At 38.3% G+C, this 230,686-nt stretch carries 210 protein-coding genes, 3 tRNA genes, 1 rRNA gene and 1 pseudogene (1 of these 215 cut by a window edge); 129 read left to right on the top strand and 86 right to left on the bottom strand.

Annotated features, from left to right (window positions below):
• The 10 genes from ACEXOE_RS01075 to ACEXOE_RS01030 all read left to right on the top strand — a co-directional run.
• Nucleotides 1-197, top strand: the final stretch of a protein-coding gene (locus ACEXOE_RS01075; RefSeq protein WP_394746870.1) for a Crp/Fnr family transcriptional regulator. Its footprint begins 304 nt before the window's first position; the window shows 197 of its 501 coding nt (coding positions 305-501); its start codon lies beyond the left edge, outside the window; the stop codon is at nucleotides 195-197.
• A 149-nt stretch (nucleotides 198-346) separates the two neighbouring features.
• Entirely contained in the window at nucleotides 347-934 is a 588-nt protein-coding gene (locus tag ACEXOE_RS01070; protein WP_394746869.1) for a hypothetical protein, read from the top strand.
• A gap of 12 nt (nucleotides 935-946) precedes the next feature.
• On the top strand, nucleotides 947-1,399 hold the full coding sequence (locus ACEXOE_RS01065; protein ID WP_394746868.1) for a DoxX family protein: 453 nt from the start codon (nucleotides 947-949) through the stop codon (nucleotides 1,397-1,399).
• 4 nt (nucleotides 1,400-1,403) lie between these two features.
• Complete coding sequence (locus ACEXOE_RS01060; protein WP_394746867.1) at nucleotides 1,404-1,934, top strand: NADPH-dependent FMN reductase; 531 nt, start codon at nucleotides 1,404-1,406, stop codon at nucleotides 1,932-1,934.
• Nucleotides 1,935-2,229: 295 nt separating this feature from the next.
• On the top strand, nucleotides 2,230-2,724 hold the full coding sequence (locus ACEXOE_RS01055) for an anthrone oxygenase family protein (protein WP_394746866.1): 495 nt from the start codon (nucleotides 2,230-2,232) through the stop codon (nucleotides 2,722-2,724).
• A gap of 19 nt (nucleotides 2,725-2,743) precedes the next feature.
• Nucleotides 2,744-3,166, top strand: a complete 423-nt coding sequence (locus ACEXOE_RS01050; RefSeq protein WP_394746865.1) for a DUF5367 family protein — start codon at nucleotides 2,744-2,746, stop codon at nucleotides 3,164-3,166.
• 23 nt (nucleotides 3,167-3,189) lie between these two features.
• On the top strand, nucleotides 3,190-4,029 hold the full coding sequence (locus tag ACEXOE_RS01045; protein WP_394746864.1) for an NmrA family NAD(P)-binding protein: 840 nt from the start codon (nucleotides 3,190-3,192) through the stop codon (nucleotides 4,027-4,029).
• 115 nt (nucleotides 4,030-4,144) lie between these two features.
• Nucleotides 4,145-4,951 carry a CPBP family intramembrane glutamic endopeptidase gene (locus tag ACEXOE_RS01040; RefSeq protein ID WP_394746863.1) on the top strand — a complete coding sequence of 269 codons (807 nt, stop codon included), beginning with the start codon at nucleotides 4,145-4,147 and terminating at the stop codon, nucleotides 4,949-4,951.
• Nucleotides 4,952-4,969: 18 nt separating this feature from the next.
• Complete coding sequence (locus ACEXOE_RS01035) at nucleotides 4,970-6,235, top strand: serine hydrolase domain-containing protein (protein WP_394746862.1); 1,266 nt, start codon at nucleotides 4,970-4,972, stop codon at nucleotides 6,233-6,235.
• A gap of 12 nt (nucleotides 6,236-6,247) precedes the next feature.
• Nucleotides 6,248-7,000 (top strand): hypothetical protein, encoded by a 753-nt coding sequence (locus ACEXOE_RS01030; RefSeq protein WP_394746861.1) that lies wholly within the window; start codon nucleotides 6,248-6,250, stop codon nucleotides 6,998-7,000.
• 27 nt (nucleotides 7,001-7,027) lie between these two features.
• Here ACEXOE_RS01030 and ACEXOE_RS01025 read toward each other — a convergent pair whose 3' ends face one another.
• Nucleotides 7,028-7,882 carry a helix-turn-helix domain-containing protein gene (locus tag ACEXOE_RS01025; protein ID WP_394746860.1) on the bottom strand — a complete coding sequence of 285 codons (855 nt, stop codon included), beginning with the start codon at nucleotides 7,880-7,882 and terminating at the stop codon, nucleotides 7,028-7,030.
• A gap of 111 nt (nucleotides 7,883-7,993) precedes the next feature.
• On the opposite strand from ACEXOE_RS01025, the gene ACEXOE_RS01020 reads away from it, so the two are divergent.
• The 3 genes from ACEXOE_RS01020 to ACEXOE_RS01010 all read left to right on the top strand — a co-directional run bounded on the left by ACEXOE_RS01020 (nucleotide 7,994) and on the right by ACEXOE_RS01010 (nucleotide 11,769).
• Entirely contained in the window at nucleotides 7,994-9,127 is a 1,134-nt protein-coding gene (locus ACEXOE_RS01020) for a helix-turn-helix domain-containing protein (protein ID WP_394746859.1), read from the top strand.
• Nucleotides 9,128-9,209: 82 nt separating this feature from the next.
• The gene (locus tag ACEXOE_RS01015) at nucleotides 9,210-10,406 is read left to right on the top strand and encodes a leucine-rich repeat domain-containing protein (RefSeq protein ID WP_394746858.1); all 1,197 of its coding nucleotides are present in this window, start codon (nucleotides 9,210-9,212) and stop codon (nucleotides 10,404-10,406) included.
• A gap of 37 nt (nucleotides 10,407-10,443) precedes the next feature.
• Complete coding sequence (locus tag ACEXOE_RS01010) at nucleotides 10,444-11,769, top strand: serine hydrolase domain-containing protein (RefSeq protein WP_394746857.1); 1,326 nt, start codon at nucleotides 10,444-10,446, stop codon at nucleotides 11,767-11,769.
• Between the two features lie 114 nt (nucleotides 11,770-11,883).
• On the opposite strand, the gene ACEXOE_RS01005 is transcribed toward ACEXOE_RS01010, so the two are convergent.
• A complete protein-coding gene (locus ACEXOE_RS01005; RefSeq protein WP_394746856.1) occupies nucleotides 11,884-12,750 on the bottom strand; it encodes a hypothetical protein in 867 nt (288 codons plus the stop codon).
• A 534-nt stretch (nucleotides 12,751-13,284) separates the two neighbouring features.
• Between ACEXOE_RS01005 and ACEXOE_RS01000 the strand changes: the two genes are divergently transcribed.
• From ACEXOE_RS01000 to ACEXOE_RS00955, 10 genes are all read left to right on the top strand, one after another.
• Entirely contained in the window at nucleotides 13,285-13,782 is a 498-nt protein-coding gene (locus ACEXOE_RS01000) for an RNA polymerase sigma factor (protein WP_394746855.1), read from the top strand.
• A 1-nt stretch (nucleotide 13,783) separates the two neighbouring features.
• Nucleotides 13,784-14,416, top strand: coding sequence for a hypothetical protein (locus tag ACEXOE_RS00995; RefSeq protein ID WP_394746854.1), 633 nt, complete (start codon nucleotides 13,784-13,786; stop codon nucleotides 14,414-14,416).
• Nucleotides 14,417-14,721: 305 nt separating this feature from the next.
• Complete coding sequence (locus ACEXOE_RS00990) at nucleotides 14,722-15,873, top strand: dienelactone hydrolase family protein (RefSeq protein ID WP_394746853.1); 1,152 nt, start codon at nucleotides 14,722-14,724, stop codon at nucleotides 15,871-15,873.
• A 3-nt stretch (nucleotides 15,874-15,876) separates the two neighbouring features.
• Nucleotides 15,877-16,365 carry a DUF4199 domain-containing protein gene (locus ACEXOE_RS00985; protein ID WP_394746852.1) on the top strand — a complete coding sequence of 163 codons (489 nt, stop codon included), beginning with the start codon at nucleotides 15,877-15,879 and terminating at the stop codon, nucleotides 16,363-16,365.
• Nucleotides 16,366-16,399: 34 nt separating this feature from the next.
• Complete coding sequence (locus tag ACEXOE_RS00980; RefSeq protein ID WP_394746851.1) at nucleotides 16,400-16,801, top strand: ACT domain-containing protein; 402 nt, start codon at nucleotides 16,400-16,402, stop codon at nucleotides 16,799-16,801.
• 41 nt (nucleotides 16,802-16,842) lie between these two features.
• Nucleotides 16,843-17,745, top strand: a complete 903-nt coding sequence (locus tag ACEXOE_RS00975) for a TolB-like translocation protein (RefSeq protein WP_394746850.1) — start codon at nucleotides 16,843-16,845, stop codon at nucleotides 17,743-17,745.
• Between the two features lie 61 nt (nucleotides 17,746-17,806).
• Nucleotides 17,807-18,880: a cupin domain-containing protein gene (locus ACEXOE_RS00970; RefSeq protein ID WP_394746849.1), complete on the top strand. Its 1,074-nt coding sequence runs from the start codon at nucleotides 17,807-17,809 to the stop codon at nucleotides 18,878-18,880.
• A gap of 260 nt (nucleotides 18,881-19,140) precedes the next feature.
• Nucleotides 19,141-20,025: an ABC transporter ATP-binding protein gene (locus ACEXOE_RS00965; protein ID WP_394746848.1), complete on the top strand. Its 885-nt coding sequence runs from the start codon at nucleotides 19,141-19,143 to the stop codon at nucleotides 20,023-20,025.
• 17 nt (nucleotides 20,026-20,042) lie between these two features.
• Complete coding sequence (locus tag ACEXOE_RS00960; protein ID WP_394746847.1) at nucleotides 20,043-20,861, top strand: ABC transporter permease; 819 nt, start codon at nucleotides 20,043-20,045, stop codon at nucleotides 20,859-20,861.
• Between the two features lie 12 nt (nucleotides 20,862-20,873).
• Nucleotides 20,874-23,588, top strand: a complete 2,715-nt coding sequence (locus ACEXOE_RS00955; protein WP_394746846.1) for a M1 family aminopeptidase — start codon at nucleotides 20,874-20,876, stop codon at nucleotides 23,586-23,588.
• Nucleotides 23,589-23,808: 220 nt separating this feature from the next.
• Here the strand turns inward: ACEXOE_RS00955 and ACEXOE_RS00950 are convergent, their stop codons facing one another.
• From ACEXOE_RS00950 to ACEXOE_RS00930, 5 genes are all read right to left on the bottom strand, one after another.
• The gene (locus ACEXOE_RS00950; protein WP_394746845.1) at nucleotides 23,809-24,948 is read right to left on the bottom strand and encodes a S1 family peptidase; all 1,140 of its coding nucleotides are present in this window, start codon (nucleotides 24,946-24,948) and stop codon (nucleotides 23,809-23,811) included.
• Between the two features lie 65 nt (nucleotides 24,949-25,013).
• Nucleotides 25,014-26,093, bottom strand: coding sequence for a serine hydrolase domain-containing protein (locus ACEXOE_RS00945; protein WP_394746844.1), 1,080 nt, complete (start codon nucleotides 26,091-26,093; stop codon nucleotides 25,014-25,016).
• Nucleotides 26,094-26,187: 94 nt separating this feature from the next.
• Entirely contained in the window at nucleotides 26,188-26,751 is a 564-nt protein-coding gene (locus tag ACEXOE_RS00940) for a porin family protein (RefSeq protein WP_394746843.1), read from the bottom strand.
• Between the two features lie 32 nt (nucleotides 26,752-26,783).
• On the bottom strand, nucleotides 26,784-27,260 hold the full coding sequence (locus ACEXOE_RS00935; protein WP_394746842.1) for a hypothetical protein: 477 nt from the start codon (nucleotides 27,258-27,260) through the stop codon (nucleotides 26,784-26,786).
• A gap of 206 nt (nucleotides 27,261-27,466) precedes the next feature.
• Nucleotides 27,467-28,390, bottom strand: a complete 924-nt coding sequence (locus ACEXOE_RS00930; protein ID WP_394746841.1) for a hypothetical protein — start codon at nucleotides 28,388-28,390, stop codon at nucleotides 27,467-27,469.
• Nucleotides 28,391-28,537: 147 nt separating this feature from the next.
• Between ACEXOE_RS00930 and ACEXOE_RS00925 the strand changes: the two genes are divergently transcribed.
• Together ACEXOE_RS00925 and ACEXOE_RS00920 are read left to right on the top strand one after the other, a co-directional pair.
• Nucleotides 28,538-29,575: a sensor histidine kinase gene (locus ACEXOE_RS00925; RefSeq protein WP_394746840.1), complete on the top strand. Its 1,038-nt coding sequence runs from the start codon at nucleotides 28,538-28,540 to the stop codon at nucleotides 29,573-29,575.
• A gap of 11 nt (nucleotides 29,576-29,586) precedes the next feature.
• Nucleotides 29,587-30,267: a LytR/AlgR family response regulator transcription factor gene (locus ACEXOE_RS00920; protein WP_394746839.1), complete on the top strand. Its 681-nt coding sequence runs from the start codon at nucleotides 29,587-29,589 to the stop codon at nucleotides 30,265-30,267.
• A gap of 820 nt (nucleotides 30,268-31,087) precedes the next feature.
• On the opposite strand, the gene ACEXOE_RS00915 is transcribed toward ACEXOE_RS00920, so the two are convergent.
• On the bottom strand, nucleotides 31,088-33,175 hold the full coding sequence (locus ACEXOE_RS00915; protein WP_394746838.1) for a sigma 54-interacting transcriptional regulator: 2,088 nt from the start codon (nucleotides 33,173-33,175) through the stop codon (nucleotides 31,088-31,090).
• 246 nt (nucleotides 33,176-33,421) lie between these two features.
• Between ACEXOE_RS00915 and ACEXOE_RS00910 the strand changes: the two genes are divergently transcribed.
• Nucleotides 33,422-35,788 (top strand): TonB-dependent receptor, encoded by a 2,367-nt coding sequence (locus ACEXOE_RS00910; protein WP_394746837.1) that lies wholly within the window; start codon nucleotides 33,422-33,424, stop codon nucleotides 35,786-35,788.
• Nucleotides 35,789-35,798: 10 nt separating this feature from the next.
• Nucleotides 35,799-36,443 carry an NAD(P)H-binding protein gene (locus ACEXOE_RS00905; RefSeq protein WP_394746836.1) on the top strand — a complete coding sequence of 215 codons (645 nt, stop codon included), beginning with the start codon at nucleotides 35,799-35,801 and terminating at the stop codon, nucleotides 36,441-36,443.
• Nucleotides 36,444-37,155: 712 nt separating this feature from the next.
• On the opposite strand, the gene ACEXOE_RS00900 is transcribed toward ACEXOE_RS00905, so the two are convergent.
• Nucleotides 37,156-37,229: transfer RNA gene (locus ACEXOE_RS00900), tRNA-Arg, on the bottom strand.
• A 73-nt stretch (nucleotides 37,230-37,302) separates the two neighbouring features.
• Between ACEXOE_RS00900 and ACEXOE_RS00895 the strand changes: the two genes are divergently transcribed.
• A complete protein-coding gene (locus tag ACEXOE_RS00895) occupies nucleotides 37,303-37,815 on the top strand; it encodes an adenine phosphoribosyltransferase (protein ID WP_394746835.1) in 513 nt (170 codons plus the stop codon).
• 15 nt (nucleotides 37,816-37,830) lie between these two features.
• Here the strand turns inward: ACEXOE_RS00895 and ACEXOE_RS00890 are convergent, their stop codons facing one another.
• The gene (locus tag ACEXOE_RS00890) at nucleotides 37,831-37,983 is read right to left on the bottom strand and encodes an SsrA-binding protein (protein ID WP_394746834.1); all 153 of its coding nucleotides are present in this window, start codon (nucleotides 37,981-37,983) and stop codon (nucleotides 37,831-37,833) included.
• A gap of 566 nt (nucleotides 37,984-38,549) precedes the next feature.
• Here ACEXOE_RS00890 and ACEXOE_RS00885 point away from each other — a divergent pair.
• The 4 genes from ACEXOE_RS00885 (at nucleotide 38,550) to ACEXOE_RS00870 (ending at nucleotide 42,334) form a co-directional block, all read left to right on the top strand.
• Complete coding sequence (locus ACEXOE_RS00885) at nucleotides 38,550-39,488, top strand: calcium/sodium antiporter (RefSeq protein ID WP_394746833.1); 939 nt, start codon at nucleotides 38,550-38,552, stop codon at nucleotides 39,486-39,488.
• Nucleotides 39,489-39,497: 9 nt separating this feature from the next.
• Nucleotides 39,498-41,051, top strand: a complete 1,554-nt coding sequence (locus tag ACEXOE_RS00880; RefSeq protein WP_394746832.1) for a carboxypeptidase-like regulatory domain-containing protein — start codon at nucleotides 39,498-39,500, stop codon at nucleotides 41,049-41,051.
• A gap of 127 nt (nucleotides 41,052-41,178) precedes the next feature.
• Nucleotides 41,179-41,397 carry a hypothetical protein gene (locus tag ACEXOE_RS00875; protein WP_394746831.1) on the top strand — a complete coding sequence of 73 codons (219 nt, stop codon included), beginning with the start codon at nucleotides 41,179-41,181 and terminating at the stop codon, nucleotides 41,395-41,397.
• Nucleotides 41,351-42,334 (top strand): glycerophosphodiester phosphodiesterase family protein, encoded by a 984-nt coding sequence (locus ACEXOE_RS00870; protein WP_394746830.1) that lies wholly within the window; start codon nucleotides 41,351-41,353, stop codon nucleotides 42,332-42,334. Before ACEXOE_RS00875 ends, ACEXOE_RS00870 begins: the two co-directional genes overlap by 47 nt.
• Before the next feature lie 86 nt (nucleotides 42,335-42,420).
• Here ACEXOE_RS00870 and ACEXOE_RS00865 read toward each other — a convergent pair whose 3' ends face one another.
• Nucleotides 42,421-43,431, bottom strand: coding sequence for a glutamine synthetase beta-grasp domain-containing protein (locus ACEXOE_RS00865; protein WP_394746829.1), 1,011 nt, complete (start codon nucleotides 43,429-43,431; stop codon nucleotides 42,421-42,423).
• Between the two features lie 215 nt (nucleotides 43,432-43,646).
• On the opposite strand from ACEXOE_RS00865, the gene ACEXOE_RS00860 reads away from it, so the two are divergent.
• From ACEXOE_RS00860 to ACEXOE_RS00765, 20 genes are all read left to right on the top strand, one after another.
• Complete coding sequence (locus ACEXOE_RS00860; RefSeq protein ID WP_394746828.1) at nucleotides 43,647-45,833, top strand: glutamine synthetase III family protein; 2,187 nt, start codon at nucleotides 43,647-43,649, stop codon at nucleotides 45,831-45,833.
• Between the two features lie 6 nt (nucleotides 45,834-45,839).
• On the top strand, nucleotides 45,840-46,616 hold the full coding sequence (locus ACEXOE_RS00855; RefSeq protein ID WP_394746827.1) for a carboxylesterase family protein: 777 nt from the start codon (nucleotides 45,840-45,842) through the stop codon (nucleotides 46,614-46,616).
• Nucleotides 46,617-46,719: 103 nt separating this feature from the next.
• A complete protein-coding gene (locus tag ACEXOE_RS00850) occupies nucleotides 46,720-47,496 on the top strand; it encodes an exonuclease domain-containing protein (protein WP_394746826.1) in 777 nt (258 codons plus the stop codon).
• A gap of 141 nt (nucleotides 47,497-47,637) precedes the next feature.
• Nucleotides 47,638-48,249 (top strand): fumarylacetoacetate hydrolase family protein, encoded by a 612-nt coding sequence (locus ACEXOE_RS00845; protein WP_394746825.1) that lies wholly within the window; start codon nucleotides 47,638-47,640, stop codon nucleotides 48,247-48,249.
• Nucleotides 48,249-48,587: an Hpt domain-containing protein gene (locus tag ACEXOE_RS00840; protein WP_394746824.1), complete on the top strand. Its 339-nt coding sequence runs from the start codon at nucleotides 48,249-48,251 to the stop codon at nucleotides 48,585-48,587. Before ACEXOE_RS00845 ends, ACEXOE_RS00840 begins: the two co-directional genes overlap by 1 nt.
• Nucleotides 48,587-49,837 (top strand): competence/damage-inducible protein A, encoded by a 1,251-nt coding sequence (locus ACEXOE_RS00835; protein ID WP_394746823.1) that lies wholly within the window; start codon nucleotides 48,587-48,589, stop codon nucleotides 49,835-49,837. The genes ACEXOE_RS00840 and ACEXOE_RS00835 overlap by 1 nt, the downstream gene beginning before the upstream one ends.
• Nucleotides 49,838-49,912: 75 nt before the next feature.
• Complete coding sequence (gene rpmB, locus ACEXOE_RS00830) at nucleotides 49,913-50,152, top strand: 50S ribosomal protein L28 (protein WP_394746822.1); 240 nt, start codon at nucleotides 49,913-49,915, stop codon at nucleotides 50,150-50,152.
• Nucleotides 50,153-50,172: 20 nt separating this feature from the next.
• Entirely contained in the window at nucleotides 50,173-50,355 is a 183-nt protein-coding gene (gene rpmG / locus ACEXOE_RS00825; protein WP_394746821.1) for a 50S ribosomal protein L33, read from the top strand.
• Nucleotides 50,356-50,361: 6 nt separating this feature from the next.
• Entirely contained in the window at nucleotides 50,362-50,514 is a 153-nt protein-coding gene (locus ACEXOE_RS00820; RefSeq protein ID WP_394746820.1) for a DUF4295 domain-containing protein, read from the top strand.
• Between the two features lie 212 nt (nucleotides 50,515-50,726).
• The gene (locus ACEXOE_RS00815) at nucleotides 50,727-50,891 is read left to right on the top strand and encodes a Lacal_2735 family protein (RefSeq protein WP_394746819.1); all 165 of its coding nucleotides are present in this window, start codon (nucleotides 50,727-50,729) and stop codon (nucleotides 50,889-50,891) included.
• A 45-nt stretch (nucleotides 50,892-50,936) separates the two neighbouring features.
• Nucleotides 50,937-51,158 carry a hypothetical protein gene (locus tag ACEXOE_RS00810; RefSeq protein ID WP_394746818.1) on the top strand — a complete coding sequence of 74 codons (222 nt, stop codon included), beginning with the start codon at nucleotides 50,937-50,939 and terminating at the stop codon, nucleotides 51,156-51,158.
• Nucleotides 51,159-51,245: 87 nt separating this feature from the next.
• A complete protein-coding gene (locus ACEXOE_RS00805; RefSeq protein ID WP_394746817.1) occupies nucleotides 51,246-51,794 on the top strand; it encodes a glutathione peroxidase in 549 nt (182 codons plus the stop codon).
• The gene (locus tag ACEXOE_RS00800) at nucleotides 51,791-52,213 is read left to right on the top strand and encodes a DUF2452 domain-containing protein (protein ID WP_394746816.1); all 423 of its coding nucleotides are present in this window, start codon (nucleotides 51,791-51,793) and stop codon (nucleotides 52,211-52,213) included. The genes ACEXOE_RS00805 and ACEXOE_RS00800 overlap by 4 nt, the downstream gene beginning before the upstream one ends.
• Nucleotides 52,213-52,497, top strand: coding sequence for a TIGR03643 family protein (locus ACEXOE_RS00795; RefSeq protein ID WP_394746815.1), 285 nt, complete (start codon nucleotides 52,213-52,215; stop codon nucleotides 52,495-52,497). The genes ACEXOE_RS00800 and ACEXOE_RS00795 overlap by 1 nt, the downstream gene beginning before the upstream one ends.
• Before the next feature lie 19 nt (nucleotides 52,498-52,516).
• The gene (locus ACEXOE_RS00790) at nucleotides 52,517-53,611 is read left to right on the top strand and encodes an FAD-binding domain-containing protein (protein WP_394746814.1); all 1,095 of its coding nucleotides are present in this window, start codon (nucleotides 52,517-52,519) and stop codon (nucleotides 53,609-53,611) included.
• Nucleotides 53,612-53,615: 4 nt separating this feature from the next.
• The gene (locus ACEXOE_RS00785; protein WP_394746813.1) at nucleotides 53,616-54,251 is read left to right on the top strand and encodes a flavin reductase family protein; all 636 of its coding nucleotides are present in this window, start codon (nucleotides 53,616-53,618) and stop codon (nucleotides 54,249-54,251) included.
• 5 nt (nucleotides 54,252-54,256) lie between these two features.
• The gene (locus ACEXOE_RS00780; RefSeq protein ID WP_394746812.1) at nucleotides 54,257-54,394 is read left to right on the top strand and encodes a DUF2256 domain-containing protein; all 138 of its coding nucleotides are present in this window, start codon (nucleotides 54,257-54,259) and stop codon (nucleotides 54,392-54,394) included.
• Nucleotides 54,395-54,461: 67 nt separating this feature from the next.
• Nucleotides 54,462-55,940: a cryptochrome/photolyase family protein gene (locus ACEXOE_RS00775; RefSeq protein WP_394746811.1), complete on the top strand. Its 1,479-nt coding sequence runs from the start codon at nucleotides 54,462-54,464 to the stop codon at nucleotides 55,938-55,940.
• A 4-nt stretch (nucleotides 55,941-55,944) separates the two neighbouring features.
• Nucleotides 55,945-56,361 (top strand): hypothetical protein, encoded by a 417-nt coding sequence (locus ACEXOE_RS00770; protein ID WP_394746810.1) that lies wholly within the window; start codon nucleotides 55,945-55,947, stop codon nucleotides 56,359-56,361.
• Nucleotides 56,362-56,458: 97 nt separating this feature from the next.
• Nucleotides 56,459-57,040, top strand: coding sequence for a helix-turn-helix domain-containing protein (locus ACEXOE_RS00765; protein WP_394746809.1), 582 nt, complete (start codon nucleotides 56,459-56,461; stop codon nucleotides 57,038-57,040).
• 6 nt (nucleotides 57,041-57,046) lie between these two features.
• On the opposite strand, the gene pdeM is transcribed toward ACEXOE_RS00765, so the two are convergent.
• The 4 genes from pdeM to ACEXOE_RS00745 are packed head-to-tail and all read right to left on the bottom strand — an operon-like array spanning nucleotide 57,047 to nucleotide 62,758.
• The gene (pdeM, locus tag ACEXOE_RS00760; RefSeq protein WP_394746808.1) at nucleotides 57,047-57,679 is read right to left on the bottom strand and encodes a ligase-associated DNA damage response endonuclease PdeM; all 633 of its coding nucleotides are present in this window, start codon (nucleotides 57,677-57,679) and stop codon (nucleotides 57,047-57,049) included.
• Nucleotides 57,676-60,144, bottom strand: a complete 2,469-nt coding sequence (locus ACEXOE_RS00755; RefSeq protein ID WP_394746807.1) for a ligase-associated DNA damage response DEXH box helicase — start codon at nucleotides 60,142-60,144, stop codon at nucleotides 57,676-57,678. Before ACEXOE_RS00755 ends, pdeM begins: the two co-directional genes overlap by 4 nt.
• Nucleotides 60,141-61,736 carry an ATP-dependent DNA ligase gene (locus ACEXOE_RS00750; RefSeq protein WP_394746806.1) on the bottom strand — a complete coding sequence of 532 codons (1,596 nt, stop codon included), beginning with the start codon at nucleotides 61,734-61,736 and terminating at the stop codon, nucleotides 60,141-60,143. The genes ACEXOE_RS00755 and ACEXOE_RS00750 overlap by 4 nt, the downstream gene beginning before the upstream one ends.
• Nucleotides 61,733-62,758, bottom strand: a complete 1,026-nt coding sequence (locus ACEXOE_RS00745; RefSeq protein WP_394746805.1) for a ligase-associated DNA damage response exonuclease — start codon at nucleotides 62,756-62,758, stop codon at nucleotides 61,733-61,735. The genes ACEXOE_RS00750 and ACEXOE_RS00745 overlap by 4 nt, the downstream gene beginning before the upstream one ends.
• Nucleotides 62,759-62,916: 158 nt before the next feature.
• Between ACEXOE_RS00745 and ftsY the strand changes: the two genes are divergently transcribed.
• The 3 genes from ftsY to ACEXOE_RS00730 are packed head-to-tail and all read left to right on the top strand — an operon-like array spanning nucleotide 62,917 to nucleotide 66,412.
• Entirely contained in the window at nucleotides 62,917-63,879 is a 963-nt protein-coding gene (gene ftsY, locus ACEXOE_RS00740) for a signal recognition particle-docking protein FtsY (protein ID WP_394746804.1), read from the top strand.
• Entirely contained in the window at nucleotides 63,876-64,739 is an 864-nt protein-coding gene (locus ACEXOE_RS00735) for a DUF2911 domain-containing protein (protein ID WP_394746803.1), read from the top strand. The genes ftsY and ACEXOE_RS00735 overlap by 4 nt, the downstream gene beginning before the upstream one ends.
• Nucleotides 64,736-66,412 carry an amidase family protein gene (locus ACEXOE_RS00730; protein WP_394746802.1) on the top strand — a complete coding sequence of 559 codons (1,677 nt, stop codon included), beginning with the start codon at nucleotides 64,736-64,738 and terminating at the stop codon, nucleotides 66,410-66,412. Before ACEXOE_RS00735 ends, ACEXOE_RS00730 begins: the two co-directional genes overlap by 4 nt.
• 57 nt (nucleotides 66,413-66,469) lie before the next feature.
• On the opposite strand, the gene ACEXOE_RS00725 is transcribed toward ACEXOE_RS00730, so the two are convergent.
• Nucleotides 66,470-67,573, bottom strand: coding sequence for a serine hydrolase domain-containing protein (locus ACEXOE_RS00725; protein WP_394746801.1), 1,104 nt, complete (start codon nucleotides 67,571-67,573; stop codon nucleotides 66,470-66,472).
• Between the two features lie 123 nt (nucleotides 67,574-67,696).
• Here ACEXOE_RS00725 and rimO point away from each other — a divergent pair, with 123 nt between their 5' ends.
• Together rimO and ACEXOE_RS00715 are read left to right on the top strand one after the other, a co-directional pair.
• Nucleotides 67,697-69,001, top strand: a complete 1,305-nt coding sequence (rimO, locus tag ACEXOE_RS00720) for a 30S ribosomal protein S12 methylthiotransferase RimO (protein ID WP_394746800.1) — start codon at nucleotides 67,697-67,699, stop codon at nucleotides 68,999-69,001.
• A gap of 196 nt (nucleotides 69,002-69,197) precedes the next feature.
• A complete protein-coding gene (locus ACEXOE_RS00715; protein ID WP_394746799.1) occupies nucleotides 69,198-69,812 on the top strand; it encodes a hypothetical protein in 615 nt (204 codons plus the stop codon).
• A 99-nt stretch (nucleotides 69,813-69,911) separates the two neighbouring features.
• On the opposite strand, the gene ACEXOE_RS00710 is transcribed toward ACEXOE_RS00715, so the two are convergent.
• Nucleotides 69,912-70,694: an anti-sigma factor domain-containing protein gene (locus ACEXOE_RS00710; RefSeq protein ID WP_394746798.1), complete on the bottom strand. Its 783-nt coding sequence runs from the start codon at nucleotides 70,692-70,694 to the stop codon at nucleotides 69,912-69,914.
• Nucleotides 70,694-71,248, bottom strand: a complete 555-nt coding sequence (locus ACEXOE_RS00705; RefSeq protein WP_394746797.1) for an RNA polymerase sigma factor — start codon at nucleotides 71,246-71,248, stop codon at nucleotides 70,694-70,696. The genes ACEXOE_RS00710 and ACEXOE_RS00705 overlap by 1 nt, the downstream gene beginning before the upstream one ends.
• Nucleotides 71,249-71,364: 116 nt before the next feature.
• On the opposite strand from ACEXOE_RS00705, the gene ACEXOE_RS00700 reads away from it, so the two are divergent.
• Entirely contained in the window at nucleotides 71,365-71,883 is a 519-nt protein-coding gene (locus ACEXOE_RS00700; RefSeq protein ID WP_394746796.1) for a fasciclin domain-containing protein, read from the top strand.
• Between the two features lie 49 nt (nucleotides 71,884-71,932).
• Here ACEXOE_RS00700 and ACEXOE_RS00695 read toward each other — a convergent pair whose 3' ends face one another.
• A complete protein-coding gene (locus ACEXOE_RS00695) occupies nucleotides 71,933-72,253 on the bottom strand; it encodes a hypothetical protein (protein ID WP_394746795.1) in 321 nt (106 codons plus the stop codon).
• 152 nt (nucleotides 72,254-72,405) lie between these two features.
• On the opposite strand from ACEXOE_RS00695, the gene ACEXOE_RS00690 reads away from it, so the two are divergent.
• From ACEXOE_RS00690 to ACEXOE_RS00680, 3 genes are read left to right on the top strand one after another with little or no spacing between them, the layout of a single operon-like run.
• Nucleotides 72,406-73,185 carry a HipA family kinase gene (locus ACEXOE_RS00690; protein ID WP_394748482.1) on the top strand — a complete coding sequence of 260 codons (780 nt, stop codon included), beginning with the start codon at nucleotides 72,406-72,408 and terminating at the stop codon, nucleotides 73,183-73,185.
• Entirely contained in the window at nucleotides 73,175-73,558 is a 384-nt protein-coding gene (locus ACEXOE_RS00685; RefSeq protein WP_394746794.1) for a DUF3037 domain-containing protein, read from the top strand. The genes ACEXOE_RS00690 and ACEXOE_RS00685 overlap by 11 nt, the downstream gene beginning before the upstream one ends.
• 11 nt (nucleotides 73,559-73,569) lie before the next feature.
• A complete protein-coding gene (locus ACEXOE_RS00680) occupies nucleotides 73,570-74,115 on the top strand; it encodes a hypothetical protein (protein ID WP_394746793.1) in 546 nt (181 codons plus the stop codon).
• A gap of 50 nt (nucleotides 74,116-74,165) precedes the next feature.
• Here ACEXOE_RS00680 and ACEXOE_RS00675 read toward each other — a convergent pair whose 3' ends face one another.
• From ACEXOE_RS00675 to ACEXOE_RS00640, 8 genes are all read right to left on the bottom strand, one after another.
• Complete coding sequence (locus tag ACEXOE_RS00675) at nucleotides 74,166-75,659, bottom strand: serine hydrolase domain-containing protein (protein ID WP_394746792.1); 1,494 nt, start codon at nucleotides 75,657-75,659, stop codon at nucleotides 74,166-74,168.
• 57 nt (nucleotides 75,660-75,716) lie between these two features.
• Nucleotides 75,717-76,466 (bottom strand): helix-turn-helix domain-containing protein, encoded by a 750-nt coding sequence (locus tag ACEXOE_RS00670; RefSeq protein WP_394746791.1) that lies wholly within the window; start codon nucleotides 76,464-76,466, stop codon nucleotides 75,717-75,719.
• A gap of 106 nt (nucleotides 76,467-76,572) precedes the next feature.
• Complete coding sequence (locus ACEXOE_RS00665; RefSeq protein ID WP_394746790.1) at nucleotides 76,573-77,805, bottom strand: DUF3999 family protein; 1,233 nt, start codon at nucleotides 77,803-77,805, stop codon at nucleotides 76,573-76,575.
• A complete protein-coding gene (locus tag ACEXOE_RS00660) occupies nucleotides 77,786-80,149 on the bottom strand; it encodes a DUF2339 domain-containing protein (RefSeq protein ID WP_394746789.1) in 2,364 nt (787 codons plus the stop codon). The genes ACEXOE_RS00665 and ACEXOE_RS00660 overlap by 20 nt, the downstream gene beginning before the upstream one ends.
• Nucleotides 80,150-80,188: 39 nt before the next feature.
• Nucleotides 80,189-83,257 carry a S41 family peptidase gene (locus ACEXOE_RS00655; RefSeq protein ID WP_394746788.1) on the bottom strand — a complete coding sequence of 1,023 codons (3,069 nt, stop codon included), beginning with the start codon at nucleotides 83,255-83,257 and terminating at the stop codon, nucleotides 80,189-80,191.
• A gap of 117 nt (nucleotides 83,258-83,374) precedes the next feature.
• Nucleotides 83,375-83,890 carry an SRPBCC family protein gene (locus tag ACEXOE_RS00650; protein ID WP_394746787.1) on the bottom strand — a complete coding sequence of 172 codons (516 nt, stop codon included), beginning with the start codon at nucleotides 83,888-83,890 and terminating at the stop codon, nucleotides 83,375-83,377.
• Between the two features lie 3 nt (nucleotides 83,891-83,893).
• Nucleotides 83,894-85,036: a serine hydrolase gene (locus tag ACEXOE_RS00645; RefSeq protein WP_394746786.1), complete on the bottom strand. Its 1,143-nt coding sequence runs from the start codon at nucleotides 85,034-85,036 to the stop codon at nucleotides 83,894-83,896.
• Between the two features lie 53 nt (nucleotides 85,037-85,089).
• Nucleotides 85,090-85,329 (bottom strand): hypothetical protein, encoded by a 240-nt coding sequence (locus ACEXOE_RS00640; RefSeq protein ID WP_394746785.1) that lies wholly within the window; start codon nucleotides 85,327-85,329, stop codon nucleotides 85,090-85,092.
• A 252-nt stretch (nucleotides 85,330-85,581) separates the two neighbouring features.
• On the opposite strand from ACEXOE_RS00640, the gene ACEXOE_RS00635 reads away from it, so the two are divergent.
• From ACEXOE_RS00635 to ACEXOE_RS00610, 6 genes are all read left to right on the top strand, one after another.
• Nucleotides 85,582-86,451, top strand: coding sequence for a peptidyl-prolyl cis-trans isomerase (locus ACEXOE_RS00635; RefSeq protein WP_394746784.1), 870 nt, complete (start codon nucleotides 85,582-85,584; stop codon nucleotides 86,449-86,451).
• Nucleotides 86,402-87,856, top strand: coding sequence for a peptidylprolyl isomerase (locus ACEXOE_RS00630; protein WP_394746783.1), 1,455 nt, complete (start codon nucleotides 86,402-86,404; stop codon nucleotides 87,854-87,856). The genes ACEXOE_RS00635 and ACEXOE_RS00630 overlap by 50 nt, the downstream gene beginning before the upstream one ends.
• A gap of 6 nt (nucleotides 87,857-87,862) precedes the next feature.
• Nucleotides 87,863-88,816 (top strand): AAA family ATPase, encoded by a 954-nt coding sequence (locus ACEXOE_RS00625; RefSeq protein ID WP_394746782.1) that lies wholly within the window; start codon nucleotides 87,863-87,865, stop codon nucleotides 88,814-88,816.
• 209 nt (nucleotides 88,817-89,025) lie between these two features.
• A complete protein-coding gene (locus tag ACEXOE_RS00620) occupies nucleotides 89,026-91,299 on the top strand; it encodes an aconitate hydratase (RefSeq protein WP_394746781.1) in 2,274 nt (757 codons plus the stop codon).
• A gap of 72 nt (nucleotides 91,300-91,371) precedes the next feature.
• Complete coding sequence (locus tag ACEXOE_RS00615; protein ID WP_394746780.1) at nucleotides 91,372-91,935, top strand: TlpA family protein disulfide reductase; 564 nt, start codon at nucleotides 91,372-91,374, stop codon at nucleotides 91,933-91,935.
• Nucleotides 91,932-92,507 (top strand): TlpA family protein disulfide reductase, encoded by a 576-nt coding sequence (locus tag ACEXOE_RS00610; protein WP_394746779.1) that lies wholly within the window; start codon nucleotides 91,932-91,934, stop codon nucleotides 92,505-92,507. The genes ACEXOE_RS00615 and ACEXOE_RS00610 overlap by 4 nt, the downstream gene beginning before the upstream one ends.
• A 9-nt stretch (nucleotides 92,508-92,516) precedes the next feature.
• Here the strand turns inward: ACEXOE_RS00610 and ACEXOE_RS00605 are convergent, their stop codons facing one another.
• The 4 genes from ACEXOE_RS00605 to ACEXOE_RS00590 are packed head-to-tail and all read right to left on the bottom strand — an operon-like array spanning nucleotide 92,517 to nucleotide 96,211.
• Nucleotides 92,517-92,966, bottom strand: a complete 450-nt coding sequence (locus ACEXOE_RS00605) for a sterol desaturase family protein (RefSeq protein ID WP_394746778.1) — start codon at nucleotides 92,964-92,966, stop codon at nucleotides 92,517-92,519.
• 5 nt (nucleotides 92,967-92,971) lie between these two features.
• Nucleotides 92,972-93,811 carry a phytoene/squalene synthase family protein gene (locus ACEXOE_RS00600; protein ID WP_394746777.1) on the bottom strand — a complete coding sequence of 280 codons (840 nt, stop codon included), beginning with the start codon at nucleotides 93,809-93,811 and terminating at the stop codon, nucleotides 92,972-92,974.
• A 2-nt stretch (nucleotides 93,812-93,813) separates the two neighbouring features.
• A complete protein-coding gene (locus ACEXOE_RS00595) occupies nucleotides 93,814-95,277 on the bottom strand; it encodes a phytoene desaturase family protein (protein ID WP_394746776.1) in 1,464 nt (487 codons plus the stop codon).
• A gap of 31 nt (nucleotides 95,278-95,308) precedes the next feature.
• Nucleotides 95,309-96,211: a MerR family transcriptional regulator gene (locus tag ACEXOE_RS00590; protein ID WP_394746775.1), complete on the bottom strand. Its 903-nt coding sequence runs from the start codon at nucleotides 96,209-96,211 to the stop codon at nucleotides 95,309-95,311.
• 297 nt (nucleotides 96,212-96,508) lie between these two features.
• Here ACEXOE_RS00590 and ACEXOE_RS00585 point away from each other — a divergent pair, with 297 nt between their 5' ends.
• The 9 genes from ACEXOE_RS00585 to ACEXOE_RS00545 all read left to right on the top strand — a co-directional run bounded on the left by ACEXOE_RS00585 (nucleotide 96,509) and on the right by ACEXOE_RS00545 (nucleotide 104,785).
• Nucleotides 96,509-96,835, top strand: coding sequence for a hypothetical protein (locus tag ACEXOE_RS00585; RefSeq protein WP_394746774.1), 327 nt, complete (start codon nucleotides 96,509-96,511; stop codon nucleotides 96,833-96,835).
• Between the two features lie 17 nt (nucleotides 96,836-96,852).
• Nucleotides 96,853-97,854 carry an NAD(P)H-dependent flavin oxidoreductase gene (locus ACEXOE_RS00580; protein ID WP_394746773.1) on the top strand — a complete coding sequence of 334 codons (1,002 nt, stop codon included), beginning with the start codon at nucleotides 96,853-96,855 and terminating at the stop codon, nucleotides 97,852-97,854.
• Between the two features lie 15 nt (nucleotides 97,855-97,869).
• Complete coding sequence (locus ACEXOE_RS00575; protein WP_394746772.1) at nucleotides 97,870-98,586, top strand: exonuclease/endonuclease/phosphatase family protein; 717 nt, start codon at nucleotides 97,870-97,872, stop codon at nucleotides 98,584-98,586.
• Nucleotides 98,587-98,679: 93 nt separating this feature from the next.
• Nucleotides 98,680-99,363 (top strand): O-methyltransferase, encoded by a 684-nt coding sequence (locus ACEXOE_RS00570; RefSeq protein ID WP_394746771.1) that lies wholly within the window; start codon nucleotides 98,680-98,682, stop codon nucleotides 99,361-99,363.
• Nucleotides 99,364-99,494: 131 nt separating this feature from the next.
• The gene (locus ACEXOE_RS00565) at nucleotides 99,495-100,640 is read left to right on the top strand and encodes a glycerate kinase (protein ID WP_394746770.1); all 1,146 of its coding nucleotides are present in this window, start codon (nucleotides 99,495-99,497) and stop codon (nucleotides 100,638-100,640) included.
• A gap of 124 nt (nucleotides 100,641-100,764) precedes the next feature.
• Nucleotides 100,765-102,198 carry a serine hydrolase gene (locus ACEXOE_RS00560; protein WP_394746769.1) on the top strand — a complete coding sequence of 478 codons (1,434 nt, stop codon included), beginning with the start codon at nucleotides 100,765-100,767 and terminating at the stop codon, nucleotides 102,196-102,198.
• Nucleotides 102,199-102,361: 163 nt separating this feature from the next.
• Nucleotides 102,362-103,126 (top strand): creatininase family protein, encoded by a 765-nt coding sequence (locus ACEXOE_RS00555; RefSeq protein WP_394746768.1) that lies wholly within the window; start codon nucleotides 102,362-102,364, stop codon nucleotides 103,124-103,126.
• A 141-nt stretch (nucleotides 103,127-103,267) separates the two neighbouring features.
• Nucleotides 103,268-104,131, top strand: a complete 864-nt coding sequence (locus tag ACEXOE_RS00550; protein WP_394746767.1) for a TraB/GumN family protein — start codon at nucleotides 103,268-103,270, stop codon at nucleotides 104,129-104,131.
• A gap of 306 nt (nucleotides 104,132-104,437) precedes the next feature.
• On the top strand, nucleotides 104,438-104,785 hold the full coding sequence (locus tag ACEXOE_RS00545; RefSeq protein WP_394746766.1) for a hypothetical protein: 348 nt from the start codon (nucleotides 104,438-104,440) through the stop codon (nucleotides 104,783-104,785).
• Here ACEXOE_RS00545 and ACEXOE_RS00540 read toward each other — a convergent pair whose 3' ends face one another.
• The 5 genes from ACEXOE_RS00540 to ACEXOE_RS00520 form a co-directional block, all read right to left on the bottom strand.
• Nucleotides 104,786-107,500 (bottom strand): carboxypeptidase-like regulatory domain-containing protein, encoded by a 2,715-nt coding sequence (locus tag ACEXOE_RS00540; protein WP_394746765.1) that lies wholly within the window; start codon nucleotides 107,498-107,500, stop codon nucleotides 104,786-104,788. It abuts the gene before it with no gap.
• 50 nt (nucleotides 107,501-107,550) lie between these two features.
• Nucleotides 107,551-108,423 carry a GLPGLI family protein gene (locus tag ACEXOE_RS00535; protein WP_394746764.1) on the bottom strand — a complete coding sequence of 291 codons (873 nt, stop codon included), beginning with the start codon at nucleotides 108,421-108,423 and terminating at the stop codon, nucleotides 107,551-107,553.
• Between the two features lie 238 nt (nucleotides 108,424-108,661).
• Nucleotides 108,662-109,483 carry a GLPGLI family protein gene (locus ACEXOE_RS00530; RefSeq protein ID WP_394746763.1) on the bottom strand — a complete coding sequence of 274 codons (822 nt, stop codon included), beginning with the start codon at nucleotides 109,481-109,483 and terminating at the stop codon, nucleotides 108,662-108,664.
• Nucleotides 109,484-110,055: 572 nt separating this feature from the next.
• On the bottom strand, nucleotides 110,056-111,474 hold the full coding sequence (locus tag ACEXOE_RS00525; protein ID WP_394746762.1) for a hypothetical protein: 1,419 nt from the start codon (nucleotides 111,472-111,474) through the stop codon (nucleotides 110,056-110,058).
• Between the two features lie 558 nt (nucleotides 111,475-112,032).
• Nucleotides 112,033-113,064 carry a thioredoxin-like domain-containing protein gene (locus tag ACEXOE_RS00520; RefSeq protein WP_394746761.1) on the bottom strand — a complete coding sequence of 344 codons (1,032 nt, stop codon included), beginning with the start codon at nucleotides 113,062-113,064 and terminating at the stop codon, nucleotides 112,033-112,035.
• A 266-nt stretch (nucleotides 113,065-113,330) separates the two neighbouring features.
• Between ACEXOE_RS00520 and ACEXOE_RS00515 the strand changes: the two genes are divergently transcribed.
• A complete protein-coding gene (locus ACEXOE_RS00515; protein WP_394746760.1) occupies nucleotides 113,331-113,774 on the top strand; it encodes a DM13 domain-containing protein in 444 nt (147 codons plus the stop codon).
• Between the two features lie 16 nt (nucleotides 113,775-113,790).
• Here ACEXOE_RS00515 and ACEXOE_RS00510 read toward each other — a convergent pair whose 3' ends face one another.
• From ACEXOE_RS00510 to ACEXOE_RS00500, 3 genes are all read right to left on the bottom strand, one after another.
• The gene (locus tag ACEXOE_RS00510) at nucleotides 113,791-114,147 is read right to left on the bottom strand and encodes a hypothetical protein (RefSeq protein ID WP_394746759.1); all 357 of its coding nucleotides are present in this window, start codon (nucleotides 114,145-114,147) and stop codon (nucleotides 113,791-113,793) included.
• 22 nt (nucleotides 114,148-114,169) lie between these two features.
• Entirely contained in the window at nucleotides 114,170-114,706 is a 537-nt protein-coding gene (locus ACEXOE_RS00505) for a GNAT family N-acetyltransferase (RefSeq protein ID WP_394746758.1), read from the bottom strand.
• A 205-nt stretch (nucleotides 114,707-114,911) separates the two neighbouring features.
• On the bottom strand, nucleotides 114,912-115,715 hold the full coding sequence (locus ACEXOE_RS00500; RefSeq protein ID WP_394746757.1) for a helix-turn-helix domain-containing protein: 804 nt from the start codon (nucleotides 115,713-115,715) through the stop codon (nucleotides 114,912-114,914).
• A 67-nt stretch (nucleotides 115,716-115,782) separates the two neighbouring features.
• Here ACEXOE_RS00500 and ACEXOE_RS00495 point away from each other — a divergent pair, with 67 nt between their 5' ends.
• Complete coding sequence (locus ACEXOE_RS00495) at nucleotides 115,783-116,616, top strand: alpha/beta fold hydrolase (RefSeq protein WP_394746756.1); 834 nt, start codon at nucleotides 115,783-115,785, stop codon at nucleotides 116,614-116,616.
• 105 nt (nucleotides 116,617-116,721) lie between these two features.
• Here the strand turns inward: ACEXOE_RS00495 and ACEXOE_RS00490 are convergent, their stop codons facing one another.
• From ACEXOE_RS00490 to ACEXOE_RS00445, 10 genes are all read right to left on the bottom strand, one after another.
• On the bottom strand, nucleotides 116,722-117,099 hold the full coding sequence (locus ACEXOE_RS00490; RefSeq protein WP_394746755.1) for a DUF2200 domain-containing protein: 378 nt from the start codon (nucleotides 117,097-117,099) through the stop codon (nucleotides 116,722-116,724).
• A gap of 171 nt (nucleotides 117,100-117,270) precedes the next feature.
• On the bottom strand, nucleotides 117,271-118,992 hold the full coding sequence (locus ACEXOE_RS00485; RefSeq protein WP_394746754.1) for a serine hydrolase domain-containing protein: 1,722 nt from the start codon (nucleotides 118,990-118,992) through the stop codon (nucleotides 117,271-117,273).
• A gap of 183 nt (nucleotides 118,993-119,175) precedes the next feature.
• Nucleotides 119,176-119,367, bottom strand: coding sequence for a hypothetical protein (locus tag ACEXOE_RS00480; RefSeq protein ID WP_394746753.1), 192 nt, complete (start codon nucleotides 119,365-119,367; stop codon nucleotides 119,176-119,178).
• A gap of 171 nt (nucleotides 119,368-119,538) precedes the next feature.
• On the bottom strand, nucleotides 119,539-121,314 hold the full coding sequence (locus ACEXOE_RS00475) for a serine hydrolase (RefSeq protein WP_394746752.1): 1,776 nt from the start codon (nucleotides 121,312-121,314) through the stop codon (nucleotides 119,539-119,541).
• Nucleotides 121,315-121,415: 101 nt separating this feature from the next.
• Entirely contained in the window at nucleotides 121,416-121,982 is a 567-nt protein-coding gene (locus tag ACEXOE_RS00470; RefSeq protein WP_394746751.1) for a helix-turn-helix domain-containing protein, read from the bottom strand.
• A gap of 451 nt (nucleotides 121,983-122,433) precedes the next feature.
• Nucleotides 122,434-123,441, bottom strand: coding sequence for a cell division protein ZipA C-terminal FtsZ-binding domain-containing protein (locus tag ACEXOE_RS00465; protein WP_394746750.1), 1,008 nt, complete (start codon nucleotides 123,439-123,441; stop codon nucleotides 122,434-122,436).
• Between the two features lie 435 nt (nucleotides 123,442-123,876).
• Nucleotides 123,877-124,272, bottom strand: coding sequence for a VOC family protein (locus tag ACEXOE_RS00460; protein WP_394746749.1), 396 nt, complete (start codon nucleotides 124,270-124,272; stop codon nucleotides 123,877-123,879).
• Between the two features lie 47 nt (nucleotides 124,273-124,319).
• Complete coding sequence (locus ACEXOE_RS00455) at nucleotides 124,320-124,709, bottom strand: helix-turn-helix domain-containing protein (protein WP_394746748.1); 390 nt, start codon at nucleotides 124,707-124,709, stop codon at nucleotides 124,320-124,322.
• A gap of 119 nt (nucleotides 124,710-124,828) precedes the next feature.
• A complete protein-coding gene (locus ACEXOE_RS00450) occupies nucleotides 124,829-125,608 on the bottom strand; it encodes a DUF6090 family protein (RefSeq protein ID WP_394746747.1) in 780 nt (259 codons plus the stop codon).
• A gap of 158 nt (nucleotides 125,609-125,766) precedes the next feature.
• Nucleotides 125,767-126,477 carry a DUF1028 domain-containing protein gene (locus ACEXOE_RS00445; protein WP_394746746.1) on the bottom strand — a complete coding sequence of 237 codons (711 nt, stop codon included), beginning with the start codon at nucleotides 126,475-126,477 and terminating at the stop codon, nucleotides 125,767-125,769.
• A 425-nt stretch (nucleotides 126,478-126,902) separates the two neighbouring features.
• Between ACEXOE_RS00445 and ACEXOE_RS00440 the strand changes: the two genes are divergently transcribed.
• Nucleotides 126,903-130,097: an AsmA-like C-terminal region-containing protein gene (locus ACEXOE_RS00440; protein WP_394746745.1), complete on the top strand. Its 3,195-nt coding sequence runs from the start codon at nucleotides 126,903-126,905 to the stop codon at nucleotides 130,095-130,097.
• A 170-nt stretch (nucleotides 130,098-130,267) separates the two neighbouring features.
• On the opposite strand, the gene ACEXOE_RS00435 is transcribed toward ACEXOE_RS00440, so the two are convergent.
• From ACEXOE_RS00435 to ACEXOE_RS00420, 4 genes are all read right to left on the bottom strand, one after another.
• On the bottom strand, nucleotides 130,268-130,645 hold the full coding sequence (locus ACEXOE_RS00435; protein WP_394746744.1) for a hypothetical protein: 378 nt from the start codon (nucleotides 130,643-130,645) through the stop codon (nucleotides 130,268-130,270).
• The gene (locus tag ACEXOE_RS00430; protein WP_394746743.1) at nucleotides 130,638-130,910 is read right to left on the bottom strand and encodes a CPCC family cysteine-rich protein; all 273 of its coding nucleotides are present in this window, start codon (nucleotides 130,908-130,910) and stop codon (nucleotides 130,638-130,640) included. The genes ACEXOE_RS00435 and ACEXOE_RS00430 overlap by 8 nt, the downstream gene beginning before the upstream one ends.
• A 34-nt stretch (nucleotides 130,911-130,944) precedes the next feature.
• On the bottom strand, nucleotides 130,945-131,574 hold the full coding sequence (locus ACEXOE_RS00425; protein WP_394746742.1) for a DMP19 family protein: 630 nt from the start codon (nucleotides 131,572-131,574) through the stop codon (nucleotides 130,945-130,947).
• A 173-nt stretch (nucleotides 131,575-131,747) separates the two neighbouring features.
• Nucleotides 131,748-132,452 carry a DUF6090 family protein gene (locus tag ACEXOE_RS00420; protein WP_394746741.1) on the bottom strand — a complete coding sequence of 235 codons (705 nt, stop codon included), beginning with the start codon at nucleotides 132,450-132,452 and terminating at the stop codon, nucleotides 131,748-131,750.
• Nucleotides 132,453-132,572: 120 nt separating this feature from the next.
• Here ACEXOE_RS00420 and ACEXOE_RS23735 point away from each other — a divergent pair, with 120 nt between their 5' ends.
• Both ACEXOE_RS23735 and ACEXOE_RS00410 read left to right on the top strand, forming a co-directional pair.
• Nucleotides 132,573-133,448 carry a putative quinol monooxygenase gene (locus ACEXOE_RS23735; RefSeq protein ID WP_449619011.1) on the top strand — a complete coding sequence of 292 codons (876 nt, stop codon included), beginning with the start codon at nucleotides 132,573-132,575 and terminating at the stop codon, nucleotides 133,446-133,448.
• A gap of 76 nt (nucleotides 133,449-133,524) precedes the next feature.
• Nucleotides 133,525-134,388 carry a helix-turn-helix domain-containing protein gene (locus tag ACEXOE_RS00410; protein ID WP_394746740.1) on the top strand — a complete coding sequence of 288 codons (864 nt, stop codon included), beginning with the start codon at nucleotides 133,525-133,527 and terminating at the stop codon, nucleotides 134,386-134,388.
• 97 nt (nucleotides 134,389-134,485) lie between these two features.
• Here ACEXOE_RS00410 and ACEXOE_RS00405 read toward each other — a convergent pair whose 3' ends face one another.
• From ACEXOE_RS00405 to ACEXOE_RS00340, 14 genes are all read right to left on the bottom strand, one after another.
• Complete coding sequence (locus tag ACEXOE_RS00405; RefSeq protein ID WP_394746739.1) at nucleotides 134,486-134,773, bottom strand: type II toxin-antitoxin system RelE/ParE family toxin; 288 nt, start codon at nucleotides 134,771-134,773, stop codon at nucleotides 134,486-134,488.
• A complete protein-coding gene (locus ACEXOE_RS00400; RefSeq protein WP_394746738.1) occupies nucleotides 134,766-135,005 on the bottom strand; it encodes a ribbon-helix-helix domain-containing protein in 240 nt (79 codons plus the stop codon). The genes ACEXOE_RS00405 and ACEXOE_RS00400 overlap by 8 nt, the downstream gene beginning before the upstream one ends.
• 217 nt (nucleotides 135,006-135,222) lie before the next feature.
• Nucleotides 135,223-136,035 carry a hypothetical protein gene (locus tag ACEXOE_RS00395; RefSeq protein ID WP_394746737.1) on the bottom strand — a complete coding sequence of 271 codons (813 nt, stop codon included), beginning with the start codon at nucleotides 136,033-136,035 and terminating at the stop codon, nucleotides 135,223-135,225.
• On the bottom strand, nucleotides 136,032-136,439 hold the full coding sequence (locus tag ACEXOE_RS00390) for a DUF6326 family protein (RefSeq protein ID WP_394746736.1): 408 nt from the start codon (nucleotides 136,437-136,439) through the stop codon (nucleotides 136,032-136,034). The genes ACEXOE_RS00395 and ACEXOE_RS00390 overlap by 4 nt, the downstream gene beginning before the upstream one ends.
• Before the next feature lie 36 nt (nucleotides 136,440-136,475).
• The gene (locus ACEXOE_RS00385; protein ID WP_394746735.1) at nucleotides 136,476-137,117 is read right to left on the bottom strand and encodes a hypothetical protein; all 642 of its coding nucleotides are present in this window, start codon (nucleotides 137,115-137,117) and stop codon (nucleotides 136,476-136,478) included.
• A 298-nt stretch (nucleotides 137,118-137,415) separates the two neighbouring features.
• Complete coding sequence (locus ACEXOE_RS00380) at nucleotides 137,416-138,114, bottom strand: LytR/AlgR family response regulator transcription factor (protein ID WP_394746734.1); 699 nt, start codon at nucleotides 138,112-138,114, stop codon at nucleotides 137,416-137,418.
• A 23-nt stretch (nucleotides 138,115-138,137) separates the two neighbouring features.
• The gene (locus ACEXOE_RS00375; RefSeq protein ID WP_394746733.1) at nucleotides 138,138-139,163 is read right to left on the bottom strand and encodes a sensor histidine kinase; all 1,026 of its coding nucleotides are present in this window, start codon (nucleotides 139,161-139,163) and stop codon (nucleotides 138,138-138,140) included.
• 312 nt (nucleotides 139,164-139,475) lie between these two features.
• Nucleotides 139,476-139,557 (bottom strand) — tRNA-Leu (locus tag ACEXOE_RS00370).
• A gap of 87 nt (nucleotides 139,558-139,644) precedes the next feature.
• Entirely contained in the window at nucleotides 139,645-140,862 is a 1,218-nt protein-coding gene (locus ACEXOE_RS00365; RefSeq protein WP_394746732.1) for a hypothetical protein, read from the bottom strand.
• Nucleotides 140,863-140,888: 26 nt separating this feature from the next.
• A complete protein-coding gene (locus ACEXOE_RS00360) occupies nucleotides 140,889-141,419 on the bottom strand; it encodes a hypothetical protein (RefSeq protein ID WP_394746731.1) in 531 nt (176 codons plus the stop codon).
• Complete coding sequence (locus tag ACEXOE_RS00355) at nucleotides 141,403-146,781, bottom strand: SLC5/6 family protein (protein WP_394746730.1); 5,379 nt, start codon at nucleotides 146,779-146,781, stop codon at nucleotides 141,403-141,405. Before ACEXOE_RS00355 ends, ACEXOE_RS00360 begins: the two co-directional genes overlap by 17 nt.
• A complete protein-coding gene (locus ACEXOE_RS00350) occupies nucleotides 146,768-148,906 on the bottom strand; it encodes a hypothetical protein (RefSeq protein WP_394746729.1) in 2,139 nt (712 codons plus the stop codon). The genes ACEXOE_RS00355 and ACEXOE_RS00350 overlap by 14 nt, the downstream gene beginning before the upstream one ends.
• A gap of 10 nt (nucleotides 148,907-148,916) precedes the next feature.
• Nucleotides 148,917-151,319, bottom strand: coding sequence for a hypothetical protein (locus tag ACEXOE_RS00345; protein WP_394746728.1), 2,403 nt, complete (start codon nucleotides 151,317-151,319; stop codon nucleotides 148,917-148,919).
• 269 nt (nucleotides 151,320-151,588) lie between these two features.
• The gene (locus ACEXOE_RS00340; protein ID WP_394746727.1) at nucleotides 151,589-154,858 is read right to left on the bottom strand and encodes a S41 family peptidase; all 3,270 of its coding nucleotides are present in this window, start codon (nucleotides 154,856-154,858) and stop codon (nucleotides 151,589-151,591) included.
• Between the two features lie 256 nt (nucleotides 154,859-155,114).
• Here ACEXOE_RS00340 and ACEXOE_RS00335 point away from each other — a divergent pair, with 256 nt between their 5' ends.
• The 8 genes from ACEXOE_RS00335 to ACEXOE_RS00300 all read left to right on the top strand — a co-directional run bounded on the left by ACEXOE_RS00335 (nucleotide 155,115) and on the right by ACEXOE_RS00300 (nucleotide 168,240).
• Nucleotides 155,115-156,233, top strand: coding sequence for a helix-turn-helix domain-containing protein (locus ACEXOE_RS00335; RefSeq protein WP_394746726.1), 1,119 nt, complete (start codon nucleotides 155,115-155,117; stop codon nucleotides 156,231-156,233).
• An 85-nt stretch (nucleotides 156,234-156,318) separates the two neighbouring features.
• Nucleotides 156,319-157,638 carry an NHL repeat-containing protein gene (locus ACEXOE_RS00330; protein WP_394746725.1) on the top strand — a complete coding sequence of 440 codons (1,320 nt, stop codon included), beginning with the start codon at nucleotides 156,319-156,321 and terminating at the stop codon, nucleotides 157,636-157,638.
• Between the two features lie 234 nt (nucleotides 157,639-157,872).
• Complete coding sequence (locus tag ACEXOE_RS00325) at nucleotides 157,873-159,978, top strand: serine hydrolase (RefSeq protein WP_394746724.1); 2,106 nt, start codon at nucleotides 157,873-157,875, stop codon at nucleotides 159,976-159,978.
• 72 nt (nucleotides 159,979-160,050) lie between these two features.
• Nucleotides 160,051-160,650: a Crp/Fnr family transcriptional regulator gene (locus ACEXOE_RS00320; protein ID WP_394746723.1), complete on the top strand. Its 600-nt coding sequence runs from the start codon at nucleotides 160,051-160,053 to the stop codon at nucleotides 160,648-160,650.
• A 192-nt stretch (nucleotides 160,651-160,842) separates the two neighbouring features.
• Complete coding sequence (locus ACEXOE_RS00315; protein ID WP_394746722.1) at nucleotides 160,843-163,227, top strand: TolC family protein; 2,385 nt, start codon at nucleotides 160,843-160,845, stop codon at nucleotides 163,225-163,227.
• A 20-nt stretch (nucleotides 163,228-163,247) separates the two neighbouring features.
• Nucleotides 163,248-164,333, top strand: a complete 1,086-nt coding sequence (locus ACEXOE_RS00310) for an efflux RND transporter periplasmic adaptor subunit (RefSeq protein WP_394746721.1) — start codon at nucleotides 163,248-163,250, stop codon at nucleotides 164,331-164,333.
• A gap of 47 nt (nucleotides 164,334-164,380) precedes the next feature.
• Nucleotides 164,381-167,494, top strand: a complete 3,114-nt coding sequence (locus ACEXOE_RS00305; RefSeq protein ID WP_394746720.1) for an efflux RND transporter permease subunit — start codon at nucleotides 164,381-164,383, stop codon at nucleotides 167,492-167,494.
• Between the two features lie 77 nt (nucleotides 167,495-167,571).
• Nucleotides 167,572-168,240: a potassium channel family protein gene (locus tag ACEXOE_RS00300; protein ID WP_394746719.1), complete on the top strand. Its 669-nt coding sequence runs from the start codon at nucleotides 167,572-167,574 to the stop codon at nucleotides 168,238-168,240.
• A 14-nt stretch (nucleotides 168,241-168,254) separates the two neighbouring features.
• On the opposite strand, the gene ACEXOE_RS00295 is transcribed toward ACEXOE_RS00300, so the two are convergent.
• Nucleotides 168,255-169,106 (bottom strand): CPBP family intramembrane glutamic endopeptidase, encoded by an 852-nt coding sequence (locus tag ACEXOE_RS00295; protein WP_394746718.1) that lies wholly within the window; start codon nucleotides 169,104-169,106, stop codon nucleotides 168,255-168,257.
• 493 nt (nucleotides 169,107-169,599) lie between these two features.
• On the opposite strand from ACEXOE_RS00295, the gene ACEXOE_RS00290 reads away from it, so the two are divergent.
• The 15 genes from ACEXOE_RS00290 (at nucleotide 169,600) to ACEXOE_RS00220 (ending at nucleotide 188,171) form a co-directional block, all read left to right on the top strand.
• Nucleotides 169,600-169,977 carry a response regulator transcription factor gene (locus ACEXOE_RS00290; RefSeq protein ID WP_394746717.1) on the top strand — a complete coding sequence of 126 codons (378 nt, stop codon included), beginning with the start codon at nucleotides 169,600-169,602 and terminating at the stop codon, nucleotides 169,975-169,977.
• A gap of 264 nt (nucleotides 169,978-170,241) precedes the next feature.
• The gene (locus ACEXOE_RS00285) at nucleotides 170,242-171,441 is read left to right on the top strand and encodes a sugar transferase (RefSeq protein ID WP_394746716.1); all 1,200 of its coding nucleotides are present in this window, start codon (nucleotides 170,242-170,244) and stop codon (nucleotides 171,439-171,441) included.
• A gap of 2 nt (nucleotides 171,442-171,443) precedes the next feature.
• Nucleotides 171,444-172,184, top strand: a complete 741-nt coding sequence (locus ACEXOE_RS00280; RefSeq protein ID WP_394746715.1) for a TolC family protein — start codon at nucleotides 171,444-171,446, stop codon at nucleotides 172,182-172,184.
• 2 nt (nucleotides 172,185-172,186) lie between these two features.
• Entirely contained in the window at nucleotides 172,187-174,418 is a 2,232-nt protein-coding gene (locus ACEXOE_RS00275; protein WP_394746714.1) for a GumC family protein, read from the top strand.
• Nucleotides 174,418-175,764 carry an oligosaccharide flippase family protein gene (locus ACEXOE_RS00270; protein WP_394746713.1) on the top strand — a complete coding sequence of 449 codons (1,347 nt, stop codon included), beginning with the start codon at nucleotides 174,418-174,420 and terminating at the stop codon, nucleotides 175,762-175,764. The genes ACEXOE_RS00275 and ACEXOE_RS00270 overlap by 1 nt, the downstream gene beginning before the upstream one ends.
• Nucleotides 175,761-177,260, top strand: a complete 1,500-nt coding sequence (locus tag ACEXOE_RS00265) for an O-antigen ligase family protein (protein WP_394746712.1) — start codon at nucleotides 175,761-175,763, stop codon at nucleotides 177,258-177,260. Before ACEXOE_RS00270 ends, ACEXOE_RS00265 begins: the two co-directional genes overlap by 4 nt.
• Nucleotides 177,261-177,270: 10 nt before the next feature.
• The gene (locus ACEXOE_RS00260) at nucleotides 177,271-178,170 is read left to right on the top strand and encodes a glycosyltransferase family 2 protein (RefSeq protein ID WP_394746711.1); all 900 of its coding nucleotides are present in this window, start codon (nucleotides 177,271-177,273) and stop codon (nucleotides 178,168-178,170) included.
• A gap of 27 nt (nucleotides 178,171-178,197) precedes the next feature.
• On the top strand, nucleotides 178,198-180,171 hold the full coding sequence (locus tag ACEXOE_RS00255; protein ID WP_394746710.1) for an LruC domain-containing protein: 1,974 nt from the start codon (nucleotides 178,198-178,200) through the stop codon (nucleotides 180,169-180,171).
• Between the two features lie 190 nt (nucleotides 180,172-180,361).
• Entirely contained in the window at nucleotides 180,362-181,729 is a 1,368-nt protein-coding gene (locus tag ACEXOE_RS00250) for a UDP-glucose dehydrogenase family protein (RefSeq protein ID WP_394746709.1), read from the top strand.
• Nucleotides 181,730-181,744: 15 nt separating this feature from the next.
• Nucleotides 181,745-182,713 (top strand): UDP-glucuronic acid decarboxylase family protein, encoded by a 969-nt coding sequence (locus tag ACEXOE_RS00245; protein ID WP_394746708.1) that lies wholly within the window; start codon nucleotides 181,745-181,747, stop codon nucleotides 182,711-182,713.
• Nucleotides 182,714-182,742: 29 nt separating this feature from the next.
• The gene (locus ACEXOE_RS00240) at nucleotides 182,743-183,951 is read left to right on the top strand and encodes a glycosyltransferase (RefSeq protein WP_394746707.1); all 1,209 of its coding nucleotides are present in this window, start codon (nucleotides 182,743-182,745) and stop codon (nucleotides 183,949-183,951) included.
• A gap of 17 nt (nucleotides 183,952-183,968) precedes the next feature.
• Nucleotides 183,969-185,135 carry a glycosyltransferase family 4 protein gene (locus tag ACEXOE_RS00235; protein WP_394746706.1) on the top strand — a complete coding sequence of 389 codons (1,167 nt, stop codon included), beginning with the start codon at nucleotides 183,969-183,971 and terminating at the stop codon, nucleotides 185,133-185,135.
• Entirely contained in the window at nucleotides 185,128-186,333 is a 1,206-nt protein-coding gene (locus ACEXOE_RS00230; RefSeq protein WP_394746705.1) for a glycosyltransferase, read from the top strand. The genes ACEXOE_RS00235 and ACEXOE_RS00230 overlap by 8 nt, the downstream gene beginning before the upstream one ends.
• A 10-nt stretch (nucleotides 186,334-186,343) precedes the next feature.
• The gene (locus tag ACEXOE_RS00225; protein WP_394746704.1) at nucleotides 186,344-186,958 is read left to right on the top strand and encodes an acyltransferase; all 615 of its coding nucleotides are present in this window, start codon (nucleotides 186,344-186,346) and stop codon (nucleotides 186,956-186,958) included.
• A 4-nt stretch (nucleotides 186,959-186,962) separates the two neighbouring features.
• Nucleotides 186,963-188,171 (top strand): glycosyltransferase family 2 protein, encoded by a 1,209-nt coding sequence (locus ACEXOE_RS00220; RefSeq protein WP_394746703.1) that lies wholly within the window; start codon nucleotides 186,963-186,965, stop codon nucleotides 188,169-188,171.
• Here ACEXOE_RS00220 and ACEXOE_RS00215 read toward each other — a convergent pair.
• Nucleotides 188,168-189,277, bottom strand: a complete 1,110-nt coding sequence (locus ACEXOE_RS00215; protein ID WP_394746702.1) for a hybrid sensor histidine kinase/response regulator — start codon at nucleotides 189,275-189,277, stop codon at nucleotides 188,168-188,170. The genes ACEXOE_RS00220 and ACEXOE_RS00215 overlap by 4 nt on opposite strands.
• Before the next feature lie 247 nt (nucleotides 189,278-189,524).
• On the opposite strand from ACEXOE_RS00215, the gene rfbB reads away from it, so the two are divergent.
• From rfbB to galE, 5 genes are read left to right on the top strand one after another with little or no spacing between them, the layout of a single operon-like run.
• Nucleotides 189,525-190,562 (top strand): dTDP-glucose 4,6-dehydratase, encoded by a 1,038-nt coding sequence (gene rfbB / locus ACEXOE_RS00210; RefSeq protein ID WP_394746701.1) that lies wholly within the window; start codon nucleotides 189,525-189,527, stop codon nucleotides 190,560-190,562.
• Between the two features lie 21 nt (nucleotides 190,563-190,583).
• Nucleotides 190,584-191,444, top strand: coding sequence for a glucose-1-phosphate thymidylyltransferase RfbA (gene rfbA / locus ACEXOE_RS00205; protein ID WP_394746700.1), 861 nt, complete (start codon nucleotides 190,584-190,586; stop codon nucleotides 191,442-191,444).
• Between the two features lie 4 nt (nucleotides 191,445-191,448).
• The gene (rfbC, locus tag ACEXOE_RS00200) at nucleotides 191,449-192,012 is read left to right on the top strand and encodes a dTDP-4-dehydrorhamnose 3,5-epimerase (RefSeq protein ID WP_394746699.1); all 564 of its coding nucleotides are present in this window, start codon (nucleotides 191,449-191,451) and stop codon (nucleotides 192,010-192,012) included.
• Between the two features lie 8 nt (nucleotides 192,013-192,020).
• The gene (gene rfbD / locus ACEXOE_RS00195; RefSeq protein ID WP_394746698.1) at nucleotides 192,021-192,902 is read left to right on the top strand and encodes a dTDP-4-dehydrorhamnose reductase; all 882 of its coding nucleotides are present in this window, start codon (nucleotides 192,021-192,023) and stop codon (nucleotides 192,900-192,902) included.
• Between the two features lie 3 nt (nucleotides 192,903-192,905).
• On the top strand, nucleotides 192,906-193,940 hold the full coding sequence (galE, locus tag ACEXOE_RS00190; protein ID WP_394746697.1) for a UDP-glucose 4-epimerase GalE: 1,035 nt from the start codon (nucleotides 192,906-192,908) through the stop codon (nucleotides 193,938-193,940).
• A gap of 28 nt (nucleotides 193,941-193,968) precedes the next feature.
• Here galE and ACEXOE_RS00185 read toward each other — a convergent pair whose 3' ends face one another.
• The 5 genes from ACEXOE_RS00185 to ACEXOE_RS00165 all read right to left on the bottom strand — a co-directional run bounded on the left by ACEXOE_RS00185 (nucleotide 193,969) and on the right by ACEXOE_RS00165 (nucleotide 199,341).
• Nucleotides 193,969-194,406 (bottom strand): acyl-CoA thioesterase, encoded by a 438-nt coding sequence (locus ACEXOE_RS00185; RefSeq protein WP_394746696.1) that lies wholly within the window; start codon nucleotides 194,404-194,406, stop codon nucleotides 193,969-193,971.
• Between the two features lie 617 nt (nucleotides 194,407-195,023).
• Nucleotides 195,024-197,105: a histidine kinase dimerization/phosphoacceptor domain -containing protein gene (locus tag ACEXOE_RS00180; protein ID WP_394746695.1), complete on the bottom strand. Its 2,082-nt coding sequence runs from the start codon at nucleotides 197,103-197,105 to the stop codon at nucleotides 195,024-195,026.
• Nucleotides 197,106-197,402: 297 nt separating this feature from the next.
• The gene (locus ACEXOE_RS00175; RefSeq protein ID WP_394746694.1) at nucleotides 197,403-198,320 is read right to left on the bottom strand and encodes a pyridoxamine 5'-phosphate oxidase family protein; all 918 of its coding nucleotides are present in this window, start codon (nucleotides 198,318-198,320) and stop codon (nucleotides 197,403-197,405) included.
• 39 nt (nucleotides 198,321-198,359) lie between these two features.
• A complete protein-coding gene (locus tag ACEXOE_RS00170) occupies nucleotides 198,360-198,725 on the bottom strand; it encodes a hypothetical protein (protein ID WP_394746693.1) in 366 nt (121 codons plus the stop codon).
• 55 nt (nucleotides 198,726-198,780) lie between these two features.
• The gene (locus ACEXOE_RS00165) at nucleotides 198,781-199,341 is read right to left on the bottom strand and encodes a TetR/AcrR family transcriptional regulator (RefSeq protein ID WP_394746692.1); all 561 of its coding nucleotides are present in this window, start codon (nucleotides 199,339-199,341) and stop codon (nucleotides 198,781-198,783) included.
• A 272-nt stretch (nucleotides 199,342-199,613) separates the two neighbouring features.
• On the opposite strand from ACEXOE_RS00165, the gene ACEXOE_RS00160 reads away from it, so the two are divergent.
• From ACEXOE_RS00160 to ACEXOE_RS00115, 10 genes and pseudogenes are all read left to right on the top strand, one after another.
• Nucleotides 199,614-200,792: a helix-turn-helix domain-containing protein gene (locus tag ACEXOE_RS00160; RefSeq protein WP_394746691.1), complete on the top strand. Its 1,179-nt coding sequence runs from the start codon at nucleotides 199,614-199,616 to the stop codon at nucleotides 200,790-200,792.
• Nucleotides 200,793-200,871: 79 nt separating this feature from the next.
• Entirely contained in the window at nucleotides 200,872-202,992 is a 2,121-nt protein-coding gene (locus ACEXOE_RS00155) for a serine hydrolase domain-containing protein (RefSeq protein WP_394746690.1), read from the top strand.
• A gap of 588 nt (nucleotides 202,993-203,580) precedes the next feature.
• On the top strand, nucleotides 203,581-205,242 hold the full coding sequence (locus tag ACEXOE_RS00150; RefSeq protein WP_394746689.1) for a tetratricopeptide repeat protein: 1,662 nt from the start codon (nucleotides 203,581-203,583) through the stop codon (nucleotides 205,240-205,242).
• A 295-nt stretch (nucleotides 205,243-205,537) separates the two neighbouring features.
• Entirely contained in the window at nucleotides 205,538-207,196 is a 1,659-nt protein-coding gene (locus ACEXOE_RS00145; RefSeq protein WP_394746688.1) for an alpha/beta fold hydrolase, read from the top strand.
• 384 nt (nucleotides 207,197-207,580) lie between these two features.
• On the top strand, nucleotides 207,581-207,952 hold the full coding sequence (locus tag ACEXOE_RS00140; RefSeq protein WP_394746687.1) for a hypothetical protein: 372 nt from the start codon (nucleotides 207,581-207,583) through the stop codon (nucleotides 207,950-207,952).
• Between the two features lie 19 nt (nucleotides 207,953-207,971).
• Nucleotides 207,972-208,538 (top strand): YceI family protein, encoded by a 567-nt coding sequence (locus ACEXOE_RS00135; protein ID WP_394746686.1) that lies wholly within the window; start codon nucleotides 207,972-207,974, stop codon nucleotides 208,536-208,538.
• Nucleotides 208,535-208,930: an OB-fold protein gene (locus tag ACEXOE_RS00130; RefSeq protein WP_394746685.1), complete on the top strand. Its 396-nt coding sequence runs from the start codon at nucleotides 208,535-208,537 to the stop codon at nucleotides 208,928-208,930. Before ACEXOE_RS00135 ends, ACEXOE_RS00130 begins: the two co-directional genes overlap by 4 nt.
• A 7-nt stretch (nucleotides 208,931-208,937) precedes the next feature.
• Nucleotides 208,938-209,783, top strand: coding sequence for a DUF5777 family beta-barrel protein (locus ACEXOE_RS00125; protein ID WP_394746684.1), 846 nt, complete (start codon nucleotides 208,938-208,940; stop codon nucleotides 209,781-209,783).
• A gap of 893 nt (nucleotides 209,784-210,676) precedes the next feature.
• Nucleotides 210,677-210,896: pseudogene (locus ACEXOE_RS00120) on the top strand (IS3 family transposase); the annotation flags it as partial.
• A 495-nt stretch (nucleotides 210,897-211,391) separates the two neighbouring features.
• Nucleotides 211,392-211,640, top strand: a complete 249-nt coding sequence (locus tag ACEXOE_RS00115; protein ID WP_394746683.1) for a hypothetical protein — start codon at nucleotides 211,392-211,394, stop codon at nucleotides 211,638-211,640.
• Nucleotides 211,641-211,777: 137 nt separating this feature from the next.
• Here the strand turns inward: ACEXOE_RS00115 and ACEXOE_RS00110 are convergent.
• Nucleotides 211,778-211,850, bottom strand: a tRNA-Lys gene (locus tag ACEXOE_RS00110).
• 136 nt (nucleotides 211,851-211,986) lie between these two features.
• Between ACEXOE_RS00110 and ACEXOE_RS00105 the strand changes: the two genes are divergently transcribed.
• Nucleotides 211,987-212,502, top strand: a complete 516-nt coding sequence (locus tag ACEXOE_RS00105; RefSeq protein ID WP_394746682.1) for a shikimate kinase — start codon at nucleotides 211,987-211,989, stop codon at nucleotides 212,500-212,502.
• On the opposite strand, the gene ACEXOE_RS00100 is transcribed toward ACEXOE_RS00105, so the two are convergent.
• On the bottom strand, nucleotides 212,494-212,991 hold the full coding sequence (locus ACEXOE_RS00100) for a phosphoribosyltransferase domain-containing protein (RefSeq protein WP_394746681.1): 498 nt from the start codon (nucleotides 212,989-212,991) through the stop codon (nucleotides 212,494-212,496). The two genes, ACEXOE_RS00105 and ACEXOE_RS00100, sit on opposite strands and share 9 nt — an antisense overlap.
• A gap of 69 nt (nucleotides 212,992-213,060) precedes the next feature.
• A complete protein-coding gene (locus ACEXOE_RS00095; protein WP_394746680.1) occupies nucleotides 213,061-213,450 on the bottom strand; it encodes an RNA-binding S4 domain-containing protein in 390 nt (129 codons plus the stop codon).
• A 78-nt stretch (nucleotides 213,451-213,528) separates the two neighbouring features.
• Between ACEXOE_RS00095 and ACEXOE_RS00090 the strand changes: the two genes are divergently transcribed.
• Entirely contained in the window at nucleotides 213,529-214,641 is a 1,113-nt protein-coding gene (locus ACEXOE_RS00090; RefSeq protein ID WP_394746679.1) for an FKBP-type peptidyl-prolyl cis-trans isomerase, read from the top strand.
• A 66-nt stretch (nucleotides 214,642-214,707) separates the two neighbouring features.
• On the opposite strand, the gene ACEXOE_RS00085 is transcribed toward ACEXOE_RS00090, so the two are convergent.
• The 3 genes from ACEXOE_RS00085 to ACEXOE_RS00075 are packed head-to-tail and all read right to left on the bottom strand — an operon-like array spanning nucleotide 214,708 to nucleotide 217,184.
• Nucleotides 214,708-215,319, bottom strand: coding sequence for a porin family protein (locus ACEXOE_RS00085; protein WP_394746678.1), 612 nt, complete (start codon nucleotides 215,317-215,319; stop codon nucleotides 214,708-214,710).
• 53 nt (nucleotides 215,320-215,372) lie between these two features.
• Complete coding sequence (locus ACEXOE_RS00080) at nucleotides 215,373-216,326, bottom strand: transketolase family protein (RefSeq protein ID WP_394746677.1); 954 nt, start codon at nucleotides 216,324-216,326, stop codon at nucleotides 215,373-215,375.
• A 12-nt stretch (nucleotides 216,327-216,338) separates the two neighbouring features.
• Nucleotides 216,339-217,184, bottom strand: a complete 846-nt coding sequence (locus ACEXOE_RS00075; protein WP_394746676.1) for a transketolase — start codon at nucleotides 217,182-217,184, stop codon at nucleotides 216,339-216,341.
• Nucleotides 217,185-217,543: 359 nt separating this feature from the next.
• Between ACEXOE_RS00075 and tgt the strand changes: the two genes are divergently transcribed.
• The 6 genes from tgt (at nucleotide 217,544) to ACEXOE_RS00045 (ending at nucleotide 224,760) form a co-directional block, all read left to right on the top strand.
• The gene (gene tgt, locus ACEXOE_RS00070) at nucleotides 217,544-218,674 is read left to right on the top strand and encodes a tRNA guanosine(34) transglycosylase Tgt (protein ID WP_394746675.1); all 1,131 of its coding nucleotides are present in this window, start codon (nucleotides 217,544-217,546) and stop codon (nucleotides 218,672-218,674) included.
• On the top strand, nucleotides 218,674-219,756 hold the full coding sequence (locus tag ACEXOE_RS00065; RefSeq protein ID WP_394746674.1) for an LptF/LptG family permease: 1,083 nt from the start codon (nucleotides 218,674-218,676) through the stop codon (nucleotides 219,754-219,756). The genes tgt and ACEXOE_RS00065 overlap by 1 nt, the downstream gene beginning before the upstream one ends.
• Nucleotides 219,743-220,639, top strand: coding sequence for a DMT family transporter (locus ACEXOE_RS00060; protein ID WP_394746673.1), 897 nt, complete (start codon nucleotides 219,743-219,745; stop codon nucleotides 220,637-220,639). The genes ACEXOE_RS00065 and ACEXOE_RS00060 overlap by 14 nt, the downstream gene beginning before the upstream one ends.
• A gap of 60 nt (nucleotides 220,640-220,699) precedes the next feature.
• The gene (locus ACEXOE_RS00055; RefSeq protein WP_394746672.1) at nucleotides 220,700-221,653 is read left to right on the top strand and encodes an acetyl-CoA carboxylase carboxyltransferase subunit alpha; all 954 of its coding nucleotides are present in this window, start codon (nucleotides 220,700-220,702) and stop codon (nucleotides 221,651-221,653) included.
• 168 nt (nucleotides 221,654-221,821) lie between these two features.
• The gene (dnaB, locus tag ACEXOE_RS00050; RefSeq protein WP_394746671.1) at nucleotides 221,822-223,369 is read left to right on the top strand and encodes a replicative DNA helicase; all 1,548 of its coding nucleotides are present in this window, start codon (nucleotides 221,822-221,824) and stop codon (nucleotides 223,367-223,369) included.
• 131 nt (nucleotides 223,370-223,500) lie between these two features.
• Complete coding sequence (locus ACEXOE_RS00045) at nucleotides 223,501-224,760, top strand: asparagine synthetase B (RefSeq protein ID WP_394746670.1); 1,260 nt, start codon at nucleotides 223,501-223,503, stop codon at nucleotides 224,758-224,760.
• 3 nt (nucleotides 224,761-224,763) lie between these two features.
• On the opposite strand, the gene ACEXOE_RS00040 is transcribed toward ACEXOE_RS00045, so the two are convergent.
• On the bottom strand, nucleotides 224,764-225,567 hold the full coding sequence (locus ACEXOE_RS00040; protein WP_394746669.1) for an HAD family hydrolase: 804 nt from the start codon (nucleotides 225,565-225,567) through the stop codon (nucleotides 224,764-224,766).
• Nucleotides 225,568-225,661: 94 nt separating this feature from the next.
• Here ACEXOE_RS00040 and ACEXOE_RS00035 point away from each other — a divergent pair, with 94 nt between their 5' ends.
• The gene (locus ACEXOE_RS00035) at nucleotides 225,662-226,084 is read left to right on the top strand and encodes a secondary thiamine-phosphate synthase enzyme YjbQ (RefSeq protein ID WP_394746668.1); all 423 of its coding nucleotides are present in this window, start codon (nucleotides 225,662-225,664) and stop codon (nucleotides 226,082-226,084) included.
• Between the two features lie 2 nt (nucleotides 226,085-226,086).
• Here ACEXOE_RS00035 and ACEXOE_RS00030 read toward each other — a convergent pair whose 3' ends face one another.
• The 5 genes from ACEXOE_RS00030 to thrS form a co-directional block, all read right to left on the bottom strand.
• Nucleotides 226,087-226,506 (bottom strand): DUF4870 domain-containing protein, encoded by a 420-nt coding sequence (locus ACEXOE_RS00030; RefSeq protein ID WP_394746667.1) that lies wholly within the window; start codon nucleotides 226,504-226,506, stop codon nucleotides 226,087-226,089.
• Nucleotides 226,507-226,588: 82 nt separating this feature from the next.
• Nucleotides 226,589-226,933 (bottom strand): 50S ribosomal protein L20, encoded by a 345-nt coding sequence (gene rplT, locus ACEXOE_RS00025; protein ID WP_394746666.1) that lies wholly within the window; start codon nucleotides 226,931-226,933, stop codon nucleotides 226,589-226,591.
• A 95-nt stretch (nucleotides 226,934-227,028) separates the two neighbouring features.
• Nucleotides 227,029-227,226, bottom strand: coding sequence for a 50S ribosomal protein L35 (gene rpmI / locus ACEXOE_RS00020; RefSeq protein WP_394746665.1), 198 nt, complete (start codon nucleotides 227,224-227,226; stop codon nucleotides 227,029-227,031).
• 113 nt (nucleotides 227,227-227,339) lie between these two features.
• Nucleotides 227,340-227,894 (bottom strand): translation initiation factor IF-3, encoded by a 555-nt coding sequence (gene infC, locus ACEXOE_RS00015; protein ID WP_394748481.1) that lies wholly within the window; start codon nucleotides 227,892-227,894, stop codon nucleotides 227,340-227,342.
• A gap of 34 nt (nucleotides 227,895-227,928) precedes the next feature.
• Nucleotides 227,929-229,869, bottom strand: a complete 1,941-nt coding sequence (thrS, locus tag ACEXOE_RS00010) for a threonine--tRNA ligase (protein WP_394746664.1) — start codon at nucleotides 229,867-229,869, stop codon at nucleotides 227,929-227,931.
• 534 nt (nucleotides 229,870-230,403) lie between these two features.
• Between thrS and ACEXOE_RS00005 the strand changes: the two genes are divergently transcribed.
• Nucleotides 230,404-230,686 (top strand): 16S ribosomal RNA (locus ACEXOE_RS00005); the annotation flags it as partial.

The raw sequence follows: 230,686 nt of genomic DNA, 5'->3' as shown, positions 1-230,686 counted from the left end.
TATATCAAAGGTCTTTAGTGAGTTATATCAGACGTTCAAATCAGGGCATATCCTTAACGGCCGAGGAAAGATACATTGATTTCAAAAAGAAATATCCCCAAATTGTAAACAGGATTACCCAAAAAGATTTGGCAGGATACTTAGGGATTACACCAGAATTTATGAGTAAAACTATCTCAAAAGTTAATCGCAAGTAAATAAACTCAGGATAAGCCCGCGATACACTAAAAGGAAGAAGTTGCATTAATTTTGATGCAATCATTGGAGTATTTCAAATCTCGATTATCGAGTAAAAGTCTTAAACTAGTTCATTTTTTTTCACGCTTCCCCATCGGAATTTTGAAGTGTGAAAAAAGCAGAAGTCATATCAGTAGTCTTTAGAATTGGTTTTGTACGAACTTTACAGGCGCGATTCGATCAACCGGGACTGTTTTCAGGATTCAAGAAAAGAGACTTCGCCTTACTTTCCAGTTTAATACATAATAGTACTGCATTAAGTGTTTCTATTTTAGCTTTCTTCCAAAAATTTAGGAATGAAGAGCGTCAAATTTTTGATGAAGTAGGTGTACATCCTACATTATTCTGGAATAGTAACGAGATGATATCCATAGGACCTTCATGCTATGATAAGAATTTTGGAGGATTTTCAGAAAGGCTATCGGCCAAGTTCACGCCAAAGAATTCCAAAGATGTATTCATTGTCATTCCAACTGTTACATATTCAAAAAAGAAACACGCAAGTAGCGCAGCCCTATTTGCTCAATTTCTAGCGGTTTGGGACAAATTTAAAATCCGCTCCATAAGTTTCCAACAATTACGCTTAGGGCTATACTACAAAAGACATCCATTAGGGCTTGGAGCTGATTTTGAGCAATATGGATCTAAACCTATTCAAAAATCCCCTTTCGGATGCTATTACCGTAAAACATTATAAATCGTAAATATCATGAAGAATCTATTCAAAAAATTAATGACAACACCCCCTGATCCGGGATGTAGTATTGCACGTTTAACCCTTGGTTTGGTCCTATTTCCACACGGTGCACAAAAGTTATTGGGATGCTTTGGTGGATATGGCTTTTCCGCAACAATGGAATCGTTGACTACCCAAATGGGTTTGCCTACTATTGTAGCTTTCTCAGTGATCATGATTGAGTTTTTTGGCTCCATTTCATTGGTCCTTGGACTCTTCTCCAGGTTTTGGGCATTATCTCTTGCAGGGATGTTTACAGGCATCATAATTACTGCACAGTTAGAACACGGCTTTTTTATGAATTGGTATGGTAATCAATCGGGTGAAGGTTACGAATATTCCTTGCTAATAATTGGTTTAGCATTAACAATACTAGTCAATGGAAGTGGAAAATGGTCCATAGATGGTTTAATCTCAAAAAAATAAAAAGATGAAAAAAATAATCACAATTGCTGGAAGCAATAGCCAGAAATCTATCAACAAAAGTTTACTGTTTTACACCTCTGGTTTACTCCAAAATGCAGAGATTGTCTCAATCGACTTAAACGATTATGTGCTGCCCATGTATGGGGTTGATTTTGAAGCTGAAAATGGAATACCAACGGCAGTTAAAAGATTGGATGAACTAATCCAAACAGCAGATGCATTTATAATAGCATTAGCCGAGCATAATGGTTCTTATGCGGCAGTGTTTAAAAACATGTTAGACTGGCTATCTCGTGTGAATATGGAAATATGGAGGAACAAGCCGATGTTATTAATGGCAACTTCCCCTGGTGGAAGAGGTGGAGCAACAGTATTACAAGCAGCAAGTGCTTATTTTCCATTTATGGGGGCAAAAATTATAGAAACCTATTCGCTGCCGTCGTTTTATGACCACTTTAAAGAAGGTGAAGTCGTAGAAGGGAACTTTAAAAATGCATTGGAAGCTAAAGTAGCTACATTTTCTAAGATAATATGATGAAAACTATAGTAGCAAATTCCTTAAAAAGCAAGGGGCTTTCTAGCTTTTCTCAAAGCCTTGCCCATTTTGCTATTGCATAATGCACTTTTCGAACAAATCATACTTCCGCTCGAGTAAATGATTGGTGGTATATCTGCAGAAATTTGTGTCATCATTAAACCATTTGTGTGATGACAATTGTAATAAAACTATTCATAAAAAAACGAATGCCCAAAGGCAAGAAGATAAAACGAACCAGTGACGAATATCAAGATTTACTGAGCTGGGTATCATCCTTAAAAAGCAATTAAAAATGGAAATCAATCTTAAAATTATCGTATTGATGTTGGGCATTTTATGTACAGGACTTACGGCAGGATTGTGTTTTACGTGGTCTAACGCCATAACTCCAGGAATTGGAAGGCTGGACGACTTGGGGTTCCTGCAAGCGTTTCAAGCCATGAATCGCGCTATCATTAACCCTAGTTTTCTCATTACGTTTTTTGGCCCAGGAGTGCTCCTATTTATGAATGCGTATTTGCATCGCAATGCACATCCAACGACCTACTGGTCTTTTCTAATAGCAGCAATATTGTTCTTTGTCGGCATTGGTCTTATCACGGTTTTTAAAAATGTACCACTCAACGAAATACTGGATAAAACCGTATTGGAAAACCTTTCGGCGATAGAGTTAAAAGAGTTACGTGTGAAATTCGAGCGGCCTTGGAACCGCTGGCATATGCAACGTACGGTTGCTTCATTTATGGCCTTTTCGCTATTACTTATAGGCATCATTTATAATAAATAATCAGTAAAAACAAACAGTTATGAAATTAGCAAGAACAATTAGTATCGGAGTACTTATTTGGATAATCGGAGTGAGCTTATATGCCTCATCCTATTACATACAACTTTTAGAAGATGCAGAGCAGCAAGCCAATATATGGTTATCCATAGTTATAATTCCTATAGTTTGGTTTGGAGCAAAATTGTACTATAAAAACCATATTGGGGCTCACGGACTTTGGTTAGGAATACTATTTTTTGCCATATCTGGCGTTTTAGATGCGTTCATTACAGTGCCGTTTACCATACTTCCTTATGGAGGAACATATTACGATTTCTTCGTCGATTTTGGCTTTTGGTTCATTGGATTAGAATTTATCGCAACGGCAACTTTGTACTGGTACATCAAGGTGTATAGCAAAAGAAAAACACAAAATTTCCGTCTTCACGGAAATGAATATTAATGTCAATTTAAAAACAACTAAAAATGAAAACAGAAAACATCGTAGTCATCGGAGGGACCGGAAAAACGGGGAGCCGAGTGGCAAAAAATTTAAAAGAAGAAGGATACAATGTTCGCGTTGTTGGGCAAAAAACGAATCCCGCTCTGGATTGGGAAAATCCAGAAACCTATGAGGCCGTTTTAGAAGGTATGGATAGGGCTTATATCGTGTATTATCCCGATTTGGCAGTACCAGGTTCTAGAGATGCTATCACAGCATTAACGGAAAAAGCCAAAGCAGCTGGTCTCAAAAAAGTGGTTTTACTTTCTGGTAAAGGTGAAACTGAAGCGGAAGCTTGTGAAGAGATTGTGGCTAATTCTGGCTTGGACTACACTTTAGTAAGAGCATCTTGGTTTAACCAAAATTTTAGCGAAGGTGCATTTGTAGATTTTGTGTTGGATGGCGTTGTCGCACTACCTATGCCAGAAGCGAGAATTCCTTTTGTAGATGCCAATGACATTGCAGACGTTGTTTCTAAAGTTTTAGTAGATGATTCGTACAACGGACAAACCATTACCGTAACGGGTCCAGAAATGAGAACTTTTGAAGAAGTTGTAGGCATTATGGCAGAAGCTATAGATCGACCACTACAATTTGTACCTATTTCTATTGAAGAATTTAAAGATGGAATGCGAAAAGCGGGATTGCCTGATTCTTATGTTTGGCTCTTTGGTTACTTGTTTAAGGAGGTGTTGGGAAATCCAGATAACCAAGAGGTGTCACATGATGTGGAGAAGGTTTTAGGTAGAAAACCTATCGATTTTACGGAGTATGCTGCAAAAGTAGCAGCGGCAGGTAACTGGAGTCCTGTCAAAATAGAATAATCATTGGTTCATAGTAAGTATAGCTCGTTGCGAAAAATTACAATCGCTTTTCGCAATGGGCAATACACCACGACAGCATACGAATACTAATCATCATTCCTAATACCTAAACAGTATGAAAAATTCTAAACCAAATACATATCCAAGTATAGCACAGAGCTTTGGGATTACTGGAATCATTATTCTTGTAATGATACTTTTGAGCCTCCTAACTCCCACACTCAAAAAAGGGGTTGGTAGCGAGGGTGCTGCACTTCTTTTCCAAATTTTAGCGATGGGAATTCCATTTTTAATAGTACGTGGCATCCAAAAACGAAAAGTGGGTAAAAAACCATTTAGCCTAACTTTAAAAAATAAAAGAATAATACCTTTTTTAATCCTTGCAGGGGTTACCCTTTTATTAGGTATTGTAGGGCCAATTACCGACTTCATACCAATGCCTGAAAGCATGAAGTTAGCCTATGTTAAGGCTGCAAGTCAAACAGGTGTTTTGACCTTTGTTTTAATGGTAGTTGCTGCACCCATCTTAGAAGAATTCATTTTTAGGGGAATTATCTTAGATGGCCTGCTAAAAAGATATTCTGCAATAACAGCCATACTGCTGTCTAGTGTGCTATTTGCGATCGTTCACTTAAATCCTTGGCAATTTGTTACAGGACTAATTATGGGTGTTTTCATAGGGTGGGTTTATTATAAAAGTAAAAGTGTATTCGCCGCTATAATAGTCCACGCTTCGGCGAATCTTAGCGCATACTTCTTAAGATTTTTTGTTGATTCATCAACGATAGATACGTCTTATGTTGAATCTGTAGGCGGCACAACAAACTTCATTTTAGTAATTGCGAGTGCCATTCTCATGATTTCCATTTGCGTTTATTTCCTGAAAAGAGAATTCCAGAAGGGCCTTTACCACGAGAAATAATCTTCTAAAACCAAACCTATGAAACGATTCTTAAAATATCTAACACTTACCGTCGTACTGATGGGCATTTATGTTATAACGGTATTCTTTGGAACGGATAAAGGCTGGTGGTATACACCATTTACTCAGGAAACAGCAGCCGATACATTTATGGCTTCAGTGCAAGAAGAACTTCAAAAGGAGTTTGTTGGTAATATGGCAATTGCAGTATTTGAGGATGGGAAACTGGCATTGGAATCCTTTTACTCAAAAGGTAAAACGGTGGATAGAAATACGGTCTTTCAGCTTGCATCACTATCAAAGTTTGTTTCGGCTATAGGGGTATTGAAGCTTGTACAAGAGGGGAATTTAGATTTGGACGCACCCGCAAGTCAATATCTAAGCAGATGGCAATTACCTAAAGGCGATTTTGATAGGAATGAAGTAACTATTAGAAGACTATTAAGTCACACAGCGGGTTTAACAGATCAACTAGGTTATGCCGGTTTTGAAAATCCTGATAAGATACAGTCTTTAGAAGCGTCACTAACCAAAGCTATAGATGCAGACCCTGGTAGTAATGGCGTATTAAAAGTAGGGATAGCCCCCGGAAGCGAGTGGCGCTATTCTGGTGGTGGTTTTACTTTACTTCAACTTATTGTTGAAGAGGTAAGCGGTCAAACTTTCGATGCATATATGAAAGCTGAAGTTTTTGGACCCCTACAAATGACATCTTCATTTTATCAATGGGATGAGAGCTTTCGCGAAAGCCTAAGTGGGTTTTATGAAAGTGATGGTTCTAAAGCAATACATCGTTACTACACTGCACAAGCTGCCAGCGCCCTGTATTCTACCTTGGCAGACTTAGAAAAACTCTTTTTTTTCTTGGATGAAGACAATGCTGATCGTGGGCCTTTAAATTCAAAATTTAAGCGAATGATGAGGAAGGCTGAAGCGAAAACCCTTGGCACACCCATTTATGGATTGGGAACTTTTCTATTTACAGAAGTAGAGGAAGGCGAATTTATGATTGGTCACGACGGGAAGAACAATCCACCGATTAACACTGCTTTTCGATATAACCCTGTGGCAAATAGTGGAATTATTATCCTAACAACAGGGAGCACGGATTTTGCTACAAGAATAGCCAGTGACTGGGTATTTCTTCAAACAGGAAAGATAGATGTGCTCTTATTTGTGATGCAACAAGAAAAAATGATTCAAATAATGCTTATGGGTTTAGGTATCATTTTGATTCTCTTAATGGCGATTGGTTTGATGAGAAGTGTGAAAAATAACCGTTAAAGTCTTCAAGTAATGCTACCATCCTATCCGTTGATCAAACCAAAATACTACGCATCTCTTACAAGGGATTTGGTGAATTTCATGAAATCTCCAAGGGGTGGAATCGCTGAAAACAAAAGCCTAAGAGGCAAAATCTATGACACCATAGGTCTGTTTGTGATGAAAGTGGTATTCTCCATAGTAGTGGCGTCGCTATTGCAATTTATTTATGAGCCCGAAAATCTGACTTCGAAAAGTATGGCAGCACGATTTTCTCCGTTGGCCTTACTAATGGTTGGTGGAATCGTATTGCCGCTCTTTGAAGAAATCACCTTTAGAGTATCGTTAAAATTTAAACCCATTTACCTTTCTTTAACCACAGGTGGATTTACCTACTATATACTCACTAAAGCCATTTTTAAAAGCAGATTATCTTTAGTGGATGAAACATTTTGGTACAGAATAATTAGCGCCATCATTATTATTTTGATTACGTATACATTTTACAGCAGAAAAAGGGTCAATGCAAAAGCCCAGCGATTTTACAGGAAGCATTTCAGAATGATATACTACTTGTCTTGTATGAGTTTCGCTTGGCTACACATTTTTAATTTTGAGTTAAGCTTAATTAACCTTCTATGGATGCCCATATTAACCTTACCACAATTGTTTAGTGCAACTATTGCAGGATATACGCGAGTAGCTTTTGGGTTTCCATACCCACTTTTAGTACATATGATTACGAATATGTGCTTTCTTAGTCTGACGTTTTTGCCAATTGATTAAATAAAAGGACAGGGAAATACATTTCGATTATTTTATTTGACTAGGGCGATAACCAAATTTTTTTGCAAAAGCGTTGGAGAAGGAACTTAGGCTGTCGTAACCCACTTGCCATGCTGCTTCTTGCACCGTAGCTTCCTTTTCACTAATGAGTTTGTGGGCCGAAGCAAGCCTTTCGTTTTGAAGGTATTTAAAAACCGGCACCCCAAAAATAGCCTTGAATTCCTTTTTGAGTCGAGTGGTGTTGAATCCGATGGCTCTGGAGAGTTCTAAAAGTGACGGTGGGTCCTCCAAATTTTCCAATAAAATATCTCTTGCTTTGTTCAGTTGCGCGCTGTGATTTGGTTTTGAAGTTGCTTCTTGTTTTAAAGCAAGTTGACCGAAAAAGTGAGACAATAAAGCCGTAATCTGACTTCTGAAAAACATCATTTTTGTCTTCCCGGTATAGCTGTTGGTGAAAAAGGCATCCACAATGTTTTCCATTTCCGGGGTCATGAAAAAGCTAGGGCCTTCCACATAATGATCTTTAGGGTGTACCAATTCCTCCAATAGATCGGAAAACAATTCCCCTTCCTGATTCGGTAGCTGTTCTAGATTACTCAGCTTAGTAGCCACCACAATACACTTTAAGCTCTTGTTTGGGCTTACCCTATGTTCAAATTGTACCTGTTCATCGGCATAAAAGGAGAGGGATAGGCCTTTGGTATATTGAAAATCCTTTTGGTTTTTACCGTATTTTACGGCTAAGTCTACATTGCCAGAGCCATAAAATGCAACTGCTATCAAGGGTTCTTCAAAACAACACGCATCAACTTCTGTTTTAGTGGAATCCGCTTCTTCCACCAAAATGACAAAATCGTTGATATGAATAAAATCCCGGGTCATTTTTCCTCCTTAAAATTAAGAAAAAAGAACAAGGCAATATATAAGGCAATTCAAGAAAAGAAGACACTTCAGTCAGTATTGTTGAAATAATTAAATTTACATGCCGTGAACATGGAAACAATGAACCTAAACTTTAGCGCTACTTTAATCCTATTTGGTCTCCTTCAAAGTGGAATCATGATATTTCTAATCGTTAAGAATAGAAAATGGACCCTTATCCAAAACAAATTACTGCTTGCGCTTCTGCTTGTCATGGGCTCGTCATTAGTGCCTACTTTTTTAGGACATTCAGGCTTTATTGAACGCTATGATTCCCTTAGATTTATTCCACTTCATCTGGTTATTTTTATTTTTCCCATACTGTACCTTTATTTTAAATCATTATTTGACACGACATTTCGGCTCAACCGTCAAAATCGTTTTCATTTGTTAGTGCCGGTACTCTTTTGGGGGTATTCCCTCTTTATTTGGCTGGGGAGTCTATGGGGTGTTCCGGAAAGAAAGGGAGATTGGATTTTAAAAATGGGATATTTTGAAGTGCAGTTGGCGCAGCATATTGCATTATTGCTTTTGGCATGTATTTATTCGCTAATCTCTTTTGTACAATTACGAAAAAAGAAAGTTCTGAATAAGCAACATCAATATGTACAATGGATCACATATTTATTGGTTTTCTTTTTTATGGGGGCGGCCTTTGAGTTGGTCTCGGCACTCTTAGGCAAAATCTATGGATATTGGAAAAGCTCTCCTTTAGATCTATGGCTTGGTTTTTCACTTACCATGATTGTGAAGGTCTATAATGCCGTGATACTTTATATAATATCTTTAATGGGGTATTTAGCATACTCTACTTTTAAAAAAGAGAGCGGAATTGTTGATGAAAATGTGCTACATGAAAAACTGCAAGAGATCTTAGGAAAAATGGAAGCGGAAAAACCTTTTTTGAACTTCGATTTTTCCCTGGCAACTTTTTCAAAGCAATTACAAACTAATCCTAGTGCCTTATCAAATTTACTCAATCATCATCTGAATACATCATTTAACGACTTCGCTAATAAATATAGGGTACAAGAGGTGAAAGATAAACTTAAAGAGGGGGCACACCATACCCTTACCTTGGAATCTATTGCCAGGGAATCCGGGTTTAAATCTAAAACTACTTTTTATAGGGCTTTTCATAAACATACCTCCCAAACCCCCAAAGCGTACCTGGATCAACTTAAGAAGAACAAAAAAGTTTCATAACATAATTTGAACCTTTTTCATCTGGTTTTATTTTTTTCTATTCCATGGAATCATTCAATTTTGAAAGAAATTTATTTTTCCTATGATACATCATTTAAAAAAAATAGTAGTAATTCTTATTCTTGGTCTAGGGATACAAGCCAGTGGTCAGTATAAAGAAGATGCCCTTACCATTGAAGATTTTTACCTGGACCTGGCCATAAGAAAATATATAGACAAGCCTACGGGGGAATTGACCAAAACGGATTTGGAATCTTTGACGCGATTTATCGCTATAGGAAAAGGAATCACTTCCCTAAAAGGATTGGAATATGCCAAAAATTTAACCACCCTACGCTTGGATAATAACCATATAAATGATTTAAGCCCCTTGTCGGGATTAGTATCACTCAAGGTCCTAGGGGTCAATGGTAATGCACTAGAAACTTTACAGCCACTTGAAAATCTCATTAACCTGGAGCACCTTTTTTTTGACAACAACGAGGTCTCAAGTATATGTTCGTTATGGAGGTTACAGAAACTCAGGGGTATCTCAGGAAACTTTAATAAAATTAGAAGTATAGAAGTTGCACAACATTGGAAGCAGTTGACACATTTTAATCTGGCATTTAATCAATTGGACGATATTACAGCTTTAAGAGGTTTAACAACACTCAAGGGAATTTGGATTCCACATAATAGCGTAGCATCGATTGCGGCCGTATCTTCACTCAAAGAACTGGAAATACTAATACTCGAAAAGAACCCTGTTTCAGATATTTCCCCTATGAAAAGCCTCACTAAGTTGGTCCAGGTGAATCTTATGAATACCAAGGTGAAAGATTTTGGGCCCTTATCAAATCTCAAAAATATAGGCGTATTGGTACTGCGGCAAAATCAAATAAAAGAATTGAAATTCCTTGAAGGGCTAACGAATATTGAATGGCTAGACCTAAGGGAAAACCAAATCAGCACTATTGACGCCTTGAAAAACCTGGGCAGGTTAAAGAAATTGTTCTTATCAGGGAATCACATAAAGTCAATTCTTCCCATGGCGTCCTTGAAAAATATGGATTGGGTATTGTTGGATCATAATAAAATAGATAACCTCTGGCCATTATACCATTTGGATGGCCTTACGGATGTTTCCGTTCATGGAAATCCATTGGATACTACTAGGGAATTGACTCATATGAATAAGAAAGTAATCCAAAATATGAAATCAAAACACAAGAATATCCTAAGCAAGGGAATAGAAGTAAATTCCATCTATCAATTGGCACCAAGTAAAAAACTTTGATTCAGAGGTTGGTCAAATCCTAAAATTAACATATTTCATGAAAAATCTGAAGTTCGTCCTATTGTTTCTTACCCTATATGCCCAGGGTCAAAAGAATACCATTTCAAATTTGGAGAAGTCAATCCCTAAATGGCAAGTAGAGCACAACGTACCTGCCGTTGCTGTAGGGATCATTGAAGACGGACAAGTCTCCTATACTAAAGTTTTTGGGGAGCAAAGAAAGGGTAGGGGGGCGAGCGATGCAACCATTTTTACCGTTGCATCCCTGACCAAACCAATCTTTTCGATAGTGGCACTCAACCTCATCGAGAAAGGTAAATTGCAATTGGATGAGCCCCTTTATAAATATCATATTGATCCAGATTTAACCGTAAATGAAAACCTCAAAAAGTTAAATGCCAGGTACGTACTAAGCCACCAATCAGGTTTTGTGAACTGGAGAAATATGAGTCCAACCAAAAAACTTGAATTTAATTTTGAACCCGGGAGTCAGTATCTGTATTCTGGGGAAGGTTTTGAATTTTTACGAAAAGCCCTTACCAATAAAACGGCCAAGACCTTACCAGAATGGGCGGAAGAGGTTCTTTTTAACCCCCTTGGTCTCAAGGATATTGCTTTCACTTGGAACCCCAAATGGGATATAGAAAAAGTAGCCTATCCGTATAACATCAATTTGGAAGAATATGCATATGCACCCAGAACCGAATTAAATGCGGCGGCAGGATTGCAAACAACGATAAAGGATTATACAGAAGTTTGTGCGTATGTATTGAGAGGAGGCGGCCTTTCCAAGTCCTTATTTGATGAAATGACAAGGCCTCAAGTAAGGGTAAAGGAGAATCTCTATTACGGATTAGGCTGGGAAGTTATTCCTTCGCTCACAAATAAGGAGACCGTCCTAATGCATCCGGGAAATGAAAATGGCATCTCAACCATGGTCATTCTCTTACCTGAATCCAAGAGAGGAATAGTGGTCTTTACCAATGGGGATGGCGGATTTGAAATCTATCAAAAGGTGGTGGAATCCTACCTTCCAGAAGGAAAGGAAATTTTTGAAATAAAGAATAAAAAATTGATTCCTACACCAAAATATACCATTTCTCCACAGCAATTAGCAAACTACCTTGGCCGTTTTCAGATAAAGGAAAATGTCAGCTTTGATATTGTGGAAAAAGTGGGTGAATTGTATTTAGCGATTCCGGGACAACCACTTTTTAGGCTAGTGCCACAGTCCAATACGATCTTCCAGATTGATGAAGAGTTAAAGGTTGAATTTTCTTCCTCAGGGAAAGAAAGGTATACTTCCGTTTATATTTACCAATTTGGAGTGAGGATTTATAAAGGGGAAAGAGTTAAAAACTAATTCCTGAATTAGGAACAAAACAAACCATAGAGCGAAGATCCTTTTATTTAAAATACAAAGTCTTCTACAGACAAAACGGTAGTGAATTTAAGGGGGCTTACAAGACGTTCTGCTTTATTTGGGTCTGAGTGCCTCAATAAACCCAGTATCTACCCACATTAGGTTTTTCTCACCGTCGCCAAGAAAGCGGGTAAAGAAAAAGTATTTCCCATCGGATGTTACACTGCCAGAGGCATCTGGAAGTTCTGTATTTATTGGAACTCCCAAATTCATGGCATCGCCCCATGAACCATCTTGCTGACGAAAACTAATATACATATCAAGATTACCGTTTTCTCTTTGACTATCAAAAATAAGGTAGGACTCATCCGGAGCAATGAATGGGTGGAATTTCCTCATTCCCATATCCATGTCCACTGTTCTGGGTTTTTCACGTATGCCGTCTATTAGTCGGGAATAACTAATGGTTCCTACTCTAGATGATTTATCATAAAAGGGAGACGTATCAAAATAGTAAGTTCCATTGGATGAAGCCGTAAGGCGCATAATGGGAATAGAATCAAAGGGTGCTCCCAGGCTTTTCACCTCCGACCAGCCCGAAGGGGTTCGCTCCCTATATTCGTTTCCTATGTGCATAATCTTACCGTCGGGAGAAACCCCTTGGGGTACCATAAAAGATTCCGTCCATACATTATCTTGGTATTGAATGGCAACCAAGGCATGATTTTCCAATTCCTCATCGGTTCTGCGAAAATAAATCTCTTCTATATTGGGTGAAAAAGCAGCTTCCTGTTCACTTTGTGCTGTAGAAACAACATGGGGAGCAAAAATTTCTGGGATGGAACCTGGGGGTTTTTGCGCGAAAAAAGGATCTTCTAAGGGTGGGAAATCAGCATCGGGTACTTTGTTTTTTTTAGAATTACAAGCATTTAAAATCAGTGTCGATATAAGTATTAAACCAAATCTGTTGTAATTTCTCATGGATCGTATTTTTAAGGATTTCTCTAAATAAGCTTGCAAGATTCATGATCGAAGTATTGCAGGCAGAGGACTTATTTTGTTTTTCGTGATTTTTAGTATTGATGCCGCAAACGCCTAACAAATGTATCCTATATTCAGGGTATAGAGCCATGAACAGGATAAACACCTCAATTAAATGATAAAATCATTTTGTCATTGATAAAAGGCTTTTGTACAGAAATTAAGGTATTTATATGTAAAAGGAAGTTTCTAAACATAGAGTAGATATCTTCTTTAGATTAAAGCAAGGAGAATTTATAACATTTGCTGATAGTAAGGACAAAAAAGTGCGATTTAAGCTAGCTAAGATTGAGAAGCGATTACCAAAGCGAAAAAGGAAGTATTTTGATGCAGATTTAAAAGATAACTTTGAAAAGATTTATTACCATGTGAAGTCTATTTTCAAGCATTAATAGGTGCTTTTAAAAAATTAATAATTCTTGTCATATTTCTTCAACTTATGTCACTAAATATAAAAAGAGACTACCAAATTACGTGCAGGATTTAAATTTCGAACAGGTTCTTGAAATCAATAAAGAAAAAATATACAGAATCTGTAGAGTGTACGCCGTATCCCCTATTGAACCTCAAGATTTATTTCAAGAGGTAACTTATCAAATTTGGAAATCGTTACCATCCTTCAAAAGCATGTCCAATATAGATACTTGGGTATACCGTATTGCGTTGAATGTATGCATGCGCTCTAAACTAAAATTAGAAAGGAATAATACTAAAACAGACCGTTTTGACTCCATTGAATTTAGAGTAAGTGAACACCTCTCAAATGATGTGGATGATGAAAAATATCGTTTTCTAAAGGAGTGTATAGCAACCTTAAATGAAAGTGATACATCAATATTAGTATTGTTTCTTGAAGAGTTTTCATATAAACAAATTTCAGAAGTAACAGGTTTAACAGAAAATCATATTGCTGTTAAAATGAAACGCATTCGCAAGAAATTATTTGAATGTATTAAGCCTAAACTAAACTAAAATGGAAGAACAAGAACTTAAAAACATCTGGAAGCATTCTTCTAAAACAGAAGAGATACATATAAACACATCCCAATTACTGAAAGATTTTAAAGTTGGGATGGAAGATAGAGAGCGTATTGTGCTCAAGAGAGACCGAAGAGAAATTATAGGGGCTACAATAGGTTTTATCGGTTTTGGATATTCCTTTTATGCATACCCTTACGTGATTTCTCGTATTGGTGCTATAACTGGACTGGTAGCTTTAGTTTATATCGTTATTAAATTAAGAAACAACCGAAAGAGTAAGTTGGTTCAGAAATTATTTTTATCCATTCAAGAACAATTGAATAGTCAAAAACAATTTATGCTCAGTCAACATAAATTATTAGATACTGTAATATATTGGATTTCAATACCAATTTTTATAGCCAATGCTTTGCTAATTTGGGGTATTTCAAAATCTGAACAACCACTAACTATATTAGAACAACTTACTATCAAATGGGAGTTTAAACTAATTGCAACTCTAATTTTCGCATTGATATTTGGATATGTAGGATTGATAAATAAAAAAGCAGCAAAAGCAAACTGGAAACCACTTATAAACCAGGTAGATAGCATCATCAAAGACTTAAAAGAAAAAGAAAAGTAATTGTTGCTGTCATATTTTTAAAACTCTTGTCACTAAATAATTAGAAACCTAATACAAGAGTTAATATGTCGAAGAAAAATATACACATCATTTTTAAAATAATAGGCATAGTTGTTATGACTATTACATTTTTGGTGGTACCGGATACTAAACCTTGGTACTACAAATTACTATTCTTTGATGTTGGATTAGCAATCTTTATGATTCCGAAATTTTCAAAACTGAAGAGAAAATTTATAAAAATTAAAGAATCCCTGTAGTTCCACATAACACTATTTAAACACACAATATAAAGACAAAACAAAATGAAGAATGCAATTTATCGTAAAAATACCAACATTAACCAGAAAATGGGAATAGTGTTAATCATTTTCTCCCTCTTTTCATCAACAACCATTTTTGCTCAAGATTATTCTAAACCTATCGAAGCTTTTAGTAAAAGCTTTGCAGATAAAAACACCGAAGCCTTATTACCCTACATAAGCATGGATTTACAGTTTGGTGAAATTCCAAAAAAAAATAGCCCTGCTATTATGAAAAATATAGTGACTAATCTTCCAAAACTAAATAGTATGAATATTATTGATAGTGAAGATGGTAAAGCAAAAGTAGTCTATGATTTTGAGGGTTTAGGAAAAAGCGAATCTTACATTTATTTTGATAAAAAAGGTAAAATCACAAAGATTCAATTCGTTGAAGATTTGATCCAACAAGAGGCAGAAGCAAGGCGGCAGCAACAAGGAGTCCAATTGCCAAATCCAGGAGCCTTGGGAGATAAATATATTCCTACGAAAGTTGAGTTTGCCGCGCAGGATGGTTTGTTTATTAATGCAAACCTTTACGAAATAGACAAGAAAAAGCCTATTGTTTTGTTAATGCATCAAGCAAATTCCAACAGAATTGAGTATGCGGATATTGCTCCTAAACTTAATGAAATGGGCTACAATTGTTTGGTTGTAGATTTACGTGCAGGTGGCCCATTAGCAGGTAAACCGAATAAAACAAGAGTGAGAGCCGTTGAAAAAAAATTATCAAATGAAATGATAGATGCACAAAAAGATATAATAGCAGCTATTAATTATCTGAATGAAAAATACAGCAAAAAAGTAATTGTTTGGGGAAGTTCATTTTCATCGAGTTTAGCTCTTTTGGAAGGCTATAATAACGATAAAGTAAAAGCGATTATTGGGTTTAGCCCTGGTGATTATTTTGGTGATGCTGCACCATCACTAAGTAACGTATTTTCAGAAATAGATAAGCCTTACTTCGTAACCTCCTCAAAAGATGAAGCAAAAACTTTGAAGGCACTAATTGGTAATTTAAAATTGAAAAAGAACCAATTTCAATTTATACCAGAATCCAATGGGTTTCACGGTTCACGTGCTCTTTGGGAAGGGCAAGAAGGCAGCGGTGAATATTGGAACGCTGTCAAATCATTTCTAAAACAAGTCAATTAACCAATGAAAAATACAATCTTAAAATTTGGAGTATTACTCACTATAACACTGCTCCTGATATTTGGTATTTGCTATGCCATGAATACGTATGTAGACCCTCCATGGTGGTATAGTCCACTTGGTTTTTTAGCCAATGTTTTAATTTTTGTTTATGCTTTTAAGGCATTTAAAAACTTGAATGATAACCTAATGACTTATGGAGATGCAATAAAAATTGGACTTGGAGTAGCTTTAATTGCAGGTACTCTTATGGGCATATTTCGATACTTATTAATAACGTCTATAGATCCCAATTTTATTAAAGAAAGTGTGCGGTTATTTAAAATACACCATTCAGATGTACCAATAGAAGTTGAGGAAGGAAAGGGCTTTATGCAAGTAAGCATTATGACGGTTATTGAGTTCATAACGACTTTCTTTTCAGGACTGTTCGTTGCCTCAATTATTGGACTTTTCTTGAAGACTAAAAGGCAAGTAACAAGTGATGCTTAGGAAAACAATATATAATCGATTTACTTGAATAGACATGTCTGGAAAAATAAATCTATCTGAATTGGTAAAAGAAATAAACCCAGTACTAAATGAAGGAGAGTATGTGTTTTCAACAGTGAAGAAAATAGATGAAATTCCTAGAAAAGATACGGTTTGTGAATTCAAAGAAAAAGCAGGATTTACTATTATAATTGAGCGTAAAAAAGCAGATAAATTGAATCTAAAGTATAATTATATAGCATCTTGGATAACACTAGAGATTCACTCCTCATTAGAAGCGGTAGGATTCACTGCTTTGTTTTCTGGTGAATTAGCTAAAAATAATATAAGCTGCAATGTTATTGCGGCATATTACCATGACCACATTTTTGTGGATAAAAAAAATGCTAAAAAAGCCATTCTAGTACTGACAGGTTTGTCAAAAAGATATAAATGAATATTTAAAAGAGGGTTAATAATAGCATAAATTATCTCACAGTGAAATCAATTAAAGAACACATGATTAAAATTTCAGTATTAGCATTTATTCTACTTTTAAGCGCTTGTAAAACAGATAAATCAAACAAAAAAGATGATGATTCTTCAGCCAAAGTAAATTTTTACCTCGGTCAAGAACCTCCAGGATTAATTCCTGTAGCCTTCGCTCCCAATATGGTTACAACGGCAGGCTGGGAAAATTGCGGAGCCTTTAGCCCAGATATGAAAGAATTTTATTTTCTTAGACAAGTTGGAGAAACTAATAAGAAGCAGGAATTTGTGGTTTATAAAAATGAGGGGGATTCTTGGACCGAGACCGTGATTTCTCCACGCAAAGGACAGCCTTTTGTATCCCCGGATGGTAAGACATTGCACTTGGGTCGCCGCTATATGGAACGGATGGATAACGGCGAATGGTCTGAAATAAAAAAACTCGAACATCCTTTTGACAGTTTACCCATTATGCGCCTTACTGCTTCTTCTAAAGGCACTTATTTTTTTGATGAGTTCAAACGCGACTTCACAGGAGATATTCGTTATTCACGACTCATAAATGGAAAGTATGAAGAGCCAAAACTACTCAATGAAAAAATCAATACTGGCGGAAGCTTTCACCCTTATATAGCTCCGGATGAATCTTATATACTATTTGATAGTAAAAAAGAAGGTGGATATGGGGATTCTGATATTTATATCAGCTATCGTCAACAAGATGGAGAATGGGGTGACCCCATTAATCTAGGAGCTGATATAAATACAGAGGCGTGGGAAGCTTCCGCTAGTGTAACCCCTGATGGAAAGTATCTTTTCTTCAATAGAAATATGGGGTCAAAAAAATACGAAAATGTAGACATTTTTTGGGTAAGTGCAGAGGTGATAGAAAAACTTAGAACTCAACAATAAATCGTATCTGCCGCCAACACGCTTTTAGATGTAATTAGAGAATTTTTGAATATGGGAAAGTATGAATGATTTCAAACGGAGAGAATTTATAAAACTAAGCGCTTTAGGGTTTGCAAACATTGCTTTACAGCTTAATTCCATTTCCTTATATGCACAATCGGCAAACGCTCATCTAGGAAAATGGAATAAAGATACTCTACTCAATTGGGATGCCTTTTTAGAACGTATTACCCAATTGGCCAAAACACAACATCAATCACATTGGAACCAAAAACTGTATGCTGAACAGGTAAAACAATTACTTCTTCAGTGCAATTTTCCAGAATTTGAAAATGTCAAAAAAGGATTGAACGACTTTACAAATAATACCAAAAACTGGATTGAAGCCTCAGGTTTACATAAGGAAGTAGATTTTCAAGTATCGCTATTTCAATTTGACAAAGGTGAATATATTCCTCACCATGACCATCCAGATATGACTGGAGTAATAAATGTTGTTTCTGGAAGCTTATTGACCAAAAATTATTCAATAGAAGAACAACTCCCAACAACAAGAGAAGTTATAAAAAAGGGTCGAAAAGAAGTATTGCAAAAGTGCGTCATCAGGGAAGTAGAGAATGAAATTATTAAGGGAGGAGATGTTAGCATTCTTACTGCACATGAAGGAAATATCCATTCAATAATGCCAAATGAATTAACTCAATTGGTTGATGTGTTTACACCAGCCTACAGTCCTGATACGAATGCCAATTGGTATGAGGTAAACGAAGATGGGTTTTATAAGGGACGTAAAAATGTATTTGAAGCAGAATATATAACCAAAGGGCTATCAGAAGTACATACGATAAAACTAAGCAGCGAGGTATTAAATCGATATGTTGGTTCATATAGAATTAATGATAAAAACTTTCTTAAGATTTTCAGGAGAGATAAAGAAGTTATTTTGGAGCCAACGCGCAGCTTAGATGCCCCTGGAAGGAAAATGAGGTTATTACCTTATGAACAAAACAAGTTTTGGGTAGAAGGCGAGAATACTCGTTGTGTTTTTAATATAGACAATGAAAAAGCCCCTCAAAACCTTACTTTATATACTATCCCTGGACCAGGAGTTACTGCCAAAAAGATTGAGTACTAAAACAGTAAAAGAAAGTGAAATTATGATAGACTACTATCATTACTTACCATGCAAACAAACCAATACGAAACAGTCCTGAAATTGATATCAACGCTACTTGTCTTCACATTTCAGATTGCTGCCAACAAAAAAGCAAAAGTTATTCTTTATGTATACTAAACAGGATTTCGTCCCATATATATCGCATTTGCTCACTTTCTATGCCAACCGCTGTAACGGGAATGTTTCCTGTTCGTTTTAATCTAAACACACGTAAAATTATGAGCATACTTCGTATCAAAAACCTATCCAAAACCTACAGCAATGGGGTAAAAGCTTTGGCTAACGTCAATCTTGAGTTGCACAATGGTATGTTTGGCCTTTTAGGACCTAATGGTGCTGGTAAATCTTCCCTTATGAGGACGTTAGCTACTTTACAGGAAGCAGACACAGGAAGTATTACACTTGATGATATTAACATCATAGAGCAGCCAGCAAAGCTTAGGGAAGTTCTTGGATATCTACCTCAAGAGTTTGGCGTTTACTCCAGGATAACGGCCCAACAATTACTTCATCATATTGCCACTTTAAAAGGCTTTACCCAAGCTTCGGAACGCAAGGAGATGGTAGCCTATTTGTTAGATAAAGTTAACCTTTATGAAAAGCGCAATAAAAGCGTTAAGAAATTTTCCGGGGGGATGAAACAACGCTTTGGTATTGCTCAAGCACTTATAGGGAATCCTAAGCTTTTAATTGTAGATGAACCTACCGCAGGTTTGGACCCTACAGAACGCAACCGATTCTATAACCTTTTGGCCGATGTGAGCAGTGAGGTCATAGTGATCCTTTCCACCCATATCGTAGAAGATGTAAAAGAACTATGTACTGATATGGCCATTATGAACCTTGGTAAGGTCATCTATCAGGGTACGCCTTCCAAAGCAGTAGAAGAACTTCAGGGAAAAATATACCAAAAGAAGATAGCACGTTCCGAACTTCAAACCTATTCCCAGGACCATAATATCATCGCTACCCGAATGATAGAAGGTCATCTCCATATTTTTACACATAGCGACACTCGTCCTGGGCAAAATTTTGAAGTAGCCTCACCCAATCTGGAAGACGTTTTCTTTCTGAAGATCAATCGTTCCAAATCCACGTCATAATTATTAAATCTACAAGGATGTTTAAAACTTTCTTTAAATCAGAGCTCCAGTATCACTTGCGTAAACCTATTACATATGTTTACCTAGTTATCTTCTTTTTCATAGAGTTTATTGCCATTGTATTGAATCCGGATGCAGGGGGAAGGGTACTGAGAAATGCGCCTTATCAACTACATCATCAAATACTTCAACTGAGTTTTTTTAGTCTATTTATCGTCTTTGCTTTTGTCAATCAAACTGCGCTTAAAGATTATAAAAATAAGTTTGATGAAATTCTATTTACGACCCCGCTTAAGCGATCTGGCTATTTTTTTGGTAGGTTCTTTGCTGTGGTATTCTTAGCCACTTTTCCCGCAGTGGCGGGGTATCTGGGCTTTATAATAGGGAGTTGGCTAGCCCCTATTTTTGGTTGGGCCGGTCCCGAACGGTTTGGTCCTTTTCATATAGAGACCTTCTTGGGCAACTACTTTCTTTTTATTCTTCCTAATGCCTTTATCCTAAGTAGTATGATGTATGCCTTAGCCATGAAATGGAAACATAGTGCTGCGGCACTTTTAATTATTGTATTCTTCATAGGCATGTCTGTTCTTGCCCAAGTACTGGAAGTAGACCCTACCGAAAAAACGGTATCCGGCTTTCTGGATATGACGGGCGTTTCCGCTTTTAGAAATGCTTCAAAATACCTGAACATCACAGAAAAACATACCTCCGTAATGCTCTATTCCAAACAAATTTTTTGGAATAGGTTGATTTGGATATCAACCGCGGCAGGTATGCTATTCATTTCCTACAGCACCTTTACAATGCGTAAAAATAAAAGCAAGAAACATCCATAAATTATAGAACCAATGCGTACTGCTGTTAAAAATAGGAAAACCTCCTGGAGCCAGTTTAAAAGCTTCTTTTTTATTGGTTTTCTCAACATTGTTAAATCACCTGTTTTTAAGATTATTTTGGTTCTTGGCAGCGCTTTTCTTTTGATCAACCTTTTTTCAGGGAATCGCCTATGGGGTCATAGGGCCTATCCCGTAACCTATTTGGTCATCGGTGTTATCAATTACTTTAGTAGCATACTGTTGGTCATACTGCTTGTATTCTATAGCGGAGAGTTGGTGTGGCGGGATAAAGACCAACATTTGGATGAGATTATTGATACCACACCGTACACTGCATTTGTGTCAGTTCTTGCAAAAATGGTATCGCTTGTCAGTATTATTTCCATCCTCCATTTGGTATTTATCTGTATAGGAATTTCGTATCAGCTATGGAATGGGTTCAGCCGTGTGGAAATCGATCAGTATCTAACCAATTTCCTTTTGGAACCCTTTCCCAATTATATCATATATGCTGCTATCGCAATGCTGTGCCAGGTACTTTTGAACCATAAGTATTTGGGATACCTGGTGTCGCTACTCCTATTTTTTGGTTGGGAACGGTTGCTGAGCATTATGGACGTGTCCACCCATTTACTGGCCATAGCTAGAGGGCCTTCCCTACAATACTCAGATCTTAATTCTTTTGGGCCGGGCCTGGAAGGGGCATTATGGTTTAAATGGTATTGGTTGCTATTCGCTTTTATTTGTGTATTGATAACAAGTGCATTATGGAATCGTGGGATTAAAAAATCATTGCTGTTACGCATTAAAATTACACCGAAAGTATTGTCAAAAAATAACTTCATACTATTTCTAGGTAGTACGCTATTATGGGTTTTAGTGGGGGCTTTTATTTTTTACAATACTGAAATAATAAACACCAATCGCAGTAGAAAACAAGAGCAGGAAATTTCTGCATCTTATGAGACGCGCTACAAAAAGTATGCTGAAAAGCCGTTGCCAAAAATCACTAATATTAGCTATGATATTGCTATTTTTCCTAATGAACGCAAGGTTACTGCCAAAACCAAACTCACCCTTACCAATGAGGAGCAAGAATCGATAGACATCCTATATTTTACTATGAATCCGGGATGGGAAAGCGAATTATACATTCCCAACGCCCAATCACTAGTTAAAGACGATACCCATTTCTTTAGGTCGTATCGACTAATGGAACCTTTGCCACCCAATGCTTCCCTAGAAATCACCTTAAAGGCTTCGTATGGAACCCAAGGATTTGAAAATGAACGAGGAAATACCAGGGTGGTAAAAAATGGCACCATGATCCAAAATCGGAATTTTCTTCCCTATTTGGGTTATAACCCAAGATTTGAAATTCAGGATAACGCTGCCCGAAAAGAATATGGCCTTGTTGAAAAAGACGGCTTACCTCCCCTCACTAAAGAGCGGTCCAAATATCATATGGAACATCCGATAGGTAGTGGCACCTCTAATTTTATCCCGGCCAAGACGATCATATCCACTGCTGCGGACCAGGTGGCCATAGCTCCTGGAAGTCTCGTAAAACAATGGCAAGAAAACAATCGGAATTACTATCAGTATGTTTTGGATACCCCTTCAATCAACTATCATACGTTTAATTCGGCACGCTATGAAAAGGCACATCGTAAATGGAATGGCATTGACTTGGAAGTATATTTTGATAAAAAGCATCCCCAAAATATCGCTAAGATCTTGGATGCCATGGAGCGCTCATTAACCTATTACACCAAAAACTTTGGCCCTTATTACCATAAACAATGTAGAATCATAGAAGTACCGCGTTATGTTAGCTTTGGAGGACAGGCATTTCCTGGCACTATGCTGTACAATGAAAGTGCTGGTTTTATCCTGAACATTGAAGAGGATACCAAAGTGAACCCGGTTGACGCCGTTATTGCCCATGAACTGGCACACCAATGGTGGGCGCACCAGCTTATTGGGGCCAATATGCAAGGCCACGCAATGTTGAGTGAAGGGCTGGCAGAATATTCCACCCTAATGGTCCTTAAAAATCAGTTGAGAGATCCAATAGCATTGCGTCGTTTTCTGGATTATGACCATCAACGTTATCTAACAGGGCGAAGTAATAATAACGGTATAGAACCGTCCTTGCACAAAGTGGAAAATCAACGACATATCCAATACGGCAAATCGAGTCTCATTTTTTATGCCTTACAAGAGTATATAGGAGAAGAAAAGATCAATATGGCACTTAGTGATTTTTTGAATCGCTATAAATATAAAGAACCGCCCTATCCCAGCACCTTAGATTTTTTAGATCATTTGAATGCCATGGTACCTGATTCCCTGAGTTCTTTTGTTGAGGAAAGTTTTAAAAAGAATATTATTTATGATATAGGAATAAAACAAGCAGCATATAAAAAGCAGGGGGATACGTACCAAATTGATATAGAAATTGAATCCCATAAAATAGCATCAGATAGTATGGGTAACGAAGTTGAAGCTGGTATGGATGATTGGGTGGAACTTGGCTTTTTTCTGGATGAAGATGAAAGAGAACTGTATTACACTAAAAAAATAAAATTGAACAAGGAGTTTACCAGTTTAAGTATTGCCTTAGATAGCGTTCCGGCTAAAGTGGCTATAGACCCTAGACATTTACTAATAGATCGATATTATGATGATAATATTCTTCCGTTACAAACAAGAGTTTCCCGCTAATAAAGATTCTAAGTTATCAAGACAATATTGATTACAAAAAAGGTAATAACGAAGGCTCAATGGGAAGTAAACCAAAAGAGGACTGCCCGAAAGAAGAACGCAATTTTCCAAATCTGAATGACAATCAAATTTTGAAAAGGGATACCAAGAAGTAATGTTGTTTTTAAAAGAAACAATATCTAATCTAATAGAAACTGTAGTTGTTTTAGTTTCTATGGTTTTATTTACGAGTCGCTGTATAGGTTCCATCAGGTTGTATGGCAACTAATTCATGAAAGACACCATTTTTGGGTTTCTTAAATTCAATTTTAAACGCATTGGATATTCTAAAAGTAAATTGGTGTTCTCCTGTAGGGACTAGTTCGTAAGGAGGTTGGTCTGCTACGAATACATAAAGTTTTGTTCCATTATCTTCTGTGTAAATCTTTATGGTAGTTTCTTTTAATTTATATTCACCAACATATTGCTTGAATATATCCGGATCTATAGGGATGACTTTAGGTCTATCATCTATGGCATCAGCTTTGGGTTCTATTCTAAATTTTGCATTTGAAACTAAACCATTTCCAGTTATTTCTTCATTTATCCATTGTATATACTGTGATACTCTTGTATAAAACTCTTCTACACCATACAGTCCATCGTCACCACCTTTTGGATCTTGCCCTGAGCTAATCCCTGCAAGGTATACCTCGTTGTCCTTTAAAATAAAAGCGGGTCCACCGCTATCACCTGCACCACTAATGCCTTCAAATTCAGTAAGGTACTTTGTTTTGGTGTCGGGATGATCAAATGTCCAATACAGCCATTCTTTATCTACTCTTTCAATCCTATTGGTGGCACCTCTTTGTTTGCCGTCGTTACCATTTTCACCAATGAGTCCATTTCCCTTGTCGCCTCCTCCTACCATATATACTAATTTGTCAAGTTCATCATTGTCGGTGTATAATTTTGCGTTTAATGCACCAAGAGGTTTTTGCTTCAAATGTAATAATGCGATATCAGCATCTTCATCTTGTCTTTCAATCCAGTAAGGATTCATTACTACCTTATCTACTTCAATTTCGATATCATTAATGATTACAAAATGCTTTTTTCCGTCCCTGAATTTATTTACAATTTCTATAGCGCAATGCGCAGCTGTTAAAGCCCATTGATCTGCTATAATTGTACCTTCACAATCAGGTAGGTTTAAATGGCACATATATTTTTCAAATTTCTCGGCAAGTTTGATAAATTCGGAATCTTCTTTATCGTGTCTAGTTACCATTTCACTATTCTTGACACTACTTTTATAGCTAAAGCTTACTAGTATCAAAGACATCGTTAGAAGCAATAGAATTGCGTTTGTTTTTTTCATTTTATTTTAAAATTTTTAGAATTTGATTTTATTACGCTACATGAACACTGTTGTAGATACTACTGTTACTCTGCTAGTAAAAAATTTGATATCCCTCTTGCAATGGTGTATACAGATGCTTTAAATTCATTACTGAGCACGATTATTGTAATTCCCTTGTTTGGGTAGATCCACATATCAGAGGTAAACAAAGTACTCGCACCTCCATGAACCACTAATTTATTCTCCGAATCATTGTTTTCAATTCCCCAGCCATATCCATAGCTATCGTATAGATTTGTGGGTTGGAAATGAGGAAAAAGATATTTCGATGTAGTTGCTTCATCTAGTACCGTATTGTTCATTATTGATTGGCTCCAGAGTAATAAATCATTCGCTCGTGTTAGAAGACCTCCATTTCCTTTAAGATTGAGATACGGACCATTGTCACTCCAATTCTCTTCATTTGGTTTATTATTTTCAACGCCATTCAAATAACCGTTGGCCACTTCATTTTGTTGCCAATCTGGAATGATATAACCAGTATGGTCCATATTTGAAGGTTCAAAAATCTCTACATTTAAAAAGCTCTCATAATCCATTCCACTGGCTTTTTCAATTATTAAACCAAGTAAACTATAGCCTACATTAGAATAATTAAATCGTTCTCCAACGGGGCTAATTAATGCACTATCAAAAACTTGGTCTAAAAACGCTTCTTCGGTTATGGTTTCATAATCTCCACCTATTCCAGCTCTTAAACCAGAAGAATGTGTGAGCAACTGATGAATGGTTATATTTTTTTTGTCGTTAGGAACAGCATTAAAGTATTTTGATAAATTATCATCAACCGAAACCTTATTTTGCATGGACAATTTTAGTATTCCTGCGGCAGTCAATTGTTTTGTGATGGAGCACATATCAAAAACAGTATTGATATCATTCAATCCATTTTCTTGACTACTTTTTCTTCCATATGCTTTATTAAATAAGATATTGTCATTTTGAGCGATTAAAACAACACCTGAAAAGTCTCTTTCCATAAGTTCTTTATCAAGGCTTGATAAATCATCAATCAGTAACTCTTCCTCACTATTAGTACAACTAAAATTCATCAATGAAAATGATAGTATTAGAAGTAAAAAGATGGTATTTGTTTTTTTCATGATTTTATATGGTTTAATTGATTGAAATAAAAGTTGAAATATTTAAAAAATAAAAACCCAAGTGAATTCACTTGGGCGGCTATAAAATCTAATTTTAGAAGAAGAAATAACCAACGGATAGTTGAAATACTCCATTTCTATTTTTATCGGAGACCCCATTAAAGTCAATAATATTAGACAACCCAAGATTATATCTTGCGCTAAAATTGAGTCCGTTATCAAGTTTATAACCAACACCAAAATTCACTCCGAAATCTGTCGATTTTAAAGCATCCTCAAAGTTTATGGAACCTCCTTCAGTAGAAAGTAAAAAACCAATTTGTGGCCCTGCTTCTAAGCTCAATCCCTTGGTAACATAGTATTTTCCCATTATTGGGACATTTAGATAGTTTAATGAAATTACACCCTCAGAATCAATGTTCGTATCTGCCCCTTGTCGGGAATACATAACTTCGGGTTGCAAAGCGAATTTGTCTGAAATTTTCCATTCTGCCATAACGCCAAAATGGAAATCGGTATTGGGAGTAAAATCTTCGGTATCGTCTCCTGTAACAAATGCAAAGTTTAAACCTGCTTTAGCTCCAAATTTTACTTCTTGCGCATTGATAGCAGTTAATCCTAAAACTGTAATAACGGTCATTAATATTATTTTCTTCATGATTGATGTTTTTATTTAATTGTTTGTATTTTTTAATCTAATTTTCTTTTAAAGATGTAGCGTGTAATAAAAATGCCATTTCCGTCGTTCCCGCCGGCATCACTTTCCACAGCACTTGTTACAAATACCAAATCCCAGCCTTCAGAAATCATTGCTGTTAATTTCGAGGAAATTAGGGCGTCATTTGCTGCTATATTTTGAAATCGTATACCCCCTAGATTATAAAAGTTTAATAATTTTGTTTCTTCAAAATCCTTTACCCTAATATCTTTTCTTTTCGACTTATTTCTTGTATTATCATCTTTTGTTTGCGTAGAAGTAAATTCTTTATAGTCCCTTTTCTCGTTTGCCGAAATTAAACGCGACCTACCTAATCCATCTGGTATGATAGACTCTACGCTTGTAATTACCTTTACTTCAAATTTTTGGTTTATTGTTTCTTGTGCAAAAACATTAGTTGTTAGCAATGTTAATACTGTTGTAATTGCAATTAATTTTAATTTTCTCATTGTACTATATTTTATTGTCTATACGTTAAACCATATCTCCATTCACTTGCCATAATATGGTTCCGGAATACCCTATTTTAAATTCTTTTTTATCTAGGAAGGCGCCACTGTCATCTTTTCCTTGTTGAGCTTGAGTATTTAGTGCATAAACACCAAGTAGAAAAAGGATAGTATTTTTTTCATCTTTTTAATTGAGGTGTTACGGTCTATTGTGGGCAAGGCAATACTATTCCAAATGCTTCACTAAACCCCTGTTTAAGAAAACACTCAAAAGGCGAATCATGACCGCCATTTCCGGAAAGTATGTTTGCATTTTTCGATTGTAAAAATGCAACTTCTTCGGCCGTAAGGCTACCAACAGCCATGTCTGTTTCTCCATAAATGTATGTTATGTTAGATAGGCTTTCAATAGTATTAAATTGCTCTGTATATCTATTCATTCCTAATCCAGCAAGTATTCTAGCTTCATTTCTATTAAATACATCTTCAGATGGTTCATCATCTACTATAGGAGTAAGGCCGTTTTCAAAAAACGCTTCCTTTCCTTCGGCCAGACCCTGCCACATCGCATCGTTAATGTCTAGCCTACCTGTTATAATTAAATAATCATCGGCCGCAGCTATTCCTTTTTGCGCAATAAACTCTTGCGTTACAAATGCGCCAAATGATATTCCAGCGACATAAACCGTTCTACCTTGATCTTTAAAATAAGTGATCACTTCAGAAAGCATCTCTACACTTTCGGCATTAACATTAATGGCTTGGTCTAATGTTATATCATTGCCTTCTAATATGTTAGGGTTTAATGTTTGGGCCTGATGTACAGTTACGGTTAAAATATCTTGCGGACGACTAATATCTTGTGCAAGGTCATCTACGATATCTATTGCCAATTCGGTACTTGGACCACCTGGTACAGCTATCAGTACTGTAGGAGCTTTTTCATCTCCTCTGAAATAAATTAAATCTTTAATGTTTTGGGATATCTCGGTAATACCTGCAGGAGATATTCCATTATCATCATCATTAGAACAGGAGAATGTAACTATTGATACTAGTAGAACTAGAAATTTATTGGTAAGCGTAGATAAGCTATTTGAATTTTCTATTTTAAAAAACGTTTTTTGCATGATGAATTTTTTTATGATTTCCTGGCAAAGAAATAGATGAAAACGCTCTGGGATAGAATAATTTGACGACCGTTGCATAGTTCTTGACGAACGTAAGAATTACTTAATTACAAATAAAGAATAGGTTTCTTTGTACAAAACATACCAATGGACAAAATCAAATCAATAAAGAAAATAGTACTGCACCTGCTGTTCTGGGGGTTAAATTATTGGTTGTTTGCTTTTGTTGTCCATTCAGATTGGAACGGGTTTAATAATGTTTATGATCCCAATAGTTTAGCCTATGCCTATACCTATGGGCTTTTTACCAATTTCTTTTTGTTTTATATACAGGTGTTTTGGTTGGTGCCAAAAATTTATATGCAGAAAAAAAAGGCAATATACTATGTGCTTTCTATTTCTATATGCATAGTAGTTTCACTGGTTGAAACCTATTTTGACTATATGCTGTATGATATATTTGAAATATATGATACAGATGAATTTGAGGATAACTTTAGCCTTACTGTTTTTGTTAATATCTTTTATAGCATTGCGGGCTTTTATTATATTTTAAGACACGCCCATAAAAAATCTGAAAAGGAAAAACAACAACTAATACAAGAATCATTTAAGGCTGAATTAAAATATCTAAAGGCCCAGTTAAATCCTCACTTTTTATTTAATGGAATTAATAATGTGTACCACTTAATAGGTAAAAATAATGCCTTGGCTAAAGATACATTGCTTCAGTTTTCGGAGCTACTACGCTATCAATTGTATGAAAGTGGTACTGAAATTATATTAGAAAAAGAATTAGACTTTGTATTACAATATATTAAAATGGAAAAAACCCGAAAGGGTTCAGATATTCAGCTGGCCTACACTATAGAATTTGAGAATGCCGCAAAAAAAATAGTTCCATTATTATTAATTCCTATTATAGAAAACGCATTTAAGCACTGTAGTAATCACACTAATAATAATGACAATAGTATAGAAATAAACATTAAAGAAGTAGGAGGTAAGCTCTCGCTACATTGTGCAAATACTTTTGATAGTGCAACTGCTAAGAATGCTGTTGGCGGAATTGGCTTAACAAATGTAAAAAAACGCCTATCAATAGTATATCCAGAGGATAGGCATGAATTGATTATACATAAGAAAAAATCGAGATTTATAGTAGACTTGACTATAGATTTATAAAAAGTAAAAGAATGAAACGACTAAATTGTTTGATCATAGATGATGAACCTGTCGCTAGAGAAGGCATTAACGATTATTGTAAAGAGATTTCGTTCTTAAATGTAGTTGCGTTATGTAAGAATGTATTGCAAGCAAATCATTATCTAGAAAGCAACGAAATTGATTTAATTTTTTTAGATATCAATATGCCCATACTATCCGGTGTAGATTGGCTAAAAGGCTTAAAAAAATCACCTTCAATTATTATGACAACGGCATATGAGGAATATGCGCTACAAAGCTTTGGGTACAACGTTTTAGATTATTTAGTAAAACCCATTTCTTATAAGCGTTTTTTACAGGCGGTTAATAAGGTTAACAGTTACTATGAATATAGTGATGAAAAAAACATACTTTTTTTAAAAAATGAAAGACAGCTTAAAAAGATACATATAAAGGATATTCTATTTGTAAAAGCAATGCAAAATTATATCAAAATAGTCACATCAAAAGAGACGATAGTTACACAAATAACGTTAAAGGATTTTAAAGATCAATTGCCCGAGAATGATTTTATTCAAACACACAAATCGTATATAGTATCTAAATATAAAGTAGATACCATTGTAGAAAATGAAATAATTATTGGTGATTATGAAATTCCCATAAGTGTACGCTTAAAAAAGGAAGTGCTAGCTAACTTTCGTATATAATTCTGTATAACGACATATAAACCTTCGGGTCAATTTTTTTTGTGTCTTGCCACGAGCTAATTCCGAAAGCCGCATTATTAAAGGTGAAATGGAAGCTCATTATTGACAATAGTACCAACAATAGTCTCAAAATCATCAGGATTTATAGGTTGATTGCGATTAGTGTCTTGTTAAAAATCAAAAACCCTTCAAATGGTGATATTTGAAGGGTTTTTGATTTATTTAGTGTTCTGGACCTAAATCTTGCTGGATTCAAACCTCGAACCTTCAGTGACCTCGACAGGGGGGCGAACGGGAATCAAAGATCTGGTAGATCTTTGATAGTGAGGAGCCAGATGGTGAGCTGGCATCCTGCCATGCAGGATTGTTTGCTTCGCTCCTCAATCTAGCAAAGCTCCGCTTTGAACATAGTCCAAACAAAAAAAACGCTCAAGCGAGCTTGGTGTTTTTTCTTATTGCACTATTTACCCGTGACCTTGAAGGGACAGAGTTCGAACTTTTTGAGAGAAGACATTGAAATTATTATCAATAAATCATTTCATGTTAGAAACGCTTGATTCTAATTAGCAAAAAACTTGAGTTCGATTATTATTTGTAATAGATCTTGGGATTCTGAAATAAGTCAAAATAACGTATATCCGAAAACTAGATATTTATTAATTGAACTCAGGTCAAAAGATTTTATGATTGAAATAAAAAAAGATAAAAATAAATTATTTCTGAGGTGTATTTCTTATTAGAGTTTATATACGACCTTCGGGTTATGAGTGCATATCCCAGTTCATTAGGAATCATCTTAAATTATGTATTTATCCATAACTTATTTCAAAACCATTTGTCTTGTAATCCCAGCTCGCTTCATTCTGTATTCTAAAGTTGAAGGGGGTATGTCCAACTTCTCTGCAGCTCCGTCTTTACCTCTAACTTTACCATTACATTTAGCTAGGGTTTCTAATAGTAGTGCGGTCTCAGCTTCTTGTAGTGTTTTAAACTCAAAAACAGAAGTAGTACTAGTTCTTTTAGTTTTTTGTGACATAGCTAACTTCAAATATTTATTATCTGTAAGAAGAACTGACCGTTCAATCACATTAGACAATTCTCTTACATTACCTGGCCAATCATAGGTGTTTAATAACTGCTGTACAGACTTATTAAGACATATACCCTCTTTCCCAAATTTCTGACTAAATATCTTGACAAAATGGTTTGTTATCAACTCAATATCTTGACCTCGGTCTCTTAATGGCGGGAGAGTTATTGGAAAGACACTCAACCTATAGTATAAATCTGCTCTAAAGCGTCCTTCCTCAACGGCTTCCAGTAAATTTATATTGGTAGCTGCAATTATTCTAGCACTTACTTTTATGGTATTATGTCCCCCAAGTCGTTCAAACTCTCTTTCTTGTATGGCTCTAAGTAATTTAGGCTGAAGTTCTAGTGGTAACTCGCCTATTTCATCTAAAAACAAAGTCCCACCATTAGCTAGTTCGAATTTACCAATGCGTTGTTGCAAGGCACCGGTAAAAGCTCCTTTTTCGTGCCCAAACAATTCTGATTCTATCAATTCTTTTGGTAGCGAGGCACAATTTACTTTAATCAAAGGTTTTTCTTTTCTTAGTGATTGCTCGTGCAGCACTCTTGCGATAACTTCCTTTCCTGTTCCGGTTTCTCCTAAAATAAGAATATTAGTATCTGTGTTTTTAACAAGATTAACTTTCTCAAAAACTTGTTGCATCGGAAGGCTCTCGCCTATTAATTCAGAAATACTATACCTGCTATTAACTTGCTCCTTTAAATATCTTTTTTCTTCAGTTAACAACCTATTTAAACGCAGCACTTCATTAAAAAGTAATGATTTTTCAAGTGATTGAATTAAGATAGATTGTAGGCTTTCAAAAAGAGTAATATGTCTTTTTTGAAAAGGATTTTTATCTTTACTATAAAAAGCAACATAAAACTTTTCCGAGTTAACTTCAAGCATAAAAGTTAGACTACTCTGAATTCGAAATATTTTGTTGATTACTTGCTTCACCTTCTGACTTTCTAACTCTTTTTTATACTTCTTGAAGTTAGATATTCTTGGTGTATTGCTAGTATTAACTAATAAATATTTTTTAAAAACATCTAAATCTAATTGAGTCATATTTAAAAAGGATTCTAAAGATATCGCTCTAAACTCGTAAGAAGCTACGTTTTGAACACCATAATTTACTTCTTTAAATCTATCGCCCATCATACTGAAAGTGACTGTATCAAATGGAATACCACTTCTCAACGTTTTTGAAACCTGTATCAATTTATTTTCCCAAGAACTATTACTATGAAAGGCATCTATAATTTGAAGCTGTGCCTTATGTAACCAATCATTGAGTTGAATTTTATCTTTAGACTGAATATGACTTACTGCTATAGCTAATTGATTACAAATTGCCTGAAATCTAGGGATATCCTTTGTATTATACGCTTTTGGATTTTTACTACTAAGACATAAAGTGCCTACACTTTGCCCCTCATGTACCAATGCACCAGCCATTACAGTCACCAATCCTGCATTAAGCATATGTGGAAAATGTGGATGTGTGGCTATATTTTCGTGTAAATCTCGAAGATTGAAAACTTTAGGTGTTTTTAAACTAGCCCAATGTTCAATAGCGCTGTTTTTGTGCGGATAACTATTACCATCCATATGTTCATATACATATCTATTTACTGGGTCCATCACACTATTTGCGTCAGATAATTCAGTATGATACTCGCCACATGCATCTATTGTAAAAAGCCCTGGGCAATCAAATACAAAAACCTTGCTTACTTCTTCAAAGATTAAACGAATCAACTCTTTTCGAGTTTGAGTTTTCGATAGTGCTATATTAATATCTAGAAGAAGTTCATAGTCCTTTCCATTCATCAAAAAATTCAATTATTGGGTTATTTATTTAGCGTATACACAACTATTCGTTTTTTTTGAAATCACATTAAAATAGTTAATGCAATTCAATTATATGATTATCAGTTATTTAAAAAATAACTTCAAAAAAACATAAAATTGGTATCACTTTAGCAATATAGGATAAAAAAATAAACCAATAATAGTATTTATTAAGCAACCTATTATTTTAAATAAAACACAATAAATAGACAAATAACAAAACGAATGAAAATGAATTTAAAAAGTCAAATGAGCCTAATCCTATTTTGGATTTTAGCTATGCAGTTTATTAATGCACAAACAACAGGCGAAATTTATGGAATAGTTACCGATGAGGTAGGTACTCCAATACCTGGAGCATCTGTATACTTAGAAAAAACTGAAGTAGGAGCAAGTACGGATTTTGACGGGAAATATATTATATCAAATGCTCCTACGGGTTCTTATAATTTAGTTGCTAGTTATTTAGGCTATGAAACTCAAACTAAATTTAATATTATTATTAAATCAAGAGGAAATATTGCCTACAACTTTGTGTTGAAGGAATCTGCAGCGGTATTGGATGAAGTTATACTTTCAAATGCCAGTAAAATAAGTCGCCCTAGAGAAACACCACTTTCAGTACAATCACTAGGCGCGGCTGAAATTGCTAATTATCCTGGAAGTAATAATGATGTTGTTCAAGTCGCTCAGACACTTCCTGGAGTTTCCCCATCCATAGGTGGCTTTAGAAATGATTTAATAATTCGTGGTGGTGCGCCTAATGAAACTGTGTACTACTTGGATGGTATGGAAGTACCTAACATTAATCATTTTTCAACTCAAGGTAGTGCGGGGGGGCCGGTTGGTATGGTCAATGTATCTTTTATAAGTGATGTCACATTATCTAGCTCTGCATTTGGTGCTCAGTACGACAACCCTCTTTCTGGAGTCCTTCAATTTTCTCAACGAAATGGTAATCCTCGTGATTTTTCTGGAAACTTTAGGGTAAGTGCGAGCGAAGCAGCTCTCACATTTGAAGGACCACTATTTAAAGGTAAGAATGATGAATCAAAAACTACTTTTTTAGCATCGGCACGTCGTAGCTATTTACAATTTTTATTTGACGCAATCGGTCTGCCGTTTAGGCCTGATTATTGGGATTATCAGTATAAACTTAATCACAAGATAGATGATTACAACAGTATCACACTTATAGGTTTAGGGTCTATAGATGATTTTTCTGTTGAGGCTCCAGATGATTTTGATGCTGAACAACAAGCACAACTAGAACAAGCCCCATTTATAGACCAGCGTACTAATGCAATAGGTTTAACTTGGAAAAGTAGGTTTAAAGATGGTTCTGGTTTTATGCAAACAACCATTAGCAACAACACCCTTGTAAATGAGTTTACGCGGTTCAGTGACCCGGAGAATGAACAAGGTGTTATATTTAGTAATGATGCTACTGAATCTGAAACTAAATTAAGATACGAACTCACTAAATTTTTCGGAGATTGGAAATTCTTTTCAGGTTTTAATGCACAATACTCAGATTATGAAAATAGTACTACTAATCTAACAGACAATCAGATTTTTAATACAGATATTGATTTTGTCAAATATGGTGTATTTGCTAATATGACCAACTCTTTTCTGGATGATAAATTGGATGTCTCTTTTGGTTTTAGAATTGATGACGATACTTTTTTAGATGATTCCAATTTATTAGATACCTTCTCGCCCAGAGCTGCTATCTCATACAAGCTTACTGATGATTGGAGTATTAACGGAACTATTGGAAGATATTATAAATTACCACCTTACACCATTCTAGGTTTTAGAAACAATCAGAACGAACTTATAAATGATAATGTAAAGTATACCCTGAGCGACCATTATGTTTTAGGAGTGGAATATTTTTTGAATCCTTCTGCTAGCTTTTCTTTAGAAGGTTTTTATAAGAGATATGATGATTATCCTGTGTCCGTATTAGATGAAGTCTCGTTAGCAAATAAAGGTGCTGATTTTGAAGTATTAGGTAGTGAAGAAATTCAAACTGTAGGAAGAGGAAGAAGCTATGGGCTTGAATTTCAATTTCAACAGAAGCTCACAAATAATTTCTTTGGTATATTCTCTTATACTTGGTTTTACAGTGAATTCACTGGATTTGATAGGAACAATTTTGTTCCGTCGGTATGGGATAGTAGACATTTGATTTCTTTTACGGGAGGTTATAAGCTGCCAAAAAACTGGGAAATAAGTACTCGCTATCGTTTTGCGGGAAATACACCATTTGTGCCTACCGACCAAGATGCTACTTTAGCCAACTACCCTGAAGTGATTTTAGACTACAGTCGTCTAGGTGAAGAAGAACTAGACATATTTAGTCAATTAGATATTAGAATAGATAAAAAATGGAATTTTAAAAATTGGTCACTTAACGTTTTCGCAGAAGCGCAAAATATACTCGCACAAGAGTCTCCTCAAACACCTCAATTTGGATTGGCAAGAAATTCTGCTGGTAATATTACTCAACCTCGAAGTCTAGTTGAGATTGATACCGATACAGGACAAATAATACCAAGTTTGGGAATAGTAGTAGACTTTTAAAATCAACACTATGAAAAAAATATGTGTCTTTGGAGCAAATGGACAAACTGAGATTGAATTAGTAAAAAAATCTATAAAGAATAACGCCTCAATCCGTGCAGCCGTCCGTAATGAGGAATCTATGAAAGATTTCAAAAAAGATATTGAAGTAATTCCCTATTCTTTTGAAAATCCTTTCAGTGTTCGAGCAGCAATGAATGGTTGTGACATCATTGTATCAGTTATTGGTTCTGGCAGCGGTAAAGACGCTGCTACACCAACAACTTTATACAGTAACTCTGTGTATACTATTATTCAGGAAATGCTTTTTTTAAACTTAAAAAGGCTTATTGTAATTAGTTCGGCTGGTGTAGAATATGACGAAAAAGCACCTTGGTATTATAGGTATTTGTTTAGGCCAATGCTGATGAACTCTTATATGGATATGATGAAAATGGAAACCATCATAGAACAGTATACACAAAATATAAACTGGACAATCGTTCGCCCTACTTACCTACTCAATGGAAAAAGTAAAGATTACCTTATAAAAAATAGGAAAATTGGGGAGGGTAATTTTAAAATTAATAGAATCGATACTGCTGAATTTATTTTAACCGAGTCTTTACAAAATAAATGGGTACATCAATATCCAGTTTTAGGTTATTCAAAATAGGGTTATAACAAAAGTGGAAACAAGTAAATTCAATATTCATCTAAGAACAATTGGCAAAAGAAAAGAAGGCGTTTAAAAAGATAATATTACACAAAGCGTGTAAAGTTTAAAATATGGGGTACGCTTACCTAGTATTTTATTTTTTAAATTTTATGCACTTATGAAGAAAGAAGGTTTGTGGTGTTGGGCTAAATTACAAAGTCTCAGTATGACCTTTTTATGCCAGAGTTGAAAGCTAAACAAAGGGAATTTTCACTCAATTTGTGAAAAATCCCGTTTAGTGACCTCGACAGATTAATCTTATTCATCCAGACAAAGCTCCGTTTTGAAAATCACAAAAAGAATCACTTCTCAATTTTCAAAAAAAGAAGCGAGCTTCTTTTTTGAAACTCGCTTCGCAATTCACTTTTTTATGATTTATTCGCAACCTCGACAGCATTACCTTCGGTGTTCCTTTGAGGTCCTTCCTGAAAATGCAAACCTGCATTGCTATCGCATTGCAGTTTTGTCATTTTACTTCGTTTACAAAAACTTCTGGTTTTTGACACTCCATAAAACAACAAAACCCTGCATTTTCATACAGGGTTTGCGCTTTAAGTGACCTCGACAGGATTTGCTAACGCACCTCCTGCAAAGCTCCGCTTTGAAAATAGTCCAAACAAAAAAACGCTCAAGCGAGCTTGGCGTTTTTTCTTATTGAACTATTTATTCGTGACCTCGACAGGATTCAAACCTGTAACCTTCTGAGCCGTAATCAGATGCGCTATTCAGTTGCGCCACGAGGCCTTTAATTTCCCTAATAAGGGGCTGCAAATATATTTCTTTTTAACTTTACCACAAAATTACAGCCACGAAAAAAATGGATTTTAAAAACTATATACGCGATATTCATGATTTCCCCAAAGAGGGTATTATTTTTAAAGATATCACCCCCCTATTAAAAGACGCGGAAGCCTTACAGAAAACCACGGAAGCCCTGCTCCAAATGGTTGGAGATATGGCTGTGGATAAAGTTGTGGGTATGGAGAGTAGGGGCTTTTTCTTTGCGCCGCTTTTGGCGTCAAAATTAAACGCAGGTTTTGTTCCTGTACGCAAAGCTGGAAAACTACCTGCAGCGACCATTAAGGAGACCTATTCCCTGGAATACGGGGAAGATATCTTGGAAATACATGCCGATAGTATCGTCAAAGGAGAACGAGTGCTCATACATGACGATGTGTTGGCCACAGGAGGTACGGCCAATGCAGTTTGTAAACTGATCAAGGCCCTAGGGGGAGAAATTGTGCAATGCAACTTTCTGATTACCTTGGATTTTCTTCAAGGTGCGAATCAATTAAAAGATTATAAAGTAAAATCTCTCTTACACTATTAAAAGTTCCTGCTTGGATTAAGAAAGGGCATTGGTGGTTACATAATACCGCCAGGCAATTAAAGCCAATTGCATTTTACTGGCTTTGGATAAGTCCAGACGTCTTTTGGTAAAAGAGGGCAATACCAATTTATTGAGTTTTGCCAGAAATTTAAATAGTGCAGCTTTCATCGGTTGGGTTTTTACAAATATAAAATAACCCTGTAACATACTACAATAGAAATAAAAAGACCGCTCTAAGGCGGTCTTTTTATAATATAGGCCTATATGACTACTTTATGCGATTATCATGATCAGTGATAGCATTAAAAACATTAAAAGTTTTACGAGTGTAATCATAGTTGTTAGGTATTAAAAGGTTGATAGAAAAGCTTTAATTATTTTGATTGTTCACCCAATATATAGTAATGGAAGGCATACTTCCAAGGGATTTTAAGAGAATTAATACAATTGAATACAATATTGTAAGTAAAAAAATAAGTATAATTTTAAAAATAATGTTAACTACTTCAATAAAGTAACATTTTGTAATATAAAACATTTAATATTATTATAATTTATAACATTTGAAGGGGCTTTTTTTGAAGGTTTTTTTCGCCCAAGGGCACTTTGGTTTAAAAAAAGCACCCATAGTGACTTTTTATTATTTTTCAGTGCTTAAGGGGAAGAGGTTTTTCGGCTTTTAAAAGCAATCTTAAAATCAAAATCTTAGGTTATATTTGCCCAAAACTTATTAGATGTTAAACATACTTTTTATAATCCTAGGGTTACTTGTTTTAATTTTGGGAGGTAATTGGCTTTTAAAGGCTGCCGTAGCCCTCTCGTTAAAACTCGATATCCCTAAAATTGTAATTGGTATGACAGTGGTTTCTTTTGCCACTTCCGCACCGGAGCTTATTGTAAGTATCAATGCGGCCTTGGCCGGAAGTCCAGATTTGGCCCTGGGCAATGTGGTAGGATCTAATATTGCCAATCTTGGTTTTGTATTGGGGATTACGGTGCTTCTGGGGAGTATGGATGTCCGTAAGAGTTTTTATACCACCGATTGGCCCGTAATGATGGTGGCTTCGCTTTTATTTTTTGGCTTCATTTTTTTTGATGGAGAATTACAGCAATATGAGGGTATTATTATGGTGGTCGTCCTATTCTTGTTTCTGGTATACCTATTAAAATTTCAAAAGCAAGCGGTAGAGGATGAATTTGAAGAAGATGATACCCCCTTACCTTTATATAAGATCGTATTGTTCCTAGGGTTGGGAGGTACTGCCTTATGGGGAGGGTCGGACCTTTTGATTATGGGGGCCAAAGGTATGGCAGAGTCTTTTGGGGTCAGTGAGCGGATCATTGCGGTAACGGTGGTGTCCGTAGGGACCAGCATACCGGAGTTGGCGGCATCTATTATAGCGGTCATCAAAAAAGAAAAAGCCATATCCCTAGGGAATTTAATTGGCTCCAATATTTTTAATATTCTAGCGGTCTTAGGTATCACTGCCTCCATAACGCCCATTCCTGTAAAAGACGAAGGTTTGGTCACTAATGATATTTTCTGGATGCTGGGCATCTCATTTTTAATCCTTCCCTTGGTCTTTATTCCCAAAGGGAGACGTTTGGGTTGGCGGGATGGTATCGTATTACTTGGGATTTATATTGCTTTTGTTTATCTTACCTTGACTTAAATTAAGGTGATGAAGGCAAGGCGTTTAACTTTGGTAATACTGCTTTTTTGTGTGGGGTTCTCCATGACTTCCCTTAGCGCACAAGAGTATCTCAATGGGAAACTGATCGACGCCAATGTGGGGGATGTCATTCCCTTTGCGACAATCCGAATTAAAAATAAAACCGTCGGTGTAATTTCCAATGATGACGGAAGTTTTAAAATTCCGGTGCAGTTTAAGGAAATAGGGGATACTTTGGAAGTGTCTTCTTTAGGATATCGATCCAAAGAAGTGCTATTGTCGACGCTGAAATTAGATGAAACCAATATTATTTTGTTGGTTCCGGAAATTGAAAAGCTGAATGAAGTGGTGGTTACTTCGGAAAGAAATAGGGCTTCGGAAGGTCTGAGGGCGAATGAAATTGTACGGAAAGCTTTGGAAGGCATCGCTGAGAATTTCCCACATCACCCTTTTTCATATGTAGGGTATTATCGGGATTATCAGGTTTGGGGCGAAGACTATGTAAACTTGAATGAGGGCGTATTGTCGGTTTATGATCAAGGTTTCGGATATAATGACTATAAGAGCACTCAGGGAGAACTCTACGCCTATAAAGAGAACAATGAATTTCCTAGAAATCTAGAGGCGCAACGTCCTTATGATGATAAAAACAAAAGAATTGGGAATGCTTCGCTGAAAGGCTATGGCGGAAATGAATTTAGTATTTTAAGGGCACATGATGCGATACGCAATTACAATGTGAGATCCTACTCCTATGTGCAGAATTTTATGCAGAATTTTGAAAATAACCATCGTTTTATACGGGAGGCAGATGTTTCTTTTGATGGGGAGCCGTTATATGCATTGCGTATTCTGACTTCAAAAAAAGAGTATAAAGCGGAGGGTAAAATATACATATTCAAGAAAAATTTTGCAATACACCGCATGGAGTATGCTCTTTTTAAAGTCCTTCCCAAAAAAGGGTCGAGATTGGAAAGAAAAAAACCCATTTTCGACGTCACTGTGGAGTATCAAGAAGAAAGAGGGCAGATGTATCTCAATTATATTTCCTTTAACAATACCTTCTCTTTTGTCAAGGAATCCCCATTTCAGATTGTACAGTATTTGGTAGACAAGAAAAAAAGATGCCTTATTGTGGAGTTTACGAATGAACCGGCACTGCCTTTGGGCTTGCGCTCAAGCAAATACCAAGTGACCTACCAAGGAAAAAGACTCAACTGGGATCAAATCAAAATTGAAGGAAAACAGGTGTTGCTGTACCCTAAGTTAACAGCTGGCAAGACCTTTGAGGAGACATTTATCTCTGGAAAAGGAGATGAACAAGATTATAAGTTTAAAATAAAAACCATGTACGATATTCATGGGAATAAATTGCACAAAAGAGAGGTCATTACGGCGAACCAGCTACGGGAATTTTTTGTACAAGAGCTTCGTTTTGATCATAAGGTTTCTGAGGGAGCCGCCTTTTTCGATAAAGATCAACCCCTTTCCAAAGCGCCCATTTCTAAGCAAAAGGCAAACTCCTATTGGATGAACACGCCCTTGAAGAAAACCACGAACTAAGCGAGATACATTCACTTTACGATTCCTTAAGCATAATACGATCTAGGAATAGTATTATAATAACCTTCATTTACATTGGGGTCAACTGTGCTTTGTTGTTTTGTAAAATAACCTAAAAAACACAAGCATGAAAAAAACAACATTGGTTTCAGCAGCATTTTTATTGATTATGGTAGGATTCTCATCCTGTGATTTTCTTGACGATTTTGGAGGAGGAGGAAGGCCTCCGGAAGAAAAACCTTCTGATCCTATAGTGATTGCCCATAGAGGAGCCCAATCCATTTATCCAGAACATACTATTGAAGCCTACACCCGCGCCATTGAATTGGGGGGCAGATTTTATTGAACCCGATTTGGTCATGACTAAAGATAGTGTGTTGATTGCCCGTCACGAACCATTTATGTCCGGAACGACCAATGTGGCAGATTTACCAGAATTTGCCCATTTGAGGAGCACGAAAAATTTGGATGGAAAGGAAGTGACGGATTGGTTCGCCTCGGATTTTACCTTGTCGGAAATCAAACAATTAAGGGCAAGACAGGCGAGGTCCGACCGTTCTGATCAATTTGATGACCTGTTCCAAGTGCCTACCTTCGAGGAAATCGTTGCTTTGGCCCAGTCCCGAATGACAACTAAAGGAAAGGAAGTTGGGATATATCCAGAGATGAAACATCCACTTTTTCATAACGATCTGGACTTGCCGATCGAAGATGCCACTCTAGCGGTTTTGGAAGCTGCAGGATGGAATTCGGAAGATGCTCCAGTTTTTGTACAGTGTTTTGAAGTTGCTCCCTTGCAATACATCAATACCTTGTCTACCGTAAAATTGGTGCAATTGATTTCTACCTATAACATCAACCCCGATGGTAGTCTAGATTACAATGTGCCGGCCGGAGACTTTGTTTCCTTTGGTGCTCCCTACGACTTTTTTAGAAATGGGGATAGCAGAACCTATGAATTTTTTACGACAGCGGAAGGAATGCGATTTACAGCTTCTTACGCTGATGGTATCGGCCCATGGAAACCCTTTATCATTTCTTTGTTAACGACAGTTGATGGCGCAAGAGTGCCCTTAGCTGAAACCAATTTTGTGGATTTGGCCCATGAATACAATCTATTGGTGCATCCGTACACCTTCAGAAATGAAGATGAACAATGGAGTGGGGGAAATCCTGAAGTAGAATATCACTTATTCTTTGATGCCGGGGTAGATGGCATATTTTCGGACTATACGGAAGAGGCTGTCAATGCGGTAAGTACTTGGGAAAGGCCAAAGAAATAATAAGGACGGGATTGTTGAAAATTATAAAAAAAGCGCTTTTTGGAATCCCAAAAAGCGCTTTTACTTGTTACAACAATTAATTAAATTTAGATGTCAGCAGACTTTACGGTTTTAATAATTCTACTGGCAATTTTATACGGATCTCCGTTAGATGCTGGTCTACGATCTTCCAACCAACCTTTCCATCCTTTTTCCACGGTCATGATTGGAATACGAATAGAAGCCCCTCTGTCAGAAACTCCATAACTGAAGTCGGTAATAGCAGCAGTTTCATGCAATCCAGTCAAACGTTGATCATTAAATTCCCCATATACCTCAATATGCTCCTTGGTTACGGGCCTGAAAGCCTCACAAATCTTTTCGTATACTTCTTGGGAACCACAGGTTCTCAAGGTAGTGTTGGAGAAATTGGCATGCATTCCCGAACCATTCCAATCCCCTTTGATCGGCTTAGGGTGATACTCTATATAGTAACCATAGCTTTCTGTTAAACGATCCAAGAGATAGCGGGCTACCCAAATTTCGTCTCCTGCTTTTTTCGCACCTTTGGCAAACAATTGAAATTCCCACTGTCCTGCGGCAACTTCTTGATTGATTCCTTCAAAATTCAATCCGGCAGCAATACAAAGATCTGCATGCTCTTCCACCAAATCACGCCCCCAAGTATTTTTACCCCCTACAGAGCAATAGTATAACCCTTGAGGTCCTGGATAACCACCGATTGGGAAGCCCAAAGGCAACTGTGTTTGCGTGTCCATAATGAAATACTCTTGCTCAAAACCAAACCAAAAATCATTATCTCCATCATCAATGGTAGCTCGTGCATTGGATTCATGCGCTGTTCCATCTGCATTCAAAACTTCGGTCATTACTAAGAATCCATTATTTCGCGCAGGATCGGGATAAATAGCGACAGGTTTTAATAGGCAGTCAGAGGACCCTCCTTCAGCCTGTTGGGTAGAACTCCCATCGAAAGACCACATAGGGCAATCTTCCAATTTACCACTAAAATCTTCTTCTACTTTTGTTTTACTTCTGAGGTTGGCTGTTGGTTTGTAACCATCTAACCAGATGTACTCTAATTTAGATTTGCTCATAATTTCGGCAGTTAATTTTAAACTTTTAAAAAAGATGTCCAAAAATAAAATAATTATTGATAAGGGTAAAATATTATAGGTGTAAATGTCCAAAAAAATAGATGAAATTAAATTACCCCTATTTTTTTAGGGGTCAAATCTTATTTTTATTATTTTTTTGAAGCTTACATTATTAAAATGCTAAATTTGTATCTACGAACTTAGATACCTTTATTATGTCTAGAATGAGATTTAATGCAATCGCAGAAAGCCATAACCGTAAACCCATGAATATTGAAGAGAATGGAAGACGTTCCGAGTTATTTGGAACCAATGTATTCAATGAAGAGCGCATGCTTCAGTATCTTACCCAGGACGCATACGACAGTGTAAAAGGGGCTATTTTTTCTGGCTCCAAGATAGATCGAAAAATTGCAAATCAAGTGGCAGAGGCCATGAAAGCCTGGGCCATATCCATGGGGGCAACACATTATACACATTGGTTTCAGCCCCTTACAGGAAACACTGCCGAAAAGCACGATGCTTTTTTTGACTTGCATACAGATGGTAGAGCATTGGAAAAATTCGGGGGAAATCAATTGGTACAGCAAGAACCGGACGCCTCTAGTTTTCCCAGTGGCGGTATTAGAAATACATTTGAAGCAAGAGGGTATACCGCTTGGGATCCCACTTCGCCGGCATTTATTTACGGAACTACCTTGTGTATCCCCACTATTTTTGTCTCCTATACCGGAGAGGCTTTGGATAATAAAGCGCCTTTATTGCGTGCATTGCATGCCGTGGATGAAGCAGCGACCGCAGTGGCAAAATATTTCGATAAAACGGTATCCAAAGTAAATGCCACTTTAGGTTGGGAGCAAGAGTATTTTTTGGTGGATAAAGCATTGGCGAATTCTAGACCGGATATTACCATTACAGGGAGAACGCTCTTGGGGCACTCTGCGGCAAAAGGACAACAATTGGACGATCATTATTTTGGTGTTATTCCTAGTAGGGTATTGGCCTTTATGAGCGATTTGGAAAAGGAATGTACCCGATTGGGAATTCCTGTGAAAACAAGACATAACGAAGTTGCACCCAATCAGTTTGAATTGGCACCGGTATTTGAAGAGGCCAATTTGGCAGTGGATCACAACCTTTTATTAATGGATGTGATGGAAAAGATTGCGGACAAACATAATTTTAAAGTGCTTTTTCACGAAAAACCTTTTGCTGGAATGAACGGCTCCGGAAAACATAACAATTGGTCCTTAGCAACCAATACCGGTGTAAATTTGTTGAGTCCGGGATCCACACCCATGAAAAATCTCCAGTTCCTTACTTTCTTTGTGAATACGATCAAAGCGGTAGACAGCTATGAGGAATTGTTGCGCTCGTCCATTGCTTCGGCAGGCAATGATCATCGTTTGGGGGCCAATGAGGCGCCTCCCGCAATTTTATCGGTTTTTATAGGAACGCAATTGAGTAATGTCCTGGATGAGCTGGAAGGTGTTTCCAAAGGGAAACTTTCCCCAGAAGAGAAAACAGAATTGAAATTGAATGTGGTAGGAAAGATTCCGGAAATCCTAATGGACAATACGGATCGCAACAGGACTTCTCCTTTTGCCTTTACAGGGAATAAATTTGAAATTAGGGGAGTGGGGTCTAAAACCAATTGTTCCAAACCTATGACGGTCCTGAATACGATCGTAGCCAAGCAATTGATCGCTTTTAAAAAGGAAGTGGACACTTTGGTGGATAAAAATAATCTCAAAAAAGATGAGGCGGTTTTTAATGTGTTGCGGGAGTATATAAAAACCTCCAAACGCATTCGTTTTGATGGTGATGGTTATAGTGAAGAATGGGAGAAAGAAGCAAAAAAACGAAAGCTCAGTAATAATAGAAATACCCCCCAAGCGCTTAAAGTACTTACTTCTAAGGAATCCATAGCCTTATTCAATAGTATGAAAGTAATGAGCGAAGTGGAAGTAAAAGCACGACAGGAAGTAGAGTTGGAGGCGTATATCCACCACACACAGATAGAGGGGCGTGTGTTCAATGAGCTAATTTACAATCATATCGTACCGGCAGCCATCGCCTATCAGAATATCTTGATAAAGAATGTGATGGGCTTAAAGGATATTTATGGAGCTGCGCATAAGAAGTTGTCGGAAGGACAGTTGACCATTATTGAACAGATTGCCGAGCATATTGTCACCTTAAAAAAGAAAACGGACGATATGACTGAGGCTAGAAAAAGGGCCAATGCCATTAAAGATATCTTCAAAAAAGCAGTGGCCTATTGCGATAATGTAAAGCCTTATTTTGAAGAAATACGCTATCATAGCGATAAATTGGAACAATTAGTGGATAATGAAACCTGGCCCCTGACCAAATATCGGGAGTTATTGTTTATCAAATAATAGAATATGGGAAAAATAGCAATGGGTATTGTGTTTCTGTTCGGTCTTTTTAATGTAATGGGGCAAGACCTTTCGGCCTATAAAAAAGAGGTGTTTGTCAAAGGAAAAGATCGCATGCCGTATCGGATTTTGCTGCCGGACAACTACAATCCGGAAGAGCGCTATCCGCTATTGTTATTTTTGCACGGTTCTGGGGAAAGGGGTACGGATAATGAATTGCAGTTGGTGCATGGAGCCCGTTTGTTTCTTCAGGAAGATGTTCGAAAAAAATTTCCTGCCATAGTCGTTTTTCCCCAATGCCCAAAGGAAGATCAATGGAGCAATAAGGAAAATACCGCAGATCCCACTCAGGGGAAATTCATTTTTCATAAAAAAGGCAAACCCACTATGGCAATGAAAATGGTGCAGAAATTAATGAAACAACTCTTCAAAAATTATCCTGTTGATCGATCAAAAGTATATGTAGGTGGATTGTCTATGGGAGGTATGGGGACTTTTGAGATCGTACGGCGTAACCCTAAGACCTTTGCAGCAGCGTTCCCTATTTGTGGCGGTGCCCATCCTGATACGGCAGGCAAATTGACCGGGGCAAGTTGGTGGGTATTCCATGGGGATAAGGATCAAGCCGTACCCTATACCTATTCCAGTGCCATGGTAAAGGCAATTGAAGCGGCCAAGGGAAAGGTAAAATATTCCCTATATCCGGATGTAGGCCACAATAGCTGGGATAATGCCTTTGCAGAGCCTCAACTGTTGCCATGGCTGTTTTCTACAAGGCGTTAATCCAGAAGTTTTATCGATTTTGATATCAAAAATAAAGATGGGATAGATTTTTCCTGTCGTACCTATAGGTTATCTTTGTAATGTACCCAATTTAAAGATGACTATGGATTTACAACTTACAAAACCTATTTGCTTTTTTGATTTAGAGACTACCGGAGTTAATGTAGCCAAAGACAGAATAGTGGAAATCGCTATTTTAAAGGTATTCCCCAATGGAAATAAAGAGAGTAAGACCTGGTTGGTAAATCCGGAAATGCCTATCCCGGAAGAGGTTATTGCCGTTCATGGGATTTCCAATGAGAAAGTGGCCAATGAGCCCACCTTCAAGGAACTTTCCAAGGAAATATATGCCATGATCAAAGACAGCGATTTAGGAGGGTTTAACTCCGATCGCTTTGATATTCCCCTTTTGGCGGAAGAAATGCTACGAGCAGGAATCGATTTTGACATGAAAAATACGGTTTCCATAGATGTACAGACCATTTTTCATAAAATGGAAAAGCGGACCCTAGCCGCAGCCTACAAGTTCTATTGTGACAAAGAATTAACAGATGCCCATAGCGCCGCCGCGGATACCCATGCCACCTATGAAGTGTTATTGTCGCAATTGGACCGCTATCCGGATCTGGAGAATAATGTCAAGAAATTATCGGAATTCTCGAGACGGAAACAATCCTTGGATTTTGCTGGATTTATTGTGCTCGATGAAGAAGGAGATCCTATTTTTTCTTTTGGAAAACACAAAGGGAAAAAAGTAGATCAGGTTTTGGAGAAAGAGCCTGGTTATTTCGGCTGGATATTGAATGCTGACTTTCCCCTGTACACCAAGAAAGTACTTACCCAAATTAAATTGAGCAAGCTAAATAATAAATTGACGTAAATACGTTTAATGGTATAGGACCATTCTTTTTTTTGATCAGTAGAAGAAAAGGATACATGTGGGGAAACATATACAAGGGAACAGATTTTAAGCTTTCCCGGGTATATCATAAGAACTATAAACAACACAAACAATCTGTAAATGAAAATTATATGCATAGGCCGTAATTACGCGGCGCATATTGAAGAATTATCCAATGAACGCCCTTTGGATCCGGTAGTCTTTATAAAACCAGATTCCTCCGTACTCCCTAAAGAACAAGATTTTTACATTCCTGAATTTTCCAACGATGTGCATCATGAAGTGGAAGTACTGGTGAAAATTAAAAAAGTAGGAAAACATATCGACCCTAAATTTGCCCCTAGTTACTATGATGAAATAAGTTTGGGAATCGATTTTACCGCTAGGGATGTACAAACACAATTAAAAGAAAAAGGGCTGCCTTGGGAGAAAGCCAAAGGTTTTGATGGAGCAGCGGTGATCGGAAAATGGCTTCCCAAAACAACTTTTAAAGATTTGAACGACTTAAACTTTAAATTGTTGAACAATGGAACCGTGGTACAGGAGGGCAATACGACCTTGATGCTCTGGAAAATAGACGAATTGATCGCTTATGTTTCTACGTTTTTTATGTTGAAAAAAGGAGATGTGATCTTTACCGGTACACCGGCCGGAGTTGCTAAAATAAGTACAAATGATTACCTTTCAGGTGTACTTGAAGGGAAAGAACTATTCACAGTAAAAATTAAATAATGATATATAATCTTGATAAATTAAATGAAATGGCTGATGGGGATAAAGACTTTATCAATTCCGTTATCTCAGTATTTTTAGAAGAAGTGCCCCAAGATCTGGAACAACTGGAAACTGCCTTGTCCCAGCGAAATTATGAAAATGTATATAAGCTGGCCCATAAAATTAAACCCAATGTAGATCTTTTGGGAATGGAACAGACGCGCCAAGCGGCTCTGGATATTGAAACACTTGGAAAAAGCGCTTCCGGAAGTTCTGAAATTGAACGCATTTTTCCTACATTGAAACAGGATATCCATCAGGTAATTTCCGAACTTAAAAAAGATTTTGACCTCTAATGTTTGCCGAAATCATCACCATTGGGGATGAAATCTTAATAGGGCAAATTGTGGATAGCAATTCGGCCTTTATCGCTACAGAATTGAACAAAATAGGGGTTTCCGTTTACCAGATTACCTCTATTCAAGATGATGCATCCCATATTGTACAGGCGCTCCGAGAAGCAGAAACCAGGGCGGATATCATTATTATAACCGGAGGACTGGGGCCTACCAAAGATGATATTACCAAGCATACCCTATGCACTTATTTTGAAGATACACTGGTAGAAAATACAGCAGTGTTGCAGCATGTGGAAGAATTGTTCAAAAAGTATATTCGTTCGGCGAGTATTTCAGCGGTAAACCGGAGGCAGGCTTTAGTACCCTCAAAAGCAATAGCCTTACACAATGCCTATGGTACGGCACCGGGAATCTGGATCCAAAAAAATGAAAAAGTATTTGTGGCAATGCCCGGAGTGCCTTTTGAAATGAAAAATTTAATGACGGAACAAGTCATTCCTAGAATCAATACCGCTTTTAAGAGACCACATATTTTACATCGTACCTTAATGACTTATGGTGTTGGTGAAAGTGCTTTGGCGGAACGTATTGAATCTTGGGAAGATGCACTGCCTTCCTTTATTAAACTGGCTTATTTACCCAATCTTGGCAAGGTTAGATTGCGTTTGAGTGCAAGGGGTGCCGATAAAGCAATGATTACTAATGCTGTAGAAAAGGCAATAACGGAATTGTATGCCCAAATAGGCGATGTCATTTATGGAGAAGAAGATGAAGGAGGTATCGAAGGCGCTGTGGCCAGGATGTTGAGTGAGAGAAATAAAACCTTGGCAACCGCAGAAAGCTTCACAGGAGGAAAAATAGCCGAACAGATAACAGCAATACCCGGAGCTTCCAAATATTTTAAGGGTAGTGTGGTGAGTTATGCCACAGCAACAAAAGTAGAAGTGCTAAAGGTTCCCCAGGCATTGGTGGATCAGTATTCCGTGGTCAGTGCAGAGGTAGCTGAAGCCATGGCGGCGAATGTGCGGGAATTGCTAAAAACGGATTTCGCCATAGCCACTACAGGCAATGCAGGCCCGAGCAAAGGGGATGCGGATACGCCCATAGGGAAAGTTTTTATTGCCATTGCTACTCCCAAAGGGAGTTTTGCTTCAGAATTTATGATGGGAAACCATAGGGAAAGGGTAGTGCAAAAGTCGGTACATAAGGCGTTTGAGTTATTGGAAAAAGAAATTTTAAAATTCTAAAAAAGAATCTTGTACATCACATAAAAATGATATAAATTTGCACCCTGTTTAAAAATAACACAAAAACGCAGCGCAATGTCAAAAGTTTGTGAAATCACCGGAAAGCGAGCGATGTTTGGAAACAATGTTTCCTTCTCTATCAATAAAACCAGAAGAAGATTTAATGTAAATCTTTCCAAGAAACGTTTTTATATTCCTGAAGAAGACCGATGGGTTACCTTAAAGGTATCTGCCAAGGCTTTGAAAAGCATCAATAAAAAAGGGATTTCTGCGGTTTTGAAAGAAGCTAAGAGCAATAACGGAATAATTAAGTAATCCTGAAAAAATAGCGTACAATGGCAAAGAAAGGAAACAGAGTTCAGGTGATATTGGAATGTACCGAACACAAAGCGTCAGGACAACCTGGAACATCAAGGTATATTACTACAAAGAATAAGAAGAACACTCCAGATAGAATGGAGCTTAAAAAGTTCAATCCTATTCTTAAGAAAATGACAATTCATAAAGAAATAAAATAATAAGTCATGGCAAAGAAAACGGTAGCAAGTTTACAGACGAGTTCAAAAAGATTGACCAAAGCCATCAAAATGGTAAAATCACCTAAGACAGGTGCTTATACATTCTCAGAATCCATTATGCCTCCGGAGGCAGTAAATGCTTGGTTGGCAAAGAAATAAAACAATCTTAGTATTGTGTATAAAGCCACTTTCTTTTGAAAGTGGCTTTTTTGTGCTGTAAATCGTAATATATTACATATTTTGCTTGGAGAATGGAAGAACAATCAAAATATAATTTTGTTTAATATTTTTTAAATATTGTTAAACAATTTGTATTTTTACCTTTGAAATGGAGCGCTAATGTTGCGCTGTATCATTGAAAAGAGAAAAGAATGTTTGGACTGTTCAAGAAAAAATCGCAAAAAGAGCTATTAGAAAAGAAATATCGCAAACTCATGGAGGAAGCGCATCGCCTATCAACAACAAATAGAAAACTTAGCGATGAAAAGGTATTCGAAGCGGAGGAAGTTCTGAAACAATTGGATAAACTAATTTAGGCGTTCCGAACCCAGCTTCCTGCCCCAATTACTTAAATAAATTATATGGATTTAATGGAAAGAGTAGCAGAATTTGAGCAACGGAAAATGTCGGGAATGACAACTAGTGATCGCGTATCTGCTTCTAGAGAGGTGAAAGCATTGATTTTAGAATTGAATGAGCTATACAAAAAGGATAAGAACACAGAGGTCATGGATATTATGAAACGCTTGACGGTGAAGAAAAAGAAAATAGAAAAACGATTAAAAGGAAATATTTCTATTTAGTTAACCCAGATACCTTTTCGTAGGAATACAATTTTACAGCGCAGTGCCATCATGAATTCGTATTGAAAATAAAGAACATAGGGCATTATGAGGCTATTAAAGACGATAAAGACATCCAAGAAAATTAAAAATTCGAAACTCTCCAAAGAGTCTCTATATGGAATAACGATTAACGATAGTAATGGAATTCCCTTAAATTTACAGGATTATGCGGGAAAATATATTCTCTTTGTCAATGTAGCTTCCCAATGTGGTTTTACGAAGCAATACAGGGAATTACAAATACTTCATGAAAAATATGCTGATCGCATAACGCTTTTGGGCATCCCCTGTAATCAATTTGGAGGACAGGAACCTGGAGAACCCGAAGAAATCCAGAGTTTTTGTCAACGTAATTTTGGTGTTGGTTTTAGTATAACAGAAAAGATAGCTGTAAAAGGAAAACAGCAGCATCCCTTATATACTTGGTTGACCCAAAAAAAGAAAAATGGAAAATTAAATTCCACAGTGCGTTGGAATTTTCAAAAATACTTAGTAGATCCTGAGGGAGAACTCGTCCATGTTTTTTATTCTATAACAAAGCCTACCAGTACTAAGATTACGCGGTTTTTAAAAGAAAGGGAGAGAAGTACATGAAAGAAAAAAAGAAACCTGACCAGGTAGTCTATGACCAAAAAAGTGAAAAGTACACTGCTTCCCTTAAACCGTATGCGACAGATCTTGGTGCTCCTGTAATTACTACAGGGGATACCATAGCTTGGAAAAATAGAAATATTCACAAAGTAAATCAGCAGATTAACACAAAATATTTGGAACTGAAAGCCGAATACGATGCGATGATGGAGCAGTTTGAATACAATAATTTGGTATACGGCGCCAGGTTTAATTTTGAGCCTTTGGTCGGAGAAACCTATCATTTATATCGGGACAAAAAACAAGAGGCGTTTTTATCGGTAATTGCACCCCATGAATGCAATTTTGATTTTGTAGGCAGTTTTCGTTTGAATGCAGATAAAATGTGGGAAAAAATCCAATCCATAAAAGAGGGTTTATAATGGCAGAGTTTAATTTAAGCGAACGAGATCTGGATAGGGTTATTGAAATGGCTTGGGAAGACCGAACGCCCTTCGAAGCCATTAGGTATCAATTTAAACTACCGGAAAAAGAAGTAATTAAGCTCATGCGCACCTATCTTAAAGAAAATAGCTTTAAGCGATGGAGAAAACGTGTGAATAGCGGGGTTAGCCAAAAGCACTTGAAGAAAAGAAATCCTGAAATCAATCGCTTTAAATGCTCAAGACAACGAGCGATCTCAGGGAACAAAATAAGTAAGAGATAAGGTTTTTGATCCTTTTAGTATGAACGTTTTTCCAACGCAATATCAAGATATTTTAAAGCGAATAGAGGACATTGATCCTCTGCGATACGGCAAAACAAGAAATTACCTTGATGGAGCGGTGACTTATCTCTCTCCTTATATCTCTCGAGGGGTGATTTCTACAAAGACCATTTTTACAGCTGTACAAGAGAAGGGTCTTGCTTTTACAGCAATGGAAAAGTTTATTCAAGAGCTGGCATGGAGAGAGTATTGGCAGCGGGTTTGGCGCGTACATGGTTCAGGGATCAATACCGACCTAAAACGAACCCAACAAGCCGTTGAAAATTATGGGGTTTCGGAAAATCTTGTCTTAGGTAAAACAGAGATTCAAGCAATAGATCAAGGATTACAACAATTGTATGAAACAGGATATGTGCATAATCATCTGCGCATGTATATGGCTTCAATAGCATGTAATATTGGAAAAAGTCATTGGAAACTTCCCGCCCAATGGATGTACTATTATTTATTGGATGCAGATTGGGGAAGCAATGCTTTGAGTTGGCAATGGGTTGCTGGTAGCAATAGCAAAAAAAAATATTATGCAAATCAAGAAAACATCAATCATTTTTGCTTCACCGATCAAAAGGATACCTTTCTAGATGTACCTTATGATCAGTTTCCTCTTCATGATGTCCCTCCAGTGTTGTTCAAAACTACTATACCAACACTGAAAACCCACCTTCCAAAAGTACAACCATTGCATATCGATGCAGGAATCCCGGTATTACTGTACAATTTTTACAATTTGGATCCGCTGTGGAAAAAAGACATAACAGCAAATCGTGTGTTATTGCTGGAACCAAGCCACTTTAAAGAATATCCGATTTCTGAAAGAAGCTTACAGTTTGTACTGCAATTGGCCAAGAATATTAGTGGAATACAGACTTTCGTAGGTGATTTTGAGGAATTCCAGATTGCTTATCCAACCAAAGAACTGTATTATAAAGAGCATCCTTTTAATAGACATTATAAGGGAATTGAGGAAGCTAGGGATTGGATGTTTCCCCTACAAGGGGATTTTCCTTCTTTTTTCAATTTTTGGAAGAAGTGTAAAAAAATAATGATACGTTAAGTTTATGCAATATACGCAAACAGAAATTCAACAAATGGATCGTGTAAAACGATTGAAACTTATAAATTCCCTTTCAGGAGTAAAACCAGGGAACCTTATTGGTAGTATTTCGGATAAGGGAGAGGCCAATGTAGCGGTATTCAGTTCTGTAATACATTTGGGAAGCGACCCGGCGCTTTTAGGTTTTATTTCAAGACCAACGGGCGAAATATCACGTCACACCTATGAAAATATTATGGAAAATGGCAGTTATACCATTAACCATATTCCGAAGTCGCATATTAAAAATGCGCACTATACGTCAGCAAAATTTGATAGGAAGGTTTCTGAGTTTGAGGCTTGTGGCCTTACCGCATCGTATTACGAAGGAATACAAGCTCCTTTTGTTGAAGAGAGCAAGCTAAAAATAGGAATGCAGTTCGTAGAGGCCATACCCATTCCAAGAAATGGTACTGTATTAATGATAGGTGAAGTTGTCTTTCTCGACATTATGAACAAGGCGATGACCAAGGACCATGATGTAGATCTGTCTGCGATACAAGGAGTTGGGATTTCTGGCTTGAATACCTATTACGGACTTGAAAAACTAGAACGGTTTCCTTATGTGCGATTAGATGAGATTCCCGATTTTGAAAAATAGGCAGCATGAAAAAAATCCATTTACCAGAAAAAATTTGCCCTGTATGTCAAAGACCTTTTCAATGGCGAAAAAAATGGGAGCGCAATTGGGAGGAAATTGTGTATTGTGGAGAGCGTTGTAGAAGAAATAAGAAAAGCGTTTAAGGCCATTTAGATTGATCTATAGCATAACGCCCATTTGATGAACAAAAAATAGATTGAAAATATAGGAATGTCAGCTGTAAATATAGTTTTTCCACATCATCTTTTTGAAGAAGGGCCATTGCTACAAAATGGATTGCCTTGCTATGTGATAGAGGAGTTTTTATTTTTTAGGCAATACAAGTTTCATAAACAAAAAATCGCCTATCATCGTGCAAGTATGAAGTATTATGCCGACTTCCTAAAAAAGAAAGAAATCAGCGTTACCTATATTGATGCCCATGAGACACATGCCGATATTCGAAATTTGATTCCTTTTTTGTTCCAAAATGGAATACGGGAAATCCATACGATAGCTACCACTGATGATTGGTTGGAAAGGCGAATAAGCAAGGAGTGTGTTAAGTTGAATATTTTACTTCACACTTATGAATCCCCATTGTTTTTGAATTCAAGGAAAGATTTGCAGCACTTCTTTAAACCGGATAAAAAAAAGTACCATCAAACGACATTTTATACGGACCAGAGAAAGCGACGCAAGATAATGTTGAACCCAGATGGGAGCCCAGAAGGGGGGAAATGGACTTTTGATACAGAGAACAGGAAAAAGTATCCTGTTAAGAAAATACCGCCCCCAATTCAATTTCCGGATACCAATCTTTATTTTGAAGAGGCGAAAACTTATGTTTCTAAGTTTTTTTCAAATCATCTAGGAAAGCTCTCGGAATCTCCCTTGTACCCTTGTGACCATAAAAGTGCAAAAAAATGGTTGGATCAGTTTTTGGAATACCGTTTCATGGAATTTGGAACCTATGAAGATGCTATTGTAGCAGAAGAAGTGATATTACATCACAGCGTACTTACCCCAATGCTCAATGTGGGACTTATTACTCCTGAAGAGGTTTTGGAGAAGGCGTTAAATTTTGCCGAAAAACAAGGTGTGCCCATAAATTCCAAGGAAGGATTTATACGGCAAATTATAGGGTGGAGAGAGTTTGTTCGGGGTATGTATACATGTCAAGGCAGGTTTGCTAGAACTAGAAATTTCTGGTGTTTTGATCGAAAGATACCTGCTTCATTTTACGACGGAACAACAGGAATTGTTCCTGTAGATCAGACCATAAAAAAAATACTAAAAACCGGATATTGCCATCATATTGAGCGTCTCATGGTTTTGGGTAACTTTATGCTGCTATGTGAATTTGATCCCAATGAGGTATACCAATGGTTTATGGAACTTTTTATAGATGCCTATGACTGGGTTATGGTTCCCAATGCATATGGCATGAGTCAGTTTGCTGATGGAGGTTTGTTTGCAACGAAGCCCTACATTGGCGGAAGTAATTATCTCAAAAAAATGGGCAATTATCCAAAAGGCGATTGGCAAGATACCTGGGATGGTCTCTTTTGGCGTTTTATGGATAAGCAACGTGGTTTTTTTCTACAAAACCCCAGACTCGGAATGTTGGTGCGTATGTATGATAAGATGCCTGAGGAAAAACGCCTACAGCATTTGAATAACGCCAATACTTATCTTGAAAATATTTGATGTTATGCCTCTTGATACACTTCGTTTATTGCTCGATTTTGGACTGCTTATCCTAATATGGATGGTTCAATTGATTGCCTATCCCAGTTTTTTATACCTGTCTATGGAAAAACTGAAAATTTGGCATCAAAAATATACCTTGCGCATCTCCCTGATTGTAATACCGCTCATTATGGGGCAATTGGTATTGGCCGGGATTCAACTATGGCACGAAGTATCAATTTACACGGTCATAAGCAGTATCCTTATAATTAGTGTTTGGTTATCTACCTTTATTCAATTTGCGCCATTGCATCAGCACTTGAATAGCGCGGAGTATCCGGAAAAACTATTGGTACAATTGGTAAGACAAAATTGGTTGCGTACCGTATTATGGACCCTTATTTTTATCTGGAGCTGTATCAATATTGGAACGGCATAAATACGGCAAATGCAAATAGTCTGCAAAGTCGTCCAAATGCCCTTATCAATATGGGCTTTCCATACTATCTTTATTCAAGATTTAAAAAATAATACAGATGAATACCATAGGAAGAAGAATAAAAGAATGTAGAAAGGCAAAAGGATGGACACAGGAAGAATTGGCCACGACTGCCGGATTGAATTTGCGTACCATACAACGTATAGAAAATGGAGCTTCCAGGGCCAGGGGAGGTACTCTGGCATTGTTATGTGAAGCTTTGAAGTTAGATTTCGAGGAAGTTTCACTTTTGGAAATGGTTCCCAAGAAACAGAATATAGGGAAACAGCTATTGCATTATTTCTTTATGGGCCTATTAAATTTCGCACTGATGTGCGTTTTTTGGATCACTACAATGCATTGGGCCTCCAATGCAAACAGCCGTGCCGCTGGCGTTCTTTTGGGACTTGTGATTCCAGTGGTTATTATTGGGTGGACCAAAGAGATGAGTGGATTGGAACGCGTACTTAAGTTTGGTAGCGGACTTATCCTTTATCTGGTTTTTCTATTTGTTTTTCAAGGTTTTTTAGATGGTTTTGCCGTGGGAATACGAACGCTATTGATTCCTTGTATTCTTATGGTACTGGGTATCTTATTTTATGGAGATTTGTTTTTGCGGAGACCGAAGACCTCTTCTTAAAGAGAATCAAACTGGAAAAACTTCGTTCTCGGTAATAACATATGCCTTGTTTTTTTTGCCGATCTCCATGAGATGTGTTCCGGTAAACACTCCAAATGCTGGAAAAATCAATTGTCGTTCCCCTTCAAAAAAGCAGGCTAACTTTAAGGATTGTCTTCCTTTTCCTTGTAGTCGAATGGCAGGATGTATATGGCCGCAGAAATTAAAAAGCTTAGGTTTTTCCTCAGGATGGTGTGTTAAGAGGAAATGATCAATTATCCATTCATCATATAATTGAACGTTGATTTTTTGATACCGTAAGGGAGAAATGATATCGTGATTTCCTGTGATTAGAATAATTTTGGAAGAAATCTCTTGTGTCCATCTGGCAAACATATCCCATTCCGAATTGATGTAAGAATGGAACAGGTCTCCCAAGAAACAAATGCGCCCCGGATTGAAATCTGCAATAAGCTTGTTGAGTTTTTCAAAGTTTTTATGGGCAACTTCCAAGGGTACTGCACTCCCATATTTTCTGAAATGCGTGATTTTTCCGAAATGCACATCGGCGACGAGCAACATATGCTGCTCTTCCCAAAAAGCGGCACCACTGGGATGTAAAACAAAATGCTGATTCTTTAACACAAGGGTATGGGTCATTTTCGTTTCATTAAAATAGCAGTCATTTTTTTGATACGATCTGCGAGCTTCTCAGAGGATAGTTTTTCGCGCAGACGATCGGTAATAATGGGAAAACTGAATGGTGTAGGACTCGTACAGGCTTTCCATACAATTTGTTGTTTCTGAATACGTTCCAAAGCTAATAAAAGTCGGCCTTCTTCCAATTGATGTTCAAAAGTTTCCGTGAAGGCCTGTTGATAGAGCAGATTGTCCGCTTCATAATCCCGGAAAACGTCAAAAAACAGCTGGGAGCTAGATTGTAAATGCTTCATTTTTATGCCTTTTTTTGGGTATCCGGTAAAAACCAAGCCAGAAATGACGGCAATATCTCGAAATTTACGACGGGCCAATTCCGTAGAATTCAAACTTTTTTGAAGATCCGATGTGGCATATTCCGACGTAAAAAGATCGTTGTCTAAAATAGCTTCAATATCAACTTCTTGGTCAGATAGGAGTTCAAACCCATAGTCGTTATAGGCTAAGGAAAATGTTATGGGAAGCAAAAGGCTGATACGATAAGCTAATAAACTTGCCATGGCTTCGTGTACAAAACGTCCTTCGAAAGGATAAAAAATACAATGATACCCCTCTCGGGTTTTAAAAGTCTCTATTAAAAATTCGTTCGGTCCGGGAACAATACTTTCTAACTGCTGTCGCGCAAATATTCCTGAAAGTGCTTTTAACTCCCTGCCCAATTTTTTATGTGGAGAAGAAACCAAATGCAATTCAGATCGCAATAATTCCGACATTTGGGCAGAAAAACTCATACGACCACCCATCCAACTGGGTACTTTCTTGGTTTTCTTTGTGGAATTGCGAACATGGGCCTGCATCCCTTTTACCCGTATCAACTCTAAATTACGCCCGGCAAAGGTAAACACATCCCCAGGACTCAATTTGGAGATAAAAAATTCTTCGATTGTGCCAATATAACCTCCTTTTTGATATTTTACGACAATATCGGCGTCCCCGACAATGGTCCCTATTTGCATGCGATGCCGCATAGCAACAGTCCTGTCGGTCACCACAAAGCGACCATCGTCGGCGACAATTACTTTTTTGTATTCATCATAGGTCTGTAAAGATTGACTTCCCAAAGTAATGAAGTTGAGCAACCACTGCCATTGTGCATTGGAAATGGCTTGAAAACAAAAAGTGGTGCGTATTTCCTGAAAAATTTCCGCAGCTTGGAATCCATTCGAAATTGCCAAAGTCACCAAATACTGCGCTAGGACATCATAGCTGTTTAAATAAGGCAAGCGGTCTTCTACCACATGATCCTTAACTGCCTTTTGCAAGGCCGCGGCCTCTATTAACTCAATGGCATGGGTGGGAAGAAAATAGATGGCACTTTCTTTTCCCGGTTGGTGGCCACTTCGGCCGGCGCGTTGTAAAAATCGGGCAACGCCCTTAGGGCCTCCAATCTGAATAATAGTCTCCACTGGGGCAAAATCTACTCCCAGGTCCAAACTGGAAGTACAGACCACTGCTTTTAAAGAAGCATTTCTAATGGCCCCTTCTACCCAAAGACGTGTTTCTTTATTCATACTGCCATGGTGCATGGCAATTTCCCCAGCCAATTGTGGCGCTTTTTCCAACAATTTTTGAAACCAGATCTCACATTGACTTCGAGTATTGGTGAAAAGCAAGGTAGTTTTACTTCCTTCTAAAATGGGCAGGACCTCCTCCAATAAGTGAAGCCCCAAATGGCCGCGCCATGGAAAAGTATCCATGCTTTCGGGCAAGATACTCCGTACGCGAATTTTCTTCCGAATATGGGCTTTGATCAATACAGAATTTTCTAGACCCACCGATTGCGGCCCAAGGAGCACTTCCCGGGCCTGCTGCAAATTGCCTATGGTTGCGGAGATGCCCCATATACGTAGCTCAGGAGCTATCGTCTTTAATCGGGACAAGGCCAATTCTACCTGAACGCCACGCTTGGAACCTAGCAATTCGTGCCATTCATCGATTACAATGGCATAGCAATCCTTAAATACCTGATCATATCCCTTGGAGGCTAACAACAAATGCATGCTTTCCGGGGTTGTGATCAGCAGGTCCGGCATGGACTTTTTTTGCTGTGCACGTTCCGATGGTGAAGTATCTCCGCTGCGAATGCCCACAGTAAGTTGCGTATCAAGATCATGGGCAACCCGCTCGGCAGCTTGCTTAATTTCTTGCGATAGGGCTCGTAAAGGGGTGATCCATATGGCTTTTAAACCTTTTCTGTGTTTATTGCGGTATTCAGGATTCTTCTTTATATAGGTCAGCACTATGGGAATCCACAAAGCATAGGTTTTACCACTGCCCGTTGGTGCATTGAGAAGGCCATTTTTTCCTTGAAGAAAAGCAAGCCAACTTTGTTTCTGAAAAGGGAAAGGCTTCCAGGATTGTTTCAAAAACCAGGCTTCTGCGAGCTGTAGCAATGCTTTTCTGTTCATGGAATCAATTGTTTAAGATCAGTTAAGCTATTGGCTTCTTCTATTTTTTTATCCCGTCGCCAACGTAAGATTCTCGGAAATCTCGTAGCAACACCACTTTTGTGCCGTTTTGAAAGCGCAATGCCCTCAAAAGCAATTTCAAAAACCAAGGCCGGAATAACGCTGCGGACCGGGCCAAAACGTTCCAGAGTATTGTTTTTAATAAATTGATCCACCTCTTTGAATTCTTTATCTGTTAATCCAGAATATGCTTTGGCAAAAGTAACCAGGCTTTGTTCTCCATTCTCGTTGGTACTCCATAATCCAAAGGTATAATCAGTGAATAGATTGCTGCGTCTTCCATGGCCCCGCATCGCATAGGTAAGAACTGCGTCAATAGTGAGCGGATCTACTTTCCACTTCCACCAATCTCCTTTTTTTCTTCCCACGAGATAAGGAGAATCTTTGCGCTTGAGCATTAGCCCTTCACCTTTTACTGCTCTTGCTTCTTTACGTGCCATTGCCACATCGTCCCAAGAATCAAAAGTCATGGTTTGGGAAAGTTGCAATTGCTTTAGATCAGCGTTTTGGACTAAAGTTTCCAGAATCTCCCGACGCTTCCAAAAGGCCATGGAACGAATATCTTTTCCTTGCCATTCCAGGAGATCATAAACTTTTAAGATAACCGGTGTTTTTAGTAATAGTGCCTTACTGATTTTTTTTCTTCCAATACGAGTCTGCAGATCGTTGAAATTTCCTATGGCACCATTGGGATAGGCCAGTAGTTCCCCATCCAAAACGGTACCACTGGGAAGGTGTTGCGTTAAAAGATGTAGTTCTGGATATTTATCGGTTACCAATTCTTCACCACGGCTCCAAATGTAGATTTGTGCCTCCCGAAGAATCACCTGAGCCCGTATGCCATCCCATTTGTGCTCGGCAAACCAAAGACTGCAATCACCCAAATCTTGTGCTGCTCCTTCCAGGGCATACGCTAAATAAAAAGGGTAGGGCTTTGAGAGATAGTCCGAAGGACGTTCCTCCATAATCAATTGTTGGAAAGTGGTCGAGGCCGGTGTCCAATTCCCCATTAATTTATAGGCCAAGATATCTTCATCAATACCCGTAGCTTTAGCGAGGGCTCGTGTCATTAGTTTTTGACTTACCCCTATTCGAAAGCCTCCTGTCATTAATTTATTGAATACAAAACGCTCGTAATAGCCTAATCTTTTCCAATGATGTTGTAGGTAGGCTTTTTTTTCTGAAACTTCTTTTGATTTTAAAGCGATCATTTCTTCTAAAAAAGTGGTCAATGACATCTGGGTTTCTTCATTGGAGTTGGGAAGGATGAGGGCAATGGTTTCTGCCAAATCCCCAACAATATGATAGGATTCTTCAAATAGCCAAGGAGGGATTTCTGCCAATTCTGTGGCCCATTCCCGCAGCAAGGTAGTATTTACAGGTCTTGGGGGTCTACGATGGGATAAGAGGGCAATAGTCCAAAGTTTATCGGTATCCTCGGCATCCTCAAAATATTGGGCAAGTGCATTTACTTTGACCGTGGTCTTGTTGGTACTATCCAAGGCTTTGATGAGCGAAGCAAAACGTTTCATGTCAAAGTCTCCGTTTTTTGATTTCCTTCAATTTCTGCCAATTCTCCCTCGTATTGCGTGTCGGCAGTCCTGGCGTCATAACCTTCTTCCCTTAAAAAGCGCGCAAAAATATCGGTATATCCATGAGTGCAGATGATTTTTTCGGCCCCGGTATCGCGTATGCTACCTAGGAGTCCCGTCCAATCGCAATGATCGGATAAAACAAAGCCTTTGTCTATGGCCCGCCGGCGTCTTGCTCCTCTAAAGGCCATCCACCCGCTGGCCGTGCCGGTAACATAAGGAACCATTTTTTTGATCCAAGAACTCCCGTGGGCCGATGGAGGGGCCAGAACCATGGCGCCTTTCAGTGCATCCTTTGTAGTGTCTTTGGTAATTAAGGTAGTCTTGGGTAAGGAAACCAGCGGGCGTATTACTTCCGTCATCTTTTCAATGGCGCCATGGGTGAAAATAGGGCCATTGTCTATATCGAGATGCTTTAACAGGCGTTGTGCCTTTCCCAAAGAATATCCAAAAAGCACGGAAGTTTGCCCATTGGCCCTATTTTGCGCCCACCAACTATTGATATCGTCCATAATCTGTTCTTGTGGTGTCCATTTAAAGGCAGGAAGTCCAAAGGTGCATTCCGTGATAAAAGTATGGCATGGAATGGGTTCAAAAGGGGTAGATAAACCATCATTTTCCGTTTTATAATCCCCGGTAAACACCCAAACCTCTCCTTTATAGGCTACCCGAACCTGAGAGGATCCCACAATATGTCCGGCCGGATGTAAGGAAAATTGAACCCCATTGATTTCAAAAGTTTCACCCCATGATTTGCCACTGACGGTGATGGCACCAAGGCGATGCTTTATAATGGGAACATTATGGTGATGGGTAATATATTGTTGATGCCCCCAGCGGGAATGATCCGAATGGCCGTGGGTAATAATGGCCTTCTTCACAGGTTTCCAAGGATCTATATATACTTGTGCCTGTGTGCAATAAATGCCTTTGTCATTAAACAAGAGTAACGGTGTCTTCATAGGAAGGGTTCAGCAAAATAATTCATGATTAAAGAGCATGAAGTGCTTTGGGCTTCTAAAAATACTAATAATTCTAATTATTGAGGTTCAGTATTGCCAAATAGTTGATAGATATTAAGGTTGGTTTAGTATCTTTGAAAAAACCATTTTTGTAGGATATGAGCTTATTTAAAAAGATATTTTCTTCCAAGAAAAAAGAGACTTTGGATAAGGGTTTGGAAAAGACCAAAACCAGTTTCTTGTCAAAGCTAGGTAAGGCTGTAGCAGGGAAATCTAAAGTAGATGATGCCGTATTGGATAATCTGGAAGAAGTATTGGTAACTTCGGACGTAGGCGTGAATACGACTTTAAAAATTATTGACCGTATCGAGGAAAGGGTATCGCGTGATAAGTATATCGGTACAGATGAACTCAATGCTATTTTAAGAGAGGAAATAGCGGGCTTACTTGCCGAAACGAATTTAGGGGAAGAGACCGAGTTTAGCATACCCAAGGACAAAAAACCTTATGTGATCATGGTAGTAGGTGTCAATGGGGTTGGAAAGACTACGACCATTGGGAAATTGGCCCATCAATTTAAGAACCAAGGATTAAAAGTGGTCTTAGGTGCGGCGGATACCTTTAGAGCCGCGGCTATAGATCAGTTGCAAGTATGGGCAGATCGTGTAGATGTGCCGATCGTAAAACAAAATATGGGGAGCGATCCGGCTTCTGTTGCCTTTGATACCTTGAGTTCGGCCGTGACCCAAGATGCCGATGTGGTGATCATAGATACGGCTGGAAGATTACACAACAAGGTGAATTTAATGAATGAACTGACGAAAGTGAAACGTGTAATGCAAAAAGTGGTGGAAGATACGCCCCATGATGTTCTATTGGTGTTGGATGGCTCTACAGGGCAGAATGCTTTTGAACAGGCCAAGGAATTTACAAAGGCCACAGAAGTGAGTTGTTTGGCCGTGACAAAATTGGACGGTACCGCTAAAGGAGGCGTGGTCATTGGGATTTCGGATCAATTTCAGATTCCCGTGAAATATATCGGGGTTGGTGAAGGAATCGATGATTTACAGGTTTTTAATAAATATGAATTTGTAGATTCTTTTTTTAGCGGGACAAATTGAGATTAGCCCTCTACATACTACTTTTTTTCATTTTGGGCTCGATCAATGCCCAAATCGATCACCCAAAAGCAAGTCCCTTGGCTACGGTAGAGCAATCTGTGGGATTGTCTACAATAAAAGTCGTCTATTCCAGGCCAGCGGTCAAAGGAAGAACAATATTCGGAGACCTATTGCCCTACGGTCGCATTTGGAGGGTAGGCGCTAATGAATCCACTAAAATCACAACAGACACGGATATGGAGGTTATGGGCAATTATCTGCCCAAGGGAACCTATGCACTTTATGCTTTTCCCCATGAAAAAGAATGGGAAATTGTATTTCATAAAAATACGACACATTGGGGAGATGGTAGAAAAGCCTATAATCCACAAGAAGATGCGTTTAGAATCACAGTGGTGCCGGAAAAAACTGCCGACTTTCAAGAAAATTTTTTGATAAGTTTTGATGCATTGACCCATAATTCTGTACAGATGCAGTGGATTTGGGCACATACGAAAGTAAGTATTTCAATGTGGGTTGATACGAAAGCGCAAATGTTACGACAAATACGGGAGGCCCTACAAAATAAACCTACGGCGCAGACCTATTATGAAGCGGCGAGGTATTTACAGGAAGAAGGGCAATCTTATCAGGAAGCCTTATCGTATTTAGAAAAAGCTATCGCCTTAGCAGGGGACACCTATTACTTTCACCGGGTGAAATCTTTGGTGGAAGCTGCAATGCAACACTACGAAAAGGCGATAAACTCAGCAGAGAAATCTTTGTTGCTGGCACAAAAAGAGGAAAAAGACGAGTTTGTACGCATGAATAAAAAAAATATTGAATACTGGAAAGAATTAATTAAACGTCAAAAAAAATGAAAAGAATAGTATTGGGAATAATGGTCTTACTGGCCTTTGCTTGCAAGGAAGATAGCACTAAAAAAGAAGCGGTTATCCTCTGGGAAGCTTATGATGATACCGCAGAAGTCGCTGCAAATCAAGAGCACGAGAATGGAAGAATGCGTTATAAATTAATTCAATCCAAGGTATTGGATAAGAATGAAGTGTTCCAGCCGCTCTACGATGAGGTTTCCAAAATGAGCGAAGCGGACTATGAAGCCCTAAAACCTTTGATTTTGGATCAAAATATTTTGACGATTCAAACCCATATTCTAAAAAAAGAACTGACCTATGAAAAATTGGTATTGTTCTTTTTGTACCGTATTTATAAATATGAACTGGATAATACTACCACTCTAAATACGGTTATTGCCTTAAACAAGGATGTATTGGAAGACGCTAGAGCCTTAGACCAGAGCATGATCGATGCACCCAAAAAGCAACGTCACCCGATTTCTGGGATGCCTATCTTATTGAAAGATAACATTAATACCAAGGGAATGATTACCACTGCAGGTGCTATTGCTTTGCAAGATAATGAAGTGGAAGATGCTTTTATTGTGAAGCAATTGCGTAAAAGTGGAGCTTTGATTTTGGGGAAAGTAAATTTAAGTGAATGGGCATATTTCCTCTGTTCCGGTTGTCCTGTAGGATATAGTGCCGTTGGCGGACAAACCTTGAATCCTTATGGAAGAAGGGTTTTTGAAAGTGGTGGGTCTAGTTCCGGAAGTGGTACTTCCATGGCGGCCTCTTATGCGGTGGCCGCAGTAGGTACAGAAACATCGGGTTCTATCTTATCTCCATCCAGTCAGAATTCTGTTGTTGGACTAAAACCTACCATTGGGGTAATGAGTAGAACAGGTATTGTACCTATTTCCAGTACGCTGGATACGCCCGGTCCCATGACAAGAAATGTAGTGGACAATGCTATTTTATTTGACGCATTGGCCGTGATCGACCCAAAGGATGAAGCTTCTGTCCATACACGATGGGCCAAACAACCCTACTATGCGGAACTTAAGGGAGAAGAGAGTTTAAAAGGGAAACGCTTAGGTGTGTTTAAGAATCTTTTGGAAAACGATTCTATATATGCGCAAACCATTGAAGAATTGGAGAGTATTGGAGCTGAAATCATTCCCTTTGATGCACCTCAAGTACAAATGAATGGGTTCTTGAGCATCCTGAACATAGATATGAAAAACGATTTGCCAAAATATTTGAAGGAGCACAGTGATCCTACTAAGGTATCTATTACCTCTATTGCAGATGCCATTACGTTCAATGCACAAGATTCTTTGGTGCGAATTCCGTATGGTCAGGCATTGTTTGAAGGTATTATGGCAGACAGTACTACGGCCGAAGGTTTGGCGAACATCAAGGAAACTTTGGAGGCCAATGGTCAAAAGTACTTTAATGAGGCTCTGGATGCCCATAAACTAGATGCCATATTGTCTATCAATAATTATCATGCCGGCTTTGCAGCTGTAGCCAAATATCCTGCACTTACGGTACCTATGGGGTATAAAGCAAATGGAGAACCCATTAGTTTGACTTTCATTGCTAAGAAATTCAAAGAACGGGAACTGTTACAATTGGGACATGCCTATGAACAGGCCACACAGGTGCGTCGAGCTCCGAAGGGATACGAATAGGAGTACTATGGAATAGCTAAAAAAGACCCATTTTGTACATAAATGGGTCTTTATTTATTAAAATAGGGCATTGATGTGGTCCCATAAGGAAATATCAAAGGAAGAGGGACCCAATAGGGATTCTCCTGTAGCATCGCCCATGCGTACGATGACCAAATCTTGACTGGGAACGATATATAGTTTTTGATCATCCTTTCCAAGGCCGGCAATAAGATCCTGTGGGGCATTGGGGATTAAAGCTCCCTGAAATTGCATTTCCGAGCCAGGAACCCGAAAGTTCTCTTTCCCGTTGAGCCACCATAAATACCCATATGCTTTATTCATATCCTGAGAGCTATTGGTCATGGCATTGAAATAGGAATTGTCATTGAGAATCGGACTGCCTTCCCAAAATCCTTTATTCAGATTCAAGAGTCCAAAACGCGCCATACTTCGTGCCGTACTAAAATAGACATTGGCAAAGCCAAGCCGCAACCATTGTCCATCCATACCGATCGGATCTTTAACTTTACGATCAAAATAAGATTCAAAATTAACGCCTGTAGCCCCCGAAATGATATCCTGTGTCAAGGTATAGGGAGCGTTGTGGTAATACCAAAAGCTATCTGGTATATTTAAAAAATGCAAACATTGGGCTTCTGTGCAATTGAGATTGCCTACCGTATAGTCCAGCCCTGTGGTCATGCTTAAATGATGCGAAACCTGAATGGTCATTTCTTCATTTTGGGAGAGATTGCTCCAACCCTCGCCCAAATAGGTGGAGGAAGGGGAATGTAAAGATAGGAGACCCTCGGCTTGCGCTACCCCCGCGGTAAAGGCTGTGGCACTTTTGCCTACCGAATACCAGGGATGAGGTTCATCCCTATTACTTCCATTTAAATAATACTCTAGGACAATACGCCCGTCCTTTACGATAAGAAACGCTTTGGTATCCTTTTCTTCTAAAAAGGCGCTAAGTTCCTGCGCTGCGCTGTTGCTCCAGCCCAAGGTTTCCAACGAGATGGTTTCCCACATGTCGGCACCTACGGGAGGAAAATAGGCGGTGGCAGGGAAGGGGTCCATATCTTCTGTTGCTCCCATGAACTCCTCATTGTCACTATCCGAGCAGCTACAATAAAAAGTAAAAAGGATTGTGCCTAAGATTGCATTTAAGTATTTCATTTTATGGGTTTTACTGTAAGATTCCAGTTGGGTACAAAAGGTTTAACGTAAAAATGTAAGAAATCGTTTAAAAACAACATTCTTCCTCATTCAAATCGTATTTTTGCAGCTTATTTAGGAATCATGCGAACAAAATCACTAAAGAAAAATACAATCAATGTAGTCACCTTGGGCTGTTCTAAGAATGTCTATGACTCAGAAGTATTGATGGGGCAATTGCGGGCCAATGATAAAGCGGTGGTACACGAGGGAGAAGGAAATGTGGTAGTCATCAATACGTGCGGTTTTATTGCCAATGCGAAAGAGGAAAGTGTGAATACGATTTTAGAGTATGTACAGCAGAAAGAAGCGGGAGCCATAGATAAGGTTTTTGTGACAGGCTGTCTCAGTGAACGTTATAAGCCAGATTTGCAGAAAGAGATTCCAAATGTGGATGAGTATTTTGGAACAAGTGAATTGCCGAATTTATTGAAGGCATTGGGAGCAGATTATAAGCATGAACTTATTGGAGAACGCCTTACGACCACGCCAAAGAACTATGCCTATTTGAAAATAGCCGAAGGCTGTGATCGTCCTTGTTCTTTTTGTGCTATTCCCATAATGCGCGGAAAGCATCGTAGCAAGCCTATGGAAGATTTGGTCATTGAAGCGGAGAAATTGGCGGCGAAAGGGGTAAAAGAATTAATTTTGATTGCACAGGACCTTACCTATTATGGATTAGATCTGTATAAAAAGAGAAATCTGGCAGAATTACTTCGGGCTTTGGCCAAAGTGGAAGGGATTTCATGGATTCGCCTGCACTACGCATTTCCAACAGGTTTTCCTATGGATGTCTTGGAAGTGATGCGTGAAGAACCAAAGATTTGCAATTATATCGATATCCCCTTGCAACATATCGCCGATACCATATTAAAAAGTATGCGAAGGGGGACCACCAAGGCCAAGACCACCCAATTATTAAAGGATTTTAGGACTGCCGTTCCAGAGATGACCATCAGAACTACCTTGATCGTGGGTTATCCCGGAGAGACCGAAGAGGATTTTCAAACGCTAAAAGAATGGGTCAAAGAGATGCGCTTTGAACGCTTGGGTTGCTTCACCTATAGTCATGAGGAAAATACACATGCCTATACCTTGGAGGATAATGTGCCCGAGGAAGTGAAAGAGCAACGTGCTGCAGAAATTATGGAAATACAATCCCAGATTTCTTGGGAATTGAACCAAGAAAAAGTGGGAAGTACTTTTCGTTGCTTGATTGACCGCAAGGAAGGAAATCACTTCATTGGGCGTACGGAATTTGATTCTCCGGATGTGGATAATGAAGTATTGATCGATGCTTCTAAGTTTTATTTAAAACAGGGCGATTTTGTGGACCTGAAGATTATTGAGGCCGCAGATTTTGATTTATATGCAGAACCACTATCCTAACTAAAAAAACATAAATACAATTCAGAACTTTTTTCAAAAGGAACGGGGAATTTTGGATGTATTCTAAATATCCCATAGGTTATGTCAGAGGATTGTCATTAGCATTATACTAGGGCATTGAAAGAGACGCTATAAAATTGTATATTTCAAAATAAATTTTAAAATATATACCAGGACTGAACAATACGTAGCGCCTATGAAAAATGTATTATTTAAGCTAGGAGTACCAGTATTACTATTGTATAGTATTTTCATAGTTATTGTTGAGCTGCAATATGGACAGACCGGAGTAAGGGAATATTTAACAGATATCAATGGAAGTGGTCCTTTTTACGGATTGAATACCACATTTACCACCATTTTGTTGACACTTACCTCCTATAATTTTATACTTTGTGCACTGCGATATCACAAAAAAGAAAAAGGCCGTAACCTACAGCTTTTATTTTTCATAATTCAAGCACTAATATTTCTTTACCTTGCTTTAGATGAGCGCTTTAAGGTTCATGAACGCGTAGGGGGAAAATTAGGGATAGATGACGCTTATGTCCTTGGTTTGGTAGGAGTGGGAGAGCTCGTGGTATTGTATTATTTTAAGGAGTTGCTTTGGAACAATACCCTAAAAAGTTACGCTTTATACCTTGGGGGACTGTGCTTTGGAATTATGATTTTAATAGATGCTTTTGGCGCCAAAGAAGGCCTGCTGCGCCTTTCTTTTGAGGACCTGTCCAAAACTTGGGCCATTTTTTTTCTCTTTATTTACTCTTTTGAAACCTTTAGAGTGTGGTCTAAGAAAAGTTCACAATCCTAGTACACCAAGGAAGCGAATTATAGCTGTGGACATTTTGAAAAGCAGTATGCTTTCTATAACAGAATAAGGACAAACAAAATATAGGAAGAATGTCTGTAGTTATAAGGTGACATTGGAAATCAACTGTTCTACAGTGGGGTGATCATTTCCTCCAGCAGGTTCAATGGTAATATTAAGGGACTCGGCATGATCAATGTATTCCATATGGACCATGGTTTCGTTTTTAGGAATGACGCCCATATTGATCATCACTCCTTCCACATCGGCCCAAAGCTGGTAGTCATGATCCGCATCTAGCTGTGGTAGTCCTTCGGCATTTAAAATAACCTGTTTCTCATTATGATTCACATAGGCAACCGCAGTAGCTGCCGGAGCTATGGCATTGCCTTTAAGTACCAATTGGGTAACATTTGGAGTGTTAATGGCGGCATACCATTCTTCAGTATCGTTCAATCGTTTCTCCAGCCCATCTATTTTATTTTTTAAGGTAGACGTTTGGCCCTCTATTATTTGAAGTCGATCCTTTTCACGTTGCCATTGTGTATAGAACCAGAAGGAACTAAGAAATAAAAGTGCGGCAAGGCTCGCGGCCACAAGAAAAGAACGATTAGGGGCTTTTTTAGGTTTCAGGGGAATGGGCTCTTTCTTTTCCGAAGCTTTTGAAGAAATCGCTGTCATGAGCTTTTCCTTCACGCGATGGTGTGGCATCACGGCATTTTCCAGGGCCATTTGTTCAAAATTGTCTTCCAGGTCCCGGTAATGCGCGCGTAATTCGGCATCTTCTTTGAGCAATCGTTCAATTTCAAGAGAATCTGCTTCGGAGAGTTCCCCCAACAAATACTGCTCTAAGATTCCGTCTTTCTTTATGGTGTTTTTATCCATTATCCCACGATTTCAATTAACAGCCAACAGCATAGCATGGCACTTTTATAATTTTTGCGCAACCCTTTTATGGCCTGTTGAATATATGATTTAAACGTGCCCAAGGGTACTCCCATTTCTTCATGAGCTTCCCTATGGGTCAATCCCTTAAAATAAACAAGATCTATGGCCTCTCTGTGATGGGGCTCCAATTTTTGTACGGCCCCTTGTAATTCCGTATGATCTGTTTGGGATTCATCAACACTCTTATCGGTATATACACTCAATTCTTCCGTTTGGATGAGTTTTTTTGGCCGCCTTAAAGCATTTAAGGTGCTATTTTTTGCAATACGGTAGACCCAAGTATAAAATTTCCCCTTTTCAGGATCGTACAAATGTGATTTTTGCCAGACTTTTAAAAAAGTTTCCTGCAAAAGTTCTTCTGCCATTTCTTCTTCATGGCACATACGGAGTATAACACCATAAATAGCGCCTGAATACCTATCATACAGGGCAGAAAGCGCTTGGTCATCTTTCTCCTGTAGTAGTTTAATAAGTTCTAAATCGTCTTGCACGGAATAGGTTTACCATATCAAATTTAAAAAAAAAATAGGGCATCCTCATCCAAGTTTAAAAAAGTGGTGTACATGAGAGTAGAAACAACAAAATATTAAAAGTAAAAACGTAAGTCATGAAAAAAGTAATTTTTATTAGTTCAATGATTGCCTTTTTGGCATTTGCTCAAACAGTAACAGCACAAGGAAAGAAAGATATCGTAGACACTGCGGTTTCTTTAGATGATTTCTCCACTTTGGTTGCCGCAGTAAAGGCAGCGGACCTGGTAGGTGCCTTAAAAGGAGATGGCCCCTTTACCGTATTTGCCCCTACCAACAATGCGTTTGGAAAACTGCCCAAAGGTACTGTAGGAAGCCTGTTGAAACCGGAAAACAAAGGAACGTTGACCGCCGTATTGACCTATCATGTGGTTGCCGGTAAATTTATGGCCAAGGACATTGTGAAAGCAATTAAAGCCAATGGAGGAAGTTTTATGGTAAAAACATTGCAAGGACAGGAGTTGGTTGCCTCTATGAAGAATGGAAAAGTGTATTTGATGGATGCAAAAGGAGGAAAATCACAAGTGGTCATTACTGATGTGGCTGCATCCAATGGCGTTATCCATGCTATTGAATCTGTAGTAATGCCCAAATAGGTTGTATTTCCTGATTCTTGATGAAAAGCACCGCCTTGGCGGTGCTTTTTTATTTTATGGGGTACACCTTTAAATAGCTGTTTTGTAGCGTATCTATGGGGACTACCCTCATTTTAAAATTTCCAGAGGGATAATGTATGGGCATGGAATTGGGGAATGCGGACTTTGTTTTATTAATCCCGGTTGTTGTCCTTCCATGCTGCTTTGGAAAGCGACTAAGGTGCTTATCAAATCTATTCTTTGTTGGTAAGTTGCGTTCTTGCCAGGCGTTGTTAATACCAAGGGAGTCGTTGTTCAACTTTTCATATTGCTGTGCGCTCACCAAAGGAGTTATGAAAAAAACACTTAAAAGAAGTCCATAGGGTTTCATAGTACGATATATTGACAGATATATCATTAAAGATATGGAAAAAGAGAACAATTTCTCTTTTTTTAACAGGAGAAAGTACAGTGGCTGCCCTGCTATTCCTTAAAAAGCACTGCAATTGGAATGGAAGAGAGAAAGGTAGTATCTTAGGCCTCATGGATGAAATAGAAATCAGGACGGTAGATGTCGTGCAATATATAAAACCTTTACGGGAAGGAGGTTCCTTACCGGCTATTGTAAAGGCGGATGATGATTTTTTGTATGTCCTAAAATTTCGAGGGGCGGGGCAGGGCAAAAAAGCCTTGATAGCCGAATTCATAGGAGGGGAACTTGCCCGAGCCATAGGATTAAAAGTACCTGAACTGGTATTTATGAACCTGGACGACTCCTTCAGTAAAACCGAACCCGACGAAGAAATACAGGATTTGCTGAAATTCAGTGTTGGCCTTAATTTGGGACTTCATTTTCTTTCCAGTGCCATTACCTTTGACCCCCTGGTAGCCAAAGTAGATTCTAAAACAGCTTCTAAAGTAGTTTTGTTGGATAGTGTGATCAGTAATATTGATCGGACGGCAAAAAACACCAATTTATTGCATTGGAATAATGAGCTCTGGGTTATTGACAATGGAGCAAGCTTCTATTTTCATCACAATTGGGGAAGTTGGGAACACCATCTTACAAGAACTTTTCCTTTGATCAAAGACCATGTGCTTTTGGAACAGGCACATCATTTGAAGGAAGCTGCTGAAGAGATTGTAAACGCATTGCATCAAAATAAAATAGAAGAAATAATAGCCAAGGTACCTGAAGATTGGTTGATCCACGAAATGGATGTATTGACTCCCAAAGAAATGCGAACAGCATATATGGATTTTCTATTTGCAAAATTAGGAATGATCGATGCCTTGGTAAAAGAAGCAGAAAATGCAAGATAGATGTACTTTTGAATATGCTATTATACGCATCGTGCCTAAAGTGGAGCGCGAAGAATTCTTCAATGTAGGGGTGATTCTTTTTTCAAAACGAAAAAAATTCTTAGGGATGAAGTATCATATTGATTCCAAAAAAATTGCTGCATTTTCAACCGAGATCGATCAGGGTACGTTTGAAGCTTATTTACAGGCTTGGGAACACATTTGTGAAGGAGGGCCTAAAGGAGGCTTTATTGGGCAATTTGAATTGGCCGATCGTTTCCGATGGTTAGTAGCTACACGCAGTACCATCATTCAAAGTTCCAAAACCCATTCCGGTCTATGTCATGATCCCGAGAAGGCATTGGAAGATATTTTTAAACGCTATATTTTATAGAAGCTTCTCCTATGAACCTTGTCCAACATTGTGAATTGTGCAGCCTGCAAGAGATGGACTATATAGAGGGCGCTAGATGCGCTCTTACCCAAACAAAACCAAATTTTAAAAGAACTTGCCCGGATATTCAATTGGAACAAAAGTTAACAGCTAAAATAAAAGCGGTCAACATTGCTTATGAGCGTGTTCGACGTACTAGAACAGTAACCTTTGTGTACAGTACTGTTTTTTCATTGATTGGAATTGCTACAATAATTGGTGCTTACCTCTTAGGTACTTATGTTTTTGATAATGGCGTAATTTCTATTGTGCCTTTGCTTATTATGCTTGTCGGGCTTGTAGTGCTCGCTATGGCTTTTGGGCCCTTGAATACTTATCAAAGGGATATTGCTTTGACCAAACGACAAAAACAAAAACTGGACAAACTCCTAAAGTTGTACCATAGATCATATGTAATTAATGTTAGTTTTGGAAAGGAAATTCATGGCGATGTTGAGGTAGATGTACATTTGGAGATTAAAAAGACCTTTGTGAGTCCCTATGAACAGATACATTAATAAGGGAAAGACGGAGTAGTAGCTTTTTCCTATCCATGGGCACCATGGTTTCAATCATTGGGTGCTATAAGATCTTTAATGTAATTTGAAACTGTCTGGGCGGGCATAGATCCGTAATTGCTCAGTACGATGACATAGTAATCCTGTTCCGGATAATATTCAAAGGCACTACCTACACCGATAAATGAACCACCATGGCCAATAGTAAAGGCCTTTCCCTTTTGTTCTAAGGCAAAACCATAGCTGTATGATCTGGAGTAATCCGAAAAATTGAAAACAGGTTCTTTTTTTTCATATAACCATTGCCTGGTTTCTTTACGTAAAAGGAGATGTCCGTTAATCGCTTTAAAGTAGGTGTAAAGATCTTTTGCACTAGCATAAACACCTCCGGAAGGGAGGGCAAATTGCCATAGGGAATCGGTGTTTTTCAATCTTGTTTTTAAAAGATGACCTTGCTTATCCTTGTTGGTATAGCCTATGGCTTTATTGGAATGGTTTTTCAATTTTTTATAATCACTGAATGTATGTGTCAGGCCAAGAGGTTTAAAAATATATTGTTCTAGATATTGGGAATAGGTGATGCCACTGACCCGTTCTATAATAACTCCCAATAAACTATAATTTTCATTGGAATAGTCATGCTTTCCCAACACTTTGAAATTGTTTCTCCTGCTATTATTCATGGAATCCAGGTATTGTATATGTGCTGCCAATAGGTCATCCAGGTTTTTTGCTTTTTTTTCTGCTTTATTATAAGGTTTGTAATCGTCCAATTCTATCCCGGAGGTATGGTTGAGTAAATGGTGAATGGTCACCTGATCGGCAATATCCTTGGGGTATTCCTGAATATATTTACTTATAGGGTCAGAAGTATGCAATACCCCTTTTTCAACTAGTTGAAGAATGGCCATGGCAGTAAAGGTTTTGGTAGTGGAAGCCACACAAAAAGAGGTCTGTAGATTATTTCTTTTTTGAGTGCTGTAATTCCGCATGCCATAAGCACTTTCAAATACTATATTTTCTCCTTTAGCGATTAATACAGTCCCAGAAAAATAGTCCAACTGACTTAACTTCTCAAGGTAAGCGTCCATTTGTAGTGCTATTTCAGGGGCAGTTAAGGCGCTATATGGAGGTAAGGTGCCCGATGGGCGTAAACCTCGGGCCACAGATTTTCCGATAATCTTGCCTCCTGCATCCATACTTAGGATTATAGCAACCCAACCTTTGGTATCCTTCCCTTGAAACCAAAGGGCCAATCGATGTTCATTGGTCCATTCTTCCACTTTTTTATAGACTTCAACACTTCCAAAATCGGCAAAAACCCCAGGCCAGTAGGAAGCCCATTCCTTAGGATCGATTCCAGAACAATGTTCCTTTGCAAAAGCAGCCAATTCATTTTCATTATTGCTGTTATATGTTTTTATAAACGCTTTAAATAGTCGCGTAGCCTTGTGGTTGGGCCATTGGAAACTGGCTTTTTCCTGAGCCATTAGGCCATTGTTTAGTAGAACGGCTATAATCAATAAATACCATGTTTTCATCATCCTTTATTTTTTTGAAATACAAACTAAACTATTATTCTTGCCAAAAACTTGAACAAATTAAAGGTGGAGTAGGGCAGCAAATTTTTTAGGGGATAGTTGGGTAGATTTTTTGAATTCCCGGGAAAAATGACTTTGGTCTGCATATCCTGTGCTATGGGCAAGTTCTGTGAGATTTCCATTTTGAGCAAACATTCCGGACATGGCAAAATGTAGACGCAGTTGTTGTTGGTACGACTTGATATCAATGCCATGGCAATCCTTAAATGCCTTGCCAAGATATACTGGATTGAGTCCTATTTCTTTGGCCAAATCTGAAATTTTAAAGGATTCCCGAAAATGGATATCAACCAGTTTTCTGGCCTCCTCAATGCGTTTTGGGATGGCAATTGCGGTTTTTTTAGGATATAATAGCGGTGTTATGTTCTTTTTTAAATGCGTTAGGGCCTCCTTTTTATCGGGCTGGTGAACCACCTTCAAAAAATAGGGAAGCAAACCGGAAGGCTGCAGAATATTCCAATTGTCCCAATGGTGATCGTAGTACTCCCAATCGTAAATTTTAAAAGACAAAATAGAGCAATTTTCCGTGAATACATCACTATGCAATAAGCCTGCAGGCTTAATCAAGGCGTTGCCTGGTCGCACTACTCGGGTTCCTGTAGAAGTATGTTCGATCAACGTACCGGTAAGCAATAGGCTCACGGTCAAAAAATCATGATCATGGAGGCGCATGTCACTCTGTTTTTCCATATAGTCTTGCCGACTTATTTTTACCGAACCATCTTTAAAATATGTAATGTCCTTAGTCATTTTTTTACTTAAAGACGAAGGAGTAATGGAAATGTGGCGCGCCGAGCTTGTCTTTGGTCAATTATAGTCTTGTGGGTATTATCGCTCTCTTTATGCTACATAATGTTCAACTTTTACGCAACATTTTTATCGTCAATCCACCCAATAGGAATATAACAATACCCATAATACTCCAAAGCCATATGGGATTGGTAAATAAAGCTTCTTTCCCGTCTTCCTGTTCTTGAGGAATATCTTGTTCTTCATCAACACGCACAGGGGACATATGTTTAGGAACCGCGGAGGCAATGGCATTGAGGTCATACGTGGGCCTTCTCTTTTGGGGATTGCCATAAGCAAGATAATAGGTGGCCGGTGTTGTAAAACGCGCCGATAATGTGTGGGAATAGCCCATTAGTGTTGCACGGTCAATGGTTAAAGGCGCATTGTCATTATTTTCAATAAGAATCCGTAGTTTTTTGGCAATGGTGGTTTTAAAGCGCAAAGGCTCTTTTTGTAAGGAAGATAGAGTGCCATAAAATAAGGATTGGTATATAGGCTTCCATCCTTTATCGGTTTCCACGCTATCCAAGGCATAATTGATCTGTAAAGTACGGTAATAGTCAATATCATCGGAAACATTCAGGTTCAGTTCGCTTAGGGGCACTGCAAAATCCAGGTCAATAGCTATTTGCGTCTGTTTTGTTATTTTATCGTTTGCGAGTTCAAATTTTTTAATGGGATACTCTTTTAAGGGATGTAGGCTGTCTAACATTACTTGCTTTTGAAGATAAGCCCGATTCAGACGTGGTTTTTCATCCGCTTTGACCAGTATTTTGTAATAACGGTATTTGGAATCTGGAAAGCTTAGGGTGGTATAGTTGTAGTTGGTATGGATATTTTTTATGGAAAGAATGCGGTAATCCTCAATAATGGAAAACCATTCCTTTAAATTTTGACTACCCTCAAGCTGTACCTTCCAATCAAAATTTTGTTGATTGAAATTAAGTATGATCTGATTTACCACCTCAAGCGAAGTCAATTCAAAAGTGAAATAATATCCTCTTTTATTCTGAGATTGATTAAGACGCCTAAAATCGACTTTAATTTGCTGTCTTTTAGGTGCGTTTAGTTTTAAGAGATAAGGAGCTTCAAGGGTGTCTTTGGCAGCAGTAATCCCATAAATGCGAATATCTGATAAGTCGGTATTTACTTTTTCATAGAGGGCATCAGGTAAGGTGAGGCTATGCCAAGTATCCGAAATACCTTTGATTTTCCGTTTGTGATTATAGGATGATAATTGCCCGTATAAAAAGGTTCCTCCCCAAAGGATTAAAATACTACTTAATATCGTCTTCATGTTCCTCTGAAATTAGATTTTTGTACTTGTTATATAAAAATGAGATGATCAAAAGCAAAATGCCCAATGCCACAAAAACAATAGTTTTTGATAGCGTACTGGAGGATGCAATATCATAAACGAACAATTTGATCAGGGTAATGGCAAATAGAATCATCGCTGAGATACGCAAGTATTGCTTTTTGTTCCAAATTCCCAAAACAATAAGCATTACGGCATAGAGTCCCCATAAAATACTAAGTCCTAATTTATAGGATTGATCGGAATTGGCCAGATCCATCCAATGCAATAATTCACTGCTTAAGACCCAGAGTATGGTGATGTGCAATACCATCTCAAAGAGAAGACGAAATCGCCTTCGCATAAATTCCTGTTGGGTATACCAATGCGAAACAACGAATAAAGCGCCGAGTGCCAGAAAGGAAATATAACGTATGACAATATTAAATATTCCAATTTCAAAATATTCGTACGAAGCCCGATTGATATAATGTTGACGGAGTTCGCTCAAAGTGTATAATCCGCCTACGAGGAAAATCAGGATGCCGAGGCCATTGAGTAAAAGATTGAACCTGCCGAGACGATCGTTTTTAAACACTTTGATGTTGATGAAAGACAATAAGGCAAAAAAGACGACCGTATAAATGATCAACCACATACTTTTTATATCCAGAAGATTGGTGTTCTGCTGTGAATATATCGTTTCCGAGCTTCCTAGATCCAGTATGGCATTGTCATACTGTTGTATCCAATATCGGTCGATCTCAATAAAAAAAGAGGAGTATAACACAAATAAGAAAATGGCAGGAGTCAACAAGGTAAACCAGTTGTTCCAGGTTTGGGATTTCAGGACAGTTGCCGTGCGTCTCTGTTGCCACAGAATAATACCAAATGCGGCAAGGAATAGGGTTGCAGTCAGAAAACCGCGGTTTAAGATAGGGGTAAAAGTGTAATCTGAATCATTAAAGTAGCCTCCGCCCCAGTCCTGTAAAAGACTTAGAAATGCCAGAACAATCAATGGATATGCCAATTTTTCATAGACAGGGATGCCTTTGTCCCGCCCTATCCAAAATAGTAAGGCGGCTTCCCCAACCCAGAGCATTGTCACCCAATTACCATCCAACTGCACGGGTATGGCAATGGTGATAAAGACCAATACTAGGCCTGATACCATATAAAAAAGGCTTTTATCACCTAGTTTTTGTTTGTAAATGACCGCACTGAATGCAAAATGTATGATGGCATTACCCAAAGTAAATATCCCTAAAAGTTGTTCGCCAGTTTCGTGATCGTTTAAAATACCATACCCAATGCCGTAGAAGATGAAGGCATTGCACAAGAGTAGAACGATATCCGAACTGCCAAACGGTTCTTTTTTCTTTAGCTTATAAGCAATGAAGTTGAGGTAAAACAATATAAAGAATAGGCCTAGGAAAACCAAAGCTATGGAAAAGTGCTCCTCGCGTCGATAAGACAGGGCGTACCAAGAGAAATAAATAAGCCAAGTGAGAGCAAAAGCAACAAAATACAAGGGTTTCCAATATTTCTTGAAGGAAATAATCAGGATTCCAATATTGATAATGGCCATATAGCTAAATAGTACGATTACCTGACCAGAACCATCGCTTAGGAAAAATGGAACAGCATAAGCGCCTACCAATCCAATAATGGCAATTACTTGTTTGTCATAGTGCAAGGCGGCCACCACGGTAAATACCGTAAAAATGACCATCAATGCAAAGGCAATGCTCTGTGGAAATAGAGCATAGAAACTATAGCCCGAAAACGTAATGAAATACATAATGGCCATGGCACCACTGACCAGTACCGCACTATAATTCTTATACTTGGTTTTAAGCTTGATGCCCACACCTAAAAGCACTATTCCAGCGATATAGCCTAGGATAATCCTAGTTAGCGGGCTGATCAGCTCATTTTCGATAGAATACTTTGCTCCAATGGCAACCCCAATGATAGTAATGATAATTCCAATTTTGTTGATGAGGTTTTCACCAATAAACTTTTCCAAACTAGATTTCACCTTGGGTGCCTGGGCCGACGGAGTTTTTTGGGCTACAGCTTCGGGTGTAGCCAAAGGAATCTCTTCTTTCACCACATTTTCTTCTTTGGAAGGCGTGGGAATAGCGCTAGTTTCCTTAGTTGTAATGGCCTCTTCCATTGGTGGAGGAGAAGCCGTTTTTTCCTCTTCAGGAAGTCCAAATTTCTTCAGGTGATCAATTTCCTTATAGAGCTGCATTAATTCCTTGGCAAAGAATTCCTGTTTGGACAGCAATTGTTCGAGTTTTCTACTGAGTTCTTCTATTTTATCTTGGGTATTGCTCATCTAAAGGTGGTTAGGTATTTATGCAAAAAAGGTATGTCTTTATTCTGTGTCAAGCATTTTATAGATCTCACCGATTGCCTTGTCCAATTGGGGTTGGTTTCCTGAAATACGATCTTTAAAGTTTTCTTTGACATACATATCCGGGCTTACACCTGATACCTCCAAATCCCTGCCATCCAAGCTATAGCAGCCCCAAGAGGGAAGGCGATAAAAAGAACCATCGACCAAACCATTGCCCGAAGTGAAAATGATCCACCGGTAGGTTTCAGTTCCTATAACTTTGCCTAAGCCTAAGGCTTTGAAACCTTCAGAAGTCATTTCAGCATCACTTAGGGTTTGTTCATTGATTAAAATGATAATGGGCTTGGCAGCCGGTCCAAAATTGGGCTGTGAAGTGAGCGCGCCATCCCTGTATTTCCATTTCAAATACGGTTTTTGCGAAAGAAATTGCAATACGGCATCATGAACATTTCCTCCAGTATTGTAACGTAGGTCTAAGATCAACCCTTTTTTTGTATAAGCTTCGGAAACCATCTCCCGCTTGAAATTTTCAAGTTCTCCCCCGCCCATGTTTTTCATGTGGATATAAGCAATGTCTTCATTGCTTTTTAGATCCACATAGGCTTGGTTGTCGTCTACCCATTCATCATACAACAAATTGCGCAAATTGCCCGAGCGAATAGGGTGCAGGTCTACGACAATTTTTTCATTGTTTCGAGAAAATTGCAAGCGCATTTCAGCATCCATAGAAGGTTGTACGAAGTACATTTCACGATTCCTTTTAGGATCTATTTTTTGATCATTAACAGCAATCAGGCGATCCCCTGGCCTGATATTCTTCCCACTTACGTCTGCAGGGCCATCGGCTACAATACCTGCTACGACATAAGGGTCAGAGGCCGAAAACACAATGCCGGTAGCCAGCGTACGGGTGCCGTAATATTTATTTTCTTCTTGACCATTGGAGTAGAATCCGAAATGGGAGGTATTTAACTCTCCCAGCATATCATTGAAGAGGGTACGTAGATGCGCACGTTCCCTAATATGTGGCAAGTAAGTGGCGTATTGCTTTCGCAATTGCTGCCAATTCTCTCCATGAAAATCCCCATCGTAATAGTTTTCCTCAAACCCGGCCCAGGCTTCATAAAACATTTGCTGAAACTCATCGGACAAGTTTTTACGGAAGGTATGGGATAGTTCAATTTTCTTTATGGCATTACTCTTAATATCCAAGGAATGAATATCTCCACCTTTTAAAATGTAATAGTGGTCTTTTGCCACGCTTATTTGATAAAAAGGAACATTGTCACTTACTTTTTCGGTTTTATCCTTTTCAAAAGGAGTTAGGGTGGTTTTCCACAAATGGGAATTGCCCTCACTGTGATTGGAGATGTAAAAAATATAGGTAGATTCTCCTTTCTTGGTGGCATAAGCGTTGCGTTGCAGCCCAAAGGAAGGTCCCAAGCGCTCCAGACGATCCATGAGACCCTTTTCTTTGATACGAATGTTAATGGCTGGTTTTTCTTCTTTTTCCTCTTTTTGCCCCTTTTTAACCTCTTTTCCTTCCTTTTTTTCAAAGAGTGCATCAAATTTATCCGCTGAAAATGGGGCTTCGTAATTGTCCAATGCCATCTTATATAAATGGGCTTCATTTAAACCATATGGATAACTGGGTGCAGTGAGATTGGATCCAAAATAAATGTACTTGCCATCGGGAGACCAAATGGGATTTCGTTCTGTTACGCCGGTTTTCGTGAGATTCGTAACTTTTTTGGAAGGAATATGCAGGGTAAAAACATCGGCTTCAAAATTGCGGATGGCGTTGTAGGTAAGGTATTTTCCATCTGGTGAGAATTGTGCTTGTGGTGCATAAAGTGACCAAAATTCATCCTTTACCAGAACGTTACTTTTAAGACTCTTTAGATCAATTAAACGCAATTCGTCCCTTCCACTAATATATGCACCTTGGGTTAAGTTGGGATCAAGGATAATATTTACATTGTTTCTGGCATCTTTGGTCAACTGTTTCTCTTTGCCTTTCCCAGAAGCCGCAATGGTAAACAAATTTGCGTATCCCTTGAAAGTTTGATTGAACAAGAGCGTTTCATTGTCCTTAAGCCACTTTACCTCCAAAACGCGCTCCTCTTTTTGGGTAGCGAGCTGTTTTATGAACTTTCCTTTGATGTCGGAAACAAAGAGTTCGCCACGAGATACGAAAGCTATTTTTTTGTGATCGGGAGAGATATCAAAATTGCTGATATTTCCACTGATCTTAAAATCCTGTGCCTTGTTCAGGGTGTTGTTTGCAGCAATGGAGATTGCAACCTTAGCGGTTTTTTTGGAAGTAACATTGTATAGGAACAATTGATAATCCTTGGTAAAGACCACATTTTTTCCATTTGCACTTACCTGTGGCCTTCCAATGGAAGTTTTAAAACTGGTCAGGCTTTTTTTGGCATCATTTTCAAAAGTGTACAAATTATACTCCCCAAACTGTTCATCGGAAACAAAATAGCGTTTGCCGTTTTTATCAATAGTTACCCAAAAATCTTTACCGTTGTAAGAAGTGTACTCCTTGTATTCCTTGGTTTTGGGGTTATAGGATTTTATATCCGGATTGTAATCACCCTTGTAACGTTTCCGATGGGCAAAGTTTTTACTTTCCCAGCTTTCATTAAAGTAAATGGCCTGACTAATGGGATGAACAACTATATTGTGCGTGTTATCAAAATAATGCTCAAAAAGCCGTTTGGGGGTTTCCCCGGTAATCGCAATGGAATATCCGCTAAAACGATTGGCCCTATTGGATGTGAAATACAGTGTTTTGGAATCCCAGCCCCAACTATCCAAATCATCTGAGGCATCGTTAAAAGTAAGTTGTTGTATTTCACCTCCTTTTAAGGGCATAATGTAAATATCCCTATTGCCGTATTGATCTGCACTGAAGGCAAGCCACTTCCCATTTGGAGAAACACGGGGCAAGCTTTCTTCACCTTGCATTCCGGTGAGCCGTAGGGCCTCTCCTCCCTCTGAGCTTACCTTCCACAGGTCGCCATTATAACTGAATATAACATGGTTTCCATCGGGAGTCAGTGTAGGGTCTTTCATAAAATAAGCTTCTTGAGCCGAAGAAGCGGAAAAACAAAATGTCATTAGGAGACAAAGGCAAGTGAAAATTTTCATGGGATACTTTTATTTAATGTTGTTGGTAAGGGAGTGTTAGGGTTACATATTTACATATTCAAATCCGGCCAAAGGGATTCCTCTAAGGTCCTCTTCGGTTTCATTGAGCAGGATACCATGTTCCAAGAATACTTTTAGATTGGTCAGCCAAAAAGTCCATCCATTGCTGCAACCGTAATGAATGTTCAATTTGTTTTCATCATCTGTGGGAATCTCGTATTGTGTTAAAGAGAGTAATATGCTTTTGCCGGTATCTTTGAGTGTAACGAGGACTTTACATTGGTCGGCAAAAGAAATTTCAATAGTATCTTTTTCATTGGCTTGGAGCACCTTTCCCTCTTCATTGGCGTCCCAATTGTGCCATTCCCAAATGTATTGATCTCCAGCTTGAATGTTTTCTGAGGGAGTACGATAACTGCCGGAAGGAGTACTATAGGTGGCTTTTTTTAAAAACCAACTGCTTATGCCTTCCGCTGTGCCCCAAGCCCAGTACAATTTTTCCATGGACGTTTTAATGTGAATTTTTTTTGTAAATGCGTCAAAACTCAGTTTTTTCATGATTTAAAGTTTAGCGTTCAGTTCATAGGTGTAAATTGTTCTTCCCAGAGCCGCTAGGAATGGAATGCCTATGGTGTCGTACTCATAGGTGTCATCGTTGAATATTCCATTCTTATTGACTAGGATAGTTGCCGTCAGTAAAAATTCAATTTTATTTTTTGTATCCCGTATATACGCACAGTCCGTTAGGGTGCCGTAGGCATAGCCTACTTTATTATAAATTTTAATATGTTCCGGAATAGGATCTTTGGTATCGCCATACATGAAGAACTTTACGTAACTATCGTAGTATTCTTTGGTATCATACCCCAATTCCTTGGGTAAGGTATGCATAGATTTCAACAGAAAGTCGCGCTGCTTGGAACTCAGGTTAAACTGCGCATTTTTGGGGTAGGCTTCTGGAAAAATAACCCGCTTTAAAACCTCATGTTGACTATCTATGGGATAATAGTTTTTTAAGCTGAAGTCAAAAGGCTCTTCCTCGAAAACATGGTCCTTGTAGAATCCTTTTCCTTTCTGAATACCTTCCAAAAGCAATGCTTTGGCGGAAGAGTTGATGGTGGGTTCCAGCATGGTAGTGGTACTATCGTTGAGGTATATGATCAATGGTTTTGTGGTAATTTCATCCGCTTCGGCTACAGATAATCGATGGGAAATTCTGATGGGGGCCACACCTTTTGCCTCAAGCTGTGTGTTGATATGATCTTGACCTAAGAATTCAAATAATCTATTATAGGAGCTGTTGTCGCTTACCGCAAATATGTTGGAAATTGCTTCGGCAAAGGAAGTCTCTACCGTATCTCCTTCTACATAAAATCTGGTATTAAGATGTAAGCGTTCATCCGTATTCAATTGCTCCAGCGTCAAGACGGCAATAGGGAATTTTACGGTACTTGCGGGATAAAAGTATTTTTTGGCCTTTACATTGTAGCAGTGATCAATAAAGGAGAGGGTATCATTTTGACGTTCTACTTGGGTGTACCTAATCTGTACTTCGTATGGAGACACACTGTCCATTACCTGTTTGATTTTAGGATCGTCAGATGCTAATATGAATTCAAGGGGAGCACCAATTTTCTGTTCTTCTGCACAAGAGTTTCCCAGTGTTACTATTAGTGCTAGATAAAGAATTGGTTTTTTTATCATGGGTTTGGTTATCAATTTTAGCTAGGATCACCTAACTTTTACAAGGGGGCAATTCAGGGAGTATATACCTCGCCCCGATGGGGTTTTAATGCATCGCGTACCGATATCATTTCAGATTCCTCTACCACCATATAGGCAATGCTGTACATATCGCTATAGTAGGTATGCCCACTAATATTTAGCGCTAATTTCTCCAAAGCAATATATTCTTTAAGGTGAACCACATGGTGTTCTGCTGTCTTTTGTGCGGCGGGACCCCTAAAATCCCATATTAGTTTTATTTTTCTGCTCACTTTTTCAGTTTAACGGATGTTTTTACAAAACTCAAAAGGCACGTACTACGGTTAAAAGCTTGAAGTGTTTTCTCTAGAATAGCACTCCCACCAAGAATAACAACATATCCTTTATTTGCGTATTTGCCCTACTAAAGTAGTAAATTCTAAGCTTTTGGTATGAATGAGAAATGTTAATCAATACCCCTTGTCATTGTCAAAGAGAATGGTTTTGTTAACTTTGTACCTTACGTTTTTTTAAAAACTGCCCATTTGAAATCGATATATTGTTTTATTGCAATTCCATTGCTAATAGTACTTGGGGGTTGCGATGGTATTTTAAAAAAGAAGGAAGAGAAGGAGCCCATTGCACGAGTTGGCGATGTCTTTCTGTATAAAGAGGATATTGCTCCTTTGTTGGGCAAGCGTATTTCAAAACAGGATAGCATCTCCTTTGTAACCAATTACATTAATATTTGGGCAACGAAGCAGCTCTTGCTTTCCAAATCCAAAATTAATTTACCCGAGGAAAAATTGGCCGAATTTGAACGGTTGGTGTCCAATTATCGTGTTGACTTATATACGAGGGCGTATAAAGAAGCTTTAGTGGAAAAAGGTCAGGATACAGTGGTGAGCGCTTCGCAATTGAATGCGTTCTATGAGCAAGAAAAGGAAAACTTTAAATTGAAGGAAAAATTAGTGAAGTTGCGTTTTATAGCGTTACCAAAACCTTTTTTGAACAAATCCGAGGTCATAGAGAAATTAAAAAGCTTCACTAAAAATGATAGGGTATATCTAGATTCTGTAGGCGTGCAGTTCAAGAAATTGCACTTTAACGACTCTATTTGGGTGCCAATGTCTCGGGTTCTGGAAGAGATTCCGCCCTTAACCTTTGAAAATCAAGACAAGTACTTAAAAAAATCACAATTTTTTGAATTAGAGGATTCAATAGGGGTATATTTGGCTAAAGTATCAGATATTTTAGAAGTAAATGATATTGCGCCCTTACAGTACATTGCTCCCAGTATTGAGCAAGTATTGTTGAATAGAAGAAAGTTGGATTATCTTCGTAGATTGGAAACCGAAATAATAGATGAAGCGATTAAAGAAAATGAATTTGAAGTATATGGACAAGATGAATAAAGGAATCTTTTTTCTTTCTTTTTTGCTCTGTACGGCCTTAGGTACTGCCCAGCAGACCGCTGATGGATCTTCGGATCAGGCCTATGCAACGAAGAATGATTCTTTGAAAAAGACCAGAAGAGTAAAGTTAGATGGTGTAGCAGCAGTAATTGGAGACTATGTGATTTTGGAATCGGATATCACTAAATCCTTGATCGATTTAAAAAATCAAGGTGCTTCCGATGATGAGGTGGATCGCTGTAGCCTTTTGGGGAAATTAATGGAAGACCGTATGTATGCCCACCAGGCCGTTCAGGATAGTATCTTGGTCTCAGATGGTGAAATCAATAGCAATAGTGACCGTCAGATACAAACTTTTGTACAACAATTGGGCTCCATGGAAAAGTTATTGACCTTTTTCAAAAAAGATACCGAAGAGAGCTTGAGGGATGAATTGTATACTATTAATAAATTACGTTTGTTGGCAGAGCGCATGCAGCAAAAAATTGTTGCCGAGATAGAGGTCACTCCAGAAGAGGTACGCCAGTTTTTTAATAATATTCCAGAAAAAGAACGCCCGGTTTTCGGAGCAGAACTTGAAATTGCCCAAATTATAAAAGAACCTAAAGCCTCCGAAGAAGAGAAACAAAAGACTATAGATAAGCTTAATAAGATAAAAGCGGATATTGAAGAGAATGGGGCCAGTTTTAATGTAAAAGCCATTTTGTATTCGGAAGATGATGGTTCTAAGTCCAGGGGAGGCTTTTATCCCGGAATTACAAGAAAGAGTGGTTTTATCAAAGAGTTTAAAGATGTTGCTTTTAGTTTACGCGAAGGCGAGATTTCCGATCCTTTTGAAACGATATATGGATATCATATTATCTATATAGAAAAGATCAGAGGACAAGAACTCGATTTAAGACATATATTGTTGAAACCTGAAATTTCCAAAAAGGCTATGGATGCTGCCAAGAATGAATTGGATAGTATCCGTCAGAAAATCTTGGATGGGCAGTTTACTTTTGGCGAGGCTGCTTTAAATTTTTCCGATGACAAACAAACCAAATTTGACGAAGGGAAATTGAGAAACCCTATTAATTTTGGCCCGCGTTTTGAACTGACACGAATGCAGCCCTCTTTGTATAATCAGGTGAGGACAATCAAAGATGACGAGATTTCAAAACCTATTTTAGAAGAAGATCCAAGAGAAGGAACAAAATATAAGATTCTGAAAATCACCAATAGATATGATGAACATGTGGCGGATTTTTCCAATGACTATCTTAAAATTCAAGAATTGGCACTGAGGGAAAAACAGCTAAAGACAATTCGGAAATGGATGGTCGAGCATATAAAAGACACCTATATCAGTGTAAATGAAGGTAATAGAGGATGCGATTTTCAGAATAACTGGTTAAAAAAATAATACCGCATGTCAGACGTTACTGCGATCAACAATTTAGTTGAGAAGCATCAGGCTTTAAAAAAGGAAATTGCTAAAGTGATCATAGGACAGACCGAGGTCGTCGATCAGATTTTATTATCGATTTATACAGGAGGGCATTCCCTATTGATTGGTGTGCCAGGATTGGCAAAGACCTTAATGGTCAATACCATTGCCAAAACTTTGGGACTTAATTTTAAGCGTATTCAGTTTACCCCGGATTTAATGCCCAGTGATATTTTAGGGAGTGAAATCTTGGATCAAAACCGCAATTTCAAATTCATTAAAGGCCCCGTTTTTTCCAATATCATTCTAGCCGATGAAATTAATAGAACACCCCCGAAAACGCAGGCAGCACTTTTAGAAGCCATGCAGGAACGCTCTGTGACCATTGCAGGAAATCAATATCAACTGGAATTGCCTTATTTTGTGTTGGCAACCCAGAATCCCATTGAACAAGAGGGTACCTATCCCTTGCCGGAAGCCCAGTTGGACCGTTTCATGTTCGCCATTGAATTAAAATACCCATCGGTAGAAGAAGAGATCAAGGTGGTGAAAGAAACTACTTCGGATCTTAAACCAGAAGTGAGTGCCTTATTCAATGCGGTCGAAATTATAGAAGTTCAACAATTGGTCCGCCGTATTCCGGTGCCGGACAATGTAGTTTCCTACGCTGTGAAATTGGTGAACAGTACACGCCCTAATCTAGAAACGGCTTCAGAATATGTGAAGCAATATATTGATTGGGGAGCTGGTCCTAGAGCCTCACAAAATCTAATCTTAGGAGCAAAGGCCCACGCTGCCGTACAGGGTAAGTTTTCACCAGATATTGAAGACGTAAAGGCCGTTGCCATTGGTATTCTTCGACATAGAATCATCAAAAACTACAAAGCCGAAGCCGAAGGGATTTCCGAAGAAGAGATCATCAAGAAGTTATTATAAGGCTACTTTCTTAACTATTGCCAAATTTTTTTAAGGACAGAAGTAAAATTCGAGAGAAAAAAACGACTTCTTAACCGAAGGATATTTTAATTTCTTTTTTCGCAAAAAAAATGCAATCCGTCACCAAAAATTTTATTAGTGTTGGGGATTGTGTTATTTTTGGGAAAATTGGAATTTTGGAACAACATCAACTTTAAAAATTACCATATATGGCATTTGATATAGATATGATTAAAGGGCATTATGCCCGAATGGCGGAGCGAATTGAAAAAGCTCGTGAAATTACAGGAAAGCCCTTAACACTCTCGGAAAAAATATTGTACGCCCACTTATGGGACGGAAAAGCCGATAAGGCCTTTGTGAGAGGAAAGGACTATGTAGATTTTGCGCCAGATCGTATCGCTTGTCAGGATGCCACGGCCCAAATGGCCTTATTGCAATTTATGCAGGCAGGAAAGGCTAAGGTTGCCGTGCCAACTACAGTGCATTGCGATCACTTGATTCAGGCAAAGAGCGGTGCTGCAGAGGATTTAAGAACCGCGAATAGCACTAGTGCAGAAGTATTCAACTTTTTGGAATCAGTATCCAATAAATATGGAATTGGTTTTTGGAAACCAGGTGCCGGAATTATTCACCAGGTGGTTTTGGAAAATTATGCCTTTCCAGGAGGAATGATGATAGGAACGGATTCCCATACGGTAAACGCCGGTGGTCTGGGAATGGTGGCCATAGGAGTTGGTGGAGCCGATGCCGTGGATGTGATGGCAGGAATGCCATGGGAATTAAAATTCCCTAAGCTTATCGGAGTTAAACTTACCGGAAAAGTATCGGGATGGACAGCCCCGAAAGATGTGATTTTAAAGGTAGCTGAAATCTTAACAGCTAAAGGAGGAACAGGAGCTATTGTAGAATACTTTGGCCCTGGTGCCACAGCCTTATCCTGTACAGGAAAAGGAACCATCTGTAATATGGGGGCGGAAATTGGAGCAACTACTTCAACTTTTGGATATGACGATTCCATGGAACGCTATCTGCGAGCCACGGAACGTGCAGATATCGCAGATGCTGCTAATGAGGTAAGAGCGCATTTAACGGCAGATGCCGAAGTGTATGAAAATCCTGAGCAGTATTTTGATCAATTGATAGAGATCGATCTATCCAAGTTAGGGCCCTTGTTAAATGGACCATTTACCCCAGATTTATCGACATCTGTTGGAAGTGATATGACGGAAAAAGCAACTTCCAATGAATGGCCTATTGATGTAGAATGGGGGCTGATCGGATCATGTACGAACTCCTCCTACGAAGATTTATCAAGAGCTTCTTCCATTGCACAACAAGCATTGGATAAAGGAATAAAAATGAAGGCAGAATTAGGAATCAATCCTGGGTCTGAGCAAGTACGCTATACCGCTGAACGCGATGGTATCCTTGAGGTATTTGAAAAGCTGGACGCTAGAATCTTTACAAATGCTTGTGGCCCATGTATTGGGCAATGGGCACGGTATAAAGATCCTAAAAATGCACCTAAAAATAGTATTGTGCATTCTTTTAACCGAAACTTTGCAAAACGAGCAGATGGAAACCCAAATACGCATGCTTTTGTAGCTTCTCCTGAAATTACGGCAGCCATTGCTATTGCCGGTCGATTGGATTTTAATCCTATTACGGATGCCTTGATCAATGAAAACGGGGAAGAAGTTATGTTCGATGAACCAACGGGATGGGAATTGCCTCCAAAAGGTTTTGCTGTGGAAGATGCCGGATATTTAGCGCCAAAAGAAGATGGATCCGATGTTGAAGTAGTAGTATCGCCCACTTCTGAACGCCTACAATTGCTAACGCCATTTGTCCCTATGAAAGCGGCAGATTTACAGGGAGTAAAGTTGCTGATCAAAGCGTTTGGAAAATGTACAACAGATCATATCTCAATGGCGGGACCTTGGTTGCGTTATAGAGGACACTTGGATAATATTGCAAATAATACCTTGATCGGAGCGGTAAATGCGTTTAATAAGAAAACCAATTTTGTAAAAAATCAGTTGACTGGAGAATATGGTGGAGTGCCAGATGTGCAGCGATCCTATAAGGCCAAAGGAATACGATCTATTGTAGTGGGAGATCACAACTATGGAGAAGGTTCTTCCAGGGAACATGCCGCCATGCAACCTCGACATTTGGGAGTAGCTGCAGTTTTGGTGAAATCTTTTGCCCGTATTCACGAAACAAACCTGAAAAAACAGGGGATGTTGGGATTGACCTTTGCCAATGAAGCCGATTATGATCGTATTCAGGAAGACGATACTTTTAATTTTATTGATATCGACGCCTTTGCACCAGGTAAACCTTTGACGATTGAAATCGTACATGCCGACGGAAGTAAAGAAGAAATTAGTGCAAACCACACCTATAATCAATCACAGATTGATTGGTTCAACGAAGGGTCGGCATTAAATGTTATCAAGAAAGAAAACGCCATTTAATCGTAGCGCGTAAACATACTAAGAACTCCTGAATCGCTTTTTTCAGGAGTTTTTAATTGAAGTACCTATCCTATGAAAGTCAAAAAAAAGACGATTCTTAATGTATTGCTCATTGGCTTTGTGTTATCCTTTTTTGTAACGGATATAGGATATTATGGGAAAATTTGGCTAAATAAGATCTTCTCTTTTAGTGCGGATATCACTCCCGTTGCGGAACGTAAATCCATCACGGACTATGATTGGAAATTAAAGGATGCGGAGTGGAATTTTTTCAACTTTGAGAAATCCAAAGGCAATGTGATATTTATTAACCTATGGGCTTCATGGAGACTTCCCAGTGAAGCTGAATTGGGGAGTATTCAAAGTTTATACAATAAATATCAGGGGAAAATGGATTTTTATATCATTACCAATGAAGAACGTCCCCCCGTTGAAGAATTCATGGAAAAACATGAATTTACCTTCCCGGTCACTTACCTGATCATTGGAGAGAAGATGCCTATAGACTCCGATAAAGTACCTTCGTCTTACATTATTGACAAGCAAGGAAACATTGTGGTCCATAAAGAAGAAGGCATAGCAGATTGGGATAACCAAAAAATTGATCAACTTTTGGATTCATTGATTGCAGAATGAAAAAGACGACAAAACAGAAGTTGGGGAATGTGCTGTTCCTTGTAGCAATAGCGCTTATCCTTTTTACTCCGGTTGGATTTCATCTTAGGGTATTTACGAGCAAGTTAATTTCCTATACCCCCTTTGCGACACCTGCCGAACTAGATAGTGAAGAACAGACGCGTTTGGCAAGCTATCAATGGTCCTTGTTGAATACGGATGGACAAGCTTTGAATTTGAGTGCCGAAGAAGGGAAGGTTGTTTTTATAAACTTTTGGGCTACCTGGTGCCCTCCCTGTGTGGCAGAAATGCCAGATTTACAGGAATTGTACAATGCCTATGGGGACAAGGTTTCCTTCCTGTTTGTAGCCAATGATGAAGTAGATCGTGTAAATACCTTTATGAAAAAAAAGGAATATTCTTTTCCCGTATGGTTTTCTAAAAGTAATACGCCCATTGGGCTGGAACACCCTACCATACCTACAACCTACCTTATTGATAAATCTGGAAATATCGTGCTGAAAGAAACCATGGTAGCCGATTGGAATTCTGAGGAGTTCAAAAAAATACTAGATCGTCTGCTTAAGGAATAAGGTTCTTTTCTATTTCTTAAAGTATTTTAAAGGTACAATGAGCATACCAAAGCACTCGCCATCTTCTTTTCCAATATGCTTATGATGCATTTTATGTGCTCTCCGTACAGCTTTTGCATAGCGATTATTGGCATTTCGAAATAGTTTAAAGCGTTGATGGATGAAAATGTCGTGCACTAAAAAATAAGCGGCACCATAGGCCATAATACCAATACCCAAAGGCCACCCATACCAAAACGAAGTATTCACTGCGGTAAAAATCAATGCCATACTTACTACGGCGTAAAAAAGGAAAAAGGCATCATTGCGTTCAAACCATGAGTCGTGATCTTTCCTATGATGGTCTTTGTGTAAACTCCATAAAAAACCATGCATGATATACTTATGACTGAACCAAGCCATAAACTCCATAAAACAGAAGGTTCCCATAAAAATAAGGATCCAAAAAAATATTTTCATAACAACTACAATAACTGGAATTTGTAATTTACATAAGATTTGGCCAATAAACCAAACTTCTGGTAATTCGGTACCCGAATTCTAGCATTCTTAATTTCCAATGGTGGTGTATTTTGGAGTTTTTGTAATAGTTTATAATAATATTTATAGGCAGTATAAACACCAAATTTAGCTTCACTGGGCAAAGCGACAATACCCGAATAGCCTTTTTCGAAATCGGCTTTAATTTCCTCTACAATTCTTTTTTTAGAAGCTTCATCAAGTTGTCTTAAGTCGGTGTTGGGAAAATAAGTACGGTTCAATTCGTCGAAATCCGCTTTTAAATCCCTTAAAAAATTAACCTTTTGAAATGCGGATCCCAAAGCCATAGCACTTTCTTTTAAGCGGTTATAGGTTTCTTCATCCCCCCCTACAAAGACTTTTAAACACATAAGACCTACAACATCTGCAGAACCGTAAATGTATTCTTTGTACTCTTGTTCTGTTTTATATTCACTTTTGGTAAGGTCCATACGCATACTTTTCATAAAGGCGGTGACCAATTCATGGGGAATACCATAAGCATGATAGGTGTGCTGAAAGGAATTGAGAATGGGGTTTAGGCTAATTTTTTGAGTCAAAGCATCTTCCAAATCTGCCTCAAATTTGTCAAACAATTGCGCCTTGTCATAATCATGGAAAGAATCCACAATTTCATCCGCAAAGCGAACAAAGCCATAAATATTGTAGATGTCTGCCCTGATGGAGCTGGACAGCATTTTTGTGGCAAGTGAAAAGGAAGTACTATAGGATTCTGTTACTAACTTGCTACAATCACGAGAAACATGGTCAAAAATACTTTTCATCTTTAATTCTTAATATTGTTATGGATTAAATCAGACACCAATTTTCCAGAAATCAGTGCAGGTGGAACTCCAGGTCCGGGTACGGTGAGCTGGCCTGTAAAAAATAAGTTTTCCACTTTTTTACTCTTTAGTTTAGGGCGTAGGAATGCAGTTTGGGATAGGGTATTGGCCATGCCGTACGCATTTCCTTTGTAGGAGTTGTATTGCTCAATGAAGTCGTTCACACAAAAAGATTCCTTGAACATAATATGATCCTTGATCTGCTGATGCGTTCGTGCTTCAAATCTATTTATGATAAGGTCAAAATAGGTATCACGCATTTCAGGAGTATCTTTGAGTCCTGGGGCTATAGGAATCAAAAAGAAACCTGTTTCACAGCCCTCTGGAGCCATAGAGGCGTCAGTAATCGAGGGGAAATTTACATAGAACAATGGGTTTTCTGGCCATTTGGGATGATCATAAATTTCTTGGGCATGCTGTTCAAAATCCGTATCAAAAAACAGATTGTGGTGTTCAATATGCTTTAGTTTTTTATCAAAGCCTACATAAAACAATAGGGAAGAAGGGGCAAAGGTTTTCTTTTCCCAATATGCTTCCTGGTATTGCCGGTAGGGTTTTTCTAAAAGTGTTTCAGAATGGTGATAATCTGCACCACTGACCACAATGTCGGCCGCAATATTTTTTTCATTGGCAACAATACCAATGGTTTTTCCATTTTCTACTTTAATTTTAGTAACGGCCGAATCCGTATGTATGGCAACACCCAATTCCTCCGCAAGTTGTCGCATACCTTTAATGATATGATACATTCCGCCTTTGGGATGCCAGGTGCCCAAACCAAAATCCGCAAAATTCATAAAACTATAGAAAGATGGGGTTTTACTGGGTTTAGCGCCTAAAAAGAGTACCGGAAACTCCAAAGTGGAGATGAGCTTGGGATTTTTGAATCTTCTTCGCACTTCTTGACTAATGGTTTTAAAAAATTGATCAACGCGTAGCGCGGTTTCCTTGGTGACCAACTCCAAAGGAGAAACACCAGGTCTCAGAACAATTTTATTGATGGCGATGTCATAATTTTTTTGGGCTTTTGCAATGAATTTTCGCAGTTGTTGGGCGCTTCCCTTTTCTATACGCTCAAATTCGACACAAATCTTTTCCATGGAATCCCCAATGGTAATTTCATCATCGGAAAAGAAAATTTTGTAGGCAGGATCTAATTTATCCAGGGTGTAATAATCCGAGGTTTTTTTGCCAAAATCGTTGAAAAACTTATCAAAAATATCCGGCATCCAATACCAACTAGGCCCTATGTCGAACGTAAAACCATCCTTATTTAATTGTCGTGCACGACCCCCAACACTCTCATTTTTTTCATGGATGGATACCTCATGACCCTGCGCTGCCAAATAACATGAAGCAGACAGGGAAGAAAATCCGGAACCGATGACAACAATTTTTTTATTCATTTGTTAATGGGGCAAAAAAGTTACTTTTTGGTTATAGGTCATGTACGACCTGGTCTATAGAATGAAAAACCTTTATGGATGGCGATAAAGCTTCCGTTGAAATATGTTGTACCTGATGGCCTAAAAGCCATAGTTTTGAACTGTTACGATCAATATTGATTTGCGTACTCAAGTCCAATAGGTACTTATGAATCTTATCTTTAGCTGGCTGTACTGTAAAATAAGATAGGAAATGTAAATTGTCATAATACTTAAGAAGATCGTTAAGTCCATTGATTGGTACGGTTTGGCCAAGGTAGATCGATCGATACCCCCTTAAGGTGACTTCGTAATGCAAATACAATAAACCTATTTCATGGATTTCATTATCTGGTAGAAAAAGCACAAAAGTTTTGTCCTTTCTTGAGGGAGCCGTCAATTGTAATTTCTCTGTATTGGTATATATTTTTTGTTTCACCAATCCTGTAATGAAATGCTCATGGGAAGGACTGATGGTATCTGTTTGCCATAATAAGCCTATCTCGTTCAATAGCGGAATGAAAATCTCCTTAAAGATTTGTCGAAAAGATTTTTCATCGGACAACGCATTGTAGGTGGAAAAGAACAAACTTTGATCAAAATTGATCATGGCTAACTTAAAAGCATTGATAGCATGATGCTTATTACTATTTTTGGCCACAATTTCCCGTACTTTTAACGGAATCTCTTCCTCGGGAACTTTAGCTATTTTAGAAATCTTATAGCCATTGTTGTACAATAAGGTGACGTTCAACAACTTTTGCAAACTACTTAAACTGTAGTTTCTAATATTGGTATCCGTCCGCTGTGGTGAAAGTAAGGCATATCTCTTTTCCCATATACGTATGGTATGTGCCTTAATACCCGAAAGGTTTTCGAGATCTTTTATACTAAAAAACTGTTTTACATTGTTCATTGTTTTGTGTAAAAGATTAAACAAATCTACAATTTATACTAAAACAATGGAAATTTTTTTACCTAAAGTTTTGAACACCCTATAGATAATCAAGAAGTTAGGTACCTCTTTTAGGGAACTAAGCCGCCCTTTTTAGGTTCAACGGAAGGACAAATCCTTATGTTTTGTTTGTTTAACCAATTGCTCCATAAGATTTTACCATAAGACCAGGATGTCGCCTCTGAATTTATTACATTAAAGATTCTAAATTCTGTATATTGGAAACTCCTTGTAAATAAAAAAATAAACGAAGCAGCTATGATTTGGAAAGAACGTTTGGCAATTTATGATGCCTTGGTAGCGGAATGTTCAAGGTTTGAACGAAAAGGAAAAACAATGCCCTATACTTCGGCTAACGGATATATGTTTTCATTACTCAACAAAGCTGGGGAGATCGGGATTCGATTTTCAAAAGAGGTTCAGGAAAAATACTTGGAAACATTGCAAACTAGCTTGTACAAATCGTATGGGGCCACCATGAGAGGTTATATTTTAATTCCTGAAGAACTGCTGCAAGACAAGCCTAGGATGATAAAGTTGTTGAATGAGAGTTACGACTACGTCATGGGCCTGGAACCAAAATAAAAGTTAAGCTAAGGTATATGAAAACAGAATTCACCACTCTATTGGGAATAGATTGTCCCATTGTACAAGCGCCCATTGGGAGTGCCACAAATGCCAAGTTGGCCAGTGAAGTATCCAATGCTGGAGGATTGGGAATGTTGGCATTATCTTGGAAATCGCTCAAGGATTGTGAAAATAGTATCCGTGAAACCAAAAGGCTCACCCATCGCCCTTTTGGGGTGAACTTGGTATTGGATCGGGATCAAAAAGAACGTGTGGCCCTATGTATTGCTGAAAAGGTAGCGGTAGTAAGTTTCTTTTGGGGTGATTCCTCGCCATATATCGGAACATTAAAGGCCCATGGAATCAAAGTCTGTCAAACCGTACCCAATGTACAAGAGGCTGTGAAGTATGAGAACGCAGGAGTGGACTTTCTCATCGTTCAGGGTTGGGAGGCCGGAGGACATGTTCAAGGAACCATTGCCAATACTATTTTAATTCCGGCTGTTGCCGATAAAGTGAAATTACCCATAATTGCCGCAGGTGGTTTTGCAGACGGAAGAGGACTGGTAGCCGCACTTGCCTTAGGAGCATCTGGAATTAGTATGGGGACACGTTTTTTAATGAGTAAAGAAGCTCAGATAGAAGAGGAGTATGCCAACTTAATCGCAGCAGCCACGGAAGAGGATACTATTTATGCCAAAGACTTGTTTCATATTGGCTGGGAAAATGCGCCACATAGGGTATTGCGAAATAGCACGGTCAAAGCTTGGGAGCACCAAGGCAGGCCAGTGATTGGGGAACGACCGGGAGAAGGGGAAATTGTAGGGTACACCGCAGATAAAAACCCAATTTATAGGTATTCCGATAATAATCCGATTAAGGGATCCACAGGAAACCTGGAAGCTATGGCCCTATATGCCGGACAGACTGCTGGACTTGTGAATCAAAGATTACCGGCCAAGGAAATTATTAAGGAGACTTTAAGGTTTGCTGCAGACACGCTCAAAGGGTTAAATAATATTGGACCAGAGGTATAGCACAAAAAGCGACATATGAGAATTATTGCGTGGAATTGTAATATGGCGTTTCGCAAAAAAGCAAAATACGTTTTAAAGGAAAAACCTGATATCATTGTCGTATCCGAAAGTGAACATCCGGACAAATTTAATTTTAAAAGTGGGCAACGACTTCCGAATGATGTATTTTGGTATGGCGATAATATTCATAAAGGCCTGGGAGTATATTCTTATGGCAATTTTAAGATCATACCTCTAAAAGAACATCAAACTGAGTTTAAGTATGTGGTTCCGCTATTGTTAAAGGACAATCAAAAGGAGATCGTACTTTTGGCCGTATGGTGTCAAAAACCTAAAAATGGAGCCAATTATGGTGCTCAATTATGGAATGCCATCCAGTATTACTCCAAACTTTTGGAAAATGAAAGACTACTCATTGTCGGGGACTTTAATAGCAATACCATATGGGATCGACCAGGAAGGGAGGCCAATCATAGCAATATCGTTAAAAAATTGAAACAATATGGTATTGAGAGCACCTATCATTATTTACGGAATGAAGCCCAGGGAAAAGAAAGGCAAGCTACCTTTTATTTATATAGAAATAAAAAAAAGCCCTATCATTTGGATTATTGCTTTGCTTCTTCCTTTTTTATGGGGCAATTGAAAAAAGTACAGGTGGGGAGCCATAAAAAATGGGCAGCACAAAGTGATCATTCTCCTTTGATCGTAGATTTTGCGGAAGAACCATAGGGGGAATATGTCTATGAATTTGGAGTTCTGTATCTTTAAGACTAAGAATACATACGCTGATACTACTGTTTTAATCTTAAATAAACCAGAAATATGAAGCATACCCTGTATAAGGTGGTGTCTTTTTTTACGCCAAAAAAGTACAAAAAATCACTTCGAAGAATGAAATTGGGTTATGCATTGGTATCTTCTGAACATTCGTACCTGGTTCAAACAGGCTATGTGGATTCGCGATTGGACTATTCTCTACTGGATAGAAAGCAAGCATGTTTGCCTTGGATGAATTACCCTTTAATTGATTTTTTGGAAGAAAAATTGAATAAGGATATGACGGTCTTCGAATATGGTTCTGGATACTCAACACTCTTCTTTGCTCAGAGAACAAAAAGAGTAGCATCTGTGGAATACAATTCGGAATGGTATCATAAAGTAAAGAAAATGTTGGGAGAAAAGACAAGTAACGCTCAGGTCCATTATCAGGAGTTAAACGCTACTTATCCGTATGCCATTGAAAAACAGTTGAAAGGCGAGAAATGCGATATTCTTGTAATTGACGGAAGAAAAAGGGTGAAATGCGCGAAGATAGGATTCGATCATTTGTCCGATTCAGGAGTACTTATTTTTGATGATACCTATAGGAAGTATTACCAAGAAGGCATTCAGTTTTATCTGGATAAAGGATTCAAAAGCATACGATTCAAAGGACTGAAGCCAACGGGCTTTGGAACAGATGAAACCATAGTATTATATCGTGATAACAATTGCTTGGGGATTTAAGTAGGGTGACCATTTTGGTAGCGTACATAGTGAGTAGTATCTGGAAGAAAGAAACCGACATCCTCCTTGCATTTTTCATGCTGATTGTATTAGTTTCGATAGGAATAAAAGACTTTTTAACCTAAAGCAAAATGCATATTCTCTTAGTACCCGATAAATTTAAAGGCTCCTTGACCGCAAAAGAGGTGATACAAGCCCTGCAAAAGGGGATATCTCATGTTTCTTCTGAATTCAAAACAAGTGAATTTGTACTCTCCGATGGTGGCGATGGCTTTTTGGAAGCAGTGGCCCAATATAGGGACTTGGAAGAAGTTTGGGTAAAAACCGTAGACCCTTTGGGAAGGGAAATGGAAGCCCCATATTTGTTTAATGAAAAAGGGGCCACTGCCTATATTGAATTGTCCAAGGCTTCGGGAATGGAACTTCTGAAAATTACGGAACGGGATGCGTTGCGGACCTCTACTTTGGGAACAGGGATTCAGATCAGAAATGCTATAGATCGAGGGGCAAAACACATTTATATCGGATTGGGAGGAAGTGCTACCAATGATGCGGGACTTGGTATTGCCCAGGCTTTGGGATTTGTTTTTAAAGATGGGACCCAAAAGAAAGTTTCTCCCCAAGGCGGCAATTTAAATAGCATAAAGACAATAGAACGAGGAACTATAGTGACTGAAGTGGAAAAGGTCTCTTTTTATGCGATAAATGATGTCAATAATCCCTTGTATGGACCTTCAGGAGCAGCATATATTTATGCCGCCCAGAAAGGAGCAAGTCCTTCGGAAATTGCACAATTGGATCAGGGTCTTAAGGATATTGCTGCTTTATTTTCAAGAGAAATGAAAACAGATTATGGTCACCTTCCAGGGGCTGGCGCGGCAGGAGGTACGGCCTATGGACTAAAAACTTGTTTTGATGCCCAGTTCATCAGTGGAACCAAATTCCTGATCCACTTAGCAGGAATAGAGGTACTCCTCAAGAAAGAATCCATAGCTATTATTATCACAGGAGAAGGCAAAATTGATGGACAAACAAAAAATGGGAAGTTGGTCAGAGGAATGGTCAATTTGGCAAGAAAACATCACATCCCTATTGCGGCAATTTGCGGGAAACTAGATTTAAATGGGAAAGGAGTAGCAGAATTGGGACTGGATCACGTACTTGCATTACAGGATGGTACTCATAGCGATGCCTATTGTATGACCCATGCCTCGCAGTTAATAGCGGATCGTGTGGCCCACTTTTTAAAAGAAAACTATCCTAATCACAATCAGTAGAAGTATTACCCTGGACAGGCAATTACCGTTTTTTTAATACCGCTATTTAAGAAAAAAAGGTAAAAAGGGTAACATTTTTTGTTTTCCAAGGACTATTGAGTTACAATACCCAACAATAGAAACTATGGATTACCATTGTAAAAACTTCACCTTCATATTTCTTCTCTTTTTCAGCATGGCCCTTTTGGGCCAAGACTTTCCGGGTTCCACATGGGACCATTTTAAGTATCCCACTTTTAAAGGGTGGGATAAAAATGAAATGGAAGACCTGCGCAACTATATTGCAGACAGTACAGCCATTACAGCAGTGATGATTGTTCATCAGGGAAAATCCATTTTTGAATACGGAAACCTAAGTGAGAACAGCTATATCGCTTCTTGCAGAAAAAGTGTAATGGCAATGCTTTACGGCAAATATGTGGCAAATGGCACTATTAAACTCAATAAAACCCTGGAAAGTTTACAGATAGGTCAAGTGGAACCTCTACTTGCTATGGAGAAAAAAGCAACGGTAAAAGATATCCTCTCGTCTCGATCAGGGGTTTTCCTGCCAGCTTCCAATGGGGGAGATATGTTACACTTGGCCCCAGAAAGAGGCAGTGTGGCCCCGGGAAGTTTTTGGTTGTACAGCAATTGGGACTTTAATATGGCCGGATATATTTTTGAGCAGGAAACAGGACAGAACATTTATGATGAAATTGAGCGGCAATTGGCCATTCCCCTTCAAATGCAGGATTGGAACCGAAGTTTACAACAAAAATCTGGCGATAAACTCGCTTCTGATGTTATGGCCTATCATATGTGGTTTTCGGCAAGGGATATGGCCCGAATAGGTCTTTTAATGCTCGAAAACGGAACATGGAATGGAACACAGCTTATTGCTAAAGACTGGGTAAAGGAAATGACAACGCCAAAGTCTACATTTGAAGAATTGGATACGATAGCGCCCTTCCTAAAAGAAACAGGGGCTTGGCATAGCTATGGCTATATGTGGTGGCTTTGGGAGCACCCGGATAACGAGGCCCTGGAAGGAGCCTATACGGCAAATGGTGCCTATGGCCAAACCATAACGGTATTGCCAAAGTCGAATACGGTATTGATCGTAAAAACAAATGACCTCTACGAAAGACAGGGCGTAAACCCTAGCGAAATTATTGATCGGGTATCCAGAATTTATCAAGAAGAGAAAGCCAAGGCCTTTAAACCTATGGCGAAACATCTTGAAACAAATGATGTCCAAGGCTTTATAAAATCATATGCCCAAATGGATAAAACTCCTTTTGATACCGATTTTCAGTATGTCTTAAACAGCATGGGATATTCGTACCTCAATCAAGGCGATTATGAAAACGCCATGGCCATTTTTAAGCTGAACATCAGTCAATATCCCAAGGCCTGGAATGTCTATGACAGTTTGGGAGAAGCCTATTTTTTTCAAGGCAACTACGAAAAAGCAGCGGAGAGTTATCGGAAAGCCAAAGCACTGCTAGATCAAAATGACCAAGGGAATGCCAAACGTATCGCACATATTTTGGATAGGATTGCACGAAAAAACTAATATTTTAAACTGTTATCCCCACCTAATTTAAAAAATTGCCTAGGGAAGAATTAAAGCATTTCTACAGCAGCCATTCTGGAAGATGTCCTTTCTGTAATCCCATGGATATTTTGTACTTTTCCCAAGAGAAAAATAGCATTGCATTCAAAATATTGGAAAACGAATGATACGACCTTATGTTTTAGCAGATACCAATTGGAAACACCTTAAGGATGAAAATTTTGATTTGGCCGTGTTGCCCTGGGGAGCCACCGAAGCCCATAATTTCCACTTGCCCTATGCGACCGATGTAATTGAAGGTACAGCAATCGCGGAAGAATCTGGTCGACAAGCTTGGGAAAAAGGAGCTAAAGTAATTATTCTGCCAACCATCCCTTTTGGGGTGAATACCGGACAATCTGATATTTATTTGGATATGAATTTGAACCCTAGTACACAATTCGCTATCCTTAAGGATATTCTAGCGGTACTAGACCGGCAAGGGATACGGAAATTTATGATTCTAAATAGTCATGGCGGTAACAATTGGAAATCCATAGTTCGGGAATTGGGGTTGCTGTATCCCAAGATGTTTTTATGCGTAGGGGAATGGGTCCATATCGTGAATAGAAAAGACTATTTCGATGATCCGGGCGATCATGCCGATGAAATGGAGACAAGCCTAGTGCTCCATTTAGCACCAGAATTGGTGTTGCCCCAAAAAGATTGGGGCAGTGGGGCAGAAAAAAAGAACAAGATCAAGGCCTTTAATGAAGGATGGGCATGGACAGAAAGACCATGGTCTACCATCAGTGAAGATACTGGGGTGGGTGACCCCAAAGCATCTACAAAAGAAAAAGGTGCACGGTTTTTTAAGGCAATCTGTAAAGAAATGGGGCAATTGTTCTATGAGATTGCCCGGACAGATGTAAAAGATTTGTACGAATAAAGGGAGCTATCATTCCTATTGGATGAAGGATGGATCTTTTCCTGGCTTATAAAGATCGACAATACCCACTTTTTTAAATAAAAAGAGCCTTCCTGTAACATTATCTGCTTTTTATATTCTAATCTTAAAAATACTCTTAGGATGAAGCATATATTTTGCATGATTTTACTGGGCCTTGCAGCCTCCATATCTGGCGTTAAAGCCCAAGAACTCAAAAATTCACTTTTATGGGAGATTTCGGGAAATGGTTTGGAAAAACCTTCTTACCTCTATGGAACCGTACATATTACCTGCGATGCCAGTTTGGATAATGCGACACGAAAAGCGTTGGACAATACCTCGCTTTTGGTTTTGGAACTGGATATGGACGACCCAGAAATGAATAACAAAATGATGCAAGGGCTCCAAATGAAAGAAGGAACCAATATACAGGGCCTAACGACCCGAAAGGAATATGAAATGCTCGATGAATTTATTCAAAAATATACCGGACTCTCCCTGGCCAATTTTGGATCGTTCAAACCCTTTTTTATCAGCTCCATGCTCTATAACCAATTATTGGATTGCCCTTTACAGTCGTACGAACAGGAGTTGATGAAGGTGGCCCATGCCCAAAATGAGGAAGTTTTGGGATTGGAAACCGTAGCCGAGCAATTACAGATATTTGATGATATTCCCTATAGCGATCAAATACAGGATTTGTTGAAATCGGCCAAGACAGATCTGGACTATGATAAAAAATTATTCCAGCGCATGCTTCAAATCTATGAAGAGAAAGACTTGAATAAAATGATGGCCTTAATGGAAGAAGAAAAGGAGGCTAGTACTACAAAGCATCGTCATGTGATATTGGATGACCGCAATAAAAAATGGATTGCAAAAATTGAAGCACATGCCAAAAAACAACCTACTTTCTTTGGGGTTGGAGCCGCACATTTGCCTGGAGATTTCGGTGTAATTCAATTGCTTAGGAAAGAAGGGTATACAGTAAAAGCTGCACAGTAATTGATGTTTAAGACCAGAATGCGTATGGGAACATGCCGGGATGGTTTTATAGGCCATAAAATATATTAGAAAGAAACTCGACAAGAATGGAATGCCCTTTGGAAGGCCTATTGGAGCAAGAAAAAAGCTTAGAGAACGTAAAATTTTAAAAGATGAAATTGAAAATTAGGCCTATGGTAAAAAGGGTAATTTGGCCAAAACTACAGCCCTGCTATTTGATTCCAAACGTACACTTCTTATCTTTCGGAATGCAGAAAAGCTAAAATTTGACCATAAAAAAATATTTTCCAATAGTATCGCTAACCTATGACCCTAATAATCAATAAGGTTCCATTGAACAAAGAAGAAATCCTGTCTTTACTGAACAATAACGGTAAACTTCAGGCTATAAAATATATTAAGGATAACACCAATCTTAGTTTAAGGGAATGTAAAGATATTGCAGACAAGCTAGAGGATGATCCTGATTTTTACGATGGTAGGGGCTATATATCGAAGGTGAAAGAAGCCTCTTTTTCGGACAGATCGGAAATACGAAAACCGTATAAGGGAAGCCATATGCTAACGAATAGTACATCCAATCTGAAAAACTATCTTATTGTCTTGCTGCTTATTTGTATTTGCATTCTCGGGTACTTTCTATGGCAGAAATAACTAGAGGGTATACACAAACCTGAACGTTACAAAACGAGGTTGAATAAAGGTTTCTGAGGTAAATACCGATAAATTATTGGCATTGTTCCGCACTTGGGAGTCAATATTCAATAAGTTCGTGGCTTTTATTTCATATTCCCATTTGGCATCCCTGTTCTTTCTATAGGAAAGTGTAGCATCCCAATTCTGAAACGATTGTGATTCCCCATTTCCCAAATCTTGATTGGTAAAGGTGTAATTGGTGCGAAATGTGACGGACTTCCATATATAAGCATCAAATTCAGCAGAGGGGGCATGGGTTTCAAAGGTGGTATTGTTTCCCCCCTGATTGTTATTGGTTCTGCTATAGCGATACCGAAGGTTAATATTTGGGGCATCCCTGAAATTGGTTCGTATTCCCGGCGTATAGGTTTGGGTATAGCCTTCATTCAATGATTGTTGTCCCTGTATGAATTGATTGATTTTACTATAATTAAAACTGGCGTTCAAGCTCGTTCTTATTTTTCCAAAGGTCTTCTGGATACGCCCATTAACTGTTACATTTTCATCAGCAAAATTAGAATTGAAAAAAGTGCTGGTACGAATGACATTCTCAAAATTGGTCAAACTCCGTATCTGGTCAATATTACTGGAGTACGCAGCTCTTACAAAGACATTGGTATAATTGAAAAGGTTAAAACTGTTATACAATAAACTGAGGTTGTGGGATAAGGCGTTCTGAAGATCTGGCGTTCCAAATTGAAGGCTATTAAAATTGTTCAGGACTAAACCTTGTGCTAATCGTGTGACATCGGTAAACTGATTTCGCATATTGTACCGGAATGTTAAGGATTCACTCTTTTTAAATTGAATCCGCGTTTCAAAATCGGGCAAAAAGCGGAAGAAATTGTCTTCAAAAGTTTCCCCGAATTGCTCATTTTCATTGCCATAGGCATGTAATGAAAAACCGGGCGTAATGGTGAATTTTCCAGTTTTCAACCGGTAATGCGCCCCTAAATAAATATCACTGAAATTGTATTCCGTATCATTGGTAACCCTACCATTATTGAAGGTTGGAATGGGATCAAAGAGGGTCCCATTATCCAGGAATTGAAATATGTTTGAATTAAATTCTTGACGACTGAGAATGGTTCCAAGCGTAAAATTGAGGTTGCTTTTGGCATTCAGGATATGGTAATAATCTAATTTAGCGTCCAATTGATTGGATTTAACACGCCTATTCTGACCTAAATTATAATTCGTCAAAGAAGTATCTAGGCCCAAAGCCTCGGCCGTATTATCAAAAGCATCTGTATCATTGGGATCATTGACCAAGATGGCGTTGTAAAAAGGGTCTTCGTTCTTCAGTAGGTGTTGCGCTTCGAGGGAAAAAATATTGTTTTCGTCCAGCGTATAGTAATAATTGAGATTTTGATTGATGCTATAAGGCGATACTTCGTCCAATTGATCGGTGTTCCCAATGACAGAGGAAAAGGCGTTTTGATCCTGGGTATCTCTCGAGCTTCTTACCAAAACATCATAATCCAATTGATTGTTGAGGTTGGGCTGGTATGAAGCACTGAGTTTTAGTAAGCCTTGATTGGAACGTTCCGTGCTGGATTGCTCCGTTGCCTCATCGGGAATATTTAAATCCGGATTGGTGTATTGTACAAAGCTGGTCTCTCTTGATAAGATACGGCTGTAGTTGTAAATAAGGAAACCACTTAGATCTAATGCTGAATTTGGGGCATAACTAAAATTCCCAGTGGCGAGTTTGTTTTCAATTTCCAAGGCATTTCCCTGATTGGTCAAAAAATTAAGACTGTTGTCCCCTAGGTTCAACGTAGTGCCACTACTTCGACTAGGAGATCTAAATCCACCACTGAACCCACGAATATCGCGTCTTGTCAATGCCACTTCCCCTGTGTTGTTAAGATCTCCAATGAAATTAAGACTGTATTTTGGGCTATAATAAAACAGTTTCGGTTTCACCAAATAAAGCGCATTATCGGGAGAAGCCCCGCTTCCTGCGGTGACTGTTCCAAACCAGAAATTTTCTTTTCCCTCTTTGAGTTTAATGTTCAGCGCTACATTATCTTGGTTATTGGTGACACTTCTCAATTGTCCCACTTCGGAATAGTTCCGTAATACCTGTATTTTATCTACCGCTTTGGACGGAATATTTTTTGTAGCCAATTTGGTATCCCCATCAAAGAAGTCTTTGCCATTGACCATTAACTTATTGACCACTTTGCCTTCTACTTCCACTTGACCGTCTTCATTGATTTCCACACCCGGTAATTTTTCAAGGACATCTTCTAATTTTCGTTCAGTTCCTGTTTTAAATGAATCTGCATCATAGATTAAAGTATCTCCTTTTATGGTCACGGGTATTTTATAGACTACTTCTACTTCGTCAAGGGCATTATCGGGCTGAAGAATATAGTCTTTTGTAATATCATTTTCTTTTGTGATAAGGGAGTCTATATACATTTTCATGCCCACATAGCTGATTTGTATGGTATAGCGGCTATTCTTTTTCAAATCCAGTTTAAATTTGCCCTGAACATTGGTTACACCATAGGATTCCAAAGCACTGGTTCCTTGATTGATCGCAATAACATTTGCCAATTCCAACGGATTGTTCAAACTATCTTTGACCACACCCTCTAGTTTAATTTGAGCATAGGACATGCTGACTACAAGAAGTAGTAGGAAACAACTAATTTTTTTCATGATAATGTATGGGTTGTGGGTTTGATAAACATGTTTACGTTGAGAGATGGTTAACCGCGTCTTCCTCCACCTCGACCTCCTGGTCCTCTTCTTCCACGACTATTTCTCAATTCCTGTATTTTTTCCGAAATCGTGGCTTGATAGGCACTTTTTGTAATCACTTTTCCCTTTGTGGGTGCTTCAATTTTGATTTTCTTTTTTGGATTTAGGATAATTTCAGAGCACAACATTTTAGTATTTCCGGCATCTACTTCCAAAATTAAACCTGGGAGTCCCCAATATTCGCCCGGACCATGCCCAACAGGTATTTGAGGGGTATACCAAGCTTCCACTTCCGTCATTTTTATCGCTGTTTCTTCTGCCGGAGTTGGTGGTTCTTCAGCTTGTCTACGTCTACCGTTTCCACGCCTAAAATTGCCGCGAGATACGGTAAACCAGGTTAATTCAGCCGAAGGAACCGAGGCGGTCGCCTTAAAGCAAGTGTATTGCCCAATTTGCTTGGTTTCGGTTCCCATTTTCCAGTTTATCTTCTGTAATCCATCTTTAATCAGAAATTGTTTCCCGTAGAACTCTTGATGTTGCACCAATACATTTTCTTTGACATTCTTATATTGTTTGCCCCTGGAAAAATTACTCCCAAAGAAATTCCGACCTCCCGAGGAGCTAACCTCTAGTTTTTCTTCTTCAGTGAAAACCGAGGCTTCCTTATTAAAATCCAGTATATACGTTTTTTCCAGTTGGTTCTTTAAGCGTGCCTGTATCTGTTTTTTTTGTGCCTCGCTCAATGTTGCTCCTCTATTACCTAAGTCTAGTGTAGCTTTAGAAAGATAAATGGCCTGTCCCTGAAATTCTTGGGCGCTAGCGGCATAACAACATAACAAAAAGGGGAGGAGTATGCGGAGTTGGAATAAAATTGTTTTCATGCGAATTACTAAAATTACTTTTTGGTTAATAAGCAGGTATAAAAACGAAAAGCTGTACCATACGTTTTTAAGGAATACCCAAGTATACTTGGGTATGACTTTTAAAGTTTCAAAAGGTTTAATGCTTTTGAAAAATTAACAATAGACCATTTCCCAATAGGGCATACGGGTTGGAGTGCACATTTTAAGGATATGATATTGGTTGGGTGCTTCATCCTTATTTTAATAGGAAAGATTCTTAGCCGCGTCTTCTTCCTCTATTGTTTCTCATCTCCTGCATTTTTTCGGAAATGGTAGCTTGGTAAGCATCTTTGGTAATTTCCTTCCCTTTTTTCGGAGCTTCAATTTTAATTTGCTTTTGTGGATTCATAACAATTTCAGAACATAGCATGGTGGTATTCCCTGCGTTTACCTCTAAAATAAGTCCGGGAAGTCCCCAGTATTCTCCCGGTCCATGCCCAACAGGAATCTGAGGGGTGTACCATGCTTCCACTTCGGTCATTCTAATTTCCGGCTCTGCTGCTGCATCCTGTCCTGGAGTATTACGCCTTAAGTCGCTCCATGAAAAACTATACCATGCCAATTCTTTGGAGGGAACGGATGCAGTCGCCTTAAAACAAGTATATTGTCCTATTTGCTTGGATTCGCTACCCATTTTCCAGTTTATCTCCTGTAATTTGTCTTTAACCAGAAATTGTTTGCCATAAAATTCTTGACTTTGGACCAGGGCATTTTCTTTCACATTTTTGTATTGTTTCCCCCTGGAGAAATTGCTTCCCCAAGAATCCGTGGCACCCGATGTGGCATCCAGTCTATCTTCTTCCTTGAAAAGAGAGGCTGCTTTGTTGAAACTCAGCACATATGTTTTTTCCAATCTATTCTTAAGGCGGGCTTGGACCTGTTTCTTTTGGGCTTCGCTCATCCGAGCCCCCCAACGTCCCAAATCCATAGTGGATTTTGAAACATAGGTAGCCTGACCATAAAATTCCTGTACATCAGGGGTATAGGAAAACAGTAAAAAGACTAAGAGAAAACTACATTTAAAGAGAAGTGATTTCATGATGGATTAGCTAAGGTTGAATATTTTGTTTAACAAAAATACATAAAGATTAAACAATTTTATAAGATTTGTGAAAAATTAACATGAAATTCTGAATGGAAATTTCTTATTAGGGCGCTGTATGCCATTGATTTTTAAGTTGATAAAAGGCAACAAAGCCTTATGGTCAGCTCGGTTGAGCACGGCAATCTCATTTTCAGGAAGGCTTTTTACTGCACAAAATGCTGCTCTTTTGAAGACTATGGACTTTAGGAATTCCTGCTAGGAAGCTATTTGAACAGCATTGAAATTCATGGAAGTTCTAGGCGAACATGTAAACAAACGTATAGAGGCGATAAGGAATAGGGGGTGGGTGTCTTTTGGAATGAAATGTAAAGACGTTCAATACCAGGCTACGGTATAAAGTATATACAGAAATCATTTCCAGAGGTTATCGCTATTGGACTCGCGATACTATGGTTCCATTTTTTATAAAGGTTTTCCATAAAAAAAGTGCCAGCCTATTTTATAGACTGGCACCGAAATAACATTATAAGCTATTAAAACCGTTAATAGATTAGTGTTAGTTTTTATTAGTTACGTGGAGAACCAATTTGAGTACCAATAACACTCGCTTCTGGCTGCGTAATTACTGGACAGTTAATGATTGCTCTTGTAGCAGTCAATAAGTTGGACAATGAATTAGCCAATGGACGAGAGTTTCCGTTTCCTCTAAAAGGAATCAAGTCACCGCTTACCAAAAGATCGTTAATTTGATCGAAGCTTCTTAAGATAGGACGATCAGCTTCATTAGCGATAGTAGATTCTGTGATATGGGCATCCCACATTGGAGCATAGTTAGGATCTAATGGATCGATAGGGAAGGTGTTTGTAGGATCTTGTACTTGTCTGTCGCTCAAAGAGGCAGCGTTCAATCCCTGTACACCAAAACCATCACCGTTATCAAAAGTTCTACCGTTTGCTGTTGGGCTAAAAGGTAACATAGAACCGCCTGGGAATAGACCAAATGTTGGCAAGTTGTTCAATCTTGGCGCATATACACCCAACTCGATAGCAGCAGGTCCTGGGTCAGAAGTATCTGTAACAATGTGGAAGTAGTACTGTCTGTTATCATGCCATCCATCTAAAAGCTGCATTACTACAGAAGCTTGACTGGTAGATAGGTTAGGATTGTTTAAATCATCCTCATCTGATTGACTATTTCCATTAGGATTAGGAATTCTATCATGGATACCAGTGCTATTCGCTACCAATTGTGCATTGATCACAACATCAGTTCCAGGTAGTACAACATAAGAAGACCAGTTTTCATCGGCTACCGCACCAGGGCTAACGTTTGCTGGAGGGAATCCAACCAATAGACCGTCAGAAGATGCTCCACTAGCAGTCAATGATCTTGTAGGAGAGAAATCTACAGACCCTTGGAAAATAAGTCTTCCATCATCGGTCCACTCTGAATACTGCTCACCGTTAGAACCTATAGCGTCGGCCATTCTTGGAGAAAAAATAACCCCTAACAATCTTGCCAAACCTCGGTCAGATGCTTCAGTAATTACATAATATCCTTCTCTACGATCTCCGTTTGGCAAAGTTTCCCATCCTTGGAACATTGGGAATCTAGCTGTTGGACCTGCAGGTACTACAGATCGATCTGTACGGAAATCAATACCTAAAATACTAGGTAAAAATACGTTTTGTTCTTCTGTGAACGTCAATGCAGGGTTGCTGGCGTCATAAGGAACACCTCCATCTGCTTCAATACTAGCCAACAATAAACTTGCGGCATCAACCATTTCTGGGGTAACACCATCAACACCGTTTGCTCCATCGGCACCATCAGCACCGTCTGCTCCGTCGGCACCATCAGCACCGTCTACACCATCAACACCATTAATTCCGTCAATACCATCTCTTCCGTCTTCACCATCGCAACTTGTGAATAATACACCTAGCGATAAGACTGCTACAAATAATAAATTTATTCTTCTCATTTCCTTTTTTTTAGGTTTAAATGTTTTCTATTCGTTTTATGTACGAAAATTTCTGCGTTTTTTATTCGCTGGCCAGCAAGAGCAAAAAACTTACATCTATACAGACACGATAATTTCAGAAAACTAACCGCTTAAAATTGTGTTTTCTGATATTTTATTTATAAATAACTGATAATCAGTTATTTAAAATATAATTTTTAAAATGTTAAAAAAAAATTAAATAAATAAGGGGTTATTTTTCGATGATATTTCATTGAAAAAGTGATCAATTTGTTTTTAAATGTGATCTTTTTGTGATAATTAAGGTGTAGTAAATATCCTCTCTGTGTTCAGTGAATTCCTTGAAATGGGGTTGATTGATAAAAAGGGTGTAAATTTATGGAGAATGTGCAGGGCGTTTGGTCATGGAACAGGTGTTCTTCTCCTAAGATTATCGCTTAAAGAAAAATAAGATTTTCTTGAGGGTATTAAAAGGAAGTTCCCCAGCACATAATTTAGCGCTAATGCTTATAGCAAACAGCCGTTATTCGCTCCAAAATAGGAGCTAATCGGTTTATATTATCTTTTTAAGGATTCGGCCAATATTTTTTCCAATTCCAAGGGCTTAATATTTATGGCCACAATCTTACCATCCGCATTCACCAAAAAGTTAGAGGGTAAGTGTTGAATGCCCAAGCGTTGTATTACTTTGTTTTCAAAACCATTTTCGGCAAAGGTATTGGTCCAGTTCAATTGGTCCTTATCCATAGCCTTGATCCAAGCTGTTCTTTTGGTATCCAAAGACACCCCAAAAATTTCAAAGCCACGAGTGGCATACGTATTGTAAATTTTAACTAATTCGGGATTGCTCTTTCTGCAAGGAGCGCACCAAGAAGCCCAAAACTCTATGAGCATAAGTGATTTTTTAAAGGCTTTGGTATTCTTCACTATGCCTTCTTTATTGGGAAGTTCAAAATCTTTAAGGGTGGTTCCTATTTTTAGTTTTTTGAGTTTTGACAAGGAAGTCTTAAGGGATTCTATATATTCCTCCTTCTGTGAAGGAAGATCCAGTTTATTAAATAAGCGCAGTGCCTGTTGATGACTGAATATGGGATCTAGTATGATATCGGACAATACCATTCCACTAAATTGATTTTTGGGATTTTCCGTAATTATGGTATCCAATTTTTTATACAACTTTGCGACAAAATCATCGTCATCTTCAATCTTTTGAAAATAAAGTTGCAGGTCGTTCATTACAAGAGCGGTTTTGTTCCCCTCTATGGCCTGTATTCTTATATATTTATCGGTCGCTGCCACGGTCATGGTCATCTGGCCTTTTTCTATATAAAATGGATTGCTGGCGCTTCCCCTGGTTTTTAAGGAAAGAAAGGATTCCGTAGGATAATTGACCTGACCTTTAAATGAAAAGCTTTTGTTTTTTACTAGAGTACTATCTATGCGATTCCCATAGTGTAAATACACATAACCCGAAAAATCGGTTGTAGATGTCCCAACTAATTGGAAAGTTGATTTAGAGGAGGCTGTATTCTGGGAAAACCCTATAAGGATACCCATAATCAGACTTAAGGTGGTTGGTAAGAATTTCATTTTCATGCTTTGTTCTTGTTTTTGTATTGGGGCACAAATAGTATGCCAACCTCTGGGATTTTGTAAAGGATGCAATTTGGAAAATTGACGTGGAAAATCCGCAAAGATGTCCAGTTATGTATTGGTTTGATATTGAGCATTTTAAAGATTGAGTTTTAAAATTGAAAAATTACCTGCTCCTAGGCTATTCGGACTATATGTGTAAACAAATACAACTATTACGACGAAATATGGGTAATAACACCTATTTAAAACCCTTTGCTTTTATGAAAAACTTTATCCCTTATGTTGTAGTATTGACTTTTCTTTTGATCGGTTGTAGTAGTGATGAAGAATCTGTGGCTTTGCCCAACCCCGTGCCACAAGCCCAGGATTGTCCTTCGACCCATGCTTTGGTGGGAGAATCAAGAGAGCTGCGCAGGAGTGCCCAATACGGGATCAGTGGTACGGTCACTATTATTTCCGATTGTGAAATTGAGATTTCCAATTTCTTTTATAATGGTTTGGGCCCGGCTGTGAGTGTTTATGGTGGGAACAATAGCAACTTTATAGATGGAATTAGTTTGAGTGAACCTATACAGGGAAGAAGGTTTGAAGGAGAGACCTTGACCGTTTTTCTACCGGAAAACACCAGCTTGGATGATATCAATAGCTTTAGTATATGGTGTTTTCAATTTGATATCGACTTCAGCTCTGCAAGTTTTCAATAGTTGTCCTAGTGAGCCCCTACTTTTGATGTTGATAACATTGATACTCTAGAAAAATGATTCCCCCAATAATGGTGAATTCCAGGATGAAATACAGGAACCCTAAGGCCTGTATTTTTTCATGATGGATAGCGATCACTGTTATTGAAATTATGAGGTAGATTAAATTACTACATGCTATCCCTATTAGAAAAGGCCTCCAATTGGATTTTATGAATAGATGACAACCTAAAGAATATAGGAATAGACAACATGCAATGGCGGCCAATAGATATAGGATTTTGCTTGGCATTCCAATATAGGACTCCAATAACGGGAATACTCCAGATAGCATAAGAGTTGTGGCCAATGCACCTAGGGCATCCATAAGGAACATTTGTTTTGGATGTGTTTTAAGTTTATTGAGAAGATTCACTTTTGAAAAGGATTGGATGGTATTCTTTCACAAATAAATCAACATCTTCTGAAGCTATTGGATCCGGGTAAGACATTAATGCTAATGGCATTGGCGATTGGTGCGGTTGCGGAGCAGGGATGTGATACTTGTGCTGATTGTATTGAAAGCCCGTTCTTTCATAAAATTGTATTCTTCGTTGATTTATAGGAGACATAGGCAGTTCCACTTCCAGTAAAATAGGTTTGTTGCTGGCATTCATGAAAGAATTCAAAATCATTTTTCCCAAGCCTTTATTTCGCTGTTGTACGGCGGTGGCAAAATGGTCTATAAATCGAAGCCTTTTAAAATCCCACCACAAGATAAATCCAACGAATTCATTTTTCAGAAGAAGAACATCAAAATGATAACTATCTTCCTTTAAAATAGCGCTTTGATCGTCTAACAATCTTCGTTCTTCCAAGGGAAAAGCTTCCTCATAGAGTTCCCAAGCTTTCTGGAAATGTGTATCTGAAGTTCTTTTTACTCGTATTCGTTTCATGGAGCATTTTACTACTAAGGTTAAATATAGGTATTGGAGCATGATAAGAGGGAAACTCAACTAAAGATTTTTCAAAATTGATAGAAGTAGTTATCTATGGAGGTGCAAGATCTATGGAATATAGGTGTTCGTGTAGGACCTTATTTTTTTAGTGCTTTTAGAGGAAGAAGAAAAGTAAAACTGAACTATAGGTATGATTAGCGAATTATTCAAAAACAATGTCATTGGTAGGAAGTTTCATTCTGGCAAAGAAATCTTTAGGGGCATAGCCGGTAATTCTTCGACATTCTTTTATGAAATGGGATTGGTCATAGTACCCATAGGCTATGGAATCTGTGAGTTTGCTATGGGGTTGGTTTTTTAGGTCGTGTGAAACCTGTTCAAAACGTAAGATCTGCAATAGTTCTTTAGGAGATAAATTGAATTGTTTTTTAACCCAACGTTCCAAGGATTTTTGGGACATATTCATCTTATGGGCAAGGTCTACAACCCTTAAAGGATTTGTTATTTGCCCTTCTATTAGGGTTATAAGAGTATCTATTTTCAAATCAACAGCATATTGTCGGAGCGAATTTTCAATACTGCTATCAAGTTGATCAACAGGTATGATAGGGTTTTCTTCAGTAATATAGGAAAGCATATTCTCTTGGTCGATTTTGGAAATTAGTTGGATAGGGTTAAAGTCTTTCCAATTTGTTAGTAAACCTTTACATAGGGATACACTGAGAATATGGAGTTTGAATTTTATATTTAAGCAGATAATGTTTGCAGGAATATGATAAAACGTGGCCTCATTCGTAGCGGGCAAAATGCCTGATGAATTACTTAAAGTAAACGATTCCGTTTCTGAATCCCACTTACTAAATTGGCCCTGTTTTACAAAGTAACATTCAATTTTACCATTGGGGATAGTTTTGAAAAATAGCGGTTCTTTGGTAATAAATAACTGATACCGATCAACATATTTCGCTACTGTTGGCAAGACAGGATCTTTTTCAATAAGTATCATTTTGTCTAATTTTTACAATTATTTAAATAGAGACCGCATTAGGTTTGTATAAAGTTAAAATTTTAGGATGAAAAAACAGATGCTACTTGTCATTATGGGCTTTGTGCTAATCACAATGGAAGCGCAAACAGAGGTGACATTGCCTAATGGAATAAAAGGGGAACGGACTTTTTTAAAGATGGATTGGGGCAATCTCAATTATGAGGTATTCGGAGAAGGAGAGCCTTTATTAGTGCTTCACGGGAATGGAGGCTCTGCCGTTGGTAGGTATGCTATGATTCCCAAATTGCTGGAAGATCATCAAGTTATTGCAGTGGATAACCGATGTCATGGGCTTAGTAGCTGTCCTGAAGGAGATTTGGATTACTTTGATCTGGCGGATGATGTCATTGCCCTGATGGAACATTTAGGATATAAAAAATACACTATTTGGGGGCATAGTGATGGGGGTATTTTAGGCCTGATTATAGGGTATAAATCCACCAACAAATTAAGTAGGATGATCCTATCAGGGGCCAATACTAGATTTTCCGGATTGGAACCAGAATTACAGACTTTTGTAAAGCAATACCATCAGATACCCGATCCGCAGATGCAAAAACATGTTGCGCTCATGGCCAATCAGAAAGAAATACCCATGGATAGCATTCAAAAAATCAATGTGCCCGTTCTGCTCATGGTAGGCGATAGGGATGCTATTCCCATGAAGCATACGATGGAAATATTTGAAGCATTGCCCATGGCAAATTTATGTGTGCTGCCCGGGTCTTCTCATTTCATTCCGGAAGAAAAACCGAACCACATCATCTATTGGATCAGAGAATTTAAAAAGCCCTTTTCCGCGCCATCAACAGTTGAGATCGCAAAGAAAATGGCAAAATCCATGTTTGAGGATCATTGAGACGGCAGGGCTCGTACTATATTGTAAGAAACCAGAAGCTAATTGTGGCTGCCATTCCGGCTAAATGGTGTCTCGATGGAATTTAGGTTTTGGTAGGACTGGTTTCTACTTTTTTTCTTCACGCAGAATCTTCTCCATCTTACGACCTCTTGCCAATTCATCAATCAGTTTTTCCATACGTCTACATTGCTTGTACACTTCAAATTCATCCTCTATTTCTTCAATTCTATACCCACAAACCACCCCCTTGATCATGTGGGCGTTTGGATGTATTTTGGCTTTTTGAAAAAGTGTTCCAAAGGTTGCTTTTTCATCTATGAGTGCCTGCAAAGCACCTTGGTCTAAACCGGTGAACCATTGAATTACTTGATCGAGCTCTTCCTTTGTTCGGTCATTTTTCTTCAATCTATTCAGGTAAAGTGGGTAAATGGATGCAAAGATCATATTGGCAACCTTTTCATTTTTTTCGGTAGTAACTTTCATAAGGATCAATTTAACAGGTGCTAACGGTTTGAATATGATTCCTCAAGTTGCACTTGAGTTTGTTCCCTAAAGTTAATGTTTTTTCATTTTAGGAGAAAAGTAAAGCGGAATTAGCGCATTGCTCACCAAAGTATTTGGTTTTGCATGCCGTGATCTTTTCTCCAATAGGTTTTATTTTTTTGAAAAAACAATATTTTCTATACCGCCGTTGGATATGGAAAATCCAACTACTTTTTCCATCTTGTTTCGTTTAAACCGAATGTTTGAAAAGTTGCGGTTATTGGAACTAAAATAGGCCTCATTGATCGGTATAATTTTTATATCGTCCAATTCTTGATGCGTTAAGTACAGCGCATTATTCTTTTCTATCAGGTGATATTCTGCATTTAATTCTTCATTGTAATAACTTCCTAAGTAATCTGATGTATTCACCGCTTTCACTTTTGTAAGCCACAGCCACATGATGTCTGGAATTCTAAATTCAAGAATAGGTTCCTTATAATCGTTTTCCTTAAAATTGACCGAAATGTCATAAGGGGTTCCCTTTATTTTAAAATTCTTTTTTCCAACGGCATGTAGTTTAATGTCTTCTGGTAAAATCCCTCCTGTACAATAGAGCGTATCATTTTTGAATTGCACCTTCCAGTAGTTTTTTTCTTCCCGGTCAAAATAAGTGCCTTCAAACTTTTTCATTTCGGCCTGGGAGAGCTTTACAAAGAGGTCATCGTTATACTGAAATGGTTCATTCGCTTGGGCATTGTTCTCATCGGCGGGATAGTAATCTTGCAAATAATGATCAATAAGCTTAAAAATTTCATCATAAGCACTGATATAGGATGCGTTCGCAAAAACACTAAATTCATAGCCAAGCTCTGGAAATCTAGCAAAATAGCAGCGGTATCCGGCATCTGATCCGGAATGATAAATCATTTTAAGGCCCTTGTGATTTTTTACAAATTGACCTTTGGCATAGCTTGAGACGGACCCATCGTTCTTTTGCGCTTTTTGGTTCATCGATTGAAAAATGCGTTCATTGCCAACAATCTTGCTTTTAAAATTATGTGCCCATTTGTTGATGTCTTCAATGGTCGTAAACAGGCTTGTAGGACCCACTGTGGCAAAATTTAAATTACTCTTTTTAAGTTGGTCGTTCACTTTTTTATAGGAATAGGCTCGGTTAGGTACCATGACCTCATGGTCGTCATAAAAAAAGCTATGGTTCATTTGCAAAGGTTCAAATATGATTTGCTTGGCATAGTTGGCAAATGATGTTTTGGTGAGTCGTTCAACAATAATGGCCAATAAGGTGTATCCAGAATTAGAGTACTTAAAATTATCCCCGGGAGAAAAATTGAGTTCTTTTTGATTGGTGATCAATTTAAAAACCTGCTCGGTCTTAATTACATCGTCCAATCGCCAACCGGCCAATTCCAGAAGTCGCCATTGATCTCGTATTCCGCTAGAATGTGTTAATAGATGATGAATAGTGATGGTCTTGCCATAGTCTGGCAACTCGGGAATATAGTTCCGTACGTCATCATTGATCGACAATAGACCTTCATCCTCCAGCTTCAGGATCATAAAGGCCGTAAATTGTTTGGACAATGAGGCTACGTGAAATTTGGTTTTTTCGCTAATCGGAATCCCATATTCCAGATTTGCCATACCAAAGCCTTTTTGATAAAGGGCCTTACCCTCTTTCGTTACCGAAACTGCAATACCGGGCGTAGTCGTACTATTGTATTTTTCAAAGAGCGCATCGACCTCGGCTGTGTTTTGGGCCGAAATACTACAAAAGGATACCATAAAAAGGAATCGTATTATTTTGTGGATCGTATTGTGGTTTATGAAAAAAACACCCTTGTAGGGGCTTCTTGTTGTAATGGTCTTCATGATAAATGGTTTACGTTTTTTAACACCTCTTATATCATGAAGACAAAAAATAATAGGAAAGGTTACATGTGGCCTTTTAATTTGTGTTAAGGAGCTGCTTCAAATGCTTTATAGGTAAGAGGAGCAATCATCCAATGGTCGGCAACTTTAAAGAAAACAAACTCTGTTCCGTTCCGTCCTCATTTATTCGTTTTGATTCTTCCTATAGAGCATTTCAACGACATCCTTGAAGGAAGCATGGGATGGAATATGAACAATGGTATTCTCTAAATCATCAGGAACATTGGGAGACAGTATCACCGTATATTTTTGATATACAAAAACACCTCCTAGTAAACCAATAAAGAGTATTCCCCAAAGGATCTTTTTAAGCATTGCATTTTGTTTGTTGTTCAACTCTATATTGGTGGCTAAGGGTCTGGGCTATGATTTGGCCGTGGAATTATCCATAGGATTGTTCCCTTGTACTAATATAGTGTTTTGTAAGAAATGATTGTCTGTATAACTAACAGTCCGTAATTGATGATACGCCTTGTTGGCATTTCGTTACTGGTTTGTTAGCTTACTTTTAGCATGAAGCTTTAGCTTTGAGACTTCTATAAAATAAAAGCTTAAGAAGACAAGCCATGAGGTCCATCCTAAAAACAATAGTCTTTGAATAATGCCCCAATAGGTATGCACAAGTTCGGGAATAGATGATCTGCTTATAATAAAGCAAATTGAAACTATCATCAAAAACAAACTGATAACAGCGCCTCGTCTAATTTTTAATAAACTTTTATTTCTCCATAAAACAATAGCTAATAGTGGGCTAAGAATACTAAGGATAATACAGTTTGCAAAAAATGAATATAAGACATTGGGAGACGGAAACAAGGAAGATCCTATTAAATAGATCGGAATGAAAATCAAGGGTAATAGAGGAATAAAGTTAATGTTAAGTCGCTTAGAACTTTTATATAGTCTATAGATAAACAAAATGGATAACAAAGCAATTGTAAATTGAATACTTGCATTAAAAGTTCCAGAATTCGAGTAAAAAGTATCTAATACGGGTATGCCGTCCCTTACATGGCTATAGTTATTGCCATATAAAAAACCAGAGATAATGGTTCCTGCCCAATATAATAGGGCAATACTATATCCTAAGTAAAGTGGATATGCCGTGTTTAGAAATTTTTTGAGTTTTAATTTACCCACTATACATAACAATAGTCCAATTCCGAATACTAAAAGTGCTTGTAGATTTCTATTCATGGAAACTGCGAAGGGCTTATTATGAACAATTTTTAATACATTATTTAGGATATCTTCTTTTCTAATAACAATGCCATTGGTGGTATAAGCGATGGCCAATTTGTGTTCAGGGTAATAAAAAAGACTGGATTCAGATATCCATCCCCCTGTATGACCATATCCTTCATAGTTTTCGAATTGGTTTTTCATTACACCCAATCTATACAGTTCCTCACCCTGAAGCATGGTATTAAGGCTTTGCTTAGAAACTAAGCGTTCATTAAATAGTGCATCAATAAAAAGCGTCATATCTTCAGGTGTAGTTACAATACCCCCATCGGCCGTTGCAAGATGATTGTTGTAATTCGCTTCTCCCGTTACTGGTTTCCAGTTCGTATCATAGTGATAGGTTTCAGCAATATTCTCAAGTTTACTTATGGTATTTGTGCCGAAATAGGTGCTATTGAGGTTTAACTTGGAAGATATTCTTTTAAATAAGGAGGTTTCATAGGTAGCTTCATCCAGAATTTCAATAATATATCCTAAAAGCAGATAGTTCGTGTTACTATATCTAAAATCTTCCCCTGGTTCAAAATTGGGTTTAAGTCCAGAGATAATTGCTACAACTGAATCTTTATCTGCAATACCCTGCAGGCTTATGGGGTTATCGGTATCGTTTACATAGTCAAATAGGCCACTTCTATGTTTTAGCATCAACTCCACTGTAATTTTCTCTGCATTTGGTATTTGAGGATAATAGGTATCTAAGGTCGTATGGAGTGATAATTTTCCTTCTTCAATTAATTGCAAAATCATAACTGCGGTGTATGTTTTTGTAATGGACCAAGCTCTAAAATGCGTAGCTGTGTTTGAAGGCGTCGTATTTTTTCCTTTGATAGTCCTATGACCTATGGCTCTGGAATAGATGTGTTTTCCATTTTTGGAAATCGCAATGCTACCCATGGCTTCATTTCGTTTTTCAAGTGCGTTAAAAAATTCGTTAAGTTTTTTTGAATTCAGATCTTGGGAATAGGTATGACCGGAAATTAAAATGAGCAGTGTAAAAAAGAGTGTTCGTAATTTCATGTTCGCTTTATTTTGATTGGACTCAAAACTATTCGAATATGGACTTTATGAATAAAAAAGTCGTCTGCAATTTTTATGACATTTTTATGACAATGACGCGGTCATATCAAGTCTGGAAAGAATTTTAAGATTTGTTTTTTCTTATCTATTGCAATGGAAGTATGAATTACAATGATGATGTTTACCGATGTATATATAAAGTAAATAATTGGGACGGGTTTGGGAATAGCGCCATTTCCTCGGCCAATAATAAAAAAGAGGCTAATAGCGAGACCAGATAAAAGAAAAGTACTTAATATTTGAATGCTAAGTATTCTTCTGCCGATGCTGTTTACATGTTTATTTGATTTGTTGGCGAGAAAAATAAGGGTCGGAAGAATAATATTGCAAAAAGGGATGAGCAATACGGAGAGTATACTAAAATTCATAAGTTTTACTTTATGAAAATCATCATGAACCCTAACGTTCTCTTCATTTGAAATTAAGATATCCGTACTTTCAATATGAAGTGTTTTTGCTAATGCTCGTAGGGTATGGGGACTTCCTTTGGTCAAGCCTTTTTCAATACGTTGAATAGTTCTAATGGATATCCCAGATTGTTTGGCCAATTCTTCTTGGGTATAATTCCTTGCTTTTCTATATTCTTTTAGCGTATTAAGTTCTTTCATTTTTATATGGAAGCTTTGGAAATGGATGCCAACGTTTTGTGTATAGACAGAAGGGCAGGTTTGAAGCACTTCACTTTCGATTTGCCACTACGCCAAAACAAACGTTTTTACTTTTAATTTTTCTTTCTGTTAAACGTCAAAACTCTTTTTACGCGTTGCCTAATCTAGGAATAAAACTTTTGTTTTATCTGTAAATACCCTATTGACCATACATCTTGTCCATAGGTTCATTCATCAATTTGCGATTTTCATCGGAAATATATATTCCAATCTTTTCAAAAAGTGTTACTTTTTCTACTATTGTTGAAATTGGTTTTTCCTTAATGTTGACCCTACGCATTTTCTTCACATCATCATTATGATAAGTAAAAGTTTCTTGTTTTAATGATACGTCGATGTCCTTTAAAATATCACTTAATCAAACAAGACGCATCAGCAATTATATCGTTTTTTATTGGAATAAATATAATGCATCTCCAATTCCACTATTGATTGATTCTTTACCCAAATTTTTAAGAATTAGATCAATTCTATCTAACTCCATTTTTTTGTTAAGTTTATTGCCATTTCCATCTAATATTTGCCCTCCTAATCGTTTTTGAGCATACTCCGTCACTTCGCACATTACTTTAAAGACTTTCTGTGGTGCAATTGAACGTGGTATAGAAAATCCAAAAATTAAATCCTCAGTTTTAACATTGCCAGCTGCAATTTCTTCAGGAAAAAAATACCCTGGTTCTGTACTTGTCCAAACGCTTAAAAATTGGTCGTCTCCAACTTCAAAGTCGGTATTGCTCCAGTGAAATAAATCCATATCACCCCACCTTAAACCAAGAGACATCATTACATCCCAAATTTCTTTACCTTCAAATTTCTTGTCCGCTTTAAGAACTATAATGGCCCATTGGTTATTTTCAGTTACAAAATCAGATAATCCATTTGAAACCGAAGAAGCCTCTTGAATTGAATAGTTGTACTCTATTTTATCTGCTTTTATTTCTTTTATTTTCTTTTTGACGGCCTTGTTAATTTCTGAAAGTGTCTTTTCGTTATATATTGTCGGAGGATCCTCTATAGGGTCATATAGTTTCCAGGTCAAGGCAATCTTCTTAAATGTTTCATCCTCATTGTTTGCAGCGAATAAATAGGTCCAATTGTTGCTTTTTTCGGGAAGACAATAAACGGTAGGATACATTAGCTGTTTCCGCCAGTCCTTGTTTATATATTTTTTAATCGAGTCTTTATGAAACAAGTTGGCGGGGCTTGCTTCAATTGTAATTATCCAATCATATTTCTTATTGGCAAAGTACTTAATCGAGTCAGGCTTTTCAGGTAAATTCGGAAGTCTAATATTAAGTTCTAGAATATCACTTTTGTCCTCCTTACCTTTAAATGACAAAACTTGTTTTGCTCGTTCATCACTCTCACCTGCAGTTGAAATGGTATAATCTGATTCCATTCTTTTCGTTTGTGAATTGCAACTTATTGAAGTCCAAATCATCAATATTGCTACACTTAATTTTCTCATATTATTTTGGTCCTAGAAATGAATGCCAACATGGGAATATAGATTGTATGATCTATATATCTTTTATGTGCAGAACTAAGATAACAAAACCTTTGGTTTGAAAAAAGACCGGACGGGCTCCGGCAAAAAGTTGTTGTAGTAGTGGAATTGAAGGGAAAAAAGGGGAGTGGCCGACACGTCCTTAGGGCTATATCGGTTTGGCCGTTCCCAAGAGTTTATGGGTGGTATGCCTTATAAAGGGGTAGGTTACGGTTTCGTTACAGAACGGTTCGTAAGGACGATTCCCAGATAACAGACCATCATAACATGGTAGGAAGTTAAACAGGGGTAATTCCACTGCTATACCATATAGTCGCTGTTTTTCTTTTACAAGGTCTCTACAATTTGAATGTTATTCCCGCAGGTGTCATTGAAAACAGCAAATTTCACTGTTCCCATTTCCGTTGGTTTTACACTAAAGTCCACCTGAAGTTTGACGAGTCGTTCATATTCCGCATCAACATTGTCAACATCAAATTGCGTATAGGGAATTCCGGCTTCCATCAAAGCGTCTTGGAAAACTTTACAAGGTTCAAAATGGTTTGGCGCAGGTTCCAATAATAGTTCCGGTCCATCTTGCCATTCGGGTGAAACCAGGGTCAGCCATCTATTTCCATCCCCCAATGGAGCGTCTTTTTTTATGATAAAACCTAATTTTTCGGTATAAAATTTTGAAGCTTTTTCTTGATCTCTAACCGGTATGCTAATAAGTGTTACTTTCATTTTTGTTTAATTTTTTATTCATTTTCCAAAGTTTGGAAATCTGAACCTTATTTGCTTCTCGAAACTTGCTCTTTTTGAAATTGGCTTGGAGATTTTCCTGTTCTTGTTTTGAATAATGTGCTGAATGAACCTAGACTTCCAAAACCAACAGCAAAACAAGTTTCTGTAACCGTCATTCCTTTTTTTAAATTCTCTTTCGATTTCTCAATCCGTTTATCGATTAAGTATTGTCGCGGTGTCTGCCCATAATATCTTTTGAACAGGCGTTGTAAATGAAATTTAGAAACAAATCTTGTATGGGATAAAAAATCTAATTTCAGGTTTTTATCAAAATTAGTATCAATGAAATGACGTGTTTCTATAATAACTTCAATCTGTTTATCATTGGAATAACAGCTATTTTTAAGATGTCTTAGTTTTTCTTCGTAGAATGTCATTTATACGTAATTCAGCATCTTGGTTAAAATTGTGGACAATGGTTTTGTATAGGGTTCCTTGTGTAATAGTTCCTTAGCAACATGCCGCAGCAATGAATGATAGCAATTATGTGCTTTCGTTATGTATTTGAAGTACACTTTTTGGCTATAATTTTATATACTTTGTCAATTTCATTTTCTATAAGCTTTAATAATTCAAGGCGTCTTTGATTGTTCAGGCCTACCATTACCACAGTACTATATAGTTCAGGCTTTATATGCTTAGGAATGTATTGCGGAAGGTCTTTTTGGATGTTAGCTCGTATTTCTTTTGTGAATATCGTATTATAAAAATAATCATTGGAGTTAAATAAGCCGATGTCAAATAAACTTTTAAAGCTAGACACTTTTTCAAAGTCAAAATTGGCATTTGTGAGAATTGTTGCGCTATACCCATCAACATTTCTAAAATAGCTGTTTAACCTCTTTAGCAAAATCTTATCACTAATAATTCCAAGGTTTCCACTCGATTTAATATCTTGGAAAGTAGCATCATTAGGCTGAAATGTTCGGCTCCCTAATCGAATAGAAAGTCTATAATTCACTCCGACCTCTGTGGCATCTGAATTTTCTTTCTGAATTTCAGAAATGGCCTTATTTGAATATGTAATTCTTTCAGACACCAATTTTTTTAAGGTATTGACTTGTAGTTTATCTTGTTTAATGTCATCCAGTAGGAGGCAATAATAACTTTGTTCTAAATCTTTTTCTTTGCTGTTTTCTTTCCAGTTATTAATTTGAAGTGCAATTAAAATTCCAATCACGACAAGTACAATCTCTCCAATAGCATATTTAAGATACGTTCCAGTTTTTCCTTCTGAAAGCAGGTTCTGTCTGATTTTTCTAAAGAATTTAATCATTGGTTAATGGTTGGTTATGATGAAGCACAACAGTCTAGTGTTTGAACAATAGCGGAATTAAGAAACTATTTTTCTATTGGTAATATACATAATAAAAAAGAAAAGCGGTCTAAGTGAACACTCAAACCGCTATGACGTATGCACCTTGTTAGTGGTCGTTATTTTTTGTCTTTTTCCTCTTTACGCCAAAATTCAAATTTTTTATGTAGTAAAGTTACCGCAGGTTTTCCACCCTCTTCTATTCCTTGTATCGCTAGTTTTAAAATAGCACCATCTTTGGGTTTGTACACCATGATAAAGGCTGATCTTGCATATTGTGTGCCACATCTTTTATCCCCTCCAGCTTCTTCTCCGGCTTTGAGTGCCAGCATCAACCGCTCGGCCAAAGATTTATCCCTATTTTGATTAAAGGCATCATAGGCTTTTTTAACCACTTGCTCCCCAAAAAGTATATTGCCCATTACTGCAAAATCTTCGTCGATCATTTCGCCGTTCCAATCCGCAATTTCAGTACCAGAATATACCAGCGGCCTTGTCCCTTCTTTCAATAACACTACCCCATATTGCTGTTGTTCTGGTTCAAAACGTTTTGCCTTCATGGCAGCTAAGATTTCTTGGGCAGAAGCATTATTTTCCATAAGCGAAACGCCTCTCATACGGGCAAAATAATTACTTGATGCTTGTACTACAATGGCCCCTTTTCCTGGTTCAATGGACGCAATTCCGGACACATCAAAAGTGCAGGAAGCACCTACAATTCCAATCTCACCGGTTTTACGATCCACAGCAATTATAGACCAAGTAGCATAGGAATGTGTTGAAAAAAGTACAAAGAATAGGATGAATAGTGAGATAGCTTTCTTTTCCATAGGTAGTATAGTTATTTGTTTAAAGACCAAACAAATTTAGTTTTGTTACACTCTGATCATATTTTGAATATGGAATTGCCGTTTATGGCGTATAAATTGAGTTGTTAGAGATGTTCCGTGTGTCGAAATTTTAAGTCTTAGGATCCATTCTTTAATGGGAACCCTTCGGATATTCATAGCATTTCTGAAGAAGCATCAAATACGAATTGGATAGTTAAACTCAACTGAATCTGGAATTGAAGTACAGGAACAAAAAAAGCAGCATAATGATCGATTGCCGAAACTTAGTTTAACGCAAAAACCTTCTTAAGCAACGGGGATGCTCCCTTGGATGAAAACTAAATGGCATGCTAAAATAAGAATTCCTCATACTCCTACGTTACTTTAAAGAGGAAACCCCTTTCTGAACCTTAAAAACAGTTGCCTTGAAGATTAAAAAATTCTGGAAACGAATTTTAGTAGTACTGATCCTAGTGCCAATTTTGCTGGTAGGAGGGGGAATACTATATATTCAGAGCAACCAATCTGAAATTATTAAAGAGGAGATTTCAAAACTAAATAAGGAACATAAGGGCCTTATTAGCATTGGTGAAAGTGAATTGTCCCTTTTTGACAACTTCCCCTATATCTCCATAAAGGTGTATGATGTGCAAATCTTGGAAACAAAAAAGGACAATGCCCCCATCATCATGCAAGTGGAAGATATATACGTAGGTTTTAACCTTTGGGATATGGTAAAAGGAAATTACGATATTCAATCTTTACTTGTGGAGGAGGGCGTTTTCAATCTTGTAATCCATGAAAATAATACCACCAATATTCAAAATTCGCTAGCGAGTACCTCTGAAACAGAAACACCTTCCACCAACATTCATTTAAAAAAGATTCAATTCAAAAATCTAGATGTTCATACTTTGGATGAAGCCACGAATACCGATGTTGAAAAATTCATCTATGAGGGAACAGGGGGTTTTAACCGGAAAGATAGTATCATTGCGGGCCATATAGATACCAATTTTGAGTTGAATGTCATCAAAGATGGCGATACCACCTTTATCCATAAAAAACATTTTGAAGTGCATACGGATATGGTATTTAATGAAGACACGGGCATTCTTGAGATACAACCTTCAGGTATTCAAATGGAAAATGGGGATTTTGAATTGGAAGGGAGTATAGATATAAAAAATGATGTTGATCTAGATCTTTTTATAAAGGGAACAAAGCCCAATTTTGATATGCTCTTTGCTTTTGCTCCAACCGATGTAATACCCGTATTGGAGAAATACAAAAATGCAGGCGAAATTTATTTTAATGCACGTATTCAAGGACCTGCAAACAAAGGAAATAGACCCTTTATCAAGGCTGATTTTGGAGCTGGAAAGGCCTTTTTGGAAAATACAAATAGAGGAAAGAAGATCGATAATATGGGCTTCAACGGTCATTTTACCAATGGAAAAAACAGGAATGCAAGTACCATGGAATTTTCTCTGACCAATATGACGGCCTCTTTGGAAGAAGGAGAATTTAAAGGGGCCCTTTTTGTAAAGAATTTTGAATCCCCAGAAGTGGATATGAGGATAGACTCGAATTTCAATCTGGGTTTTATAGCGGATTTTTGTGAATTGGAGCAGGTACAAGAGGCTTCTGGACAAGTTTCGCTCAAAATGAACTTTCACGATATCATTGATATTGGGAAACCCGAAATGGTATTACAAAAATTCAATCAAGCCTACTTTGCAGAATTGCTCGTAAAAGACCTGAGTTTAGTCGCAAAAGAACTCCCTGCTCCGTTGCATGATCTGAATGCACATTTAGTAATGAATGGCACGGAAGCGACCCTAAACCAATTTGAATTGTTGATGGGAAATTCGGACCTATCCCTTAAAGGATATCTTTCGGACTTACCTGCAATTGTGCATCATACCAATATCCCTGTAGAAGCCCATTTGGATATTGCCTCCAAGAATTTGGATCTGGCGCAATTAACAGGTTTTTCAAAACAGGATACTGTCCAAATCGGAGTCGATGAACAAATAAAAGACCTGAGTTTGGGACTTTCTTTTAAGACTTCTGCGAAAGATTTTACGGCATCTCAATATCTCCCCAAAGGAGAATTCTTTATCGATAGCTTGTATGCAGACTTAAAACATTATCCGCATAAACTACATGATTTTCATGCCGATATATTGATCGATGACAACGATTTGGAAATCGTAGATTTTACAGGTTTTGTGGATGATAGTGATTTTCATTTTGATGGACGGATATATGAGTATGCCTTTTGGATGCAACCCCAGCTTAATGGGGATGTCAATTTAGATATCAATCTTACTTCCAATACCTTGAGACTGGAAGATGTCTTCTCGTACAAGGGGGAAAATTATGTTCCAAAAGAATACCGACATGAAACTTTTGATGATTTGGCACTGCATTTTACGTCCAGTATGCATTATAAAGATTCGGTCTTACATTCCATTGATTTGACGTTGGACAAATTGGATACAAAGATGAAATTGCATCCGCTTCGCTTTGATCACTTTAAAGGAAACATACATTATGAAGAGGAACACTTGGTCATAAATGACTTCCATGGGGAAATTGGGGCCACCAATTTTAATTTCGATTTGAATTACTATTTGGGAGAAGATCCACAAATAAGAAAAAGAGATAATTATTTCCAATTAAAGGCAAATTATATCGACTTTGACGCGCTTTTTAATTTTGATCTAAATGCCCCAAAATCGACAGAAAGTGTAGCTTCAAAAACTGCAGATGTAAAAGCACATGCAGATGCTTTTAATGTATATGAGTTGCCCTTTACGGATATGCAATTCAAGGCAGATATCGCTCATTTTATATACCATAGAATAGATCTTCAAAACATCAAAGCGGATCTAAGAACAACACCCGGTCATTACATTTATGTAGATACATTACAGATGGATGCTGCAGGGGGGAATATTCGATTAAATGGATATTTCAATGGGAGCGATCCAAAACATATCTATATGCAGCCAGATTTGGTCATGACCAATGTTGATTTGGATAAATTACTGTTCAAATTTGAAAATTTTGGGCAAGACCACCTCGTTTCAGAAAATTTGCAAGGGAAAATTACTTCTAGTATTAAAGGGAAAATTAGAGTATACCCAGATTTAGTGCCAGATTTGGACCAGTCTACCCTAGAAATGGATGTAAAAATATTGAATGGAAGACTAAAAAACTACAACCCCATGTTGGCCCTTTCAGATTATATGGGCGATAAAAACCTGAAGAACATTAAGTTTGATACCCTGCAAAATAGCTTGAATATAGAGAAAGGAAAGATTAATATTCCGGCAATGACGATCGAATCCACTTTAGGGCATATGGAATTATCCGGGACGCACGATAAAGATCAAAACATTGATTATTATTTGCGTATTCCCTGGAAAACGGTACGAAAAGCGGCCTGGCATAAATTATTTGGAAAGAAGAAAAATGAGGTCCTTAGTGAGGAGCAAGAGGATGAAATCGTAGAAGTGGATCCCAGCAAAAAAATAAAGTATCTCAATCTAAAGGTTAGGGGAAACATAGATGACTATAAGGTTTCTTTGGGCAAGAAAAAAGGAAGGTAATAGCAGTCCACGATCGAAACACTTGAGTGCTTGTCCAACGGACTATTAATTTCCATTTAATAACCAAATCAGCAATTTGATTACGTTCTTAAATAGTACTGAACCTTCGTATTTCACCGAACGTCCTATTTGTTATGTGCCGTGTTGTAACCCGTTTTATTTTATCTTTATTATTCATCCAAATTCCATTGCTCTACATCATCTAGCGGATTTGGCAATCTTCCTTCTAACCATTTTTTCAATGTCCCCGGTTTGAATTCTTTGTCCTTGGTTTCTATTACCCAAGAAAGAAAATCTCTTGGTCCGCCATTCATGTATGGTGCAGGAGAAACTGGATAAAAAACTGTCGGCAACCTTTCATTTATTGATAAGTAATTCACTACACAACCCAATTCTTGAACTACACTCCAAGCATATTCATTGTGAATATCTATTTGGAATTTAATCCACCAAAGTCCTTCTTCATCACTTCCTGTTGCTATTGGTGAATTTATTGCTGGAACTCTTTCTAAGTATTCAGTCAACGTTTTGAAAGCTCTTTCATCCATTCACTAATGGTTTTTTAATATCTTTTTTATTCGGTTTTCGGCAATTCTTAATCATATCTTTTTCACAAGAACCAAATTCAATAAAGTTCTTTCTTGCTTGAATTAAAGAAACCCTATTTGCTCCACTTTTGCAATCAGGTTCTTCAAATTGAATTGGATCATCTTCCCAAAAACAGATTGGACAAATTGAATATTGCAATCTTTCACTTTTTTTGAAAGTATTGTAATCACAACTCGGGCAATATTCGTCTAGTTCAATTTTCATGTCCGTTTTCTTATACATCGTTAGCCACTTTGCCTTATTTTTTTACGAACTCAGTTAGGTGTTCTCGAATATATTTAATTCGTAATTCACCTATATTTTCCTCATCTCCTAAGTCATAAAATTCATCATCAAGTTTATTTAATGAATTGTCTTTATAGGATTCACTAAAACTATCTAAACTTCCATCATCAAACTCTGCTAATCTCTTTTTATTTTCAGCATAAATTTTATTTGCACGTTGAGTTAACTCAGCATATTTTTCAGCTCCAAATGTTTTAAATCCAGTTTCTGCCATTTTTGCGAATTGACCACTGGAATTAAAGTAAAATTGATTAAATCCGCCATTATTAACTTCCCCTTCTAATACCCAAGTAGACCAAAATGATTGTTGCCTTTTAGATAGTTTTTTTATATTCTGAAATTCACTATCAAAGTCATTTTTTATGTTTTCATAAATATTGTCAAAAATAGCTTGTTCAAGATTCTCATCGGGTATACTATTAATAATCTTAGGTGTCAGGACCTTATAAATTTTTCGATTATTCCAGTCATCTAAAATCGCATCCATTTCTGTTTCTTCTTTAGATTTTTCAGATTGCTTTTTACATCCAAAAAAACCTAATATAGAGGATAAAATCATAATTGTAATTATCTTTTGACTCATTAGTTGGTTTGCATTGTGACTAAGGGTATCGGCTATGATTTCGGTGCATTTTTGGCGGCTTGGTGAGCGAAAGACGAAATCATTCCTTTTGGTGTTGTCTTTTTATTAAAAGTAGTAAATATTCTTTTTGGAAGGGTGTTAGCACGGAATTATAGCCATCCTAAGTTTATTTTCTAGTACACAGTTTCAATTAAAACAATTTCCTCATTCACTTTATCTATTAATTTTTCTACGCGTTTTTTTTGAAAATTATAACTTTTGATTTGTTTTTCAATTAAGTGGATTCTAAAATTGATATAATTCTGAAGCAGCTCTAGATAATCCGTATCCGTTTTATTCTTTGCGCTAAATTTTAATATCAAGTTATTAATGGTTTCCTTGTTTTGAGCTAGTATTGCGGCATCGATTGTTGTTTCAAAAAGTTTTGTTTGTCTGTAGTACACTAAAATGTCTTCTACGAGATAATTGCTTCTCAATAATTCTATTTGCCCTGATGATACAAGATTATCGATCACCGTGGTATTGGAACTAAACTTATATCCTGTAGTTAAAAAGTCGAAATCGCTAACACTGCCAGTCATGGACATAGCATAATTTGATAAGTTCATTTTTACCTCATTTAGGGTAGCTATAAGTAAACTGTCTTTACTCATAATCGACTCATAAAGTCTTTTGTCAGAGCCTAAATTTGTGGTAAGTCTGGTGAGATAGAGTATCTCCTTTTCTTCATTTTGAAAGGCAATATTCCAATTGTTGATCTTAACGGCAATTAGTATCCCTAGTACCACTAATAAAATCTCTCCAACGGCGTACTTAAAATACTTGTTAAGCTTTCCTATGGAAAGCAAATTTTGTCGAGTTTTTCTAAAAATCTTCATCGGTTATAGCATTATTGGTCGTAATGGAGCACAACGGTTTGTATATGAAAAGTGGCAAACTTCATTTGCAACACCCTTCAGTTAGAGGAAAGATAATAAAAAAGCCCAAAACCATAGGGGTTGGGCGAAGCAGCTATTTTTTATATAGGTTGTTCTGTGCATACGGGATTCAATAGTAATACTTTTTTGAAAATTGTCCATGCTATAGTATTAAACGTCCATTCCATGGTCACTTGCTTCGCCTCAAATTTGCAGGGTAACAAAAAACAAGAAGAAATGAAAATTACAGTCCCATTAAAATTAGCACTCCTGGTTTTTTTGCTAGGATTTACAATTCAAACATTTTCAAAATCTAAAAACACGCACATTATGAACAGTACAAAAAATGAAACTATCGGATTATTGGTAATTATGAAAGCAAAACAAGGAAAAGAGCAAGAGGTTAAAAAATTCTTGCTTGGTGGATTGGAATTTGTCAATCAAGAACCTCAAACCGTATCTTGGTTTGCTTTTCAGATAAATGAAAACACCTTTGGTATATACGATACTTTCGAAGTAGAAGAAGGTAGACAAGCGCATTTAAAAGGTAAAGTTGCGAAGGCATTATTAGCTAATGCTGGGGATTTATTAGAGAATTTTAATCCTAGCACAGATATTCAAACAATAGATGTAGTAGCCACTAATCATAAATCTGGGCTGCAAAACAAAGGCTTGTTTGTTACTATGAAATCTAAAGAAACAACGACAACAGATGTTGAGAATTTTCTTAATATAGGGAGACAATTAGTAAGTGAGGAGCCTGAGACCTTATCTTGGTATGCGATAAAAATAGATGCAACTACTTATGCAATCTTTGATACCTTTGTAGATGATTCAGGCAGAGATGCTCATTTAACAGGAAAAGTAGCAGCAGCACTTATGGAAAATGCCCCTGTTTTATTAGACGGTTTTGAAGCATCGGCAATTCAAAAAATAGATATTATAGCTTCGAAGTAATTCATATCTTTAGAAAGGGGTGTTTACTACACTCCTTTCTTTTTAATTGGTAATAGACAAGAAGAAATAAACAGGTATGGCTCAGATTATTGTAGATAAACAAAATGGCGAACTAGCCTTTAGATTGGAAAAGTTTGACCATCTTGATCAATTTGATCATTTGCAGAGAAAAAATTACTATTCCATTATTTTACTTAATGGAAGTAATTATAGGTTAAGTGTAGATCTTTCCAATTATGAATTGCAAGATTACCAAATGGTTTGCTTGTCGCCTTATCAGCCATTTATGATTTCTTCTGAAGCATCTTGTTCAGGCTGGTTATTAAATTTTCACCCTGACTTTTTTTGCACCTATCGTCATCAAAATGAAATTGAAACAGAAGGAATTCTATTTAACAATTTTCAGGGATTGCCACATTTTCAAATTTCTGAAGAAGCTCTGTTTTTTAATCTGATCGATCAAATTTGGAGAGAGATGGATAGAGATTCTATTGCTCAACATGAAGTTCTCGTGGCTTTTTTAAAGATATTTTTAATAGAAGCAGTGCGGCAGAAGAAACAATTTGATAAAGATATAATGCCTAAATTTTCTGATAGTCAATCTGAACTATTACAAAATTTAGTAGACTCCATCGAGAATAATTATTGCGAGTTACATTCTCCAAAAGAATATGCCGATGCTTTGTGTGTTAGCGCAAAAACCTTGGCGGGAATTGTAAAAAAGTATTTACAGCAAACACCTAGTTCTTTAATTTCCAATAGAATAATAATAGAAGCTAAACGCGAACTTTATTTAACCTCAAAACCTTTGAAACAAATTGCAGCAAATCTGGGTTACGATGATGAATTTTATTTTAGTAGGTTTTTCAAAAAGAAAGTAGGCGTGTCTCCAGATAATTATAGAAAGACAGTTGGTTTTGCTAAACTTGAAAAATTTTAATTGTAAGATTTTATTGAATTGCACATAACGTTTAATGTAAAAAGGGTTTTAATGCTGTTTTACATCTTGATGGCAATAGGTTTACCTTTTAAATAAGTCACAAAACCCCATCTAAATCTTGTCTCCCCACAATAGCCATTATTTCCACAGTATTATCGTTTACTTTGAAATAAATACTATCAACTCCACGGACACAACGTCGATACCCCTTTTTTATGTAATCCACAGATTCGAAAGAAAAGGGTCTTTGAGCTATAATATCGAAATATTCAAAAAATGAATGAAAGTAGATATCTGCTTGAGTGATTCCAAATTTTTTAATTCCGTAATGATGAATTCGAATCAAGTCATTTTTAGCCTCATTGCTTAATCGATATTTATTCATTTAACAACGACTTTGAATGCGCTAAAATATCTTCTTTACTGCTATTTGTAAATCCACTATTTTCAGCTTTCTCCAGTTTAGCACGAATCCAGTCAACTTGGACTTGTTGCTTTCGGGCTTGTCTAATCAAGTCATTTATCAATTCACTTTTACTTGAATATTCATTATTTTCTACTTGGGCTTTTAGCCATTCATCATTTGGTTTTGTAAAGGATATGCTTTGTCTAGCCATAATTTCATATTTGGTGTAAAATTACACCAAATATGAATCACCTCCAAATTATTACCAACGTATTTATATATGTTTAGTTGCGATTAGCGACTAAGATAGAAAATGGAAACGAGTCTGAGGGAAATTGGCAGAATTTTCCGATTCGTACATGCATACTCTAGCAATTAACTATACACATTATTGTACGTTCGTTATTTTTTGATTATTAAATCTGTTATTACTGACTTGAATTATTTCCTGATGTATAAATAGCTTGAAAGGGAGTTCCAAAATTTAATTCATTAGTGTTTGAGTACGGTATCGCCGTAATAACGTAGTGCTTACTATCAGTACATTTTTCATCTTCACATACAAATTCATAGTACACGTGATTATCTGAAACCCAAGTAAGTTGGTTTTGGTCATTTAAAAATGCATAATGCGGATTTTCATAATCCAATACTCCTTTTGAATTAAAATGATATACGTGACCCAAGATGATTACCTTTTTCCCTTTCTGAAGTAAATAATTCCAACCAAACCCATCTCCAGTAAAACAAGTTTGAAAACCGATTATCTTAAACGATTTATTAATTTTAAGATTAATTTTTTTGAATGGAAGCCAAAGGTGCCTTACTGGCGTCTCTTTCCATTTTCCACTCCATTCACCAGAGAATGTATTTAAAATACTTTGGACTTTTGAACCTTTGGAGTTGCTCTTGGATGGCTCCTTCAAAGGGTGTTTTAAATCTTGGTAATTAATGAGTTTCTGTTCAATCATTCGATTCAAATCAGATTGTTTCATATAATGGGAGGACTGATGAAAATTGAAGGATTCTATAGCACCTCTCTGGAAAAAGGATTCAAAATTTTCAGGTGTGATTCCATAGCGTTTCATTTGTTTAGAAAAGCCAAAAATTTCTTTGAAGTCCTTTGCTAACTGCTCCCTAAGCCTTTCAGAATCCAATGTGCTATTTAGAGTATCAAATTGATTACTCGAAAAACAGCTCATTAATATGATCAGCCCCTTGACATAGATTTTAGTAATCATAACGGATTTTTAAAGGGAGTGATTTTTTTAGTTTTTGGTAATTTCCACGCTATTCGTAAAATGAAGAGAAGAAGGATATTTTCAATAATGACAAAGAAAATATCATCCATATCAGCTGTTGGTAAGGTGCTTAGAAAACCAAGTGAAACAATTACAGCAGCAATAGTATTATACCATTTATTGGCCTCGTTTTTTAGTGTTCTTGACAAGAGTATCATAAGAATGGGAATCTGGGCTGCAAAACCATAAAGTAGAACGGTTTCTTCTGAAATATTTAAAGATGTCAGTTTATGTAAATACCCTTCACGTAAAAACTCATGCAGGTCTCTTACTATCATGTTGAACAGTATAACAATCCATAAGGTAGATAGTAGAACTCTTGGGTCTGTTTTTTTTGCGTTCATAATGAAATTGTTTTATAAGTTGTTAAGTGAAAACTTCTAATTTACTTGTGCTGATTTTTGAATGGTTGCAAATTTTAAATCATCTAATACGGCATTTGATTGCCCCCAATAATAACTATCATCGCTACCAGATATCAATTGAATAACAATGGTTACATAATTGTTCTTTTGGATTTCGTTTATATCCAAATGAAACCATTCAAATTGTGCTTCAGGCTCAGCTATGTTTAGGACTGTAGCATTTTTAGGAAGTGTATTGGGAATATCATCTATTGACTTTTTAGAAGAAAAAACTGCGATGCGTAGGGTATCCTTGGCAGTATCAATATCTGAGCCTGAAAATTTATAACGCCCAACCAATCGGAGGTTTTCTTTGTTTTCAGGAATTGAAAAACTTGTTATTATTGTATTGGTTTCTGCAGAGTAGGTTCTGTGTAATGCTAGCGCATTTCCGTTGGCATCTGGTAAATCATATTTGTACACAAAACCGCTTCCATCGCCTTGCCTGCTAGCCTCATTTTTTTGATGCTCTTTCCAGCCTACAGGTAAATCGTAATTGTACTTTTCAATTTGAATAGTTTCAAAATGATTAAAATCACCGTTAGGTATTTCCACTTGTGCTTCCAACGTAAAGGATGCTAAAATTGTTAATGTTATTATTTTAATTGAAGTGCCCATTATTTCTTTTTTATTGGATTAAACAATTAATACTTAGGCAAATATCATGGGAAGTGAATAGAGAGAAAATTTTAATATGCAATGCCTATACATATGTCTGCATAATCCTCTGTTCAATCTGCGAAATGATTGGACAGAATCTACGTAAAACACTAATTATCATCTGTTTTAAGTTCTATTGGACTTTGCGTCCAAAACCAGAATAGTGGGAAAATCATATTGAAATATGGGAGGTAATTGAAGTAACCTAAACCTTAAAAAGGCATACAGAAAAGATGGTAATACATACTTAAAAACGCTACCATTTGGTAGCGCTTATCAATTGAAAAAAATTAGCTTTATACGTTTCTGAAATGGGAATCAGTTGGCCCGAAATACGTATTCTATTTCTTTCTATGGAATCGATTTTACTTAAGGAAACCATATAGGATTTATGTACTCTACATACCAAGTTGGGCGGTATAATTTGTTCAAATTCTTTGAAATTTTGTAAAGTCATAATCCTTTTTTCAACAGTATGTATTCTGCGATAATCACGCATACCTTCAATGTACAGAATATCTTGAAGATTAATTTTTTCTAATCGATTCTCTGTCTTAACAAAAAGAAATTCAGGAGTAATGTTTGTCATTACTTTATCGAGATTGTCCAATGCTTTGTTGGCTGCTTGAAGAAATCTATTAAATGTAAACGGTTTTAGTAGATAATCAGTAACGTTGAGTTCATAGCTTTTAAGTGCATATTCTTGATAGGCCGTAGTAATAATTACTTGACTTTCTATTTTTGAGCTTTCCAGTAATTCTACACCAGTTAACTCGTCCATATTAATGTCCAGAAAAAGAACATCCACTTTGTTGGTTTTTAGATAAGCAAGACCATCTAGCGCATTGTCAAAAGTAGCAGATACCTCAAGAAAAGGAACTTTTTGAGTGAACTCTTTAGTTCTTTCGAGCGCCAATGGCTCGTCTTCTATGATGATACAGTTATATTGTTTCATTTGTGATACTGTTCTTTATAAAATTATTGACTGATCGTTAACTTGACAATGTATTGCTCGTTTTCTTTTTTTACTTTTAAATGGTGTTGTTCTGGATATAATAGATCCAGTCTTCTTTCAATAAGCGTATTGCCCAAACCACTATTTTTCTGGCTTAGTTTTCTCTTTGGATTAAATTTGTTTTCACATTCGAATATCACAGTGCTTTCATCTATAGCAATGTGAATAGTAATGGCATTATCTAGTTTTTTATTTGTGGTATGCTTAAAAGCATTTTCAATAAATGGCAAAAAAACCATTGGAGCAATAGTCTTGCCATTTGGTGAACCTTTAATTTTAAAATTGACATAATTAGAATTTACCGTTCTTATCTTCTGTAGCGCTATGTATTTCTCAATATATTCAAGTTCTTTAGACAGCAAAATTTTATCTGTTTTTGTCTCAAATAACATAAAACGCATAATATCAGATAATTTATTTAAGTAAGTAGAGGCCTCCGTTGCGTTTTTAAGAATTAGAATGTCAATATTGTTCAATGTATTGAACAGAAAGTGTGGGTCTAGTTGCGATTTAACCAAAGCCATTTCCATTTCGTGATTTTTTTGTTTTAATTCTTCTTTTAATTTTAATTCTTCATACCAGCTAATAAAGCCTTTGGTTACTAAACTCACAGTTCCAGTTACAAAGCAAACAAAAGAGCTGAAAATGAACCCAATGGTAATAGACTCTTCACGCTCTGTCAAGCTTTCTATTCCTAAGAAAATATAAATTAGAAGATGTCCGAACAACGCTGCTCCAACGGCAAACGAGAGTGAGTAAATAATAGTCGTTATAAACTTCTTTTTGCGAAATTTTGGAAATACAATAAAATAGAATAAATAATAAGAAATAACAGAGGGAATTACAGTAAAGTATAATACTCTTTCTGTTGTTTCATCTACAATAGCATTCTCCTCTCCTTCCAATGAAAGTACAACTAAAACAATTGTTAAGACGAAGTAGCATAACCAAAACCCAATATGTAACCCAACAATGATTGATTTTTTCACAATTTTAAAGTACTAAATAATTTTTAGCGAAAATCAATTTTTTCAGTATCAGCACAAAAAGTATTCTGTAAACAAGGAATATTTGTCTGCAAAATCTCTTGATTAAATCAACAACTAGAATAGGGCCTTGATAATCAAACACATAGGTGATAACAAAACCTTTGTTTTGAAAAAAGTCCGGATGGACCCTGCTAAAACCTGTTCTAGTAGGGGAGTTGAAAGGAAAAAGGGGAGGAGATCATGCGCTTAAGCGCCGTTCGGAAATTAGCCATGCTAAAAAAAAGAGACAGCCTTAACAACTGTCTCTCTTTGTACCTGAGATGGGAGTCGAACCCACACGTCCTAAGACACACGCCCCTCAAGCGTGCGCGTCTACCAATTCCGCCACCCAGGTATGGTCTGCAAATATAGAACCCTCTGGCGGATCAAAAAAATGATTTCTTAGGATATTTAATTTTACGCTATTATTTAAGGCTTGGCGTTAAAAAGGTTTGGCGGGGATGTTCCATGTTTTGGAAAGGAAGCCTCTCCGATCTTCGTCATAATAAAACAGTATGGTTTCCGGAATGTCAGGATTCATCGATCGGCATATAATACCGGGATAGGTTGCGACATAGGGCGTCATCTCCGGGATTTCATTAAAACCCCTGAATATTTCTTTGATCACATACTTGGATTCATCATCCCTCTGGGGAAGATCATAGGCATAGGTCTCCACAACTTCTTGCGCCGCATTGAATTCAAAGACCAAAAAACGCTGATTTCCGCTATTGCTTTGTAATACCATAGCCGTGAAACGGGAAATTTTACGCGATAAATCCGCATTTAAACTACGCTCCTCCCCAAAATTCAGTAAGGCATAGTACCTGCGTGTGACATAGCGCTGTTTGGGATTGAGCTGTTCATCGATCCGAAAAAAGTTATGGACGTTACCTGGAGATTGTAGACCAGCAAACCCCCATTGTTGTGCCTCTTTGTTCTTTTTCAGCACCTTTTTACTGCTTTGATTTCCCAAATAATTCTTGGATTTAAAATAATTGATCAAGGCTTTACGAATCCAAGGGGTCTTTAAGTTTATATTGTCCTGATTGCCATTTCCCAAGATGGCGGTGTACAATTCAAATTGATCTTCAGGAATCACATAGGAAGAATGCACGGCTCCTTCCGTAGCTCCCCAAAACGACTCGCTGTCCTTTTCTACCATGGCCGTGGATTTTTGTGCGTCAATCTCGTTGATCACTACCTGATCTCCGTAATATAGGGTGTCAATAATAGCATTGTTTGCACTATTGTCCCGCATATATAGGGTATCTGCCAAAACATAGTGATAGGTGTATTTTTTAAAAGGAAGTTTTTGATAATGATCCAAGCCCAATCCAATGGCAATGCAGACGGCCAAGATTCCTAAGGCAATACCTACCATTTTTAAAATGGCCTTGTATTTTTGCCAGAGGTATGCCTTTCTATTTTGATGGAAAGATTTATAGCATTTCTGTGCAGAAAACTCTAAGGAGCGTTCCAAGGCCTCCAGTAAAAGAGCTTGTTCGTTTTTGACGATGGCTTCTTCTACGGCCGCTTGTAACGAACTGCTCAAGGGTTTTTTGCTGACGGTCTCTACACAGTAGGATACAAACTTTCTGAATTGGCCGGGATTTCCCAATTTATGAACGATGTTTTCCAATTTTTTTTGATGGGCCATGCTAGTGCTCTAATTATGGTATGTGATTATTTACCCGCGCGTTGTCTTCCTCTTTCATTTACAATTCCCAATAAAAACTCATAGGGAATTTCCACATAGTCCACACCTCCTTTTTCCAAATACCTACAGGAAAAACCATAGCGGTCCTCTGTGGTGTGCAATTCAAAATAGGTAGTGCCAAAATCTTGTAAATAGCGTGAGGTCATATTGTTGTAAAATATGCGATGAAAATTTTTCTTGTCTACTCCCGATTCTATAGAAAAAGTGGCTTTGTCTGTCCAGCTACTGGTATCTATTTTAAGTTTATCGGTCCATCCAATTTCATTGATCAAAAATTTTAAGGTATCTAATTTTACGGTTCCCATATGCCTTGCCTTATCCAAAGTATCTTTTTTTTGTGTCAGGATATCGTCGCCTGAACTTCCATTGGAACGATTTTCAGAGGCGAAAATAAAAGACGCCGTACCGATAAGCACGATTAATACGAGGATTGGAAGTTGTAATTTCTTCCAATACTGCAAGAGTGTGGAGTCTTGTTTTTTAGTTTGTTTCGACATTGAAATATTTTTTAAAACCGCTATTGTTTTCCTCTACTTCGTTAATGATGGATTTTAAGAGTCCGGAGGGCTGATTGCCACATTCATAACAGGTGAAATAGAAAACGTATAATTTGTTATAGGGGAGCTGTTCATAGTTGATTTCTGCCAAATCGTTCTGACTGATCACAAACAACAATAATTTGTTACTGGCCCTGTTGTTTCTTCGGGTCTCAAAATTGATGGTTCCCGTTTTGGCGTAGTAATGATATTTGGTATCCTCCTTGAGCAGTCCGCTAAGACTTTGTAAGGTGCCTTCTTTTATCACATCTTCCAGACTCTGGATCAATTCCGGATAATAAAAATTTTCATAGTAGGTCTTGGCATCGCCCCATGAGGCCTTGTCCACTTCAAAGGGAATAAAATTCAGCGGTTTCCCGCTATCATCCAAGCTTAAGCTAAAGGCTTTGTTCATGCTCAGAAGCCGTCCGCCCATTTCCGCCATTTTAATAGGAGTAACTACAACGGGAAATCCTCCCAAGGTACTTTGCTTTATAGACCGATTAAAACTGGAGCGTTGCTCTCGGTCATCATGGATAAAGGAGGAAACCTCCGGATAGCTAAAGCTCTTGAATTCTGTATAATTATTGTCGTAGATACTGGGGCCGGTTGGCGCATCAATATTCACATGGTTGGCTCTGTTATCTTCCTTGGGCCAGGACACATTGAGGTTAAAATTGGTCCGTAAACCCTCTGCCAATATGGAATTGGTATTCCCAAAATAGTCTTTGTCCCCTTCACTGGACGAAGGCCAATGGGCAGGGTTAAAGGTGAAAGGGCCTTCGCCACGGTAATTAAAACTAGGGAAGTACGGTTCTTTTTTGGATAAAGGGCTTAGGATGTTATCCACTTGTTGTTGCAGGGTACTTTTGGTATAGGAACCTAGAAACATCACCAAAGAATGATACATATTAGAGGAACGAATCATATAGTCTTTATTGTCAAGACCTATTTTATCTAGCTTTTGAAGTTTCCAGGGGGTAATGGACTTTCCTCCAAACTTGGACACTCGTCCTTCTCCATCCAATAGGGAATTTGCCATTTCATCGGTCATGTCATTCAGGGTCAAGGATTCCCAGTTGAAATTGTATTGTGAGGTGGTCGCTGCATACATAATGGGTTTGATGGAAGACCCTGGGCCTATCCGGGTAGAAAACAGGTTAAGGTTGCCTTTTTCATCCCTTCCCGAACTAGGGCGCTGTATGGCATAAGATTCCTTTCTGAACTTCAGTAAACCCTTAAGGTCGTTGGGGTTAAGACGGGATTTTTGAACATGATCTACGATGGCCCGAATACGCCCATTACCGTCTAAGATGGAAACCGAGAATTTCTGATTGCTCCACCTTCTCCTTTTGGCATATTCCTTTACGATTCCCGAAATGTTTTTGGTGAGATCGTAATCGATGCTCACCCGCAGGCTATCTCTTGAAAAGGTTTTGGAAGCATATACCGTTTGGGCGGCATTGGCATAGTTATAGGCCCAAATAAAATCTTCCCCCAAAGGATAAAAGAAACGTTGTTTTCCGTTGAGCCAGAGATTACGCATTAGATAATTATTTTCTTCCCGTACCAGTTTATATTGTTTGGAAGTGTCCTTATAATCATAAACATTTACAAAATCATTGGGAATGATCTTTAAGGCAAAACCTTCTATTTTCTGCTCATAAGATGAATAGTTTGTGGCATTGTTCAAAATTTTAAATTTCCCTTGCTCTTCCTTAGTGGCCGTTCTTTTTCTGCTCAAAAGAAGGGCCATTTCTTTTTCTTCCAACCATCCCCCGGGAATGACGGTCAGTTGATGGTTCTTAATGTTTTGTCGGTCCGTAATGGCATCAAAGTCGGAGATAAAGGCGTCATTGGCAATGGGAATACTTTTGTCATTGGCGGTATTTACCAATTCAAACCGCAGATCTTTTTTTGCAGCGTACAAATGTCCCAACCACCTATTCTGTTGATCTTCGGGAGGCTGTATTAAGTAGTATTGTTCATTGATGGACAATTGCAACACTCCGTTTTTCACAATAAGGTGCAATATTTCACTAGGATTGTTTTTGTCTTTCAGATCTTTGGAAAAATAGTTGTAAATACTGCTCACAAAGGGGCGATCGCTAATGTTTTCTGGGTTGACATTGGTACTCAGTTGCGAATTGCCCAGATACTCGTTAAAGCCACTGATAAAATTATTCAAGGAGTCCGGGACGGCATAAAAAGCACTGATTTTTTCCGGATCAAAATTAGGCCTATAGTATTGGCTTTCCGTATCGACCAGAGAATCTTGGTATACTCCTAAACGTTTGTTCAGAAAATCTACCCGTTCTTTGACCACTTTAATGGTCGGGTCGATATTAAAGAGATTCTCCGCTAAAATATTATTCTGATTCTTCAGGAAATAGCCGGTAAGGACGATGCCCAAAATAGGAATGACCAAAGCGTATTTATGGGTTCTTTTTCTTGGAATAAGTTCCCCCTCCTTTAATCGCTCGTTGGAAATGATCAGAATGAGAAAGAGTAAAAAAGGAAGGAATAAAGTCAGCTTACTGGTGATACTTAAAAAGGGGAAGTCCTGTCCAAAAAAGATAAATCGGTTTGTGGCGGTAAGCCAAACAAAAAAGCCAATGGTGAACAAGAGCACAATAGCATCAAAGCCAAGGCGACTGTAAGAGGATTGGGCGTAAAATTTTTGAAAATAGAGCACGATCAAGAGCATAAAAAGCGCAATGAGCCCCAAAACCATAACTTCGCTATGTTCGGCAATAATATAACGTGTAAGGACAACATCCCTGGTCTGGGTGGTATAGCCCGATCCCTTGTTGAAATGGGGCTTTAAGGAAAAATACCCTCTTTTTTTAGCCTCATCTTCAATGGCCGTATCTTTCTTTAGATAGGCATTGATGAACCATTGGTTTTGCCCCGCCTGAAGAATTTGATTCACTTCCGAAGATTTGAATTTTTCTTGTTGAATGAGACTGTCAATGGGCGTATGATGTATTTTGGCCCGATACTTCACATAGTTAAACCGGGATAGTTTATCGGGAAATCCGTGATGATATCCCAGAATACCCCCAGCGAGAATTCCAATCAGGAACAAGCCCGAAAACAAACGGAAACCTAATTTCTTAGGACGATCAACCCTCCCGATGATTACGAGAAGGCCCGCAAGAATACCTAGGGCAATGATGAGAAGTACTATATAGGTAATTTCTTTGTTATCAATGGCATTACTGATGAGGTTGCTCCCAAAACGGATGACTCCAAAAAAGAGAATTGCCGCTATGACCGCTTTTATCATATGTTTCCTGGAAGGAGATTTGGTCAGGAATACCTTTAAAAACTCTTTTAAGCACACAAAGAGAAAAAAGATGATTCCAAAACCGGAATCTGCTATGGCCAGCCAACCTACGGCAATGAGGGTGTTGAAAATTTGAAAAGGCTCAAAGCCCCAAAGTTTCTCGGTATCCTTTCTATTGTGAAAATTTAAAATACTCACTAAAAAATAGAGGCTAACGGGCAGGAAAATATTGAAGATTCTGGACAAGCTCCCGGAGGTGACAAATTGCGTCAAGGCTAGCGCTACATACACAAGCATGTATTTCCAAAAGGGTACTTTTTTCCAGTAAGCGGTAATGGTTTCCCATTTTTTGGAGAACCAATCGGTAGTCCTAAAAAAGAAAATACCCAAACGGATGACGAAAAAGGCTACGGTCCAGATTACCGTAAAATGAAACCACTTGATACTGCGTAAGGTATCCTCGTATTCGTATTTTCCAATATCTTCTATGGGAACAAAGGTGCTAATGCGCCACTGTAGGATAATACGAACCATAAGAAACACAAAAATGGCAATGTAGGCTGCAATCTCTACCAGACTGATCTTATCGGTCCCCACCACATTGATCACCACCAATACCAAGAAGATATACAGAATAATAAAGCCGTATAATTTTGTCTGGGTCAAGGCATTCGACTCCCGCAAATTGGTTACTTGGAAGATCCACCGCAAATTACTCTCCTTATTTTTAGAGGAGAGAAAGAAGGCTTCGTCCGAAGATGCGGTAATTAGACTTCCATTGGTCTGCGGAAGACTTTCATCATACTGATCATTGATATGAAAACTGATGGACTTTTCAGGGCTTCCCTTGTTATAGCGAATACTGGCCATACAATGGTTTTTATTCAAGCTATTTTCAAATAGGGGAAAGTAATATCCGCCATCCAGAGAGTTTTGAATAACTTCATCTAAAGAGGAAGAAATAAAGAGCAGATTCTTCCTGTCGTTTTTCAATCGAAATTTTTGGGGAAAATCAAAGACAAGTTTGGTGTGCAGGTCATTGATATTCGTATAATCTTCTTCCTGATGAAGATAAAGTTTTTCTGTGGCCGTCTTTCCTAGGCCTACATAGAATCTACGATCATGGGGCAGGTCATGGGTAAAAGCCGTATTAAGATCTGCATTGGCCAATGACTGTTGTCCATTGGATATTTGAATGTTGGGATTGGAGGCAAAATTTCTTCCCGGAAAAAAATAAAGGGCATTGTCCGCTCCCAATCCGGCCGATTTGGGCCTGTGGATGGCTCTAATGAGATAACTGCCCTCAAATAGTTCCAGTAACTGTCCCAAATTATTGAAATTTCCTTGGGCCAAAAGATCGGTAAAAGGATAGCCTTGAAATATTTTTTTATCAAATTCTATTTCCTTCAAATCCGCGGCATTTACCCCAATACGATAACGCGCCTTGGAAATTTCATTGGTCAGGGCATCAGCAATTTCAAAATGGAGGATAGAAGTGCCAGACTCCTTTACTTGGAATCCTGTTGAGATATCTAAATTGTAGCTATTATTGACCAGCTTAAAATGTGTGGGCCGCTCTTGGGATTCCTGCACGTAAAAAGGTTCGTAAAAATCCTGGATATGCAATTGTGCAGTGTCCTTGTTTTTATTTTTCAAGGAAACCACTCCTTTTTTATCGTCCCATAAGGCATAAAGCGAATCTTTGTCATTCACCAGCTTGATGGAATCGCGATAGTCAAAACCCAGATGCTCCAGCACATGGTAATCGCTATTGTCAAAAATACCGTCTTTCTGGTTTGGAAATGTATAATGATTCACCAGAAATAGGCCCATGATGCCCAGCGTTAAAAAAATGGAAGCCGTAAAACTTCGAAGCGAATCGCTCTTTTCCCGAAGTAGGAAAAGGAGAATCCCAATGAGAATGATGGAAAACAAAATCAACCCATTAAAAGTATCCACGAAGACAATGCTTAAAATAAGAAAGATTGCCCAACCCGAATTAATGCCTAATTGGAACGTATCAATTTTTCTCATCGGTAGTGTCATTTAAGCTTTCAGGGTTAATATAAACCCCATTGAACAATAGATCATCTAATTTTTTAATTCCAACCTGTTGTGCCAATTTCAGGATATGTCGCACTTCAATGGGCGTGGTCCTGTAATTTTTGGTGATGACATCATAGGCTTCCGAAGACAGGTCATGAATACTGTTTCCTTCCAAAATCAGGCCAAAGTTGATATCAGCCCCATCGGTCTTGGGCAGGGCCAACTTAATTTTTACATAATCCAGAATGTGAAAAGTAATGCTGAACAGGGTTTCAAAGAACCATATTCGATCCTCTTCTTCCAGGACTTGGGAGGATTCCAACTTGGTCAACAAACCGTGATAGCGCTGATGAAATTGTAACAAATATTGGTTTTCTGTTTCGTAATTCAAGGTCGCTTTGGAAGTGAGGTTCCAATAGGGGCGCAATTCTTTTTCAATGAAATCGTCCAATTGAAAATGAGGCAATGCTATTTCCTTTGGTTTTAATTCATTGTAATTGGACCGTATAGTTTCTATAAGCTCAGCGGTATCCAAGGGCCCCTCTTTTTCTTCGGCCTGCTGCAAGGCTTCAAAAAAGGAATGAAAGAGGCCGGCTTTCAGGATTTCAACAGACAATAAGCATGGATCATGTGCTATTCCGGGAACCAAAGCCTGTAGTTTTTGGAAAAGCAGCTGTAGATGTAGCAATACATCCTTCGTGAAAAAACCAGCTTCCAAGGAATCATTTTTGGTCGAAAGAAATTCCGAAAGATCATTTAGCCCTGGAATCAGATTTGTGGTCTCCTTAAACGTATGCAGTGCTTTTTCCTCTACTTGAAACAGGGATAGCAGTTCCAGTATTTTTGAAGAATGTTCCAAAGTTCTGGACGTTGTAAAAAGAGCCTCTATTTTTTCTGAAAAACCGGAAAAGCTATCGGTCTTTGTATGCGCAATGAATTGTGCAGCCCTTTTTTCCAGCGCACTGAGCGTTTCCAAACGTGCTTTTAATTTCTTTATGGGCGCTTCTCCGTTTCCACCATCGCTATAAAACAATTCCAAACTTCTAAGCATGAGCACATCCAGATCTTTCTCCTTAGCACTGTTGTTTTGGAGCATTTTCTTTTGTTCTATAAAAGTAGCCATGGATCCTATTTTAGAAGCACTGTGGATAAGGCCATTCGTATTCAAATAGTTCTTCAGAACCTGGAGCATCGTCAATTCATCTTCAGAATTTTCAAGTTGATCTACCAGATCCATGTGCTGCAAGACGATTTTTTTGTGTGCCTCATTCTCCGGGCCCCCTTGGGTTGCATAGGCTATTTCGCGTTTTATCTGATCTAACCTTGCCTTGTATTCCTGGGATAATCGGTGTTCTCCCTCAATAGGTTCGCCTTTTTGGAGTTTTGCGATTTCATCTATGCTCAGACGACTTTTTTGCCTTTGAAGAAATCGAAAGGAAAGAAAGCCTAGGGCCAAGATCAGAAGCGCCATGATGGCATAAAGCCATACTTCTCGGGGCGAAGCCGTATTTTCTTGTTCGGGCGGTATAGGTTCTACAATGGGGCTGGCCGTTTTAAGCCTAATGGTTCTAGCAATGGAATCCACGGCAATGACCTTGGAGTCCCTAACATAAATATAATGCAACTGCCCTTGATCAATGTAGAGATGATATTTGGCATCACTTTTTACATAGGCGATGAGGGCAGAGGCAATGGCATCACGGAGGGGAAGGGACCTCCATCTAAGGTTAATATTACTGCCAATTCTGGAAATATTTAATTGGTTCAATACTTCCGTATAACTCCAGCCTTGAATGTCATCTTTTAAATCATCGTATTTTTTCTGATCATTAAAAGTTAATTGGGGAAAAAACATATTGATGGCCCTATCAAAATCATGAACGGAAACAATGGAATCATAGGGAAAGCTTGTAGAACCGTCAATATCACTAGCGGTTCGGGGGCTAAAATCAATACTGTAATTCCCAATATAGAGCTTGGAGGAATCGGCTTTTATAAGGGGATAGGCCGTTTGTTCTTGCCCATATGATTTGGGAAGATACATTAGAAACAGCAACAGTACGGTATGGCGAATAAGCGCTAGCCTAGGATTGGAATTAAAACTCCTTTTCATGCTGGTTTTTTTAGTTTGGTTTTCCGAGTATTCGCATATATTTATTGATGATACGTTCTTTGGAGATGATTTCATAGCCTGCAGCATTGGTGTCCGGGGCAGTAATAGGAACTCCGTTGTGATTGGGTAAATTGGGAAACAAAGATTTGATAACATCCGGATCGTCCGTTTTTGCCATTTTCGGATTCAGTTTTAAGGCTGTGGAGGCCTTGGCGGAGCGTACCAGAAATTTATCCCCCACAAAAATCAGGTTCAATTGATCTTCGAGTTTCATGTCGGCATGCTCCAGTTCGTACTCATACCCTCCAATTTTCAACATTTCCAGATCTTCCCCACTATAATTGATGCCATGGGTAAAGAAATTCCAGGAATTTGTACCCTGCTCTTCCTGTGGGGAAGGATTTTCTTTTTTGGCGTTGATTTCATGGTCCAACCGTTGTATAAACTGACTTAGCTTACCGGAGAAAATGGATCCTTTTTCTGGAATTACCGGGATACCCACCATATTGGAATTCTCATTAATATTTACTTGGGTACGCAAACTGTTTTGCAAACAGGTGCCCTTTGGATTCTCCAATACCGCAATATTGCTTGAGAATTTCCGGAGTTTCTTTCTGAGCAAATCTGTCAACAGCTGGAATCCAAAAGCACGTCCCGCCAGCCGTATCAGGTGGAATTTTTCCAATTGCGAAGTACTGATGTCCGCAATTAGTTTATCGGTATACTTTTCCAGTGTCGTATGAATAATGCCGTAGTAATCTGCAATGCGCAAATTATCGGCCAACATTTTTTCCAAAAAGACATTTAATTGCGCCAGACTGTTTCCGTCTTCATAAAAACTCTCTAACCGGATATTATTGTAGGATAGGGAAAAGATGGCATCGGGAGGGATGGGGCTCAAGTCGCTGTAATTTTTTTTGATCTGCTCTAGAAGTTTGTAAAAGTCCAATTGCCTGGAGAGATCTCCACTTAAAATCTTCTCTTTAATGAACCGTTTGCTTTTGGTAGTATCCCCTCCAGTGATAATAGCCACAATAGCTTCCATAATGGCATAGGTAATTAGATTTCCCGCACCTGCCATGCCCGAGCGATAGATACTTAAAAATGATTTTGTCTTTAGGTTACAGCGGATAATGGAAAAATCGGTAGTACCCTTTCCGGCATCAATAAGGAGACAATGGTCATTCTTGTCCTGTATCGATTTTTTTGAGGCTTTGTATTCCTGAAAATCAAAGGAGGCATCACTTTCGGAATTGGTCAAGAGTTCTATCCCCTGAAATTGTGGATATTCCTGGGCAAAAATTATCTTGATATTTTCCTGAAAGGCACTGAGCAATCGGGAAACCCGTTTTTGGGGATAAATATTGGGAACCAATAGATTCAGCCTTAAATGGATTTTTTGGGTGCGATCCTTTTCGGAGTAATACGCATCTATACGTTTTAAGAGTAGGTGTATAAACTGATTTAAGATTGTTTGGAAAATCAATTCCTTGACTTCATCGTTTTCAAAATTGCCGCGTTTTCCGTTTTTTAATTTATAGTGAATGCCGTTAAAAGACATACTATCTGCCAATTTCAGGTTGGGAATTAAAAAATGCCCTTCACTGTTGGCTTGGTTTAAATTTGTGACAAATTCCTCTTCCGTATCACTGGTCAGTATTTTTAGTAAACTCTGATGCCCATTTTTGAAGGGAATTTCTGTTTTGTGCAGTATTCCTCCTTGCGCTTTAATGAAAAAATAGGAGAGGAGAACGTGTTTGTGATTTTGATCGTCTTCATATTGATAGAAATCCTTGGGCGAAGCATCCTTATCCGGAAAGGCTTCGCTATAAAAATGATCATGGGCATGATGTACCAAACTCATGGGGGCAATGGCGTAGGAGTCATGGAACAAGGAAGCTACCTGGGACGCCTCGGAACCGAAATCAAAAACGGCATTTACAATTTGTGCATTTGGCGCCAGTTGAATAACAAAGGTGTAGGCGTAGTTCTTATAGCGTAGTTCACAGGTGATTTCGCGAGCAGCGTCCGAACTATTCCCTAGAACCAATTCCTTTTCATCTAGGGTATACGTGAGTCCAAAATCCTGCAAGACCTGGGTTTGTTCTGCAGTGTCGATTTCAGTTCCTTCTGCCAAGTGAATTACTTCTGCAACAAGGGTATTAGCTTCCTTTTTAAAAGACAAACCCAAGTTTTGTGTAAGCTCCTCCTCGTTGTGAGTGAAAAAAGGAATGTCAAAACTGGTTCCTTTTTCAGAAAGGAGCGAAGATCCTTTTTTAATAGCAAATAGGACTTGCCCAGATACACTGGGGACAATACATTCAAAATACGATGGGGTCGTTTTGGCGGCATTCTCCTGCAATGGACAAATATGAACCCTTCTACGATCTATATATATAGGTAGATACAACATCCGATTGATGAATAAAAGTTAAAAAATCGATAAGCAATGGTCAGATAGTGGGGCTATCAAATCTGTGTTCTCACTAGATTTCGAGAATTGATACTGTTTTCCACCATAGCGAAAACAATAGCGTCGAAATCAATCAGATGATTGTTATAAAAACGGAAAAAGCTTGCAAAAATTGTATTTGCAAGCTTTTTAGATCATATCCTATAAAATCAGAAAGAAAGTGTTAGATCATGGTATTAAAAACAACACTTTTCCAACTTCCTTTTTATTTAGTTACCTGTAGCCGGGCTCGAATATTTTGGTGTATTGACGTTCTTCTTAGGTCCAAGAGTCTTTAAAAGTTCGTTTACGGCTCGTTCCAGTTGGGGGTCTTTCCCCGTGCTCAAGGCCTTGGCATCCTGTCGCACCTCAATATCCGGAGCAATGCCCTTGTTTTCTCCGATCCACTCGCCTTTTATGGGATCAAAGACGGCATTATCCGGTGCAGTCAATGCTCCTCCATCAATAAGTCCGTAATGCACCGAGGATTTTACCAAACCACCCCAAGTACGCATCCCAATAAGTTTCCCTGCTTTTTGTTGGCGAAATACCCAAGGGAAGAAATCACCCCCGGAACCGGCAAGCTCATTGATCAGCAAAACTTTGGGCCCAAGAATACCGGCGGGAAGTTTCATAGGAGTACCGTTGGGAACTTCATTGGTCAGCCCTGCCCGTAAACTACGGGTCATTAAGTCTACCATATAGTCGTCTAAAAGACCACCTCCGTTAAAGCGCTCATCAATGACCGCGCCTTCTTTGTCCTGCTGCGCAAAGTAATAGCGATTGAAGGATACAAATCCGGGACCTCCGGTATTGGGAACCCATATATAGCCCAAACGTCCATTGGACAATTGATCCACCCTTCTGCGATTGTCCTCTACCCAAGTGCGTTGTCGCAAGGAATTCTCACTGCGTATAGGGGTAACGACTTCTTGCCATGAACCTTTGAAATTTGCAGTTTTGTTGAGGTGAAGTACCGTTTGTTTCCCAGAAGTACCATCCAAATATTCGTAAATATTGGAATTGGAGGCAAATTCTTTTCCGTTGATGCCTACAATAAAATGTCCTTCCTTAATATTTAAACCAGGAGCATCCAAGGGGCCGCTCAAGCCTGGATTCCAGCTTTCTGTGGTGTAGATACGTGCAATTTTCCATGCTTTGCCCTCCGGAATCAGGTCGGCACCAAGCAATCCTACTTGTCCACGTTCCACTTGGGGGAAGTCCCCACCGAAAACAAAACTATGTCCTACCGATAGCTCCCCGTTCATTTGATCTAGGATATAGGTTAAATCACTGCGATGTTTAATGAAAGGAACCAATGGGGCGTAGCGTTTATGTACGGCATTCCAATTTCTGCCGTGAAGGTTGGGATCGTAGAAATAATCTCTTTCGTACCGCCAAGCCTCTTCAAACATCTGCTCCCATTCCGCATTCCGATCCAATTTCATTTGCAGGGAAACCTTGAGGTTTTTCCCGCCTTTGGCATTGGGGCCACCGGTTCCAATAACTTTCCACGCCCTATTGATGTTGGCGAGCATATGCTTGCCATTGGAGGTGATGGAAACCTGATTGGCATTACTGGTAAATTCTTTCGCTTCCCTTTTCTTTAAATCAAATTTATGCAAGGTTAATCCTCTACTATTGGGAATTCTTTCCCCAATAAAGGCGGTGCCTTCGGTTCCGGCAAGTATAAAACGATAATCCCGAACCGGAGTAGGTAAGGGCAATGTGCGTCTATTGAGGCCTTCAAAATCAATAACTACGGTTTTTGGGGCTTTCTTTTTTCCGTTTTTACCAGCTTCTGTCTTCTTTTTGGGATCTTTTGGGTTTTCTGCCTCTTTTTTTATTTCCTCTTCGTCACTTTTGGGTTTAAAAGGGGAATCATCGTCCTTTTTTAGGTTTACCACATAGGCCGCATATTCTGGAGCTGCCGTCATAGAACTCGTATTGGCCCATCCAGAGCGCAAGGCAATATTGGTACTGGCCAGAAAATACAATTGCTTGTGATTTAAATCCCAAGCAGGAGAAAAAGAATCGGCAAAGGCATCCGTAATCGCATTGGCTTTTTTAGTGTTTAGAGACCAAAGGTAGAGCTGTCTGAAATTATTGCTGCCCGCTTTAGAAAAAGCGATCCATTTGGAATCGGGAGACCATTTCATTTCAATGGAACCCCGTTCAAGGTTGGTGCCTCCGACGGCAATGGTTTCAATTTTTTTACTTTTAAGATCAACAACGCGCAAACGTACGTCATCATCTACAAAGGCGATATAATTTCCATCAGGGGACCATGAGGGATCCCATGCCATTTTAGATTCCCCGATTCCAATACGCTCTGGCTTGGAAAGTCCATCCTGGGTGGCCACCAACAAGGCATACCCCTTTCGGTCTTTATCGGAGAACCAAGCAATTTTATCGCCCTTGGGAGACCATATGGGGGCTCTGTCTGCCGTACCCGAACTTTGGGTAATATTTCTAGAATCCCCAAATTCTAAGGGAATGGTGAAAATATCTCCTCTAGATTCCATAATGGCCCTTTTTCCATTGGGGGATAAAGAAGCAGAACGAGCCCTGTTGGTGACATTTTCCCATTTGGTCGCTGCCCAGGAAAAATCACCTATTACATCAATATCCAATTGGGTGGAATTTCCACTACTGATATCCATAAGATGTAAATATCCGTCCCGTTCGTAAGCCAGTGTATTGTTGTGACCGGCTAACCATTTGATATCGGACCCTTTAAATCGAGTGACTTGGGCAATGGCCTTTGTATTGGTATTGTACGACCAAATATTGGAAACCAAATCCCGATCCGAAAGAAAATATACCATCTCGCCCATCCATAAGGGTTGAATATCCGTAGAACTATCGTTGGGCAATAATGTTTCGGACGAAGTAGCCAAGTCTAAAATGATCAAGGGGGTATTTTGCCCTCCACGATAGGCCCTCCACTCACTGTCCCAGCGGCTCATGCGATCTAGGGCAATTTGCTTTCCATTAGGGGATATCGACCCATCAAAACCCCATTGGGCATGAATCAATTCTGGAGCCCCGCCTTTCACGGGAACCTTCCATAGACGATTATAAGGCCGCGGCGCGGTTTCCCGACCACTAGCATAGATAATGTGTTTTCCATCATTGCTCCATCCCCTGACCAGTGCCCCGCTAGGGTGCCAGGTAAGTTGTGTGGTTTCCCCACCATTGGCAGAGACAAGATATACGGCATTACTTCCGGAACGGTTAGACGTAAAAGCAATCCATTTTCCATCTGGTGAAAAATAAGGGTTGGATTCTACAGCCGGAGTACTGCTAATACGTTTGGCGCTACCTCCATTTATTGAGGATACCCAAATGTCGCCGCCGTAGGTAAAAACAATTTGGGAAGCACTGATGTCCGGTTGACGCAAGAGACGTGTTCCTTGGGCATGCAGTATAGGAGCTCCTAAAAATAAGAACGCCAAAAGAAAAACCGAGCGGGTTAAAATTTTTGGTATGGATTTCATACGTGTCGTTTTTTGATTAAGTTGATATGTGTTTGCACAAATTATGTAATTTTTCGCGGTCTTAGGAATCTTTTTTAAATTTTATCACTACTCAGGTTTTTTAATGATGCTTGGCCCTGAGTTAAAAAAGAAAGCTAGGATCGCTTTATTTCCTATGCAAATGTTGTTAAGTTTAGGTCTTTTAACGTCCCTTTGTGACCAACGGGACCTTATGCACTTAGATTCGGACTATTTTAGCATAGATTATTGAACGAATATGGGATCTTTTACTTTTATTGATATCATTTTATTTTTAGGGGTCAGCCAGGGGCTTTTTTTAGCAATGGCCCTTCAACTAATTCATAATAGGAACAAGAGTGCAAATAAAGTTTTGTCCATTATGTTGTTGATTGCCGTTGTCATGTTATTTGGAAGAATCTGCGCTTACCGCATTTCGGCAGATTGGATATGGCGCTTGGGAATTCTTGTAGATACCACGATTTTTCTTTTTGGGCCTTTACTTTATATGTATGTAAGACGATTGCTTTATTTGGAAAAACAACCCTTTTCCTTGAAATGGCCCCATTACATTTTAGCCGCTGGGAGCTTAAGCTATTATATCTGGACCCTTAGTTTTCCGCTCACGACCTTTAATCAGATGTACGCTTCTGGAGAACTCAACCTTATGTTTTTCATCGTGGAAGTGGCCGGCTTACTTTCTTTAGTATGCTATTGGATAAAAACTTTTCTATTGGTAAGAGGGTATCAGAAACAGGAAGCTCTGGAACTATCATACCATCAGAGTATCTATACCTTTCTAAAAGTGTTGTTGGGCACAGTACTCCTATTTTTGGGACTTTGGGGACTTAGTTTCATAAGTGCCTATTTCTTTAGGATTGGGATTCCTTATATCTCGTACGAAACCATGTGGGTTTCCATGCCCGTTTTCATGTATTGCGTTGGGTATTTCAGTTTGCGGCAGCCCGAAATTTTCAGGATACCTATTTTAGCCAAGACCAAGCAGGAAAAGGACCGACTGAAACCAGAAGAAATTCAAAAACTTCAAAAGAGATTGCATTACTTCATTGTTGAAGAACAGGTTTTTCTGCAATCTAACCTTACACTGAAGATGTTGGCCGAAAAATTGAATACCTCTTCCAATAACCTGTCTTGGTTGTTGAATCAGGTATATCAGACTACTTTTTATGATTATATCAACGGTCATAGGATACAGGAGTTTATTCGGAAAATAGAAAATCAAGAACACCAACAACATACCATTTTGGCCATTGCAATAGATGTTGGTTTTAATTCCAAAACTACCTTTAATAAGGTGTTTAAAAATAGTATGGGGGTGACTCCGAGCGACTATATAAAAAAAAGTAAGGTTGCCTAAGGGGACGTGCGTCTGTGCCCATAGAAGCGATAATTGTACGGTTCAGGTCTACTTTCGGGCCATATGAATCCTAAAAACCGTACAAATGAAAGCAATAGCAAAAATTAAATTACGATCCGTGATACTGGCCTGCGGAATAAGTGTTTTTCTCCTTTCGGCCTGTAAGAACGACGATGCTTCCATAGCAGGTCCGGAATTTGATGCTTCTACCTTCCAAGCCCTGATCACCAGAATTTCGGATATTCAAAATAACAGGAATCCAAGTGATTTGGAAGTCCGTTTGAACAAAGCCGAAAACAATGGTTTTATTACCGAATACCGAATTTTCTTTATACCCCAGGGGGCAGAAGGGAATGTTGATGAAGTAGGGGCTCAAGGTCTTTCGGAAGAGCGTTTCTTGTCCCTATCCAATGATTTTATTCCTGCTGGCGTCTCTTTGAACGAAAATCAATTGGATTACAATGGGGAATCTATTATGGAAAATACAATGTATGTGGCTTTTGTGCTTAGTATAGGTACTTTTAATGATGAAGCGGTTTCCGTTTTATCGGCCCCCTCTACACCCTTTTCCATCGTAAACCAATTGGAAGTAGCTACCTTGATCAGCGATTTTCCAGCGAATGATGGCTTATTTGTTTCTGAGGAAGGCATCATTTTTGCCTCCGATTTTGGAACTTTCAATAATGCCACTGGCATGGGAGATGGTACTACCGTGTATGAAGTGACACCTAATGGAGACATTAGTGAAAAAGCTACAGGCTTTAGTGCCCCTATGGGAGGCGTTTTGGATAGTCAGGGAAATTTTTATTTTACCCATGAAAATGAAGGGGTATCAGGAGATTTGATCAAAGTGGCTCCTGATGGAACCAGCATGACTGTTGGAGCTATAGCTGGATGGCCCTCTGGCTTGACCATAGATGAAAACGATAATATTTATGTGGCCAATTTTGTAAGCCCTACGGTACATAGAGTAACACCGGACGGAACCATATCCCTATTTGCCACAGATAGTAGATTGGCCGGATGCGTGGGCATTGATATTGACGCTAGCGGAAATGTGGTTACGGCAAATTTCGGTACGGCGGCCATCTTGAGTATCGCGAATACGGGCGAGGTATCACTTATCGCCCAGGTACCTGATCTTCCAGCAAACTTTGCTATTGGCTATATGACGATTTTTGAAAATGCCATATATGCTACAGGAATCGGAGATCACAATATCTATCGTATCAATTTTGATGGTACTGTGACACTTTTTGCGGGAACCGGGAGTGAAGGGGTCAACGATGGGGAGTTAGGTGTGGCCTCTTTCTCCAGTCCCAATGGAATTGCGGCTGACGATCAAAGGCGTATTCTTTACATCTCCCAATTTGGGAGGCCTGGCTTGCGACAAATTCAGTTTTAAAGTTTTGTTGCTGATACTATTCAACTAAAAGAGACAGTGTCTAAAGGAAGAAAATCAGTTGCTTCCCATTCCAAAGAATATGAAAACAGTATATTTTTCAATCTGTTGTTTTTGTCTAATAAACCATATTCTAGGATGGGAAGGACTGATTTTTATAGTTAGATTAACAATTCAGAATAGCATTATAATAAACACTAAAGTATCTTTAGAAGCTTAAAACCATACCAGAAATTGATGCAAGGACCACAGATCTTTTCCATAAGAAAATTGAAAATTGGAATTCAAATAGCGATGCTGTTCTTCGGAGTGGCAACTCCAATTTTTGGACAATTGACCCTTAAGGGATATGTAATGTCCGAAAATAATAAAGCACCACTCGCGTATGTGAACATTGGTGTTCTGAACTCTTCTTTCGGAACTATATCCAATAGCGATGGAAGTTTCTCTATTGAAATCCCAGCATCTCATTCGGAAGAAAACCTGTTGTTTTCAGCGATTGGATATCAAAAAAAAGCTATAGCTATTACATCCTTCTCTAGAGTAACTGAAATAATGGTTTATCTCGCCGAAAAAGAGATTGTCCTTGATGAGGTGGTACTAACCGCTTCTAAAAGGAAGGAGAAGTTAAAACGTTCTTGGCTGGGAAATCGTAAGAAGAATTTATTTGTGCAGGGAAAAATGATGGTGGATTCCGCAACTGCTGGAGGCGCTATGGCATTATTGATCGAAAAAAAGGAAGACTTGTCCTTTATCAATGAAGCCCGATTGTTTATTTCCAGAAATACAGAACCAAAATTTAAAGTACGTGTACGATTTCTGAAAGTAGATGCTTCAAATAATAATTTACCTGGGGAGGATATCCTTACAGAAAGTGTGGTGGTTGAAAGTGATATGAGAAGAGGTTGGTTGAAATTTGACTTGTCGCCCTATAAGCTTAAGATACACGAAGCATCCTTCTTTTTGATGTTCGAATGGATTCTGGAGGATGAAGACCGTATCAATTTGTTCCGTAAGCTACATGAATACGTAGAATTAAACCCGGATAAAATTAAGAGGGATACGGTTGTGGTCGATGGAGAAAAAGTGCCCACTGCAGGCCTTTCCACTGGGGCGCCAATACCCATGATCATTTTTGGGGACACGAGTACCAAATCGGATTTGAAAAACTACAAATGTTATTCCCGTGAGAATAGCTTTGGGGAATGGAGAAGGGAAACGAGTATCATATCGGCCAAAGTTTTGATGAGCAATCAAGCTTCCAAGAATTTACCAGCTTTGGAAGATGATGCCCTAATTACGAACAAGGGCACAAGTGAGTCGGAAGAAACACTCGATGCTAAAATCGAAAAATGGGGGAAACAATTTAAAGAGAAATACAATGTTTTGGGCATGCAGCTTGCCATAAGTTCAAAAAAGAATATGGTGTTTTCTGGAGGTTTTGGGTATGCCGACGCTGAAAATCAAAAAAAAGTGGATCCCCAAACACGTTTTAGAATTGCCAGTGTGACCAAGCCAATAACATCGGCGGCCATGATTAAATTAGCTGCTGCAGGGAAATTGGATTTAGATACAGATGTTAGAACGTATGTTCCTTCTTTTCCTGAAAAAAAATATACGCTAACTCCGCGTCAATTAGCTGGGCATTTAGGTGGGATACGGGATTACTATGGAATTAGCTGGGACGAATTGTTCAACAACCCACATTTTGAAACGGTTACCGCCGCAATTTCCATCTTTAAGAATGATAGTTTAATAGCAAAACCTGGAGACCGATTTTTATATTCTTCGTATGGATATACCTTATTGGGAGCGGCCATTGAAGGAGCCTCGGGAGAACCGTATCTGGAGTATATGCAACGTGCTATTTGGAAACCCCTACGAATGTCCAATACCTACGGAGATGTTGCCGATAGTACCCTAGTACATAAAAGTAAATTCTACTATACTAACGAAGAAGAAGCAAAACCCTATGATTTAAGCTATTCCCATGCCTCGGGAGGGCTAATTTCGACTACGGAAGATTTGTTGAAATTTGGGAATGCATTCTTATATGGAGATTTTTTTGATTCTCGCTTAAAAGATAAATTATTTGAAACGCAATATGAGATCGATCAAAAACCCACAAATTATGGATTGGGTTGGTACATTGGAAAGGATTCAAATAACCGGAGAATATGGTATCATGTTGGGCAATTGCCTTCTTCAGGTGCTGTTTTAATACTCTACCCGGATGAAGGGGCGATCGTAGCACTTCTTACGAATATGCCCATTCTAGTAAACTCAGAGGATGGTCTTCCAGAAGATGTCTTACAATTGGGAAATATACTTTTTGAGAATTAAACGGAAGTTTGTTTTGGATTTGAAAGTAAATCCTATTCTTTTTTAATACATTTCGTTCTTATACTGCTATATATGATAGAAAAGCTATTGGAAAAAATGAAGGAAATCATTCCAGTAAGCGATGAGCTTTGGAAGGATGTCCAAAAACATACCAAAATAATGTATCTAAAAAGGGGAGAAGTGTTAATACCTTATTCCCAAGTAGATACCAATGCCTATTTGGTCGTACAAGGTAGTTTTGATGCTTCTCTGATTTCTTTGGATGGATCTCGCAAAACCATCTGGTTTTATTTTGATGGCCTATTTGATAGCATTGTATGTATGGATAGTTATTTTTTGAATCAACCGACGAAGTATGAAATAACCGCTTTGGAAGATGCTATTGTTTTTAAGGTAAGTAAGCAGGAAGTAGATGTTTTGGTGGAGAAATATCCAGCGATGAATGAATTTTATCGTACGGATATTATTGCCAATTTTATTAAAGTAGACGAAATAAGAAATCATATGATTGCATATACGCCCAAGGAGTTTTTGGCTTACCTGAGAACGCATTACCCTGAAATATTTCTTCGAATTCCTGCTAAAAATATTGCGCATTTTATGGGAATTACTCCCGAATGGTATAGCAAAATACAACGAGAAGCCATGCTTCTTTCCCATAAAAATGAATAGGATCAAGTCATAACTAAACAATCTAACAAAATTCATGATGTTTTTACCTTTTCAAAACTTGAATTAATTCAATTCCCTTTATTTTTATTGTCTGTAATTTCGCCCTTTCAAAAATTCATGAATTCTGTGCTCTCAGTTTTATGGATTTGGCTTAAGCCGTTTTTATTCTTAATTTATAAAGCTCAATACGCAATGAAAACTGTTTTTCAAGAAAGTGTGAAAATTGACCAACCCATGAAAAAAACCACTTTACTCTTGTTTTTGTTGTTTTCTGTACTTGTCTTTTCACAAAAGAAAACAACCTATACCATTGGAACACTATTAGATAATCAAACCGCTGAATTGACACCGCTTGTTCAAAAGTTGCAGACAGAGATACAGGCAGTAGTAGGGGAAGATGCTACCATTAACTTCCCTAAAGAGCGCATCTTGGTCAATGATTACAGTGTAGAGAAAGCAAGGCAGAATTACAATCAACTGCTGAACGACGATACCGATATCATTTTGGCTTTCGGATCATTGAACAATCAGATCATCAATGCGCTGGCCACTTATGAAAAACCCGTAATCTTGTTTGGAGCGGTCAATAAGGATATGAGCACCCTAGATTTTTCAAAAACAACATCGGGTATCCACAACTTCACCTATTTGGTAGAATCGCGCTCTTATCTGGAGGACCTGAAAAAATTCAAAACGCTAACAGGATTTAAAGAACTGGGTATTGTCATTGAAAAACCCCTTCTGGACCTTTTACCTTGGGAAGCCACTTTTGACAAAGAACTTCAGGAGTTGGAGGCCACCTATAAACTTATTCCGTTTGAGAACACTGCTGATATTATTGGAAATTTAGAAGGAATAGATGCGGTATATCTGGCAGGCGGATTTTTCCTTTCTCAAGAAGAAAACAGACAATTGGCCGAAGCTTTTATTGCAAGGAAACTACCTTCTTTTACCAGTAATGGAGTAGACGACGTGGAAGCTGGAATTATGGCGACCAATCAATCTGATGAAACTTTAGGCCAATTTTTTAGGCGTATCGCCCTTACCGTAGAATCCTATATCAATGGCACACCTTTGGCAGAGCTTCCGGTATATATTGATTATGCGCCCCGTTTGACCATCAATTATAATACGGCCGACTTGGTCAATGTACCTATTAAATACAGCTTGATCAGCGAAACGGATTTTGTAGGAGAGAACAAAAATGCAATTTCAGAGAAGCAATATGGTTTATTAACAGTAATTGATGATGCCCTAAAAGAAAATCTTGGCCTACGTTCCACAGGAAAAGATGTAGAATTGGCGGTACAAGATGTGAAATCGGCCAAGAGCAACTATCTGCCTTCCATAACGGCATCAGGTACGGGAACCTATGTAGACCCTAATTTGGCCGAAATCAGTAATGGGCAAAATCCGGAGTTCTCCACATCGGGAAATATTACTTTGAATCAAACCTTATTTTCAGAATCGGCAAATGCCGGTATTGCTATTCAGAAAAATTTGCAAAAAGCACAGCAGGAAAATTTCAACGCTGCCGAATTGGATGTCATTTTCAATGCCAGCAATGCCTTTTTCAATACATTGATTTTAAAGGCAAATACAAGGATACAGGTGCAGAATTTACAATTGACCAAGAGAAACCTGCAGATAGCGGAACAGAATTTTGAAGCCGGGCAATCCGGGAAATCCGATGTGCTGCGTTTTCGCAGTCAAATGGCCCAAAATACCCAAGGTATGGTAGAAGCCATTAATCAAATGCAACAAGGGTTTATAGCCCTCAATCAAGTGTTGAACAATCCCGTTGATTTGGAAATTGATGTAGAGGATGTGGATCTCGGAAGCGGAGTGTTTGAAAAATACAACTATGACGAGTTGACCAACCTTTTGGATGATCCTACCTTAAGAGATCCCTTTATCGATTTTTTAATCGAAGAAGCCTATGCAAACGCTCCTGAATTACAATCGCTAAAATACAATATAGCCGCAACGGAACGGAATATCAAACTTAATGGACCCGGACGCTTTCTTCCTACCTTGTCACTCCAAGGGCAATACAATGAGACTTTTAGTAGATCTGGAGCAGGAAGTACGGCACCCCAAGGTTTTGCATTGGTAGACAATAACTATAATGTTGGTCTGAGCCTTTCCATACCTATCGTTAATAGAAATCAAAATAATATCAATAAAAAAACGGCTTTGATACAGAAAGAGCAATTGGAAATCAATACGCTGGATACCGAACTGGCCATTGCAGTCAATGTGAGGAATGGCGTTTTGAATTTGGTGAATCAAGTATCTAATATTGAGCTTTCTAAAATTTCTGAAGAAACGGCAAAAGAATCTTTAGAACTTACCCAAACTTCCTATTCCAATGGTGCTGTAAATATTGTGCAATTATTGGATGCACAAAATAACTATCTCAATGCTCAACTGAGTAGGGTCAATGCTACCTACAATTTTCTGATCAGTTCCTTACAGTTGGAGCGCTTCTTGGGATACTATTTTTTATTGAATTCCGATGAAGACAATGATGCTTTCAGACAACGTTTTTTTGAATTTTTGAATACTAGAAACTAACCTCGTTAAAATATATCATTATGAAAAGTAATCTTCACTTTTTCTCTGCAATCTTGTTTGCCTTTGCCTTGTTCTCCTGTGGTGGTGGAGAAAAAAAAGAGGAAAAAATTGTTAGACCCGTCAAGTATCAGGAAGTTGGATTTTTAGGTGGGGGGAAAGTACGCACGTTTAGCGGTACGGCCCAAACGGATAAAATCATTAACCTGAGCTTTAGAAATACAGGGATTATCACGGTTTTTGATATAAAATTGGGACAAAAAGTAAAAAAAGGCCAGTTATTGGCCAAATTGGATAATGTACAGTCCCGTTTGGCCTACGAGCAATCCTTGACCCAATTGAACAGTGCCGCCTCGCAAATGAATACGGCCAAACTCAACTTAAATAGAGTTCGCTCCCTATACGAAAAAGGAAGTTCTTCCTTAAGCGATTTCGAAGCTGCAAAAAATTCCTTTAGAACGGCGGAGGAAAGCCATAAATCGGCCAAAAGAGGAGTGGATATTCAACAAGAACAGATTCGCTATGGCTATATCTATGCCCCTGAAGATGGCATCATAGCGGCAATTTCGTCCGAAATAGACGAGAACGTTCAGGCCGGACAGGTCGTGGGGATATTAAATTCCGGTACCGATATGGAAATCTCTTTAGGTATCCCGGAAAGTGTCATTAATGGAGTGAAAGAAAATATGGAAGTGCAGGTGGCTTTTTCCTCCCTTCCCAATGAAAACTTTAACGCGAAAGTTACCGAAGTATCTCCGGCAGTGGACTCCAATACAGCAACTTATCCCGTAAGGGTAACTGTCAGCAATCCTAGTACGGCAATTAAAAGTGGTATGGCGGCCAACGTAACTTTTGACTTTGGAGATCGCAGCAACAATACTTCCGTACTGGTAGTTCCTGTAAATGCCGTGGGAGAAGATAGTAATGGGAGATTTGTTTTTGTAGTCCAAGAAGAAGGGGAGAATGCCAAAGTGAAAAAACAGCAAATCACCATTGGAAATTTAAGTGGGGAAGGCTTTGAAGTGAGATCGGGACTATCTGTTGGACAAAAAATTGCTACTGCCGGCTTACAGACCTTATTGGACGGACAAGAAGTAAAATTACAATAATGGGAATCCCAACGGGATTGCAACAAGAACTTAAAAGACGCTAACCTATGAATTTAGCAAAATTTTCTATAGAAAAGAACCGTATCACCTTTATGGTGCTGGCTGCTATCATCCTTTTGGGGATTTCTACCTACTTTAATTTATCCCAAGATAGTATGCCTCCTTATACCGTACGGGTTGCCACGGTAATCTCCCAATTTCCCGGGGCAGGGCCAGAGCGTGTAGAGCAATTGGTAACGGACAAAATAGAGAAAAAAGCCCAGGAACTTCCAGAGTTGGACGAGGTAACAAGTACTTCCAGAACAGGCCTATCTATTGTGACGGTTACCTTAAAGGATGAGGTTTCCAAAGAAAAAATGCAATCGGTTTGGGATAGATTACGAAGAAAGTTGAATCAAATTGAAGGGCTGCCCGAAGGGGTAACCCCCAATTTGGACGACGATGGTATTGGAGATGTGTATGGTATAGTTGTAGGCCTCACTTCTGATGGATATTCGTATACCGAAATGAAAGAATATGCCGATGATATTAAAGACGATTTTATCAAACTGCAAGATGCCGCCAAGGTTGAACTGGGAGGCGCTCAAGAAGAACGTATTTTTGTAGAGTTCGACAATACCAGATTGAAGGAATACGGCTTATCTGCTTCCAGGTTGCAACAAAGCATTGCGGCGACCAATATCCTCAATTCTGGAGGCCAAATCAATGTTGGGGACGAACGTATCATCTTGGAACCTACAGGAAATTTTAGCTCTGTTGAAGATATTAGGGAAACCTTAATTTCGGTTGGGGACGGAACACAATTGGTGAAATTAGGAGATATTACGACCATAGATAAAGGGTATATCGATCCCCCGCAACAGAAAGTAAGGATAAATGGCAAAGAGGCCATTTCATTACACATTAACCTCAAAGAAAATGCCAATATCGTAGCTTTGGGTGAAGAGGTCAATAAATTGGTGGGAGAATGGGAACAGCGCCTGCCCATAGGATTAGAACTTACCCGTGTATCTTCCTTAGATACCTTTATCGATGGTCAAGTAAGTGACTTTATGGTCAATTTAATGCAATCCATTGGTATTGTGCTGGTAGTAATGCTTGTCTTTTTAGGATTTAGAACGGGCTTTGTGATTGCAAGTTTAATTCCTATTGTCACCATAATGACCCTGATGATCATGGGGCTCATTGATATGGGACTGAATCAGGTGACCCTTGCAGCATTGATCATGGCACTGGGAATGTTGGTAGATAATGCCATTGTAGTGGCAGAAACCATTATGGTAAAACTGGAGCAAGGGGTTAAGAAAATGAAAGCTGCGGAAGAAGCTTTTTCAGAATTATGGATGCCCCTTCTGATTTCTACCCTGACCACTTCTGCGGCCTTTTTGGCCTTTTACCTTTCCCCAACGACCATGGGCGATATTGTTGGCCCTATTTTCGTGGTAATTACCATTGCATTGTCTTCGTCTTGGTTAATCGCCCTGACCATTATTACCATGTTTTGTTATCTGTTCTTGAAAGTAACGCCCAAAGGGGAACAAAAACCAAGTCTTGTAGACAGGACCATCAATTGGATGAAATCCTATTACAGAAACATTATTTTGGTGGCCTTGCGACATAAAAAGAAGGTGATTTTAGGGATATTTGTGGCATTTTTCATTTCTATCTATGGTTTTGGATACATTCCTTTTATTTTCTTTCCGGATAGTGCCAGAAATATGATTACCGTAGATATCAATTTGCCCCAGGGGAATAGGATAGAAACCACAGCTGATCTGGTCAATGAATTGGAACAATACATGACAGATTCCCTTAAAACAAATGCCTCTAGACCACTGGGTATCCTAGACTGGTCTTCTTATATTGGTGAAGGCCCGGAATCCTACGATTTGGGGTATAGCCCAGATGAAGCAAATTCCAACTATGCTCATATTTTGGTCAATACCTCTTCGTTCAATGAAAATAATGCCATGATTGCCCGCTTGGATAATTTTACCTTCAATCAATTCCCCAATGCCGATATTAAGGTATCCGCTCTTGGAGCAGGCGGGGGAGGGACCCCTATAGAAATAAAAGTTTCGGGCAATGACCCCGATGAACTTTCCAGGCTTGCGGAACAAATAAAATTGCGACTTTCGCAAGTAACAGGAACGAAAAATGTAAAGGACGATTGGGGCCCTAAGAGTAAGAAGTTTATCATTAATGTGGATCAGAATAGAGCACAATCGGCCGGTATCAGTAGTAAAGACATTGCTACTTCCCTCTCCACGGTATTGGATGGATTTAAAACGGGAGAATATCGGGAAGATGATAAGTCCATTCCCATTATCATGAGAAGTGATCAGGACCAACAACAATCTTTGGCCTCTCTGGAAACCATGAATATTTTTGCTCAAAATTCAGGGAAGAGCGTTCCCTTGCTCCAAGTGGCATCTATTGTTCCGGAATGGCAATATGCCAAGATAAAACGCCTGGATCTGTTGCGTACCATCAACATCAGTAGTGAGTTGAGAGAAGGGGCAAATGCCAGTAGTATCACTAATGAAATTACGCCTTGGTTGGAAGAACAGGCAAAACTATGGCCAGCAGGGTATTCCTATAAATTTGGAGGAGATGCCGAAAACACGGCAAAAACCATGGGGTCCGTTATTGGATATTTGCCTATTTCAGGTTTTATCATTGTACTGCTCTTGATCATTCAGTTCAATTCGATTCGGAAAATGACAATGATCGTTCTGACCATACCCTTAGCCATTATTGGAGTGGTCATTGGCTTATTGATATTTCAAGAGGCTTTTGGCTTTATGCCTTTTTTAGGGGTCATTTCTTTAGCCGGAATCGTTATCAATAATGCTATCGTATTGGTAGATCGGATGGAAGTGGAACAGAAAGATTTGGGCAGAACGGAACAAGATGCGGTCATCACCGCTTGTTTACAACGTTTTCGACCTATTTTGTTGGCAACTTTTACTACGGTTCTAGGACTTATTCCTTTGTATTTGAGTGGAGGTGAAATGTGGGAAGGCATGGCGGTGAGCATTATGATCGGACTATTGTTTGGTACCATCATAACATTGATTTTTATTCCTTCCTTTTACAGTTTATTGTTTAAGATAAGCTATAACGATTATACGTTTGATGAGGCCTTACTGGAAGACTAAGGGAATTGAGGAAACACCATTAAAAGGAATACAATGGTTCTATAAAACATCAAAAGATTGTATGGACACCTAGCACTATGTTGAAACGACTATATAAACACCGATTTGAATTTTTTCTGTTAACACAGGTTTTTATCCTATTTAGTTCCTTATTGGTACCGCAGAAGTTTCACGAACATATTTTATTGCCTTTATTGTTCTTGTTGAATATTTGTGCAGGGATTTTATTGATTTCGAAACGAAGAAAACTCATGTGGTTTCTCATTTGCTTGTTTTTGATTTCGGCAGGAGTATTTGGTTCAAGTCTCATTACACGGACCGGTAATGGTGAGGTCTTATTGCGAATGTCTATCTATTTTATCTTTTATAGCATTGTCACCTGGAATATTATTCATCAGGTTTGGAGCGCAAAGATTGTGGATAAAAATGTAATTATGGGTTTAATGAGTGGCTATATTTCCTTAGGTTTTCTAGCATTTCTATTGTTCATGTCCATTGAACTTATAGCTCCAGCTTCCTTTCAGGGACCTTTATTGGATCAGGATAATTTTGACCTTAGGGCCGATGGCATAATGTACTATGCTTATATTACCCTTTTGACCATTGGTTATGGTGAAATCGTACCTACGACGCCCGTGGCCCAAAAAGCGGCCATCTTGGTAGGATTAATGGGGCAGTTCTACATGGTAATCATTACTGCGGTGGTAGTGGAAAAATACATTCGGCATTCCACCAAAGAATCCTAAAAATGCAGCATTGCTTATAGCACAGTTTCTGATTCTTCCAGGAGTGCCAACTTTTTCAATGCATGTTCTTTTTTTACTTTTCGCAACAAGAATAGACCTACTAAAAATAAAGGGAGAAATAAAATCAAGGGACCAACTGAGGCCGTTATTTGCGAGACCAGATCCACTTCTTGATCTGCGATAACAGGCGCTTCAGTATTCTCATTAAGTCCTGGTAAACTGCTGCTTAGAAAGAAGAAATTGATAAGTCCATGCGTAACGGCAATCGGAATCAATTTATTGGTTTTTAATAACAAAACGCCAAAGAAGAAACCAATGAATACCGCATAAATGACCTGAACAATGACTTGTGGTACATTATCATTAACGGATAAATTGAAGAAGTGGGAAAGACCAAAAAACAAGGCGGGGAAAAAAGCAATCCTGAAAATACCTTTAGTCTGGGACGCGTACTTTTTCAGAAAAAGGGATTGCAAAAATCCACGAAAGATAAATTCCTCTGCAAAACCTACCATGAGGCAGGCCGTCAATAACAAAGCGAAGTTAAATAGGGATACTTGGGATAGCTCTTTGCCTATTAAGCCGGAAGCACCTATTAAGAAAAGATAAATAGGAATAAGATTAAGGTATTTGAAAGACCAGGGCTCTCGTGAGGAGAGACCGGATATTGGTTTCAATCCATATTTTAAGATACCGCCCAATCCAAATAGGAAGAGAAAAGTCATTTTTGTAGTCAAGGCCAGGTATTCAATTTGAAATGGGGTGAAGTAGGTTTCAGGGAACATGCGGTCAAAAGGGACTAGTAGTACTATGCCAATATAAACAAGGCTGATGATGGCAAACAAAAAGGGAGATCTTTTTTTCATTTAGGTTGTTTTAGTAATAAAGACGCAGAACAAAGCGAAAAAGTTGCCTGAGTCGGTACATCATAACTATTTTCTAGAAGCAAGACGAGTTAAGCGGCTTTTCGTTTCACTCCTCGATGGAAAAGTGCTATTGGGCTCTAGAGAAAGGTATTTCATCTACAACCCTATTTTGTGCGTTGCGATTGCCTGTATTTTTAGGATGTACGAAAGCAGGAATGCTAAAAGAGTAGGTACAGTGAGACCGTAAAAAAGCAATCTAATGTTAGTTATTCATTTGATGCGTTTAGAACTAAAATGGTAGTAATAGGATACTACGTGTACAGTGTAGTAGGGAAGTAAGTATAAATAAAAAATAAGAAAATACTTACAATATATATCGTAAAATACGTTATTATATCAATATCATGTATTTAGATTATCCCAAATCTACCATACGTCCGCTTGCGGATGATATTAATAACAATAATGTATAAACCTACAAAAAATGCAAAAAATGAAGATTCTAGTTGTAGATGACAAGCAGTCATTAAGTGCTATGGTCGCCCAATTTCTTGGGCAGAAACATGAAGTAATTACAAAGAAAAATGGTCTGGAGGCATTGGAGTTTCTTCAGCAAGGAGACATTCCTGATTTAATTATAACGGATTTGGAAATGCCGGAAATGGATGGATTTGGATTAATTGAGAATGTCAGATCCAGCGGTTATTTTTCAGATATCCCCATTATTGTGCTTAGTTGCAGAGACAACAGCGCGGATCGCATTAAATGTTTGAAAATTGGAGCCAATGATTATATGGTAAAGCCTTTTAATCCAGAAGAATTACTGATTAGAATAGACAATATCCTAGAGAAAACGGCCATGAATCAATAAACATAATTTTTATAATCACCATTTCAAATCAACCAAGTTTCCCCCAAGGTGAGTACAAAAAAGAACCAAATAGCCCACGCAAACTTGAATGCAAACACCGCATGGAATGGTGATTATTCTAAACCATTGATACCTCATGTACACAACAAATTCTAAGGGGTACACAACAACAATTATATCAAAAGTAATATAAATCCTACATTTAAGTTTTAATAAGACTACTTGTTGTTTTAGGGTATTTCAACTAAATAATAAAACCATACCATGTTAGAAGTTTGCACAGAAAATTCCATCATCGTTTATATCGGCAACGATACTGATTTTATTGATGCCTTTGCCAAAAAAGGCGAAAATACAGATATAGCCGCTTATAAAAATGCCTTGGAAGCCTCAAAAGCCATTGAAGAAGTCAATGATATTGGAGCCGTGCTCTGCGAATCCAAACTCCCTGGTCAAAGTGGCCTTGCTTTTTTCAAGAGTTTTAAGGACAACCTCAAAAATAAAAACATTCCCTTTATTCTATTGAGTCATGATGGGAATCCAAAATTGCGCAAAGAAGCTATCCAAAATGGTGTGGACGATTTGTATACCCGGCCCATGAATCTGGATAAATTGCATGGACGGATTACTTTTCTAAAAGCTTTAAAAAGCAACCTGAAAGAAAATAATATTCTAGAAGCGAAAGATGATGGTCAACCCTATAAAACCAGACCCTTAAAAAGAATTTTTGATATTGTCGTAGCCAGTACGGCCCTGTTGGTGGCTTCGCCATTTCTTTTATTGTTCATCATTGCCATCCGTTTGGAATCTAAAGGGAAGGTGTATTATGTTTCAAAACGAGTGGGAACGGATTACCGCATTTTTAATTTCCTGAAACTGCGCTCAATGTATCCTGATGCCGACAAACGCATGAAGGAATTTGAGCATTTGAATCAGTATGCCGGTTCGGATGAAAAAAAGGAAGTAACAACTCCTGAAAAAACACAAGACACTGCAATTAAGGTAAATGATACTATTCTGTATGGCGATGACGAGAAAATCAGTGAGCTGGATTTCAATAAATCAAAGAAAGAAGAGACAGAAAGCGCCTTTATAAAATTTGACAATGACCCTAGGATAACCAAAGTAGGAAAAATTATTAGAAAATTAAGTATTGATGAACTGCCACAATTGATCAATGTCCTGAAAGGAGATATGTCTATTGTTGGAAATAGGCCTTTGCCCCTATATGAAGCAGAACTACTGACCACGGACGAATGGACCAAAAGATTTAATGGTCCCGCGGGAATCACAGGCCTTTGGCAGGTTGAGGCCCGGGGAAGATCTTCTAAAATGTCCCCTCAGGAACGAAAAGAATTGGATAACAAATATGTTGAAATGGCCAAAAGCAAATATGCTTTTTGGTACGACATGTGGATTATCATACGAACCTTCAAAGCGGTGTTCCAAAAAGAAAATGTATAATAATGAATAACCGCTTCCCAGTAACATTGCTACTTCTTGTAATTACGACTTTGTCTTTTGGCCAATCCATGAACGATTTCGTAAACAGGGGCCTCGAACAGAATGATATTTCAAAACGCTTACCAAAATTGGATAGCCTTATCGCCATTGCCAAAAATAATTCCCCAAGGCTTAAATTTTTTGATGCGGATTATGAATATTGGGATGGGCAAGTAGTACTTGCCAAAAGGGCTTGGCTTCGTAACATTAATCTGGATGCAGGTTATGGGTATGGGATTTTTGATAATCTAAGTAATCAGCAAATTGCCGGAGATCCTGGGAGTCAGACCTTGTTTTCCACAGAACAGAGCCGTTACACTCTAGGTGCCTCTATAAAATTGCCGCTCTCCACCATATTCAATAGGGGAAGAGAGGTTAAGAATGCCAAAGCAGAGGCAAAAAAATCCAAATACCAGAAAGAATTTGCCATGTGGGAATTGGAACAGCTCATTGTAAAACAATACAATGACTTGATCAAAGCCCATCGCCTATTATTTATTTCAAATTCCATTGTGGAGACCTATAAGGTACAATCAGTACGGGCGGAGAAGGATTTTACCAATGGCGCTATTAATGTAACGGAATATACGCGTTTGCAGCAAATGTTGAACCAAGCTATAAGTTCATTTGAATCACAGAGGGCAGAATTTTTAATTTCTCTTAAAGCACTCGAAGGAACTGTAGGCATTGAAATACAGCTCTAGGAATGAAGTTTAACTTACTTTTTTTCATACGACTTCTTCTACGGCATATTGCCTTATTGATTGCTGCGCCCATTATTTTGGCTTCCCTCGTCTTTTATTTGACCAGGGATCAACCTAAAGTATATAATTCAAAAGCTAGGGTCTATACCGGAATAGCTTCGGGATCTACAATAGAATTAGACAATACAAAGCTCGATTTTAGAGCGACCAATACGGCCTATGATAACCTGCTGAACTTAATTAAGGCGAGAACCACCATAGAACGAGTGGGCTTACAACTTTTCGCCCAACATATGGCTCTGGATAGTGTGGACACAAAAATTATCTCCAGGGAAAAGTATATTGCCTTAATGGAAATAGTTCCGGAAGAGGTCAAAGAATTGGCGGTAAAGGGCGATGTGCAAAAGACGTACGAGAATTTTGAAAAGCTAAAGGCTTCCAATCATACCAATTTTATTTATGAACTGATCAACCTTAAACATCCCGATTATAGCATTGAAAAAATTGTGGGAAGGATCAGCGTGCGTAGAATTTTGAGTAGTGATTTTGTGGATATTGAATTTGAATCTGAAGATCCGGCTATTTGCCAAAACACCCTCTTGATTCTTTCCGATGTTTTTGTAAAGCTCAATGCGGATATTAAGGTAAACCAATCCGATGCGGTTGTGAAATATTTTCAGGGGCAACTCAATACCTCCACAAAACAACTGCGTTCTGCCGAAGATGAACTCTTGGATTTTAACAGAACACATAACATCATCAATTATTACGAACAGACCAAACATATTGCCTCGGAAAAGGAGCATTTTGAGTTGGAATACCAAAAAGTGCATATCAAACATTTTGCGGCTAAAGCAGTACTTGAAACCTTAGAATCCAAATTAAAGACCCATGAGAAGAAAAGACTCTCCAGTGAGGAAATCATAGGGCTTAGAAATGAGTTGGCCGATATCAATTTTGAAATCTCCATGAAGACGTTGGGCGTGGAAAGCGACTCCACCATTCAAGTACAGAATGCAAAAGATGTCGTTGCTCTGAACAAAAGGGCCGCGGGTCTTAAAGCCCAGCTTACCCAACAAGTAGATCAATTGTATGGAACAGATTATGATGAAAAAACCTTGGCTTCTACCGATATTTTAACGGATTGGCTAGAGAATACCATCATTTTTGAAGGCACCAAAGCCCAATTAAGGGTGATGGACCAAAAGCGCTTGGAATTTGAGAAATTGTATCAGGTGTTCTCCCCTTTAGGAGCCACTATGAAACGCCTGGAGCGTAAGATCGACATTGCTGAACGTGAATATCTAAGTTTATTACATAGTCTTGGTTTGGCCAAGTTACGCCAACAAAATGTTGAGTTAAAATCAAACCTAAAGTTAATAGAAGTACCCTTCTTTCCTATAAACCCCAAGCCCAGTAAGCGCATGATCTTAGTAGTCGTTGCAGGCTTAATGGGCGTTATTTTGGTTGCCTTTACGGTATTGATATTGGAGTTTTTAGATGGGAATATCAATACGGCCACAAGGGCAGAAGATAGAATTGAGTTAAAAGTATCCTCGATATTCCCGGTAATCCATGAAAAAAGTAAAAAAATGGATTACAATTACCTCAAGAATAAAGCAGTTAATGCCATTTCCAGAAATATCATCTTAAATCAGTTTAAGAAGGAAAAAGATGGGAGGCCCGTAGTAAATATGTTTTTTTCTACTCAGGAAGGGGAGGGGAAAACCTTTATTTGTCAACACTTGATCTCAAAACTATGCGAACTGGAATACAAGACTTTGCATGTCACCTACGATACCTTTGATTTGGGCCTTGATAATGACTGTTATCATAAACTGCTCTATACGGTCAGCGATCATTTGTATAAGATTTCCCAAATAGAAGAATTTGATCGAGAGGCTACTATTGCGGACTTTTCTTATTTCGATTTTATCATCCTTGAAATACCCTGTATCATAAAAAGTCCTTTCCCTGTGAAACTTGCTGCTACCATGGATTATACCTTTTTGGTTACACGGGCAAATAGAGCGTGGAGCGCTGCCGACAAAAATGCCTTGTCCCTTTTTAATAAGGCAACCACCGGACCTGAACCTACCATTATTTTGAATGGCGTTAAAGTCTTGGAAATGGAGACCGTCTTGGGCGACTTGCCTAAAAAGAGGTCGTTCATTCGACGGTGGGTCAAGAAAGTGGTACAATTTAGATTCTTCACGAAAAAATCAATTGCCTAATGCTACAAAAACTAAGAAATATTAGTAAAGAGAAGAATATTTCGTCCTTGATGACCAATGTGGCCATTGCCTTTCTTGGTCTGCTGAGTTTCATGTTGCTTACGCGGCAATTGAGCAAGCCGCTTTTTGGAGATTGGGTGCTCTTTATCACCTTGGCCACTTTTGTGGATTTGCTGCGATTTGGATTGACTAGAACAGCGGTAGTACGCTTACTGGCGGGTGCCAATAAGGAAGCCTACAAAAGATTATTGGCTTCTTCGTATCGTATCAATCTTATCTTACTCGCTATAATTGCCATTTTTTGTTGGTCTATTTGGAGTATACTTTACTTTTTTGACATTGAAATAACCCAGGGATACGAGATTTTTCTGGGATGGTATCCTCTTCTTGCCCTTTGCAATTTAGGTTGGAACAATGCTTCGGCTTTATTTCAGGCCGAACAAAATTTTAATCGGATGATGATGGTCCGATTTGCCAATATTGGTGTCCTAGTGCTCTTTTTGATCGCGAATGGATTCTGGTTTCATTTTGGTTTAATGGAGATTGTTTGGGTGAATCTCGCGGTGAATTTAGTGTCCAGTACGTGGTGCACCCTAAAGAAGTGGGATGGGTTATTGTACCTCAAAAAAGCAGATCGTGCTACGGAAAAAGAATTGATCAACTTTGGAAAATATTCTATGGGCACCCTTATTGGATCCAGCTTACTGAAAAGTGCAGATACCTTAATTATTGGGTTAAGTCCCATTTTGGGCTCTGCAGGAATAGCGATGTATGCCATTCCCTTAAAATTAACGGACGTATTGGGCATCCCGTTACGGAGTTTTACGATGACCGCTTATCCCAGAATGTCAAAAAAATGTATTGAAGGAGACTTGGAAGGCGCCCGTAAGATATTCTATACCTACTCTGGAGCCATCACCTTATTGTTCATACCGGTAGCCATCTTCTGTTTTGTTTTTGCCGAAGAAATGATCTTATTTCTAGGAGGAGCGGTCTATTCAGACGCTCTGCCTTTACTGACCGTAGTATTCCGCATATTTACCGTATATACACTCCTATTGCCTGTAGATCGTTTTACAGGAGTACTATTGGATAGTATCAATAGGCCCAAATTGAATTTATACAAAGTCATTTTCATGACAGTGGCCAATATTTTAGTGGATATTCTGGCTGTTTTCGTCTTTGAAAGCCTGGTGGTTGTGGCCATGGGGACTGTGTTCTTTACACTTCTCGGGATTTTTCTGGGCTTCTATTTCCTCCGGAAAGAAATTCAGATCCAATCGACCCAAATTTTACCCCAAGGCATTTTTTTCTTTAAAAATCTAAGAACCTATACTAGCCAATGAATCCATTCTATAAAACATATGGAACAGATCACCTAAGGGAACCCCTGCCCATTGCTATTTTATTATCGCTTTGTGTGGCTTGCGCCCATTTAACGGCATCCAAAGGTATTGTTGCAGGCATAGGTATTATTGTATTGCCCATAGCAGCAGTATATTTAGGGGTGTTGTTCATTAAACCAAAGATTGGTTTGATGACCATCTTCGTTTTGAACTTTTTAATTCTTGGCTTAGGGAGATATGTGCCGATGACTTGGGGTTTATTGATTGATGGACTCTTATTTTTAATGTACCTGGCCCTGTTTTTTAAGGCGTTTCGAATTAAGATTCCCTGGAGTAGGGCAAAATCCCAATTGAGTTTATTGGTTACTATTTGGTTTGGCTATGCCTTGTTCCAGGCGGTGAACCCTGAAGCAGTAAGTTTTGAGGCTTGGTTCTATGCCATGCGTGGCTTGGCATTGTATCAATGGATGATCGTACCCCTATTGTTCATCATCTACAACAAGCCCAAAGACCTCAAAATCTTTTTGATCATTTGGGGAGCTATGTCACTCTTAGGAACGTTGAAGGGCTGTCAGCAATTGTTTTTGGGTGTTGATCCTTTTGAACAACGTTGGTTGGATAATGGAGGATCACTGACACATGTGTTGTTCGGAAAGCTCCGTATCTTTTCATTTTATTCGGATGCAGGCCAGTTTGGCGCATCACAAGGACATGCTGGCGTTGTGTTTGGGGTGCTGGCCTTGTTTGCGAAAAGCAAAAAGTTTCGAATTTTCTGTATTGTAGTATCCTTGGCCGGACTCTACGGTATGTTGATTTCAGGTACACGGGGGGCCATTGCTGTCCCTGCCGCAGGGGGAATCATGTTTCTGATCCTAAGAAAAAACATTCCCATTTTAGTGCTGGGCGCAGTCATGGGCATTGGGGTCTATATCTTTTTTGCACATACTACAATTCTTAATAACAATGCCCAAGTGAGACGAATGCGTACCGCCTTTGACCCTAATGATGCTTCCTTACAAGTACGCTTGGCCAACCAACGTAAATTAAAAACATATTTGGCATCGCGTCCTTTTGGAGGTGGAATTGGTTCTACAGGAAATTGGGGACAACGTTTTTCTCCCCATACCTTTTTAGCCAATACGGCAACGGACAGTTGGTTTGTTGCTATTTGGGCAGATACTGGTATAGTGGGCCTTTACCTACATCTGTTTATTCTCTTTTTTGTATTGATAACGGGCGCCTATAATGTCATGTTTAAAGTACGTGACGATTGGCTAAAAGGACAAATCGCCGCTTTGGTCTGTGGCATGTTCGGTATAATGGGAGCCTCTTATGGCAATGGTGTTTTTGGACAATTTCCTACCTGTATTCTTATGTATACAGGGATGGTCTTTATGTTCATTGCCCCCAAAATGGATCGGCAAATCATGGCGGCTAAAAAGAGAAACACTAACGAAACGGCTTTAAAAAAATTGGGATATCTGAAACCTGTTTAAATAAAAAAAGATGAAAGATCAACCTTTAGTATCAATAATAACGATCAATTATAATGAATCTATGGTGACTCTGGAGATGTTACGCTCTTTATCCCATTTATCCTATAAAAATGTAGAAGTTATTGTGGTGGATAATGCCTCGCCCAGCGATAATCCAGATGTGATCCAAGAGGAGTTTCCTCAAGTTAATTTGATAAAAAGCAAAGAGAATTTGGGTTTTGCTGGTGGGAATAACCTCGGGGTTCAGGCGGCCAAGGGAGATTATTTCTTGTTTATCAATAATGATACTATTGTCCCGGAACATTGTATTGAACCCCTAGTGGAAACCTTACAAAACGACCCGACTATAGGTATGGTAAGCCCTAAAATTAAATTTCATTGGGACCCAAGCTTGATCCAATATGCAGGCTATACGGAAATGAACCACTGGACTATTCGTAATAGCAGTATAGGGTACCACCAGAAAGATCAAGGCGATTTTGATCAGGAAGGAGAAACAGCCTCTATTCACGGAGCAGCAATGATGGTTCCTAAAAAAGTGGTGGATCAAGTAGGCACGATGACCGAAATTTACTTTTTGTATTATGAAGAACACGATTGGGCCGAGATGATCAAACGGGCAGGGTATAAAATCTACTACCAACCTAAATCCTATATTCTGCATAAAGAATCACTGTCCACTGGGAAATTCAGTCCCATGAAAACCTATTATATCGCAAGAAACCGAATCGTTTTTGCGCGAAGAAACTTTAAGCCTGTTCCGCTTTTTGTGAGCCTATTGTTTCAATGTTTCATATCGATTCCGAAAAATACCTTAACCTTTATTTTCAAAAGACAGTTTGAACATTTAAATGCGTTTTGGAAAGCCATTATGTGGAATCTTTCCCATAATCAAATACTAAAAAATTAAAATGATTAACCCCAAAAATCTTATATCATGAAAACAACGAAATTGATTCTGCTGTTATGTGCTGTGCTAAGCATCATTGGATGTGTAAGCAAGAACGATTTAGGCGACCCTATTGTGGATGAAATTCCAGATGGTTCGGGGAACGAAGATCCCAATGACCCTTTAAGTGCCCTGAATGTCTCGTCTACCTTTGATTACGCTACAAGTAAAAATGTGACCTTGGAATTGGATGTTCCTTCGCATTTAACGGGAGCTGTTTTTACCCTCTACGGCAAGATGGGGGTAAGCGATAGTATACTGATCGGTAAGGGGGCCTTTGACGATAGTGGTCACTATGAAAAACAATTTACGATGAGTGCACGCACGGATAGTTTGCTATTGTTTTCCAATTATATTGGATTGGTAGATAATGTGCGTCTACCCGTACAAGCAAATACAGTTGCCTTTGATTATAGGCCTTTGTACGTGCGGAATGGCAATGCCGGAAAAGGCCAGTTACGACCCCAACGAAAAGGAGGAGGACTCACCCAACGGGTAGGGGATTTTGTCTTCATTGACAGCTTTGATAACCTTGGCGTACCCGAAAACTTAGCGTTTTCCGACGTGATTGAACAGAATTTATTGGATGACATCAACGCATCTTTACCTGAAAACGTACCAGGTGGGATTCCGGCTTCGAATCCAGATTTTTTGGCGGGAAAAGAAACCAGCCTGATCATTACCAAAGAAGCAGATGTATGGGTAACCTTTGTTTCGGAAGGAGCTGGATATCGAAATACGCTGGGGTATTATTCATATCCTATCGGTTCGGAACCTGCTACGGCGGATGACATAGATGCCCATAATATTATTTTTCCTAATGTATCTTTTCGATTTTCTGGAGGAGATTTAATTTCAGGGGATCGAGTATACTTGGGGAGATTTCCGGCCAATACCGTAGTCTCCTGGTTTATCGTGCCCAACGGATGGACAGGTTCCGGAGTTAATGATGCCAACTTAGGTATTTATTATTCCAATCCCGATTTCAATCCCGAAAGTACCGCAGCACGCAGAAATCATATGGTATTATTATATGACGAAGGCAGGGAACTCACTTTATTAGGTTTTGAAGATTTGTTTAGGGATGGTCCTACGGATGATGATTTTAATGATGCCGTCTTTTACGCAAGGTCTAACCCTGTAGATGCCATACAAATTGGGAATTTAGCACAAATACAAGCAGCTACGGATGCCGATGGGGATGGAATCAATGATGAATTGGACGATTTCCCTTTTGATCCCAATAGAGCTTTTAATAATTTTTCTCCTTCGGTGAATTCTTCCGGAAAATTAGTTTTTGAGGATCTATGGCCCAGTCAGGGAGATTATGACTTCAACGACCTTGCGCTGGATTATGCTTTTAATCTCATCGCAAATTCCGATAATTTGATTACTTCCTTGGAAGCTACTTTTACCATTGAGGAGATAGGCGGAGCCTTGCATAATGGCTTTGGTTTTGTATTGCCCATAGATCCCAGCTTAATAGAAAGTATAGATGGTCAGATCTTGAATGGAGGCTATGAAACGGTAGCTGCCAATGGAACAGAAACTGGTACTGCAGCCAATGAAACAGTAGTTCTAGCGGTTGGTGATGCTTTTGATTTAAAAGGAACTACCGTGACCATTACCGTGGAATTCACAGCAGGCATAGAGGGTTCTTTATTGGGCGATGTCCCCTTCAACACTTTTTTAATTGCCAATGCTACGCGCTCAAGGGAGGTGCATTTACCTGATTTGGCTCCTACGAGTAAGGCTGATTTTTTAGGAACAGGAGACGATTTCTCTGATGCTACCGTAGGCCGTTATTATAAAACTAGGACCAATCTGCCCTGGGCATTGAATATCTATGAAGGTTTTGATACCCCTCCAGAGTCGGTGCCTATTACTCTGCAGTATCCAAGATTTGTGAATTGGGCCAATTCCGGAGGAACGCAGAATGTAGATTGGTACGTGCGTCAGTAAATAAGGATTACCCTTGAAAATATAGCGTTCATACCCTTTCAATAGGGTTAGAGAGAGGATTATAAGGGGAGGAAAAACAATTTAATAGCTATTGACAACATGAAATTCAATTTTCACAACATAAGTTAAAACTTATTAAAAAGTAAGAATATATTTACATAAATAGATTAAAAACTTCAAACCAAATATTATGAAAATTACTGTAGTAGGTACCGGATATGTCGGTCTAGTAACAGGGACATGCTTTGCCGAAACGGGTATTGATGTTACTTGTGTTGACATCGATAAGAGAAAAGTAAAAATGTTATTGGATGGGCAGGTGCCGATCTACGAACCGGGACTAGATAGTCTTTTGGAGCGAAACTTGGAAAAAGGAAGAATCACCTTTACGACCAATCTTGCGAAAGGGATTGAAGATAGTGATGCGGTTTTCATTGCTGTTGGAACGCCACCGGATGAAGATGGTAGTGCAGATTTAAAGTATGTCTTAGGCGTTGCTCGCGAAATAGGGCAGCACATGCAAGACTACAAAGTAGTAATTACTAAAAGTACGGTACCTGTAGGAACTTCGCATAAAGTAAAAGCCGTTGTCGCAGAGGAACTTAAAAAACGAAATGTGGATATTCCTTTTGATGTGGCGTCCAATCCTGAATTTTTAAAGGAAGGAAGTGCCATCAATGATTTTTTAAAACCGGATAGAATTGTTGTGGGCGTTGAAACCAATAGGGCCCAAAAAACATTGAAAAGACTATACAAACCTTTTCTGATGAATGGACATCCGCTCTTGTTTATGGATATCTCCTCCTCAGAAATGACCAAATACGCCGCCAATTCCATGTTGGCTACCAAGATCAGTTTTATGAACGATATCGCCAATCTGTGCGAGTTGGTTGGTGCCAATGTAGACTTAGTCCGCAAAGGAATAGGTTCTGACGCAAGAATTGGGAATAAGTTCATTTATCCGGGCACTGGCTATGGCGGGAGTTGTTTTCCAAAGGATGTGCAGGCTTTAGTACGTACTGCTGACGAATATGGTCATTCTTTAGAAGTGTTAAAAGCCGTGGAAAGTGTAAACTACAAGCAAAAATCAAAGCTTGTGGAAAAAGTGAAATCTCATTTTGGGGATAACCTCAAAGGGAAACAATTTGGTATTTGGGGATTGGCTTTTAAACCCAAGACCGATGATATGCGCGAGGCGCCTTCCCTTGTCATTATTGAACAATTACTGGCCATGGGCGCTGAAATCAGAGTTTACGATCCAGTAGCTATGGAAGAGGCAAAACATACCTTAAAAGACAGTGTCGTATACGCCAAAGACGAATATGATGCCTGTATTGAAATAGACGCATTGCTCGTGGTTACGGAATGGTCCGAGTTTAGAATGCCCAACTTCAGAATCTTGGATAAGATCATGAACAACAAACTTATTTTCGATGGGAGAAATATTTACGATCCGGAAGAGATGAAAGATTTAGAGTATACCTACTATAGCATAGGTAGAGAGACCATTGATAGTTCTGCCAAACGTGAAGAAATTCAGAAGGAAGCTGTATTATAATTTAAAAAATAACATATGAAACGCATATTAGTAACAGGAGGAGCCGGTTTTGTTGGGTCACATCTTTGCGAACGTCTTTTGAATGAAGGAAATGAGGTAATTTGTCTAGATAACTATTTCACAGGGCGAAAAAGTAAGGTAGCCCACTTAATGAGTAATCCTTATTTTGAATTGGTAAGACATGATGTGACCATGCCTTATTTTATTGAAGTTGATGAAATTTACAATTTGGCATGTCCGGCTTCCCCGGTACATTACCAACACAACCCCATCAAAACCATTAAAACTTCTGTGATGGGGGCCATTAATATGTTGGGGTTGGCGAAACGTATAGGGGCCAAAGTGTTACAAGCCTCTACAAGTGAGGTCTACGGAGATCCGGAAATGCATCCGCAGTCGGAAAGTTATTGGGGACATGTAAACCCTATAGGCGCCCGTTCCTGTTATGATGAAGGGAAGCGATGTGCAGAATCTCTTTTCGTTAATTATCATCAATCCAACGATGTACGAGTAAAGATCATCAGAATTTTTAATACCTATGGTCCTAGAATGGAACCGGACGATGGAAGAGTGGTTTCCAATTTTATTGTACAAGCGCTTCAGGGACAGGATATTACCATTTTTGGAGACGGTACGCAAACTAGAAGTTTCCAATACGTCAGTGATCTCGTAGATGGGATGATAAAAATGATGGATACCGATGACGATTTTATCGGACCTGTAAATATTGGAAATCCAGTAGAATTTACCATGTTGGAATTGGCAAAGAATATTATTGAACTTACGGAAAGTAACTCTAAAATCATCCATTTGCCTTTGCCTTCAGATGATCCCACACAGCGCAAGCCGGATATTCAATTGGCCCAGGAAAAATTAAAAGGATGGTCTCCTCGAGTACCCTTGAGATCAGGACTGGTTGATACTATTGTTTATTTTGATGAACTTTTGAAGAACAGCTTAAAAAGCAAGATAATAACGACCTAAGTTTTATTCATCACCCCAAACTACACCCCATGGATTATTTTAAACTCCTTATCAATGCTATAGAATGGCTTTTGGTACTCTACTTAGGCTCAGCAGCGGTATACATTTTTATATTCTCTTTAGCCGGACTTTTCGGAAAAAGGGGAAATAAGTCAAACGAAGACATACCGCACAAAAAGTTTGCGGTTCTTATCCCCGGGTATAAAGAAGATGCCGTGATTGTTGATGTTGCGAGGAAAGCATTGGATCAGGACTATCCCAAAGCCTTTTTTGAAATCGTAGTCATAGCGGATTCCTTTAAACCATCTACACTTGAACAATTAAAAAAGTTGCCCATAAGACTCATTGAAGTAGATTTTGAAGTGAGTACCAAGTCCAAAGCCCTAAATAAAGCTATGGAAACTATTGGTGATGCTTATGATGTAGCCTTGGTGCTGGATGCCGATAATATTATGGAAACGGCATTCATACGTAAAATGAACGAGGCTTTCCATAGCGGATATCAGGTTGTTCAAGGGCATCGAGTGGCAAAAAACACCAATACTTCCTTTGCCATATTAGATGCGATTAGCGAAGAGGTAAATAATCATATTTTTAGGAAAGGCCATCGCGCCCTTGGATTGTCATCGGCATTGATCGGTTCTGGGATGGGGTTCAACTATGCATTTTTTAAAAAGACCATGGCCCAGGTGAATGCCGTAGGAGGATTTGACAAAGAGTTGGAATTGAAACTATTGAGAAGAGGAGAAAAGATTGAATACTTACATCATGCCCTGGTCTATGATGAAAAAGTTCAAAAAGCCGCCGTTTTCGCCAATCAACGTAAACGATGGCTATCGGCCCAGTTTATCTATTTTAGACGCTTTATTGGTTCTGGGATCAAAGAACTTTTGCTTCGGGGCAATATCGATTTTTTCGATAAGGTGTACCAAATGATCTCCCCACCTAGAGTATTATTGGCAGGAGGAGTAAGCCTTTTGACCGCAGTGTATGTTCTCGTGAATTTCTTTTTTTTAAGAACGACCTTCTTAAGTATGCCCCTCTTTGTTTGGATAACTATCTTTTCCGTGGTCTGTACAGCCTTTATTATGGCTATTCCTGTGAAATTTTATACAAGACAGACCCTAAAAGCCATATTGACCTTACCCCGGGCATTTGTGTTGATGTTTGTCTCTTTGTTTAAACTCAAAGGAGCCAATAAGAAGTTTATACATACCGAGCATGGTACGATTCATTAATCATTAAACGAAATACCATGAAAATAGGAATAGAAGGACAACGACTGTATCGCAAAAAAAAGCACGGAATGGATATGGTGGCTTTGGAATTGATCAAAAACCTACAAAAAATTGATACCGTCAATGAATATGTCATCTTTGTAAAACCAGACGAAGACGATACCTGCATCCCACTCACTTCAAATTTTAAAATTGTTCCCCTTAGGTCTAAGTTCGGGTATCCAGGTTGGGAGCAAATAGCGCTACCCAGAGCTGCAAAGGAAGAGGGTTGCGATTTACTACATTGTACCAGTAATACCGGACCTCTTTTCTCCAAGGTTCCCTTGATTACCACTTTGCACGACATTATTTATTTGGAAAGCATCAGTATTTTCAAAAAAGAGGGTACCTGGTATCAAAAATTGGGAAATATGTACCGAAGATGGTTCGTGCCCGGAGTTATTAAAAAAAGTAAAAAAGTAATTACAGTTTCCAATTATGAAAAAAAACGAATTAACAGCTATTTCAAGTTTAAGGACAATCGGTTAACAGCCATCTACAATGGCGTTGGTTCCCATTTCAAGAAAGTAAGGAATGAAGTAGTGCTACAGGCCATAAAAGAAAAATATGGTTTGCCGGATAATTTCTTTTTCTTCCTGGGAAACACAGATCCCAAAAAGAATACACGCGGTGTATTGGAAGCCTTTGGAAACTTTAATGAAGCGGTTTCCGAAAAGTACCAGCTGGTAATGTTGGATTATGACGAACACGAATTGCAAAAATTGTTACACTCCATTGGAATGCCTCAATTACGGAAACATATCCTATTGTTGGGATATGTCCCTAATATGGAATTACCTGCCATTATTAGTCAGTGCCGTATTTTTCTATATCCTTCCTTGAGGGAGAGCTTTGGAATTCCAATTTTGGAAGGAATGGCCTGTGGCGTTCCTGTAATCACTTCAAATACGTCTTCTATGCCCGAAGTGGCAGGAGAAGAAGCTGCATTGATTATTGACCCCTTCAAACCAGAAGAAATTACAGCAGCAATACATACGTTGGTAGACGATCAACAATTGGCAAAAGTATTGGCCGAAAAAGGCATACAGAGAGCAAAGAATTTCTCTTGGTCGGCGATGTCCCAAAATGTATTGGCACTGTATAAGGAAGTATACCAAGAAATAAAACAGGATCAGTATGATTAAGAATAGGGATATCATCGTTTTTGGCATTCAGGCATGGGATATTGAAATAGGAAGCAATTGCAAGAATATTGCAATGGAATTTGCAAAACATAACCGTGTACTCTATGTCAATCCTCCTTTGGACAGAATTTCAGCGATTCGGGAAAGAAAGACCAAAAAGATTCAAAAACGTCTTGCCGTGAAAAGAGGAAAGATGGAAGATCTGGTATCGGTACAGGAAAATTTATGGAACCTCTATCCAAAAACACTTACTGAATCCATAAATTTCATAACACGGCCCAAACTATTCGATTTCCTGAACAAAAGAAATGGAAAACGCTTTTGCAAGGATATTTCCACAGCTATTTCTCGTCTTGGGTTTAAGGATTATATCGTATTCAATGATAGTTCCATGTTTTTGGGGCAGTATATCAAAACGTTTTTGGACCCGGTCTTCTATATGTATTATATGCGGGACTATCTGACCAAAAACCCCTATTGGCGAAAGAACGGTGTTCGTTTGGAACCCCAATTGATACAGACTGCCGACTGTGTTGTGAACAATTCTACCCTTTATACAGAGTATGGCAAGAAGTTTACAGCCCATTCCTATATGGTGGGTCAAGGCTGCGATACCAGCCTTTTCAACGATCAAAAACGAAAAATAACAGTGCCAGAAGATATACAGGCGATCAAGGGCCCCATCATTGGGTATGTTGGCTTCCTTTCCAGTCGTAGGTTGAGTATTGAAATTATAGAATATATCGCGAATGCCAGAGAAGATTGGAGTGTGGTTCTCGTTGGCCCTCAAGATGATGTTTTTGCAGATTCTGAGTTACACGAATTGAACAATGTATATTTTTTGGGGAGCCGTGATGCCAAAGCGTTACCAAATTATATCAAAGGTTTTGATGTGGCCATAAACCCCCAACTGATCAATGACGCTACCATAGGGAATTACCCTCGTAAGATCGATGAATACCTGGCCTTGGGAAAACCTACTGTTGCATCGGCCACTAAGGCCATGGAATATTTCAAGGAACATACGTATTTAGGGGTGACCCCTAAAGATTATGTGAATCTCATTGAACAAGCATTGGAGGAAGATTCTAAAGAATTACAAGAAGAAAGAAGAGCCTATGGCCTATCCCATAGCTGGGAAAATAATGTAAACGAGATTTATAACTGCATTTTAAAAGTGCAAAAAGTCAGCGCTTAAAATAGAAGGTATGGGAATCGTCAATAAAATAAAATCTAATCCAACATTAAAACAATGGGCACTTAGAGCCATTGCGCCCAAACGAAATCCAAGACCTCGATTGTGGGTCCGGTGGATAGTGAACCCATGGAAACATAAAAAAGGAAAGGGAGCGGTCATTCGCCGTAGAAGTAGGATTGATGTTTTCCCCTGGAAACGATTTGAAATTGGGATGTTGACCACCATTGAATCTTTTTGCACCATCAATAACGGTTCGGGAGATGTGTTATTGGGCGATAAAGTAAGGGTAGGCATAGGTAGTGTTGTCATTGGACCGGTAACCATGGGCAACGGCTCTGGCTTGGGACAAAATGTTTTTGTTTCCGGTTTTAATCATGGATATGCCAATGGCAATCAAAATTCCAGCGAGCAACCCCTGGATATTAGGCCCACTACTATAGAAGAAGAAGCCCATATTGGAGCAAATTCTGTAGTGCTTGCCGGAGTAACCATTGGAAAGCGCTGTCAGATAGGAGCAGGAAGTGTAGTGACCAAAAATATACCTCCCTTCTCCATTGCGGTGGGCAACCCCGCACGTGTTATAAAAAAATACAATCACCAAACCCAACAATGGGAAAAAGTATAAATCTATGGACTTACTTCAATTATTTTTCTGGATAGCCCTTGGCATTATTTTTTATTCGTATCTGGGATATGGTATCGTATTGTATCTGATCATTAAGATAAGGAGGATGCTGGGCCTGCATCAAACCTATAAGGGGAATGAGGATTACGAACCGGAAGTGACCCTTTTTATGAGCGCGTTTAACGAAAAGGCGTTTTTGGATGCCAAAGTGGCCAATTCAAAAAGTATGAATTACCCTCAGGAAAAAGTACGACAATTATGGGTTACGGACGGATCCGATGATGGTACTCCGGAACTCTTAAAAAAATACAAGGATATCACAGTACATCATAAAGAAGAACGAGCTGGTAAGATTGCAGCAATGAATAGAGGGATGAAGTTTGTGGAAACCCCTATTGTAATTTTTTCCGATGCCAACACCACCTTGGGAGAAGACGCCATCAAAGAGATTGTGCAATTGTTTAGAAATCCTAAAGTAGGCTGTGTTTCCGGGGAAAAAAGAATTTATAGCAAAGATGCGGATACGGCTGCAGGAGCGGGGGAAGGACTCTATTGGAGATACGAGTCCCAATTAAAAAAATGGGATGCGGAACTCTACTCAGTGGTAGGCGCAGCTGGAGAATTGTTCGCCATACGTACTGCCCTATGGCAAGAAGTAGAAAAAGATACACTCTTGGACGATTTTATGATTTCCTTGCGCGTAGCCATGTCCGGATATACCATCCAATATAACCCCAATGCCTATGCCATAGAAACCGCTTCGGCAAATGTAAAAGAAGAATTGAAACGAAAAATTAGAATCTCTGCGGGCGGAATCCAATCGGTAGTACGATTGCGAAGCTTGCTGAATGTATTTCAATATGGAACATTGTCTTTTCAGTATATTTCGCATCGCGTATTACGATGGACCCTTACGCCATTGTTACTCTTGCTAATTATCCCTTTGAATATTGCTTTAGCCCTGAAAGAAGGGGTAGGGACTTTGCAGTTGTACAACCTCCTGTTATTGGGACAAATCCTTTTTTACATGGCGGCTTTAGTGGGATGGTTTTTAGAGCATAGGAAGATTCGCTTAAAATTACTGTTTGTGCCCTATTACTTTTTTATCATGAACCTATCGGTGTATTTAGGTTTTGGACGCTATCTTAAGGGGAATCAATCCGTAAATTGGGAAAGAGCACAGCGTGCATCCAATGAGCAAGTGGTAGTTTAAGGGCAGGCGAGCATATCAAAAGAGAAGCGACTGCCTTTTCCCAATTCGCTCTCCACAAGCAACTCCCCCTTATTCTTTTGGATGAAATCCTGACATAACACCAGACCAAGTCCTGTTCCAGCTTCTTCTTCGGTGCCTTCCTTTGAAAAATGCTCTTTGGGATTCAGTACTTTAACAAGATCTTCTTTAGACATTCCAGTTCCGGTATCTTGGATCGCAATATTCCATTTGTCGTTTCGTTGTGCCGCCGTTATGGTGATGCTTCCTTTTTTAGGAGTGAATTTGATGGCATTGGAGAGTAAATTTCTAAAAATGGTCTTGAACATGTTAAGGTCAGCTTTAATAAAAGCCTCTGTCGGAACCTCAATATGCAATACGATCTCTTTGGCATCTACTGCCATTTGTACCAAGCGTATATTTTGGGCAACAACTTCATTAACATCTATTTTTTCTTCAATAATACTTAGTACACCACTTTCCGATTTGGCCCAGTTCAGAAGATTGTCCAGTAAATTAAAAGCTTCATCCGTAGTTTTGAGAAGGTCATGAACTGTGGTATCAATAAATTCCTTTTTCGTAGGGTCAATAATTCCCCGGATGATAAAATCCAATTGCATTTTTACAGCACTCATTGGGGAACGTAGATCATGACCAATAATGGAGAAAAGTCGGTTTTTCAGTGCAATATCCCGCTCTAATTTTCCGGCTTGTAGTTGAATTTTTTGATTGGCCCTGACCAAATTAACATGAGTTCGTATTCTGGCGGTAAGCTCCTGTTTATTGAAGGGTTTGGTGATATAATCTACACCTCCCAACTCCAACCCCTGAATTTTGTTTTCAGTTCGGTCTAATCCAGTAAGAAATATAATAGGAATATGTTTTAATATGGGATGGGATTTCAGTTGCTTGCAAAGTTCAAAGCCAGTCAAATGCGGCATTTGAACGTCTAACAAAATCAGCGTAGGTGTTTTTTTTATAAGAGAATCAATGGCTGTTCTACTGTCCTGGATTCCAAAAAAATTAAAGTCAATGGACGTAATGATAAAATCGATCAATTCTAAGTTCATCTGTTCATCATCAATGGCAGCGATTAGTGGTTTCTCCATTCGTGTATTTTCTAGGCTTTTTAAATAATAATACCAAAAGTAGGAAAAATAATATAAATAAGAATTAGGGCGAATTCTGGTGTATAAGCCTTAAACATGTTAAAACAGCCGTGATATATATTGTTCCGTCGATAGAAAGTGGTGATCTACCACACAAAACTTGCATTTCACAACAATCTTTTAAATTTTGTCAATTGTAAGATTATATTTACAAATAGATATAATGAATACTTTTAACCAATCTTAAATGGAACATATTTTAATCACTGGAGGTGCTGGTTTTATCGGATCTAATTTTATTCCTTATTTTTTGGAAACCTACCCGGATAAACATCTTGTAAATATTGATGCGATTACCTATGCAGGAAATGTAGCACACCTCAAAGAAGTAGAAAAACACGAACGTTATACCTTTATTAAGGGAAATATTTGTAATCGTTCCTTGCTGGAAGAATTATTTCAGACCTATGATATTAGAGGTGTCATTCACTTTGCAGCGGAATCCCATGTAGATAATTCCATCAAAAGTCCTGATGCGTTTATGCAAACAAATATTCTGGGCACTTTTAATCTCATTGATGTTGCCAAGAAGCACTGGATGGTAGCTCCTGGAATTTATAAAACGGATTATGCCAATGCTCGCTTTCATCATGTTTCTACAGATGAGGTCTACGGAAGTTTGGGAAAAGAGGGGCTCTTTACGGAAACAACACCGTATGCGCCCAATAGCCCATACAGTGCATCCAAGGCTTCCTCGGATTTTATTGTGAGGAGTTATCATCACACTTTTGGGATGAATATCGTTACGACCAATTGTTCTAACAATTACGGACCAAAACAACATGATGAGAAGTTGATTCCCACTATTCTTAGAAAGGCCTTGGCCAATGAACCCATACCTATTTATGGAGATGGGCTAAATGTCCGGGATTGGCTTTATGTCCTAGATCATTGCAAAGGAATAGCTTTGGTCTATGAGAAAGGAGCTTCTGGTGAAACCTATAATATCGGTGGAAGAAATGAACGCACAAACCTACACATTGCCACTACGATCTGCGAGTTTCTCGATAAAAAAAGACCGAGAAAACAAGGAAAAAGTTACTTAGAGCTGATTACCTATGTAGAAGATAGGGCAGGGCACGACTTCAGATATGCCATTGATGCCTCCAAAATAGAAAATGAATTAGGATGGAAGGCCGATGAAAACTTTGAGAGTGGCATTGAAAAAACTTTGGAATGGTACCTCAGTAAATTTTTGAATCAAAAGGCAGAAAGCCTTGCATAATCCCCCATAAAACGAAGAAATATGAAAGGAATAATATTAGCAGGCGGATCGGGAACTAGATTACACCCCTGCACGCTGGCCGTAAGTAAGCAGCTTATGCCGGTCTATGATAAACCCATGATATACTACCCCATATCTACTTTAATTGAATCCGGTATTTGGGAAATATTAATTATTTCCACCCCCTACGATCTTCCAATGTTTAAAAAGCTTTTGGGAGATGGTAGGCAATACGGATGCAAATTTGAGTACGCGGTTCAAGAAGAACCCAATGGCTTGGCCGAAGCTTTTATTATTGGGGAGGAATTTATCGGAAAAGATAAAGTGGCTTTGATTCTTGGCGACAATATTTTTTATGGCACCGGATTGGAAAAACTCCTACAGGCCAATAACGATCCAGAGGGTGGAATTATTTATGCATATCATGTTAATGATCCGGAAAGATATGGTGTAGTAGAGTTCGATGAAAAGAACAATGTGGTTTCCATCGAAGAAAAACCCGAAAACCCGAAGTCGAGCTATGCAGTACCTGGAATTTATTTTTACGACAATGAGGTGGTAGCGATTGCCAAAAATGTGAAGCCCAGTGCACGTGGAGAAATTGAAATTACCGATGTAAACAAAGAATACCTGAGAAGGGGAGCCTTAAAGGTGAGTATTCTAGATAGGGGTACCGCTTGGTTGGATACCGGAACCTTTAATTCTTTGATGCAAGCGGCACAATTTGTTCAAGTCATTGAAGAAAGACAAGGATTAAAAGTAGGTGCTATTGAAGCGGCGGCCTATAAAATGGGATACATCACAAAGATGCAATATAAAAGACTCACCGAGCCTTTGATCAAAAGTGGGTACAGCAAAGCATTACTAGACGCTCTAATTTAATATTATGGAAATAAAAAAAACCAGAATTGCGGGCTGCTATACCATAACACCTGCAGTATATGCAGACGAGCGAGGTCACTTCTTTGAAAGCTTTAATCAACAGCGTTTCGAAGATCGTATTGGACAATCCACGCATTTTGTTCAAGACAATCAGTCTTTTTCTACAAAAGGAGTACTTCGAGGGCTCCATTTTCAAAAAGGGAAATTTGCCCAGGCGAAATTAGTTCGTGTGCTTCAAGGAGAAGTATTGGATGTTGCCGTTGACCTGCGATCGGAGTCGCCTACCTATGGAAACGTGTTCTCTACGACCTTATCCCATGAAAATCACACCCAACTTTTTATACCTAGAGGCTGTGCCCATGGCTTTATTACTTTGAGTGAAACGGCGGTTTTTGCCTATAAATGTGATAATTATTACGAGAAGGATGCTGAAGGCGGATTACTGTATAATGACCCCTTTTTTAGTATCGATTGGCAAATACCAGAGGACGAATTGATCATTTCTGAAAAAGATAAAATACTACCCACCTTTAAGGAGTTAATGCAGAAACCAATACTTAAATTTTAAGCCACTATATGCTAAAAATCTTGGTCACCGGAGCTAATGGACAATTGGGAAATTGTATTCAAGAGATTTCCCGATCGCATACAGACAGGATTCAGTTTGATTTTAAATCATCCGTGAACTTAAACATTACGGATAGAACGTCTATTTTTAATGAAATGGAGGCAGGGCAATATCAATACTGTATCAATTGTGCGGGGTATACCAATGTAGATGGTGCTGAAACAAATCAACGTCTTGCCGAAAGAGTAAATGCTGAAGCGGTCAAATTTTTGTCCGAGGCTTGCGAAACCTATAATACTACCCTAATTCACATTTCTACAGATTTTGTGTTTAATGGCAGTCAAAGCACACCTTATACCGAAAAAGATAACCCCAAGGCGGACAGTGTGTACGGCAATACCAAACTTCAGGGGGAAAAGTATATTCAAGAGATCTGTACAAAGTATTTCATTATTAGGACTTCGTGGTTGTATGCGGAACATAGTTATAATTTCTTGAGATCCATGCTAAGACATGGCAGGGAAAGAGATCAATTGTCCGTAGTTTTTGATCAAATAGGTACGCCTACCTATGCTAGAGATCTTGCGGAGGTCCTTTTATTATTGATTACTAGGGAAATTCAGGAATATGGGATATATCACTTTAGCAATGAAGGAATAGCCAGTTGGTATGACTTTGCCAAGGCGATATTCGAAATGAACAAGATTGAAGTGCGTTTACAACCAGTAAGAACATCAGAATATCCACTTCCTGCCCAACGCCCCAGCTATAGCGTATTGGATAAATCAAAAATCAAAGAAATCTTGAATATAGAGATTCCACATTGGACCAATAGTTTAAAAGTGGCCTGTGGGCGCTTACAAGAAGAAATAGAAATCGTAAAAAAATAAAGTATGAAAATAGTAGTCACAGGAGGATTGGGTTTTATAGGGTCACATACGGTGGTCGCTCTTCAAGAAGAAGGTTTTGAAGTAGTCATCATAGACAATTTAAGCAATTCGTCGGAAGATGTACTTCAAGGAATACAGCAGATAACGGGAAAAAAAGCCCAATTTGAACATATGGACTTGCGTGACAAAAACGCGGTGTCTAATTTTTTTAAAAAACATACCGATGTGGAAGGGCTTATCCATTTCGCAGCCTACAAGGCTGTAGGGGAAAGTGTGGCAAATCCGTTGGCCTACTATGAAAACAATTTAAATACCTTGGTCTATCTTTTACAGGAAATGGAGCATGCAAAGCGATCTAATTTTATTTTCAGTTCGTCCTGTACGGTGTACGGGCAAGCAGATAAAATGCCCATTACGGAGGATGCCCCTGTAAAACCCGCAGAATCCCCTTATGGGAATACCAAACAAATAGGGGAAGAGATCATACGGGATACAGCTAAGGTCAGGGATGGGTTCAATGCTATTGCCTTGAGATATTTCAATCCCATGGGAGCTCATCCATCCGCTGAAATAGGGGAACTCCCTATTGGGGTGCCACAAAATTTAGTGCCTTTTATTACCCAAACGGGAGTTGGCTTGCGAGAACAACTCTCCGTGTTTGGATATGATTATCCTACAGAGGACGGCACCTGTATTCGCGATTATATTCATGTTGTAGATTTAGCCAAGGCCCATGTCGTGGCCTTACAACGATTGCTAAAGCGTGCCAACCAAGAGCGGTTTGAAGTATACAATCTGGGTACCGGTACCGGAAGCTCTGTATTGGAAGTGATTAACAGTTATGAACGCATATCGGGGAACCGACTAAAATATGAATTGGTGGATAGACGCCCGGGAGATGTGATTACAGCCTATGCCAGTACCACAAAAGCAAATGAAATATTAGGTTGGAAAACGGAATCTAGCTTGGACGACGCCATGAAATCGGCATGGGATTGGGAAAAGAAAGTACGAAAGAAATCTACTTCTATGATATGATTTCGAAGGAACTTTAATTAGATATGGTTTATGCCAAGATAGATTCGCCATAAAAATCAATATACGACTTCCTCCAAGCCTCAGGAAAAGGATGTTTTTGTAAAAGTTCCATATCATAGGCCATTAAAACGGATTCTGATATCGCTACAAGGCGTCCATGGACTTTACTATAGATGTTACCTTTGCAACGTACACGATCTTTAAATAACGCTATAACATCCAAATGGATTATTACCTGATCTGGGTAGGTTACGGGAAAGATATATTTGCAATCTTGCCATGCTAATATGGGTACAATTTTTTTTAGCCCTAGTGTTCCTTTATTCATTTTTTGAAACATTGCAATACGAGCAGATTCTATCCAACGCAAGTAAACAGTGTTGTTTACGTGTTGGGTAGCATCCATATCACCCCATTGTACGGGTAGTTCAAGAATCGTATAACTATCAGGTTTATCCGCTATCATTTCATGCCAATATTCAAGTTTATGAAATAAATATAGCCATAAACAACATATTTTAAAGCAAATATCGATCTACTATTAACCTAAAGGAATAGAAAGTTTAATGCGCTGAGATAGGTACGCATGAATTTATATTTAAGGAAATACCCCTTGTTATTAAAGCAATTACAATCCGTTGTGGTATTCCATGATACTTTTAATAAAGAATATTGCTAAAGACAGGATTACGCAACTTATAGCTGCTAACGTATCTTCTTTAGTTACTTGTTTTTTTAGAATGTTTAGAATTACCTTCATATTCTTTTAGAGCAAAGTTCTGGGTAATAGGTATTAGAATATGGAAATAATCCATGAAAGAACATTATACTGGTTTAAGCACTGAATAACTGATTTTAAACGAACCAGAAGGGTTTTGGACGAATTTAATTTTAAAACACAGAAGTTTTTGTTTAGGAACGAGGTTGTAGACCTCAAAAAAATCGATTTTAAGAAAATGGGTGTTTTTTTGAATTTTTAAAAGTTTTTAAACCTAAATATCGGGCGAGTACACCTGTGTTCGTCGGCAAGTTTTCCCAAAGATTTGCTTTTGCTCGTAATAGGAAGGAAAGCGATTGCCGTACTTATGCCGCCATAGGTTCCTCTAAGTAAATTTTAAACACAGTTCCAAGTTCGCTCAGTATTTCCATTTTACCATTTAGTTGTTCTACCAAACCCTGTACCAATTGCATTCCAAAGGAAGAAGAGAGTTCCAGATCAAAATCCTCTGGCAACCCTATGCCATTATCTTGGACTAGAAGCTGAAATTTACGGGAGTCATCCATTTGCTTAAAACTGATGTTAACAGTATTGTTATCGTTTTGATGGCCGGGAAAGGCATATTTATAGCAATTGGTAAGGAGCTCGTTCAAAATAAGCCCTAAGGGTATGGCAAGCCCCATTTTGATTTCTTTTTGATCGATGTTCATATTGAATTTTAGGGTGCCGCTAAAGCTTTTTTGCAAATTTTGAATCAGCTCTTGGATATAGGAATTCGCATGGACCTTTGTAAAGTTGCTCCCCCGATATAGGTTCTGATGGATAATGGCCATGGATTGAATCTTATTTTTACTTTCTATCAGTACGGCCTTTAGTTCCTTGTTTGCTTTATGATTATCTATCTGGGTCCCTATGAGACTAAGGATGATCTGGAGGTTGTTTTTGACCCTATGGTGGATCTCTCCCATCAGCAGGGTATTTTCTTCGTTTTTTTCCTGGATCAAATTGAAGCCTTTTTGCTTTAATCTGAACCGATTGAAAAGTACGATGAGCAGGATACCGATAAAGACCAGGCCAATAATAAGGATTTCCCGTTGGTTCCGTTGTTTGTTGTTTTCCAGGGCTAATTGTGAGATTTCGGCATTTTTTTCTGCATTTTGTTTTGCAAACTCCAGACGTTCAGTTATTTTCAGGTTGGTTTCTGCCGCTAAACTATCCTTATAGACAGCATACAGCTTAAAATGTTCAAAACCTTTTTGGAAATCTCCTAAAAGAGAATCAATAACGGATAGTGTTTTGTAAGATTTAGAAATCTTTTCCTTTGCAGAGTTTTCTTTCTTACTTTTTTGTGTCCCAATAAATTTAAGAAAGTGCCTCGACGCTTCATCAAAATTAGTATTCGCATGTGCCGTTTGCCCCATCTCTAAATGAGTGTAGCCCTTATTTAGAAGCGCTTCTCCATATCTTGCTAAATCTCCGTTTTGAAGTATTTCAATGGCTTTTTCATGATAAAGCATTGCTTCGTCATACATTTTTAAATAAGAATAATTAAGGGCAACATAATTAAAAATAGCTCCTTTATAGATGCTCATGCTTTGGTCTTTATTGACGAGGTCTAAAGCAAATAAATTATGAGCTAATGCCTTGTTATAATCTCTTTTTCCGGGTGCCGTCGTGTATAAATTTCCAATATTGGCTGCAGCAATCAATTGATATAATGTGTTATTATCTTTTTTAGCATACTCTAGTACCTTTATAAATTGTTCTAAAGCCTTATCAAATTGGTCAAAGTCAAAATTGATTAAGCCTGCATTCATGTAAAATCGACATTTTGTATCTGTAGTAATAGAAGGGTCATCTAAAAATATAACAACACTCCCAAGCAGTTCTAAAGCCTTATCGTATTGCTCTAAATATTCATATTGAGCGCTTAGCATAACAGCCATTTCAACAATAACGCTTCGTGCCTCTCCATTTTCTTTTACCAGTTCGTATGCGCGTTCATGATATGAAACACCCTTATAAGTTTCGTTTTTATAAGTAAAAACGCGTCCTATCCCAAAATTGCCTTTGCGAATTCCAATATTATAAGATATTTCTTCTGATTCGGATAACACTTGTTGCATATGCAATTCGGCTTCATCATATTTTTTCGCACTAATCTTAATCCAACCTAAATGGTATAATGCATCTATTTTTTTAGTCGGTTTTTTATAGTGTTCGCTGTATTTGATTGCTTGTTCTGCATAGTACTGGGCACTATCCAAGTTTCTATTTTGAACTTTTTCGTAGATTTCAGCTAGGGCAATGAAATGATCAATTTTTTGCCCATTATTTGATTTTTTAATCAATGCCTGTAGGCTATCGATTGGGGAAGTATGCTGTGCATAGAGGCAGCCGGTATAGAGATACGAAAAAACAAGTATTGCTTTGATAACATTTTTCATGATTTGTAAAAGTGCTAAAACTTGATGCATTGGAAATAGAAAATCGGATGAATTCCGATGCTTGGTCGAATGCACAAATTCCTTTGGTTATTTCTGGTTCTGTTGGTTTTAAAGTCGGTAAATTGTTCTTTAACTGTTCCTTATCTACAAATGTAATGGCAATTTTGTGTTTTGATGTTAAAATAATGTGTGGGCTTAACAAAAAAAAGAGGATGACTAATAGTTAGTAAATCCTCTTTTCTTTTTTTGATACTCGTAATGTATTTCTCTTTAATTTACCTCATAATAATTTTTATATCATGGATTAAATGGAGAAAAACTAACGAAATTCCAATCTACCGCATGATGATTTTTTGTAGCGATCCATTCATTGATTTTAAAGAACCAAAACCTACCTGTTCCTGTGGATTTTTCCAGTTCCTCTTGACTATTTTGGTGGAAGGCCATAGAAACTTCCCCAGTCAATTGAAGGGTTTTTTTGTTTTCAAAGTCAATAAATAATAAACCTCCTTTGGGGTTTTCGCTAAGGTTTCCCAAAGTATTATACAGGTTATTTCCTTGATAATCGGGGATTTTTAAAATATCATCCTCCATGATTTCTACAAATCCTTTTGGTCCTCCTCTATGGGAAGCATCTAATTTACCATCTAAACCGGCACTGCCAACAAATAAAGTATCTGCACCTTGTATCAAGTCCTTTAGGGAATCGGTTAAAACACTCCCAGAACGTTGTTCGATCTTCGGCCCACTATGCGGATCCGAAAGTTCTATTTCTCGTTGTTGAATGTATTTGGGACAATTGGTATACGATTCTTCTACATGTACCGAGATTTTGTCGTTCTCCATCATTACATGGCCATTGATCCGAATGCGTCTTCTGGTAGCAAATTCAATAAATAAGGTCCCTAGTTTAGGGATTTCTAGTATATTACTGTAGAAGATATCGGTAGGCGTACTGCGTATTTGGGCGCGATCAAAGTAAAGTTCACTGGGATTCACCACTTTGGTAAACCCAAAATCACCCACTAGCAAAGAAATCCATACGTTCCCAGCAGTATCTAGAGTGGTTGCCACAGCCATTTTTTGCTTTTCTATAAAGGGAATCGCTCCTCTAATGATTTTATTGGTGATCATTTTACTGATTTTCCCAGCGAAATCCGCAACGCCCAATTGCTTTTGAATTTTAAGCTCTCCTTCGTTAAAAACTGTTCCCATAATTATGATTTACAAGTGAGATAGTACCTTATGGAAGGCTTAAAAAACTAAGATGGTAAAGCCTTGATCATGTAAGTTTAAAAAACTGGGAACTCCCGGTATGTTGGGTACTTTATTATCCCCTAGTAAATCAAAGCCAGAAGGGTCTGCTCCCCAAACCTTTGCACAGGCCTCGGAGACGCCTGCCACGGTATCTTTTACTTCGTTAAAGAGTTGATGGCCAGGATGGGATTCCTCTTTTAAAGCTTCGGGCCATCTTGTTCCCGTTCCTTGAAATATTATTTTTACCTCTTTGCCGGCCTTTTTGTATTCATAGGCGGTGGTTAAGGTGTTGAATAATCTTCCCAAAGATTCTTCCGACCCCGCTTTTGGATCGGACAAAAGTACAATTGCTAATTTTTCCATTTTATATATTATTTCAATTAATTACAGATCGTTCGGTAAAATATGAATGTAAATTTTAATTCAAGTATGTGTTTTCAATATGTAGTAAGGTGGTTTCAAATATAGAAAGGTCTTTCATTCCTTTTGCCACAATGAGACTCCCTTGAATGTCTATGAGCACTTGTATCGCTCTTTTTTCGGCATGATCTGGACTTAACCCAAGTGCGATACCTATTTTATGAAAACTGGAAACCCATTCTTTCATCCCATTTTTGATGTGATCTTCAAACAATGCTATTCCAGTCTCCATGGACAATGCCCGCAGGATACAGGTTTCATCTCCTCCATGGTACAATGTATGGATCTGGGATAATGCTTCTTTTAACCTATGTTGCGGTGGAGTATCTTCCTCTAATAATGGTTGAAATATATGAGTATCTACCCAGGCATGAATATGCAGTAATACAGCATCTGCCATTTCTTTTTTTCCTCCGGGAAACCTATGATAAAGACTGGCTTTTTTTAATCCTGTAGCCTCCGATAAATCCTTTAAACTGGCTCCCTCATATCCCTTGGAGCGGAAAACGGTGGTCAAGCCTTTTAAAATTTCAATATCCAATACTTTCTGCGGTCTCATGGGGCAAATATACTGAAAAAATAAAAGTTACCAAACGATTGGTAAAAAATAACAATTCTTTAATATAAATGTTGGAGTAAGGGGATAAACTAGATCATAACCATAAGAAAACACACCCTACAAGCATGTACCGTCAAAGGACGTTCTTTGGCACTCATTCGTTTAGTGCCTCCCATTACTTTTTAGAATTATTTTTGTTAAATATTGCACATAACCAATGGAAAAATTCTAGTTTTAAGATATTTTTAAACCAAATGACCAAATTATAAAAGTTGATTAATTTTCCTTTTAGTTTTAATGAAAAAAGTTCCCTCCTGCTTATCTTCTTTTTTCATGGGCTCGTTTTTTCGGTCTTATTATTTAGGGAAGGATTAAGGCACAATAGTAAGTCGAGCAAATGGTTAAGCCTGCTCTTGTTCTTGTACGCCATGTATATCACGCCCTATATGTTAGGGTATGCTGGTTGGTATGGTGAAGATACTACCGCGGATATTCTCTTCTTCATCCCCTTTATGCAGGTATTGCTCATTGGTCCAGTCGTCTATTTTTATACAAAGAGCCAATTGAATACAAGTTTTGCGCTTTCAAAAAAGGACTATATCCATTTTATTCCTGCTGTTTTATATATGATCTACAGCCTAGTGATCTTTGTGACCGATAAACTGATTTTAGAGGAATACTATTTCTATGCGATCAAGCGGGATAAGGATTTGGCGAACTGGTATCAAGCCGTAGGCTTAGGATCCATGGTATGCTATCTGATTTTAAGTTTACGGTACTATTCAAATTATAAAAGGCTGATTTTTGATAGGGTCAGCTATGCAGAATCCATATTGTTTAAATGGGTAAGAAATTTCATGGTAGCTTTTTTAGGGATCCTCCTTTTAAGGGTGTTATTTTTTATTACCAATCCAGAATGGGGCAATTTTGGAAGTCAATTTTGGCATTATATTGCTTTCTCGTTCATCTTCTATTATATCGCGATTACCGGATACAGCAGTGTGATCAAACAAATTGCACTGGAAAGTGAAAAATTAAAAGTGGTGAATGTTTTTGAAGAAGACGTGACCGATATTGAACAGGATAACATCCCGGGCAAAGTTGACGAAAATTATTCCAAATGGGAAAAGGAATTATCCAAATTAATGCTGGAGAAACGTTTGTTTGAGAACCCCAGACTTGCCCTGTCCGATGTTGCCAAAGAATTGAACATTACCACAAAAACTGTATCACAAACGGTGAATACTTGTTTCAATATGAATTTTAATGATTTTGTGAATCATTATCGGATTGAGGCGGTAAAAGAAAAACTGGAACGTGAGGAGCATACACAAACGACCCTATTGGGAATTGCCTTGAATTCCGGATTTAACAGTAAGGCTACCTTTAATCGGGCGTTTAAAAAAAGTACATCATTATCCCCAAAAGATTATATTGATAAATTATCCTAAAAAAGGTCTCAAATCAAGATTTGAAGCGCTTTACATCCCTTTATTAATGATTTTTGGGAAGAATTAATCACATTACAAAATGAAAGGAATAGTAGTTGCCCTCTTCGTTCTCATGGCAGTTTCAAGTTTTTCCCAAGAGGCAGAGTTAAGAACAATTGACGCCATCATCGAATCAAAAATTAAAGAAAAAGATCCCGGATTAATGGTGGGGATTGTAAAGGATGGAAACGTCATTTATGAAAAATACGCCGGACTGGCCAATTTAACACATCAAGTGAAAATCACTGAAAAAACACGTTCCAATATAGCTTCCACGGCCAAACAATTTACGGCCTTGATGATTTTACAATTATCCTTGGAAGGCAAATTGGATTTGGAGGATGATATCAGAAAATACACGCCCTCACTATACTCAAAAGTCAAAGAAAAAATACGGGTCAGGCATGTGATCAACCATACCGCTGGCATCCGCGACTATGTTGCTTTGATGGATTTGAAGCAGAATACGTGGATGAACCAAGTTGGTCTGGATAATGAAGATGTTATGGCATTGTTGGAACAACAGGAAGAACTCGCTTTTAAACCTGGGTCAAAGTACCATTATAGTAATTCCGGCTATATTGTTCTTGCAAAAATCATTGAAAAGGTAAGCGGAGAAAAATTCACAGATTACTCCAAAACCTTTTTTAAAACCTTGGGAATGACCGAAACTTCCTTTGTTGAAAAGTACATGCGGGTGATTCCCAACAGAGCAGAGCCCTATGCCGATTGGGGTGGGGGAGAATGGTTGGAGTCTCCCACAGTTACCAAAACTGCTGGGGAAGGCTTTTTGTTTACTACCTTAAAAGATCAATTAATTTATGAGCAAGCCCTTCAAAATGCCGATAAGAACAATAATGTGTTATTGATCAAAAGTCAGCTGCCCATTCCCAATAGTGAAATAAAAACCTATGGTTATGGACTACGACTATTCAATTGGTTTAGACAAGAGCGGGAATCCGTACATCATGATGGAGGGACTTATGGATACAACTCACAAACCGTTCGATTCACCAAAGAGCATTTAACCGTATTTGTTATGAGTAATAATGGCAACATTCGAAGTGATTTGGTCGCCGATGAGGTCGCTAAGGTATTCCTTCCCCCCATTGAAGTTAAAAACGAAAATGCCTATGACCCTAAGCTTAAAGAATGGACCGCTAGCGCCACGAATCCAGAAATCTTGGGGCAATATATCTCTCCTGGTGGTACTTTAACACGGATCGAGAAAGAGCAAGGAAAAATATACTTAAAACAGAATGGCAATTTAAGTGTGGAAATTATAGCAGAAGGTAAAAATAGCTATGCTTTGTCCTATGATCCGGAACAAAAGATTGTTTTTCATCACAATGAAATGATTATATTCCGACCGGATGGTGGTTCGGATGTATTTAAAAGAAGCTTGGAACCCGCTGCTACCCCAGAAGATTTAGAAGGTTTTGTAGGGTCTTATTACAGTAGCGAACTGGATATGGATTTTGAACTAAAACTGGATGGGAACCACCAGCTAAAAATAAAATTCTCCAATCGGAAAAATGAACGCCAAGTGGAAGCGCTCCATAGAAATGAACTGTTGTCCCGTAATTTTATCCTAAAAGTCCAAAGAGATGCCTTTGACAGGCCCATCAATATGCTAGTATCCCTTGGCGGTGCCTTAAATAATAGATTTGTAAAGAAGACCAATCTAAAATTCCGACCAAAAATTAAAATTGAAAACGGTTCAATTCAAGTCACTACAATTCCCTCTAAAAATGGGGATATTTCCGATATCCTTTTGACCAAAAATTATGAAAATGGCAACGAAATATGGTCTAAACGATTTGGAGGAAGCAGCTACGATAAGGCCAGTTCTATCTTGGAAACTACAGATGGCTATTTAATTATAGGATCAACAAGTTCGTATGGAAAAGGGAATTATGATATGTATGTCGTCAAAACAGATAAAAAAGGACACAAAATTTGGCAAAACACCTATGGTAATTTTTATAATGAATATGGCTATAGTGCAGAGCTCACGGATAAAGGATACTTAATTAAGGGGACGATACAAAATTGTGAAAACAATACAGATATCAATAGAAAATGCACTTCTAATGTTTGGTTTGTTGCCATCGATGAAAATGGTAAACAACTGTCCAGTAAAATCCTAGAAACGCTGTAGGCGGATATTTGGTGATTAACGATTGAAGTGATATTTGAACAACGCATTATACTATAATGCAATCATATCATAGTTGTATCAAAATAATCCATTTTAGGTATCCTTTATGCTCAAAAAAGGCCTGAATTGAACGAATAGCAATTCAGGCCTTCCAATGAACATATGTACCTGTTGTTGTCATATGATTTGGTATAAAAAGATTACTAAATATTAAACTAGTTTATGGTGACCGACCCACCACAAGATGAATTGGCGGAACAAGCCAAAGACCCTGCATTACCGACCCTGGAACTCGAGTTGCTATGAAAGACATGGTAGTAGGAGGCACTACATCTAAATGTGCCAAAACTACCAGCGTTTATTGGGCTACCGTTCATCGAGCCCGATTCTCAGATATAAATAGGATTACTTTTATCCATAAGTTTTTTAAATAGTTGTGTGAAATCATATTTACTTCGTAGTTTAACAAATTAAAACAATAGAAGGGTCACTGCTCAAAACTTTTATTTAATGGGCTTTTTTAGCGCTTTTTCACTGAAATCAAAAAGATATATATGCATAACAAAACGTATCGCGTGTTTTGGAATTATGCTATTGTATATAGATGCTGCAGCTGCATTACATCAATCAACACCCATTGATAGCTTAATAACGCAACTAAATAGCTATACCAAAACGGATAGTGTAAAAGTAAATCTCCTTAATCGTATTGGCAATGAGTACTGGATTATAGACGCAGATGAATCTATTCGTTTTGGAAAAAGAGCACTACAGCTTTCCGAAGAATTAGCGTATACTGGAGGCTTGGCAAGGGCAAACCGTGTTATAGGTGTTGCGTATTGGTCCCAAGGTGTTCAGAACAAAGCCTTAAAGTATTTAAAGGCCTCGTACGAATTGTACGATAGGCTGCAGGATAAGACAGGTATAGCCAATACAAGACTTAACTTAGGGATGGTCTATGCAGATCTTAAAAATTATCAAAAAGCATTGCAGTATTACGAATCGGCTATTAACGAATTTACTGCCTTAGAATTAAAAGATAGAATAGCCACTACTTTTACCAAAATAGGGACTATGTTCGTTGAACAACATAGAGAAACCGAGGCATTGAAATTTTTAACCGATGCACTGCAAATGCACTCTGAGAATGACTTTACCTATGGTATTGCAGAAGTGCACAATAAGTTGGGGATCTTATACCTGAATAAAAATGAAATTGAACAAGCCTCTTACCATACCCGAAAATCGATGTCACTCGGTGAGGAAGTAAATGATATTCATGGGCGAACACATAATCTTATAATTTTAGGAAAAATTCTAAGACTATCCAATAAAATTGATAAAGCAATTGTATATGTTCAGCAAGGCTTGGTACTTGCTAAAGAAAATAACCTGAAGCAATTTGAGCTATTGGCCTATGAGGAATTAAAGGAATTAAAACAACAAAAAGGAGAACTGTATGAAGCGTTGTGTTTTTATGATAACTATACCTTTTTAAAGGACTCTCTTTTTAATTCAGAAAAATCAAAACAAATTGCTTTTTTAGAATTCGAGAACGAATTGGACAAAAAAGACGCCGAGCTTCTGGAATTTAAGGCACAGGAAAAAGCAAGCAATACAATTAAAATAATTTTACTCATAGGTATTGTTATTCTCGCAATTGCAGGTTATATCATATATTTTGTGTCAAAGCAACGCCTTGGAAAGAGCAAACAATTGGCGGTGAAAACCAAAGAGCATTTAGAATCGGCTCAAGAACTCACTCAAAAACATTTAGAGAATTCAGAACTAAGACGTAAAGAATTAAAACAACAATTGGATTTTAAAAATAGGGAGCTCACTTCGTATGCCCTAAATTTTATAAAGAAAAATGAAGTAGTGCAAGAATTAGAATGCACCATTAGTGATCTTAAACAATCTTCAGCTATATCAAAGGATAAATTAATAGCAGACTTAAAAAAAATAATACAAAAAAATTTAAGTATCGATAAAGATTGGGAAAACTTTAGTAGATTTTTTGATGACGTGCATCAGGGGTTCTATTCTAATTTAAAATCTAAACACAAAGGCTTGACCGCAAATGACTTGAAATTATGCAGCTTAATCCGATTAAACCTAAATACCAAAGAAACCGCTAGTATTTTAGGGATATCTCCAGAGAGTGCAAAAACATCTCGTTATCGCCTACGTAAAAAACTAGAGTTATCCTCCGGTGAAGAAATTTCCACCTATTTATTAAGTCTGGAATAGCAATGAATCTCCCTTGATCTGTTAAGCATACATTTCAAGCTAAATACTTCATTGGTAGTGTTGTTTTTCAATCGTGTCTACCTTTTGTATACCTATTTGTTGCCTTTTTATGTGGGAGTTGTTTCCATGTACACCCATTGTATACTCTATTTTATGGGAACTAAGACAGAACTATCATAATTTAGTCCTATCGATTTTTGTTCACTTTTCTGTTAAGTAAACCAAGTTCAAAAATCTGCCAAATTACAGAAAGTATAAAAAACTAAAGTAGAAGTTTGACTAAAAGTATCTTACTTTGAAGAAACCAGAAACCAAATACACCAAAAGTTATTCAGTTAATGTTGCCTATCAAGTTTTTGGGTCGGGAGATATCGATTTGGTGTATATTCCAGGATGGATCTCTAATATTGATTTGATGTGGGCTTGTCCCGAATTGGTCAGTTTTTTAAGTGAATTGGGTAAAATAGCTAGAGTTATTCTGTTTGATAAGAGAGGTACAGGACTTTCGGACAGAGTTATAGAATTCCCTACTTTAGAAGAACGGATGGATGATATAAGAGCCGTAATGGATGCCGTTAACGCTGAGAAAGCAGTTTTGTTTGGCCATTCTGAGGGCGGATCTGTATCAGCCCTATTTGCTGCAACCTATCCAAATAGAACAATTTCCCTGATTACTTTTGGAATATTTGCCAAACGTGTTTATGCTCCAGATTATCCGTGGGCACCTACTTGCGCAGAACGTCAGAAGGTGTATGATTGCATTGAAAAAAATTGGGGAAGTGGAGAGATGAATTTAGAATCGTTGGCCCCTTCCAAAGCTGACGATACCGTATTTATGGATTGGTTGGCGAATTATTTTCGTTCGGGTGCAAGTCCAAGTGCTGCTTTGAAGCTGACTAAAATGAACACTCAAGTAGATATTATTAATATTCTAGATGCTGTAAAAGTACCAACTTTGATGTTACAGCGCAGGGGTGATATAGATGTGAAAATTGAAGAAGGTCGATTTATAGAAGAACGAATTGAAAATGCAAAGCTTGTTGAATTTGAAGGTAGTGATCATTTGTTCTGGACAGACAATACCCAAGAGGTTTTGGAAGAGATGAAATCTTTCATTTTAAATGTAAAACCAAAATCTGTGTATGAAAAACAACTCTATACCATAGTTGTTGGTCGCTTTATTCCTTCAAATAAAGATAATCCTAAGAGCAAAGACATAGTTGATCAAGCTATAGAACAACATAGAGGGGCTTTGGTCCATTATAATACAGAGACGTTTATAGCCACTTTTGATGGCCCGAGTAAGGCAGCTAATTGTAGTATGGATTTAATGAATGCATTCAGGGAATTACATATACCATTGGCTATAGGAATCCATATCAAAGAGTGTATTGTAGGAAATTGTATTAGCAAAGAGGTATTGGACTTTTCCACATTTATGGATAGGGAATCTGTATCTAATCAGATTCTGTTAACACAAACGGTAAAGAATTTATTGGTGGGTACTGATTTGGCTTTTACTACCTATAAAACTATTTTTAAAACAGTATCTGGAAATTCTTTTCTGTTATATACCGTTAAGGAAAAGATAAAGCAAGAAGCTTCTTTTAATGCTGTTAAAGGGACGAAGTTAATTCATGATGACACTTTTCTTGAAGGAGTATTGCAATCGATCAATACGCACCTAAATAATGAATGTTTTGGTGTAGAAATGCTGTGTAGGGAATTGGCTGTTAGTGAACGACAATTACAGCGAAAATTAAAGGAGATGTCGCAAATATCTCCAAATCAACTGATTTCTTCAATGCGTTTAAATTTTGCAAAAGAACTTATTTTAAATAGAGAGGGTACTATTTCTGAAATTGCCTTTAAAGCAGGGTTTTCAAATCCTTCTTATTTTTCTAAATGCTTTAAAAAGAAATTCGATATCAGTCCTTCTGATTTGAGGAACTAACATCCCCCTTTTCTAGCCCTTTTGATTTTAAATCCATAACTTAAATTAAGGCGCTTTATGCTTGCATATAGGTGTTACAATAGTATATTGAAATTAATTTTAGATACGCTTAGAAGTACTAATTTTTAGTTGACTTTTAGCTTCACAAGAAACTACTGGCTTCCATTAAAATAAGGGATTCTTCCTACTGAAAAAAACAAATGTCGGAAATGTGATATTCGGTCGGTTTTTTGCTATCGTCTTGTCGGTAGCATTAACATCTTTGGCGCATTTTTACTACCACTATTTTAATTCGATGGCGACCTTTGTGCCTTATTTCTAAATCGTTAGGGAGTATGTTTCATGCTCCGGATGATTGAAAAATTTCTAATCAAAACAAGAAAAATGCAAAAAAGAAAATTAATGCTTTTGTCACTTTTAACTCTTGCTAGCTATAGCTGTAGCAATGTTAGTGAAAGTGACTTAATAGACAATGCAAATGACCCTGCTGACCCTAATGCCTTGGTTACTTATGAGGATAATATCTTGCCCATAATCCAGAGTGCGTGCCTTGGTTGTCATACAGACCCACCTGTAAATGGAGCACCATTCCCTTTAGTGAATTTTAATGAAGTTGATCAAAGGGCCAGTATGATCCTAAATAGAATGAGTTTACAAAGTGGGGCGCCAGGTGCGATGCCCCCTTCTGGCAGACTACCACAAGCCACCATAGATTTGGTGGATCAGTGGATAACGGATGGCAAATTAGAAAATTGAAATATTAAATAAGAAAATTATGAAAAAAGTAAGAAGTAGTGTAAGCCTGTTTTTGATTGCTATGGTATTTGGCATGCTAAGCTCTGTTCAGGCACAGAGTAAATATATTGACAAAAAAGGCAATTTGACATTTGAGGCCTCTGAAGAACTTTTTGAACCGGTAAAAGCTACAAACGAATCTGTGACTGTAATTTTAAATACGGCCACAGGTGAAATTGCCGCTTTGGGCCTTATGAAGAGTTTTCGGTTTAAAAATTCTTTAATGGAAGAGCATTTTAATGAGAATTATATTGAATCGGAAGTATATCCGAAAGCAACTTTTAAAGGAAAGCTATTGAATTTCAATTTTTCTGATTTAAAAGAAAATAAGGTGGAAGCGATTGTTGATGGGAAAATAGAATTGCGCGGGAAAGCAAAGCAAATTAATACGCCCCTTAGTCTCAGTAAGGTAGATGGGGCTATAATGATATCGGGTTCATTCATAGTGGGACCTGAAGATTTCGATATTGAAATACCAAGTGTCGTAAAAAACAAAATAGCCAAAGAAATAATAGTTTCTCTTGATTTTAAACTTAGTCAAAAATGAAAAAGAAAAAAATTGCAATCCTAGGGACTATTCTTGTTGTACTTGCCATAGGCGGTTTCGTTTATAATTACACATTTAATAGTAAGCACAGAGACATTGCAAATGAAGAAGCTACGGCGACCTTATCGGCCAAAGAATTGTTTGCCAATTTTCAAAACAATGAATCCTTGGCTACGACGAACTATTTAGATAATGTCATAGAGATAAATGGAAATATAACCAATGTAGAAGAAGACGAGGTGGTCCTAAATGATCAAATACAGGTTCGTTTTAATGCAGGAGCAATGTCAGAAGTAAAAGAAGGCGTAATAACAATTAAAGGACGGTGTGTTGGCTACGATGAGCTTCTTGAAATGGTTAAAATTGACCAAGCTACCGTAATAAATAAATAAAATTATAATGAAATATATCCACCTATTAATTCTCTTAATACCAATGCTGGCATTGGCTCAAGATGATTTGTTCTCAGAAATAGATGTTGAAGCTGAAGAAGACTTTAAAAGTGCCGCTTTCAAGGGACTAAAAATCGTGAATTTTGAATCTACCAAAATGATATCGGGCAAAGAGCTGTATTTTGTGGTATCCCATAGATTTGGTTCCATAGAGACAGGTTTTGAAGATTTTTTTGGTCTTGATCAAGCGGTAACAAGACTAAATTTTCTTTACGGTATTACAGATGGCATCAATATAGGAGTGTCACGAAGTTCTTTTCGAAAAATTTATGAATCCTCTCTTAAAATGAGGTTGCTTCGTGAGAAAAAAGGAGGCTTCCCCTTTACTGTCGTAAGTTCAAGTAATATTCTCATCAATACCTCATTGGATAGAGCTATTTTGCCGAGGTTAGAGTTTAAAAATCGATTGGGATATACGACTCAACTATTGATCTCAAAGAAGTTTAATTCTAATTTTTCACTTCAATTAATGCCTACGTTCTTTCACGATAACTTTGTAGATATCGACGAGCAGGATAATTCCCAATACGTCATTGGTTTTGGAGGCAGACATAAGATAACCAAGAGATTATCGGTCAATGTGGATTATGGATATCATTTGAATAGAGCTGCAACTTCTCCCTTTGTTAATCCACTCTCTATTGGTGTAGATATCGAAACGGGAGGTCATGTATTTCAATTACATTTTACCAATGCACAGCCCATGAACACAAACGGGTTTTTGGGACAAGGAACGGGCGATTGGAGAACGGGTAATATTTTCTTTGGGTTTAACCTATCAAGAGTGTTTTAATAATTTTAGTAGAAAGGAAGGATAATGTCTTTAGCAAGAATACCAATTCAACAAGTGTTTTGTGACGATTGTTCCGATTGTATTAAAGCGGAATTGCAAAAAATTAATGGGATTAGTAATGTTAGGTTATACCCATTGGAATCCTTGGTTTGTTTCAACTTTTTGACAGCAAATACGCTATCCACTGCTTTAAATAGTTTATGGGATATAGGGTATACTGAAAAAGGAGATACATCGCTCTATAAACAGTTTTCTAAATCAAGTTGTAGTTGCAAACTAATCTTAAAAGGAAGCAATCTTGTAATTCTCGATGGAGTGCCATAAAAGAAATGTTCTTTTGGGGTATTTTTTGGGTATTAATTTAATAATATCAGGAGAAAATAACCATTGTAATAGGGTATTTATACGTTTTACTGCTTATGCGTACCCTACTGTAAAATATTAGTTCAGGTACTATTCTTGACTGTTTTTTTGGTATTGAGGGCAAAGCAGTATGGGATATTCTTAAAGCTAAGGGCGGAACTAAGATAAAGTGTTAGCTTGTTCAACTGCGCGATACTCATATTTAGATATTTATAAAAAGTATGGGCAGTATTTTAAAAAGGCTTGGTGTCATAACGACCAAGCCTTTTTTATTGTTCTTTTTTAGCTTGTATTCTAGGTGTAGTTATGACAGAAGAGCATCCACAAAAGATTTGCGATCTATTTTTAACTAGAAAATAAAAGCCTGTGAGGCCAAGAATCTAAAATCGATTTTCGTACTGCGTACGGAGGCCATTGACCTTATTAGAAATTTAGTGAGATTTAAAAATAAAAAAGCCTGTAAATATCTACAGGCTTTTTTGTCTTTATTGTCTCGTCCTGAAATAAGGTGACAATAAATCGACTTATTTATGAAGTATTCAGAAAACCCAATGCATAAGCGTACTCAGCGGGATTATAATTTAAGCTTTAAATTATCAGTGGTATCCCAAAGTAAAAAAAGGCGAGATAATCTGTAAACAAGCACAAAGAGCATATGGTATCCATGGTAGGAGTTCCGTTTTGGTCTGGCATAGAAAACATGGTACCTTAGACTGGAGTGAACTAGTTCAACATCAAATGCCTAAATCAAAAGAACGATTCTCCCTGATGCTCAAAACAGCTCTAATTGCCCTACTGTCAATTCTGTTTATCATATTAAGTGCGCTGCTTTTCATAGGATACAAGAAACCTCTGCCGCTTAATAGAGGTTCTATAATGAAATACATCTAACGGATGGTCCTACAGTACAGGTATAGAATCAAAATGAAAGTTACTAAAGGATGGGTGAAAATAACATGGCTTTGGGCAGGAATGCCCTTTATAAAAATGAATTGACCGAATAACTTAAAATATACATAGATGGTTTTAAAGATTAGGACTGTTAAAAATTGCGTTAATAAACGATAATTTATCTTTTTTTGAAGGTAAATAACTACATTTAATCTGATAATATATATTATTAACGATGATTAACAGTGGATCTTGTTGGAAAATAACCTTTGAGCTAACCGTTTAGAAGCTTTGTAGTTTAATCTATACAGACTCTGTAAATGAATTTATTAACTGTGAATATTTGAATGAATTATGAAAAAATTTGAAAATCTTGGAAGAGTCCTCAACAAAGCTGAACAAAAAGCACTTATAGGAGGAGGTAGTACTAATAATCGAGGTGTTTGCTCTTTTTTTAATGGACAATCGTATCAAATTTACTATGAATGTTGCGATAGACTATGTGATGACGGTACAAATCCGGTTTGCGGTTTTGGGGATGATCCCGGAGAAGGTTTTTGTGCTGCCAATCCAAGTGCACCAGGATGTAATCCTGGTTTTTAGATACATGAGGTAAGGGTGTAAATATCTTTTTACACCGTTCAAAATGGAGCTATTGCATTTACTAGAACATCAAAGTATGTCCGTGTATTGCATAAAAAAAGTCCGATGGAAACATCGGACTTTTTTACTTCATTCAGTGACCTGGCTGGGGCTCGAACCCAGGACCCTCTCCTTAAAAGGGAGATGCTCTACCAACTGAGCTACCAGGTCAAAATTTCAATGTGCTATTAGTGTTAGCGGGTGCAAATATAATATCATTAATTAATTTTACAAGCCCTTTTTGAGATAAATTTTAAATTTCTTTGAAATCCCTTTAAATTAGCTGAATTTTACAGAAAACATACATATGAAAATAGTCTTGGTGGGGTATATGGGCAGTGGAAAAACCACGATAGGAAAACTCTTGGCAGAAGCGTTGAACGTCAAGTTTATTGACTTGGACCATTATATAGAAAAGCAGCTTGGAGCCAGCATAGCTGAACTGTTCCAGAAGAAGGGAGAAATTTTTTTTAGAAAGAAAGAACACGAATATTTAAATAGGGTGCTGCAGGATGAGGAGGATGTTGTACTGGCTACCGGGGGAGGTACACCTTGTTATGCAGGTAATATGGATACTGCACTAAAGTTTGCTGATCATGTGATCTATTTAAAATTAACTATTGGAGAATTGGCGGCCCGACTTTCCCTGGAAAAAGCAACACGTCCCCTAATCGCATCCATTTCGGAGGAAGATATGCCAGAATTCATCGGAAAACACATTTTTGAACGTAGTCCCTTCTATTCCAAAGCAACACATACCATACAATGCGGCACAAAAACACCGGAGGCTATTTTAGAAGATATTAGCGCAGTATTAGGTTAGGAAAACCGCATCGTTTTTGGTTTCAAAAACAACGCCAACATGCTCTTGTAAAGAAGTAGAGAGTGAGATTCCCTTATAATCTGCTTTGACCGGGAATTTTTTATGATTTCTATTCACCAAAACAGCAGTCTTTAATTGTTTTAAAGGAACACCTAGAAAATGATGCACGCCATAGATGAGGGTAGTGCCAGAATTCAGAACATCATCCACGAGAACCACAGATTTATCGATGTAAGCCGATTCGGGTATGGAGACTTGGACCCCACTTTCCACTGGGTTGTTTTTATCCATGCTTACCTTGCAAAGGATGATCTCGGCAGCGGTAATCTCTTTGAGAATCCGCTGTATTTTTTTCGCAAACTTTAATCCACCTCCATCAATGCCAGCAATGACAATTTCAGTTTCATTTACATTGGCTTCGTAAATTTGGTAAGCTATGCGTCTTGTTTTATGCTGTATTTCTTGGTGTGATAATATTTTGTGCTGCATGGAATCTAGCTATTTTAACTCAAAGATAAAGAAAGGAAGCTTAGGTTGTGCGGCTTTCCTAAAACGACATTAATCGGATTCTTCCTCTTTTTCAGGAGCATCCAGATAATCATCAATTTCGCGTCGATCCTTTTTCGTAGGCCTTCCCATTCCTTTTTTACGATAATAGTCTTGCGAATAGCGCTGTAATTCTGTATGCTCCAAAGCTTCCAAAGGTGTAGTGTCTTTGCGATACACGTCTACAAGTTTTGCACCTACCCGGCTTTTGGGAATATCCAAAACCGTAAACTCATAGTTGATTTGATTTTTACGTACAATGATTTTATCCATAGGATACACTTCCCTAGAGGGCTTTACTACTTGGTCGTTGATTCGTACCTGCCCTTTTTTACAAGCTTCCGTACCCATATTTCGTGTCTTGAAATATCGAGTACACCATAAATATTTATCAATACGCATATCTGAATCGAAAATCTTTGTTAACGAGTAAGCAAAAATAGGGGAAAATTGTATCTTGCGCCTTAAATTGTTTGATAAATGAAAATGACCAAATTCCTTTATTTCTTAGTGCCAGTTTTATTCTTGACTTCCTGTAATGGGGATGACGACGGGGGAATAATACGAACACCTCCTAGAGAATTAAGTGAAGTAGTTATAGAAGACGATGCAGATATCCAAGCCTTTTTGCGGACTCATTTTTATAATTATGAAGAATTTCAAACCCCCCCTGCGGATTTTGATTTTAGAATTGTAATTGATACCATCGCCGGTGAAAATGCCGATAAAACCCCCTTGATCGATCAAGTAGGTGTTGGTGTGGGAACTTTGCAATCCGATCAAGTAAGTATTTCGGCATCCGACTTTTTATTGGATGGGGAAGAGAATATATCGCATACGTATTATTACCTTATTGCAAGAGAAGGTGCAGGAGCAAGCCCTACTGTTGGGGATTCTACCTTTGTGCGTTTTAAAGGAACTGCGCTGATAGATGACGGTTCTTTGATGGATTTTGATGAAGTTGCTGCAGGTGGAGTATGGTTCGATCTTCCCATTTTTCAGATTCCGGGAAGAGGGGATCAACGTGCTTTTCGAGGTGTTGGCGAAGGCCTGCAACAGCTGCGCGGAGGAGGCGCTATAATCGACAACCCCGATGGGACTTTTGAAATTCAAGACTTTGGTGTGGGAATAGTTATTTTTCCCTCCGGCCTTGGAACATTTGATGGTTTTAGAGCACCAATTCCCCAGTATACCCCTTTGATTTTTACCTTGGAGTTGCTAGTAGTGGAGCAAGCAGATCATGATAATGATGGTATTCCTTCCTTTATGGAAGATGTGGACGGTGACGGTCTTTTGTTCAACGATAATACGGATGATGATCGTGATGCGCTGGGAGCTTTAATATCGAATTATTTAGACCCCGATGATGATGGGGACGGAATCCCGACAAGCGATGAAATTATGGTAGATTCTGAAGGCCTTATTACCTTTTTGGATACCGATAATGATCAAACACCGGACTATTTGGATAATGATGATGACAATGATGGCAGACCAACCATAGAGGAAATTCTTTTTAATTCAGATGGTACTATAGACACCCCGGATAGTGATGGAGATGGAACTCCCGATTATTTGGATGCGGATAGTTAATAATAGCGTAGCTACCATAAATAAAAAAAGCCCTCTTGCAAGAGGGCTTTTTTTAAACTTCTTTTTTTATAGCTTTAAAGAAACGCCAAAAATAATTTGGGAGGGCCTTGAATCTACCCTGCCCTGAATATTTGTGATGTTATTGCTGATAAAATTAGCTTCATTTTCAGAGAACCCACGCTCGTAACGAACGTCGAACCCAAAACGACCTAGATTAACACCCACTCCTGCATGTAATCCCACGGAAAAATCGTTTTCTACATCATTGATGGCAATGTTTTCTAAATCATTCTCCAAAATGTACTGGAATGCCGGACCGGCAAACACATGCAAGGGGCCTATGACCTTAACCCCGATCAATACGGGAAAGTCTATTTTGGAGATGTCATAATCATTGGAAGTTCCATTGAGGTCATAACTACTTTTTGTTCTGGTGTAAATAAGTTCTGGTCTAAGATAAATTTTGGAAATGGCTATTTTGCCAAAAAATCCAACATGGTAACCAACTTTTCCGTCGGATCCCTGTATGATGTTTTGAGCCGCATCTCCAACGGAACCAATTAAATCCCCATTTTGATTGTAGTTAAGTCCGGCTTTAATACCGAATCCAGAATCGCTTTGTGCAAAAGCGGTCATGCTTATCAAAGCAAAAGCCGCCACTAAAAGTGTTTTTTTCATGATGTGTGTGTTCTGTTTTTATAGGTAACGGAACACCAAAAATGATGCCAGCGTTACTTTCGTTTCAACACTTTTACAACGGATTTGACAATGGCTTTATTGTCCAGTCCGTATTTCTCCATCAATTGCGCGGGGGTTCCACTTTCCCCAAAAGTATCGTTCGTAGCTATAAATTCCTGGGGGGTAGGATGTTGTTCGGCCAAGACGCGCGCAACACTTTCTCCAAGACCTCCCAGGTGATTGTGCTCTTCAGCGGTAACAATACATCCGGTCTTTTTTACAGAAGCCAGAATCGCAGCTTCATCCAAAGGTTTTATCGTATGAATATTGATAACTTCTGCCGAAACACCTTGGCTTTCCAATTGCTCGGCGGCAATCAAAGCTTCCCATACCAAATGTCCCGTAGCAACAATGGTAACATCAGATCCCTCATTGAGAAGAAGGGCCTTGCCGATTTCAAAAGTTTGATCAGCTGGTGTAAAATTGGCGACCTTGGGTCTTCCAAAGCGAAGATAAACAGGACCGTGATGTTCTGCAATGGCGATGGTCGCCGCCTTGGTCTGATTGTAATCACAAGGATTGATTACCGTCATTCCCGGAAGCATTTTCATCAATCCAATATCCTCTAAAATTTGATGTGTAGCCCCATCCTCACCAAGGGTAAGTCCGGCATGTGAAGCACAAATTTTTACATTTTTATCAGAATAGGCAATGGACTGTCGTATTTGATCATACACCCTTCCTGTGGAGAAATTGGCAAAAGTACCGGTAAAGGGAATTTTACCTCCAATAGTGAGTCCTGCGGCAATTCCCATCATATTGGCTTCGGCAATGCCCACTTGATAAAAGCGTTCGGGGTTTTCCGCAATAAATTCCTGCATTTTAAGAGAGCCTATTAAATCGGCACATAAGGCGACTACATTCGGATTGGTCCTACCCAATTCGGCGAGGCCCGCTCCAAATCCACTTCGTGTATCATTTTTACCTGAGTCTGTATATTTTTTCATGCTGTTCTTTAATTAATAGTCCCCTAAAGTTTCTGGATTTTGTGCTAAAGCCGTAGCCAATTGTTCGTCATTCGGTGCTTTTCCGTGCCAAGCATGGGTGTGCATCATAAAATCTACACCATGCCCCATAACCGTGTGCAATAATACACAAACAGGTTTTCCTTTTCCCGTTCTACTTTTTGCTTCCTGCATACCTTCTAGAATGGCGGCAAGATCATTTCCTTGCGCAATGGTGACCACATCCCATCCAAAAGCCTCGAATTTCACCTTAAGATCGCCCATGGGCAATACATGGTCCGTTGATCCATCAATTTGCTGTCCGTTTAAATCAATAGTGGAAATAATATTGTCTACCTTGTTCCCTGCAGCATACATAATAGCTTCCCAGTTCTGTCCTTCCTGCAATTCTCCATCGCCGTGAAGACTATAGATCAAGTGTGCGTCCTTGTTCAGTTTTTTTGCCAAAGCGGCACCAATGGCCACTGACATTCCCTGCCCCAAAGAGCCGGAAGCGATTCGTACTCCAGGCAAGCCTTCATGGGTGGTAGGATGTCCTTGCAAACGAGAATCGATCAAACGGAAAGTATTCAGCTCATCAATGGGAAAATACCCCCTGCGTGCTAAAACACTGTAAAATACCGGAGAGATATGGCCATTGGATAAAAAGAAGAGATCTTCTTCGTTTCCATTCATATCGAACCCTGCTTTCAGTGACATGATTTCGTGATAAAGTGCTACGAAAAATTCAGTGCATCCCAAGGAACCTCCCGGATGGCCAGAATTTACTTTATGTACCATTCTAAGGATATCTCGACGTGTTTGTACGCAAAGATCCTGTAATTCTTGCAATTTAGACATTGGCTATTGTTTTAAAAAAATCAAATGTACTGGCAATCTTTTGGGTATACAAGGCGAATCCTAAGATTTTTTGACTAAAATAAGGCGAACAAACGTTAGTCTGAGGCAGTTGTAGTAAGCCAGAAGAGTTTTGAAACTGTTCCAGAAGCCCTATGTGCCGGAATTTTTAAACCCGCTAAATTTAAAAGGTACAAACGGCATATTTAAGCAACTTTATTTTTTTGTTAAGGAGTTCGTGCGTTGGAGTTGATTATATTTGCGATCATAACAGAAAAAGTGAAATAGGGGATGCATTTGGAACATCCTAGAACTATTGCCGTGCTGCAGCAAATTGTTCCAATTGTGAGCCCAAGAGCCGAATGAAATTTACACTACACCATACCGATATTGAAAGTAAAGCCCGGGCAGGAACAATGGTTACCGATCATGGAAAGATCGAAACACCTATTTTTATGCCTGTAGGAACAGTGGCTTCTGTGAAAGGGGTACATCAAAGGGAACTGAAGGAAGAGATAAATCCTGACATTATTCTTGGAAATACCTACCACCTTTATTTGCGTCCTAAAACGCCTATCCTAAAGCAAGCAGGTGGGCTTCATAAATTTATGGGCTGGGACCGAAATATCCTCACCGATAGTGGCGGATATCAGGTATATTCCTTATCTGCCAATAGGAAGATAAAAGAAGAAGGGGTGAAATTTAAATCCCATATAGATGGGTCTTACCATGTTTTTACTCCAGAAAATGTAATGGAGGTACAGCGGGTCATAGGTGCCGATATTATTATGGCTTTTGATGAATGTACGCCCTATCCTTGTGACTATAATTATGCCAAACGCTCTATGCACATGACGCATAGATGGCTGGATCGCTGTATTGCGCATTTGGAAAAAGTTCCTTTTGAATATGATTATGCACAGACTTTTTTCCCCATTGTACAAGGATCTACCTATAAGGATTTAAGGAAGCAATCCGCAGAGTATATTGCAGGGGTTGGCGCAGAAGGAAACGCCATTGGCGGATTATCGGTTGGAGAACCCGCAGAGGAAATGTATGCCATGACCGATGTGGTTTGCGAAATATTACCAGAAGATAAACCCCGGTATTTAATGGGCGTGGGAACGCCTATCAATATTTTGGAAAATATAGCTTTGGGCATTGATATGTTCGATTGTGTGATGCCCACCAGAAATGCCAGAAATGGGATGTTGTTCACGGCGCATGGAACAATTAATATAAAGAATAAGAAATGGGAAGACGATTTTTCGCCCATTGATGACATGGGAATCACTTTTGTAGACTTGGAATATTCCAAGGCTTATTTGCGGCATTTATTTGCCGCCAATGAGTATTTGGGAAAACAAATTGCCACCATTCACAATCTTGGATTTTATCTTTGGTTGACTCGCGAAGCTAGAAAACATATTTTAGCGGGAGATTTTTTGACTTGGAAAAATACCATGGTGAAACAAATGGATAAAAGATTGTAATGCTCACAATTCTCGATAAATATATCTTAAAACGCTACCTGCTCACCTTCGCGGTGATGCTGTTGCTATTTATCCCGATTGGGATTATGGCAAATTTGGCGGAGCAGATCGGTAAGATGATCGATAATGAGGCGCCTACCAATGAAATTGTAGTGTATTATATTAATTTTACCATATATATAGGCAGTCTATTGTTCCCTATATTTCTTTTTCTTTCGGTGATTTTCTTTACCTCAAAATTGGCCAATAATACAGAAATCGTGGCCATCTTGAGTTCAGGAGTTTCCTTTGGCCGTTTTTTAAGACCTTATTTTATTGGAGCGACCATTATTGCAATTAGTCTATTTTTTCTGGCGATGTTTATCGTCCCCGATGCTAGTAAGGGATTCAATGAGTTTAAGTTTAAATATTTGAAACGAGGGAAACAGGACCGGGTGACCAGCAATATTTATAATCAGCTCAATGAGAACGATTTTTTATATGTCAGCAGCTTTAGGCCGGCACGGCAAATAGGCTACAACTTTAGCTTGGAACATTTCAATGATGAAGGAAAATTAGAGTACAAAATATCCTCTGCAGATATCCGATGGGTGCCTGCGGATAGCACATACAGGCTCACCAGTTATGAAAAGAGGACGATGATAGGGGATACCGAAATTTTGGAGAAGAAAGGACGCTTGGATACCATATTCGATTTTAAGATCAATGACCTTACCCCTGTTTCGTATGTTGCGGAAACCAAGAACCTCTTTGAACTTAATGATTTTATAGAAGATCAAAAAAAGAAAGGAGCGTCAAACATCAATACCTATGTATTGGTAAAGTACAAACGCTGGGCCTTACCTTTAACCGCTTTTATTCTTACGGTAATTGCTGTTGCAGTCTCCTCTATTAAACGGCGCGGGGGTATGGGAATCAATTTGGCCTTTGGTATTGGAGTGGCCTTTATTTACATCTTTTTTGATAAGGTCTTCGGGACCTTGGCCGAACAATCGGGATTTTCACCTTTGTTGGCCGTAATCATACCTAATGTTGTTTTTGGAATTATAGGCTTTTACCTGTTGCAGAATGCCAAACGCTAAACTAAAGAACTATGTACACCTTCATTTCATCATCTTCATTTGGGGGTTTACTGCCGTATTGGGAAAGTTAATTACTATTGACGCCCTACCTTTGGTATGGTATCGCATGGGGATTGCTTCTATATTGATTTTGATTTTTATTGCCTTTAAAAAGTTCTCCTTGAAAGTATCTCGAAAAACCATGGGAATTTTAATCATGGCAGGCCTTTTTATTGCCCTGCATTGGGTTACTTTTTTTATGGCAATCAAAGTGTCGAACGTGTCCATTGCCCTGGCCACAATGTCTACAGGGTCTTTTTTTACAGCCATTCTTGAACCTATATGGTATCGCAGGAAGATGATTTGGTACGAAGTAGCTTTTGGATTGGCAGTAATGTTGGGCCTGTATATTATTTTTAATGTAGAGACCAGTTATGTGGAGGGTATTGTCCTAGCGTTGATTTCTGCTTTTTTAGCGGCCATATTCTCGCTGATCAATGGGAAATTGATTCAAACCGAAAAACCTTCGGTCATTTCCATATACGAGCTTGGGAGCGGGGTACTATTTTTATCCCTTTATCTTGGTGTGCAAGGGAGTTTTGAGGCAAGCTTCTTTCGGTTATCCCAGAATGATTTGATTTTTATTTTTATACTCGCTTCCATATGTACGGCCTATGCTTTTATAGCCTCGGTAAAAGTGATGAAATATATTAGCCCTTATACGGTAATGCTAAGTATAAACCTGGAACCGGTCTATGGCATTATTTTGGCATTCATCCTTTTGGGCGATAGCGAAAAAATGAACCCGCTCTTTTATGTGGGTGCTTTGGTCATATTGGTTACCGTTATCGCCAATGGTATTCTAAAGAATAGAACAAGGTTAAAAAAACAAACAGAGGGCTAACCGTTACTATTAATGTTTTATATTTGCTTGCTGATTTAAACGAAACCAAAGTTATAACGAATGGAGTACTTGGATTTTGAACTTCCGATCAAGGAATTGGAGGAACAATTGGATAAATGTCTGATCATTGGAGAAGAAAGTGATGTTGATGTTTCAGAAACCTGTAAGCAAATTCAAAAAAAGCTGGATGAAACCCGTAAGGACATCTACAAAAATCTAACCGCTTGGCAGCGTGTACAGCTTTCAAGACACCCTAATAGGCCTTATACATTGGATTATATTAATGCCCTTTGTGGAGATACATTCTTGGAGCTGCACGGAGATAGAAATGTGAAGGACGATAAGGCAATGATCGGAGGATTGGGAAAGATTGGAGATCAAAGTTTTATGTTTGTAGGCCAACAGAAAGGGTATAATACCAAAACGAGGCAATATCGAAATTTCGGAATGGCCAACCCGGAAGGATATAGAAAGGCACTCCGTCTGATGAAATCTGCCGAGAAATTTAAGATTCCCGTGGTCTGTTTTATAGATACACCAGGAGCATATCCCGGTATTGAGGCCGAAGAACGCGGTCAAGGAGAAGCCATTGCAAGGAATATCCTGGAAATGACTAGGCTCAAAGTGCCCATTATCGTAGTAATCATCGGAGAAGGTGCATCTGGTGGTGCATTGGGTATCGGTGTGGGAAATAAAGTATTGATGTTGGAAAATACTTGGTATTCGGTAATTTCCCCAGAGTCTTGTTCTTCTATTCTATGGAGAAGTTGGGAGTACAAAGAACAGGCGGCGGCAGCCTTGAAATTGACGGCTACGGATATGAAGAAACATCATGTTATCGATGAAATTGTGAAAGAACCTGCAGGAGGAGCACATAGCGATCGGGCAGCAGCTTTTGAAATCGTAAAAAATGAAATTTTGAAACATTATGCCGAACTCGAAAAGTTATCACCAAAAGAATTGGTGAAAGCACGAATGGAAAAATATGCTAATATGGGCGTATTTAATGGCTAGCAAGTGTTTTTATTAAACTTCTTAAATCCAGAAAAGGTATTTTCTGGATTTTTTTTCGTTATGAACATAAATTTGTAACTTATTAACAGCCTAATTGTTGAACAACTGTGGATATCGTAAGTGTCCATTCTAAAGTTAACTTAACGTTAATTGCATACTTTAGCACTCATGGAAAAACCAAGCCCAATTGCCGGCAGAAAAATAGACAAGTCAGCCTTAATTAACCTTGAAAGAGGTAAAATACCTCCTCAAGCTGTTGATTTAGAGGAAGTTGTGCTTGGTGCAATGATGATTGATAAAAAAGGTGTGGATGAGGTAATAGATATCCTACATCCAGATGTCTTTTATAAAGAAGCACATCGTTTTATCTATGAAGCCATTTTTAAATTGTTCGAAACCTCTGAACCGGTCGATTTATTAACCGTTTCTTCGCAATTAAAGAAAGACGGACAGCTAGAAGCTTCTGGAGGGGATTTTTACCTCATAAAACTTACGCAAAAAGTAGCGTCTTCCGCGCATATTGAGTTTCATGCCAGAATTATACTTCAAAAATATATTCAACGAAGCCTAATTAAGATTTCCAACGAAATTATTGAGGAAGCCTATGATGAGGGAACCGATGTCTTTGATTTATTGGATGCTGCGGAATCTAAGTTGTATGATGTTACCCAAGGAAATTTAAAACGATCAGCGGAAACAGCACAAAATCTGGTCATTCAAGCAAAAAAGCGGATCGAGGAAATTTCCAATAAGGAAGGACTCAGCGGGGTGCCTTCAGGTTTTGATAAACTCGATAAATTAACTTCCGGTTGGCAACCCAGTGATTTAATTATCGTTGCAGCACGTCCAGGGATGGGAAAAACAGCCCTTACCTTATCTATGGCACGTAATATTGCCGTGAATGCAAATACGCCGGTAGCGTTCTTTTCCTTGGAGATGTCATCGGTACAGTTGATTACGCGATTGATTTCTTCGGAAACTGGACTTTCTTCGGAAAAACTGCGTACCGGAAAACTAGAAAAACATGAATGGGAACAATTGAACGTCAAAGTAAAGACCCTGGAAAAAGCGCCACTTTTCATTGACGATACCCCTTCTTTATCCATATTCGATCTTCGAGCCAAAGCAAGACGTTTGGCCTCCCAGCACGGCATTAAAATGATCATTATTGATTATTTGCAATTGATGACGGCGGGAGGAACGCAAAAAGGGGGGAATCGTGAACAGGAAATCTCTACCATTTCGCGAAACTTGAAAGCCTTGGCCAAGGAATTGAATGTTCCTGTAATAGCCCTATCCCAACTATCTAGGGCAGTGGAGACCCGTGGAGGAAGTAAACGCCCTATTCTATCTGACCTTAGGGAGTCGGGAGCTATTGAGCAAGATGCGGATATTGTATCTTTCATCTATCGTCCGGAGTATTATAAGATTGACGAATGGGATGACGACGAACAATCGCCAACGGCGGGTCAAGGAGAATTTATTGTAGCCAAGCATAGAAATGGTGGTTTGGAAAACATTCGTTTAAAGTTCATTGGGCACTTAGGTAAATTTGATAACCTTGAAGATTTTGATTCGCCATTTGAATTTCAATCGAAAATGAATGCAGATGACGATAATCCTTTTGTGACCAAAAATCTTCCAGATGCCAATGAAGCCTTTGGGAGCGCTATGAATGATGGGCCTGGCTTGGAGGATAATGATGTGCCATTCTAGTCATTTTTCCTTAAATATCCTGCTATTGCGTTAAAGTCTTCCAAATATTCCAGTCCTTTAAAAAAGGATTGTATTTTAAATTGTAACTTTAAAGAACATACGTTAGCCCGTTTTATTTCGTTTTAGTTGCTATGAAGAAGTTGTTTTGTCTACTCGTTTTATTAACGTCCACCTCAATTTTTGCGTCCAATATATTGATTCCCATGGATGCGGAAAGTCAAAAAGATCATTTAAAAGCCTATGGCATTACCTATTGGGTATTGACCAAGCAGCAAAAAGTGCAGTGGCTGTTGAATTATAGGGGAGGCTCCTTTTTATTGCCCGATGGGGAGGCAATCCGTAAAGAATGTCAAATACGTGGCGTATCCTTTGAAATACTGTCCAACGGGCAAACACAGAACCTTTTGGAAGCTATTGGGAGCCCTTCCCAAAATCAAGATGCGGTAATCTTGGAGAAAGCTCCTAAAATTGCGGTGTATTCCCCTAAAGGAAATCAACCTTGGGACGATGCGGTGACCATGGTGCTCAGTTATGCTGAGATTCCGTATGAAACTGTTTATGATGAGGAAGTGTTGAATGATAAATTGGCCTTATATGATTGGCTTCATTTACATCATGAAGATTTTACCGGGCAATATGGAAAATTCTATGGAACCTATAGAGCGGCTCCTTGGTATATTGAAAATAAAAGAAAAGCCGAAGAGCTGGCGGCAAAATTAGGTTATGATAAGGTATCTGAAGAGAAAGGGGCAGTAGCTTCAAAAATCAGGAATTATGTGATTGGAGGGGGGTTCATGTTTGCGATGTGTTCGGCTACCGATAGTTTTGATATTGCTCTGGCGGCAGAAGGTGTTGATATCTGTGAGCCCATGTTTGATGGGGATCCTTCTACGGCCAATTATCAGAACAAATTGGATTATAAAAAGACATTTGCCTTTACAAATTTTCTTTTGGAAAGAAACCCTGCGCGCTACGAGTTTTCATCTATAGATATGACCAATAAGAGAAATAATGTTCCTAAGGAGTCCGACTACTTTACCCTCATGGATTTTTCGGCCAAATGGGATCCGGTTCCCACAATGTTAACACAGAACCATACGAGTTTGGTCAAGGGGTTTATGGGGCAGACAACATCTTTTACACGAAATGAGATTAAGCCTACGGTATTGATACTGGGGGAAAATAAGATTAATGGGGAAGCGAGATATATTCATGGAATTAAAGGGAAAGGTTTTTTTACTTTTTACGGAGGACATGATCCAGAAGATTACCAGCATAGGGTAGGAGATCCCAAAACAGAATTGGAACTGCATCCAACATCGCCAGGATATCGACTCATTTTAAATAATGTGTTATTTCCCGCAGCGCGTAAAAAGAAACAGAAAACCTAACATTTAGGATTGCATTCCCAACATTTTTTCCAAAATATGCTCAACGCCATTCTGGTCATTGCTCAAAGTGGTATAATTAGCCACCTTAAGGACATTGGGATGGGCGTTCTCCATGGCAAAACTATAGTCGGCAAGAGATAGCATTTCCAAATCATTGTTGTAATCCCCAAAAACGAGTAATTCATGGGGTTGAATCTGGTATTCCTTCATTAATTTTTCAATGGCATGCCCTTTATGGGCATCCCTACTGGATACATCTACCCAATTAGGTCCGGAAACTTTAACCTTTAGGGTATCCGAAAGGTGTTGCATCGCAGGAAAAATATATTTTTCAGAGCTCTCAAAATGATAAATGGCAACTTTTAGTACCTCTTCATCCACAGGTTGCATAAGATCAACGACGTCAAAATTGGAATAATACTGTCGCAGCATGCCTAGAAATGCATCCGATTCTCCACTGACATAGGCATTGTGCTTACAGCATAGTGCGGCATGGGCTCCTGGTGTATTGTTAACGATTCCAAGGATGGGAAGAATATCCTCATATCCTAAAGGCGTGGTCAGTAAAACCTCTTCTCTACGTTTTACATAAGCCCCATTCTCCGATACAATAACAATATCATCCTTGATCTCAGCTAATTTATCCGCCATGCTGTTGTATTGGCGCCCACTGGCCGCAACAAAGATGATATTTCGTTTTTGAAGCTCATAAAAAAGTTCATAGAAACGGTGGCTTACTTCGTGTTGGGAATTTAATAGGGTACCGTCCATATCGGTCACCACCATCTTTATTTGGGAAAGATCCATAGGCTTGTTTTCTAAGGCGTAAAGATATTTTTTAAATTGTAAAACCTGGCATCCCCAGATAAAGTTTTACATTTATTTCATTATTAGGAAAACTATGCAATTTTATCAAAAAGAAATACAATTAAAGGCCAGGAAAAGAGGTTTTCATTTAATTACTGAGGAAGTCATCGCAGCACTGGATGGCTTAGCACAGGTTAAAATTGGACAGTTGCAGGTATTTATTAAGCATACCTCGGCCAGTCTTACTATTAATGAAAATGCAGATTCCACGGTGAGAACCGATTTTGAAAGTCATATGAATATTATGGTGCCGGAAAATGCACCTTACTACAGGCATATGTACGAAGGGCCAGATGATATGCCGGCACATATCAAAGCTTCCTTAATGGGCAGTTCCGTACAAATTCCTATAACCCAGGGAAGGTTGAACTTAGGAGTATGGCAAGGGATTTATTTATGCGAACATCGCAACAATGCTTCTGGAAGAACCATTGTAATTACTTTAATGGGTTCCTAGCCCTATTTTATGAACCTAATGGTCATGGGGTATTTATAGTATTTTCCTTTGCCAGCTGCCGAACCTCCTAAAATAGGTGGTATAATGTTTAACAGCGCTAAAGGAATGGCAACCAGAATAAGTAGGAACATAAATAAAAAGCCAATAAATATAAAGGTGAGGATAAAGGATATAAAAAATAGAAAAAAGAAAATTAAGGAATACATGAGCAAGCTTATCTGATAATTGAGGATTTGTTTTCCGTGAGTATCCATATCCTTAATTTCATGTTTTTTGCCAGACCATAGTATTAAGGGAACTATTAAGCCAAAGGGTCCCATGAAATTCAGCAATTGGGCATAGTGCATCAATGAAATAGTAGCATAATCTTCCCGTAGTGCAATGCCTTGATTATTTTGGGCGGGTATTGGTTTTGTTTCCATGTAAATACAAATTGATACGCTATTAACGCAAAAAATCCGATTCTATTAGAATCGGATTTTTTTACGTGAGATATTTTATTATTTATTTTACTTTGTCGACAATCGCTTTGAACGCCTCTGGGTGGTTCATGGCCAAATCGGCTAAAACCTTACGGTTCAATTCGATTCCATTGGCTTTTACTTTACCCATAAACTGCGAATAGGACATTCCATGTAAACGGGCACCTGCATTGATACGGGTAATCCATAGGGCACGGAAGGTTCTTTTCTTATTTCTACGGTCTCTGTAAGCATATAACATTGCTTTTTCAACCGCATTTTTGGCTACTGTCCAAACGTTTTTACGTCTTCCAAAGTAACCTTTGGCTTGCTTCATTACTTTTTTTCTTCGAGCTCTTGAAGCAACTGAATTTACTGATCTTGGCATAATTTTTAAATTTTTGTAGTAGGCGATTCGTTATATTTCGAATTCTTGTATTGGCCCAACTCCAGGGTTAATGATTAAATTACCGTAAAGGACAATTATTTTAAACGTAATTGTTCTTTAATACTATTCTCATCTGCTTTATGTACTAAAGTAGAGTGAGTTAACGCAAGCTTACGTTTTTTAGACTTCTTCGTTAGAATGTGACTTTTAAACGCATGCTTTCTTTTGATTTTACCAGTACCGGTAAGCTTAAATCGCTTTTTAGCACTGGATTTTGTTTTCATTTTAGGCATTTTCTTCCTAGTTTATATTAATCTCACGTATGCTGAATCGAAATTCAGTATGTTGTATCGTACCGTATTTTATCGTACGCTCTTTTTTTTCTGTTTCAAGGAACACAGGAATATTATTTTTTTGTCTTGGGAGCAATGAACATGGTCATTCTTTTTCCCTCCAACCTAGGCATCTGTTCTACTTTGCCTAATTCTTCCAATTCCTGGGCGAGCCTCAATAACAATATCTCACCTTGATCCTTGTACACGATCGACCGTCCTTTAAAGAATACATATGCTTTTAACTTTGCACCATCCTTAAGAAACTTCTCGGCGTGTTTCTTTTTAAATTCATAATCATGGTCATCCGTTTGGGGACCAAATCGAATTTCCTTTACAATGACCTTTGTGGCCTTTGCTTTCATTATTTTTTCCCTTTTCTTTTGCTCATATAGAAACTTTTTATAGTCTATAATTTTGCAAACGGGAGGGTCTGCCTTTGGTGAAATCTCCACCAAATCCAGTTCTAGTTCGTCGGACTTTGCCAATGCGTCCCTAAGGGAGTAGATGCCTACTTCCACATTATCGCCTACCAACCTAACCTTTGGCGATGTTATCTTTTCATTGATATTATGGGGATTTTTATTCTCCCTTCTAGGTTGGGGCCTAAATCTTTTACGTATTGCTATAACCTATATACTTTAAATTAAACATCATTATTTTTTAAAACGACTTTAAGGTACTATTTATTTCTTTAGCTACCAAGTCAGAAAAATCTTTAGTCGAAATCGCTCCTAAATCCTCTCCACCGTGTCTTCTCACAGAAATCGTATCCGTTGCTTCTTCATTTTCCCCAACAATCAGCATAAAAGGGATTTTTTGCAATTCAGCTTCCCTGATTTTCTTGCCAACCGTTTCATTTCTATTATCAATGAGGGCGCGAATTTCGTTATTTTCTAAAGAATTTAAAACTTTTTCGGCATATTTTTCATACTTCTCGCTCACTGGCAGTAAAATAGCTTGCTCTGGAATAAGCCATAAAGGGAAATTTCCGCCCGTATGTTCTAGGAGTATGGCAATAAAGCGTTCCATACTTCCAAAGGGTGCGCGATGGATCATAATAGGTCTATGAAGCTCATTGTCACTACCTTTGTAAGAGAGGTCAAAACGTTCGGGCAAGTTGTAATCTACCTGAATAGTGCCTAATTGCCAATTGCGTCCAAGAGCATCCTTGACCATAAAGTCAAGCTTAGGTCCGTAAAATGCTGCCTCGCCTTCTTCGATGACAAAATCGAGTCCTTTTTCCTTAGCGGCATTGATAATCGCATTTTCCGCTTTCTCCCAGTTATCCGCGGAGCCAATATATTTTTCAGGGGCACTTAAATCGCGAACAGAAACTTGAGCGGTGAAATTTTCAAAACCAAGAGACCCCAACACATATAAGGATAGGTCAATAACATTTTTAAATTCTTCATCCAATTGATCGGGAGTGCAGAATATATGGGCATCATCTTGGGTAAAACCTCTAACCCTTGTCAATCCGTGAAGTTCCCCGCTCTGTTCATAACGGTATACCGTACCGAATTCCGCATAGCGTTTGGGTAACTCGCGATAACTATAAGGTTTACTGTTGTAAATTTCACAATGATGGGGACAATTCATAGGTTTCAATAAAAACTCTTCATTGTCCTTTGGTGTATGTATTGGTTGAAAACTATCTTCCCCATATTTAGCATAATGGCCAGAAGTAACATAGAGTTCTTTTTGTCCAATATGTGGGGTAACCACCATTTCATAACCTGCTTTTTTCTGTGCTTTCTTTAAAAAATTCTCTAAGCGTTCCCTCAAGGCGGCTCCTTTTGGAAGCCATAAAGGAAGGCCTTGTCCTACTTTTTGGGAGAATGTGAACAATTCCAATTCTTTGCCCAATTTTCTGTGATCCCGTTTTTTAGCTTCTTCAAGAAGTGCCAAATAAGCGGTAAGTTCCTTCTGTTTTGGGAAAGAAATACCATAGATACGTGTGAGCTGCGTATTTTTTTCATCGCCTCGCCAATAAGCACCTGCTACGCTCAATATTTTAATGGCTTTAATAATACCTGTATTTGGGATATGCCCCCCTCTACATAAATCCGTGAAAGAGTCATGGTCACAGAAAGTAATTGTGCCGTCTTCTAGGTTCTCAATAAGCTCTACCTTATATTGATTGTTGTTGGAGGTGTAAAACTCCAAAGCTTCTGCCTTGGTTACGGCGCGCATTTTAAAATCGTGCTTTCCACGGGCAATTTCAAGGGCCTTCTTTTCTATTTGGGGGAAATCCTTTTCAGAGATACTTCCATTGGGCAAATCAACATCATAATAGAAACCATTGTCAATAGCGGGGCCAATAGTCAATTTTACTCCAGGATATAATTCCTCCAAGGCCTGTGCAACAACATGGGAACTGGAATGCCAAAAGGCTTTTTTTCCCTCGGCATCTTTCCAGGTGTATAAGATAAGGGAGCCATCTTCTTGTAATGCTGTTGTGGTTTCAACTACAGTATCGTTGAATTTTGCCGAAATAACGTTTCGTGCAAAACCTTCACTAATCCCTTTTGCCACATCCATAGGGGAGCTCCCCTGTACGTGTTCTTTAATACTTCCGTCTGGCAGTGTAATTTTAATCATTCCCAATGCTAAATAATAAATAAGTTGACAAAGATACTATATGTATTGATGTGCACAATATATATAGGTTTCATTTTTTTTTGATTTTGAGTCCTATGAACAGATAGAACAATAAAGATGTACGGAAAAGATTGCTTAAATGGATTGTGGTCATATTATTTTTAGGGTCCAAAAAAAAGATTTGTTTTTATTAGGGTGCAAATCGATGTTTGTCAGATTGTTATCTTTTTATTAAAAAACTTTTAAAAAAAAGTATGATTTCTTTTTGCGGTGTTGGATAAAGGGTGTTATATTTGCACCCGCTTAGGCGCTGATGGGGCATGATTTGGATGATGTTGCAGCTTGGGCGCGGGCCTTTTGGGCCCGGATAGGAGTTCATTGAAATATTGGTAGACAAAGCGTATCGGGTGGACATTTTCGGATGTCCGTTTTGATACATGTACGAATTTTTTTTTAAGAGAAAGAACGAAGGATGATTAGGTCCTGGGTTCGGGAAAATGTCTTCCCGTTGGTCGGAACAATATATAAAGAACAACGATGAAGAGTTTGATCCTGGCTCAGGATGAACGCTAGCGGCAGGCCTAACACATGCAAGTCGAGGGGCAGCATATCCAGCTTGCTGGATGATGGCGACCGGCGCACGGGTGCGCAACGCGTATGGAACCTGCCCTTTACCGGGGAATAGCCCAGAGAAATTTGGATTAATGCCCCATGGTATGTACTTCCGGCATCGGCAGTATATTAAAGGTTACGGTAAGGGATGGCCATGCGTACCATTAGCTAGTTGGCGGGGTAACGGCCCACCAAGGCGACGATG

Source organism: Spongiimicrobium salis (genome assembly GCF_043678055.1).
Classification (GTDB): domain Bacteria; phylum Bacteroidota; class Bacteroidia; order Flavobacteriales; family Flavobacteriaceae; genus Spongiimicrobium; species Spongiimicrobium salis.
The sequence above is the reverse complement of the archived record's forward strand: the minus strand, read 5'-3'. Positions and strand labels throughout refer to the sequence as shown.

What these genes read in the sequence shown, in the direction of transcription:
- ACEXOE_RS00665 (WP_394746790.1), bottom strand. Translation starts at nt 77,805, where the DNA reads ATGAAGACGATATTAAGTAGTATTTTAATCCTTTGGGGAGGAACCTTT.
- ACEXOE_RS01055 (WP_394746866.1), top strand. Translation starts at nt 2,230, where the DNA reads ATGGAAATCAATCTTAAAATTATCGTATTGATGTTGGGCATTTTATGT.
- ACEXOE_RS00395 (WP_394746737.1), bottom strand. Translation starts at nt 136,035, where the DNA reads ATGATTACTAAAATCTATGTCAAGGGGCTGATCATATTAATGAGCTGT.
- ACEXOE_RS00445 (WP_394746746.1), bottom strand. Translation starts at nt 126,477, where the DNA reads ATGGAAAAGAAAGCTATCTCACTATTCATCCTATTCTTTGTACTTTTT.
- ACEXOE_RS00675 (WP_394746792.1), bottom strand. Translation starts at nt 75,659, where the DNA reads ATGATGAAAACATGGTATTTATTGATTATAGCCGTTCTACTAAACAAT.
- ACEXOE_RS00330 (WP_394746725.1), top strand. Translation starts at nt 156,319, where the DNA reads ATGAAAGCAATAGCAAAAATTAAATTACGATCCGTGATACTGGCCTGC.
- ACEXOE_RS00880 (WP_394746832.1), top strand. Translation starts at nt 39,498, where the DNA reads ATGAAGGCAAGGCGTTTAACTTTGGTAATACTGCTTTTTTGTGTGGGG.
- ACEXOE_RS00685 (WP_394746794.1), top strand. Translation starts at nt 73,175, where the DNA reads ATGCAAGATAGATGTACTTTTGAATATGCTATTATACGCATCGTGCCT.
- ACEXOE_RS00295 (WP_394746718.1), bottom strand. Translation starts at nt 169,106, where the DNA reads ATGAAAAAAAGATCTCCCTTTTTGTTTGCCATCATCAGCCTTGTTTAT.
- ACEXOE_RS00840 (WP_394746824.1), top strand. Translation starts at nt 48,249, where the DNA reads ATGATATATAATCTTGATAAATTAAATGAAATGGCTGATGGGGATAAA.
- rfbB (WP_394746701.1), top strand. Translation starts at nt 189,525, where the DNA reads ATGGAACATATTTTAATCACTGGAGGTGCTGGTTTTATCGGATCTAAT.
- ACEXOE_RS00495 (WP_394746756.1), top strand. Translation starts at nt 115,783, where the DNA reads ATGAAAAAACAGATGCTACTTGTCATTATGGGCTTTGTGCTAATCACA.
- ACEXOE_RS00425 (WP_394746742.1), bottom strand. Translation starts at nt 131,574, where the DNA reads ATGAGTCAAAAGATAATTACAATTATGATTTTATCCTCTATATTAGGT.
- ACEXOE_RS00460 (WP_394746749.1), bottom strand. Translation starts at nt 124,272, where the DNA reads ATGAAAGTAACACTTATTAGCATACCGGTTAGAGATCAAGAAAAAGCT.
- ACEXOE_RS00320 (WP_394746723.1), top strand. Translation starts at nt 160,051, where the DNA reads ATGATAGAAAAGCTATTGGAAAAAATGAAGGAAATCATTCCAGTAAGC.
- ACEXOE_RS00795 (WP_394746815.1), top strand. Translation starts at nt 52,213, where the DNA reads ATGGCAGAGTTTAATTTAAGCGAACGAGATCTGGATAGGGTTATTGAA.
- ACEXOE_RS00365 (WP_394746732.1), bottom strand. Translation starts at nt 140,862, where the DNA reads ATGGCCCATCAAAAAAAATTGGAAAACATCGTTCATAAATTGGGAAAT.
- ACEXOE_RS00745 (WP_394746805.1), bottom strand. Translation starts at nt 62,758, where the DNA reads ATGAAGACACCGTTACTCTTGTTTAATGACAAAGGCATTTATTGCACA.
- rpmB (WP_394746822.1), top strand. Translation starts at nt 49,913, where the DNA reads ATGTCAAAAGTTTGTGAAATCACCGGAAAGCGAGCGATGTTTGGAAAC.
- ACEXOE_RS00260 (WP_394746711.1), top strand. Translation starts at nt 177,271, where the DNA reads ATGAAAGATCAACCTTTAGTATCAATAATAACGATCAATTATAATGAA.
- ACEXOE_RS00925 (WP_394746840.1), top strand. Translation starts at nt 28,538, where the DNA reads ATGGACAAAATCAAATCAATAAAGAAAATAGTACTGCACCTGCTGTTC.
- ACEXOE_RS01010 (WP_394746857.1), top strand. Translation starts at nt 10,444, where the DNA reads ATGAAAAATCTGAAGTTCGTCCTATTGTTTCTTACCCTATATGCCCAG.
- rpmI (WP_394746665.1), bottom strand. Translation starts at nt 227,226, where the DNA reads ATGCCTAAAATGAAAACAAAATCCAGTGCTAAAAAGCGATTTAAGCTT.
- ACEXOE_RS00845 (WP_394746825.1), top strand. Translation starts at nt 47,638, where the DNA reads ATGAAAATTATATGCATAGGCCGTAATTACGCGGCGCATATTGAAGAA.
- ACEXOE_RS00950 (WP_394746845.1), bottom strand. Translation starts at nt 24,948, where the DNA reads ATGAAAAAAACAAACGCAATTCTATTGCTTCTAACGATGTCTTTGATA.
- ACEXOE_RS00265 (WP_394746712.1), top strand. Translation starts at nt 175,761, where the DNA reads ATGAATCCATTCTATAAAACATATGGAACAGATCACCTAAGGGAACCC.
- ACEXOE_RS00035 (WP_394746668.1), top strand. Translation starts at nt 225,662, where the DNA reads ATGCAATTTTATCAAAAAGAAATACAATTAAAGGCCAGGAAAAGAGGT.
- ACEXOE_RS00585 (WP_394746774.1), top strand. Translation starts at nt 96,509, where the DNA reads ATGATTTGGAAAGAACGTTTGGCAATTTATGATGCCTTGGTAGCGGAA.
- ACEXOE_RS00775 (WP_394746811.1), top strand. Translation starts at nt 54,462, where the DNA reads ATGTCAGCTGTAAATATAGTTTTTCCACATCATCTTTTTGAAGAAGGG.
- ACEXOE_RS00550 (WP_394746767.1), top strand. Translation starts at nt 103,268, where the DNA reads ATGAAGCATATATTTTGCATGATTTTACTGGGCCTTGCAGCCTCCATA.
- ACEXOE_RS00655 (WP_394746788.1), bottom strand. Translation starts at nt 83,257, where the DNA reads ATGAAAGACCCTACACTGACTCCCGATGGAAACCATGTTATATTCAGT.
- ACEXOE_RS00080 (WP_394746677.1), bottom strand. Translation starts at nt 216,326, where the DNA reads ATGAAAAAATATACAGACTCAGGTAAAAATGATACACGAAGTGGATTT.
- ACEXOE_RS00180 (WP_394746695.1), bottom strand. Translation starts at nt 197,105, where the DNA reads ATGAAAAATGTTATCAAAGCAATACTTGTTTTTTCGTATCTCTATACC.
- ACEXOE_RS01040 (WP_394746863.1), top strand. Translation starts at nt 4,145, where the DNA reads ATGAAAAATTCTAAACCAAATACATATCCAAGTATAGCACAGAGCTTT.
- ACEXOE_RS00895 (WP_394746835.1), top strand. Translation starts at nt 37,303, where the DNA reads ATGGATTTTAAAAACTATATACGCGATATTCATGATTTCCCCAAAGAG.
- ACEXOE_RS00965 (WP_394746848.1), top strand. Translation starts at nt 19,141, where the DNA reads ATGAGCATACTTCGTATCAAAAACCTATCCAAAACCTACAGCAATGGG.
- rimO (WP_394746800.1), top strand. Translation starts at nt 67,697, where the DNA reads ATGCGAACAAAATCACTAAAGAAAAATACAATCAATGTAGTCACCTTG.
- ACEXOE_RS00225 (WP_394746704.1), top strand. Translation starts at nt 186,344, where the DNA reads ATGGGAATCGTCAATAAAATAAAATCTAATCCAACATTAAAACAATGG.
- ACEXOE_RS00590 (WP_394746775.1), bottom strand. Translation starts at nt 96,211, where the DNA reads ATGAACAATGTAAAACAGTTTTTTAGTATAAAAGATCTCGAAAACCTT.
- ACEXOE_RS00245 (WP_394746708.1), top strand. Translation starts at nt 181,745, where the DNA reads ATGAAACGCATATTAGTAACAGGAGGAGCCGGTTTTGTTGGGTCACAT.
- ACEXOE_RS00910 (WP_394746837.1), top strand. Translation starts at nt 33,422, where the DNA reads ATGAAAATGAATTTAAAAAGTCAAATGAGCCTAATCCTATTTTGGATT.
- ACEXOE_RS00325 (WP_394746724.1), top strand. Translation starts at nt 157,873, where the DNA reads ATGCAAGGACCACAGATCTTTTCCATAAGAAAATTGAAAATTGGAATT.
- ACEXOE_RS00430 (WP_394746743.1), bottom strand. Translation starts at nt 130,910, where the DNA reads ATGAAAATTGAACTAGACGAATATTGCCCGAGTTGTGATTACAATACT.
- ACEXOE_RS00645 (WP_394746786.1), bottom strand. Translation starts at nt 85,036, where the DNA reads ATGATAAAAAAACCAATTCTTTATCTAGCACTAATAGTAACACTGGGA.
- ACEXOE_RS00545 (WP_394746766.1), top strand. Translation starts at nt 104,438, where the DNA reads ATGACCCTAATAATCAATAAGGTTCCATTGAACAAAGAAGAAATCCTG.
- ACEXOE_RS00945 (WP_394746844.1), bottom strand. Translation starts at nt 26,093, where the DNA reads ATGAAAAAAACAAATACCATCTTTTTACTTCTAATACTATCATTTTCA.
- ACEXOE_RS00990 (WP_394746853.1), top strand. Translation starts at nt 14,722, where the DNA reads ATGAAGAATGCAATTTATCGTAAAAATACCAACATTAACCAGAAAATG.
- tgt (WP_394746675.1), top strand. Translation starts at nt 217,544, where the DNA reads ATGAAATTTACACTACACCATACCGATATTGAAAGTAAAGCCCGGGCA.
- ACEXOE_RS00790 (WP_394746814.1), top strand. Translation starts at nt 52,517, where the DNA reads ATGAACGTTTTTCCAACGCAATATCAAGATATTTTAAAGCGAATAGAG.
- ACEXOE_RS00230 (WP_394746705.1), top strand. Translation starts at nt 185,128, where the DNA reads ATGATTAAGAATAGGGATATCATCGTTTTTGGCATTCAGGCATGGGAT.
- ACEXOE_RS00220 (WP_394746703.1), top strand. Translation starts at nt 186,963, where the DNA reads ATGGACTTACTTCAATTATTTTTCTGGATAGCCCTTGGCATTATTTTT.
- ACEXOE_RS01015 (WP_394746858.1), top strand. Translation starts at nt 9,210, where the DNA reads ATGATACATCATTTAAAAAAAATAGTAGTAATTCTTATTCTTGGTCTA.
- ftsY (WP_394746804.1), top strand. Translation starts at nt 62,917, where the DNA reads ATGAGCTTATTTAAAAAGATATTTTCTTCCAAGAAAAAAGAGACTTTG.
- ACEXOE_RS00290 (WP_394746717.1), top strand. Translation starts at nt 169,600, where the DNA reads ATGAAGATTCTAGTTGTAGATGACAAGCAGTCATTAAGTGCTATGGTC.
- ACEXOE_RS00100 (WP_394746681.1), bottom strand. Translation starts at nt 212,991, where the DNA reads ATGCAGCACAAAATATTATCACACCAAGAAATACAGCATAAAACAAGA.
- ACEXOE_RS00360 (WP_394746731.1), bottom strand. Translation starts at nt 141,419, where the DNA reads ATGTCGAAACAAACTAAAAAACAAGACTCCACACTCTTGCAGTATTGG.
- ACEXOE_RS00815 (WP_394746819.1), top strand. Translation starts at nt 50,727, where the DNA reads ATGTTTGGACTGTTCAAGAAAAAATCGCAAAAAGAGCTATTAGAAAAG.
- ACEXOE_RS00670 (WP_394746791.1), bottom strand. Translation starts at nt 76,466, where the DNA reads ATGACTAAGGACATTACATATTTTAAAGATGGTTCGGTAAAAATAAGT.
- ACEXOE_RS00400 (WP_394746738.1), bottom strand. Translation starts at nt 135,005, where the DNA reads ATGGCTAGACAAAGCATATCCTTTACAAAACCAAATGATGAATGGCTA.
- ACEXOE_RS00500 (WP_394746757.1), bottom strand. Translation starts at nt 115,715, where the DNA reads ATGATACTTATTGAAAAAGATCCTGTCTTGCCAACAGTAGCGAAATAT.
- ACEXOE_RS00915 (WP_394746838.1), bottom strand. Translation starts at nt 33,175, where the DNA reads ATGAATGGAAAGGACTATGAACTTCTTCTAGATATTAATATAGCACTA.
- ACEXOE_RS00175 (WP_394746694.1), bottom strand. Translation starts at nt 198,320, where the DNA reads ATGGGAACAGTTTTTAACGAAGGAGAGCTTAAAATTCAAAAGCAATTG.
- ACEXOE_RS00690 (WP_394748482.1), top strand. Translation starts at nt 72,406, where the DNA reads ATGGATGAAATAGAAATCAGGACGGTAGATGTCGTGCAATATATAAAA.
- rfbC (WP_394746699.1), top strand. Translation starts at nt 191,449, where the DNA reads ATGGAAATAAAAAAAACCAGAATTGCGGGCTGCTATACCATAACACCT.
- ACEXOE_RS00940 (WP_394746843.1), bottom strand. Translation starts at nt 26,751, where the DNA reads ATGAAGAAAATAATATTAATGACCGTTATTACAGTTTTAGGATTAACT.
- ACEXOE_RS00300 (WP_394746719.1), top strand. Translation starts at nt 167,572, where the DNA reads ATGTTGAAACGACTATATAAACACCGATTTGAATTTTTTCTGTTAACA.
- ACEXOE_RS00695 (WP_394746795.1), bottom strand. Translation starts at nt 72,253, where the DNA reads ATGAAACCCTATGGACTTCTTTTAAGTGTTTTTTTCATAACTCCTTTG.
- ACEXOE_RS00055 (WP_394746672.1), top strand. Translation starts at nt 220,700, where the DNA reads ATGGAGTACTTGGATTTTGAACTTCCGATCAAGGAATTGGAGGAACAA.
- ACEXOE_RS00730 (WP_394746802.1), top strand. Translation starts at nt 64,736, where the DNA reads ATGAAAAGAATAGTATTGGGAATAATGGTCTTACTGGCCTTTGCTTGC.
- ACEXOE_RS00345 (WP_394746728.1), bottom strand. Translation starts at nt 151,319, where the DNA reads ATGTTGTATCTACCTATATATATAGATCGTAGAAGGGTTCATATTTGT.
- ACEXOE_RS00135 (WP_394746686.1), top strand. Translation starts at nt 207,972, where the DNA reads ATGAAAAAAGTAAGAAGTAGTGTAAGCCTGTTTTTGATTGCTATGGTA.
- ACEXOE_RS00770 (WP_394746810.1), top strand. Translation starts at nt 55,945, where the DNA reads ATGCCTCTTGATACACTTCGTTTATTGCTCGATTTTGGACTGCTTATC.
- ACEXOE_RS00505 (WP_394746758.1), bottom strand. Translation starts at nt 114,706, where the DNA reads ATGAAACGAATACGAGTAAAAAGAACTTCAGATACACATTTCCAGAAA.
- rplT (WP_394746666.1), bottom strand. Translation starts at nt 226,933, where the DNA reads ATGCCAAGATCAGTAAATTCAGTTGCTTCAAGAGCTCGAAGAAAAAAA.
- ACEXOE_RS00810 (WP_394746818.1), top strand. Translation starts at nt 50,937, where the DNA reads ATGGATTTAATGGAAAGAGTAGCAGAATTTGAGCAACGGAAAATGTCG.
- ACEXOE_RS01050 (WP_394746865.1), top strand. Translation starts at nt 2,744, where the DNA reads ATGAAATTAGCAAGAACAATTAGTATCGGAGTACTTATTTGGATAATC.
- ACEXOE_RS00150 (WP_394746689.1), top strand. Translation starts at nt 203,581, where the DNA reads ATGCTATTGTATATAGATGCTGCAGCTGCATTACATCAATCAACACCC.
- ACEXOE_RS00340 (WP_394746727.1), bottom strand. Translation starts at nt 154,858, where the DNA reads ATGAAATCCATACCAAAAATTTTAACCCGCTCGGTTTTTCTTTTGGCG.
- ACEXOE_RS01060 (WP_394746867.1), top strand. Translation starts at nt 1,404, where the DNA reads ATGAAAAAAATAATCACAATTGCTGGAAGCAATAGCCAGAAATCTATC.
- ACEXOE_RS00850 (WP_394746826.1), top strand. Translation starts at nt 46,720, where the DNA reads ATGGATTTACAACTTACAAAACCTATTTGCTTTTTTGATTTAGAGACT.
- ACEXOE_RS00285 (WP_394746716.1), top strand. Translation starts at nt 170,242, where the DNA reads ATGTTAGAAGTTTGCACAGAAAATTCCATCATCGTTTATATCGGCAAC.
- ACEXOE_RS00275 (WP_394746714.1), top strand. Translation starts at nt 172,187, where the DNA reads ATGAAGTTTAACTTACTTTTTTTCATACGACTTCTTCTACGGCATATT.
- ACEXOE_RS00385 (WP_394746735.1), bottom strand. Translation starts at nt 137,117, where the DNA reads ATGGGCACTTCAATTAAAATAATAACATTAACAATTTTAGCATCCTTT.
- ACEXOE_RS00980 (WP_394746851.1), top strand. Translation starts at nt 16,400, where the DNA reads ATGTCTGGAAAAATAAATCTATCTGAATTGGTAAAAGAAATAAACCCA.
- ACEXOE_RS00935 (WP_394746842.1), bottom strand. Translation starts at nt 27,260, where the DNA reads ATGAGAAAATTAAAATTAATTGCAATTACAACAGTATTAACATTGCTA.
- ACEXOE_RS00780 (WP_394746812.1), top strand. Translation starts at nt 54,257, where the DNA reads ATGAAAAAAATCCATTTACCAGAAAAAATTTGCCCTGTATGTCAAAGA.
- ACEXOE_RS00515 (WP_394746760.1), top strand. Translation starts at nt 113,331, where the DNA reads ATGAAAAACTTTATCCCTTATGTTGTAGTATTGACTTTTCTTTTGATC.
- ACEXOE_RS00510 (WP_394746759.1), bottom strand. Translation starts at nt 114,147, where the DNA reads ATGTTCCTTATGGATGCCCTAGGTGCATTGGCCACAACTCTTATGCTA.
- ACEXOE_RS00570 (WP_394746771.1), top strand. Translation starts at nt 98,680, where the DNA reads ATGAAGCATACCCTGTATAAGGTGGTGTCTTTTTTTACGCCAAAAAAG.
- galE (WP_394746697.1), top strand. Translation starts at nt 192,906, where the DNA reads ATGAAAATAGTAGTCACAGGAGGATTGGGTTTTATAGGGTCACATACG.
- ACEXOE_RS00315 (WP_394746722.1), top strand. Translation starts at nt 160,843, where the DNA reads ATGAAAACTGTTTTTCAAGAAAGTGTGAAAATTGACCAACCCATGAAA.
- ACEXOE_RS00485 (WP_394746754.1), bottom strand. Translation starts at nt 118,992, where the DNA reads ATGAAGACCATTACAACAAGAAGCCCCTACAAGGGTGTTTTTTTCATA.
- ACEXOE_RS00620 (WP_394746781.1), top strand. Translation starts at nt 89,026, where the DNA reads ATGGCATTTGATATAGATATGATTAAAGGGCATTATGCCCGAATGGCG.
- ACEXOE_RS00660 (WP_394746789.1), bottom strand. Translation starts at nt 80,149, where the DNA reads ATGAGCAATACCCAAGATAAAATAGAAGAACTCAGTAGAAAACTCGAA.
- dnaB (WP_394746671.1), top strand. Translation starts at nt 221,822, where the DNA reads ATGGAAAAACCAAGCCCAATTGCCGGCAGAAAAATAGACAAGTCAGCC.
- ACEXOE_RS00310 (WP_394746721.1), top strand. Translation starts at nt 163,248, where the DNA reads ATGAAAAGTAATCTTCACTTTTTCTCTGCAATCTTGTTTGCCTTTGCC.
- ACEXOE_RS01025 (WP_394746860.1), bottom strand. Translation starts at nt 7,882, where the DNA reads ATGACCCGGGATTTTATTCATATCAACGATTTTGTCATTTTGGTGGAA.
- ACEXOE_RS00235 (WP_394746706.1), top strand. Translation starts at nt 183,969, where the DNA reads ATGAAAATAGGAATAGAAGGACAACGACTGTATCGCAAAAAAAAGCAC.
- ACEXOE_RS00045 (WP_394746670.1), top strand. Translation starts at nt 223,501, where the DNA reads ATGAAGAAGTTGTTTTGTCTACTCGTTTTATTAACGTCCACCTCAATT.
- ACEXOE_RS00105 (WP_394746682.1), top strand. Translation starts at nt 211,987, where the DNA reads ATGAAAATAGTCTTGGTGGGGTATATGGGCAGTGGAAAAACCACGATA.
- ACEXOE_RS00575 (WP_394746772.1), top strand. Translation starts at nt 97,870, where the DNA reads ATGAGAATTATTGCGTGGAATTGTAATATGGCGTTTCGCAAAAAAGCA.
- ACEXOE_RS00450 (WP_394746747.1), bottom strand. Translation starts at nt 125,608, where the DNA reads ATGATTAAATTCTTTAGAAAAATCAGACAGAACCTGCTTTCAGAAGGA.
- ACEXOE_RS00355 (WP_394746730.1), bottom strand. Translation starts at nt 146,781, where the DNA reads ATGAGAAAAATTGATACGTTCCAATTAGGCATTAATTCGGGTTGGGCA.
- ACEXOE_RS00800 (WP_394746816.1), top strand. Translation starts at nt 51,791, where the DNA reads ATGAAAGAAAAAAAGAAACCTGACCAGGTAGTCTATGACCAAAAAAGT.
- ACEXOE_RS01065 (WP_394746868.1), top strand. Translation starts at nt 947, where the DNA reads ATGAAGAATCTATTCAAAAAATTAATGACAACACCCCCTGATCCGGGA.
- ACEXOE_RS00905 (WP_394746836.1), top strand. Translation starts at nt 35,799, where the DNA reads ATGAAAAAAATATGTGTCTTTGGAGCAAATGGACAAACTGAGATTGAA.
- ACEXOE_RS00410 (WP_394746740.1), top strand. Translation starts at nt 133,525, where the DNA reads ATGGCTCAGATTATTGTAGATAAACAAAATGGCGAACTAGCCTTTAGA.
- ACEXOE_RS00475 (WP_394746752.1), bottom strand. Translation starts at nt 121,314, where the DNA reads ATGAAATTACGAACACTCTTTTTTACACTGCTCATTTTAATTTCCGGT.
- ACEXOE_RS00390 (WP_394746736.1), bottom strand. Translation starts at nt 136,439, where the DNA reads ATGAACGCAAAAAAAACAGACCCAAGAGTTCTACTATCTACCTTATGG.
- ACEXOE_RS00555 (WP_394746768.1), top strand. Translation starts at nt 102,362, where the DNA reads ATGATACGACCTTATGTTTTAGCAGATACCAATTGGAAACACCTTAAG.
- ACEXOE_RS00725 (WP_394746801.1), bottom strand. Translation starts at nt 67,573, where the DNA reads ATGAAATACTTAAATGCAATCTTAGGCACAATCCTTTTTACTTTTTAT.
- ACEXOE_RS00040 (WP_394746669.1), bottom strand. Translation starts at nt 225,567, where the DNA reads ATGGATCTTTCCCAAATAAAGATGGTGGTGACCGATATGGACGGTACC.
- ACEXOE_RS00855 (WP_394746827.1), top strand. Translation starts at nt 45,840, where the DNA reads ATGGGAAAAATAGCAATGGGTATTGTGTTTCTGTTCGGTCTTTTTAAT.
- ACEXOE_RS01030 (WP_394746861.1), top strand. Translation starts at nt 6,248, where the DNA reads ATGCTACCATCCTATCCGTTGATCAAACCAAAATACTACGCATCTCTT.
- ACEXOE_RS00280 (WP_394746715.1), top strand. Translation starts at nt 171,444, where the DNA reads ATGAATAACCGCTTCCCAGTAACATTGCTACTTCTTGTAATTACGACT.
- ACEXOE_RS00860 (WP_394746828.1), top strand. Translation starts at nt 43,647, where the DNA reads ATGTCTAGAATGAGATTTAATGCAATCGCAGAAAGCCATAACCGTAAA.
- ACEXOE_RS00710 (WP_394746798.1), bottom strand. Translation starts at nt 70,694, where the DNA reads ATGGATAAAAACACCATAAAGAAAGACGGAATCTTAGAGCAGTATTTG.
- rfbD (WP_394746698.1), top strand. Translation starts at nt 192,021, where the DNA reads ATGCTAAAAATCTTGGTCACCGGAGCTAATGGACAATTGGGAAATTGT.
- ACEXOE_RS00785 (WP_394746813.1), top strand. Translation starts at nt 53,616, where the DNA reads ATGCAATATACGCAAACAGAAATTCAACAAATGGATCGTGTAAAACGA.
- ACEXOE_RS00680 (WP_394746793.1), top strand. Translation starts at nt 73,570, where the DNA reads ATGAACCTTGTCCAACATTGTGAATTGTGCAGCCTGCAAGAGATGGAC.
- ACEXOE_RS00455 (WP_394746748.1), bottom strand. Translation starts at nt 124,709, where the DNA reads ATGACATTCTACGAAGAAAAACTAAGACATCTTAAAAATAGCTGTTAT.
- ACEXOE_RS00885 (WP_394746833.1), top strand. Translation starts at nt 38,550, where the DNA reads ATGTTAAACATACTTTTTATAATCCTAGGGTTACTTGTTTTAATTTTG.
- ACEXOE_RS00605 (WP_394746778.1), bottom strand. Translation starts at nt 92,966, where the DNA reads ATGAAAATATTTTTTTGGATCCTTATTTTTATGGGAACCTTCTGTTTT.
- ACEXOE_RS00565 (WP_394746770.1), top strand. Translation starts at nt 99,495, where the DNA reads ATGCATATTCTCTTAGTACCCGATAAATTTAAAGGCTCCTTGACCGCA.
- ACEXOE_RS00865 (WP_394746829.1), bottom strand. Translation starts at nt 43,431, where the DNA reads ATGAGCAAATCTAAATTAGAGTACATCTGGTTAGATGGTTACAAACCA.
- ACEXOE_RS01045 (WP_394746864.1), top strand. Translation starts at nt 3,190, where the DNA reads ATGAAAACAGAAAACATCGTAGTCATCGGAGGGACCGGAAAAACGGGG.
- ACEXOE_RS00030 (WP_394746667.1), bottom strand. Translation starts at nt 226,506, where the DNA reads ATGGAAACAAAACCAATACCCGCCCAAAATAATCAAGGCATTGCACTA.
- rfbA (WP_394746700.1), top strand. Translation starts at nt 190,584, where the DNA reads ATGAAAGGAATAATATTAGCAGGCGGATCGGGAACTAGATTACACCCC.
- ACEXOE_RS00405 (WP_394746739.1), bottom strand. Translation starts at nt 134,773, where the DNA reads ATGAATAAATATCGATTAAGCAATGAGGCTAAAAATGACTTGATTCGA.
- ACEXOE_RS00630 (WP_394746783.1), top strand. Translation starts at nt 86,402, where the DNA reads ATGAAGCGATTAAAGAAAATGAATTTGAAGTATATGGACAAGATGAAT.
- ACEXOE_RS00530 (WP_394746763.1), bottom strand. Translation starts at nt 109,483, where the DNA reads ATGAAATCACTTCTCTTTAAATGTAGTTTTCTCTTAGTCTTTTTACTG.
- ACEXOE_RS00520 (WP_394746761.1), bottom strand. Translation starts at nt 113,064, where the DNA reads ATGAAATTCTTACCAACCACCTTAAGTCTGATTATGGGTATCCTTATA.
- ACEXOE_RS00625 (WP_394746782.1), top strand. Translation starts at nt 87,863, where the DNA reads ATGTCAGACGTTACTGCGATCAACAATTTAGTTGAGAAGCATCAGGCT.
- ACEXOE_RS00955 (WP_394746846.1), top strand. Translation starts at nt 20,874, where the DNA reads ATGCGTACTGCTGTTAAAAATAGGAAAACCTCCTGGAGCCAGTTTAAA.
- ACEXOE_RS01005 (WP_394746856.1), bottom strand. Translation starts at nt 12,750, where the DNA reads ATGAGAAATTACAACAGATTTGGTTTAATACTTATATCGACACTGATT.
- ACEXOE_RS00930 (WP_394746841.1), bottom strand. Translation starts at nt 28,390, where the DNA reads ATGCAAAAAACGTTTTTTAAAATAGAAAATTCAAATAGCTTATCTACG.
- thrS (WP_394746664.1), bottom strand. Translation starts at nt 229,869, where the DNA reads ATGATTAAAATTACACTGCCAGACGGAAGTATTAAAGAACACGTACAG.
- ACEXOE_RS00600 (WP_394746777.1), bottom strand. Translation starts at nt 93,811, where the DNA reads ATGAAAAGTATTTTTGACCATGTTTCTCGTGATTGTAGCAAGTTAGTA.
- ACEXOE_RS00350 (WP_394746729.1), bottom strand. Translation starts at nt 148,906, where the DNA reads ATGAAAAGGAGTTTTAATTCCAATCCTAGGCTAGCGCTTATTCGCCAT.
- pdeM (WP_394746808.1), bottom strand. Translation starts at nt 57,679, where the DNA reads ATGACCCATACCCTTGTGTTAAAGAATCAGCATTTTGTTTTACATCCC.
- ACEXOE_RS00305 (WP_394746720.1), top strand. Translation starts at nt 164,381, where the DNA reads ATGAATTTAGCAAAATTTTCTATAGAAAAGAACCGTATCACCTTTATG.
- ACEXOE_RS00610 (WP_394746779.1), top strand. Translation starts at nt 91,932, where the DNA reads ATGAAAAAGACGACAAAACAGAAGTTGGGGAATGTGCTGTTCCTTGTA.
- ACEXOE_RS00255 (WP_394746710.1), top strand. Translation starts at nt 178,198, where the DNA reads ATGAAAACAACGAAATTGATTCTGCTGTTATGTGCTGTGCTAAGCATC.
- ACEXOE_RS00335 (WP_394746726.1), top strand. Translation starts at nt 155,115, where the DNA reads ATGGGATCTTTTACTTTTATTGATATCATTTTATTTTTAGGGGTCAGC.
- ACEXOE_RS00125 (WP_394746684.1), top strand. Translation starts at nt 208,938, where the DNA reads ATGAAATATATCCACCTATTAATTCTCTTAATACCAATGCTGGCATTG.
- ACEXOE_RS00115 (WP_394746683.1), top strand. Translation starts at nt 211,392, where the DNA reads ATGAAAAAATTTGAAAATCTTGGAAGAGTCCTCAACAAAGCTGAACAA.
- ACEXOE_RS00580 (WP_394746773.1), top strand. Translation starts at nt 96,853, where the DNA reads ATGAAAACAGAATTCACCACTCTATTGGGAATAGATTGTCCCATTGTA.
- ACEXOE_RS00540 (WP_394746765.1), bottom strand. Translation starts at nt 107,500, where the DNA reads ATGAAAAAAATTAGTTGTTTCCTACTACTTCTTGTAGTCAGCATGTCC.
- ACEXOE_RS00470 (WP_394746751.1), bottom strand. Translation starts at nt 121,982, where the DNA reads ATGAAAGAACTTAATACGCTAAAAGAATATAGAAAAGCAAGGAATTAT.
- ACEXOE_RS00700 (WP_394746796.1), top strand. Translation starts at nt 71,365, where the DNA reads ATGAAAAAAGTAATTTTTATTAGTTCAATGATTGCCTTTTTGGCATTT.
- ACEXOE_RS00615 (WP_394746780.1), top strand. Translation starts at nt 91,372, where the DNA reads ATGAAAGTCAAAAAAAAGACGATTCTTAATGTATTGCTCATTGGCTTT.
- ACEXOE_RS00715 (WP_394746799.1), top strand. Translation starts at nt 69,198, where the DNA reads ATGAAAAATGTATTATTTAAGCTAGGAGTACCAGTATTACTATTGTAT.
- ACEXOE_RS00270 (WP_394746713.1), top strand. Translation starts at nt 174,418, where the DNA reads ATGCTACAAAAACTAAGAAATATTAGTAAAGAGAAGAATATTTCGTCC.
- ACEXOE_RS00060 (WP_394746673.1), top strand. Translation starts at nt 219,743, where the DNA reads ATGCCAAACGCTAAACTAAAGAACTATGTACACCTTCATTTCATCATC.
- ACEXOE_RS00380 (WP_394746734.1), bottom strand. Translation starts at nt 138,114, where the DNA reads ATGAAACAATATAACTGTATCATCATAGAAGACGAGCCATTGGCGCTC.
- ACEXOE_RS00090 (WP_394746679.1), top strand. Translation starts at nt 213,529, where the DNA reads ATGAAAATGACCAAATTCCTTTATTTCTTAGTGCCAGTTTTATTCTTG.
- ACEXOE_RS00875 (WP_394746831.1), top strand. Translation starts at nt 41,179, where the DNA reads ATGAAAAAAACAACATTGGTTTCAGCAGCATTTTTATTGATTATGGTA.
- ACEXOE_RS00185 (WP_394746696.1), bottom strand. Translation starts at nt 194,406, where the DNA reads ATGATAGCGGATAAACCTGATAGTTATACGATTCTTGAACTACCCGTA.
- ACEXOE_RS00240 (WP_394746707.1), top strand. Translation starts at nt 182,743, where the DNA reads ATGGATTATTTTAAACTCCTTATCAATGCTATAGAATGGCTTTTGGTA.
- ACEXOE_RS00170 (WP_394746693.1), bottom strand. Translation starts at nt 198,725, where the DNA reads ATGGAAAAATTAGCAATTGTACTTTTGTCCGATCCAAAAGCGGGGTCG.
- ACEXOE_RS01035 (WP_394746862.1), top strand. Translation starts at nt 4,970, where the DNA reads ATGAAACGATTCTTAAAATATCTAACACTTACCGTCGTACTGATGGGC.
- ACEXOE_RS00835 (WP_394746823.1), top strand. Translation starts at nt 48,587, where the DNA reads ATGTTTGCCGAAATCATCACCATTGGGGATGAAATCTTAATAGGGCAA.
- ACEXOE_RS00560 (WP_394746769.1), top strand. Translation starts at nt 100,765, where the DNA reads ATGGATTACCATTGTAAAAACTTCACCTTCATATTTCTTCTCTTTTTC.
- ACEXOE_RS00805 (WP_394746817.1), top strand. Translation starts at nt 51,246, where the DNA reads ATGAGGCTATTAAAGACGATAAAGACATCCAAGAAAATTAAAAATTCG.
- ACEXOE_RS00960 (WP_394746847.1), top strand. Translation starts at nt 20,043, where the DNA reads ATGTTTAAAACTTTCTTTAAATCAGAGCTCCAGTATCACTTGCGTAAA.
- ACEXOE_RS00215 (WP_394746702.1), bottom strand. Translation starts at nt 189,277, where the DNA reads ATGGAGAAACCACTAATCGCTGCCATTGATGATGAACAGATGAACTTA.
- ACEXOE_RS00165 (WP_394746692.1), bottom strand. Translation starts at nt 199,341, where the DNA reads ATGAGACCGCAGAAAGTATTGGATATTGAAATTTTAAAAGGCTTGACC.
- ACEXOE_RS00525 (WP_394746762.1), bottom strand. Translation starts at nt 111,474, where the DNA reads ATGAGAAGAATAAATTTATTATTTGTAGCAGTCTTATCGCTAGGTGTA.
- ACEXOE_RS00750 (WP_394746806.1), bottom strand. Translation starts at nt 61,736, where the DNA reads ATGAAACGTTTTGCTTCGCTCATCAAAGCCTTGGATAGTACCAACAAG.
- ACEXOE_RS01020 (WP_394746859.1), top strand. Translation starts at nt 7,994, where the DNA reads ATGGAAACAATGAACCTAAACTTTAGCGCTACTTTAATCCTATTTGGT.
- ACEXOE_RS00420 (WP_394746741.1), bottom strand. Translation starts at nt 132,452, where the DNA reads ATGAAGATTTTTAGAAAAACTCGACAAAATTTGCTTTCCATAGGAAAG.
- ACEXOE_RS00465 (WP_394746750.1), bottom strand. Translation starts at nt 123,441, where the DNA reads ATGGAATCAGATTATACCATTTCAACTGCAGGTGAGAGTGATGAACGA.
- ACEXOE_RS00095 (WP_394746680.1), bottom strand. Translation starts at nt 213,450, where the DNA reads ATGCGTATTGATAAATATTTATGGTGTACTCGATATTTCAAGACACGA.
- ACEXOE_RS00535 (WP_394746764.1), bottom strand. Translation starts at nt 108,423, where the DNA reads ATGAAAACAATTTTATTCCAACTCCGCATACTCCTCCCCTTTTTGTTA.
- ACEXOE_RS00065 (WP_394746674.1), top strand. Translation starts at nt 218,674, where the DNA reads ATGCTCACAATTCTCGATAAATATATCTTAAAACGCTACCTGCTCACC.
- ACEXOE_RS00480 (WP_394746753.1), bottom strand. Translation starts at nt 119,367, where the DNA reads ATGCTTAAAAAGATCCTTTGGGGAATACTCTTTATTGGTTTACTAGGA.
- ACEXOE_RS00985 (WP_394746852.1), top strand. Translation starts at nt 15,877, where the DNA reads ATGAAAAATACAATCTTAAAATTTGGAGTATTACTCACTATAACACTG.
- ACEXOE_RS00755 (WP_394746807.1), bottom strand. Translation starts at nt 60,144, where the DNA reads ATGAACAGAAAAGCATTGCTACAGCTCGCAGAAGCCTGGTTTTTGAAA.
- ACEXOE_RS00155 (WP_394746690.1), top strand. Translation starts at nt 200,872, where the DNA reads ATGAAAGGAATAGTAGTTGCCCTCTTCGTTCTCATGGCAGTTTCAAGT.
- rpmG (WP_394746821.1), top strand. Translation starts at nt 50,173, where the DNA reads ATGGCAAAGAAAGGAAACAGAGTTCAGGTGATATTGGAATGTACCGAA.
- ACEXOE_RS00890 (WP_394746834.1), bottom strand. Translation starts at nt 37,983, where the DNA reads ATGAAAGCTGCACTATTTAAATTTCTGGCAAAACTCAATAAATTGGTA.
- ACEXOE_RS00970 (WP_394746849.1), top strand. Translation starts at nt 17,807, where the DNA reads ATGAATGATTTCAAACGGAGAGAATTTATAAAACTAAGCGCTTTAGGG.
- ACEXOE_RS00490 (WP_394746755.1), bottom strand. Translation starts at nt 117,099, where the DNA reads ATGAAAGTTACTACCGAAAAAAATGAAAAGGTTGCCAATATGATCTTT.
- ACEXOE_RS00250 (WP_394746709.1), top strand. Translation starts at nt 180,362, where the DNA reads ATGAAAATTACTGTAGTAGGTACCGGATATGTCGGTCTAGTAACAGGG.
- ACEXOE_RS00820 (WP_394746820.1), top strand. Translation starts at nt 50,362, where the DNA reads ATGGCAAAGAAAACGGTAGCAAGTTTACAGACGAGTTCAAAAAGATTG.
- ACEXOE_RS00650 (WP_394746787.1), bottom strand. Translation starts at nt 83,890, where the DNA reads ATGAAAAAACTGAGTTTTGACGCATTTACAAAAAAAATTCACATTAAA.
- ACEXOE_RS00435 (WP_394746744.1), bottom strand. Translation starts at nt 130,645, where the DNA reads ATGGATGAAAGAGCTTTCAAAACGTTGACTGAATACTTAGAAAGAGTT.
- ACEXOE_RS00995 (WP_394746854.1), top strand. Translation starts at nt 13,784, where the DNA reads ATGGAAGAACAAGAACTTAAAAACATCTGGAAGCATTCTTCTAAAACA.
- ACEXOE_RS00595 (WP_394746776.1), bottom strand. Translation starts at nt 95,277, where the DNA reads ATGAATAAAAAAATTGTTGTCATCGGTTCCGGATTTTCTTCCCTGTCT.
- ACEXOE_RS00765 (WP_394746809.1), top strand. Translation starts at nt 56,459, where the DNA reads ATGAATACCATAGGAAGAAGAATAAAAGAATGTAGAAAGGCAAAAGGA.
- ACEXOE_RS00130 (WP_394746685.1), top strand. Translation starts at nt 208,535, where the DNA reads ATGAAAAAGAAAAAAATTGCAATCCTAGGGACTATTCTTGTTGTACTT.
- ACEXOE_RS00920 (WP_394746839.1), top strand. Translation starts at nt 29,587, where the DNA reads ATGAAACGACTAAATTGTTTGATCATAGATGATGAACCTGTCGCTAGA.
- ACEXOE_RS00140 (WP_394746687.1), top strand. Translation starts at nt 207,581, where the DNA reads ATGCAAAAAAGAAAATTAATGCTTTTGTCACTTTTAACTCTTGCTAGC.
- ACEXOE_RS00075 (WP_394746676.1), bottom strand. Translation starts at nt 217,184, where the DNA reads ATGTCTAAATTGCAAGAATTACAGGATCTTTGCGTACAAACACGTCGA.
- ACEXOE_RS00085 (WP_394746678.1), bottom strand. Translation starts at nt 215,319, where the DNA reads ATGAAAAAAACACTTTTAGTGGCGGCTTTTGCTTTGATAAGCATGACC.